Source organism: Fundidesulfovibrio putealis DSM 16056, assembly GCF_000429325.1.
Classification (GTDB): Bacteria; Desulfobacterota; Desulfovibrionia; order Desulfovibrionales; family Desulfovibrionaceae; genus Fundidesulfovibrio; species Fundidesulfovibrio putealis.
Map to the genome: position 1 here is coordinate 267301 of NZ_KE386885.1, position 227783 is coordinate 495083.

A 227783-nucleotide genomic window follows, 5' to 3' on the forward strand; every position below is an offset into this window, starting at 1 on the left:
AGAATTGCTCGCCAGACGCCTATTCGGCATCCATTCTGCGCCTAAAGGCATTGCCCTCTTGCGGATTCCAAAGGGCGCAGCCCTAAGGCCTGCGGAGGCGTTCTTCTGCTTCAGTTTCCCCGCTCTAGGGCCTGGGCGAGAGAACGTCCGGCGACACGTCGCGCACGGACTCCGTCCCGGTGAGCAGCATGGCCGAGACCAGCTCTCCCTGCATCTTCTTCAAAATCGCGGCCACGCCTTCCGCGCCGCCGCCGAAGGCTCCCACGGCCAGGGGACGACCCACCAGCACCGCGTCCGCGCCCAAAGCCAGGAGCTTCAGCACGTCCGCGCCGGTGCGCACGCCGCCGTCGGCCAGGATCACCGTGCGGCCCTTCACGGCCTGGGCGATGGCGGGCAGCACTTCGGCCGCGCCGGGGGTGTGGTCCAGCACGCGCCCGCCGTGGTTGGAGACCACGATGGCCGCAGCGCCTGCGCCCACGGCCAGTTGGGCCTCGTCCGGAGTCATCACGCCCTTCACGATGAAGGGCAGGCTGGTGGAGGCCGTCAGTTCCTTGAGCTCAACGAAGGTCTTGGGGCCGACAGGCTGGCCCTTGAGGGCCATGGTGACAAGGCCCGCGCCGTCAATGTCCATGCCCACTGCGATGGAACCGGCGGCCTCGGCGTCGCGGATGAGGGGGAGCACCTTGTCCTGGGCGCGGGGCTTGATGAAGGGCACGCCCTTGCCGCCAGCCGCCGAGATGGCCTTCAGGCCTCCCTGGTACATGGTGGGGTCGGCCCCGTCGCCGCACATGCCTATGGTTCCGGCAGCGATGGCTCCGGAAATGATCATCTCCGAGAACACGTCCTCGGCTATCTTGCCGCCCATGTTGTAGACCACGCCGGTCATGGGTGCGGCCAGGATGGGCATGGACAGGGTCTGCCCGAAGAAGGTCATGGTGGTGTCGGCCTGCTTGACCCCATGGATGGTGCGCATGTTCAGCCGCCAGGCCTTGAGCGCCTCCAGGTTCGCGCCGAACGCGGAACCGGAACCGGCCCCGCCCATGCCGGGCACCTCGCCCGCACAGACGCGGCCGTCGCACACCGGGCACACCCGGCAGTATCCCTTCATCTCTTCGCGGGCTTTCTTGCGCAATGCGGCCATATCCATGTCTCGAACCTCCTGTGATTATTCGTCTTGTGAGTTTACGTCTCAATGCATCGGGACGTTGGCGGCGGGCTTCTTGCGCCCGCGCAGGATGAACACTCCCGGGATGCACAGCAGGCACACCATGCCCAAAAGCCTGAAATTGTCCAGATAGGCCATGAGCGCCGCCTGCTGGGACAGGAGCCCCTGGAGCACGGTCATGGCCTGCTGTTTGGCCTGGGCCGGGTTGCCCATCTGGGAGAGCCCGGCCACGAGGCTCTGGTAGTATTCCTGAAACCGTGGGTTGTACTGGTTCATGTTCCCGGCCAGCAGGGTCTGGTGGGTCTGCGCCCCGCGCGAGATCATGGTGGTCACGATGGAGATGCCAACGCCGCCGCCGATGTTTCGCATCAGGTTGAAGATGCCAGACGCGTTGCCCATCTGCTCCACGGGGAGCCCCCCCATGGCCGTGGTGGTCAGCGGCACGAAGATGAGCCCCAGCGACAGCCCCATGATCACGTTGGGCCAGGCGATGTGCCCGCGCGTGATGTCCAGGTTGATGCCCGCGAAATGAAAGGAGATGGCCGCCAGGATCACGAAGCCGATGCCGATCAGGATGCGGCTGTCCACCTTGCCGATCAGCCTGCCCACGATCATCATGGAGATGATGGCCCCGATGCCGCGCGGGCTGAGCGCCAGGCCGCTGTCCAGGGCCGAATAGCCCATGAGGTTCTGCAGAAACAGCGGTTGCAGGGTGATGGTGGCGTAGAGCACCATGCCAAGAAGGGTCATCATGGCCGTGCCTGTGGCGAAGTTGGCGTTTTTCAGCACCCGCAGGTTCACGATGGGATGCTTGGCCCGCAACTCCCAGGCCACGAAGGCCGCCAGCGACACCACGCAGACCACGCTGAACCAGGTGATCCAGGCCGTCTCGAACCAGTCCTCCTGCTGTCCCTTGTCCAGCACCACCTGGAGCGCGGCCAGCCCCACGGTCATGAGGGCGAAGCCGACATAATCCACGGAACTGCTGCGCTTCTTTGCCTCCAGCAGGTAGGGCGGGTCCTCTACGAAGGCCTGGCACATGAACAGCGCCAGAATGCCTATGGGCAGGTTGATGTAGAACATCCAGCGCCAGGAGTAGTTGTCGGTAATCCAGCCGCCGAGCGTCGGCCCGATGATGGGCGCGACAACCACGCCCATGCCGAAGATGGCCATGGCCACGCCGCGCTTCTCGGGCGGGGCGCTCTCCATGAGGATGGACTGGGACAGGGGCTGCAAGGCGCCGCCCGCCGCGCCCTGGAGGATGCGCGCGATTATCAGCATGGGCATGCTGGTGGCCGCGCCGCACCATGCGGAAGCCAGGGTGAACAGCACCACGCAGGACAGCAGGAAGCGCTTTCGCCCCATGCGGATGGCCAGCCAGCCGGTCATGGGCAGCACTATGGCGTTGGCCACCAGATAGCTGGTGAGCACCCAGGTGGCCTCGTCCTGTGTGGAGGAGAGGGTCCCTGCCATCTGGGGCAGGGCCACGTTGGCCATGGTGGTGTCCAGCACCTCCATGATGGTGGGCAGCATGACCGACATGGCGATGATCCCCAGGCCGTGGGACGGCCTCCAGGGAGTCTGAACTCGAGTTGCCTGGCTCATGAGGCTCAGCGCACCCGCACCCTGGGCACGACGGACATGCCCGGCGCGAGGTGCAGACCGGCGTCTGCAGGGCGCGACTCGAACACGATCTTCACCGGCACGCGCTGCACCACCTTCACGTAGTTGCCCGAGGCGTTCTGGGGCGGCAGCAGGGCAAAGGCAGCCCCGGTACCGGCCTGGATGCTCTCCAGGCGACCCTTGAACTCATGCTCCGGGTAGGCGTCCACGGTGATGTCCACGTGCTGGCCGGGGCGCATGCCCTTGAGCTGGGTCTCCTTGAAGTTGGCGACCACCCACAGCTCGTCCTGCACGAGGCTCAGAAGCGGCTGGCCCACCTGCACGTAATCACCCGGTTCAACGGATTTCTTGGTGACCAGCCCGTCCACCTGGGCCGTGACGGTCGCATAGGTGAGGTTCAGGCGCGCCTGCTCCAGCGCAGCCTTGAACTTCTCCACGCCCGCCTGGGCGGTCTGGATCTGGGTTGCGGCCAGGGCGGCCTGGGCCTCGGCTGCGGCCACACGCTTGCGCGAGGCCTGCTGGGAGGCGGCGGTGGTGCGCGAGAGGGTGTCCGCGTTGTCGCGCGCCTGCTGGGACACCGCGCCGCTGTGCACCAGCTGGTTGTAGCGCGAAAGGTCCGTGGCGGCGTTGGAGGCCTGGGCCTGGGCCGAGGCGGCGTCCGCGCCCGCCTGCTCCACGGCGGCCAGTGCGGCGGCGTGGGCCGAGCGGGACTCCTGGAGCTTCTGCTCCGATTCGTTCAGGTCGGCCTGGGCCTGATCCAGCTTGGCCTGGAAGGTCGCAGGGTCCAGGCGCACCAGCAGATCGCCCGCGTGCACCTTCTGGTTGTCGCCCACGCGCACCTCCAGCACGCGCCCGGCCACCTGGGCGGACACGGCGGTGACGTGCCCTGCGATGAAGGCGTCGTCGGTGGTCTCAAAGGCGCGCGACTCCCACCACACGAAGCCGCCGTAGATAAGCGCCGAAAGCGCTATCAGTGCAGCCAGCGCGCCCCTCTTGCGGCCGCGCCTGCGCGGCGCGGCCGCCGAGGGCGGATCAACAGGCTTATCAGTATTGTCGAGTGTCATGTCTGCCATACGACTGAGTCTATTCCTCCGAGCACTTGCCGACGTCGAGTCGGACCTTGCCGAGCAGCGCCATGAGCGTCTTGAGTTCCGTCTCGTCCAGGCGCGACATAACGGCAGTCTGATGCACGAACAGGTCCGGCAACACCTCGTCCAGTATCTTCTGGCCCTCGGGCAGCATCTCGATGCGCACCACGCGGCGGTCCGAGGGGTCTTCCACCCGCTGGATCAATCCGTCGCGCACCATGCCGGAGAGCACCGCCGACACCGTGGGGGTGGTCACGCCAGCCAGTTCGGCCAGCTTGCACACGGGGATGGGGTCTTCCTGGCGGCTCAGCAGGCCGAGGATCATGAACCTGCCGTAGGAAAGGCCCTGTTTGGAGAGGTTGCGCTCCACGCAGTGGTGCAGGATGGTCCCGGTGCGCAGGACATGCAGATAGGCCTCGGTAATCTGGATGTCCATGGTGGGATAACGTTCGGCCTTTTCCAGAAGCGTCTGGTAGCTCGGCATTTCCTTGAGGATCATACGTCCCTCCCTAATTGATTGGCGACTAATAATTAGGCGACTAACCGTTGTAAAGTGAAATCCCTGTCACACTCGCAAAATCGGCAACGAGATGAGAACCTGGGCGGGTTGCGGAGGCAGGGAATACCAGGAACACGCGAATATGAAGCGGCGATTATAGTGAGATGGCCGAAGCATCCGGATAGGTTACACCGGCGCGCAGGTATTTTCAGATTGCCCGCCGTAACCGGGCTTCAATGCGGGAAAGAAGGCGGAGGACGGTCGAAGACGCTAGAAGCCCTGCTCCAGCGGCGGATTTACCAGGGCGTTGGCCGGAGGGACGGCCCTTTGTATGCCCGTAGGCGTGACGTGCACCTTGCGGCCCTTCACCTGGATGCGCCCCTGGGCCAGCCACTGCACGGCCTGGGGCAGGATGCGGTGTTCCAGGGCGAGGATGCGCTCGGCCAGGCTGTCGCCGTCGTCGTCGGGATAGGCGGGCACGGCGGCCTGGATGACCACCTCTCCGTGGTCCATGAGCTCGTCCACGAAGTGCACGGTGCAGCCCGCCAGGGTGACGCCATAGTCGGCTGCGTCGCGCTGGCCGCGCACGCCGGGGAAGCTGGGCAGGAGCGCCGGGTGGATGTTCAGCACCCGGCCCGCAAAGGCCTTCAGGAACTCGGCGGACAGCATGCGCATGAACCCGGCCAGCACCACGGTCTCGGCCCCGGCTTCACGGATGGCCCGGATCATGGCCCGGTCGAACTCCAGGCGGTCGGCGTATTCCGTGTGCGGGATGCACAGCGCGGGGATGCCGTGGCTGCGGGCGCGCTTCAGGCCGTAGGAGTCGGGCTTGTTGGAGAGCACCAGCGCGATGCGCGCCTCCAGGGCCCCGGACTCGACGCGGTCGATCAGGGCCTGGAGGTTGGAGCCGGAGCCCGACACCAGCACGGCGATGGGCAGGGCCACGCCTAGGCCTTGCCGCCCGAATCCGCCAGCGCCTTGGCCAAGGCCGGGATGGTGTAGCTCTCGGGCTGGATGTCCGGCTTGAAGCCGTGCTTCTCAAGCGTGGCCGCCGTGATGGGGCCGATGCAGGCAATCTTCAGCTTGTCGCGAAGCGGCGCGATGCGCGCGGCGGGCACCATCTGGAAGAAATTGTCCACCGTGGAGGAGCTGGTGAAGGTGAGGTAGTTGATCTCGCCTTCCTCGATGGCCGCCACGATCTCGTCGGGGTCCTGTGCTGCGAGCTTGGTCTCGTACACGGGCAGGACTTCCACCTGCGCGCCTGCGCGCGAAAGCTCCTCGGGCAGCACCTCGCGGGCTTCCCTCGCACGCGGGATCAGCACCTTCTTGCCGCCGATCTGCAGGGCCAGAAGCCCCTCGACCACGGATTCCGCGATGTACTTGTCGGGCACGAAATCCGCCCGGATGCCGCGCTCGGCCAGGGCCTGGGCGGTGGCAGGCCCGATGGCCGCGACCTTCAGGCCAGCCAGGGCGCGCGCGTCCTTCTCCATGGCGGCCATCTCGTGCCAGAAATATTTGACGCCGTTCACCGAGGTGAACACCAGCCAGTCGTAGCAGTCCAGACGGCCTACGGCCTCACGCACGGGCGAGGTGTCGGCCAGGGGGACCACGTCGATGGTGGGAAACTCCCAGGTGCAGGCCCCCATGTCCGAGAGCTGGCGCACCAGATCGCTGGCCTGCTCGCGCGAGCGGGTGACCACCACGCCCTTGCCCAGCAGCGGGCGCTTTTCGAACCAGTTGAGCTTGTCGTGCAGCTGCACCACTTCGCCCACCACCAAAAGCGACGGGGCCTTGAAGCCCTGGCGCTTGGCCTCGGCCGGAATCTCGGCCAGGGTGGAGACCATGGAGCGGTGATGACAGGTGGTTCCCCAGCGCACCAGGGCGGCGGGGGTCTCGGGGGAGCGTCCGCCGTCGATCAGGCGGCGCGAGATGTCGGCCAGGTTCTTCACGCCCATGAAGAACACCAGGGTAGACGCGGCCTGGGCCAGGGCGGGCCAGTTGTGGGCCGACTCGTCCTTGGTGGGGTCCTCGTGGCCGGTGATGAAGCTCACGGAGGAGGCGAACTTGCGGTGCGTGATGGGGATGCCCGCGTAGGCCGGGGCTGCAACGGCGCTGGTCACGCCGGGGATCACCTCGAAGGTCAGTCCCTCTTCCAGGAGCTCCTCGGCCTCTTCGGCTCCGCGCCCGAACACGTAGGGGTCGCCGCCTTTGAGGCGGGCGACAACCTTGCCCTCCTTGGCCTTGGCCACCAGGAGCTTGTTGATGTCGCCCTGGGGCAGGGTGTGATCCCCGCCCTTCTTGCCCACGTAGATGACCTCGGCGTCCGGGCGGCGGTAGTCCAGGAAGCTCTTGTTGGCCAGGTAGTCGTAGATCAGGACGTCGGCGGTTTCCAGGACGTGCTTGGCCTTGACGGTCAGGAGGCCCGGATCGCCGGGACCGGCTCCGATGAGATAGACGTTGGGCATGTGTGCGTCAGCCTTGGGTGCGTTGGCGGTTGGAGTCCTGCTCGAAGACGGCCTTGGCCGTGGCCAGGGCGTTGAGCGATGCCGGGAATCCGGCGTATCCGGCAATCTGCATGAGCACCTCCGCGATTTCCTCGCGGGTGATGCCGATGTTCAGGGCGTTCTGCACGTGTGCGGCCAGCTGCGGCTGGGCGTGGCCCAGGGCGGCGATGGCCGCGAGCGTCACCAGCATGCGCTCGCGAAGAGGCAGGGCCGGGCGCGCGTAGACGTCGCCGAAGAAGCCCTGGATGATCTCGGTCATGTCCGGGGCCACTCCGTCGAACAGCGTGCGCAGAAGCTCTTCGTTGCCGGGGTTGAGACGGGCCAGGATTTCCCGGCCCCTCTCGATACGGTCGTCGTCCACGCGGGGCTATTCCTCGCGCAGGCAGCTGTTGATGGTCACGGGATCCACGGGCACGTCGTCGTGGAAACCGGCGCGGCGGGTGCGCACCTTCTTGATCTTGTTGACCACGTCCATGCCGTCCACCACCTTGCCGAACACGCAGTAGCCCCAGCCCTCGGGGGTCTTGGCCTTGTGGTCCAGGAAGTGGTTGTCGTTCACGTTGATGAAGAACTGGGCGGTGGCGCTGTGGGGGTCCATGGTGCGGGCCATGGCCAGGGTGCCGGTGAGGTTCTGCAGGCCGTTGTCGGCCTCGTTGACCACGGGCGCGTTGGTGGGCTTTTCCTTCATGGTGACGTTCATGCCGCCGCCCTGGATCATGAAGTTGTCGATGACCCGGTGGAAGATGGTGCCTTCGTAGAAGCCGTCGTCCACGTATTTCAGGAAATTGGCCACGGTGGCGGGGGCCTTGTCTGCGAACAGTTCGATGGTGATCAGCCCCATGGAGGTTTCCATAAGAACCATATGCGTACGCTCCTTGCCTGTCAGTTCGGTGTGCGGGCGGTCTACCGCACATCCCGTCCGGAGTCCATCCCCGGAGTGGCTGCCCGCCGGGGCAGGTCGCAAATTGCGAAAAATGTAAATTCGGCTGGATTTTTGTCCTGGTCGTGTTAGGCTCTAATCAGATTCGCACCTGTTAAGGAGAAAAACATGACCAAGTCCACCTGGGAAAAAGTATTCGAGTACGCCTCCATGCCCGTGCACGGCACGCTGTCGCGCAAGCTGCGCAAGGGCATCAAGATTCAGATCAACGAGGGAAAAGTCTACGAACAGGCCACGCTGTTTCTGGGCGAGGAGTTCCTGCGCGTGACCGAGAAGAACGGCAAGGAATCCGTCAATACCTACTACGGCTGGGAGAAGCTGGTCTGCGTGCGCACCATCGGCGAGACCGAAGAATAACCCTCACGTTCAGTTTGCGCTTTCTGTAAACAGAGGAGGCCTGGGATCATCCTGGCCTCCTCTTCGTCTTTCCACGCGTTTATCCCTCGCTCACCGGAACCCGACGCGAAGCGGGACGGGATTCCACAAGGGCGAAGCCCTTTGGCCGCCGGAGGCCCTCTTCGCCCTGCCCTCCCGGATTCTTCAAGTGCCATGACGTATTACGCCGATAACACGCGACCTCCATTCAACTTCCGTCGCCCCTAGGCCACCGTCACGTCCTTGCACAGGTACACGTCCTGAATGGCGTTCAACAGCTTCACGCCTTCCCCCATGGGCCGCTGAAAGGCCTTGCGCCCGGAGATCAGCCCCATGCCGCCCGCGCGCTTGTTGATGACAGCGGTCTTCACGGCCTCCAGCATGTCCGACGCGCCCTCCGACGGGCCGCCGGAGTTTATGAGCCCCATGCGCCCGGCGTAGCAGTTCAGCACCTGATAGCGGCACAGATCTATGGGGTGGTCGGTGGTAAGCTCCGAGTAGACGCGCTTGTCGGTCTTGCCGAACTTGATGGCGTTGTACCCGCCGTTGTTCACGGGCAGCTTCTGCTTGATGATGTCCGCCTGGATGGTGACGCCCAGATGGTTGGCCTGCCCGGTGAGGTCCGCCGAGGCGTGGTAGTCCACGCCGTCCTTCACGAAGGCCGGGTTTCGCGTGTAGCACCACAGGATGGTGGCCATGCCCAGCTCATGCGCGCGCCGGAAGGCTTTGGACACTTCCTGAAGCTGGCGGGTGGACTCGGGCGCGCCGAAGTAGATCGTCGCCCCCACGGCCACGCAGCCCATGTCGAAGGCCTGCTCCACCGAGGCGAACATCACCTGGTCGGGCATGGCGGGCAGCGAGAGCAACTCGTTGTGGTTGAGCTTCAGGATGAAGGGGATCTTGTGGGCGTACTTGCGGGCAACAGCTCCCAGCACCCCAAGGGTGGAGGCCACGCCGTTGCATCCGGCCTCCAGGGCCAGCTTCACGATATTTTCGGGATCGAAATAGATGGGGTTGGGCGCGAAGGAGGCCCCGGCCGAGTGCTCGATGCCCTGGTCCACGGGCAGGATGGACATGTAGCCGGTGTGGGAGAGCCGCCCGGCGCTATACAGGGCCTGAAGACTCCTGAGCACCGGGACGGAGCGGTCGGTCTGGGCATAAATGCGGTCCACCATGTCCGGGCCGGGCAGATGCAGGTGCTCCTTGGCCACGGTGGTGCAGGTGTGTTCCAGCAGGGATTTGGCTTGGTCACCCAGCAATTGTGCGATGGCGTCGATCATGGGGATCTCCTGGGATTTGGATTTCACCCACAGCTATACCGGCAGCGCCACGCTCCAGCAACGAAAATCGCGCTGAAAAGCGTGGCGCTGACCACAATCGGAACGTCATCCGCGCCTACATGACCGCATACCGGGAGGCGAGTTCCTGCGCCTGGAACTCGAACCGTTCTCCGTCGTCCTTCGAAGTGTTTTGCCTGTCGTTGTTCAGGCTCGACGGAAGGCCGGTGTCGAGATTGTAGTCGTCGTCGAGGAATCTCACGTTGAGGCCGGAAAAATACTGTTGGCTTGTGCCCAAGACGTTGGGGTCGAAGAACCCCTCGCTGGCATCGATTACGGCTGACACAGCCTTGCTGGCCATGCCGAGCAATTCTTCGATGTTGTAGTCGAGCCCGGCGACTTGTTGAGGAGGATACCAGTTTGCCCTGTCGGTTCTGTTTATCAGGGCAGAGTCCTGCTGCGGCCAGTCTGCCAAGGGCAGCACTTTTCGTCCAGACAAGATATTCTTGCGCTTCTTCCGCAGCATGTAGCAATGCGTTCCTATGGCAAGATTGTACTTCGCGTAGGACATTTGTATGGGATTCTTCTCCTTATCCGAAATGTCAAATCGCCACGAGATGTTTTTTTCTGGAAAATTTGCATACGCACTATAAATTCCACCAAGGTACATCTCATATAGGTCTGCATCCAACATCCCATCCAAGCCGTGGCAATCAAGATCGACATCAGCACCCTGATATCCAGGGGTACCCTCATACTTTGACAGAATGTAGTTGTCTGCCAAGCATTCCATTTCTTTATGTGCAGTGTATACATCCTCAGGGTGATCCAGCCAATGATCCTTTGCCCTTCGGTATACGAACGGATGGAACACAACGTCTGCAACAACATGAGAGTAATAGCCGTAAGCAAAGGCCTTCATCTTGTCGCCTCGCGCCTCGTCATTCACAGTCTTGATGTGCTCAAGCAGGGAGCAGTAGAACGGCAAGGCTCCCTCGGCATGCATTATGTCCGCAGCTTCCAGGTATCCGGTATCGAATCCTGTCCCTCTAATGTAAAAAAGATCCGGTCCGAAAGAACCGAATCTCGCAAAATTGGGATACGCACTCCACAAGTCAGCCCCTGCTGCACTCCCCCTCATACCCTGTTCACAGATAAACATGTGGGTGATCGGCTGTGGCATATCGACTCTCCTCCCCAAGTGGATTCGAAAACGCCATTTACAAACCAATTACCCCGCTATCACAGGCAGTATAAATATCAACCCCGGCAATCAGCGCAGGTGCCGTCCAGCCTCACGACAACCTGCTCCACGCCCGGCACGTCCGCGCCAACGCGCACCGCGTCCGGCTCCAGGCACAGAAGCCGCTTGCAGCGCTGGCAGAAAAAATGATGATGCTGCGGATGGTCCGGACCGGCGGCGCAGTAGCGCACCGAGCCGTCCCCGGCTTCGTGGCGGCAGATCAGCCCATGCGCCTCCAGCGATTCCAGCGTCCGGTATAGCGTCACCTTGTCCATAGGCCCTTCCCAGCGGATGGCCGCCAGCAGCGCAGGAGGCGAGAGCGCCTCCTGAAAGGCCAGCACCGCCCCCAGCACCCGCACGCGCTGCGCCGTGGCCTTCAGCCCGCTCTCGGCCAGAAGCGCCTTGGGATCACACCGCGAGCACATCAGGCCCTCCTCCGTGCCACGCACTGGTCCGCAAAAAACCAGACCGTGGCCACCGCGATGATGCTGGCCCCGCTGGTCAGGTCAAACCCATACGACAGCGCCAGCCCGGCCAGACAGAACAGCGCGGAATAACATCCCGCCGTGGCCATCATGCCGCCAAGCGACCGGCAGCGCCGCTCGGCCAGCGACGGCGGGATGGTCAGCAGCGCGATCACCAGAATAAGCCCCACGACCCGGATGATCATCACGATGGACACCGCGATCATGGCCAGCATGGCCAGATGCAGCGCGCGCACCGGCACGCCGCGAAGCCCGGCGAATTCCGGGTCGAAGCTCATGGCCATGAAGCCCCGGTAATAGAGCGTCACCACCGCCAGCAGCACCGCGTCCAGCCCGGCCATGATCCACAGGTCCGACACCGGCACCGCCAGTATCGACCCGAACAGAAAGCTCATCAAATCCGTGTTGTAGCCGTGGGTCAGATCCATGAGGATTATGCCGAAGGCCATGCCCGCCGCCCAGAGCACGCCCACCACCGTGTCCGCCCGCTCGCGCCGCCCGAACGTCACGGCGGCCATCACCGCCGCCACGCCCAGGCTGAAGGCGATGGTGACCGGCAGCACCGGCAGCCCCAGAAAAAACGCCAGCCCAACGCCGCCATACGCCGCGTGCGAGATGCCCCCGGCCACGAACACCACCCGGTTCACAACCACCAGGCTGCCGATGACGCCGCAGGCGATGCTGGCCAGAAGCCCCGCCATCAGGGCCTGGCGCATGAAATCGAAGCTCAACGCTTCCATCAGGGCTTCCATCATGACTTCTTCCCGCAGGAGCACGTCCCGTCTTCGTGCGCGGCCAGCACCCTGTGCGGCATGGCGTGCGCGATAAGCTCCACCGGGCAGCCGTGCGGCCCGCAGTGATACATCATGCCGAACATCTCCGGGGTTATCTCCGGGCGCGGATGGAAATGCACCGTGCGGTTCACGCAGGCCACGGAAGTGACGTGGCGCGAGATCACCGACACGTCATGGCTCACCAGCACCACGGTCAGTGTCTTGGCCAGCTCCCCCAGCAGCTCCTGGAGCGACGCCCGCCCTTCCGGGTCCACGCTGGCCGTAGGCTCGTCCAGCAACAACAATTCCGGATCGCAGGCCAGGGCGCGCGCGATGAACACTCGCTGGCGCTGCCCGCCAGACAAATCCGACAGGGCCTTGTCCGCCACGTGGGCCACCCCCACCCGCTCCAGGCACTCCAGCGCCTTGTCGCGGTCCGCGCGCGGCCACCACGGCCAGTACGAACGCGGGGTCAGCCTGCCCAGCAGCACCGTCTGCAACACGCTTATGGGAAAGGCCCGCCCCGTGGACGTGAACTGCGGCATGTAGCCCACGCGGCGCGAGGCCTCGCCCGGCGTGGTCCCAAGCACCCGCACCGTGCCGACATCCGGCGTCAGAAGCCCCAGCAGGAGTTTCAGGAGCGTGGTCTTGCCGCCGCCGTTGGGGCCGAGCACCGCCAGGTACTCGCCGCGCGGGACGCTCAGGTTCACACCCTCCAGCGCCGGAGAGCCGTTGTAGCCGCAGGATACGGCCTCGAATTCTATCGCGGGTTCGTTCATTCACATCTCTTTTTGTGCCGGAGTGTCCGGGGCTTCGCTTCCGGCCGGAGTCTCTGGGGCTTCGCCCCAGGCCCCACCAGGGCTCTGCCCTGGACCCGCCAGGGGGATGATCCCCCTGGACCCTCAGTGGGCTTCGCGTAAAATAGCGTTACGTCTTCCTGTCCTGCTACTCTAAAGCCCTGAAGCGCGCAAAGCCGCGCTTCAGGGCTTTGATTCATGGAATCGCCGTTTTCGCCCAAGGCAGGGGCTGGGCGCTGTCACGGCCGGGTTCTGGCGGGCGGGCGACGAATCGTCTTCAAATCGGTTCTAGCCCGCCCGCCAGGACACGGACGGGACAGCGCCCAGCCCCTGCCCCAGCCCAAACCGATTTGCCGCGCACGACGCGAAGCGAAGAGCCGGGTCCAGGGCCAAGAGTGCGTTTGACTCTCCCCTGGCGGGTGCAGGGCAGCGCCCTGCCGGATCTGGGCGGAGCCCAGCGCCGGGGTCTGGGGCGGAGCCCCAGCTCTTCTCCCCTACTTCAGCGCGTCCGCCAACGCCTTGGCCACGGCGAGCATGTTGGCGTTCCAGTCCGGGGCGAGGTCATCGGCGGGCACGAGCTTGGCCCCGATGGCGTCGGCCAGGGTCTGCGCAGTCTTGCGGGAGAACTGCGGCTGCACGAAGATGGCCTTGGCCTTGGTCTCCTTGGCGTGCTTGATCAGCTCCTTGAGCTTTCTCGGACTCGGTTCCTTGCCACCGGATTCGATGGCGACCTCTTTCAGGCCGTATTCGCGCGCGAAATAGGCCCAGGCGGGGTGGAACACGATGAACTCCGACCCTGCGGGGACGCCTTTGAGCAGGGCGCGGATCTGCGAATCCAGGGCGGCGAGTTCGTCGGAGAAGGCCTTGAGGTTGCTGTTGTAGACCTGGGCGTTCTCGGGATCGGCCTTGCCAAGCGCGTGCGCCATGGTCTCGGCCTGACGCTTCATGAGTGAAGGAGCGGTCCAGGTGTGGGGGTCCATCTCCAGCTCTTCGTGCTTGTCCTTGGCGTTCTTGTCTTTGGCGTGCTTGTCGTGCCCGTGGTCGTCGTCATGCTCTTCCATGGGCATGAGCTCGATGCCTTCCAGGGTGTTGACCACGGTCATGCCGGGGTTGGTCTTTGCGAGCTTGGGCAGCCAGGCGTGCTCGAACTCCACCCCCTGGGCGAAGTACAGCCTGGCCTTGGCGGCCTGGGCCATCTGGCTGGGCTTGGGCTCGAATGTGTGGGCGTCCGCGCCGGGCGCGACCATCACGCTCACTTCCACCAGCGGTCCCGCCAGTTTTTCCAGCACGTATTTCTGCGGCGCAACGCTGACCATCACGGGCAACGGCCCGGCCAGCGCGGGACCCGCCCACAGGATGAGAACGAGAGCCAGAGCGGCTTGAAGGTGTTTCATGAGGTCCTCCTGATCGTCAATTCTGGCCTGTGATGCAACTTGGTTGCATGTATGTCAACGCCAAAATCGCGTTGACAGTAACACGTAGCACGAATAGATGTAACTCATTCACCCGATTCATCTGGAGGATCAATGAGACTTCGCATGCTTCTGCTCGCTTTGGCCGCGCTGATGACTGTTGCCGCTGTTCCGGCGTCCGCCCATGAATTCGTCGTCAAACCCGTCAAGGCGGCGGTGAAGGCTGGCGAGAAGCTGACGCTCTCGGCGCTGTCCGCCCATGTTTTCATGGTGAGCGAGGAACTGGAAGACCCGGCCAACGTGAAGATCAAGGCCGTTGACGCTGCCGGGACCTCCTCCGAAGTTGCCGTTACCGCTAACAAGGCCACATTGGCCTACGACGGGCAGACGAGCTTCGCCAAGCCCGGCTACGGGATGCTGCTGGGCCACCGCCTTCCGGAAGTCTGGACCAAGACCCCGGAGGGCATGAAGAAAGGCACGAAGGCCGACTTTCCCGGCGCGACGGTTTCCAACCTCTACGAGAAATTCTGCAAGACCCTGATCGTGGTGGACAAGGCCGACGACGGCTGGAAGAAGTCCGCCGGACACAAGCTGGAGATCATGCCCCTGGCCGATCCCGCCGGGTACAAGGCCGGACAGGAAGCCGCCTTCCAGATTCTGGTGGACGGCAAGCCCCAGTCCGCCGAGGTCTTCGCCACCTGCGACGGCTACACCAAGACGCCCAACTCCTACGGCTGGTACACCGAAACCGACGACAAGGGCGTGGCCCAGGTGAAGTTCTCCCAGAAGGGGCTGTGGATGGTGCGCGTGCAGCACAAGGCCCCCGGCAAGGACGGTATCACCGAACACGTCATGCGTTCGGTGCTGGTTTTCGCGGTCAACTAGCCTCCCATGACTTGCCTTTCGATACGCATCCGCCTCGCGTTCCTCGCCCTCCTGATGCTCGCGGCCTGGGCGTTCCCCCCAAACGCCCAGGCCCACGGCACCGGATCGCGTCTGCTGGACGGCTCTGATCCGGTAAGGTCGCTCTACTTCCATTACTCCTCCGGCGAGCCCATGTCCTGGGTGAAGATCAAGGTCTACGGCCCCGGTGACGAGAAAATGGAATTCCAGAGCGCCCGCACCGACAAGCTGGGCCGGTTTGCCTTCCTTCCGGACAGGAACGGGCCATGGCGCGTGGAGGCGTCCGACGACGAGGGGCATAAGGCCGTGGCGGAACTGTTTGTGGAGGCTTCGCCGGTTGCGGGCGGACCTGCCCAGGCCGGAACCAGGGAAGCCGAACCCGCCCGCCTCTTGCCGCAGGCGCATGCACAGGATAGGGAGCAGGACCCGCAGTGGATGCGGGCGCTTCTTGGCGTGAGCCTTATCCTGAACCTCTTCACGGGCGCGGCGCTCGTGAGGCGAAATAAAGCCGGACATTGACCTGATGCACATTTCCGAAGGCGTTTTATCCGCTCCCGTTCTCGCGGGTGGAGCCGTGTTGGCGGTGGCCGGGATTGCCGTCGGGCTCAGGAAGCTCGAGGGCGAGGCCCTGGTGCGCACAGGCGTCCTCTCCGCCGCGTTCTTCGCCGCGAGTCTGGTGCATCTGCCCATAGGCCCGGCCAGCATCCATCTGGTGCTCTCGGGCCTGATGGGGGCCATGCTCGGGTTCGCGGCCTTTCCGGCAATCTTCGTGGGGCTTTTGCTCCAGGCGCTGCTGTTCCAGTTCGGCGGGCTGACCGTGCTCGGCGTCAACGCCGTGGTCATGGGCCTCCCCGCCGTGGTCTGCGGTCTGGCCGCGCGGCCCTTGCTGACCCGCAGCGGCCCGGCCTTCGCCGTGGGCGCGTTCGCCTGCGGGGCGCTGGCCATCCTGGGGAGCCTGATCCTTCTGTATCTGGCCCTGGTGCTCTCCGGCGACGCCCTGTCCGTGTTCGCCGGGCTGTTCTTCTGGGCGCATCTGGCCCTCATGGGCATCGAGGGAGCCATCACCCTGGTGATCCTGGGGTTTCTCAAGCGCATGCGCCCGGAGCTTTTTTGAGCGGCCAGTGCACGCAGGACGCGCAGTCAGGGCTTGACCCGCGCTCCCGCCTGCTGTGCGCCTTTGGGCTGTGCGTGGCCGTGGCCGTGTGTCGCTCCTGGCCGGCCGCCCTGGCCGGGCTCGGCTTCGGCGCGGCCTGCCTGGCCCTGAACTCCGGGCGGTGGGGCATGCTTGCGCGCAGGCTGGCCCTGGTGAACGTGTTCTTTCTGGGGCTTCTTGCCACCGTGCCCCTGGCCGTTCCCGGCGAAACGCTCCTGCGCCTGGGGTCGCTGGCCTTCACCCGCGAAGGGCTTATGCTGGCCCTGCACATGACCGCCAAGGGCAACGCCATCTTTCTGATCTTCTGGGGGCTGGTGCAGCCGCTCTCCCCGCCGCGCCTGGGGTCCGCCCTGTCGGCGCTGGGCGTGCCGGACAAGCTCTGCCTCATCCTGTCGCTCACCTTCCGCTATCTGGACCTCATGCGCCACGAGTGGGACCGGCTGGTCACGGCGGCGCGCCTTCGGGGCTTCACACCTGGCACGTCGCGCCGGGCCTGGGGCACGTACGGACTTCTGCTGGCGCTGCTTTTCATGCGCGCCATGGATAAATCAGCCGCCATCCATCAGGCCATGATCTGCCGGGGCTTTGACGGACGCTTCAGGAGCCTGGGCGGCCTGCGCTGGCGTACGGCGGACACGGCACTCGGGGTGGCGGCCCTGGCCGGGATCGTGCTGGTGGCCGTTCTGGAAAGGGGGAGCGCATGACGCTGGTGGAACTGGAAGGGCTTACCTGCGGCTATCAGGACCGCGTGGTGCTGGCAGGTCTCGATCTTCGCCTGGAGGAGGGCCAGCGCCTGGGACTGGCCGGACACACCGGCAGCGGCAAGACCACCCTGCTCAAGGCCATCATGGGGCTGGTGACGCCCACCGGGGGCACAGTGCGCATCCTGGGCAGCGAGTGCCGCGTAAACGGCGACTTCACCCAGGCCCGGCGCGTGCTGGGGTATCTGTTCCAGAACTCCGACGACCAGCTGTTCTGTCCCACCGTGCTGGAGGACGTGGCCTTCGGGCCGCTGAACCTGGGCGCGTCGCAGGCCGAAGCCCGCGCCGTGGCCCTGGAGTGCCTGTCCATGGTGGGATTGTGCGGGTTCGAAGATCGCCTGACGCACAGGCTCTCAGGCGGCGAGAAGCGCCTGGCGTCGCTTGCCGGGGTGCTGGCCATGCGGCCCAAGGCGCTCCTGCTGGACGAGCCCACCACCGGCCTGGACCCGGAGAGCAAGGCCCGCGTGGCCGAGGTGCTTCGCGGGCTGGATCTGGCGCTTCTGGTGGTGTCGCACGAGTGGGATTTCCTGACGCAGGTCACCAACCGGTACTTCACGCTGTCCCACGGGCACCTGCATGAGGCCGCCGAAGCCCCGCACCTGCACCATCACGTGCATAGTTTAGGCGACTTTCCGCACAGCCACGATTAGCGCGCCACATTCCGAAGAAGAGGCAGGAAAGGGTCTCCGGCGGCCAAAGGAACACGTTCCTTTGGAATCCTGTATCGCTTCGCGTCGTGATCGGGATTGTTGAAGAGAGCTTGAAAGAAAGGCCCCCGCATGGACACGGGGGCCTTTTGTATCGGCGATTCCGAAGAGTCGCCGCCGGGGAGGCGAAGGGAGGAAGTAGCGAGGCCTCTTTACTGCGGACCAGGGCCGGGACCAGGCACCGGGGGCGGGCCGGGGCTGCCGAAGAACAGGCCATCGGGCGGCGGAGGCGGCGGAAGAGAACTCCCATGGGGCCCCTGCTGCATCCTCTTGCGGAAGTCCCGCATGCGTTTGACGATCTCGTCCTGTTTCGCAGCCTGCGACTCCGTGAGGAGCTGGCGCACGCGGGCATTGTATTCCTCGAAGATGGCCTCTTCCTGCTCCTGGATGGGGCGGCGAAGCTGGTCGATCTTGCCGATCATTTCCGTGATGACGGGCTCGATATCCTTTTTCTGCGCCTCGCTCAGCTTCAGATCGCTGCTCATGCGCTCCATGATGAAGCCCACCGGGCCTTTACCCTCCAGATGCTTGAACGGCCCGCCGCGAAGCACACGGAATGCCTCCAGGCCGAAGGCGCCGACGATGCTTCCTGTCAGGAAAATCACCAGGGCTATCAGAAGTCCTTTTCCCCTGCTCATGCTCATGTGGCCTCCTACAGAACCAGCCATTGCGTGACGGGGGAATCGGTCATCACCGAGGCCAGCAGGTGCTGGCTGGAGTTGTCCTGCCCGGTGAGCACCACCAGCGCCAGCACGGCGGCGACGGCCCAGCCGGAATACAGGATGGGCCGGGCCACGCTGCGCAGCACGTCCCACAGGGACAGCTCGCGGCGCGCTTCCATGATCCGGGCCATGACGCGGCTCTCGAAACCGGGAGTGGCCGACGCGTCACCCTTCCCTGCAAATGTTTTCCCCAACAGTATGTCGAGGCGTTGGAAATCCTTTTCCGCGCTCATGGTAGCCTCCCTTTCCCGGCCTCGTCTCGCATGATCTCGGCCATCTTCTTTCTGGCCCGGTGCAGCCGGACCTTCACTTTTTCCACGCTCCAACCCAGCATCGTGGCGATTTCTGACACTTCGTGCTCTTTGGCGTAATACAAACCGATGGCTACCCTGTCATCAGGCTTGAGGTGCCCAAGCAGCCAGGTCACCACGGAGCTGGCCTCGCGCTTGCGCATGAAATCCTCGTGGCGCTGGCGGGCGTCGTCTCCCATGAAGGCTTCCAGCCAGTCCTGCTCGCCGTCGCCGCCCAGGTCCATGGACACCTCACGCCTGCTCGAGACGTCGCGCCAGTAGCGGATGGCCCGCCTGAGCGCCATGGAGGACAGCCAGGCCCGGAACGAATCCGGCTCGCGCAGCTGCGAGAGTTTCTCGAACGCCTTGACGAAAGCGTCCTGTGCGGCCTCGGGCACCTCGGAAACAGGCAGGTGCCGCCTGAGAAGGCCGAACAGATAATCCTGATGCCGCCTGACAAGCACGGCGAACGCCTCGGTCTGACCGTCCAGCACCTGCCGCACGGCCTGGGCGTCGCTCATGGCGTCGCCGTCCTGAGTTCGTCTGTCCTTATTCATGCAACTCCCGACCGTGGAAGGGAACTCCCCTCCCCCTCGACGATCGTACGCAGCCACAACGCCGCTTCTATCGAAATAGCAGACCGCTGATAAGACCGTAATGTCCACCATGTCCGCGTTTATCCGGTTCTGGCAAGCCTCGAATGCGAGTTCGAAGCACTCGACCTGCTCGAGACGCAGACGCGAGGGCGTATGCCCTCTCTCCACTGGTCTGCATCCCTCCGCGACTGTCGGCCAGCCCTTTGACGATACCGTCCTTGCCCGGAAGTCCCCTGACGACTGAGCCAAGCCTCCTGAACTGTTCATCCCGGATAATCCGTTCTGTTTGTTGTTCGCGTGGCGTCCTTCCACGCTGGTGACACCTACTAGAGCGGGTCCGGATGGGTGAAGTTACACAGGCTTTGCAAAAGATCGTAACGCAAAACCGCCCGGCTGGGGAAGCCGGGCGGTTTCGGTGGGGGTGAGGCGGGGTATCGTGAGCGATGGGCGTTTAGTGGAAGATCCGCATGCCTATCTGGAAGACCGCCACGGCCAGGGCGAAGGCCAGCACGGTGTTGAAGACCATGGCGAAGGCCGCCCACTTGTAGGAGCCGGTCTCCTTGCCTATGGCCACCACCGTGGGGAAGCAGGGCGAGTAGAGCAGGATGAACACCATGAGCGCCAGCCCGGCAGCAAGGCTCATGCCTTCAGTGGTGAGCATCTCGGCCAGGGGCGCGGCTTCTTCCGCTTCCACTTCGCCCAGGGAGTACGCGGTGCCCAGGGTGGAGATGATGACTTCCTTGGCCGCGAACCCGCCCACCAGGGCGATGTTCATGCGCCAGTCGAACCCGGCCAGCTTGGACACGGGCTCCAGCAGCGTGCCGAGCCTGCCCGCAACGGAGGAGGCCAGGGCCTCGGCGGACTGCTTCTTCTCGATCTCCTCAAGCTGGGCCTTCAGGTCGTCCAGGGGCGTTGCGGCGGCTTCGGACTTTTCGCCAGCCTCGGCTGCCTCGGGAGCGGATGTTTCTTCGGGCTTCTCGCCCGCAGCGGGAGCTGCGCTAGCATCGGCGGTCTGGACGGCCTCGGGGGCTTGCCTGCCGGGTGCGGCCCCGGCTGAGGGAGCCTCGGCGGCCTCAAGCGCCTCGATCTGCTCGGTGAGGGCGGTCTTTTGGGCTTCGAAGGCGGCTTCCCTGTCCTCGGGCAGACCGGGGAAGGTCATGGCCGCCCACACGATGACAGACACGGCCAGGATCACGGAACCGGCCTTCTTGATGTACTGCCAGCTGCGCTCCCAGGTGTGGATGAGGAGTCCGCGCATGGTGGGCAGGCGGTAGGGGGGCAGCTCCATGACGAAGGGGGTGGACTCGCCGCGCACCACTGTGGCGCGCAGGATCCAGGAGACGCCAAGGGCCATCACCCAGCCAAGAAGCGTCATGCTGAACAAAGTCAGGGCCTGGTTGTCCGGAAAGAAAACCCCGGCAAGCAGGATGAACACCGGCAGCTTTGCGCCGCAGGTCATGAAGGGGGCGGTGAGGATGGTGGCGATGCGCTCCTTGGGGCTGCGCAGCGTCCGGCTGGCCATGACGCCGGGCACTGCGCACCCGCCGCCGATGCCGCCGGAGATGATGAAGGGCATCACCGAGCAGCCGTGCAGGCCGAACAGCCTGAACACCCGGTCGAGCATGTAGGCGATGCGGGCCATGTAGCCCGAGTCCTCCAGGAAGGCGATCATCAGGAAGATGAGCACGACCAGGGGCAAAAATCCCATGACCCCGCCCACGCCCGCGATGACGCCGTCCACCAGCAGGGAGCGCAGCAGGCCGTCCGGCATGGCTGCCTTCACTGTCTCACCGCACCAGGCAAACAGCGCCTGGAGCCATTCCATGGGGAATTTGCCCAGCGAAAAAGTGATCTGGTACACCAGGAACAGCACAGCCAGCATGAGGACGGGGCCGAGCAGCTTGTGAGTCAGGAACATGTCCAGCTTGTCGGAGGTCTCCAGGCGTCCGTGCAGGTCGTCGCGCGTGACCACGCCGCCCTTGAGCACCGAGGCGATGAATCCGTAGCGGAAATCCGCGATGATGGCTTCAGGGTAGGTTCCAAGCGTGGCGCGCAGATGCGCGGCCACCTGGTCGGAGCGCCCTTCCAGCCACGTGGCCAGCTCGGGGTCGGCCACGCGGCCCTGCTCCCTGATCTGGTCGTCGCTCTCCAGGTATTTGAGGGCCACCCAGCGGGCCGGGTAGCGGTTGGCCAGGAAGGACTTGGCCATAATGCGCGTGGTCATCTCGGTAAGGGCCGGATCAAGGTCCGGGCCGTAGGAGATGTCCACGGGCTTCCAGCGTCCCTGGCGCTCGGCGGCGAGCTTCGCGGCGGCGGCGGCCAGTTCGTTCACGCCGGTGCCCCTGCGGGCCACCAGTTCCACCACCGGGCAGTCCAGCACCTTGGAGAGGCGCTTGGAATCGACCTTCATGCCCATCTTGTGGGCCTCGTCCATCATGTTCAGGCCCAGCACCACGGGGATGCCCAGTTCCAGAAGCTGCACCGCGAGGTACAGGTTTCGCTCGAGCGATCCCGCGTTCAGGACGTCCACCACTGCCTGGGGGCGTTCGTCCACCAGGAAGTCGCGCGCCACGAGTTCTTCTGCGGAATAGGCCGTGAGCGAGTAGGTTCCGGGCAGGTCCACCAGGTTGAGGAGCGCTTCGTCGGTGCGGAACTGGCCGACCTTCTTCTCCACGGTGATGCCGGGATAGTTGCCCACGTGGGCTCTGGCGCCGTTCATGGCGTTGAACAGCGTGGATTTGCCTGCGTTGGGGTTGCCCGCCAGGGCGATGGTGTAGGTTGGCAGGGCCGTCAGGCCGGAGCGGGCCGTGCTCTGTGTCGAGGCGCTGTGCTGGGTCTGGGTGCTCACGTCTTAAGCCTCCGAGGCTGAAACCAGGATGTAGTCGGCCTCGTTGTTGCGAAGCGACAGGGTGAAGCCTTTCAGGCGGATAGCCACGGGATCCTTGAGGGGCGCGCGCCCCACGATCTCGATCTGCGCCCCGGGCACGAGGCCCATGTCGCGGATGCGGCGACCGAGCTCTCCCTCGGCGTTGATGCGTTCGATGCTGGCCCGCTGGCCGACCTTGAGCGATCGCAGCGACATGGGCGAGGTGTTGGGATGAGTCATGCCTTCTCCGAGAGTGATAGTCATTTTCAATTGGGGGCGTTTAAAAAAATCAGGATTTCCGGCCGCAACCACAATCGCTGAAGTTCTTGATGTCGGTCTGCCCGCCGCCGCAGCATCCGCCGGAGCTGCCGCATCCGCAGGACGAGGCGCCTTTGCGCATGACGCGCCGCACCATGTAACCCACGGCCAGGACAATAATGGCCGCAACTATGATCTTCTCAAGCATCGTGAAACTCCTTGAGTTGGCCTTTGGAATGCGTGTCCAAGGCAGACCCGTTCAGACCTGGAGCGTTCAGACCTGGGCCACCATGACCCTGTCGGCCAGGCCAGCTCCGAGGCTGATGTCTTCCCCGCGAACGGACAGGCGGCAGCAGGCCCCCCCTTCCCGCACCTCAGCCTCGACGCCCGGGGTCAGCCCCAGTGCGCACAGGCGGCAGCGGCAACGGCGGTCTTCGCAGAGCTCGATGATGCGCACCTTGCTTCCACGGGGACATTCGCTCAGGGGAACCATGTCGCCTCCTTGTTCGCGTTCTACAAGGCAGGGATAATGCAATTGAAATTCATTGTCAACAGGGCGGCGCAAATATCCACCGGTAACCCGGGGGCCGTGGTGCTCGGCTCCTCCCTGTGAGCGCCGCGCGTGTTAAAAACAAGAGGCTCCTGCACAATTGCCCGTCCGGCGCTTTTCGAACAGATTGCCTGCGTGTAAAGACATGGCATTACTGGGGATTCCAGATAGCGTCCTTTGGCCGCCGAAGGCTTTCCCCTACTGCGAATGTTCCAAGTTGTTCATTATCCACAACATAACCGACCGTTCATGTGAGCACGGCCCACTAGGCCTGCTCGAAACCGGCGATGCAGTCCAGCAGCGTTTCCCGCTCCACCGGCTTCACCAGATACCCCGAGGCGTTGCCGCTGAAGAAGGCGTTGACCACGCTGTCCTTGTCGTTGTGGGCCGTTATCATGAGTACCTTGGCTTCCTGTCCGCTCGGCACCAGGAGGGTTTTCTCCATCTCGCGGATGGCCCGCAACGCCTCCAGGCCATCCATGACCGGCATCTGGATGTCCAGCAGGATCACCCGGTACGGGTCGCCGTCCTTGTGGGACAGACGGAAGGCCTCCAGGGCCTCCTGCCCGTTCACCACGACGTCAACCGGATGCATGCCGCGCAGATAGCGTTGCAGCAACAGGCGGTTGGACACTTCGTCTTCCACTATCAGTATGCGCATGAATTCACCCGCTTAGCTCGAACAGGGTATCTGTCTTATTCTGTATGGATTCCCCACCCAAATGTCAAACCGGGGCCGGGTCGGGGCCATTCTTCAGGAAACAGCGCCTCTCCGGATGTGAGCAGGCGCGTAAGCGCCGCGTCGGACAAGCGCAGCCGCTCGCGCAGGCGCTTCAGCTCACGGGCTGGGTCGAAGATGGGGTAGTCGCTGCCGAACAGCACCCGCTCCGGCGGGTGGCGGTCCAGGATGGCGCGCAGCAGGGAGTCGTCCAGGAAGGGGAGGCTGGAGGAGGTGTCCAGGTACACGTCTGTTCCAGCCAGATACTCCAGCGCCTCGGCCCAGTGCAGGTACCCGCCCAGGTGGGCGGCGATGATGCACAGCTGCGGGAAGTCTTCCCGGATGGCCCTGAGCTTGGCCGGGCAGGAGGGGTTCTCGTGGGGCGGAAGACGGTCGCCCACGTGGAACATGGCGATGAAACGGCCCTGCATGGCCTCCAGTATGGGCCGCAGAGCCGGGTCGTCCAGGCGGAAACCCTGGAAGTCGGCGTGGATCTTGATGCCCCTGATGCCTGCGCGCTCCAGCCGGTCGAACTCAGCCTCGAAGTCCGCGAAGCCGGGGTGGATGGTGCCGAAGGGGATCAGCCGGGGCTGGGTGCGGGCAAGCTCCATGGACCAGTTGTTGGCCGGTATGACCTGGGCCGGAGCCGTGGCCGCCGCGTGCACTGCGGCGCGCTCGATGCCCGCCGCGTCCAGGCTCTCCAGCAGGTGCTCCACAAGACCCGTACCCACGGGCGTTATGCCGTAGTGGCCGGTGAGTTGCTCGAGTACCTTGGAGGCGATCTTGGGATGAAAGGCGTGGGTGTGGATGTCCAGGGTCACTTCAGGCAGATTTCCTTCAGCCAGCCGGGCACGGCCACCGGCTTTCCGTTTGCGTCCACGCAGGCGTGCTGCGTCGTGCCCAGGCACACCAGGCGCGAGTGCTCCGGCGGGCCGAACACCTGATAGGCAAACGTCACGGAGGCGCGCCCCCACTGGCTTATGCCCGCGCGCACCACGACATGCTCGTCGTAGCGGGCCGGGGAGATATAGCGCACGGCCATCTCGCGCACGGGGAGCATCACCCCGCGCCGCTCCACCTCCGCGTAGGACAGGCCCCGCTCGCGCAGGTACTGCCCGCGCGAACGCTCGAACCAGTGGGCGTAGTTGCCGTAGTACACCACGCCCATGGCGTCGGTCTCGCCGTAGGAGACATACAGCTCGAAGCGGGTATCCGCCTCCGGGAAGGGCTCGCCGGGCCGGATCACAGCCCGCCAGCCTTCTTGATGGCCCAGGAGAGCAGCTCGTGTCCGGGGTCCAGAGACAGGCCGGAGGCCTTGGCCTGGGCCTCGCTGAAGCACTGCGCCCCGCCAGCCTCTTCCGGGTCGATGCCCTTGCCCCAGAGCAGGAACGGCACCGGGTCGTCCACATGGGTGCGCTTGGACACGGGGGTCAGGTGGTCGCAGGTGATGAGGAACACCGCGTCCGGAAAAGCATCGCGCAGGGGTTTGACCACACGCGCATCGAACCGGGCCACGGCCTCGGCCTTGCCCGGCGCGTCGCCGCCGTGGCCGCATTCGTCCGGGCCTTCCAGGTGCACGAAGGCCATGTCCCCGCCGTTCTTCAGGTATTCGACAGCTGCGGCCACCTTGCCCTCGTAGTTGGTGTCCAGGAGCCCGGTGGCTCCCTCCACCTCAAGGACATCCATTCCCGCAGCGCGCCCCAGGCCCTTTATCAGGTCCACGGCTGAGATCACCGCGCCCTTCAGGCCGAAGTTGTCCGCGAAGGACGGAAGCGAAAGCGCCCTGCCCTGCCCCCAGGGCCAGATGGCGTTGGCCTTGGTGGTGTTGCCGGAACCTTCCAGCAGGCGGGCCGCGCAGCGGGTCAGGCTCCAGAGCAGGGGCACGGAGCGGTAGGCATCGATGTCCTGGTGGATGGACTGGTCGGTGATGTCGTGCGGGGGGCGGATGGCCAGTTTTGCCTCCGGGCTGTCCGCTGCGCCGCGCTGCACCAGCAGATGGCGGTACTGCACGCCGGGGATCAGCTGGAAGGGGGCGAATTCTTCTGAGCAGCGGGCGCACTGGTCGTCCAGCTGGCGAATGAGCGGCGTGGAGGCCTCAGTGGTGATGTGGCCGGAGGAGTAGTCCAGCATGACGCCGTCCGAGGCGTACTTGCTGACGCGGACCAGGTTGCAGCGCCAGACCAGGTCGTTCTCGGCCAGCTTAAGGCCCTGGGCCGCAGCCTCGATGGGGCCGCGCCCGGTGTGGTGGCTGGCCGGGTCGAAGCCCAGAAGCGCCATGTTGGCCACGTCCGACCCCGGGGGCATCCCTTCCGGGATGGTGCGGGCCACGCCCAGCACGCCTTCGCGGGCCATGGCGTCCATCACCGGGGTCTGCGCTGCTTCCATGGCCGTCAGGCCGTTCAGCTCTCCGGGCCAGCCGCCCATGCCGTCAGCCACCAGAAACAGGAATTTGCGTCTCATGTGCTTGTCTCCCAGGCAAAGGCTGGTGGCTCATTTACGAAAAAATGTCAAAACCGTCCCGCCTGGGGACAAGCCCGAGACCGCCCTCTCCTATTTGGATATCCACAAGGCGGCGCCTTCCAGCTTGCGCAGGAGCGTCTGGCTGGTGGAGCCGAAGATGTTGCGCAGCCCGTCCGGCTTTCCCCCCGTGCGCCCCACGGCCACGGCGGCGAACTCCCCTTCCTGGGCCTGCTTGAGGATGAGCTCCGCCGGGTCCTTGGAGGATTTCACCAGGATGTCGATGCGCTCGTCCTCGAGGCCGTTCTCCTTGAGCACGGCGATGGCACCGGCCATGATGTGCTCGATGCTCTGCCCCTCGGGCAGACTGAGGGCGCGGTTGTGGAACACGGTCACGGAGTGTTCGGGTTCGTTTCGCAGCACGAATCCCACGTGGTCGGCCACGCGCAGGGATTGCTCCGAGCCGTCCACGCACAGCAGCACGTTCTTGCGATGGCGTCCGGGGTTGCGGCACACCCACAGCGGAAAGCTGATGGATTCCCAGAGCATGCGGTGGGTGATGGAGTCGTCGAAGATCTCGTCGAACCAGGAGAGGCCCCTGCGCCCGAGCACCACAGCGTCGTAGAGGCCGCGTTCGGCCTCTGCGGCGATGTCCTTGACCGTGCCGTATTTGGCCGGGGCGGAGCGCAACTCGATCCTGTCTCCGGGAAAGCCCATGTCCAGGAGCCAGTCCCTGGCAGTGGTCAGGGTCTGGGGGGGGGTGCGGCAGGCGTTTCCGAAGCTCGAAGCCTGTCCGGCTGCGCAGAAGGGCGCGCTCGAGTCGAAGGCTTCCGACCCCGGCCTCGCCGAGACGTAGAAGAGGGTCAGGCGGACCAGATCGCGCCTGCTGAAAAAGCCGAAGACATAACGCAGGCCGAACAGGGCGTTGATGTCCTCGGAGATGGTCACCAGCAGGTGTTTTTCAAGTGTCTCGGCTGCCATGTCGGCTCAGTCCTGCCAGTGGATGCATTCCACGGGGCAGGTGTCCATGGCTTCCTGGATGCATTCCTCGGCGCCGGTGGAGTCGGGGGTGACCTCGGCCTTGCCCTCGGCGTTCATCTGGAAAGCCTCCGCGCAAATCTGCACGCACGATTCACACCCGATGCATTCGTCCTGATCCACGTAAGCTTGAGGCATGTCCGTCTCTCCCTGGTTGATTGGGCTCGGGGCGAAAATACGCCCATGCATGAGAGATAAAGCGGATGGGTCGGGAAAAGTCAAGCCGGGCGAAAAAGCGGGACGGATCCGTGGCGGGTGTTCAGGGAGCGGTCTTCAGCATGTTGTAGAGGATCTCCTTGCCGTCCACGCGGTAGCGCCCGAGCGCCACCTTGCGTTTGATCTCGGCCACGCGCAGGGCCCTTTCCTCGGGGCTTTCCGAGGGGGCGTCGGCGCGGTCGCCGTTTGAGATCATGTTGTCGGACGTCATTGGAGTCACCTTGTTTCAGCGTGCAGACAAGGTGGTTATCGGCAGACGCGCCAGGGCCTTTAGCGGAGGCGCACGAAAAGTAAGCCCCGCGACACTTCAAACCCGGCGATATCCTGGGATTCCGAGCTTTTCCAGTTCCCAGTCCGCATTCAATCCGGAGAACGCCCTGGTTGCGGCCACTGCTGAACCGGGCAGGTTGCGGCATTAACGCCTGGATCTGCACGGAATGTATACGCTTCCTGCCGCAACTTTACAGTTGCGCGTCAGCCCTCGATGCGGTTCTGGATGAAGGCCAGCGTTTTTTCCGGCAGCGCCCTGGCCGTGGAGTCGTTGCCGAGTTCGGCCAGGTCTTCGGTGATGGTCAGCATCAGGTCGGAGAACCTGGTCTGGTTGCGCAGGCGCGCGCGGGTGTCCTGGCTGAACCAGGCCTCCTTGAGCAATTCCCCGGCATGGTGATGGATCATGAGCGCAATGGGCTTGGGCATGGTGGTGTAGTAGGAGAGCATGTTGGTCTTCATCTCGTCGATGCTGTCCAGGAACTCCTTGAACTGCATGGTCTGACGCTCTTCCTCGAGGCGTATCCTGTTGCACTCCTCCTTGAAGCGGATCTCCATCTTGTCCAGGGACTGCTTCAGCTCCAGATTGGCCAGCGCCCTGTCATGCTTGAGCTTGTCCAGTTCCGGCAGGTTGGCTTTCTGCCACTCTGCCGACTCCGCCTTGACTGTGTAGAATATCCTGGAAATGAACTTCCCTATGTTTTCCGAGATGGCCATATTCAAGCTCCCGCTGGAGAAATTTGTCGAGTTCAACCGACACGCGCTCCTCACCCGCTCGGGAGAGCAGGGCGTGCACGGCGTAGAGGTCATCAAAACCAAGTTCCGATATGGAATGTTTCACGAACAGCATCGTCTGGTGGTAGGTGCCCAGTTCGATGGACGCCCTTTTGCTTTTCAGCTGGTCCTTCACCAGGGCGGCGAGTTCCTTCATGTTGCCGCGCTGGCAGGACAAGACGAGCGACTCCCTCTCCTCGCTGCCTTTCAGGCGGATGCGCTCGGCCTTCTTCCGGTGCTTTTCGGACCGTCTCGCAAGCCTCCACTCTTTCTTGTGGGTGAAGAAGATAAGCAGCAGCGCGACCGCAAGGAAGACCCCGTAGACCGCGACGGCGGGTACAACGAACAGCAGGGGGACTATGTCGGGGAGATCCATGCTCATGGCCGTACGAATCCGTTCGGGGAGGTATTTCAGCCGCTTGGCTCGCGCGGGGAGGGTGCAGGCGAACCATGATACGCGTTCGCGGCTTTCCGGGAAGCCGCGCCGGACTCCGGGCGTCAACCCGGTTTGATTCCTATTCCCACGCTAGCAGGTAATTGAACCCCCGGCACCCGTCAAGCCGGGCCGCCATCCCCGCACGCCGACTGCTTCAGCGGCAGACAGATGATGAACCGGGAGCCCTTGCCTGGGGAGGACTCCACCTCGATGACGCCCCGGTGGTTCGAGGTGATGATGAAATACGACACGGACAGACCGAGCCCCGTGCCCACGCCGACGGGCTTGGTGGTGAAGAAGGGTTCGAACACGCGTTTGCGGACGTCCTCTTCCATGCCTGGGCCGTTGTCGACCACTTCTATCCGGGCCATGCCGCCTTCCCGTGAGGTTTTCAGGCGGATCACGGGCTTCAGGCCGTTTCCGTGCCAGCCGCAGGCGGCCTGTGCCGCGTTTCGCAAGAGATTCAGGACAACCTGCTCGATCTCGTTGGCCGCGCATTCCACCGGAGGCAGCGAGGGGTCGTACTCGCGCTCGATCCTGATCTGTCGGAAATCGTAATTCTTCCTCAGGTCGTAGTCCTGCCCGGCCAGCTCCACGGCCCGGTCCAGCAGGGCCGCGATGTCGGCCTCCGTGGTCCTGCCTTCGTTCTTGCGGGCAAACTCGAGCATGCTGGACACGATGCGGCCCGCCCTGCACCCGGCCTCCCGGACGCACTCCAGCGAGGCCAGAACCTCACGCTTCTCCATGAAGCGCTGGACCGATTCCAGGGAACATCCCGACTCCGCCGCCGCCTTGCGGTTGCCGTCCAGGTCCTCGGTGAGCCTGCGCATCACCACCTGCACGTTCTGCAGGATTCCGCTCAGGGGATTGTTTATCTCGTGCGCCATGCCAGCGGCCAGCCCGCCAACGCTCAGCATCTTCTCGGTCTGGACCATCAGCTCGCGCATGCGCTTCATCTCGGTGAAGTCTATGCCGATGCCGGTGAAATACTGCTTGCCCTCAAGGACCAGGGGCACGCCCGTGAAGTAGTACAGGCGCCTGCTGCCGTCCTTGTTGCGCAGGTTTCCCTCCGAGGTGGAGAAGCCTTCCACGGGTATCCTCGCCACGGCGGCCTGGATCTTGGCGATCTCTTCGGGGTCGTCCTTGTACCAGTCCATCAGGGTCATCCGGGCGAGCTCCTCGGAGGTGTACCCGGTCAGCTCCTCGTGCTTCTTGTTCCAGCGCACCAGCCGTCCCTGTTCGTCGTACATGTAGATGAGCCCGGGGACGCTGTTCATGAGGGCTTCCGTGAAGGCCTTTTCGCGCAGGATCTCGTCCTGGGCCTGCTTGCGGTCGGAGACGTCCCTGACCGTCACCAGCACCCTGTCCGCGTTGTCCAGTCGCGCCACCCGCAGCGACACGTCCGCCCAGAACAACCCGCCGTCCTTCCTCCGGGCCTGCCATTCGAAATGCTGGGGGATGCCCTTGAAGGCCTCCCGGATGCGGGCAAAGGCGTGTTCCCGGTCATAGGGCTCGACCCCCGAGCTCAGCGAGCCCACGTCAAGGCGCAGGATCTCCTCCCGGGAGTAGCCGTAGACTTCGCACACCCGCTGGTTCACCTCCAGGATGGCCCCGTTCCGGGCGTCGTGCACGAAGATGCACTCGTTTATCGAATCGAATATGGTCCTGAATTTTTCCTCGCTCTGCCTGAGCCGCTCCTGGGACTCTTTCTGTTCGGTCACGTCGCGGGCGATGGCGTAGACCAGGCCCTCTTCCGGCACGGTGCTGGACACCCAGCTCAGCCAGCGCACGCCTCCGCCCTTGCAGCGGTAGCGGTTCTCGAAATGAAGGATCTGCTGGCCCTGGCGGATCTTCTCATCCATGACGGCCAGCGTCCTGCCCAGGTCGTCGGGGTGGACGAACTCCAGGAAGGGCCTGCCGGTCAGCTCCTGTTCGGAGTATCCCAGCACCCTGGAGAAGGACGGATTGACCAGGACGAAGGTCGCGGTCTCGATATCCGCGACGGCAACCATGTCCTGGGAAAGATTGAACAGCGTGGTGAAATCCGCAGCTGCGGTTCTGCGCGCGGCCAGGCCCTCCAAAGGTGGGACGGGCGCTTCCTGCCCGTCGGCGAGCTGTTCCCTGGTCTTGTCGCGGTCGCTCATGGCAACTCCCGTAATGCGCGCGGACTTCCTGCGTTTCCTGTTCCAGCAGATTGAGCACTATGAAGCCATATTACACCACGCCTGATTACCAATTCAAACATTTCTGCGCAACAGCGTTTGAATCGGCAGAAGAGCGCGGTTGGAATACGGGATTGGATTTCTCATCATGGTGGGATATTTTGCTGGAAGATTATGTGCGATCATGTAAACATCATCTGCATGGCGATCTTGTTTATTCAACGTGCATTTACATTGGCGAGCATCCTCCTCAATTGTCTGCTTCCACGAATCTGCCGTGCATTCCCCGCCGGGGCGGCACTCCTGTCTCTTCTGATTCTTTGCGATGACAACGCTCTCTGCGCAAGCAGCCCGCAACAGGCCCGTATCGGTGTCCTGGCCAACTGGGGCGTGAAGAAATGCGCCGAGGACTGGGCTCCGATGATCCTTGCGCTCAAGAAGGCCCTGCCGCATGTCGACTTCACCCTCGTGCCCCTGCCGTTCGAGGCCGTGGAAGACGCCGTGGCCGACGCGCAGATCGATTTCGCAGTGGTCAATCCGGCCATCTACGTGAATCTCGAAGTCACCCACGACGTCATCCGCATCGCCACGCTCATCAACCAGGCGGCGGGGCGGTCCGCCTCCAGGTTCGGGGGGGTGTTCTTCACCAGGGCCGACAGGGCCGACATAACCACCTTCGACCAGATCAGGGGAAAGAGCCTCGCGGCCACGTCGTCCAGTTCGCTGGGAGGCTGGCTCATGGGCGCCTACACCTTGCAGCAAAACGACATTGACCCGGCCAGGGACCTGTCGTCGCTGCACTTCCTGGAGGCGCACGACCAGGTTGTCCGTTCGGTGCTCGACGCACGCTACGACGTGGGCACGGCGCGCACGGACACCCTGGAGCGCATGGAGGCGGCGGGGAAGCTCCGCATGGCGGACCTCAAGATACTGACCCCGCCTGGGTTCAGGCAGGATCCCACGTTCCCCTTCCTCCACAGCACCAGGCTGGTGCCGGAGTGGCCCTTCGCCAAGCTGCGCCACACGCCGGAACCGCTGGCGAAATCAGTGGCGGCCGCACTCTTGCTGATGCAGCCCCGCGCGGACGAGCAGGGCACCCACGGGAACCAGTGGACGGTGCCGCTTCCCTACGAATCCATCCATGAGATCATGCGGTCCCTGAAGGTGGCGCCCTACGAGCAGTTCGGCCAGGTGCTGGTGGGCGATTTCATCACCCAGCACCCCAAACTGGTAACGGCCATGGCCGTCATGCTGCTGGCCCTCCTGGTGCTGGTGGCCTACTTCCGCTCGCTCAACCGGCGTCTCCACGCCGCGTTGCGCCAGGTGCGGGAAACGGAGATCGAACTCACCCGGCAGGCCAACACGGACGGGCTCACCGGCCTGTGCAACCGCAAGTGGTTCAACGAGGTCATCGAAACCGAGATAGGCCGGGCGTTGCGCTACAAACGGCCGCTGGCCATGATCCTCATGGACCTGGACCACTTCAAGGCCATAAACGACAAGTTCGGCCATCCAGTGGGCGACAAGGTCCTCATCGCCGTGGCGGACATGATTGGGTCCAGCGTGCGGCGCGGCGACGTGGCGGCCAGGGTGGGGGGCGAGGAGTTCGCCATCCTGCTGCCGGAGACCAACATCGAGGCGGCGGCCCTCATGGCGGAGCGCATCCGGGCATCCCTGGAAACCACTGTACTTGTCCAGGTCGGCCAGACCGACGTGCGCTGCACCGTGAGCATCGGCGTGGCCGACGTCTGCCCCTCCATCCAGAACCATTCGGCCCTGTACACTGCGGTGGACGAGGCGCTCTACCAGGCCAAGCGGCTTGGGAGAAACCGCGTGGAGAAGTCCTCCGCGTGCGCCTGGAGTTGAGTCAACCGTTCCCTGAAGCCTGATCAACAAACCTGCTGCCAAGCATATGAAACAGCCAAGCCCGATGCGTATTCGTCATACGCGGGAGCTTGGCTTTTTCCGTGCAACGCGGCCGGAGTGGTTCGTTCAACAGGCTGCTAGGCGGGCTGCCCCTCGAGCGGCAGCCGGATGGTGAAGGTGGTCCCTTCGCCCGGTGCGGATTCCACCTGGATTGCGCCCCGGTGGTTCTGGGTGATGATGAAGTAGCTCACCGAGAGGCCCAGGCCCGTGCCCTCGCCCTGCATCTTGGTGGTGAAGAAAGGATCGAAAACGCGCTTCCTGACCGACTCGTCCATGCCGGGGCCGTTGTCGCTGATTTCGATGACGGCGTGCAGGTCCTCGCGCCGCAGGGACACCGTGAGCGCCGGGCCTTGAATATTTCCCATGGCCTGGGCGGCGTTCTTGACGATGTTCAGAACCACCTGTTCCATTTCCTGGGCCGAGCAGGGGACCGGCGGCAGGGAAGGGTCGTAGAGCCTGGTGATGCGCATGCGCCGGAAATCATACTTGCGGTTCAGGTCGTAGTCGCTCTCGGCCAGCTCCAGGGCAGCGTCCACCACCTCGGCCAGGTTCTGGCCTTCATGGGTGCGCTTGCTGAGCCTGGAAAACTTGAGCATGTTGGCCACGATGCGCGCCGCCCGCTCGCCCGCCGAACGCATCCCCACCAGTATCTCCGGGATGTCGCGCGCCTTGAGGTAGGCCTCGAGCGCCATCAGGTCGATCCCGGCCTCCCTGGCGGCCTTGTCGTTGGCCCTAAGCCCGCTGCTCAGCCTGCGCTGCATGCTCTGGGCGCTCTGGAGCACCCCGGCCAGGGGGTTGTTGATCTCGTGCGCCATGCCTGCGGCCAGGCTGCCAAGCGACACCATCTTCTCCGTCTGGATCAGCACTTCCTCCAGCTGGGCGCGCTGGGTCTCGTCGTCAACGCGGATGACCACCCCTCCCCCCTGCTCGGCCAGCAGGGGGTACACCACCAGATCGGCCGTGATCTCCCCGCCCAGCACCTGAAGGGTCAGGCGCTGGCGGGCCACGGGTTTGCGCTCTTCCAGGGCTTCGCGCACCATGTCCTGATGCGCCACCAGTGGTGCGAATACCTCGCCCAGGGTGCGCCCCACGGCCTGTTCGGCGTTCATGCCGCTCATCTGCGCGGCCATGGCGTTGAAATGGGTGACCACCATGTCCCCGGAAAGCCCGATAACCGCCGAAGGCATGGAGTCGATGATGTTTCGCAGCGCCGCCCGCGTGGCCCGAACCTGCTTTTCCGCCTCTTCGCGCCGGTCGATCTCCTCGATCAGGCTCTCGTTGGCGGTCTTCAGCTCCTCGACCGATCCCAGCAGGTTGATGCGCATGGTTTCAAGCGCGCCGCTCAGCTGGTCCATTTCATCGGGCCTGCCCGTGGCGGAGGGGCGGCGGTCCAGGACCAGGGGTTTTTCAAGGCCCGTCACGGTCAGCCCGGCGGCGTAGGAGGCCATTCGCCTCAGATGGCGTCCCACCAGGGAATAGAAGATGAACAGCAGCGCCCCGCCCATGGCCAGGGTCCTGGCCGTCTCCAGGGCTATGGACAGCAGGGCGTCGCGCCAGAGCCTGTCCAGGCCCTTGTCCAGGCCGAGCACCACCCGCAGGGTTCCCAGCTGGCGCGCTTCGCCGCGTAGCTCGTAGTGCAGGGAGTAGATCCGCTCCAGCCTGCGCGTGCTGGATGTTTCGCCCAGGGAGCCCGCCATGGAGACGCCGTCGCCCACCTCCACCAGCTCGACGTCAGGCATCTGCCGCAGCCCCTCCAGTTGCAGGAGGAGCGACCTCTGGTCCAGGTTCCACAGCGCGTTCGCCAGGCTGGGCAGGTTCACCTCGCCTATGCCTTTGAGCTGGCGCTCCTTGTCGGCAAGGAAGTCACGGTGTTTGGCGTAGAGAAGAAGGGAGGACATGGCCAGGGACACGGCCAGGGAGAAGACCAGCACCCAGGCCGCAAGCCTGAAGGCCAGCCCGCGAAAAAAGGGGATCTGGGACACCGCCACGTCAGCCCTTCCTTTTCCGGGAGCCGGACAAGGGGCCGGGGCCGGGCCGCCGGCGCGTCGCTTCCAATCCTGATACAGCCGGAGCGGGACAGATTGCCACCGGCTTCCTCCTTATTCGAAGACGGACTTTGCGTCGGGTGATGTGCGCGCGCAACAATCACACTGCGCACACGTTGCGGACTTTTATCCTCGGTCCGCCGGAATGGGAAGAGCGAAGTTCCCTAGCGCGAGAGTATTTGGTTATGAACACCCGTGCCATATTTCCATGCCCCAGCACGACACACGCGGCGTTATCCTGTATGTCCCCTGCCAAGCATTCCCGATCAGACCTACGGGAGGGTGCGCTTTCCCACAGCACAACCTTCCAAAATAACACAAGAAGGATATCACCATGAGCGATTATTCCAATACAGCGTCTGCCATGGCGGCCAGCACAGTGGCCATAGTCACCGGGGCATCGCGCGGCATCGGCGCCGCCATATCCAGGCGTCTGGCCCGAGACGGCATGGACGTGGTGGTCAACTTTTCTGGGAGCAAGGCCGCCGCCGAATCGCTGGCGGAAGAGATAGCCGGGGCTGGCGGGCGCGCCGTGGCCGTGCAGGGGGACGTCAGCGACCCGCTGGCAATGGCCCGTCTCTTTGATGTTGCCGAGGAGACGTTCGGCAAGGTTGGCGTGCTGGTGAACAACGCAGGCATCATGACCCTGGCCAGGATCCAGGACTGCCCGGACGACATGTTCGACAGCATCGTGGCCGTGAACCTGAAGGGAACCTTCAACGGGCTGCGTGAAGCAGCCAGGCGGCTCAGGGACGGCGGACGAATCGTAAACTTATCGACAACCGTGATCGGCCTGCGCCTGGAGACCTACGCCGTGTACGCAGCCACCAAGGCCGCCGTGGAGGCCATGACGGGCATCCTGGCCAAGGAGTTGCGCGGGCGCGCCATCACCGTGAACGCCGTGGCCCCCGGACCCACCGCCACCGATCTGTTCACACAGGGAAAACCGCCCGAACTCATCGAACGCATGGCCAGGATGGCCCCGTTGGAGCGCCTGGGAACTCCCGAGGACATCGCCTCGGTGGTGTCCTTCCTGGCCGGTCCGGACGGAGGATGGGTCAACGGGCAGGTGCTGCGGGCAAACGGCGGGCTGATCTGACCCTCGTGGCCGCTTTCGGGGCAACTTCCACGCGGCGTGCGGCATGCGTTAGGCCCGCGCGGAGTCTCCAGCCTTCCTGCCCACGTTTTCCAGGTGGGAGCGCATGGCCTCGCGGCAGGCCTCGGGGTCCGCATCTTCAATTGCCTTCAGGATTCGCACATGGTCACGCAGGGAGGCCTCAAGGCGCTCCCTGCTGATGAGAGGCGCGGCGCGGCTCTCCCCGGCCAGGTCGTGCAGAACGGCCGCCATCTCCCAGACAACCTCGTTTCCGGTGGCGCGGGCCAGGGCCATGTGGAATTTGGCGTCCAGCTCCGCGTAGTCCTCCGCAGGGGCCGCCTGTTGCCGCTCCACGAGCTTGCGAAGACGCGCCAAATCCCCCTCGGACCTGCGAGAGGCGGCTAGAGCCGCCACTCCAGGTTCGACCACCATCCGAAATTCCACCACTTCACGGATGCGCCCGGGCTTGGCCAGGAGCATCCGTTCAAAGTATTCGGTCAGCCGCTTGTCATCCAACATGGACCCGCCAAAAGTCTTATTCCGGTTTTTCCACGGGGGAGGGCGTGTCGCGCCGGAAAATCTGCATGAACACCTTGCCCTCGTCCTCGCCGGAGGTGGGTGACCTTACCTCCAGTAGTCTTGCCTCTCGGTGCTTTTGCTACTTGTCGCATCCTTACTCTGTTGGGTTCCTGCACATCCCACAAGGCTGAATACGAGTAGAGTCAGGAGTACGGCTCGGATGATGTTAAGCATTGTTGCTTCTCCATTTGTATTGTTTATCTCGGACAGCATGGGTCAACCACATCCGATACAACAATTTGCAGAAGCTTCGCTGCCTCCCTGATGCTCCCGGCTTGGCCAGGCGCATTCATCCGAAGTTTGCAAACACCAGCTTTGTATCCAGCATAGATCCGCCAAAAGCCCTAATCGATTTTTTCCATGGGGTATGGTGTGTTGCGTCCAGCTACCTGCATGAACACCTGACCGTCCTTCACGAAGAAGGTCGCGCCGTCCACGCCGGAAGTCATGGAGTCCCCGTCGATGTTGAAGGAGGCCCAGCCCTTGAAGGCGTTCTTCTTGCGCGAGTCGTAGTTGTAGAACACGGCGTACTTGTCGCCGTTCTTCACCAGCCAGTACTGGAACATCCAGGGCTTTTCGATGCCCTCGGGGTTCATCCTGCGCCAGTGGCCCATGAGCAGCGGGTTGGGAGCCTTGGCCACCGTGGCATAGGTGGTGGGGGTGCCGGACACGTCGGCCTGGGATATCCCCATGGACGTGACGCAGGCCGTCATCAGAAGCGACACCAACAACAGGGAGCAGAGGAATGTGGAACGAAGCATGGGCAGTCTCCTTGGTTAGATTCGGCCAAGGTTGGCCATTTGGGTACTTCTCCTGTCTCTTCTATTACACCGCAGTTGTAACATGCGCCACAAGTATTGATATATCAGATATAGAAACGAGAAGGGGGGAGCTTTGCCCCCCCCTTTTTGCATCTCATTTCTGCGCGTTTACTGCGAGATGATCCTGTCCTGCGCTTCGGTGAGCAGGAATTCTCCCCGCTCGATCTTGGCTTTGAGCTCCTGGGCTATCTCCAGCGACAAGGCGTAGCTGGTGAGCGGCACGGTGCGGATCACCTGGCCGTCCACCGTTATCTCGCCCGATTTGAGTTCCTCGAAGTTGGGCTGGGCCAGCACGTTGTTCACCCCGTTGGGGTAGTCGTTTGCGTAGTCGCGCACGGGCATGGTGATGTCCGAGTCGGCAACGCCCGTGAACCAGGCCATCTCCTCGTCCAGGATGGGGATGGGGATGCCAACGCCCACGTTCAAGGAGCAGCCGTAGCCCAGAATGGACACGCCGCGCACCCATTTGGGGCTCATGCCCTTCATGTCGCCCTTGAGCATGAGGGTTCCGGCGGCGGTCAGCGGGATGCCGCGCTCGTTGCGGGCGGGCTTGGCATTGTGCTGCGTGCCCGCGCCGATCACCCAGCCCGTGCCTCCGCCCAGCCAGATCTTGGTGCCAAGGCCTATGGTGCGCAGGAAGGGGTCGTTGAACAGCGGCGAGAGCTGGCCCGCCGTGGCGTAGTTGGCGTTTCGCATGCCGGGCTTGAGCGGCCCCATGTAGGTATAGATCACCCGGCTGCCCGCGTTCACGGCCACGTTGTAGCTCTGGTAGCAGTTGCGCGGGTTCAGGAGCTCGGCATACTTGAGGTCCGCGAGCGTCACGGACTTGTCGAGCTCGCGCCGGGGGTAGCAGTCCGTGCCGTAGGCGCTGCATTTCAGGCGCACGGCCTTGCCGCGCAGCAGGTCCTCGATGACGTGCCCGCCGCCGTAGAGGAAGCGCCCAGGATACACCTTATTGAGCGGATCATCCTCGCGGGGCTCGGTGCAGCCGATGTAGGCGTCCACGGCAGCCAGGCCCGCATAGCAGGGCACGCCGCCAAGCGACACCTGGGACGCCTTGATGGTGGGCGGCTCCTGCCCGAAGTTGAAGAGCATCCCCGAGGAGCACATGGGCGAGAAGGTTCCCGTGGTGACGACGTCCACGTCCCTGGCCGCAGCGGTCTTGCCCTTGCGGCGGACTTCCTCCACCATCTCCTCGGCGGTGAGGATGACGGCTTTGCCCTTCTTGATGCGCTCGTTGATGTCCTGAATGGTCTTTTTTATCTGAGCCATGGCTTGTCGGCCTCCTGAAGTCAAAAGAAGGGGCATCATGGACAAAAAACCCAGCCTTGGCAATACGGGCCGCTCGGCGGCGTGCAAGGCAGGTTGAACCCCCGCCCGATTTGGTCTAGCCTTCTTCCATCACTTGTTGCCTTTGCCCGTGCAAGCTCCCGTGCTCAAAGAACAGCTCCGCCGCCACCTCGCGCAGACCACCCCGGAACCGGACCTGGCCCGCTGGTACGATCCCCTGGAACTGCACCCCCTGCCCGACACGCTTGAAATCGTGGTGGAGTTTCCGCACGCTTTCTTTGCCCAATGGTTCGACGTTCAGGTCAAAGACACGTTCGAGAAGCAGGTCAGCCTGTATCTCGGCCCAGGCTACGTGCTGCGCTACCGCAACCGCCTGGGCCTGGCCCAGGGCCTGACCGCCCAGTCCGCCGACTTCACCGCCTCCAGCATAGATTTCCCCTTCGGCCACGAGTTCACCTTCGAGCAGTTCTTCACCAACCAGAAGAACCTCTTCCCCCTGGCCACGGCGCGCGACGTGGCCAAGAACCGCGAGGTGAAGTTCAACCCCCTGGTCATCCAGGGGGAGCAGGGCACCGGCAAGACCCACCTGCTGCGCTGCATGGCCAACGAGATCAGCAAGCATCAGGACAAGAACTTCATCTTCATGGGCACCGTGGACGAGCTCGCCGGGCTGTACCAGTCCGGCCCCAAGGACAACGTGTTCCAGGTCAGGACCCATCTCACGGGCTTTCACTGCTTCTTCCTGGACGACCTGCACCGCCTGGGCGATTACCCCCAGCTGGGGCGCGAGCTGCTGACCCTGTTCAACTCCTTCCACGACGGCAAGCGCCAGATGGTGTTCTCCTCCTGCGCGCAGCTCTCCTCCTGCGAGGGAATCCCCCAGGACCTCAAGGCGCGCCTGGACGGGGGCCTCATGGTGCAGCTGGCCAAGCCCGACCTGGATGTGCGCCTGAAATACGTCCAGGATCACTGCCAGCGCAAAAAGATCAGCCTCTCAAAGGCCCAGATGCTCACCCTGGCCCAGCGACACCACGACTTCCGAAGCCTGCACGGACTTATGAACAAGTTCCGGGCGTTCCGGGAGTTGCTGAAAAAGGACATCTCCGAAGCCATCTTCGAAAACATCCTGGGCCGCAGCCAGGACGAGCAGACCGCCAGGACCACGCCCCAGGTGATCCTGGAACAGGTGGCCAAGCGCTTCAACCTGGATGTGAAGGCCATCCTCGGCACCAAACGCCACAAGCAGGTGGTTCTGGCCAGACAGGTGGCCATGCTGCTCTGCCGGGAGGAGCTGGGCCTGTCGTTTCCGGCGCTGGGCAAGCTTTTCGGCGGCAAGGACCACTCCACGGTGCTGTACGCAGTCAATAAAATCAAACAAATTCAAAATGATAGTAACGATATGAAAGAATTAGTGATGACGTTGCGCAAAAACTGCCGTTTAGGAGGGCAGTGATCGCTCCGCGTGCGCCGGGCTGCTCCCTGCGTTCGTTTCCCGCTCGAAAATCAATCATAACTTTTTTTATCATTTCAGATAGATATCCAAGTCAGGAACAAGAGCACCCCCTCTACAAGGACAACAAGAAATCATAAACTTATTGTTTTGGAGTTAAGAGCATTGTGCCTTTCTTCCGGGAAGCCCCAAAGCCCGGACGGGCAAAGCCCGCTCCAGAGCCAGCCGCGCAGGCCTTCACGCCAGCAACCCGCGCCATTGCTTGACTTTACGGGTCTTGCCCTTTGCCGTTTTTTCCGTATAGTCCCCCGGTCACGCTGACATCACAAATACATCCCCGACCATCGACGCACACCGCCCAAGGAGACGACCACATGTACGTGAAGGTCACCAGGAACGATATTATCGAAGGCCTCCAGAAATCGGCCAACATCATCCCGGCCAAGACCGGAGCGGCCTTTCTGCGCACCATATGGCTTTCTGCCGAGAACGGGGCGCTGCGCATCATGTCCACGGACTCCTCCCTGGAATTCGTGGGCAAGTACCGGGCCGAGGTTCTGGAACAGGGCCTGTGCGGCGTCCAGGGCCGCTCCTTCTTCGACCTGGTGCGCAAGCTCCCGGCGGGAGAGATCCAGCTGAAGCTGGACGCTGCCAGCCAGACGCTGCTGGTCACCCAGGCGGGACGCCACTACAAGCTGCCCACCAGCGAGAAGAGCTGGTTCCAGCCTTTCGCCGAGTTCCCCCAGGGCGAGCACGTGATGTGGAGCGGCGATTTCCTGCAGGAGCTCATCGACCGGGTGTTCTTCTGCGTGTCCGACGAGGACACCATGGAGGCCATGGCCTGCATGTACCTGCGCGCCCTGGAGGACAAGGTCGAGGTCTGCGGCCTGAACGGCCACCAGTTCGCCATGGCCGGGTTCCTAAACGACGACATCCGGGCCATGATCCCCGCCGAGGGCATCCTGATCCAGAAGAAGTACGTGCTGGAGCTCAAAAAGTGGCTCACCACGGACGAGATCGAGCTGGCCATCAGCCAGAAGCGCCTCTTCTTCCGCACCCAGGACCAGCGCGAGAGCTTCAGCCTGCCCCTGTCGTACTACCAGTACCCGGACTACAAGAACTTCGTGGGCAAGCTCTCCTCCCCCGAGGCTTCCGAGCTGGCCGCCGAGAAGGGCGCGCTGTCCGAGGCCCTGGACCGCATCTCCATCTTCAACACCGATAACAACCGCTGCACCTATTTCCAGCTGGACACGCCCGGACAGCTCACCCTGCAGTCGCAGGGGAACGACACCGGCGCGGCCACCGAATCCATGGACGCCCAGTACGGCGGGGACTTGAAGAAGATCGCCTTCCCCACCCGCGACCTGCTGGAAATCCTCGGACACTTCAATTCCACCACGGTCCGCTTCACCATGACCGGCGCGGAAGGCCCCTGCGGCATCACCGGAGAGGACGACGCCGACTATCTGGTCATCATCATGCCCATGAAGATCGTGGAAGAGACGTATTATAGCGAGGAAGCCTCCGCATGACCCAGTCTTCGACGCCTCAGTCCTACAACGCCGATTCCATAACCGTCCTGGAGGGTCTTTCCGCAGTCCGGAAGCGCCCGGCCATGTACATCGGCTCCACGGACGTGCGTGGTCTGCATCATCTGGTCTACGAGGTGGTGGACAACTCCATCGACGAGGCCATGGCCGGCTACTGCGACCGCATCCGCATCATCATCCACCTGGACAACTCGGTCACCATTTCCGACAACGGGCGCGGCATCCCCGTGGACCTGCACCCCAAGGAAGGCCGCCCTGCCGTTGAAGTGGTCATGACCGTGCTGCACGCGGGCGGCAAGTTCGACAACGACGCCTATAAAGTCTCCGGCGGCCTGCACGGCGTGGGCGTCTCCTGCGTGAACGCCCTGTCCGAGTACCTGGAAGTGACCATCAAGCGTAACGGCAAGCGCTACCGCCAGCGCTACGAGCGCGGCATCCCGGTCACCCCGGTGAACGAGATCGGCACGGCAGAGGGCACCGGCACCACCGTGCGCTTCATGCCCGACGAGACCATCTTCGAGACCGCCGACTTCGTCCACGCCACCCTGTCCAAGCGCTTCGAGGAGCTGGCCTACCTGAACTCCGGGCTGACCCTGGAATTCAAGGACGAGCGCAACCAGGAAGAGCAGGTCTACAGCTACGAAGGCGGCATCCGCCGCTTCGTCCAGGACCTGAACCAGGGCGACATGGGCGTGCACGAGATCGTGTCCGGATCGGGCACCGTGGACAGCACCATCGTGGAGTTCGCGCTCCAGTACAACGCGGGCTACAAGGAGCAGATGCTCACCTTCGTCAACAACATCCGCACCCAGGAAGGCGGCACGCACCTGGCAGGATTCAAGACCGCCCTGACGAGGGCCATCAACAACTACATCGAGAAATCGGGGCTCATCAAGAAGCTCAAGCAGAAGCTCACCGGCGACGACGTGCGCGAAGGCCTCACTGCCGTCCTCTCGGTCAAGATTCCCCAGCCCCAGTTCGAAGGCCAGACCAAGACCAAGCTCGGCAACTCCGAGGTGGCTGGCCAGGTGGCCAAGGTGTGCGGCGACGTGCTGAACACCTACTTCGAGGAGCACCCCAAGGACGCCAAGCTCATCGTGGACAAGTCCGTTGACGCGGCCCGCGCCCGCGAGGCTGCCCGCAAGGCCAAGGATCTCGTCCGCCGCAAGGGGGCGCTGTCGGACAACTCGCTGCCCGGCAAGCTGGCCGACTGCCAGTCCAAGAGCCCAGAGGAATCCGAACTGTTCATCGTCGAGGGCGACTCGGCAGGCGGCTCCGCCAAGCAGGGGCGCGACCCCAAGTTCCAGGCCATCCTGCCCCTTCGCGGCAAGATCCTGAACGTGGAGAAGACGCGCTTCGACAAGATGCTTGGCAACAAGGAAATCAGGGCGCTGATCACCGCCATGGGCCCTGGCATCGGGCAGGACGACGTGGACCTGGCCAAGCTGCGCTACCACAAGATCGTCATCATGACCGACGCCGACGTGGACGGGGCGCACATCCGCACCCTGCTCCTGACCTTCTTCTACCGCCAGTACCAGGAGCTCATCGACCGGGGCTACCTGTACATCGCCCAGCCCCCCCTGTACCGGGTGCACAAGGGCGACTGGGAGCGCTTCATCAAGGACGACAAGGAGCTCTCCGAGTTCCTGCTGTCGCGCGTCACCGAGGACCTCTCCGTTTCCGGCGAGAACGGCCAGAACTTCGATAACGGCCCGCTGCGCGAGATGCTCCTGAAGATCCAGACCCTCCAGGGACGCTTCCTGGAAGCCCAGGGCTACGGCATCCCCGAACCCCTGTTGTGGTGCTTCCTGAACTCGCCCAAGCGCATCTTGCCCGCCGACTTCGAGGGCGACGGCCTCTCCGCCCTTCAGGAACACCTGAAGGCCAGCGAGTACTCGCTGACCCTGGATGTGGAAGAGGACGAGATCGAGCGGCGCGCCTACGCGGTGTTCATCAGCCGCAACGGCGTGAAGACCCGGCTTGGCCTGGAGTTCTTCGCGGCCCGTGTGTACCGACAGTGCTGGACCGCCCTGGACGAGCTGCGCACCGCCTTCGGCGTGGGCGTGGCCAGGGAGGCCGAACTGAGCGCCGCCCCGGCCGGCAGCGCGGACCGCTTCGTCATGACCCGCAAAGAGGTCCAGACCGAAGTGACCGGCATCTTCGAGCTGCTCCAGACCGTGCTGGACGAGGCCCACAAGGGCCTCAACATCCAGCGCTACAAAGGTCTTGGCGAGATGAACCCCATCCAGCTCTGGGAGACCACCATGAACCCCGAGAAGCGGACCTTCCTGCGCGTGTCCATCGAGGACGTGGCCCAGGCGGACGAGCACTTCTCCGACCTCATGGGCGACAACGTGGTCAAGCGGCGCGAGTTCATTGAACGAAACGCCCTGAACGTCCGGGAACTGGATATTTAGGGGCGGTTTGTGACGGGGAACAGCCTCCGGCGGCCAGAAGGCTTCGCCCTCTGGACCCCCTTGCGGGGGTGTCCGGGTTCTCCGCCTCAGCTTTCATACTGTGGATAAACGCGATTAATTATACGGGATTCCAAAGGGACTTGTCCCTTTGGCCGCCGGAGGCTTTCTTCCGACGAACCTCCCTGCTCACTACACGAGGCATCACGTGCTCGACCAGAACGTAGACGACAAAAAGAATCAGATCACCATCGAGGACGAGCTCCAGAAGTCCTACCTGGAGTACTCCCTGTCCGTCATTGTGGGCCGCGCCATCCCGGACGTGCGCGACGGACTCAAGCCGGTGCACAGGCGCGTCCTGTTCGCCATGCACGAGCTGTCCAACTCCTGGAACCGGCCCTACAAGAAGTCCGCCCGCATCGTCGGCGACGTGATCGGCAAATACCACCCGCACGGCGACCAGTCCGTGTACGACGCCCTGGTGCGCATGGCCCAGGAATTCTCCATGCGCGACCCCCTGGTGGACGGGCAGGGCAACTTCGGCTCCATCGACGGCGACGCTGCGGCAGCCATGCGATACACCGAAGTGCGCATGTCGCGCCTGACCAGCGAGTTTTTGGCCGACATCGAGAAGGAAACCGTCGATTTCCGTCCCAACTACGACAACTCCATGCAGGAGCCGTCGGTCCTGCCCACCAAGGTGCCGAACCTCCTGCTGAACGGCAGCACCGGCATCGCGGTCGGCATGGCCACCAACATTCCGCCCCACAACCTGGGCGAGCTGTGCGACGCGCTCCTGCACATCATCGATGAACCCAACTGCACCGTCGATTCAGTCATTTCGCGCGTATCCGGCCCGGACTTCCCCACCTACGGCGCCATCTTCGGCGGCCAGGGGCTCCTGGACGCCTACCGCACCGGTCGCGGCTCCATCAAGATGCGCGGCAGGGTGGAGATCGAGCAGTTCAAGAAGGACAAGGAACTCGTGGTCATCCGCGAGATTCCCTACGCCCTGAACAAGTCGAGCCTGGTGGAGAAGATCGCCCAGCTGGTCAACGAGAAGAAGATCGACGGCGTCACGGACTTGCGCGACGAGTCCGACCGCAAGGGCATCCGCATCGTGCTGGAGCTCAAGCGCGGAACCATCCCCGACATCGTCATCAACAGCCTGTACAAGTTCACGCCTCTCGAGACCTCTTTCGGCATCAACATGCTGGTGGTGGCCTCCAACCGGCCGGCGCTTCTGAACCTGAAGCAGATGCTCGAGCACTTCCTGGACCACCGCAAGGAAGTCATCATCCGGCGCTCGCGCTACGACCTGCGCAAGTCTGAGGAGCGCGCCCACATCCTGGAAGGCCTGCGCATCGCCCTGGACAACATCGACGAGGTTGTCCGCCTGATCCGCGCGTCCAAGACGCCTCAGGAAGCCAAAGAGCGCCTCATGGAGCGCTTCGAGCTCTCCGAGCGCCAGTCCCAGGCCATCCTGGACATGCGCTTGCAACGCCTCACCAACCTGGAGCGCGAAAAGCTGCTGGAAGAATACGCGGCCCTCATGAAGCTCATCGAGTACCTGCGCTCCATCCTGGAGAGCGACGTGGTGCTGCTTGGCGTCGTGCGCGACGAAGTGGTGGAGCTTAAAGAGAAGTTCGCCACGCCGCGTCGCACCGAGATCCTCCAGAGCCTGGAAGGCATCGACATCGAGGACCTCATCCCCGACGAGAACGTGGTCATCACCTTGTCGCGTCGGGGCTACATCAAGCGCACGCCGCTGGATACCTACCAGCAGCAGCGCCGGGGCGGCAAAGGCATCGCCGGGGTGCACACTTCCGCCGAGGACTTCATCCAGAGCTTCTGCATCACCACGAACCACCAGTATCTGCTGCTGTTCACCAACCTGGGCAAGATGCACCAGCTGAAGGTCCACCAGATCCCCGAAGGTTCGCGCACCGCCAAGGGCCAGCACATCGCCAACCTGCTGCCCATGGACAAGGAAGAGTTCATCACCACGGCGCTGACCATCCGCGAGTTCTCCCCGGACCGGTACTTCCTGTTCGTGACCCGCAGGGGCATGGTCAAGCGCACCGCTCTGGACCTGTACAAGAACGTGCGCTCCGGCGGCATCCGCGCCGTTCTGCTGAACGAGCACGACGAGCTTCTGGACGTGAAGGAAGTTCCGGCCAACGCTGAGATACTTCTTGCCACGGAGCTTGGCCTGGGCATCCGCTTCAACGTCGGCGACGTGCGCCCCATGGGCCGCAGCACCGCAGGCGTGAAGGGCATTGCCCTGGGTGAGCGCGACCGCGTGGCCTCTGGCGTCGTTTTCGGCGACCCGGAGCGCACCCAGGTGCTCACCGTGTCCGCCAACGGCTTCGGCAAGCGCTCTGATGTGGACCTGTACCGCTTGCAGAGCCGCAGCGGAAAGGGCGTCATCAACATGAAGGTGACCGCCAAGACCGGCCACGTCATCGGCGCGACCTCCGTGAGCGAGACCGACGACATTCTGCTTTTGACCTCGGCCAACAAGATCATCCGCACCCCGGTCGCCTCCGTGCGCAACGTGGGCCGCGCCGCGCAGGGCGTCACCCTGGTGGACATGGAGAACGGCATCCAGGTGATGGGCTTCGACGTGGTGGAGGGCGCGAGCGTTGAAGGCGACGCCACCAGCACGGGCGAGGAGAGCTAGCGGGTTTTTCCGTATTCGCGGGATTCGGCACAGAGCCGGATGATTCGAAACGTCCCTGCCGACCTGCGCGCAAGTGCATTCCCCAGGCAGATTGTTGCCCGGCAGCAATCTGCCTGTTTTTTTCCGGGCAGGGGGAGGGCGCGTGCCTCTGCTGTGAGCCTGGTATTTTCTGAGTTTACTTTGATCGGATTTTGGACGCTCGGTTTGATCGAACCCTTCAGGGTCGATACATCATGCCCGCCCACCCCTGCAGGCAGGCAAAAACAGCAAGGCAGCCGCAATGGCCCGTAAACTGCTCTTAATCGCATTTGCAGGCGCTGCCGGGACCGTTGCCCGGTTTTGGCTCTCAGGAGCGGTCTACAGGCTTCTGGGGCCGGACTTCCCCTGGGGCACCTGGGCGGTGAACACTATCGGGTGCCTCCTGTTCGGCCTGGTCTGGGTGCTCTCCGAGGAACGCTTCGTCATAAGCGGTGAAACCCGCCTGATCGTGCTGGTTGGCTTCATGGGCGCGTTCACCACCTTTTCCACGTATGTATTCGAATCGGCGCAGCTGGCTTCCGGCGGCGAGTGGCTGCGCATGTCCCTCAATCTGCTCGGGCAGAACGTCGCGGGGTTCGCGGCCTTCCTGCTGGGCGTATTTCTGGGGAGGGTTCTCTAGATGGCCTGGGAGACTCTTGAGCGGCTGCGCGTCTATACCGACGAATCAGACACCATCGACGGGCGCAGCGCCTTTTCGCAGATAGTGGCGGCTGCCCATGAGCACGGACTGGCCGGGGCCACGGTGTTTCGCGGCATGATGGGATACGGCGGCAACAGCCGCATCCATACGGCGCGCCTGCTGGAGCTCTCCAGCGACCTGCCCGTGGTGGTGGAGATCATGGACACTCCGGAACGCATCGGATCATTCTGCGCCGTGGCGCTGGGGTTGCTGAAAAAGGGCCTGATCACCCGTGAACCCGTCATGGGGCACAGGCCGTTAAAGCCTGGAGAAACGCCGGGAGAGTAGGGGAAGCTGTCAGCCGCGCCTGGGCGAGTTTCGTTCATGCCTGAACTTGATCTTCATCACCAGGATGGCCAGGGTCAGGCACAGGCTCACGCTGTTGGCGGCCACCACGGACACCGAACCGATCATAAGGCCGTACACCACCCACATGGCGATTCCCGCGCACAGCAGCAGGTACATGCGAAGCGAGATGTCCGACACCGACCGCGACCGGTACGTGCGCACCACCTGCGGGATGAAGGAGCAGGTGGTCATGCACCCTGCCGCAAGTCCCAGCACCTCAATCATGAATGCGTCCATCACTCCCCCTCGTGCAACCCTTTGACAGCCGCCCCGGCCTCAAGCATGATCCGGCCATGCTGCCAACACACCTTCTTTTCCCCATCCACCACGGCACGCGCATCCAGCTGGGCGTAACCGGAAGCATCGCCGCCTACAAGGCCCTCGAGCTGCTTCGGATGTTCGGCGAACTGGAGCTCCTGACCGGTGTGAGCATCACCCAGGCCGCCGCACGGTTCGTCACACCCCTGGCCTTTCAGTCCCTGGGCGCCCAGCACGTCTACACCACCATGTGGGACGGCGAGGACAGCGCCTTCGGCCACCTCGAACCCGCCCAGGAGGCCCGCTGCCTGGTGATTGCCCCGGCCACGGCCAACATCATGGCCAAGCTGGCCCACGGCCTGGCCGACGAGATCCTCTCCGCACAGGCCCTGGCTTTCCAAGGCCCGGTCATCCTGGCCCCGGCCATGAATCCCCGACTGTGGGACGCACCGGCCACCCAGGCCAACCTGGAGACCCTCCGTGCGCGAGGCGTGCGCGTTGTCGGTCCTGGCAGCGGGGCCATGGCCTGCGGCGAGACCGGCAAGGGCAGGCTCGCTCCCCTGGAAGCGATCGTCGCCCAGGTGCTGAAGTCTCTGACGCCCCAGGACATGGCCGGTACCCGCGTCATGGTGTCGCTTGGCCCCACGCGCGAATTTTTCGATCCGGCCCGTTATTGGTCCAACCCTTCCACCGGGCTCATGGGCGGCTGCCTGGCCATGGCCGCCTGGCTTCGCGGCGCGACGGTCACGGTGGTGCACGGTCCGGTGGACTTGTGGTTCCCCTGCGACGTGGCGCGCGTGCCGGTGCAGACCGCGCGCGAGATGTTCACGGCCTGTACCGGCCTGTGGCCTGAGCAGGACCTGGGCCTCATGACTGCGGCGGTCTCCGATTTCTCCCCGGTTCCCCACGGCAGCGAGAAGTTCAAGAAGAGCAGCCTGACAGACGGCCCCATCCAGATCGAGTTCCAGACCAATCCGGACATTCTGAAGACCCTGGGCCAGAATAAGGCCCGCAACCAGAAGCTCCTGGGATTTTGCGCCGAGACGGCCAATCTGGCGGACTACGCCGCCCAGAAGCTCGCGGCCAAGAACTGCGACCTGATGGTGGCCAATTCCATAGCCTCCCCAGGCAGCGGTTTCGCGTCGGCCACAAACCAGGTCTACGTGGTGGACGCTGTTGGCCGCTCTGAGCAGTGGCCCCAGCTCACCAAACCCGAGGTTGCCTGGAGGCTCCTGGAATGGATCACGCATCTTTTGCCCTGAAGCAGCATCTGCTGGTGCTGCATCAGGCAGGCATCCGGCATTTGCTGGCCGCCCCTGTTGCCCCTGTGTCCGCCGGATCTGCGGTTCTCCCGGATCCGGCAGGTTGCGGGGTTCAGGCCAGGACCGGGGATGCAGGAGCAGCCGCTCCTTCTGTCCTGGGCCAGCAGCCCTGGGCCGGATTTTTGAGCAAGATGCCCCAGGGCGCGCAGTCGGTGTGGACCTATGAGGGCCTCGGGCAGGATCTTACCGGCCAGCCATCAGCCGAGCGCAGGAAGACCTTGGGCCGGCTTCTGGCAGCTGTACGCCTGCCCAAGGGTTTTGTTGGCTTTTTCCCCTATTGCCTGCCCTCGGGAGGTTCGCTTGCGCAGCATCAGGATGTTTTCCTCGAGGCCGTGTCTCGCCTGAACCCTTCAAGCGTTGTTTTGTTCGACGAATCGCAAGATCATCCTCTGTCCCTGTCGTTCTCCGGTTCAGACTGTTCCACTGTCCTGCTTCGGGTTTCTTCCTTGGAGGTTTTCTCCGGGATGAGCGACGATGAACTGCAAGCAGAAGCGGATGCATTGCGCACTTTCATTTTCCCAGGTCCGTGACAACCTGTCTTGACAAGACGCGACTCAGATACGTACCAGCAATAAATTTTCACGAAACAACACCGAAAAGCTATCCCTGAAGATTTCACAAAGGCATTTTCATGAAATTCCTGGTCACAGGCGCAGCCGGATTCATCGGCTTCCATCTCTGCAAGCGTCTTCTCGAGATGGGACACACCGTTGTCGGTCTGGATAATCTCAACGATTATTATTCCGTGGCCCTCAAAAAGGACCGCCTGAAACTTCTTCAGCGCAATGACCAGTTCACCTTTTTCAAGATCGACCTCGCGGACCGCGAGGACATGGAATCCTTGTTCTCCAACAACCAGTTCACCCATGTGGTGAACATGGCGGCCCAGGCCGGTGTGCGCTACAGCCTGGAAAATCCCATGGCCTACGTGCAGTCCAACATCGTGGGCTTCACCAACCTCCTGGAGGGTTGCCGCCACGGCGGGGTGTCCCATCTGGTGTACGCCTCATCGAGCTCCGTGTACGGCCTGAACACGAACATGCCCTTTTCGGTCCACTCCAACGTGGACCACCCCATCAGCCTGTACGCGGCTTCCAAAAAGTCCAACGAACTCATGGCCCACGCCTACAGCCACCTTTACGGGCTGCCCTGCACCGGACTTCGCTTCTTCACCGTGTACGGGCCCTGGGGCAGGCCGGACATGGCGCTGTTCCTGTTCACCAAGGCCATCGTCGAAGACCGGCCCATACAGGTCTTCAACCACGGCAAGATGCGCCGGGACTTCACCTACATCGACGACATCGTCGAGGGCGTCGTGCGCTCGCTCATGCGCATCCCCGAGCCCAACCCCGACTGGAACGGCCAGTCGCCGGATCCCGGTTCCAGTCCGGCCCCGTACCGCATCTACAACATCGGGAACAACGACTGCGTCGAGCTTTCCGTGTATATCGAAGCCCTGGAAAAGGCCCTGGGCAAGACTGCCAAGAAGATCATGCTTCCCATGCAGCCCGGGGACGTTCCGGCCACGTACGCTGATGTCACGGATTTGATGCACGATGTGGGTTTCAAGCCGACCACCCCCATCCAATATGGCATTGAGCGCTTTATTTCCTGGTACAAGGAGTACTATCGGGTATAACGGCCTTGACAGGGTCTCCCGCCTTACATAGTAACGCCTTGAAATTGAACCTCAACAAAGTCACCTTAAGGGTATACGGAGATGGATTTCCGCGCCTTAAAAGCATCCATGGACGAGGCATTTCAGAGCATCCTGGAGATTCTTCAGGATGGACAGCTTCCCGAGGAACAACTTGTCAACAAGTTTTCCAGGCTCTGCACCCAACTACACGTCCAGGCAGGAGACGATTGGGCAGGCGAAGCCGAAGACTTCGCCCATCTGGCCAACCAGCTTCTTCAGGCAGTCAAGAAGGGGAAACGCGAGGACGCCATCCGTCTGGTCGATTCCCTTCAGGATGCCCAGGATTACTGCCACCGGACCTACAAATCCTAGATTGTTTCACGTGAAACACTCCGGGACGATTCAGAGGAAAGTCCTATGGGCCGTTGTATCGTAGTCGCAAACCAGAAAGGCGGGGTGGGAAAGACCACCACGGCCGTCAATCTGGCGGCGGCTCTGGCCGTGATGGAAAAAAAAACCCTGCTGATCGACTGCGATCCGCAGGGTAACGCGTCCAGCGGCCTGGGCATCTACCAGGAGCAGGTCACGGAGAACCTCTATTCCGTCCTGTACGAGCCGCAGAACGCCAGCAAGGCCATCTACGAAACCTCGCTCCCGTTTTTGCAGGTACTGCCCTCCACGTCCGACCTGGTGGCAGCCGACATCGAGCTGGTGGACAAGCAGGGACGCGAGAACTACCTGCGCGAAGTCGTCGGCACCCTGATTGATTCCTACGATTTCATCCTGCTGGATTGTCCTCCCTCCCTGGGCCTGGTCACGTTGAACGCCCTGTGCGCGGCAACAGAGCTGCTGGTTCCGCTCCAGTGCGAGTACTACGCCCTGGAAGGCATCGCCCAGCTGCTGAAGACCTACGATCTTGTGCGCAAGCGCTTCAATTCGCGCCTTTTGCTGCTTGGCGTGGTCCTGACCATGTACGACGGACGCAACAAGCTGAACAGGCACGTGAAGCGCGAGATCCGGCGCTGCTTCCCAAAACACCATTTCGAGACGCTCATCCCGCGCAACGTGCGGGTGTCCGAAGCGCCCAGCTACGGTCAGTCGGTCATCGGGTACGACGTGAAGTCCAAGGGGGCGGAAGCCTACCTGGGGCTGGCCAGGGAAGTGCTGTGCCGCATGCCGCTGTAGCGGCAGGGAAAAGAATGGAGAATGGGGCAGGAGCCATGCGGCTCCTGCCTTTTATTTTTCGAGGAAGGGGCGGCACTCCACGTCGACGTGCTTCTTGAAGTGCTTTTTGATGATGTGCGAGCGGCAGCCCAGGCATTCGAAGTTGACCAGGCCAGCCAGGGTGGCGGAGCAAAGGCGGAACTTGCGGGGTTCGTCCTTTTGCCAGTCGGGTGTTTGTGCGCCGCACTGTTCACAGTGGACGTCCATTGGCATGGGATAGGCCCAGTCCCAGTATTGGGCCAGCAGATCCCAGTCCTTCATGGGCTCGACCATCTCTTTCTTGGGCTGGGGGGAGAGCTCTTCCAGGGCCTTGTCGAAGGTGTCGGAGACAGCTGACTCAACCTTGGCCCAAAGCTGGGGGCTTATCCAGATGCCCAGGATGTTCTTGTCCTGGTCGTAGACCGGCTGAAAGTGGGTTTTCTCGGCGTTCAAGTATGTCCTCCGGGGAAAATAGGATGCTAAACCGCCTGTGGCGGTTGCCTTCGTAACACGCTTGAGGGTAAGGAGTTCAGGAGTGATGTCAAGCAGTCTGCCTGTGGGGCGGGAGGGAGCCAGGATGGCCGGAGCAAAAGGTTTGGGTCGCGGGTTGGATGTCTTGCTGAAAGGCATGGCCGTTGGCAAGGAACACCCGGAAGTTATCCTGGTCCGTCTTGAGGACGTCAAGCCGAACCCGAGGCAGCCGCGCCTGGAATTCGATCCGCAGGCGCTGAATGATCTGGCCAGCTCAATCAAGGAGCAGGGGGTCCTTCAGCCCATCATGATCCGCCCCGTGTCGGGCGCGAGCCACGGTTACGAGCTGGTGGCCGGAGAACGCCGCCTGCGCGCCAGCAAGTTGGCCGGGCTGGAAGAGATCCCGGCAATCGTGCGCGAGGTCACGGACGAACAGAGCCTGGCCCTGGCGCTCATCGAGAACCTCCAGCGCGAAAACCTGAACGCCCTGGAAGAGGCCAAAGGCTTCGACCAGCTGCTCAACTCGTTTTCCTTAAGCCAGGAGGCCCTGGCCCAGCGCGTGGGCAAGAGCCGCTCCGCCGTGGCCAACAGTCTGCGCCTGCTCCAGCTTCCCGGACCCATCCAGGAGAGCCTGTTCTCAGATGCCATCAGCGCGGGCCACGCCCGGGCGCTTCTGGCTGTGTCCGATGCTGCGGCCCAGGAAGAGCTGTGGAAGCGGATCACCGGACAGGGACTCTCAGTGCGCGACACCGAGGAACTGGCCAGTTACTGGAAGGAGCACGGCAGCCTGCCCGAAGGGCCGGTCTTGTCGCAGAACACTGCCGAACCCGCCCGCACCGGCGAATCGCGGCGCAAAAGGCCCCCCCAGCCTGAGGAAATGACCATCCTGGCCGCGCGCCTGCGCGACAGGTTCCGCGCCAACGTCAAGCTCGGCGGCGATCAGGGCAGGGGCAAGATAACGTTTTCATATTCCTCGCAGGAAGAGCTTAAAGCGCTTCTTGAAGAGTGGGGAGTGGGCGATGCCTAGCGTCCCGCCCTCGGCGCGGGACTTCGAGGGCGCTGTGGAGCGCCTGTCCGGAGTCGGCGTGCTGGTGGTCGGCGACGTGATGCTGGACCATTATCTCTCCGGGGACGCCGAGCGCATCTCCCCGGAAGCGCCCGTGCCGGTGGTGCACGTGCGCGAGGAGCGCCACCTGTTGGGCGGAGCGGGCAACGTGGCCCGAAACATTGCCGCCCTGGGAGGCAGTCCGCAGCTGGTCAGCGTGGTGGGGGCGGACGATCCGGGACGCATGCTCGGGGAGTTGCTGTCACGCGAGAACCTCACCGGGCACCTGCTGGTGGAAAAGAATCGCACCACCACAATCAAGACCCGCATCATCGCCCGAAACCAGCAGATGATCCGGGTGGACCGCGAGGAATCGCGCCAGCTCTCAGGGCACAGCCTGGAGGCGCTTGATTCGCTGCTGCGCCGCGTGGCCTATGGAATCCGGGTGATCGTGGTGTCAGACTATGGCAAGGGCGTGGTGTGCAAGGCGGTCATGGACACCGTGCGGGCCTTGCAGGCCGGTGGCGACGACGATCTGCCCCGCATTGTGCTGGTGGACCCCAAGGTGGTCAACGCGCCGTTGTACACAGGCGTTGACCTGGTGACGCCCAACGCCAAGGAAGCATGCGAGATTTCAGGCGTGGCCGCCTCGGGGCGCGAAGGCGTCATCAAGGCCGGCCTGGCCCTTTTCAAGAAGCTGCGCTGCCGTCAGGCCTGCATCACTCTGGGAGCCGAGGGCATGGCGGTGTTCGAGCGGCCAGGGGCCGTCCTGCACGTGCCAACCGTTGCCCGCAACGTGTTTGACGTCACAGGGGCCGGCGACACGGTCATCTCCGTGCTGGCGTTGGCTCTAGGCGCGGGATTCAGCCTACCTCAGGCCAGCATTCTGGCCAACCACGCCGCCGGCATCGTGGTGGGGCAGGTGGGCACGGCCGTCGCCACTCCGGAGAGCCTTGCCCGCGCGCTGCTCAAAGACCCTGTCCCAAACATCGAAACCTGGCTCGATATCGAATGAGGTGAACGTCCCATGCCCGAAGAAAAACAGACAGCCTGGACCGCGACGAAGGACACAGCCGCAGGCGCTGCCGTCATCGAGGGCGAGGTGGATTTCACCAATTCCCTGGAAGTGCGGCAATGGCTGAAGGAGTACTGCGAACAGACACAGGGCGAAGTGAAGCTCGATCTGTCCAAGTTGTCCTACATCGACAGCTCCGGGCTGGCCATTCTGATCGAGATACGGAAATTGCTGAAGAACAGTAACCGTTCGGTCGTCATTGTGGCGGTGTCTGGACAAGTGCAAAAGCTGTTCACCCTCACCCAGATCGGGGAACTTTTTGGAATCTGAGAGCGTGCTGCGGGCAGGAGCCGGATGAGGCTGGCCCGACGCCAGTCCGGGGAACGCGTGTTTCTCCAAGGCAGGTCCGTGGCTCCGTCCAGGGAACCGGGGGACTGCTGACCATGGCCAGGGAATTCGATCAATTCATCTGGCTGGTGAACCGCCTGCTGGGGTGCGCCAGAAGGCCCTTCACGGGCAAACCCTACATGAGCTGGCAGACCTGGAGCCATTTCGCCTGGGTCGGGGCGGATTCGCTGCCCATCGTCAGCGTCATCGCCTCCTGCACGGGCATCATCCTGGCTTTGCAGGCCGCGTCGCAGCTGGAAAAAGTCGGGGCCATGTCCTACGTGGCCAACCTTGTGGGCATAAGCATCGTCGCGGAGCTCGGCCCGCTGCTCACCGCGCTCATCCTCTCCGGCCGCGCAGGCGCGGCATTCACTGCGGAAATCGCCACCATGAAGATCTCCGAGGAGATCGACGCCCTGGAAGTGATGGGCCTGGACTCGGTGCGCTATCTGGTCTGGCCCAAGTGCATCGCCATGATGGTCATGTCGCCGCTTCTGGCCCTGTGGGCCGATTTCACGGGCGTGTTGTCCGGGGGAATCTTCTCGGTGATGGTGCTCGGGCTCTCGGCCCAGGGCTACTACGAGCAGACCGCCAACTTCATCACGCTTCGCATCTTCTTCTCCGGGCTGGTGAAGAGCTTCGCCTTCGGGCTGGCCATCACGCTCATCGGCTGCTGGCAGGGGTTTCTGGCCAGGGAAGGCGCGCTGGACGTGGGCAGGCGCACCACCCGGTCGGTGGTGCAGTCCATCTTCCTGATCGTGCTGCTGGACCTGTTTTTCACCGGCCTCACCTACGTGTCGCGCTGATATGAGCCTGACCTGGACCACCACCCACGAGGCCCCGGAAATCCGCCTGGATGCGGTGTCCGTGGGCTATTCCAACCGCATGGTGCTGAGCGGCGTCGAAGCCGTGCTGCCCAGCGGCCAGATAAGCGTGATCCTGGGTGGGTCCGGTGGGGGAAAGTCCACGCTGCTCAAAACCATCCTGGGGCTTTTGCCCCCCACCGAAGGGCGCGTGCTGATGGGCGATTCCGACCTCTACGCCCTGACCGGGGACGAATTGCGCGAGATCCGCCGCCGCATGGGCGTGCTGTTCCAGGACGGGGCGCTCCTGGGGTCCATCCCGCTGGGGGAGAACATTGCGTTGCCCATGCGCGAGCACACCAGATTGGACGAGGACATCATTGAAACCATCGTCCGCATGAAGCTCGGGCTGGTGGGGCTTGATGACTTCATGGACTATTTTCCCAACCAGCTCTCCGGGGGCATGCGAAAGCGCGCCGGACTGGCGCGGGCCCTGGCCCTGGACCCGCGCGTGCTGCTCTGCGACGAGCCCACCTCGGGCCTGGACCCCATCACCGCCGCAGACCTGGACCAGCTCATCCTGGAGCTCAAGGAAGCCTTTGGCATGACCACGGTGGTGGTCTCGCACGACCTGCAAAGCGTTTTCACCATCGCCGATCATGTGGTAGTGCTGAACAAGGGCCATATGGTCTACCAGGGAGGCCCGGAAGGCCTGCGCGACAGCCAGGACGAGTTCCTGCGGCAGTTCCTGAACCGGGAGCCGTCGCGCAGGAAGCACAACCTGGCGGAATCGATCTGACGAACCGTCCCCAGCGGGACCGACCCCGAACAAGGAAGAAGGCGTGTTTTCGAAAACAGCACACGTGAAGGACACCGTGAAAGCCAGCGCGGCCATCGTCTTGTGTCTGGCCATCCTGGGAGCGTTCGTGGTGGTTCTGGGCGGATACCGCTTCTGGGAGAACCTGGAACTCTACAACATCCGCTTCAAAAGCGTGAAGGACCTCTCCAGCGGCAGGCCGGTGAAGTACGGCGGCCTGGACGTGGGACGCATCCTGTCCATCGGCGTGGACCCGGAAGACCCCCGCATGATCCGCGTGGTGATCGGCCTGACCACGCGCGTGGAGATGCGCGAGGGCGTGGTGGCCAGAATCGCCCAGAAGGGCCTGGTGGGCGATTACTACGTGTTTCTTGACCCTCAGGGAAAGCTGGGGGAGCCTCTTCCTCCCGGATCGTTCATACAGTCCATGGAGACCGTGGACATGTCCCAGCTGGCGGGCATGGCCGGGGAGATCCTCATGGAGTTGCGCCCGCGCCTGGAACGCATCGCCATGAGCCTGGAATCGCTGCTTACCAGCGAGAACTCGGCGCGCATCGCGGAGCTGCTCCAGAAGGCACCGGCCTTGGTGAGCGACTTGCAAACCACGGTGACCCAGGTGCGCGGAGACTTCGCGAAGCTGGCCGGAAGCGGGCAGCAGGCTGCGGACAACGCCTCGCGCACCCTGAAAAGCATGGAGCAGGCCGTGGATACGCTCAAGCGCGAGCTTGAGAAGACCCTGGCCGACATTCGGGGAGAGGTGAAGCAGGTGGGAGCGCTCACGGACACCGTGCACAAGGCGGTGCGCCACGATCAGGCCCAGCTTGAAGACATCCTGGGCAACGTGGAGCGTTTGAGCACGGATCTGAAGCATCTGGCGTCCCGGCTGCGCGAGAGGCCCTGGGAGATCGTCAACAAACCCACGGAGCGCAAATGATCCACGCACGATTGACAACGGCGGCCTGGCTGATTCTGGCCACAAGCGCGTTCCTGGGCGGATGCCTGGGCAAGCCCGGCCCGGTTGAAGAATATTTGCGGGTTGGCGGGGGAGAGGCGGCCTGCGCCCAGGAGATGCACACGGGCAAGGCCCGCGTGGCCGTGGCCCTTCGGCAGGTGAAATCCGCCGACGCCCTGGACCGCCAGGCCGTGATGCTGGCGCGCGGACGGGTCATGTCGCCGAGCCTACGCTGGTACTGGGAGGCGTCTCCCTGCCGTCTGGCCGAACAGGCCCTGGTGCGGGCCGTGAACTGCACGCCCGGGCTGGCCGCCATCTGGCCGGTGCGCTCCTCCACCGAGGCCCCTTTGGGCATGACCGTCACGCTGACTTCCTTTGAGATGCAGGAACAGCCACCTGTGATGAACGCAGCCATGGACTGCCAGATCTGGGACGGATCGGGCACGAAGCTGCTGGCGGCGCGCACCTTCAGCGCGCAGATTCCGGCACGGGCCCTGGACGCGCAGTCCATCGCGGAGGCGGGCAGCAGGGCGCTCTCCGGGCTTTCCGGCGACGCGGCCCAGTGGGTTGCGTCTCTGCCCACGCCAGGAGCGCCGGGAAAATGATCGCGGCCATAGCCTACGTAGCCGAGGAGCGCATCCGCGCCGCAGCGGAGCGCGGCGAGTTCAGGAACCTGCCAGGAGCAGGCAAGCCCCTGGACCTAGATGCCGACGCCAACATCCCGCCTGAGCTGCGCATGGCCTACACGCTTCTGAAGAACGGTGGCTACCTGGACGCGCAGCACGAGCAGGACAAAGCCCTGGAAAAGCGTCTGGACAGCCTGGAAGCCATGCTTGGCCAAAGCCCGGCAGAGCGTACGAAACTCAGGCAGATGCTGAAGCTCCAGGTGATGGAATTTCGGACCAAACGGGCAACCGGCAAGGAACTTGCCCTGGAAACGGGCGAGCACTACTACGGCAAGGTCGTGGAGCGAATATCCGTGAAGGCCGGAAAGGAGGGCATATGAACTGTGACAAAAATCCGAGCGTGAGCCGATGCAATGACGACTTTCTCCGAGAACAGTTTCCCTATCTGAAGCGCGGTGAGAACGGCGAGTTCATCATTCCAGCGCAACAGATTGAAGATTTCGTCGCCAAGTACCAGTCTCTCTCGGACAACGATGACCACCTGGAGCGGCTGCGCCAGTACCGCGCAGGCGGCCAGCGCGTGAAGCCTTCAGAGCTCGATGACTAGGCCAGTGTTCCTTGCGGCATGCCTGGTGGCATGTTTGGCATGGAGCGCCTGCGCCCGGGCCCAGAACTGCGACAGGCCGGGCAGCGTCGCTGAGATGACCGAGTGCGCCACGCTTCGCCTGCGGGCAGCGGAGCGCGAAATGGCCAATTACTACGGCATCCTGCTGGACTCGGAGGACAAAGACTTCGCCAAGGCCGTTCGGGAGGCCCAGGAAGCCTGGATGCGCTGGCGCGAGGCAGAAGCGAAACTCGTGGAGCACACCGTGAACGATCCCGGACTGGTGCTGTACACCCGACGCACCCAGGAAGCCCAGATGACCGAGGACCGGGTGAAGGACCTGCGCAGCCTGGCCGGGAACTGATGCGCCAGATGCGCGTGCGGCCGGCAGCCTCGTCTTTCAGGGGAGGCCCTCGGGCGAGGCCTTTGCCACGGGCCGTGAGACATAGCGGGGGCAGTTGCCTCCGGCTCGGCAGAAGGTCATTTTCTCGCGCTGGCTTCCTGGCTGCCAGAGGTGCCAGAGCTGCATCGACATCTGGCCTGAATCACAAGTATCCATACAGGTTGTCAGGCTATTGATCCCTGGCCATTTTCCTTCCGTCGCGAACCTTGCAGAGTCTCCTGAACCATTCCGTTGAGTTGCATTCCTTCAAGTATTGAGGCGAAGAAGCGCCGCAGAGTCACAAGAAAACCTCAAGCATCTCTCCAGGCGCGTTCAAGTGCCACTTCAACCATCGGAAAATCCAGGACAAACTATGCAGCGAGGGCCGGGCAGCGAAGATGAAGCTCTTCGCCGCGCGGCCCTCGCCCTAAAGAATCACTTGAAACAACCCGAAACGTAATACGAACCGATTACGAATTCTTCTTCCAGACCCCGCCGTAGAAGAACTCGCGCAACAGGCTCTGGTCATCCCACCCGGCCAGGATCTCGCGCGTGAAGCCCAGGGACTCGATGATCTCGCCCTGACGCTCGTTCTCGTCGCGGGTCATGGTGCAGGTCATGTACACCAGCAGGCCGCCTGCGGGCAGCTTGTCAGCGCAGCCGTGGATGATGGCGCGCTGGATGCCCGCCAGATTGGTGATGTCGGTCTGGGTGCGCTTCCATTTGGCGTCCGGGCGACGCGACAGCACGCCGAGACCCGAGCAGGGCGCGTCCACCAGGATGGTCGCCGGGGCCTCGCGGAAGCAGGCCGTGGCGGCGTTGGTCAGGAAGGCCGGGATCTGCGGCAGGTTGAGCCGCTTCATTTCGTTCCTGAGTCCGCGCAACCTGCGTGCGTTCACGTCCGAAGCCCACACGCGCTCATGGCCCTGCTCCAGAAGCACGGCGGTCTTGCCGCCGCGCCCGGCGCAGGCGTCCCAGATGGGCTCAGGCCAGTTGACGCTGTCCAGGCGGCGCATGATGTCGCCCACGGCTACGCTCTGACGGCTCAGAAGCCCCTCCCTTTCGCCGGAAACCAGGTCAGGAAGCACTGCGGTGGCCTTGGCCGGGTCGTAGGCCAGAAACGGCGGATATTCGGCGTAGGCCACTCCAGGCTGTGACACCAGATAGTCGAAGGCGGGGCGTGCGCGCTCGTGCAGGGCGTTGACGCGCACTCCTGTCAGCGGAGGCAGCAGCTGCGCTTCCAGCAGGTCGTGCGTGCGCCTGTCGCCGTAGTCGCGCAGCCACAGCCGCACCAGCCATTCCGGACAGGAATACCAGATGGAAAGCGCCTGGGCGCGCGAGGTGCTGCCGTGTTCGTAGAAAGCGCGGTTCAGGGCGTCGGGTCCAAGGTCCTGGATGCGGCGCAGCACCGCGTTGGCCACGTTTGCAGAGGCCTGCCCCAGGCGGGATTTCACGGCGTCCACGGCCCAGGAGAGCGTGGCGTGGGGCGGAATGCCACCCAGATGCGTCAGCTCGAAGGCGGCCATGCCCAGCACACGCAGGATCAGGGGATGGGTGCGTTCGGGCTTGGCGAGGTGGCGGCGCACCAGATGGTCCATGCGGCCCTTGAAGCGCAGGAATCCGTAGGAAAGTTCGGTGGCCAGACCCTTGTCGCGGGGGTCGTGCAGCACGCGCAGGGCGTTGTCCAGGGCGGGCTGGATGTCCTGGCCGGGTTTGCCGCTGATGGGAAGCGCCTGTTCAACGGCTGTGAGCGCGGCCACGCGCGCGGCAGGTATGGCCTGGGGTTCGGAAGAGGACTGATCGGTCTGTGGGGTGTTCATGAAAACCTGGGGCCGCGTCCTGCCTGTGCCGAAGCCGGGCATGGGCGCGGAAGTTGAAGTTTTGTCGAATGGCCGCAGTGCCGCAAGACGGCGAAACTCCGTCCGCGCTGGATGCCTGGATACGCGTCCCTGAAGCTGCGGGAAAGCTGCCGTCGTGGAATCAGTTGATGGACGTGCCGGGCTGTCCGTCGGAAACGCCCAGGTCGCGCATGCGGGGGATGCGCGGAACGATGACGACCGGCGCGGCCTCCATGCGCAGGAAGTAGCGCAGGGCGATCTCCATCTGGTCGAGGGGCACCAGGGTGTCCAGGCAGGGTCCGTGAGGCCGTTCGTTCAGGATGCCGTACACCGGCAGGGGGTAGGTGTCCTGGATGCCGCTGGACAGGTCGCGCTCGCAAGCCACGGCCAGGATCAGCTTGGGGCGTTTCTGCACCACGATGCGCCGGGCGATGGTGCCGCCGGTGGCGATGGCCATGTCCACGCCGTAAGCCTCGGACAGCGCCAGCAGCCCGGCCACGGGGCACTTGCCGCAGCGGGTGCAGTTGTTGATGTCGTAGGTCAGGCGCACGCCGCAGCGGCTCGATTGCAGGCAGTGGGGCAGGAGCAGCAGGATCTCGTGGGGCTTGTAGTCGCGGCCCTGGCCCAGCACCAGTTCGTTGTTGACCTTGATGAAGGAGTTGCGCACGCGCTCCTTGGAGATGCCGAACAGGCGCGCCAGGATGATCATGAGCGGCAGGAACAGCTTGATGGTCACGCCGCGCAGTCGGTTGGTGAAGGGCAGGGTGCGCCCGGCGGCCACGGACAAGGCCAGGCCCAGGCTGGCCCAGCCGACCACGGCGATGATGCAGGCCACCATCACGCCCCACACGGCCGAGGCCCAGGGGTGGATGGAATTAAGCCCGATGGTGGGCACGATCCACAAAAGCGCCAGAATGCCGCACACCACCAGGGAGGATGCGGAGATGAGCCCGATGAACAGGCGCTTGCGCGAAGACTCGACAGCTTCCATAGTTGGGGTCAACCTAATCGCTTTGCGTGGAAATGCAATATGGGCGGCGGAACCGGACCGTCAAAGAAGGAAAGGCTACGGGCCGGATCAGGCCAGCAGGTCTTCAGGTGCGGGACAGACCAGGGGGATGCCGCAGTCGATCTTGTTCAGGTAACCGCAGGCAAAGGCCGTGGCGTCCATGGATTTCTTGCCCGAAGGTTGAACCGATGGAATGTGATAGGTTCCATCAGCACAGGCTATAACAAGACGCCCTGAGACAAGCCCGCAGACGCGTCCTGGAGGCATGTCCGTCATATCGCCCTGCACATGGCATCCAGGATGAGCCAGAAGGCGAATATGGCGATTTTCACCTGGAACGGGCAGGTTGAAGTAGGCTCCAGGCCTTGGAGTCATGGCCCGGATGTGGTTGTGCACTTCCAGCACGGGACGGTCCCATCGGATGAGGGTGTCGTCCTTGGTGATCTTGGCCGCGTAGGTCGCCTGGGCGTCATCCTGGGGGGTGGGCGAAACAGGTCCGGCGGCCAGAAGCCCCAGAGCCTCCACGGCCATGTCCGCGCCGAGTTCTGCGAGACGGTCGTGCAACTCCCCGGCGGTCTCGTCCGGGCCGATGGGGATGTGGCGCATGAGCAGCATGGGGCCGGTGTCCAGTCCGCGCTCCATGCGCATGATGGTGATGCCGGTCTCGGTGTCGCCGTTCTCGATGCAACGCTGGATGGGCGCGGCTCCTCGGTAGCGCGGCAAAAGCGAGCCGTGCACGTTCCAGGGGCCAAGTGCGGGGATGTCCAGCACGGACTGCGGCAGGATGAGCCCGTAGGCCGCCACCAGAAGCACGTCCGGCTTCAGCGCGGCCAGTTCGGCCACGTCGGCTGGGTCCTTGAAGTTCAGCGGCTGGAACACGGGCAGGCCGTGCTCCAGGGCCAGGCGCTTGACGGGCGAGGGCGTGCACTTGTGGCCGCGACCGCAGGGACGGTCGGGCTGGGTGTACACGCCGACGACCTCGAACGGGCCGCCTGGAGCCGTGCCGGAGGCGGCCAGGACCTTGGCAAGGGTCGCCGCCGCAAAGTCCGGCGTGCCCATGAAGACTATTCTCAAGATTCCTGCTTCCTGGCTTTCTGCCACTTCTTGATCTTGTTGTCGTACAGGGCGCGCTTCAGGCGGCTGATATGGTCGATGAACAGCACGCCGTCCAGGTGGTCGATCTCGTGCTGCAGGCACACGGCCAGGATGCCGTCCGCCGGAAGCTCCACATCCTTGCCGTCCAGATCCTTGGCCTTGACCACGACCTTTTCGGAGCGCGTCACCTTGGCGCGGAACTGGGCCACGGACAGGCAGCCCTCTTCGTCCGTCACCTCTCCCTCACGAGAAACGATGACCGGGTTCACCAGGAACATAAGCTCCGTGCGCTCGTCAGGCCCGGAGATGTCCACGGCGATCAGGCGGCAGCATTCGCCCACCTGGGGCGCGGCCAGTCCGATGCCGCGCTGGTCGTACATGGCCTCGGCCATGTCCTTGGCAAGCTGCTTGTGCTCATCGGTGATCTCGGTGATCTCCTCCGCGCGCTTGCTCAGGATAGGATGAGGATATTTGAGAATGGGGCGAGGCATGATCTATTGGCTTTCCTTGGCCGCGCTTTCCCGCAGCTTGATGCCCAGTTCGCGCAGCTGCTTGGAGGCGACGGCGCTGGGGGCTTCGGTCATGAGGCAGGTGGCCTTCTGGGTTTTGGGGAACGCGATGACGTCGCGGATGGACTTGGCTCCGGCCATGAGCATCACCAGCCGGTCCAGGCCGAAGGCAATGCCGCCGTGCGGGGGGGCGCCGTACTGGAGGGCGTTCAAGAGGAAGCTGAACTTCTCCTCGGCCTCCTGGGCGTCGATGCCCAGGGCCTCGAACATGGCGGACTGCTTGTCGAGCGTATGGTTGCGGATGGAACCGCCGCCGATCTCGCTGCCGTTCAGCACCAGGTCGTAGGCGCGCGCCAGGGCTGCGCCCGGATCGGACTTCAGGACTTCCAGGTGTCCGTCCTTGGGCGAGGTGAAGGGGTGGTGCTTGGCCACCCAGCGCTTGTCCTCGGGGGAGTATTCAAGCAGCGGGAAATCGGTCACCCACAGGGGCGCGAACACGCTCTCGTCGATGAGGCCCAGGCGCTCGCCCAGCTGCACGCGCAGATACCCCAGGGCGTTGTTCACCATGTCGGAAGCACCGGCCTGGAAGAACACGATGTCGCCAACCTGAAGCTGGAGGCGCTCAGCCAGGGCGGCGCGCTCCTCGTCGGAGAAGAACTTGGCGATGGGCGACTGCCACTCGTTCTCGCGGATCTTGATCCAGGCCAGACCCTGCGCGCCGTAGATCTTCACGAACTCGGTGAGCTCGTCGATCTCCTTGCGGGTCATGGTCTCGCCGCCGGGAACGCGCAGGCCCTTGACCAGCTCGGCCTTGGCGAACACGCGCAGCTCGCAGCCGCACACGATGTCCGACACATCGGTAAGCTTCAGGTCGAAGCGCACGTCGGGCTTGTCCAGGCCGTAGTCGCGCATGGCGTCGTCGTAGGTCATGCGGGGGAAGGGGCAGGGCAGCTCCTTGTTCAGGCACTCGCGAAACAGGGTGCGGATCATGGTCTCGGCCATGTCCATCACCTGCTCCTCGTCCACGAAGCTCATCTCGATATCGATCTGTGTGAACTCGGGCTGGCGGTCGGCGCGCAGGTCCTCGTCGCGGAAGCATTTGACGATCTGGTAGTAGCGATCCATCCCGGCCACCATGAGCAGCTGCTTGAACAGCTGGGGCGACTGGGGCAGCGCGAAGAACTCGCCCTGGTTGACGCGGCTGGGCACCAGGAAGTCGCGCGCGCCTTCGGGCGTGGACTTGGTGAGCATGGGCGTCTCCACTTCCAGGAAGCCCAGGGAGTCCAGGTAGCGGCGCACGGACTGGGCCGCCTTGGAGCGCAGGATAAAGTTCTGGGCGAGCTTGGGGCGGCGAAGGTCCAGGTAGCGGTACTTCAGGCGCAGCGCCTCGCCCGCGTCGATGCGGTCCTCAATGGTGAAGGGCGGGGTCTTGGAGGTGTTCAGGAGCTTCCAGTCATTGACCACGACCTCGATCTCGCCGGTGACCATGTTGGGGTTGGCCATGCCTTCAGGGCGCGAGCGCACCGTGCCGCGAATGGCCAGCACGTACTCGGAGCGCACCACGTGGGCGCGCGCGTGGGCAGCGGGGGCGTGGTCCGGGCTGAAGACCACCTGGGTCAGGCCCTCGCGGTCGCGCAGGTCCACGAAGATGAGGCCGCCATGGTCGCGGCGGAACTGCACCCAGCCCATGATGCAGACATCAGCGCCGATGTCGGCGGCGGTCAGCTTGGAGCAGGTGTGGGTGCGGCGCCAGTCTCCCAGGGGATCGGCGGCGCGGGGGGCCTCGTCAGCGGAAAGAATAGGGTCCATGAAACGTATGCTCCGGTGGTTACTTGCGAAGATGATCCAGGAGGGAGTCCTGGCTTATGGTGTCCTGGGTTCCGGCGGTCATGTCCTTGACCACGATGGTCCCGGCCTCGAGCTCCGAGTCGCCCAGGATCAGGCAGAAGCGTGCGCCGGATTTTCCGGCCTGGCGCATCTGGGACTTGGCGGATTTGGCAGCCAGGGCGCATTCGCCGGTCATGCCGGCGGCGCGAAGCTTCTGGGTGAGCAGAAGCCCTGCGTGCAGCCCGGCCTCGCCAAGCACCGCCAGATAGAAATCAGGCGCTTCAGGGGCGCACTCTCCCATGAGCATGGCTAGGCGCTCCATGCCGCAGGCGAAGCCCACGCCCGGCAGGTCCGGCCCGCCAAGCGTCTTCACCAGGCCGTCGTAGCGGCCTCCGCCAGCCACGGCCGACTGCGCGCCGATCTTGCCCGAGGTCACCTCGAAGGTCGTGCGTACATAGTAATCAAGGCCGCGCACAAGTCGAGGGTTCAGGGTGTAGTTCAGCCCGCCCGCATCAAGAAGCGCGGTGACGGTTGAGAAGTGGTCGCGGCAGGACTGGCACTGGTAGTCCGAAATCTTCGGCGCGGAGCGGGTCAGCTCCTTGCAGGCCGGGACCTTGCAGTCCAGCACGCGCAGCGGGTTGGTCAGCTTGCGGCGCAGGCAGTCCTCGCAGAGCTGGCCGCCGTCGAAGCCCCGGAAGTATTCGTTCAGGGCGTCGTTGTAGGCGGGGCGGCAATCCGGGGCGGAACACCCCAGCGAGTTCAGCTCGAAGGTCAGGTCCTGAAGGCCAAGTTCGGTCAGGAACTGGGCCAGCATGAAGAGCATCTCGGCGTCCAGGTACGGCGAGGGCGACCCGAAAGCCTCCACGTCGATCTGGTGGAACTGGCGCATGCGGCCTTTCTGCGGACGCTCGTAGCGGAACATCGGCCCGGCGCAGTAGAGCTTGGAGAGCTCCTCCTGGGCGTGCAGGCCGTTCTCAACGTAGGCGCGCACCACGCCCGCCGTGGCCTCGGGGCGCATGGTCAGGGAGCGGCCCTTGCGGTCCGGGAAGGTGTACATCTCCTTCTGGACCACGTCCGTCTCCTCGCCGATGGAGCGCGAGAACAATTCGGTGCGCTCAAGGATGGGCAGGCGCACTTCCTTGTAGCCGTATTGGGCGAAAACACGCTTGGCGGTCTGCTCCAGGCGGTCGTAAACCTGGGCGTCGCGAGGCAGTATGTCCGCGAAACCTTTGATTTTCTGGATTTTTTCCATAGATATTCCTTCAGCGCCGGAGCGCCTCGCAAACACGGGCTGTTAGCCCCAACACCTCGACTTGTCAAAAACTCTTTGAAGGCTGGGCGCCTGCGAAAGCGGCCAGGGGCGTAAGCGGAGGCTCTCGGGTGAGGTCCACGGACAAGGCGCAGTAGGCCCCGATGGGTACGGGCAGCACCATCCGGCCAAGCCCCCACAAGGGAAAACCCTCGCGCCAGGTCCAGGTTGGGCCGGGCAGCACGCAGCCTTCGTGCACCGGGGCCGGTCCCACTGCCCTGCGAATCAGCCTGCGCATGCCCCAGGGGGTGAACCACCTGGCCTGGCTCAGGAGTTTGTGGCGTTTGGCCGACAACCGGTAGAGCGAAAAGCGGTTCACGTACCCCACGATCACCCCGCGCCGGGCCACGCGCGCGGCTTCGATCAGCACCCGCATCGGGTCCTCCACGAACTCGAGCAGGGTCAGGATGGCAACATAGTCGTAGCTGTCCGTGTCGTAGGGCAGGTGGGTTGCGTCGCCCAGATTGAAGTCGGCCCGGTTGCCCAGGCGTTCTCGCGCGGCTTCGAGCATCACAGGGGACTTGTCGAAGCCGGTCACGTCGAAGCCTGCCCGGTGGAAGAACTCCAGGAACATGCCAGGACCGCAACCCACCTCAAGGAGCGTGCGCGAGCGCCGGGGCCAACCGGCGGTCACCCACTCCAGCAGGCGGCACTCCTGCGCCAGGGCGTAGGCCCCGTGCGGGGTGGCGAGCCAGCGCTCGTAGCGCTCGAGGTCGTGGCGGTCCCAGAGCATGATGGCCTTTCCTTGGAGTTATTCGTCGTGGGGAATAATACCACGGGCTCTGTTTCACGAAAAGGAAAATGGCGAAGGCGGAGTATGGCCGGGATGCCGCTCCATCATGGGGTGCAATGCGCTCAGCCCTTGTCCGGAGGGTAGAGAAGCAGTTCGAAGCGCCGGAAGGATTGGTCGCCTTTGTTCTCGAAGATGAACCCGCCATCGCGGACAAAACCAAGTTTCACAGTGATTGTATTGATCTGAGCCGACGCAGGTTTGAGTGTTACATGGTACATGTTTTCAAGGTCTTTCCAGCGTTCCGGAGCGTTTGAGTTGGCGGTCGAGAAACTGGTTTCCTCATTGTTGGCGGAAAGCGACGCGGAAAATGCATTGGAGCGGTTGTCACCATCCTGGAGATGCGGGAAAAATACTGCTCCAACCTGATCGACTGGTTTTTTTATGCGCAGCTCAAGCGTTGCGGATGCGGTCGGAGCGTTCTTGAGGTCGCAGGTCACATACTGGATCGAGCCATCCCCTTCTTTTCTTATGATAATGTTGTCGCGTTTGAAATGAACAATCTCCATAAAGTCTGTTGAAGAGAGGTGTGGATATCCTGCCTCATCGAAAGTAACCATAACCTTGTCCGGAACGGCATGATTGTAGGACGGCATGTTCCTCGTGAACGCAGCGGTTTTGCGTGGAGCTTCGCCTATGGAGTCGATTCGTTTGGAGATCCCCTCTGCTATGATGGAATTGCCGAGGACATTGCAGTGGTAGTCAAACGGTTTGCAAAACAGCTCGACGCCATTGTCCCGGGTGAGAGATCTGAATTTGTCCGTAAGATCAAGATACTTGATGTTGTTTTGGATGCAAAATGGGATGAGTGCTGCTGAGGGGGCGTTGTCAAAGGAGTTCATCTGTTCGTGGTGCGGAATGATGACCAGGAGGAAGTCGATTCCGTCAGACTCAACGGATTGTTTGAGCTTCAGAAGGACATCAAGGTATCGATTCCAGAGAGGCCAGAGTGTTTCCAGGTTCTGTTCGTCGAGAATCCGTTTATCCTCGGAGAGGAGGTCGTCGACAGTCCTGGATATGGTGTACTCACGCTTTTCAAGAAATTGCGTGGCAATATCCATGTTGCGGGAATCGTCAGGCTGTGTCTGATCCCCGAAAAGCTCTTTCGAAAGCAATGAATAAGCCGGAAATTGTTCAAGTTGCTTGATGAAAAGACGGGATATGTCGCGCGCCAGGGAAAAATCCTTGAAAATGTTGTACGTGTAGTCTTGCCTGGTGAATTTGTAGCGATACGGCTTGGAGAGCAGGCGTATGTTGTGAATGTCAAATTGCAAGATGACCAGGTTCGGTTTGATATTTCGCGCTTTGTCGATGTAATAGAGATAAATGTCTTCGATGCCAGTGTCAGGAGTCCCCGAGTTGATGATCCGATACGATGGCGCTGGTGATTCTGATTTCGCGTTCAGCTGCTTTTCAAGCGCAGCAGGAAAGGTCGCCGTGTCAGGAACACTGACTCCAAATGTATACGAGTCGCCAAGGCACAAGATAAGCTTGTCTGGTGTTTCAATGCTTGTGCTGCTATTTGAGCGAAAGCCGTTTCCATCCGTTGCATACAGGTAGGGGATGCGCGGATGCCAGAACGCAGATGCGCTGAGGTATGGTTTCAGATTGCCAAGCTTGTTGCTGAAAAAATGCGGAACAGGTTGAATATTCAAGATGGATTTGTTGACCCTGGCGAAAAATTCCATGCAGAGGAATGAAAAAATAACGAATAAAAATATAAATACTGAGAGTAGCGTTGTAGGCTTGTGAGGACGCATGTATTTCAATTTCCCGCTGTGCAGCGTATGTGTTCAAAAAGTGTAAGACACGGATGGCGTGGTTGTCCGTGCTTCACTGTATTGGTAAAAAAGCAAGTGAGTCGTAAAAATGGCATGATTGAAAAGAGTGTTCGTCTGTCATAAGCAATGTCCATGATTGATTCGAAACATACAACCGTATCAGGCCTTGAGAATCAGCACATGTCCTAAATCATGTCATCCGATCAACAAGCGAGGAGAAGCAGCATGCGACCATTCGCCGCGTCCATGGCCGTTGTTGTGGCCCTGGCCCTGCCAACATTTTGCCTGGGCCAATCCCTGGGTCCCGACGCGTATTTCTCCAGCAACGCGGCTGCGTTGCAAGCACTTATGCTCCTGCCGCAGCCGCCTGCCCCAGGGACCGCCGCGCAAGGCGCAAACATGCTCATCCTGAACACCGTCATGAATACCGCCACCCCACAGATGGTGGCCCAGGCCCAGGCGGACGCCATCCCTTCGGTCTTCGACTTCTCCGCTGTGCTCGGCGAGGACTTCACCGCCCAGAACCTCCCGGCCACGACCAGCTTCTTCCAGAAAGTCACCATCAACACCCAGAACGCCAACGATACCCTGAAAAATATCTACAACAGCCATGGGCCCGTCACCCCTGCGTCCTACCCCAGCAGCCACGCCCTGCTGGGACTCGTCGACGGCGTGCTGCTCGGCGACATGATCCCGGAAAAACAGGGGCAGCTCCTGACCTACGGCGTCCAGTACGGCCTGAACCGCCTGATCCTGGGGCAGCATTGGCCCACCGACGTCTGCGCCGCCCAGATGGAGACCGGCATATTCCTGGCCGACCTGTTCGCAAGCCCGCAATTCCAGAGCGATTTCAACGAAGCCAAGGCCGAACTGCGCGCCCAGCAGGGGCTCAAGTAGCTGAGGCTGGGGCGCTGCCCCAGACCCCGGCGGGCTCCGCCCTGCACCCGCCGGTGGCCCGACTGTTGTCCCCCTGGACCCGATAGAGGGTTTCGCGCAGATGCCGCCCAGGCGCCAGGGCAGCGACTCAGAGGTCGGCGGGTGTCCGAGGCTGGAAGGAACAGGGCTGAACCGCGTGTCAACGACGCGGCGGCCCTGCGGACGGACAACCCGAAAGCGGCAGTGTCCAGGCAAGTCCACGCCTGGATCAAAAATCGAGCTCCAGCCGGGTGAAGGCGACTGCGTACGGAGTGGAGTCCTTGTCGTTGAAGACGAACCCGTGTCCATTCTGCATGGAATACGCAAACTCCAGAACGTTCTGCCCCGGTGTTACCGGGATGCGTAATTCCTGTTCCGCGAATGCGCGCATCCAGGGGTGCGCGGGCAGGTCCTGGAGCGTGGCGGTCCGGACTCCATTCACCAGAACATCGATCTTCTGGCCGGGAATGGGGTTGTTCACGGCGAAGCGCAACGTCATGTGGTCCCTGCCGGGGGGAGCGTCGAAAGAGACGGTGGAGCTCTTTCCCACAGCCCAGCGCCAGTGGTTGTGTTGTTCGGACTCTACGCTGTTCAATCCTGACATGGAAATGGTGGGGTCAAGGCCGACGGGCTTGAAAAGATCGCCATGCAGCGGCGCAGCGTCAATGCGAAGCCCCTTGAAGGCGACGCTCTCCAGGTTGTCGCCGGGATATGACGGGCTCACGGGTACGGCCAGCATGACGACCCGCAGCGCCAGGCGCTTGTAGGGGGAGAACCTCCTGAACGTCAGCACGGCCTGCCCGCTTTTGGTGGGGCCTTCCTGAGTGAACAAGTCCTGCCATTCCTCTGCGTCGAAGCGCCCCTGGAGGCGAAAGGAGTTGCCCTCGCCGTGGTTGTGGAAATTGAGGTCCAGCTTGAGCTGCTGGGTGCGCGAGGCGTTGGCGTTGTCCACCTCGAAGAGCATCATGGTGGGAGCGTTGTGGCGTGAGGGCATGAACTGATAGCCCATGCCGTAGCAGGGGGAGGCGTCCGTGATTTCGCTGGCTTTGGAATAGACGGAATACGGATCGGCATTCAGGGCGACGGAGGAGGGCAGCGTAACGATGGAGGGCCGCTCGAAGGGGACCCGAAGACGCGCCGCAGTGACGCCGCGAATGGTGAACTGGTCCAACACTTCCGCACGTCCGGCAGGAGCGTCGTCCCGGTAGCCCGCCAGGACGAAGCGGGTCTCCTTGCGGTCCTGGCCTACATGCTGATTGGCCAGTGGGCTCGGCTGGAACCATTGGGAGAAGTACCATCCCAGCGCGCTGGACTGGCCCGAGTCGAGACAGGCCAGGGGCTCTCCCGCCACCAGGAAAGATGCCTGCCTGCGCCCCATGGGCTTCAGATAGCCCCCCTCGATGCCTGAATACTCCGTGTAGTAGGCTTCCCAGTGCTGGGAGGTGATGTGAACCATACCGGAAACCGCCAGCGCGGCAGCGAAGATGCGGGCTGCGGCAGCGCTGCGCAAAAGCCCGGCAGCGCAGCAGGCCACTGGCATGAGCAGCAGCGGAATGAGGAACACGGCGTTCCAGGGGCGGAAATCATAGCCGTATTTGCCCAGAATCAGCACCACCAGCGGGGTGACGATAAGCGCCATTGTGACTGCGGCCACAACCCGGTTCCTGCGCCACAGCAACACGAATCCCAGCGCGGCCATGCATCCAATCGCCCCAACCAGGAGGGGATTTTCGAAGAAATAGAGCGCCTTGCCGATGTTATCCAGGCTGATGCGGACAGTGTCCGCTGCCGTGGACGTGAAGGGGTTGATCTCAGCCTTGATGATTGCCGACCTGGACAGGAACGGCCAAAGCACCGGCAGGGACGATGCCACGCCAAGAAGACCGTAGAGAAACGACGTGCGAAGCCACGGCCTGGACCGGAGCAGGAGCCCCAAGGCCAGGATGATGGTTTCGCAGAAGACCAGCAGGAAGGACAGGTAATTGAGCGAGAACATCAGGAGGTTCAGCGCGAACAGGCCCGCTTGGCGCCTGGAAGTGCTGCGCTCGAACAGGGCAAAATAGACCGGAAGCTTCAGCAGATACAGCAGCATGAAGGGCGCGTAGGGCCGGAGCTGGCGCGACAAGAAGAGATGCAAGGGGTTCACGGCAATGAACGCGGCAAGGACAAGGGCTCCGTTCTCCCCGAGGATGCCCCTGTAGCCTTTGTAGGCGACCACGATGGCCGCGACGCCGGTCAGTGCCGGAAAGAGGCGCAAGGTGAAGTCGGAGTCGTCCATGAGCAGGACGAACTTGGTGAACATGTACAGGTAGGGTGGGTGAATCTCGCACAGCCGAGTCCAGTCGAAGATGTAGGCCAGCGGAAATCGGGCCGTGAGGGGTACCAGATGCTCGTTCCACCACAGGGAAGGAGTGCCCAGATGCAGGAAGCGCAGCCAGAATCCGCAGGCGATGATGATCCACAGACAGATCAGCGATGCGTTGCGCTCCGACCATTCCCGGAGGGAGAAGGTCCTGGCGGCTTGGTTCTGCGCGAGTTTGACCGGGCTGGCGTCGGATGCTGGTGTCATGCGGGTACTCTCCTGAAAATCGGGGGCGCAGGGCCTGCGCAAAACAAGCCCGCGAACCAGACGGTGCATCTGGTTCGCGGGTGATCAGTCGCACAGGCGGGAAGGGTCTACGCGCCCTTCTTTTCCTGCTTGGCCCAGGAGTCCCTTAGTCCGACACTCCTGTTGAACACCAGCCGGTCCGGGCCGTGGTCGCGCCTGTCGGCCACGAAATATCCCAGGCGTTCGAACTGGAAGAACTGTTCGGGCGTGGCCTGGGCGAGGCTTGGCTCCACCGGGCAGTTGGGCAGCACTTCCAGGGCGTTGGGGTTCACGTAGTCCTTGAAATCCTTGCCTTCTTCCACTGCCATGGGGTCTGGCTTGGTGAACAGGCGGTCGTAGAGGCGCACTTCGGCCCAGGCCGCGTGTTGTGCGCTCACCCAGTGGATGGTGCCCTTGACCTTGCGACCGTCATTGGACCAGCCGCCGCGCGTGGCCGGATCGTAGGTGCAGCGGATCTCGGTCACTTCGCCGGTCTCGGGGTCCTTCAGCACGTCGGTGCAGGTGACGTAATAGGCGTGGCGCAGGCGCACTTCCTTTCCGGGCGACAGGCGGTGGTAGCCCTTGGGCGGCACTTCGCGGAAGTCGTCCTGCTCGATGTACAGCTCGCGCGAGAAGGGGATCTGGCGCGTTCCCAGCTCGGGCTTCTCGGTGTGGTTGGGGCACTCGAAGATCTCTTCCTGGCCCTCGGGATAGTTGGTGATGACCACCTTCACCGGGCGCAGAACGGCCAGGGCGCGGGGGGCGCGGTCGTTCAGGTCCTCGCGCAGGCAGGCTTCCAGCATCTCGATTTCCACGGTGTTGGCGGCGCGGGCCACGCCGATGCGCTCCGCGAACAGGCGGATGGACTCGGGCGTGTAGCCACGGCGGCGAAGGCCCTGGATGGTGGGCATGCGCGGGTCGTCCCAGCCGGTGACGTGGCCTTCGCTGACCAACTGGATCAGGCGGCGCTTGCTGACAACCACGTAGGTCAGGTTCAGGCGCGCGAACTCGTACTGGCGCGGGCGCGACGGCACGGGCAGGTTGTCCAGCACCCAGTCGTAGAGCTCGCGGTTGTTCTCGAACTCCAGGGTGCAGATGGAGTGGGTGATGTGCTCCAGCGCATCCGAGATGCAGTGGGTGAAGTCGTACATCGGATAGATGCACCACGCATCCCCGGTGCGGTGGTGATGGGCGTGTCGGATGCGGTACAGGGTGGGGTCGCGCATCACGATGTTGGGCGAGGACATGTCGATCTTGGCCCGCAGCACGCGTGCGCCGTCCGGGAAGTCGCCCGCGCGCATGCGCCGGAACAGGTCCAGGTTCTCGTCCACGGAGCGGGTGCGGTAGGGGCTGTCGATGCCGGGTTCGGTCAGGGTGCCGCGCGCCTCGCGGATTTGCTCGGCGGTCTGGTCGTCCACGTAGGCCAGGCCGCGCTGGATAAGCATTTCGGCGAATTCGTAGAGCTTCTCGAAGTAGTCGGACGCGAAATACATGCGGTCGTCCCAGGAGAAGCCCAGCCAGTTGACGTCGGCCTGGATGGAATCGACGTATTCCTGCTCCTCCTTGGAGGGGTTGGTGTCGTCGAAGCGCAGGTTGCAGGTGCCGCCGAACTGCTTGGCGATGCCGAAGTTGAGGCAGATGGACTTGGCGTGGCCGACGTGGAGGTAGCCGTTGGGCTCGGGAGGAAAGCGGGTGGCCACGGAGGCGTACTTGCCGCTTTTCAGGTCCTCGTCGACGATGGTGCGTAGAAAGTCCAGATGCTCTTTGACGGTATCGCTCATGGTGAATCCTTTTTCACGAAGTTGCCGAACCAGCCAGAAATAGGGAAAAAGCCGAGAACGGTCAAACAGAGCTGGGCAGAGCTGGGCAGCGCGGGTTGAGCCGGACCGGCAGAGTAGGACAAAACAGGCCGGAGGGAGGGGAAAGCCGGGTTGAGCGCGTCGGCCGTAACGGTTGAAAGGGCCGGCGCGGCAGGGCGGCCCAGGAGCGCACGGGCTCTCCCGGGCCGGTACAGCCAACCGGCTGGCCGGGCGCATGGGGAGCCCGGTTCAGCCTTTTTCGCTTCAGTCTTTCTTGGGAAGCTGGTCCGTTCCGTGGGTCTCGTACACGGCTTTCTGGGCCTGCTTGAACTCGTCCACGGTGAAGTCGAAGCCGTTTTCGCGCAGGTAGGCCCAGTTGGCGGCCGCGTCCTGGCATTCGTTCACCTTGGCGCGAAATTCGGGGTCCAGGCGCATGCGTTCCATGTATGCAGTTGCGGATTCAATACTCACGGGTGCAACCCTCCTTGGTGAGGCATGCCTTGAAGAGTAAGCAATTTGGCAAAAATGGCAAGATGGGCTGTGGCGGTCCAGTGCAATCAGATTTCTTGACGATTTAGCGAGGCATTAATAGACTTAGTCTATGCAAATAACCACCGAGCAACGCAGCCAGATCGAGGCGTCCATCAGGGACAAGTACCGCAAGGTGGCTTCCTCCGCCGCCGGACTGTTCAGGTATCCCACGGGCCAGGCCGGGCTTGACGGCCAGGGCTACGCGCCCCAGTGGCTCAAGCACCTGCCGCCTGCCGTGCTGGAGTGCTTCTGCGGGGTGGGCAACCCGTTCTCCATGGGTGTGCCCGCAAAAGGGCAGGCGGTGCTGGACGTGGGCTGCGGCTGCGGCGTGGACACGCTGGTGGCGGCGGAACTGGTCGGTGAGGCAGGCCGCGCCGTGGGCCTGGAAATGTCTCCCGATATGCTGGGTACGGCCCGCCTGAACGCCCAGGCGGCTGGCGCGCGGAACGTGGAATTCGTGGAAGGCTCCGCCGAGAAACTGCCTTTTGAGGATGCCGTCTTTGACCTGCTCATCTCGAGCGGGGTCTACAACCTGGTGATCGACAAACAGGCGGCCCTGGCTGAGGCCTTCCGGGTGCTCAAGCCCGGCGGGAGGCTCCAGATAGCCGACCAGATGCTCACAGGGCCTGCGCCCAGTGCGCCGGGGGACGCCGTAGCCTCCTGGTTCACCTGACAGGGCGGCGCGATACCGGGAACGGCGTTCCTGGACATGCTCGCTACGGCAGGTTTCGTGAACGCGGCCAGCCACGGTGAGACGGGCTTCAAGAGCTCTCCCGTGACCATGGGGATGCACTTCAGCGCGCAAAAGCCCCTTTAGTGTCGCGATTAAGGAAAACATGAACATGTTTTCCTTAAGCCATAAAATGGTTCTCTTTGATTAGCGTCATACATGCTTGAACGATGGAGTGCGGCGAAGCTTTTCAGCTGACGACCTCCGGATGCCGGGCCTTGCGCCCGGCCAGCAGCCACGCCCCCATGAGCGCCGTGAACGGGGCCACCAGCACCAGCCCGAAGCTGCCCACCAGGGTGTTCAGCACCTCGGCGGCCACGTGGTTCATATTGAACACGTTGGCCATGGGCACGCCCTGGGCCATGAACACCATGAAAAGCGCCATGGAACCGCCGGAATAGGCCAGCAGCAGCGTGGTGGTCATGGTTCCCACCACCACGCGCCCCACCCGCAGCCCCGAGAGAAAGAGCTTCCAGAAGCCGATGCCGGCCCCTTCTCCGGTATGATGCGCGGACACCTCCTCCATGCTGGCGGCAACGTCCATGGCCAGGTCCATCACCGCGCCGCTTGAGCCCAGAAACACCGTGGCCAGGAATATCCGCGTCAGGTTCAGGTGCGGATAGCCCGAGTAAAAAAGCGTCTCGGCGTAGGCCTTCACCGAACCGTGCAGATGAAACCCTTCCGAGAATCCCACGGCCATGGCGCAGGTGGCGGCCACGCCCAGAAGCGATCCCAGATACGCGGCCAAAGCCTTGCGGTTCACCCCGCCCACCAGGAACAGCACCGAGGCCATGAGCACGGCCAGTACGACAAGGGTCACGCCGATGGGGTCGTAGTCCTTGAGGAACAGAGGCACCATGACCTTCCAGATGGCCAGGGCGGCGAACAGGAAGCTCAGGAGCGCCTTGAGGCCGGTCCAGCCCGCGTAGGCCACCAGGAACACCGCGAACAGCCCCATGACCCACAGCTGGATGTCCAGGCGATAATAGTCCTGGGCCACGGCGTTGACCACCTCGCCCCCTGACACCGTCAGCGCCACCAGGGCCATGTCCCCGACCTTGAACTGCTTGTCCATCTCGAGCTTGCCCAGAAACAGATTGTCCGCCGTGACGGTGCGGCCCTTGAAGGGGCCCTCCAGCACCAGGGCCTGGACCCGCTGGTCGCCTTCCAGCACCACGCCGTATTGCCGCAGGTTGCTGTTGTCTGTTGCGGTTATCTCGGCCTTCACGGCCTGGGTGCCTGTGGGCAGGCGGTTCTCGAAGTCTGTTGGCAGGAACCAGAGCGAGACAGTCAGGACTGCGAAAGCGGCAGTGAGTATGATGTCCCTGCGGCGGCTGGCGGCTGCCGGGGGACCGGCTGGGCCGGGGATGCTGTCGTTTTGGTGCATGGGTGTGAAAGCGGGGCGCGCCGCATGCGGCGCGCCCCGGAGAAGTGACAGGTTGCTGGCTGAGTGCCGGAGAGGTGGTCAGGTCGGAGAGCCTCCGGCGGCCAAAGGGCTGCGCCCTTTGGAATCCCTTATAACTATTGCGAATGATCGTTACTATGCACCATGCGCCGTATTATTGGGAGAACGAAAGGCGATCAGTTCGAGGCCAGCTTCTTCGTGGGGTCCACGATGCTCATCAGGCGCTTGGCCAGCTCGGTGTTGTCGTAATAGCCCTCGAAGGCCTTGGCGCCGGTTCCCATGGCCGAGGTCATGACCGGCATGCCCGTATGGGAGTAGGTGGTCCAGGCCAGTCCGGCCTTGGAGTCCAGGATACGGGTCAGGGTGACGGTCAGGGGTTCATAGTCGCCGTAGCGCAGGTATTCGGCGGAGTCCTTGGATTTTTCGCCCTCGCCGGACAGGGAGCGCTTGAAGGCGTCCTCAACCATGACCAGCTCGTAATCCTTGAGGTACATGCCGTAGGTGTCGGCGGGGGAGGTGACGTCCTCGTTGGGCTTGGGAGACTTCTTCATCTCTTCCAGGTCGGCGGCGGTGGGGATCACCAGGCCGAAGCCTTCCTTGATGAGCCCGGCCACGTCGGCCAGATTGGCTTTGTCCGCAGGGGTGTTCTTCTTGTATTCCTTCAGCTTGTTGGAGAAGGCCAGGAAGGAGAGCTTCTGGTTTTTCAGGTAGCTGTAATAGTTGCCGTACTTGGTTCCGGCGAAGCCCAGGCTCATGCCGCCGCACTCGTGGTCGCCGGTGACCACGATCAGGGTTTCGTCCGGGTGCTTCCTGGCGAAATCCACGGCCTGGGCCACGGCGTCGTCCAGGGACAGCACGTCCTTGATGGAGGCCACGGCGTCGTTGGCGTGGCAGGCCCAGTCGACCTTGCCGCCCTCGATCATCATGAAGAATCCCTTGGGGTTGTCCAGCAGTTCGATGCCCTTGGCCGTGAACTGGGCCAGGGTGACCTCCTTGGCCGGATCAACGTCCATGGCGTAGGGCATGGCCTTGTCGGCGTCCAGCACGGGGTTGACGGCCAGCACTTTCTGTCCGGGCTTGAGGGCCAGGATTTCGTCGCGCGAATTCAGCACCGTGTAGCCCTTGGACTTGAAGCTCTCCAAGGCGTTCGGCTTGTCGCCTTCCTTCTTGGACTTCTTGCCCTCGGGATCCTTGAAGCCGCCGCCTGCGAAGTAGTCGAAGCCGGAGTCTGCGGCCTGCATGGAGATTTCGTAGTAGTTGTTGCGGCTGGGCTGGTGGGCGTAGAAGCAGGCCGGGGTGGCGTGATCCAGGGACACGGTGGACACGATGCCGACCTTCATACCCTTCTGCTTGGCGATCTCGGCCACGGTGGGCACGGATTTCTTCTCGCCGTCCACGCCGATTGCGCCGTTGTAGGTCTTCACGCCGCTGGCCAGGGCCACGCCCGCTGCGCCGGAGTCGGTGATGATGGAGTTCAGCGAGTAGGTGGTGGTTGCGCCCTGGACCGGGAAGGAGCTCATGGTGAGCTTGACCAGGCCGGGCTTTTCCATGCCCTTTTCGGCAGCCAGGTAGTACTCGGCGGCGGTGCGCTGGGCCTGGGCCAGGCCGTCTCCGATGAAGTAGAAGACGTACTTGGCAGGTTTGTCGGCAGCGGCGGCGGCAGTCGCCTGGGCCGCGAAGATAAGGGCCAGCGCCAGCCACAGGAGCATGGTCAGGCGGCGGGTGGACGGTCTTGCCAGGAGCATGGGTTTCCCTCCGGATATTTGGATGTTCAAAATCCTGCATCCTATTGCCGGGCCTGCGTTACGGATTGAATGCATCCCCGCGTCAAATGGCCGAAACCCGCTGCCTGGATCGACGCCCTCGCTGATTGCTTGACACTCGCGCATGGCGGGAGCAAGGAAGGAGGATCGAAATCCCTTTCCGCCTGTCGCGTCCTGTCGCGCGGGCGGCACCTCACGGAGGCGCACGATGCAAGATAAGACCGCGAAAGGCATGACCCGCAGGGAGTTTGGCGGGTTGGCGGCGGCGACCGTCACAGTGGCGGCGGCTGGCGCGCTTGGTTTCCTCTCACCCCAACCCGTCCACGCACAAGGATCACCCATGTTTGCCATACCTGCCCTGCCGTATCCCGAAGACGCCCTGGAACCTGTCATATCCGCGAAGACTTTGTCCTTCCACTACGGAAAGCACACCAAGGCCTATTACGACAACATGAACAAAGCCCTGGAGGGCAAGCACGCCGAGGGGATGACCCTGGAGAAGGTGTTCCTGGACGCGGCCAAGGACCCTGCTGCGGCGGGGCTTTTCAACAACGCGGCCCAGTCCTGGAACCACACGTTCTACTTTGCGGGCTTGAAGAAGGGCGGGGGCGGCAAGCCCACGGGCAAGCTGGCCGAGGCCCTGAACGCAGCATTCGGCAGCTATGACGGGTTCGTGAAGGCCTTCAGCGAGGCTGGCATGACCCAGTTCGGCAGCGGCTGGGCCTGGCTGGTGGCGGATGCGGGTGCGCTCAAGGTGGTGAAGACCCCCAACGCCATGAACCCCATGGTGAACGGCCAGAAGCCGCTTCTGACCGTGGACGTCTGGGAGCACGCCTATTACCTGGACTACCAGAACCGCCGGGCCGACTACCTGAAGGACGTGCTGGAGAAGCTGGTGAACTGGGAGTTTGTGGCCAAGAACCTGGGGTAGCGGCGCTGCATTTGGCGGCATGAACGTGTCGCTTCGGATAGGGGCGGGCTGTTCTCGTCTGGTTCGGATTGTAGGGGCTGGAGCACATCGAACCCAAGACCGTTCCTGATATCCGCGTTGCACTCCAACTGGCCGCACCCCTACGCGCAGCCAGACAACGCAGACCCATGAGGGTGTCCAGAGGGCGAAGCCCTCTGGCCGCCGGAGGCTTTCCTCCACGCATCCCCCCACGCATAAAACACGACCTGCCGGGGACCGGCATTACGCACCAGTCCCCGGCAGTCTCACCTCAGCTCTCAATTCGCAAATTCTAGCTGATCTTCTCCAGCAGCTTGATCTCCGTGGACTGCGCCAACGGCCCCAGTTTGTCGCGCATATTCAACAGGTGCGGCGTCTCCAGGTGCGCGTCCAGAAGCTCCTTGCTCTCCCAGGTCTCGTAGAACAGGAAGGTCCCCGGCAGATCGACGGCCCGGTGCAGGTCATACAGCAGACAGCCCTTGTCCTTGCGCGAGGGCTCCACGAGCCCGGTCAGCAGCGCTTCCACATCCTTCTCGCATCCGGGCTTGGCCACGATGGTGGCCACCACGGTCAGATTCGCCATGTTCTCGACTCCTCGATGGTTCGTGTTCGGCCTGTGGGCCGCCCGGCCTCGGCATACTCCGGGTCGTCGGTCGGTTCCAAGGCCTGCCGGGACGTCAGACGCCGGCCCTTTCGGCATTTGCACGTTGCCCGTGTGCCAGCCCGCCAGCCTATCGCACTGTCCGGGCTATTTCTCGCCAGCTTGGTTCATGGCCGGGTAGCTGCCCATGTTGGGCTTCACGCAGCGGCCCAGCCAGTCGATGGCGCGGCCCAGGTGGTTCATGTTGCGCATGGCCTCCTCGTCGCCGCTCACCTCGCCGGGGTTCAGGCCGTAGCCGATGTTCCAGTAGATGGATCCGGGAACGATCATGCCAGACATCAGGTACATGTGGTTGATGGTGTCGTAGGCATGCGTCGCCCCGCCGCGCCGCACGGCCACCACTGCCGCGCCGATCTTGCCTGCCAGCAGCGATCCGTTGGCGATGGACACCAGCCCCGAGCGGTCCAGCAGCGCCTTGAGCTCGGCGGTGACGTCGGTGAAGTAGGTGGGCGTGCCCAGGATGATGGCGTCCGCCGCGAACATCTCGGCCAGGCAGTCGTTGGCCACGTCGTTCTTCACGGCGCACTGGCGGTCCTTGTTCTCGAAGCACTTGTAGCAGGCGATGCAGCCACGGATCTTTTTCGCGCCAAGCTGGATGAAGGAGGTCTCCCAGCCTGCGGCGTCAAGGGGTTTCAGGGCCTCGCGAAGCATGATCTCCGTATTGCCGCCCTTGCGGGGGCTGCCGTTGATGGCAACTGCTTTCATGATGTGTTCTCCCGTGAAACGGTTTTTGGGCGCTTGACGTGCCCTCATGCTGGGTCATATGCAAGGAACAGCCTGCAAGCGCAAGTACTGTCTTCAATGTGCCATACTGACGAATAGTATAGTGAGGAGCGAAGCCGTGATCACCCCCTGCAAGACCAAGGAATTGAACGGAAAGACCTACCGCTGCTTCTTCGAGCTGACCCTCCAGATCATGGGGGGCAAGTGGAAGCCGATCATCCTGTATCATCTGGCAACCGAGGGCGTCATGCGTTTCAGCGACCTGCGCCGCAGCATCGGCGGGGTGACCGAGCGTATGCTGGCCCGGCAACTGCGCGAGCTGGAGGCCGACGCGGTGATCCATCGCGAGGTGTACCGGGAAGTGCCGCCGCGAGTGGAGTATTCGCTGACAAAGCTTGGTGACGGGCTCGTGCCGATATTGAAGGAACTTCGCGACTGGGGCGCGGCCTACGAGCAGAGCATGGGCGGCGCGGAGCTGTACGTTGGCGAAGGATACGAGCCATCGCTGGAACAGGAGTGCGGCAAGGCCAGGAGCGCGTGAGGGTGGGGTGAGGCGAGTGTCGCGTTTTTGAAAAACATGAATATGTTCTTCAAAATCAAAATAAATGGTTTTGGCTGTTTGTCTTGAAAATCCGTATGGACGGATTGTGAGGACGCAACACTCGGTGAGAGGGAAGAGGCCTCCGGCGGCCAAAGGGACAAGTCCCTTTGGAATCCCCTACCGCTTCGCGTCGTTCCGGTTCGAGAGACGTATTCCAGGCTGGCTCCCGGTGGAGCCGGAGATTTCGCGGACGGAGACGCAAAGCCGTCTCCGCCCGTGATTGAGGCATACTCGAAAATCGTCTAGCCCTTCTTGAGCTTCTTCCCCACGTTCCAGCAGCCGCCCAGCACCGGCCCCAGGCCGTAATAGGACAGCGTCCCCATGTCGAAGAGCAAAGGCCGAACCTTGGCCGGGTCGATGTGGCCTTTTTCCGTCAGAATGCTCTCGTCCGCCCAGGTCTTCACGATCTCGCCGATGAACACCTCATGCGAGGGAAAATCCACCACCTGGTGCAGGCGGCACTCCATGCACACCGGGCACTGCGCGATGAGCGGCGCGTGCTGGAGCTCTCCGGTGAACAGCTCGAACAGCGTGGATTTGTCCGTCTTCTTGCCGGAGACGATGCCCACGTAGTCGGTTTCCGCCATCAGGGCCTCGGAGGGGATGTTCACGCTGAACTCCCGGTGCTCGTGGATTCCCGGCCCGCTGTAGTGGGATTTGTTGATGCCAACCGAGATGTACTGCGGCTGCCCGTGGTTCATGATGCCCACGTGGGCCACGGCCAGGAAATTTGGCCGCCCGTTCACCACTGCGCCCACGATGGTGGTCAGGGAAGGATACATGGCGGTGGCGGGTCCGAGATCCTTTTTCATGGGGTGTTCTCCTGGGTATTGTTGCGTGTGCATGCAAGTGAAAAGGGTAAAAAAAGGGGGCCTCAGGATTGGTCCAGAATCTGGCAGGACTGATGGATCACCCGGGTCAGGTCCGTGCCAGTGTCCTCGCCCAGCACGTCAGAGTAGCGCCGGTGCAGGGATTTCCAGGCGGCGGCGATGGAGGCGCTCATGTCCTTGCCTTGGGCTGTCGGGTGGAAATGGGCCGCCTTGCCCTGGGAGCGGCGTTCCAGAAGAGTCCGGCGCACCAGTCCGTCCGCCAGTCGGCTTACCGTGGAGGGGGCAAGGTGAAGGCGGGAGGCGAGTTCTGTGGGGGTTATACCCGGCGACTCCAGGGCCAGCATGAGAAGAAACGCCTGGGAAGGCGACAGGCCAACAGGCGCAAAAGCCTCCTCGGCCAGGCGCGTGATGGTGCGCGCCAGCGCGTTTGCCGTGAAGTACAGGCAGTTTTCGAGGAGCGTTTTGGAGTCGGCCATGGCGGGACTTTGATGTTTGTACATGCAAATGTCAACATGTTCCTCTCCCTGAGCCCCGGATGGGGACTCGGGGAGAAGAGGGGAGCGTCTAGATTTCCAGCGGAGCGCCAGCGTCGCACTGGCAGCCGCTCGCAGTTGAGGCGTGGCGGGCCAGCACTTCCTTCAGGCACGCGCCCAGGCGGGTGATGCCTTCCTCGATGCGCTCGGGCGTGGAGTTGGAGAAGTTCAGGCGGAAGGCGTTGTCCGTGCCGTCCACGTAGAAGGGCAGACCGGGAACAAAGGCCACCTTGCGCTCGATGGCCTTGGCGAAGACCTCCTCCGCGCTCACGCCCTTGGGCAGCTCGCCCCACAGGAACATGCCGCCCTCGGGCTCGGTGCAGCGCACCTCCGCCGGGAACTCGCGCTTGATGACCTCCACCATCAGGTCGCGCCGCTCGCCGTAGGCCTTGCGGATCACCGCGATGTGGGCGTCAAGGTCGTTGGTCTCCAGGAACCGGTGCAGCACGCGCTGGGCGAAGATGGAGGTGTGCAGGTCCGAGGCCTGCTTGGCGGTCACCAGGGCGTGGAACAGGTCCGGGCCGGCGGCTATCCAGCCGATGCGCATGCCGGGGCTGGCGATCTTGGAGAAGCTTCCCATGAGCGCGGCCTTGTCCGACCCCATGAAGGCCCGGATGGGCGGCACGTCCTCACCCTTGAAGCGCAGCTCGCCGTAGGGGTTGTCCTCCAGCAGGATGGTGTCGCTCTCCTCGATCAGGCGGGCCACTTCGCGCCGGGTGTCCGCGTCGTAGGTGGCCCCGGAGGGGTTCTGGAAGCTGGGCACGGCGTAGAAGATCTTGGGGCGCTCGCGCAGACGCTGGGCCAGCTGGTCCAGGTTCACGCCGCCGGGCACCAGGTCCGCTGTGAGGAACTGCGCGCCCATCAGCGAAAAGGCCTGGATGGCGCCCAGGTAGCCGGGGCGCTCGATCAGCACCTCGTCGCCCACGTCCAGCATCACCTTGGCCATGAGGTCCAGGCCCTGCTGCGAGCCGGTGGTGATGAGGATCTGCTCCATGGGGATGTCCAGGCCCCAGGTCTCCTTGTAGCGCCGGGAGATGAACTCGCGAAGGGGCGGGTGTCCCTCGGTGATGGAGTATTGGAGCGCCTGGGGGCCGCAATCGGTGAGCACCTCGGAAGCCGCCTTGGCGAAGGCTTGTGCAGGAAAGTGGTCGGGGCTTGGGAGCCCGCCCGCGAAGGAGATGACCTCGGGGTTCTGTGTGACTTTCAGGATTTCACGGATATAGGAGCGGCGAACGCCGGACATTCTGGAGCTGAAACGCACGAGTGGCCTCCGGGTGTCGAGTGTGTGGCGATGATATGGGTACCTGTATATATTGCGTATTGTAGGCCAGGCGGGCCGTGCGCGCAACCGCAACCGGCAGGGGGCAGGGCTTGGGTATGGAACGGATGGCCAAAGAGATGCAGCCCCGTCAGCACGTCCGTCCTCCGGCGGGCGCGTACGGCGCAAGCGCCTTCATGAACGAAATTTTACGTTGACTTGCGATGTCGGGGCTTTACCTGTTTAACTCCAGCTTGGGGCCGGGCAACCGGACCGCCATGCGGGCACAGACGATAATCCGGGGGCTTGCACGCTCATGAAAAACATCTTCTCCGCGCTTTTCCTCACACTGACGCTGGCGGCCGCGCTGCTGGCCGCCGGGTGCGACTCCGCACCCTACACCGAGCGCAAGCAGCTCATCGTCATCCCCCAGAGCCAGGAACGGGCCATGGGCGCGCAGGCGGCGCGCGAGATCCTGGGCACGGAGCGGCTCTCGCGCAACCAGGCCCAGATCGAGGCCGTGAAGCGGGTCGGCGCGCGCGTGGCCGCCGCCAGCGGCGAGAAGGGCATGCAGTGGGAGTTCCACGTCATCGACAACGACTCCGTGCCCAACGCCTTCTGCCTGCCGGGCGGCAAGATCTTCGTGTATTCCGGGCTCTTCAAGTACGTGCAGGACGACGCTCAGCTCGCCACGGTGATGGCCCACGAGGTGGCTCACGCCATGGCCAGGCACGGCGCGGAGCGGGCCACCATGGAGATGGGGGCGCAGCTCGGGGGGGCCATCTTGAACTTCGTGCTGAGCGAGGAGGACCCGCGTCTTGGGCAGATCGCCTCCAAGGTGTGGGGGTACGGGGCGAGCCTTGGGGTCATGCTGCCCTACAGCCGCAAGCACGAGCACGAGGCCGACGCCATCGGCCTGCACCTGATGGCCAAGGCCGGGTACGACATGGACGCCGCCGTACGCTTCTGGGAGAACATGCGCAAGAACCCGCAGTCGTCGCGCACCCTGGCGTTTCTCTCCACGCATCCCGCCGACGAGAAGCGCATCGAGCGCATAAAGAAGACCATCGCGGACATCCGTGCCGGGCAGACCCCGGCCTGATTCTCCTGATTTGGGGAGCGGCAAAGTTGCCTGCCGCGTGTGTGCGTCAGTCTGAAACCGACTCTGAAATATCCAGTGGCAGGCGGATGATGAAGCGCGCCCCGCGTCCGGGGGACGATTCCACGGCCATGTCGCCGCCGTGGTTCTGGGTGATGATGAAGTAACTCACCGAGAGGCCGAGCCCCGTGCCCAGGCCCGGAGCCTTGGTGGTGAAGAACGGCTCGAACACCCGCTTGCGGATGGCTTCGTCCATGCCCGGCCCGTTGTCTTCCACGGCTATGCGGGCGGACGCTCCTTCCTCCGACAGGCGTAGCGCGATGCGCGGGCGCTGGCCTGCGGGTGGGTTGGAGGCCAGCGCCTGGGCCGCGTTCTTGATGAGGTTCAGCACCACCTGCTCGATTTCGGTCTTGGTGCAGCGGGCGACCAGCGGCGCGTCGGGGAAGTCGCGTATTATCTCGATGCGCCGGAAATCGTACTTGCGCTTGAGGTCGTAGTCGCTTTCGGCCAGCTCCAGGGCCTTTTCCATAAGCTCCGCCAGGTCCGCCGGGGCCATCTTGGACTCGCTGCGGCGGCTGAACTCCAGCATGTTGGAAACGATGTGCGCGGCGCGCTTGCCTGCATCCTGGATGGCGTCCAGGAACTTGGGGACCTCGCGTGATTCCAGGTAGCTCGCGATGGCCTCCAGGGAACAGCCCGCCTCCTGCGCGCTCCGGGAGTTGCCGGGCAGGTCGGAGAACAGGCGGCGCTTCACGATCTGCACGCTCTGCAGGATGCCGCCCAGCGGATTGTTTATCTCGTGGGCCATGCCCGCTGCCAGCCCCCCCACGCTCATCATCTTCTCGGTCTGGAGGACGAGTTCCTCCATGCGCACCCGCTCGGTGACGTCGTCCAGGCGGATGACCGCGCCGCGCGTCAGCCCTTCGGCGAGCATGGGGAACACCTGGAGGTCGATGAGCCTTTGGTCCCCGGAGACCGTGAGCCTGACCCTGTGCAGCTGCACGGGGCTCCCCTGGGCCAGGGCGGAGGAGATGGCGTCCTGGTAGGCTACAAGCGGTGCGAAGGCCTGCGCCAGAGGCAGCCCCACGGCTGCGGCTTCTCCGGATTCTGGCGACTCTGGCGCATCTGGCGCGCCCAGCAGCCGGGCGGCGGCGCTGTTCAGGTAGGCCACCACGGCCTGCGCGTCCACGCCGATCACCGGGGAGGGCATGGAGTCCAGGATGTGCTGCATGGACGTCCTGGCGTGTTCCAGGGCCTCCTGGGTGCGGATGCGCTCGGTGGTGTCGGTGAAGACTGTGGCGAAATGTCCGGGCCAGGGAGAGAAGGCCGAGATGTGGAAGTGCTTGTTCAGGGGTTCGAAGAACACTTCGAAGGTCGTGGGCATGCCGATGGAGGCCACCCGCGAGTAAATGTCCAGGAATGGGGCCTGCCCGGTGCCGTAAAGGCGCGATGCCAGCTCCCCCACGGCCTTGTCGCGCGCGATGCCCAGGATGGACTCGAAGGCCGGGTTCACGTCCAGGAGCCGGTAGTCTGAAATCTCGCCGGACGGGCTGGTGACGATTTCGTGCAGGCTCACGCCCTCGGTCATGGATTCGAAGAGCGTGCGGAACTTGCGCTCGCTCTGGCGCAGGCTCTCCTCGGCGTAGCGGCGCTCGGTGACGTCCAGGCTGACCGTGAGCACGCTTGCGGGTTCGTCGCCCAGGCCCGGCAGGGGCAGGCGGCTGGTGGCGAACAGGCGAAGCCCGGCAAAGGGGCTGTCGAAGGCTTCGGCCTCGCAGAAGCGGGGCTTGCCCAAGCGCAACACCTCATGTTCCTCGGCGCGGGCGAACTCCGCCCACACGGCGGGTGAGCCCAGCGCCGAGTCGGTGGACCCGATCAGTTCGCTGACGGGGCGTCCCAGCAGGCGTCCCAGGGCGGGGTTGGCCACGGCGTAGCGTCCGTTCGCGTCCTTGACCGAGATGGGGTGGGGGATGTTGTCGATGAGCAGTTTCTGCAGGCCGTGCTGGCGGTCCAGCTGTTCGTAGAGGCGGGCCAGGTCGGCCCCGGTGGCGTTCAGGGTCTTGGCAAGAAGCCCGATCTCGTCGTCCCGGTCCAGGACCAGGGCCTTGCCCAAAGACCGGGAGTCCTTGATGTCCGCGATGTGGCGGGTGACGCGCGACAGGGGGTTCAGCACGAACAGCTGCAAGAGCAGGATGCTCGCGCCAAATGACAGCGCCCCGGCCAGCCCCACCAGCCCCAGGGCCAGATGCATGGAATGGTTGAAAGCCATGGCGTCGGTGTGCGGGTGCACCACGGTGAGCAACAGGACCGGGATGCCCAGGAAATCAGGGTAGGCGCAGTGCACGGTGAGCGATTCCTGGGACTCGGACCCCACGAACGCGTCCTTGCCGGCGCGCATGGCCTCCCTGGCCTTGTCGGCCAGCAGGCCCGGGGCCTTGGCCAGCGGGATCAGCGAGAATTGCAGGCGCAGCTGCTGGGCGATCTGCCCCACCAGCTTGTCGTCCAGGAAGCGTCCTGCCAGGAGCGTCCCGCGCGAGGGGCCCCAGCCCAGGGAATTGAGCACGGGCTGGTAGCTTATGAGCATGGGGCCAAGCGGAGTGTTCAGGACTCCCTTGCCCTGGGCCTTGGCGCCGGGGCCCGCGCCGGCTCCTGGCCGCTTTATCTCGTCGGGCAGGTCCTTCAGCAGGGTGCCCAGGGGGATCGATTCGCGGGTTTCCAGGTCGAACGCGCCTGCGGCCAGGAGCTTGCCCGCCGGGTCGTAGAGGGCCATCAGGTTAAGCCCCGCGCCCCGCAGGGCCTCCCAGGAGAAGGTGTCGGAGCCGAGCAGCTTGTCGCGGTCGGCGGCGAAGCGGTAGGTGATGTCCGAGACGCTCTTGAAGCGCAGGGTGGAGTCCAGGTGGGCCAGCTCGTTGTCCAGTCCGCTGGCGGCGCGTCCCAGGTCGTGGAAGGCCTGTTCCTGGTCCAGGCGCTCGAATCCTTCCAGGCCCAGGTAGCGCACGGCCGCCCACCCGGCCAGCAGCGTCACCAGCGACGTGGCGAACAGCACCAGGATGACGGTGCGCTTAATGGACAGGCCGACGTACATGATCTGCTTTTACCGCCCTTGGCGTCCGGACCGGGAGCGTCGGGGACGGGTCATTGTTCCAGCCGGACGACGTCGCCGCTCTGCCAGACGCCCATGGACAGGTTCTCGGCCTTGTAGAGCTCGTGGCGTTCGCGGCTGAAGGGGCGCACGAACTCCTGGCTTACGCCCTGGAAGCGTTCGATGTTCTCCAGGGCGTCGCGGATTGCCGGTCCCTGGTCGGAGCCGGCCTCGCTCATGGCCTGGAGGACCAGTCTGGTCCCTTCGTAGGCCGCTTCAACGAACTTGAAGGGGTAGTAGCCCTGGTGGCGGTACTTTGCGCGCACGATGGCGTCGATCTCGCGTGATTTGGGGCTGTCCTGGGCCGAGGAGCCAAGCACGCCGGTGAGCCCGTTGGAGAGGCGGTCGGGCAGCGCCTTGATGGGATGTAGGAAGAACGGATACTGCCCGATGAGGCGCGCCTTGAAGCCCACAGCGTCCGCGCCGCGCACGAAGTTGGCGACTTCCCTGCCCAGGCTCAGCACGGCCACGGCGTCCAGGGGGGTCTTTTGCAGTTCGCGGATCTTCCCGGTCATGTCCAGTTCGCCCAGGTCGAACTCCACCACGGCGGCGGGCTTCAGCCCGCGCTCGGCCATGAGCTCGGTCAGGTCCTGCCGGGCCAGCTGCCCGTAGGGGGTGGTGTCGCAGGCGATGGCCAGGCGGGGAAAGCGCGGCGCGGCCCAGTCCAGCAGCTTCTTTATCTGCTCGCGGTCGGGCAGGGTGGCCCGGAAGATGTAGTTCTTCGGGGCGTCCCGGTAGATTGTGGTCAGCTTGGTGGCCGAGGCGGTGAGCAGCATGAGGGGCTTCTGGGCCTCCTGCATGATGGGGATCATGGCCAGGGCGTTGCCACTGTTGGCCGGACCCAGCACGGCGGCCACGTTTTCCCTGCCGATGAGCAGTCGGACGTTATCGGCGGCCTTCTGCGGGTTGGTCTCGTCGTCCAGCACCACTGCCTGGACGGGTCTGCCTGCCACGCCGCCGGAGGCGTTGGTCTCGGCCACGGCGATCTCCACCCCCCACAACAGGTACTGCCCGATGTCGGCGGCCGACCCGGTCAGGGGGATGTTCACTCCTATCCTTGCCACTTCGGCCGGGAAGGCCGACGAAGGCAGGCTCAGAAGCAAGACCAGCAGTGCGACTGCGCGCAGACCCATGGCTACTCCTCTGTGCAGAATGCGTGAATGGCGTCTAAGATGCAGTTCTGTGTATATTCCCCATCGGATGCAGTATGCGCAAGCATGAAATGTCCGATTCTCACAGGATGGGAGAAAGCAGCCGCGCCAAGCGGACGGCGGCCTTGAAGCCCATCCAGCGGTCCTCGTAGTCGGCGGCGGTGGCCGGGGTGCAGCGGGCGAAATCCTCCAGGAGCATGGCCTCCACCTGGGACGCGAAATCCTCGTCCGCCACGGCCAGGGTCAGCTCGAAGTTCAGGCGGAAGGACCTGTTGTCGCAGTTGGCGGTGCCCACCGTGGCCAGCCGGTCGTCCACCAGTATCACTTTCTGGTGCAGGAAGCCCGGCCTGAAGCGGAAGAATTTGATGCCGAGCTTCTCCAGTTCCGGGAAATACGAGAAGGACGCCAGATACACCATCTTGTGGTCGGGCTTTTGCGGCAGCATCACCCGCACGTCCACGCCGCGAAGCGCGGCCAGCTGGAGCGCGGTGGTGACTTCCCGGTCCGGCACGAAATAGGGGCTGACGATCCACAGGCGGGTTCGCGCGGCTTCGACAAGTTGCAGGAAGGCCAGGGTGTAGGTCTCCACGTGGTCCGCCGGGCCGCTGGGGATGGCCAGCATGGGCATGGCCGCGCGGGAGACGCCTTCGGGCTCGGCTGGCTGCCAGTTCAGGTCGGGCAGGTCGTGGGTGGCCCAGTACCAGTCTTCGGCGAAGCTCAGCTGCACCGTGGACACCACCGGGCCGTCGCAACGCAGGTGGGTGTCGCGCCACAGGCCGAAGCGGGAGCTTCGGCCCATGTATTCGTCGCCTACGTTGTGTCCGCCTACGAAAGCTGTGTTGCCGTCGGTGATGACGATCTTGCGGTGGTTTCGGAAGTTCAGCTGGAACCGGTTGCGCCAGCCCTTGGTGGTGTTGAACGCGTGGGCCTTGACCCCGGAGTCCCGCAGTTCGCGCAGGTAGGCTTCGGGCAGGGCGTGGCAGCCGATCTCGTCGTAGAGCAGGAGCACCCGCACGCCCTGGCGGGCCTTGGCCGTAAGGCGGTCCTTGAATTCGCGCCCGATTTCGTCGTCGTGGATGATGAAGAACTGCACCAGGATGTAGTCCGTGGCGTGGGCCATCTCGGCGAAGATGGCCTCGAAGGTGTCCGGGCCGTTCTTCAGGAGCGCAGCGCGGTTGCCGCCGGTGAAGGGCATGCCCGCCAGCTTCTCCAGAACGGACAGGGTCCCTCCCAGGCCGGGGCGCAGGCTGGAGATATCCACCAGATTGCGTTCCAGCTCGTGGCGCAGGGCTTCGATCTCGTTTGAGCCTTCGCGCCGGGCCGTGACGTAGCCGTGGAAGCGGCCACGCCCGAAAATCCAGTACAGGGGCACGGCCACGTACGGAAACACCAGCATGGACAGAACCCAGGCGATGGCCCCCTGGGACGAACGGGTGGAGAACAGGGCGTTGACCGCCGAGACCGCGCCAGCCGCGTGGAACAGGGCCAGGAGCATCAGGAACGCATGCTCCAGGGTCATGAAGAGGTGATGTTCGGTCACCGACGCCTCCAGGGAAATATGACCTGTTCATAACAGGGCCGGGAGGCGTTTGCCATGGGGAAAAAGCGAAATCCGGCTTGGCTCGGGACGCGATGTATCGGTCCTGCGCAAGAAGATGATTGAATCGGCGGGAGCGCAGGAGTATTGGGTCGCCAGACCCGCCCGGTCGCGTCCGCGCCCCGGCCAAAACGCAAGGAGACGCCCATGAACATCGTCATCTGGGGGACAGGCCCAAAGGCCCTGGAATTTGCCGGGCTGTGCGACCCGGCCAAGGTGTCCGTGCTGGCCTTCGTGGACGAGGACCCGGCCCGCCAGGGTACGACGTTCCTGGGCCGCGAGGTGCTGGCCCCCGGGGTGGTGTCGCGGCTCACCTTCGACGCGCTGTTTCTCTCCACGCGGGACTGGCAGGCGGACAAGGAGCGCATCGCGCGCGAGTGCGGCATTCCGGGGGAGAAAATCCGGGCCTATTACCAGAACCGTTTCGCCCTGCTGCGCGAGATCGGGCGCGAGGGGCTCATCCCCGCGACCTTCACCGACGAGGACGTCGCCCGGCTGGACTCCTTTCCCTGGTACCACAGCGTGGAGGTGTTCCCGGGCGTGTTCACGCCGGGCTGGGCCGAGCTCCAGACCTTCCTCGTCGACCAGCTGGCCCCGGAGCAGGTGGCCGGAAAGAAGGTGCTGGACATCGGAGCCTGGACCGGGCCGTACACCTTCGAGATGGAGCGCCGGGGCGCGCTCGTCACGGCCTACGACATCCAGGACCCCCAGGCCAGCGGCTTCAACCTGCTGAAGGGCATCCGGGGGGCCAAGGCCGAATACATCCGGGACAGTGTGTACAACCTGCCGGAGCATTTCGACAAAACCTTCGACGTCATCATGTTCTTCGGGGTGTACTACCACCTGTTCAACCCCATGCTGGCCTTCACCAACATCCACCAGTCCCTGAAGGACGACGGGATCATGCTCTTCGAGGGCGCGGTGCTGGAGTACGCCTACGAGATGGACTCGGAGTGGGCTCCCCGCAAGGACCGCATGGGGCCGTACCTGGAGGTCCCCCTGGCATACTTCACCCGGGGCGACTGCTACGGCCACTGGAGCAACTGGTATGTGCCCAACGTGCTGTGCCTGCGCGAGTGGATCATGGCCGCAGGGTTCGAGATCCTGGACATGTACCTGGTCCGGGGCGGCTCCAGGGCCTACGGCATGGCCCGCAAGAGCACCCCGGTGGTCCCTGAGGAGCACAGCAGGTAGGACGCGTTCTGTCCACTCAAGATCAGAGACGTCTGCCAGTCCTGGCCCGTCGGCCCCGCAGCGTCCGTTTCTGGCGCTGCGGCCCCGAACCACAATCACTTAAGCCCCGGCCCTGCCGGAGCCGCAAGGGCCTCGCCTCCGGCCAGCTGGCCGGGCCAGAACCTGCTCATGTGGCGTACTCAGAACACGTTCATACAATTTACGAACCCAAACCAAGAGAACCATTAATTTAATTTTTGAAAAACATGTTCATGTTTTTCAAAAACGCGTCACGAGCGCATCCGAGACACGCCATCATGCTTGAAAACCGTTCCCTGTCCGGCCTGCTGGCCGCCACCTTCGCCTTCGTCTGCTGGGGGCTTCTGCCCCTGTACTGGAAAGCTCTGGCCGCCGTGTCCGCCCAGGAGATCATCTGCCACCGCATCGTGTGGTCGCTTGCCTGCACGGGGCTCCTGCTCGTAGCCCAGGGCCGCCTTGCCGAAGTGCGCAAGGCGCTCGGAACACGCCGGGACATGCTGCTCCTGGCCGCCAGCAGCAGCCTCATCGGCATGAACTGGTTCCTGTATATCTGGGCTGTGAACGCCGGGCATGTGCTGGAAGCGAGTCTTGGCTACTACCTGAACCCGCTGGTGAACGTGGCGCTTGGGCGGATGGTGTTTCGCGACAAGCTGCGCCGTCCCCAGGCCATCGCCGTGGGGCTGGCAGCCACGGGCGTGGCGGTGCAGCTTGTGATGCAGGGGCGTCTGCCCTGGATCGCCCTGTGCCTGGCGGTGAGCTTCGGCCTGTACGGCATGGTGCGCAAGCTCATGACCGTGGAGTCCCTGCCCGGGCTCTTCCTGGAGACCATGATGCTGGCCGGGCCTGCGGCGGCCTATCTTCTGTGGCTGGCGGCGCAGGGCCTTGGAGGCATGGGCCATCTGGGCCTGGGGACGGATGCGCTGCTCGTCGGCGCGGGGCTGGTGACCACCGTGCCGCTCCTGGCTTTCGCCTTCGGGGCCAGGCAGATCACCATGACCACGCTCGGGGTGCTGCAATACCTGGGGCCTACGGGCATGTTCCTCTTGGGCGCGCTGGTCTACGGCGAGCCGTTCGGGACCTGGCAGGCCGTGACGTTCGGCTTCATCTGGGCGGGGGTGATCCTGTACACGGCGGACGGCGTCCTGCGGCTGCGGGGGATTCCGCTCGGGGGCAGGTCAGCCGGGCGCTGAGGCGGACGCTGAGCCGGGCCGCCTACCCCTGCGGGCGGGTCAGGGGCAGCCTGACCGTGAAGCGCGACCCCTTGCCCGGCCAGGAATTCACCGAGAGGCTCCCCTGGTGGTTGTTGGCCACGATGAAGTAGGACACGGACAGCCCCAGTCCCGTTCCCTCGCCCACCGGCTTGGTGGTGAAGAAGGGCTCGAAGATCTTGCGGGTGAGCTCCTGGTCCATGCCGCAGCCGTTGTCCTCCACCTCTATCACGGCCATGTCGCCGTCCCTGCGGGTGCGCAGGGTGATGACCGGCGCGGGCTGTCCGGACATGGCGTAGGCGGCGTTGCCCAGGAGGTTCATGAACACCTGCTGGATCTGGGGGCCTGAACAGGGAACCTCGGGCAGGCCGGGGTCGTATTCGCGCACGATGCGGATGTTGCGGAAGTCGAATTTCTTCTTCAGGTTGTAGTCGGTGGAGCAGAGTTCCACGGACTTGTCCAGGAGTTCGCCCAGGTCGGTAGGGGCGTTGTTGGAGGTGGTCCTGCGGCTGAATTCGAGCATGCTGGCCACGATCTGGGCCGCGCGCAGCCCGGCCTCGCGAACGGATTTCAGCGAATCGATGATCTCGCGGTCCTGGGCGTAGCGCACGATGGACGAGAACTCGCACCCGGCGGCTCTGGCGGCCGTTGCGTTCACAGGAACGTCCTGGGTGAGCCTGCGCACCACCACCTGGACGTTCTGGAGAATGCCGCTCAGGGGGTTGTTGATCTCGTGGGCCATGCCTGCGGCCAGTCCGCCCACGCTCATCATCTTTTCGGTCTGCACCATCACGTCCTGCATGCACTTGTGCTCGGTGATGTCGGTGTGGGTGCCGCTCATGCGCAGGGGCTTGCCTTCGGGGTCGCGCCGGACCACCTTGGCCTGGTCCAGTATCCAGCGGTACAGGCCGTCTTTTGCGCGCATGCGGTATTCCACCCGGTGCATGGGGGTGAGCCCGGCCAGGTGGTCCTGGATGGATTTCACGGCGCGGCCCCTGTCCTCGGGGTGGATCAGGTCAGTCCACTCCGAGAGGCTCTGGTTGACCGCGTCCTGGCTGTACCCGAGCATCTGGGTCCAGAAGATGTTTCGTTTCACCGTGTTGGATTCGATGTCCCAGTCCCAGAGGCCGAGCTGGCTTCCCTCCAGGACCGATTCGAGCCGTTCCTCGCTTTCGCGCAGGGCCTCGTCCGCCAGTTTACGCTCGGTAATGTCCTCGTAGATGCCGAGCACCCCCACCACGGTGCCGTTCTCGTCGGTCAGGGGCATCTTGCTGGTGTCCAGCCAGAGGCGCTGCCCGTCGCTTTGCATCTGCTGCTCAATGATGTGGGGCTTGGGCTGGTTGGCGGACATCACGAAGCGGTCGTCGGCGCGGTAGGCTTCGGACTCTTCCGGGAGCCAGGGCAGGTCGAAGTCGGTCTTGCCCACGATGAGCGCGGGGTCGTCTATCCCGGCGGCCTTGGCGAAGGCCCGGTTGCAGCCCTGGTAGACGCTGTCCCTGTCCTTCCAGAAAATGGACTGGGGAACGGTGTTCAGGATGGTCGCCAGCACCCGGCGGTTTTCGCGCAGGGCCTCCTCGGCCCGTTCCTTTTCGCGGATGATCTCGGCCTGGCGCAGGTTCTGGTAGGCCCGCCGGGAAATCTCGTTGGCCAGCAGGTACAAAGCTTCGGCCACCTTCCCGAACTGCTCCTGCGACATGACCGTCACCTCGGCCAGGGCCGCCTTGAAGCTGTCCGGGTCTGCGCCGATCTCGTGCGCGTAGCGCAGCATGGTCGCTTCGTCCTGGGCCTCGTTTCGCACCTGTCCGATAAGCCAGTTGGCCACGTGCCTTCCGCCCACGGTGATGCTCACCCCGGCGTCCCACAGTCCGCCGCTCAGGCAGGGCTGTATGGTGGGGCCGTCCGGAGTGTAGCGGCCCAGGACCGAGTCGGACGCAAAACAGTTGGCGCGCCCTTTTTCCGTTTTGCGGATGACGTCCTTGCACAGGCGGCAGAAGTTGCTCGGCTGGGTGATGGGCGTGCCGTCGAGCCGGGTGATGAGCGAGGCCACCTGGCTTGCTCCGGCGAAGGCGTCCTGGATCTTCTGGAGATCGGCAAGATCGAAGAGATCCTCGAATTCAACCTGGGGGGATCCGGTGGGCGGCTGACGTTCATTCATGGCCTTGCCTGTCCGGGGCGCGGCAAAAGAAATCGCGCCCGGAAGTTGCAGTCGTTGTCCAGCGTCTGGTCCGCGAAGTGTATTTATCTGGCGTATGAAATCTACTGGCCACCAATACACTATCCTGCTTCGCGTGCCAGGACAACCTGTCCGGCAGGCGCTCCGGGCGGCAAACCCCGGAAAAGCCCCGTGCGGCGCGGCGCGGGGCCTTTCGGAAAATCTGGGCGCAATACGCGCATCAGGTTCCGGAGCGCCGGATGATCTTGTAGCGCGGGTTGGGGTTCAGCTCCGGATTCACGGCCTGCGGCTGGACCTGGGGTTGCGCCTGGGGCTTCAGCTGGAGTGCGGCTTCCTGCACGGGGTTGCCCTTGGCCGGAATCAGCAGGGGGGTTCCGGGGGTCAGGGCGTCCTTGGGGTTGGCCTTGTTGAAGCTGATGAGCTCCTGCACGCCGATGCCGGTCCGGTTGGCCACGGACTCCAGGGTGTCGCCGGAGCGCACGATGTAGAGCGTGCTCTGGCCGGAGGCCGGGGGCAGCACGGCCTTTGAGGATGAGCCTGCCTGGGCGGTCATCACGCCGGAGGCCGGAGCCTTTTTGCCGGGGGCGTAGTCAGCGGGCGAACCGCCGACGTCCAGGGAGCACGCTGCCAGGGGCACCAGAACGGGCTTGCCCGCCGCAGGGCTGGAGAGGCCCTTGTTCGCTTCCTGGAGCACGTTGGCAGGCACGCCGGTTTCGCGCGACAGGGTCCACCAGGTTTCGCCGCCGCGCGCCATGCGCGAGCCGCTGCCGGGCTTTGCGGCGTAGGCCGTGGCGGACTGGGCCAGGCGCTTGGGCACCCAGGCGGCGGTGGCGCGGTCCGGGGGGCTGACCTGGCGGCGGTAGGCCGGGTTCAGGGCGTGGAACTGCTCCCAGGAAAGGCCCAGGTGGTTGGCCAGCCCGGCGAGGTCGGTCCCGGCCGGGATGCGCACTTCCTGGAGGTCCTTGGAGGCGCGCATGTCCGGCGCGTCAAAACCCAGTCGCTTGGCGTTCTTGGTGATCTTCAGCATGGCCAGAAATTTGGGCACGTAGTGGCGGGTCTCGTCCTTGATGGGGGCCGAGGACTTGGCCAGGCTGTTGAAGGACTGCTTGCCCGAGGAGTTCATGGCCCGCGAGATGGCCCCTTCGCCCGCGTTGTAGGCGGCGAGCGCCAGCTGCCAGTCGCCGAACTGGGAGTGCAGGATCTTCAGGTAGCGCGCGGCGGCCACGGTGGACAGGTAGGGGTCGCGGCGCTCGTCCAGCCACCAGTCCACGGTCAGGCCGAAGCGGCGGGCGGTGGCGGGCATGAACTGCCACATGCCCACGGCCCCGGAGTGGGACACGGCCAGCACGTTGTAGCCGGACTCGATGTAGGGCAGGGCCAAGAGGTCCTGGGGCAGGCGATGGCTGGCCAGCACGGCGCGGACGTATTCCAGGTGCGGCTCGCTGCGCAGCATCCAGCGGCTTACGGTGTCGCGCTTGTCGCGGGAGAAATACTGGAAAAACAGGCGGACCTCTTCGGTCTCCTCAGGACTGAGGTTGAACGCGATGCCAGCCTTGGAATCCAGGGCCTGTCGCTCGGTGGGCGTCAGGGGGCGGCCCCGGCTGTTCTTCAGCGCTTCGAGTTCGGTGATCTCCGGCTCCAGGTTGGATGTGGAGCGGTGCGACTGGTCACGGGTCTGGACGGACGGCCCGGCGCATCCGGCGAGGAGCAGCAGGCAGAGCAGGGGAAGAAGCCGTGTGTGCATGGTCGTATCCTCGTCCTTGAGGGTTGATGCCAAGGACTATTGCAATGACCGTGCCGTTATATGTATTTCAGCATGTTGTCTTGTAGTGCGGGCTGTTTTGGCCCTGTTTGGGCGCTTCGCGTTGGAAATCTGACGGAATGTGAGGGTAATCGAAGGGTTGGCGCTGAGATACGCGCGGGAAACCGGAGTCGCATTTTAGAAAGACATGAACATGTTTTCTAAAACAAAAAAAAATGATTCTCGTTTTATGCGAGTCAGGTCGTGCGGGGGGGGGCGAAGGCGCCTCGTTATGCGGCCCAGGTGGCGGACTTGCCGCGCAGGGGGGAGCACCAGGACAGGGCCAGCTCGTAAGCCTGGTTGATGGATTTCATCATCTCTTCGTTGCCGCCCAGGTCCGGGTGGTGGCGGCGGGCCTGCTTGCGGTAGGCGGATTTGATGTCGTCTGCGGTGCAGGGGTAGGCGATGCAGAGCAGGGCGCAGGCCTGGGTGAGGGTCATGCGTCCGCTTCCCAGGGGCGACTTGTGGGTGCGCTGGCGGTAGTCCTGATAGCTGGAGCCGCCGCCTGCGCCGGTGGTCCTGTGGCTTTGCTGATGGCCCTTGTTGTGGGACTGGCCGCCGCTCTGGCTTCCGGGGCGCTCCTGGCGGGACTGGCTGCCGAAGGAGTCGCGGCTTCCGGCCCGGCTGTCCGTGCGCTCGCCTGCGCCGGTCCCGGAGCGGGCTTCTCGCTGGGCGCGCCAGTCGTGCGAGGAGGCCTTCTGCTGTTGCTGCGAACCGCCGGTGAAATTCGAGGAGGAAGACGAGGCGGAGTCTGTGCGGGTGCGCGAACTCCAGGAGAAGCCGTTTCCGGCCTGGCGGTCCTGGGAGGCCCTGGCGCCTGAAGCGCCAGCCGTGCCCGCCGTTCTGGCCGCGCCTGGGCGGCCTGCGGTTCCGGCGAAGGTCTGGCCGCCTGGGGCGTGCGCCGCGCCTGCATCCGAAGCGCCGAAGTGGCCCTGGCGTCCTGTTGCGCCGCAAGAGCCCCCCGTGCCCCCCGCGTTCGCCGATGCCGTGCCCGATGCCTTGGGGCCAGCGGACTGGAAGCGTGCGCCCGCCGCGCCGCCTGCACCGGATGCGCCCGGCCTTGCGTGAGCTTTCGCGCTCCCGCCTGCCTTTCGGGCGTCGGCGGAGCTGGCGGCTCCGTAAGTGTTGGTCGTCTGGGCGCGTCCGGCTCCTGCGGCGGAGTCTGTCCTGCGCCAGGCGCGTCCGGCGGTCTGGTAGGTGTCGCCCACGGTCTTCAGGTTGTCGAGGACCCGGCGGAGATGAAGGAGGATGTCTTGGAGGAGGTCCCTGGTGTCGGAGAGCCGTTTTTCCAGGGCGCCCCAGTCGGCGTCGGAGAAGCCTGTGGCGCGGTTCTTGTGTTCGGTTGCTGGCTCTTGGCGGCGCTGCATCTTTTTATCCGCCGCGAGGTCCAGACCGGGAGGGCGTACTTCGTTTCCGGCCGCCCAGCGCGACCCGGTGTCGTGTCCTGCCCGTGATGCTCTTCCCGGCCCCCATGCCTGCGGCGTCTGGCAAGGGCCTACAACACCCAGGAGGAAATGGCAAGGAAACGAGGAATGGCGTTTGATCTCGAAATCACGACTTTTTTGCCATTTGTATCGTATTAGGAAAAAGACCTTGAAAGCCTATGGGGCAGACGCTACTAGGTATTTCTCAAAGGGTGGGAAGGGGTGCAGTCCAGCATATGGGCCACATGTATTTTCCCGCCTCAATTCCATATTTGATGTCAAGGACCGGACATGAACTCCACCGACGCTGAAATCGCCAAGCCGTTCGTGCAGGCCGCCAAACACGTGCTCTCCACGATGGCCATGCTCGATCCCACCCCCGGCAAACCCTACGTGAAGAAGAACAACTCGGCGGCCGGGGATGTATCCGCCATAGTGGGTCTCACAGGCGACAAGCGCGGCAGCATTTCGTTGTCGTTCACCAAGAAGTGCGCGGTGGCCATCGTGAAGAACATGCTGGGAGACGACGTGGGCGACATCATGCAGGACGCCAAGGACGCCGTGGGCGAGATCACCAACATGATCTCGGGCCAGGCCAGGGCCGGGCTCGCCCAGATGGGGCTGTCCATGCAGGCCTCCACCCCCACCATCATCTTCGGCGACAACCACACCATTTCCCACGTCACCTCAGGCCCGGTCATCGCCATTCCGTTTACCTCCCCTCAGGGTGATTTCACCGTCGAGTTCTGTTTCGACTAAGGCATCCCATGCAGTCCTCCTGGCTTGTCACCGTCCTTGGCACGGGCGCTTTCGCCGCTGCCGTGGCCCACACGTTCCTGGCGGGGCAGGTTCTGAAGCTGGCCCGAAAGGGCGGACCGCACCAGGGGTTGTGGCACCTCCTGGGCGAGGTTGAAGTCGTCTTCGGCTTCTGGGGCGCGGTCTTCCTGACGCTCCTGGGCCTGTTCAGCGGTCCCGGCGCTGCCGTGGCCTACATCGAGTCCATCTCCTTCACGGAGCCGGCCTTCGTGTTCGCCATCATGATCGTGGCCTCCACCAAGCCCGTGGTGTCCATGGCCACCAGGCTCATCGTGGGGATCGCCTCGCGCCTGCCCGTGCCCATGAGCATGGCCGTGTGCGTCACGGCGCTCACCGTGGGGCCGCTGCTGGGTTCGTTCATCACCGAGCCTGCGGCCATGACGGTCACGGCGCTGATCCTCTATGCGGTCTTCTTCACCCAGCCCCTGCCGAACGTCCTGAAGTACGCCATGCTGGGCACGCTCTTCGTGAACATTTCCATCGGCGGCGTGCTGACTCATTTCGCCGCCCCGCCGGTCATCATGAGCGCCCCCAAGTGGGGCTGGGGCCTGTGGCACATGTTCGCGCACTTCGGCTGGAAGGCGGCCATTGCCGTCATAATCAACGCCACGCTCCTGACCGCAGTATTCTCCGGGCCGCTCCGGCGCATGACCGTGCACATCCCTCCCGAGGCGCGGGAAGACATCCCCGCCTGGATATGCGCCGTACATCTGGCCGCGCTGGGGGTGCTGGTGATGCTCCTGCACCACCCCGTGGCCTTCCTGGCGGTGTTCGTGGTGTTCGTGGGCTTCGTGGCCGCCTACGAGGAGCATCAGTCCGAGCTGATGGTGCGCTCCAGCCTGCTGGTGGGCGTGTTCCTGGCCGGACTCGTGATCCTTGGCCCGCCGCAGCGCTGGTGGGTGCAGACGCTGCTTGAAAGCATGGACGCCGTGGCCCTGTTCTACGGCTCGGTCGCCCTGACGGCGATCACCGACAACGCCGCCCTGACCTACCTGGGGACCCTGGTGGAGAACCTCTCGGACCAGAGCAAGTTCTCCCTGCTGGCCGGAGCCGTCACCGGCGGCGGCCTGACCGTCATCGCCAACGCCCCCAACCCGGCGGGCTATTCCATCCTCAAGCACGGCTTCAGGGACGGGGTCATAAATCCCCTGTGGCTCTTCGTGGCTGCGCTCGTACCCACTGCTGTGGCAGCGTCGGCCTTTCTGCTCTTTCCGAATTAAATCCGACGGCGTCCTCGCAGTGTGTCTGCGGGAGTGTTTTGGGGCACCATTGACAACCGGTTGTCAATGGTGGCATCCAGTGGCGTCCGCGCCTCAGCCGTGTGCGGGCAGGAGGAGCTTCATGCCTTACGAGGTCAATGGAAGTCTGACGAGGGTCTGTCTGGCGGTGTTCCGTTTGAACGGGGCGCTGCTCGAGGCGGGGGACGAGCTGGGCAAGCCCCTGTTGCTGACCAGCGCCCGTTGGCAGGTGCTTGGAGCGTTGGCCCTGTCAGACGTGCCGTTGACCGCGCCGCGCATTGCGCAGGCCATGGGGCTCACGCGTCAGGGAGTGCAGAAGCAACTGAACGCGCTTGCGCCGCTTGGGTATCTCGAAAAACTGGAGAACGACGACAACCGACGTTCTCCCCTGTTTCGACTGTCGGATTCAGGCAGGCGGACCTACCAGGAGATGGACGCACTGTATCGCTCCTGGGCCACGGAGCTGGTCCAGGGGCTGTGCGGGGAAGATCTCGCCCGTGCGGCGCGTACACTGGAGGAGCTTGCAGACCGGGTGAAATCCGGGTGCGCAAGCAATGCGCCTTACCGAGGGAGGAGTGAATCATGAGCATACGCCTTGGTCCTGTCGGACAGAAGTGGCTCAAGTCCTTGCATATTTTGTTTGGGGGGTCGTGGGTGGCCAGCGGGGTCTGCATTACGGTCATGGGTGCGTTCCAGGAACCTGGAAACGGCGCGGTCCTGCACGGCTTCGACCTTTCCAGGAAATTCATTGATGATTTTCTGGTCATCCCCGCAGCGGTCGGATGTCTGCTGACCTCCGTGGCGTATTCGCTTTTCACTGGCTGGGGCTGGTTCAGGCACCGATTCGTGACGGTGAAGTGGTGCATCTGCATCTTCGGAATAGTGTTCGGGACATTCTGGCTTGGCCCGTGGTTGAACGCGCTGCCGCCACTTTCCGGGACCGAGGGGCTTGGGGCTCTGTCGAACAGGGCCTACGCCGAGGCCCGGACCCTGAACTTCTGGGGTGCGCTGTTCCAGAATGCCACGCTGGTATTCGCCCTGTTCATCTCCACGCTCAAGCCCTGGGGAAGAACCAAGACCGGCGGATGAATCCGGCGCGCTGGCCGGCGAGCGGCGCGGAGGTCGGCGAGATGTCAAACAGGGAGGGAACCATGCTGCAATTCGCGGAAATGGACGAGCGCGTGAGCATCCGGGAGCAGATGACCCTGGAGACCGGGCCGGTGGTCCTCATCAACACGTTCACAGTGCAGCCCGAGGAGGCAGACCATCTGCTGGCCGCCTGGACGGCGGACGCCGAGGTCATGAAGCGCCAGCCTGGGTTCGTGTCCACGCAGCTGCATCGCGGCATAGGGGGCAGCTGCGTCTTCCTGAACTACGCCGTGTGGGAGTCGGCCGGGCACTTCAGGCGCGCCTTCCAGAACCCGGAGTTCCAGGCGCACCTGGGTGCCTATCCGCCGAGCACGGTTGCCTCGCCGCATCTGTTCCAGAAGGTGCCGGTGCCTGGCATTTGCGGGGAGTGACGCCACCTTGCGGCGGAAATATCACCAGGAGAGGGCCTGCGACGCGCGTCGCAGGCCCTTTTGTCTGGCTGATGCAGGGCAGGGAAGCCGGGCCTAGAGCAGAAAATCTGTCGACAGGAAGCTGGAGCGCCGCTCACGCAGGATGTCCGAAAGGAGCGCCTTGTTGCCGGGCGTGCCCTTGGCTGCCACCAGGGTCCGGATGGAGAAGCAGCGCAGGGCGTCGGTCACCGACAGGGTGCCCTCGGCGGAGTCCTTGCGTCCGGTGAACGGGAAGGTGTCCGGCCCGCGCTGGCACTGGCTGTTCAGGTTCACGCGGCACACCTGGTTCACCATGGGGTCCACGAGCTCCGCCACTTTTACCGGGTCGGAGCCGAAGATGCTCATCTGCTGGCCGTAGCCGGAGTTGATGATGGCCTGGATGGGCTCTTCCATGTCCGAGAACGGGACCACCGGCACCACCGGCCCGAACTGCTCCTCGTGAAAGAGCCGGGCGTCCGCTGCCACGGGGTAGAGTAGCGCCGGGCGGAACAGCGACATTGCGGTCTCTCCGCCTCCCGGATTGGCTACGGTCGCCCCATGTGTTTTGGCGTCTGCGATGATCTCCGTGAGATAGGCGGTCTTGCCGGGCTCGGGCAGCGGGGTGATCTTCGCGCCCTCGTCCCAAGGCATGCCCAGGGGCAGCGCGGCCATGGCCGCGCCCAGGCGCTCGACCAGCTCTTTGGCGCGGCTCTCGTGCACGAAGACGATCTTGATGGCTGTGCAGCGCTGCCCGTTGAACGATAAGCTACCGGAAAGCAGCTCCTGCACGGTGAGGTCCATGTCCGCGCTTTCCATGACGATTGCCGCGTTTTTGGCGTCCAGGCCAAGGATGCAGCGCAGGCGGTGCGGGTGGGGATGCTGCAGGCGCAGCGCGTCGGCTGCCTTGCTGGAGCCGATGAAGGCCAGCACGCCGATCTTGCCGCTCTTCATGATTGGCCCGAGGATGCGGCGGTCGCCGTAGGCCACGTTCACCACGCCCGGGGGGAAGGCCTCGAGGAAGGCCTGCGCGAGCGGTCCGTACAGGAGCTTGCCCATGCGCGGCGGCTTCACGATCACCGGGTTTCCCATGATGAGCGCGGGGATGAGCGTGGTGAAGGTCTCATTCAGGGGATAGTTGAACGGCCCCATGCACAACACCGGGCCAAGCGGGGCGCGACGAATCTGGGCGTAGATGCCTTTCTCGATGACGAAGCGCGAGGAGGCCCGGTCCAGGTCCTTGAGGGCGTCCACGGTGTCGTGGATGTACTCCACGGTGCGGTCGAACTCGGCGCGCGCGTCCGGCAGGGTCTTGCAGATCTCCCACATCATCAGGCGCACGATCTCGTCGCGCTTTTCGGACATGCGGTGCGCGAACTCCTCCACGCAGCGGATGCGCTCGTCCACGCGCATGGTGGGCCAGAGGCCGCGCCCGTGGTCCCAGGCGCGGCTTGCGGCGTCCACGGCGGCCAAGGCGGCTGCTTCGTCCAGCATGGGGCAGGCCCCGAGCACCCGGGGGGCCGGGCCGGAGCCGGTATCCACGTGGATGGGGGAGGTGACGGTCTGCATCTCGCCCGTCCAGGGCTCAAGGCGTCCGTCCACCAGCCAGTTCTCGATCACGACCGGGCCGGGCAGGTCGAATTCGGGCGGAACCGGCCCGGTGGGCGTGTACAGGGAGGGGATGTCGGGGACAATGGTCATTGCGTGCTCCTGGGCATGCACCGGGCTTGTTCCGGGATGCGTGCGCGACCGGATAATGTGTCAGATCTGGCATGTTCAGCTTGCCAGGGTTCACCACGCGCGGCTGCGTCTGTCAAGCCGGAAGCTGCCCTCCCATGGCGCGCACGGTTTCGAACTCCTCACGGGTGAGAGGCATCACCGAGAGCCTGGAGCCCTTGCGCAGAAGCTCCATCGAGGCCAGGGCAGGGACCGCGCGCATGGCCCCCAGCGGCACAGGCTGGGCGAATTTCTCCACGAAGCGCACGTCCACAGCGAACCACAGGGGCTTATCCGGGGTCGATTTGGGATCGAAGTGCTGGTCGTCCGGGTCCCAGGCGGTTTCGTCGGGATATCCGGCGCGCACGATCCGGGCCACGCCAACGGCGGAAGGCCCGGTAACGCTGTGGTAAAAGAGCGCCAGGTCGCCCTCGGACATCTGGTCGCGCATGAAGTTCCGGGCCTGGAAGTTGCGCACCCCGCTCCAGCGGGTGGTCTGGTCCGGTTCGGCGGCCAGGTCGTCGATGGAGTAGCAGCCGGGCTCGGTCTTCAGGAGCCAGTATTTCGTTTCCATGCGGGCGGTCCTTGGTTTGGGTGTTCGCGCCAGTCCGGCAACAGGTGGTGCCGGGCGGTTCGGGAGGGCGCGGAAATACCATGCCCGCGACTCCGCTGTCGAGGCGGGGTTTCAGGCTAGGCTCCGTTCGCGTCCTTCACGCATTTTTCAGCGCGTCGCTCTGCCAGAAAGTGCCAAAAATCAAGGATGTTATCCTATGGACTGCGACTCAATTGCACATCGTTTGACACACAACAGATTTCTCCATAGAGACTGGAACTATCTCTTTACTCTGGCGAAGCGGGTGGGTCATGCGCATATTGATTGTCGAGGATGATATCTCCAACCGTCTTATGCTTTCGGAGTGCCTGCGGCGGACACACAAAGCCGATGTGGCGGTCAACGGACAGGAGGCTGTCCTGGCCTTCCAACTGGCACATATGGAGAACGACCCGTATCAGGTCGTTCTGCTGGATATCGAGATGCCGGTGATGGACGGCCAGGAAACCCTGAAGACCATCCGGGAGATGGAGGCCGGGATGGGGGTCAAAACCGGCCAGGAGGCCAAAGTCCTCATGATCTCGGCCCATGGCGACCAGCAGAACATGTTCGACGCTGTTTTCAAGGGGGGAGCCAGCGGCTATCTGGTGAAGCCGGTGTCGTGCGAGGCGCTTCTGGAAACCATCTCCAACGTGGTGAAGCGCAAATCCTGAAGGCCTTGTCGTCAGGAGCCGAGTGCGGAGCCGGTGGCCGCGAAGCCGTCGCGGCCCGCGTGCTTCACCTGGTAGAGGGCTTCGTCGGAGCATTTCAACAGCATATTCAGATCCTGGCCGTTGTCCGGGTAGACGGCTACCCGATGCTGGCCGAGATGGCCAAGGAAGCTCCCTGCACGTCAAAGGGGAGCCTGAACTCCTGCACGATCTTTTCGGTGACCCGGCTGGCGTCGTCGATGCCGACGACCTCCGTCAGCAGGATCACGAACTCCTCGCCGTTTATGACCAGGGTCTCCGAGGACAGCTGGCCCACCATGGGGTCCCCGGACTTGCGGGCCACGTGGATTTCCGCCTCTTGCCGGCGTCGGTGGCCGTGAGCTCGTACCCGTCCGCCTGCGGCGGGCTGCCGGGCGGCATCTCCGGGCCTGCCTGACCGCATGGATTTTCAGACCGGGATTGTCTATAGGGATTCGATGAACGGAACGCATATCCAAGACGACGCCTGCGGCAACATCGCCCGCCTGCTCATCACCTGTCCCGACCGGCCCGGCATCGTAGCCGCCGTGAGCCAGTTCATATTCTCCCACGGCGCGAACATAACCCACCTGGACCAGCACTCCACCGACCCCGAAGGCGGCAAGCTGTTCATGCGCCTGGAATTCCAGACCCCGCACCTGGACCTGGGCCTGGAAGCCTTCGTGGCCGCCTTCCGCCAGGTGGTCGGGGCTCCCTTCGAGATGCAGTGGGCCATCCGCGCGGCGCTCCCGCCCAAGCGGCTGGCCCTTTTCGTGTCGCGCCACGAGCACTGCCTGATGGAGATCCTGTGGCGCTGGTCGCGCGGGGAGCTGCCCTGCGAGGTGGCCATGGTCATCAGCAACCATCCCGACCTCAAGGAGCCGGTGGAGCGCTTCGGTGCGCCTTTCCACTGCATACCGGTGCCCCCCATGGACGACGAGGGCAAGGCCGCCGCCGAGAACGCCGCCCTGGAACTGCTTCGGGACCGCGCCGACGCGGTGGTGCTCGCCCGCTACATGCAGATCCTCTCGCCGGAGTTCATCACCCGCTCAGCCGTGCCCATCATCAACATCCACCATTCGTTCCTGCCCGCGTTCGTGGGGGCCGATCCCTACCGCCAGGCCTTCGAGCGCGGCGTGAAGATCATCGGGGCCACAGCCCACTACGTGACCGCAGAGCTGGACGCCGGCCCGATCATCGCCCAGGACGTGGCCCACGTGTCCCACCGTCACGGCGTGGAGGACCTGAAAGAGCTGGGGCGCGACCTGGAGCGCCAGGTGCTGGCCAAGGCCGTCCGGGCGCACCTGGAGGACCGCATCATAGTCGACGGCAACAAGACCGTGGTTTTCTAGTCGGCGTATCGCTCCCATGTGAGGGGCATCCCCGCTTCCCGGCGGGGACCTGATGAAGGCAGACTTGGCGCGCTGTGGCAGTCCCGGCGGCGTCAGGCGCGGAGCCACCGATGGGCCGTCTCGCTCCTGCTCTCTCTCCTCGGATGATCAGCCTGCTGCTTGCTGCGGCATGTGCCGTCACGCTGGCCGGGACCGTTGCCTTGGCCTGGGACCTTTACTCCGGCTTGTCCGGAGGGACGTTCCAACTGGTCAGGCATCCCGTGGGCCGGGAGAGCGGTGGCCGTTACGTGGCGGTTGCGGTCATGGAGGCGCTGGCGGTCTTGGCATGCATCGGGGTCGCTGCGCTGGAGCTCCGTCTCTTCCTGGTATTCCGGAAGCGGGCCGCAGGGGAACACACATGATGGGGGGTACTCCGCTATGGGAAGTGAACCGATGAGCCAGACGCAGGCAGCCCTGGCAGCCGGGGAATTGCCGTATCGCAGGCTGGCGTCGCTGGCCTCGGACTTCATCCACAGCTGCGTGAGGTTGGGACTCGAACCCTACCGGGTGATCTGGCTCGGAGGCGCGGTGGAAAGCGTGACCGGGTACACTGTCGGGGAGATGAGCGCCCAGGGGTGCTGGATGGACCTGGTCCACCCGTCGGACCAGCCCCGCATCGGCATGCACCTGCTGGCCCTTAAGGCGGGCGACAGCGGGGAGATTGAGTTCAGACTCAACCACAAGGACGGCTCGGTTCGCTGGGTGCGCGAAGTCTACAGTTGCGAACAGGGCGCTTCGCCGCATGAACTGCGCCTGCACGGCGCCGTCCGGGACGTGACCGAGCGCAGGACGCTGGACGAGGTGCTCACGGTTCTGGCCACGGGCGGGGTGGGGCGTTCAGGGCACACCTTCTTTCAGTTCCTGGCCAAGTATCTGGCGGAAATCCTGGACATGGAGTTCGTGTGCATCGACCGGCTGGAGGGCGACGGGCTCACCGCGCGGACCCTGGCCGTCTATCATGACGGCCACTTCGAGGACAACATAAGCTACGCCCTGAAAGACACGCCCTGCGGGGACGTGGTGGGCAAAGCCATCTGCTGCTTCCCCCGCGACGTCAGCGCCCTGTTCCCCAAGGACGCCGTGCTCCAGGAGATGGGCGCAGAGAGCTATCTGGGCGTCACCCTCTGGGACGGGGCGGGGCTTCCCTCCGGCTTGATCGCCGTGATCGGCAGGCGTCCCCTGGAAGACTCCCGGATGGCCGAGAACATCCTGCGCATGGTCGGCGTGCGCGCCAGCGGCGAGCTGGAGCGCCTGCTGGCCGAGGAGGCCATGGCCGCCTCGCTGCGCGAGAAGGAGGTTCTGCTGCGCGAGGTCCACCACCGCGTGAAGAACAACCTCCAGATAGTCTCAAGCCTTTTGAGCCTTCAGGAAGAGAAGGTGGACAACCCCGTGGCGCTGGCGATCCTGGCGGAGAGCCGGGGGCGGGTGACGTCCATGGCTCTCATTCACGAACAGCTCTACCGTTCGCGTGATTTCTGCGACATCGACGCGCAGGACTACCTGCGCCAGTTCCTCTCCCGGCTGGTCTCCGCCTACTCGGCCGGGCGCGAGGTGGCGCTGTGCCTGTCGCTGTGCCCCATGCACCTGAGCCTGGATCAGGCAGTGCCTTTCGGGCTCATCATGAACGAGCTGGTCACCAACGCCCTCAGGCACGGATTCAAGGACAGGAGCCGGGGAGAGGTGCGCGTGGAGATGGTCCGCGAGGACTCAGGGGTGTCCATCATCGTGGAGGACGACGGCGTCGGGCTGCCTGAGGGCTTCGACCTGGACCGGGTGGCGACCCTGGGGCTTCAGATCGTGGCCATGTTGGCCAAGCAGCTGCGCGGCGGGTTCACCGTGGAGTCCGCGCACCCGGCGCGCTTTCGCCTTCGGCTCCCGCTGGCCGCGTCCGGGGCGTGACGCCGCCTAGTAAAAGGGGTGCCCCTGAAATACAGTTCCTGTTGTTCAGGGGCGCGGAATCATCAGTCGTCCCGGCGGGCGAAATAGGTCTGGTCCTTGCCGCAGGTGGGGCAGCACCAGTCGTTCGGAAGGTCGTCTCCCGAGGTGCCGGGCTCTATGCCGCCCTTGGCGTCCCCGCGCTTGGGGTCGTAGGTGTAGCCGCAGGTCAGGCACATGTAGCGCGCCAGGGCGCGGTCGGTCCCGGCCACGCGGCTCTCCACGATGGCCCGGATGATGGCTGTCTCTTTGCTCATTGGTGTTTTCCTCCGCTGCTCCTTGGTCTATAGCAAAACAATGCGCATCGCTTCAAGCTGGGCACTGTCCCGACTCCTTCCGTTCGTGGCCCCGTACCGCAACCGCTTCCTGCTGGGAATCGGCACCAACGCCGCTGCCCGCGCCTGCGACCTGATCCCCATGATCCTGGTGGGCAAGGCCGTGGACGCCATCAACGCCTCAAAATCCGGGCTGATTCCCGGGCTGGACACGCTGCTGCTCTACGGGGGGGGCGTGCTGGCGTCCTTCGTGTTCCTGGCCGTGTTCCAGTCCGTGAGCGACTATTCCCTGGACTCCATGGCCCAGAAGGTGCGCCACGACCTGCGGAACGCCCTGTACCGGCATCTCCAGCGCCAGGACATGCACTTCTTCGAGGAGCGACAAAGCGGCGACCTCCTGAACGTGGTCTCCTCGGACGTGGACAACCTGGAGAACTTCCTGGCCGACGCCACCACCTCCACCATCCGGCTGGTCATCACCTTCCTGGGCACCTTCGCGGTGCTGTTCTGGATCGACTGGCGTCTGGCCCTTTTGCTGCTCGCGCCCATGCCCTTCGCCTTCGCCGCAGTGCGGACCTTCTCCACGCGCATCCGCCCCCGCTACCGCGAGGCTCGCGCCGCCGTGGGGCAGGTGGCGGCCATCATCGGCAACAACCTGCGCGGCATGGGGGTCATCCAGGCCTTCACCGCCGAGGAGGACCAGGCCCGGCGCGTGGACGTGCAGTCCGCCCGCTACCGCGACGAGGCCATCGGCGCGGCCATGGCCCGCGCGCGCTTCATCCCGGTGCTGTACATCGTGGCCGGAGCGGCCTTCGCGCTGCTGATCTCGGGCGGCGGGTGGCTGACGCTCTCGGGCAACGGGCCGACGCTCGGCGACTACGCCACGTTCATCCTGCTGGCCACGCGCATGATCCTGCCGTTGTTCGTCTTCGGGATGCTCATCAACCAGTTCCAGCGCTCGGAAGCCTCGGCGCAGCGCATCTGGGGCGTGTTGTCGCTGGAACCAGCCATCGCGGACAAGCCCGGCGCGGTGGCCCTGGACGAGACGCCGCAGTCACTGCGCTTCGAGGACGTTCGTTTCGCCTACCCGGAGCGAGAGCCCGTGCTTTGCGGCCTGAGCCTGACCATGGAGCGCGGCAAGGTGATCGGCGTGGTCGGTCCCACGGGGGCCGGCAAATCCACGCTGGTGAAGCTTTTGCTGCGCCACCTGGACCCGCAGTCCGGGCGCATAACGCTCAATGGGCGCGATCTTGCGGACTTCACCCTCATGAGCCTTCGAAAGCGCATGGGCTACGTGTCCCAGGATGCGTTCCTGTTCGCGGGCAGCGCGGCAGAGAACATCAGCCTTGGCGCGCCGGACACCACGCCGGAGCAGCTGGAGGAGGCCGCGCGCATAGCCGGGGCGCTGGAATTCATACGGGAGCTGCCTCAGGGCTTCGACACCCCCATCGGAGAGGGAGGCGTGAAGCTCTCCGGCGGGCAGCGCCAGCGCATCTCGCTTGCGCGCGCGGTGCTGCGCCGCCCGGACATCCTGGTGCTGGACGAGGCCACGTCCGCCGTGGACACCCGCACCGAGGAGATCATCCAGCAGAACCTGCACGCCTTCCGGGGCGACCGCATGACCCTGGCCGTGGCGCACAGGCTGTCCACGGTGAGGCTTGCCGACGAGATCATCGTGGTGGTGGCGGGCGTCATCGTGGAGCGAGGCCGCCACGATGAACTGCTGGCCCAGAAGGGCGTGTACTCGGGCCTGTGGGCCGTGCAGAGCGGGGAAGGGCGGGGGGAGTAGGCCGCACGAATACGGGTTGTGAGGCTATCGAACAAGGCTGAGGGCGAGGCGCTCTTTTGTGTAACAGATTGCAGCAGTGATGAATTCAAAGTGTAATTTCGTCCAAGCCAAACACGTCAGACAGATCTAAAACTGGAAGTACAGAAACTCTGCATTGCTCCCAAGAGAAATTGTAACATAACAAAAGATCAAAACCGTTATGATCGCGTAGAAGGGGGTCGGCTTCCACGAAATGAAAGATTGACCAGTCCATGTTGCGCGCTCGGAAAGATAGTTTTCAATGCATGGCTTGAATTTACACATGATTTGTTGCGTGTTGGGGAAGAACCAGGCCACCAGACAACATATTACGATGATGAGCGTCGCGCGCGGATCAAAGCTTCCAATGTCACTGGTAATCACAAACATTGATTTATAATAGGTTGTCATGGCTTGAAGGTCTACAGCCCTGAAGGGGACCCAGGCCAGACAAACGAGTAAGAACGTCGAAAGACGGGCAAATGCAAGAGAGTATGCCCCGATTGATGCGGGTTTTGTTGACTCCCAAGCGTGGGTGGCTACCAGGAGGAGGCCATGGACACCTCCCCACACCACGAAAGTCCACCCGGCCCCGTGCCAGAGCCCTGCCAGCAGCATGGTGATCAACAGATTGATGTACTGATGGGCGCGCCCTTTCCGGTTCCCTCCCAGCGGGATGTAAATGCATTCCCTCAGGAACCAGGAGAGGGTGATGTGCCATCGCCGCCAGAAGTCAACGATCGACGTGGCTTTGTACGGAGAGTTGAAGTTTACGGGTAATTCGATTTTGAAGAGCAGTCCCAGGCCGATGGCCATGTCCGAGTATCCGGAAAAGTCGAAATAGATCTGGAAGGCGTAGGCCAAGCAGCCGGTCCAGGAGCTTATAAGAGAGATCACATGCCCGTCGGCCACAGCTTGAAAAGCTTGGCTGGCGTAAGGGGCGAGGTTGTCTGCTATGATGACCTTTTTGAACAAGCCTAAAGTGAGCCATGTGAATCCGGTAGCCAGGTAAACTGGGGAATATGTGAAGAATGCTCTGGAATACAGCTGTTTGAGAATATGCTTGTACTTTATTATTGGGCCGGCAATGAGGTGCGGAAAAAAAGTGACACAGAAGAGGTATTTTCTGAATGAGAAAAGCGTCACATCTTTCGACATCAAGTCTTTGAGGAAAATGATCTGCTGGAAAGTAAAAAAAGAAATTCCAAGAGGAAGAGCGATGTCGTGTACTTCGGAATGAATGCCAAAATGTGAGAGGATGTCCCGCAGGAAGAAATTCGTATACTTGTAGTAAGACAAGACAGCCAGATTTGTGATGACTCCAAACGCGAAATAATACCTTGGGCCTTTCTCAGTGTTTTTGTGGTTGTGGTGAGCATGGATTGCTTTGGCCACCAGATAGTTGAAGAGAACGGAAAGAGAGATGATCGCAGTGTTTGTGATGTCAAACCAGCTGTAAAAGATCAGTGAGCACCCGATGACCCACCATTCCAGCCAGTGCCTGCCCAACCTGTCTGACAACAGAACAAAGGGCGTAAGCGCGAACGGGAGGAATACGAAAAGAAAAACATATGAATTGAAGAGCATAGCGAAGGTCTCAGCTGTCGGAGGTTGCTGGCTCCGCCTGGATGGCCTCAAGCGTAAGCATGATTGCTACGTTACTTTCCTGCATTAGGGGTCAATTTATGAGTGGTGAGTTCGAGTCGCTTGAATGCAACCGCGTATTGGTTCGGGTCGTCAGGTGCAAACACGATGCTTTTGTAGTTCCAATCAGCATACGCTATGGAGAGCGTGTTTAGCCCTTGCACACCTTTGAAGGTGAATGTCAGCTCTGAATTTGCCTGAGGCCAGGGGGCAGGGTGTTCGATAGTGAAGGATTGAAGTGCCCCGTTGCCGTTGAAGGTCACGGTTTGTCCGGCAATAGGATTGTGGATCGTGCAAGAGACTGTGACTTCAAGAGGTTTATGTAGGACAAACGCGATCAATGTCTTGGGTCCCAGGCCCCAGCACCAATGAAGTGCACCATCTCTTTCAGGGGGCAACAGTCCGCCGACCTTGAAGTGAGGAGGAAGGATATGGCCTGGGCTGGCAAGGTCTACGGTAAATTGCGACTGACGCTCCAGTTCAATTTTTTTGAAATGTAAGCTGACTGCGGAATCGACAGCGAAGTATATTCCAGCCACTAGCACAATTCCAACGAGATACACCGCAAGGGCGCGCATTCTGTAGCTGTTTAAGTGGCGTGCCGTTGTCCATGCGCGAAGTGCCTGCCGAGCCCAAAGTTTTAGCGTGGAAATCGTTTCTGGCATCGACAACCGAATGTTGTCGTCGTGGTGGTTGAGCAGTCTTTGCGCGAACGTTCTTGCTTCGAGTTCGTGCTTGTTGTTCCCCATGCCCACGAGGTGAGGCGCTTGGCCATGGTCTGCATCAAGTCTCGCCCCAAATGTGATCCCCAGTTCGCCGAGTTCCACCGCCTTGATTGTTGCCTGGTCGAGTTCGTCACAGTCCAACAATGCCTGCAACTCGGATGCTGCGTTAAGCAATGACTCAAGTGTCTTTTGTCGCTCCAGGTACCCTTGGCGAAGTTCTGGTGGGGCGAAGAGTGTGAGCAGAGGGTGCATGGCGCGCTTCATTCTCGCTATTGAGCGGTATTCCGAAGACGTTGAGGCTGGCTGAAAAGCATGTTGAAGTAGGCTGAGTTCTTAGAAGAGTGCAGTTCTCGTTCCCGGTGCAGATCGGACAGGCGGTTTTCTATATTTTCAGATGTGAGTAAAACGCCAAAATCTTGTACAGAGGAAGTCCCTGTGAGTACTGTTTCGAGCATGATACTCCCTACTATTCTTTTGTAGTGAAATGGATCAGCGTAGTACTCGTTGGGTGTATACTTATTATTGTCGTTATAAACCTGGGTTGTCGTGATCGAATTGTACCCGGAGAAATCCCACAAGACAAAAAGCGGGCTTGGCAAGCTGGCGTTAGCGGTGGCTATCATGGTGGCCAACGCTCTTTCCCATTGGAAGTAGTGGGTCCAGAGGTTGTGCTTCTTAAAGATGTCGAGCATTATCGAGTGCACTGGGCTTATAAAAAAGTACACTTGGATATTCTCTTGCATGCAATACATTAAAAAAGAGTGAAAATATTCCAGGGAAGAAGGTTTTCCCTGTGATCCGGAAAAAGAGTAATTCTGGTAATAACTGAGCACGCCAGGATAAAACGACAAGAAGATTTTTCCCTGGGCTTCTTGCGGAGTTGTTGTTGCTGTGGGTGCGCCATGTGCAATTGATGCGGTCTGAATACTCCCCTTGAGGCTGTTGATGCTGAGTTCTGTTGTCCCAGAAGCGAACATTTGTCGTAAGACGTCATTGATGAGCGTTAAATCTGACTTCCCAGGAACATTCAGAAGACGTTCTTCGTCCGCAGGGTTGAACACGCCCCCTGTCATGTTGAACCCAAAGAAATCGAGTCCAAAAACGATGCGTTTGACAGGGCGGATTCTGTTGGCGTGGCGCACCAGATTTACAAGCCATGGGAAATACGCATGAGGCGTACTGACATTGATGCAATCAGCGTTGAGTTCAGGTGCGATGGCTGTGACATCCTCGCAAAAAATGGCCTGAACACGCGAAGATCCAACGATCAAAGTATCGTAACTCTTTGCAAATAATCGATATGGCTCTGTTATGTGAGCTCTCTCGTTTTTATAGTCGTTGATGCCTTTGATGACAGGGGTTCTGAAAATGTTATATGGATCGATTAGTATGTTGAATCCGCCAAGAATCGCAAGACAGAAGGATAACAAGAGAGCTACTACTGCAAGGTAGCGGGTGTATCGAGATTTCACGATAAGGTCACCTCAGAGCGATATGCCTGTAGGCGTCGGGCAAGAGGTGTCTCTTGCCCGAATCAATATGATAGGAAAACGTTGCTCAGTGCCGGATCACAACTTCCGATATTTACACGTCTTCACCGGGCAGGCCAGGTGTTCGCCGTGGGTCTTGGTGGTCTTGCGCACCAGGATGGGCGAGTCGCACTCGGGGCAGGGTTCCAGCACGGGCCAGTCCCACACCGCCATGTCGCAGTTGGGGTACTTGGAGCAGGAGTAGAACAGCTTGCCGAAGCGCGAGCTCTTCTCCACCAGTTCGCCGTCGCAGCCCTCGCGGGGGCAGGCCACGCCCGTGGTGAAGGGCTTGGTGTACTTGCACTTGGGGTAGCCCGAGCAGGCGATGAAGCGGCTGCCGGTGCGGGCCTTCTTCAGGTGCAGGTCCTTGCCGCATTCGGGGCAGGTGCCCACAACCTCGGGCGGAACCTCGGCGGGTTTTTCCGCGAAGGAGTACTTGCCCTCTTCGTCGCGGGTGAAGTTGGAGGTGGACTTGCACTCCGGGTAGCCCGAGCAGGCCAGGAACTCGCCATTGCGCCCGAACTTCACCATCATGGGCTTGCCGCAGGCGGGGCAGGGGAGGCCGGAGTCCAGCACCTGCTTCTCCATGTCCTTGGCGGCCTTTTCCAGGGCCGGGTAGAACCCAGCCGTGAACTCGGCCAACAGCACGTGCCAGTCCTTCTGTCCCTCGGCCACCTGGTCCAGGGCTTCTTCCATGCCCGCGGTGAAGCCCACGTCCATGATGGTCTGGAAGTGCTCCGAGAGCTTGTCGGACACGATGGTGCCGAGCTCCGTGGGGGCGAAGTGCTTCTCTTCCATGCGGGTGTAGTCGCGGTCGATGAGCGTGGAGATGATGGCCGCGTAGGTGGAGGGGCGTCCGATGCCCTTCTCTTCCAGCTCGCGCACCAACGACGCTTCCGTGTAGCGCGGCGGCGGCTGGGTGAACTTCTGCTCCTTGCGGATCTCCAGAAGCTTCAGGATTTGGTCCTTGGTGAGCGGCGGCAGGGCCTTGGATGCTCCGCCTTCCTCCTCGGTATCCTGCCCGTAGACCTTCAGGTAGCCGGGGAAGATGAGACGCTCGCCCTTGGCCTTGAATTCGGCGCCCGCGCACTCGATGACAGCCGCCGTGTCCCAGAACTTGGCCACGGCCATCTGAGAGGCCACGAAGCGCTCCCAGACCAGCTTGTAGACCTGGAACTGGTCCTTGGGCAGAAGCCCGGCCACGTCCTTGGGCGTGATGTTCACGTCGATGGGGCGGATGGCTTCGTGCGCGTCCTGGGCTCCGGCCTTGGTCTTGAAGTGGCGGGCCTTGTCGGGGTAGTATTCCTGGCCCAGCGTCTCCACGATGTACGCCTTGGCCGCGTCGCGCGCTTCGTCGGCGATGCGCGTGGAGTCGGTACGCATGTAGGTAATGAGCGCCGTGGTGCCGCGCTCGGCCAGCTCCACGCCTTCGTAGAGCTTCTGGGCCGCGCCCATGGTCTTCTTGGCTGCGTAGCCCAGGCGCTGGTTGGCGGCCTGCTGCAAGGTGGAGGTGATGAAGGGCGGCGGCGGGGACTTCTTGCGCTCCTTCTCGGCCACGGAGGTGACCACGAAGGGCTGGCCCTGAAGCTGCGCGGACAGGGCCTCGGCGGCCTCGGCGCTGCCGATGTGGGCCTTCTTGCCCCCGACCTTGGCCAGTTCGGCCTCGAAGGGCGGCGGGGCCGAGCCCTCCAGGCGGGCGCGGAACAGCCAGTACTCCTCGGGCTTGAAGGCCAGGCGCTCCTTCTCGCGGTCCACGACGATTTTCAGCGCCACGGACTGCACGCGTCCGGCGCTGATGCCCTTGCGGACCTTTTTCCAGAGCAGCGGCGAAATCTTGTAGCCCACCAGGCGGTCCAGGATGCGGCGCGCCTGCTGGGATTCGAAGAGCTTCTCGTTGATCGGGCGCGGATGTTCAAGCGCTTCGCGCACGGCCTTGGCCGTGATCTCGTTGAACTGGATGCGCACGATGTCCGAGTTGGTCTCTTTGAGAATCTCGGCGATGTGCCAGGCGATGGCCTCCCCCTCGCGGTCGGGGTCGGGGGCCAGGAAGATGGTCTTGGCCTTGGCCGCCACCTTGGTGAGCTGGTCCACCACCTTCTGTTTGCCGGGAATGACCCCGTATTGCGGCTCAAAGCCGTTGGCTTCGTCCACACCCAATTTTTTCTGGGGCAGATCGCGTACGTGACCAACCGAAGCTTCCACGTAGAATTTTTCTCCGAGGAACTTCTTGATGGTCTTTACCTTGGCCGGGGACTCGACAATTATGAGGTCTTTCGCCATGACAGGGCGGCTATAGCCATCGTCAAGCACTAAGGCAAGGGGGCAAGGCCTCCGGCCACGCAAATTCAACACACGGAGGGCACACACGTGAACGCCACTCGTTTCGGCCATGTGGCCCTGATCGGACCCCCCAACGCGGGCAAGTCCACATTATTGAACGCACTTCTGGGACAGAAGCTGGCCATCGTCAGCCCCAAGCCCCAGACCACCCGCAACCGCCTGGCGGGAATCCTGAACGTCGAGGACGCGCAGATCGTCCTGCTCGATACTCCCGGAGTGCACATCCCGCGCGGCTCGCGCCTGAACAGCCGCCTGGTGGAGGCCGCCTGGCACGCACTGGCCGAGGCCCAGGCCATTGTCATCGTGCTGGACGCGATTTTTTATTCGAAAAAGCCCGACATGCTGGAAAACGACATCAAGCTGCTCTCGCGGCCTGTGGAGCGCTCCGGCCTGCCGGTGATCATCGCCCTGAACAAGACCGACGCCATGCCGGACATGCCCTCCCTGCTGCCGGTGATGGCGCGCCTGGGCGAAGCCTGGCCCGGAGCGGCCATCGTGCCGGTGTCGGCGCTCAAGAAAAAGGGCCTGGACGAACTGACCAAGGTCATGGTCTCGCACCTGCCCGAGGGCGCGGCCTACTACCCCGAGGACCAGCTCTCCACCGCGCCCATGCGCTTTCTGGCCTCGGAGATCATCCGCGAGAAGCTCTTCCTTCAGCTCTCGCAGGAGCTGCCCTACAACACCGCCGTGGCCATAGAGCACTGGCAGGAGACCGCCAAGGGCGCGCGCATAAGCGCCGTGATCTACGTCTCGCGCGACCGCCACAAGGGCATGGTGATCGGCAAGGGCGGCGCGGTGCTCAAGGAAGTGGGCACCAAGGCCCGCCACGACATCATGGAGCTGACCGGGGCGCCCGTGCACCTGGAGCTTTTCGTGAAGGTGCGCGAGGACTGGACCGAAGACGAGTTCTTCCTGAACGAGCTCGGCGAAGAGCACGGATCGTAAGGCAGGAAGATGCCTCCGGCGGCCAGGGGGAGAAGCCTCCCCCTGGACCCGGCTATTAGCTTCGCATCTGAATCCGACGACGTTGTCGATTCACGACGCGAAGCTACCTGAAAGTTTTTGAAGGAGAGTCCAGAGAGGAAACTTTTTTCAAAAAGTTTCCTCTCTGGCCGCCGGAGGCATCTCCCGTTCCCATCTTAGCTTTCCGTTCCTGTAACAGGACCGCCGCTTGCAAACCGCTTCAAAGCGGGCTACCAAGCCCGCTCATCACTTTTGTACATATCCCGCAAATCGGGAGCATATAGGAGGCCGTCGATGTCCACTCCCAAACTGAAATTGGGAATCCCCAAGGGGTCTTTGCAGGAAGCCACGATCAAGCTGTTCGACAAGTCCGGCTGGAAGATCAAGGAGCATCACCGCAACTACTTCCCCGAGATCGACGACGACGAGATCACCTGTTCCATGTGCCGCGCCCAGGAGATGAGCCGCTACGTCGAGACCGGCCTTCTGGACTGCGGCCTGACCGGCAAGGACTGGATCCTGGAGAACGAGTCCGACGTGGAGATCGTGGCCGACCTGATCTATTCCAAGGTCAGCTCGCGTCCGGCCCGCTGGGTTCTGGCCGTGGCCGGGGACTCCCCCTTCAAGCGCCCCGAGGACCTTCAGGGCAAGCGCATCTCCACCGAGCTCACGGGTTATACCAAACGCTACTTCCAACAGGCTGGCGTGGACGTCGACGTCGAGTTCTCCTGGGGCGCCACCGAGGCCAAGGTCGTCGAGGGACTGGCCGACGCCATCGTGGAAGTCACCGAGACCGGCACCACCATCAAGGCCCACGGCCTGCGCATCATCGCCGAAGTGCTGGTGACCAACACCCAGTTCATCGCCAACAAGAAGGCCTGGGCCGACCCCTGGAAGCGCCGCAAGATCGAGAACATGATCATGATGCTCCAGGGAGCGCTGCGCGCCGAGAAGCTCGTGGGCCTGAAGATGAACGTGCCCAGCGCCGCCAAGGATTCCGTGCTGGCCCAGCTGCCGAGCCTCAACTCCCCCACCGTGGCCCACCTGCTCAACTCGGACTGGCTGTCCGTGGAGATCGTGGTGGCCGAGGCCGTAGTGCGCGACCTGATCCCCAAGCTCAAGGACGCCGGAGCCGAGGGGATCATCGAGTACGCGCTGAACAAAGTCGTCTAGACCGGCATGGCGGACGTTTCAGGTGCCCCTTTCACGTCAACGTGGAAGGGGCGTTTGTGCTTGTGGGCCATCCTGGCCGTGGCTGCGGCGCTTCGGCTGTGGCGGCTGGAGATCCCTTCACTGTGGTTCGACGAGATCCTGGTGGCCATGGTGGCCAAGCTGCCGGTCGCGACCATCGTTCACAGATCCCTGACCGAAGATTTCCATCCGCCCCTTTTTTACCTGCTGGCAAAGGCCGTTGGTGAGGTCGGACTATCCGAAGCGGTTCTTCGTCTTCCCCTGGTCGTTTTCGGGGTGGCCGGGGTGTGGCTGTCCTGGCGGGCCGGCCGGGAGCTTCTTTCCGAGCGGGCCGGGCTGTTGCTGGCCGCCGTCGTCACCCTTCAGCCCTGGCATCTGCTCCTGTCACGCCAGCTGAGGCCCTATGCGGTCATCTTCTTCTTCAGCCTGCTGGCTTTCCTTTTCCTGTACCGGGCGCTCCGGGACGGCCGCAGGCGGGACTTCGTGCTGGCCGCATTCTCGCTCTGGCCTCCGCTTCTTTTGCATTTCTCTGGGCTTCTGGTCATGGGAGGCGCCGGACTCCTGACGCTGTGCGCTTGGGCCAGGGGACGGGCCACCCGGTCGAACGTCGCCTGGTTCAGCCTGACCTGCCTGGGTGCGGTGGCCCTGGCGCTTCCGTTCCTCTGGATGCTCTTCACCCGTGAAAGCGCCATAAGCGGGGCGCAGGGGTACGGCACCGTGGCCAGGGTCTGCCTGGACAAGCTCAAGGAACTGCTGACCCGGGAGAACTTTCCGGATGTCCGGCTCGGCCTCGCAGCCTTGTCGCTCTGGGGATGGATCGGCCTTCTGCGAACCAACCGCCTGCTCGCGCTGACGTCGCTGGGCTGGTTCGTATTTCCCCTGGCCGCTTTGGTGGCCGCCCGCTACAGCACCTACTTCAACCCCTGGCACCTGATGTTCCTCTTGCCTGTGCTGCTCCTCTGGCAGACCCACGGCATCAGGATGCTCGTCGGGGACCGTGCGCTGCCCTGGTGTGCCCTGGCGCTGCTGGGGGCGGGCCTGGGCGTGTACGTGACCAGCGGGGAGAAGCACTACTATTCTGGCGACAGCCATAACGGGGAATACCGGCAGCAGGCTCAGGCCCTTCTCGGGAGCGGTTCTTCCGCAACGGTCTTCGTGTACCCGGAGAGCGGCATCCTGAGCCCGCTCAACTGGTACCTGGACCAGTTCGCGCAGCCCAACCCGGTGCGCGCCCAACGCCTTGGCCCGCAGGACGCGACGGCCCGGGTCGCGGTTCCGGGGACCGGCCAGCCGGAGTGGAGCATCGCGCGCACCCCGGTGATCCCAATGGAGAGCCTGCCCTACCGGCACAGAGTGACTTCCCGTCCCGAGGACCTGCTGGCCCAGGTCAACCGGCTGGAGTATCTCGCCTGCCAGCCCGTGCTGGAGGAAATCCTCATCGCCACCCAAGCCGGGAGGACGGGCTTCGCCGAGTTCGTGTTCGAAGCCGGTCCCGCCCTGCTGGCCGCCCCGGAGAAGCTCGTCATCGTGCACTTCGGGTATTCCAACCGCCTGCCCGGCAACCGCTTCGCGGTGTCCTGCCGCTTCGACGGCGAGCCCTGGGCCGCCGCGTTCGAGAGCCTGGGGCCGGACACGCGCGGGCACGACAAGCTGGAACTGCGCCGGGCCGAACCCTTCGAGCGCCTGACCGTGCGCCTGGAACTCCTGCGCGACGGGCGCTCCCCCGCGTTCACCGGCGAGGACCTGGAAGCCGTTCGGTTCCTTGATTTCAAAATTGAGGTCCGGGCGGAAAATAATTGATGTGTTCTCCCTTGCCACCGAGCGAAGGGTGTTTACTTTCTTTCTTACGAGCGAACGGACAGCGGACTTGGCCAACCTGAAAAGGAGGGACACCCGAACCGCTTCCGCAGCAGGGCCGCGAGGCCCACGCAGTCGGGAGGAGAAAAACCTCCGGGAACTGCGGGGACAAGCCCGCAAGCCCGGACCAGGCGCACCAGAGGTGGCCTGAGACTCCCGGCCCCGGTTTTTCGGCAGGCACTGGACTCAGTCAACCGAGCAACCAACCTGATACGGAGTGCAGGTAGACTCCAAGGATTCCGGGCGCGAGCCTGAGGAAACCCCGTCTGATGACGGCCCGTCAGGTTCCAGGTCGATTGAAACAGCCCGGTAGGGTTCTTCGGAAAGGCACTGGACACCGTCAACCGTTCAACCAAACCGAAACGCCTCCGGCAAGCGCCTCATGCGCAAGCCAGTTCTTTGCCCCCCTCCCCCTTGGGAGGGGGGCTTCTTGTTTTGTATTGTCCGCGAGCCCGCCGGACGCCACGGGTGACGACCTCGCAGAAAGCGCATGCGTTGGGTACAACATGCTAAAATGATGTTGTTTGTCCGGAGACGCATGCGCACGTGTCACCGGGTTCGACCCGCGCGGTTTCCGTTGCCGCCCGGAGCCGGGATGCGTACCATGCCCCGAAACGACGTGAGCGAGGTTTTCATGGCTTTGGTTCTCATTGCCGACGATTCCATGTTCCAGCGCTTCGTGCTGGGAAAGATCGTCTCCAGCCTGGGTCATCAGACCCTGGATGCAGCCGACGGAAGGCAGCTTGTCGAACTGGTGCGTGAGCGGCGGCCCGATCTCGTCCTCATGGACATCAACATGCCGGAGCTTTCCGGCATCCAGGTCCTGGAGTTGTTCCGGGACCAGGGCCTGGAGGTCAGGACGGTGGTTGTCACGGCAGACATCCAGCACACCACCAGGGCCAGATGCCTGGAGCTGGGCGTGGCCCAGGTGCTGAACAAGCCCCTGGACGAGGACGTGGTGCGAGACCTCCTGGCCGGGCTTCTTCCCGCCTGACGCGCGCAGCCCCCACGGACATGACCGACGCAGCCCTGTTGGAAATATTCCGGGTGAGCACCCTGGATCAGCTGGCCCGTGCGGAAGCCGCCGCCCTGGCCCTGGAGCGTGCGTCTCCCGAGGAAGTCACGTCGGGCATGGAGGCGGTGTTCCGCTGCATCCATACCGTCAAGGGCGACGCGGCCACGCTCCAGTTCGACGGCCTGGCCGGGTGCTGCCACGAGCTGGAGACCGCCCTGGACGGCCTGCGCGGGAGGGACGAGCGCCCCGCCCCCGAAGTGGTCGGGAGCCTGCTGGCGGCCATAGACTGCCTGCGGGAGGGCCTTGACGATCCGGCCTCTTCTTTCATTCCGGGCATTCCGGGCATCCCTGGCGCGCTTGACCCCATCGAGTCCCTGAAGGGCCTGCTGGGCCGGATATCCCAGGCGACCCTGGGCGCGCAGCCCCCGCAGTGCGCACCCCCCGAATCTTCTCCGCCGAACGCGGTGGCCGACACGCCGGAGCTTGGCTACAGCGTGCGGGCCGCGCATCTGGACACACTCCTGGAGAACCTGAGCGAACTGATGACCACCCGTGAGGCCCTGGCCGCCCAGGCACGGTCCGAAGGGCGCTTCGACTACCTGCACTTCGCCGTGGAGCTGGAGCGCCAGCTGGCCCTGCTTGGGCAGTCCATCCTGTCCATGCGCCTGTTGTCCCTCCAGGCGGTGATCCCCAAGTACCGCAGGCTGGTGCGCGATCTGGCGGCACAGTCCGGCAAGGAGATCGATTTCCAGGTCAGCGGCGAGATGTTCGAACTGGACAAGACGCTCATCGAAAAGCTCAACACCCCGCTGGTGCACCTGCTGCGAAACGCGGTGCGCCACGGCGTGGAGCCTCCCGCAGACAGGCTGCGCGCGGGAAAGCCCTCCACCGGCGTAATCCGCCTGGACGCCTGGCAGGACGGCCCCGAGATCGTGCTCAAGGTGAGCGACGACGGCGCGGGCATCGACACCGCCGCCGTCCTGGCCAAGGCCGTGCAGGCCGGGTTGGTGGAGTCTGGCGATAAACCGGACGAGGCCGGGCTGCTGGCCATGGTGTTCACGCCGGGGTTTTCCACGTCGCAGAGCGTGGACGGCGTGTCCGGGCGCGGGGTGGGGCTGGACGCGGTCAAGGACGGCATCGAGCGGCTTGGCGGCGAGGTACGCGTGGAGACCGTCCCTGGCCAGGGCTCGGCGTTCGTCCTGCGTGCGCCGCTTCCCCTCTCGCTGCTGGACTGCCTGCGGGTGGGCGTTGGCGGGGAGCGCTATTTCCTGCCCATCGAATGCGTGGAGCACTGCCTGGAGGGTTTCCCGGCCAGCGCGGGCGCAGGTCCGGTTTCAACCGTTCCCGTGCAGGGAGCCGTGTTGCCCTGTTTTCTGTTGAGCGGGTTGTTCGAGCTGTCCGCCGCGCAAATGAAGGCAGGGCATCTGGTGGTGGCCCGGCACGGCGGCGAGCGCTTCGTGCTGGCCGTGGACGAGGTGCTTGGGCTGGCCCAGGTTCTGGTCAAGCCGCTCAAGGGGCGGATGGTGGAGCAGGAGTGCTTCATCGGGGCCGCCCCGGACGAGGACGGCAGCATGAGCCTGATCATGGCTCCGGGGTTCTTCTCGAAGCTGGTGCGGCAGGGCGGGGCGGGCTAGCGTTGCGTCCTCAAAAGCCGTCCATGCGGATTTTCAAGACAAAGTCATAAGCCATTCATATACCCTAAAAAAACATATTCATGTTTTTCTAGTGTGGGATATTTGCGTTGCGATCCTGAAGTTCGGGCCTGGTTATTCAGGCAGGACACACTGGGAGCAGCTCCCGCCCGGAGCCTCCTCCAGGCGGTCGCGCCCGAGAAGCTTGGCCTGGTACATGGCCCGGTCCGCGCGCAGCAGGAAATCCTTCAGCTCCTCGTCCGGCTCGAGGCAGGCCAGGCCGATGCTGGCGGTCATCCTCAGCACGGAGCCGTCGTAGCGCACGGCCAGGTTGCGGATCGCCTTGAGGAGTCTTTCCCCCACCACCCGTGCGCCGTCCGGCGTCGTTTCGGGCATGATCACGCCGAACTCCTCGCCGCCGAGGCGTCCGATGTGGTCGACGTCGCGCAGGGCGCCCTGACAGACCGTGGCAAAGATCTTGAGCATCTCGTCGCCCGCCAGATGGCCCCAGGTGTCGTTCAGGCGCTTGAAGTGATCCAGGTCCAGGGCCATCAGGCAGAGCGTGTGCCCGTAGCGTCTGGCGCGCCGGATCTCGCGGCCCAGCAGCCCGAGGAAGGACCGCCGGTTGATGAGCCCCGTGAGCATGTCCCTGGTGGCCAGTTCCCGAAGCTTCAGTTCCACCTTTTTGCGCAGCCTGTTCTCGCGCTCGAGGTCTTTTCTCACGCGCAGGTTTTCGCGCAGCCGGGAGTGGATCTCCGTCACGTCCTGCAGGGAGAGCACCACGTGGGAGATGTCGCCGTCCGGTCCGCGCAGGCCGTAGGCCATGGAATGCTGGAGCCGCATGGATCCGTCGGGCAGGCGCGCCGGGATGAGGTGGTTGTGCAGGTGGTAGGAGAAGACGGCCGGAGGTGCGCCGTCGAACAGGTCCTTCAGGCGCGAGACCACCAGGGAGCGCCCCAGTTGCGGGAAGAGCTCCCCCGAGTCCCGGCCCAGGATGTCCTGGCGGGAAAAGCCGGTCCAGGACTCCAGGCAGGCGTTCCAGAAGCAGACGCGCAGCTGCCTGTCCAGCACCATGATGCCCATGGGCAGGCAGTCCATGTTCAGGAAGACGTTTTCACAACTGGACGGATTCATGCAGATGCGTTTCCGAGAAGGCGGTCCAGCGCGGCCAGCATGTCCTGGAAGGTGTCCACGTGGAAGAGGATCAGGATGTCGCCCTCGGCGGCTTCGTTCTCCAGCCGGAAGCGGGCCTTGATGAGCAGGACCACGCGGGCCGTCGTCTCGTCGGCGGCGAACAGGCCGCTCAAGCCGGTTTCGAAGTAGTCCGGGGGGAAATAGTCCACCGAGACCCCCAGGATGTTGACGATGGAGCCCATGATCCCGTTCAGGACGATGTTGCCGACCTCCTGGATGGTCCCGATGCGCAGGGAGTCCAGGTCCATGGAGGCGGCGCCCAGCTCCTGGCCGATCAGCTGGGAAACGAGCCAGGAGGCGGTGGGTTTGGGAAAGACCAGCCCCGTCCAGCCGGAGAACGCGCCCCGGAACGCCAGGCGCACCGTGGAGAGTATCTCCTGGCCGCTGCGCCCGAGGTATTCCGCCATGTCCTCGGCGCCCAGCAGCCGCACCTCGGGCAGCTCGAGCTGCACGTGGGTGCTGACCATTTGGTTGATCAGCCCGGCGGCCTTGCCGACGCCGATGTTGATCAGCTCCTTGAGGAGGTCGTGCTGTGCCGGGGTGATGTACATGGGGTGGTGCTCTGCCGCTTTGCGAATGCCGAGGCGCAAAGCGCTACCACGCCGAGGCCCGGAGTTCAATGCTCCTCTCAGGGAATTGTCCCTGGAAATGAAGTTTTGAGCTAAATATATGGAGCGGATACCGGAGTCGGTCTCCGCCTCATCCGGTCGGGTCCCTGACGCGGATTGCCGGCTACGCCTCCGCCTTCAGGGGCAGCCGGATGATGAAGGTGGTCCCCTGGCCGGGGGCGGACGCCACGTCGATGGTGCCGTGGTGGTGAGTGGAGACGATGAAGTAGGACACCGACAGCCCGAGCCCGGTCCCGGCCCCCACGGACTTGGTGGTGAAGAACGGCTCGAAGATGCGCTTGCGGGTCTCCTCGTCCAGGCCGGGGCCGTTGTCCTGTATCTCGATGCGCACGAAGTCGTTCTCCTGGCGGGTGCGCAGGGTGATCGTTGGGGCGTCCTGCCCTTCCTGTCCGGCCATGGCCTGGGCGGCGTTGCGCAGCAGGTTTATGACAACCTGCTCGATCTGCGACACGCTGCAGGGCACGAGTGGAATATCGGGCTGGTAGTCGCGCACGATCTGGATGCGGCGGAAATCGTATTTTTTCTTGAGGTTGTAGTCGTTGTTGCAGAGGGTCACGGCCATATCCAGTGCCTGGGCCATGTCCGCCTGGACCATTTCGGTCTCCTGGCGGCAGAAGGAGAGCATGTTCTGCACGATCTGGGAGGCGCGCGCGGCAGCGGTCCGCACCTCGTCCAGCAGCAGGACCACATCGCGTTCGCGCAGATAGCCGTGAATGTTATCCAGCGGGCATCCGGCCTTTTGCGCGGCGGTCCTGTTTACCGGGGTGTCCTCCTGGAGACGCTTCAGCACCACCTGGGTCCCCTGCAGGATGCCCCCAAGAGGGTTGTTGATCTCGTGGGCCATGCCCGCCGCCATTCCTCCCATGGAGATGATCTTCTCGTTGTGGACGATGGATTCCTGGAGGCGGCGGCGATCCGTGATGTCCGTGTGCGCTCCCGCCATGCGCACCACCTGTCCGGACTCGTCCTTGAGCGAGGCGCCCCTGCCGAGCACCCAACGGTAGCTGCCGTCCTTGTGCAGGAGGCGGTACTCCACCTCGAACCAGGGCACTTCGCCCCGCATGCACCGGCCGTTCTCCCGCATGACGCGCTCAAGGTCCGAGGGGTGGATGCGTTTTTCCCATTCCTCCACGTCGTCGGACATCTCGTCGGGCTGGTAGCCCAGGATGTTTTTGTAGCGCTCGGAGAAGTAGACCTCCCCGGTCTTCATGTCCCAGTCCCAGATGCCGTCGTTGGTCCCCCGGACGGCCAGGGCGTAGCGCTCTTCGCTGGCCTTGAGCTTTTCCTCGGCCCTGGCGCGCTCCTGCGCCATCTGGTCCAGCGCGCCTGCCAGCAGGCCGAATTCCCCTGCGTCGTGGTCGATCCCTGTGGGCTGGCTGAAGTCGCCCTTGCCGAAGCGGGCGGCCGCCTGCATCAGGCGGCTCACCGACGGGGCCAGCAGGAAACGGCTCGCCGTCCAGCAGAGTCCCAACGCCAGCACGGCGGCCAGGGCCGTCAGGGCGAGATTTCGCCTCAGGGCCGCAGTGGCTTCGGCGGTGACGATGCTTTCAGGCACGGCCACGAACACGTACATGTAGGGAGGCTCTTCCGGGTGCAGACGGAGTTTGGTGAATGCGGTGATGCGCCGGATGCCGTCGGAGCCCGCCCGGGTCACGTAGCCTGAATCCGTGGCGGAGGCCTGGGCGGCCTTCCAAACGCCCTGGGCGATGGGCACGCCAAGGGGTGTGTTCTCGTCCGGGGGCGTCCTGTAGATCCGGTTGCCGTTGCGGTCTGTCAGGCCGACGAAGGAGCCGGGGGAAAGCTGATCGAGTTTGTAGATGCGGTCGTACTGGTTGAGCTGAATCGCGCAGGTCAGCACGCAGAGCACCTCTCCGGACTGGCCCAGGACCGGCAGGGCAAAGGGGAACGAGGGAAGGCCCGAGGTCCTGCTGATGATGAACTCCCCGGAGGTGAACCGGCGCAGGCGTATGGCGTCCTGGAAGTGCTTACGGTCGGCGATGTTGAGGGTTCCGATGGGCAGGGACGAGGCCACGACATCCCCGTCGGGGTTCGCCACCAGGATGTTCGTGAAGGACGTGTTGTCCGCGTGGACTCGTTTCAACAAATCGGTGGCGCCTTTGGCGTCCAGGTTGCGTATCTCGGGCATGAGGGCCAGCGTGACCATAAGCTGCTTCGTGGACGTGGTGATGCGCTCCTGCATGGAGGCAAGGTTCGCGTTCAGAAGCAGGACGTTGTTCTCGGCCTTGCGCTGGAACGTGTCGCGGACTTCCCAGCCGGAGAAGAGGATGATCGCAAGGGAAGGGACTATGGAAATGATGACCAGAAAATACATGGTCGCCCAGATTGATTGAACTTTCCGCTGCATCGTAGCTGGCCTCTACTGGCGTTTGAAATGGCAGGCCCATCCCCGTGCTGACCGGATGCGTCGGGCGAAAGTAAGGAAGAATCGATCCCTCGTCGAGAAGAGAAAATACCGGGTCACGGGCGCACCGGCAGCCTCCGCCGGAGTGTGCGGGGGCGCGTCCGGCCCGGCCCTGGAGTCGCGCACGGCGACGTTGCGTCCGGCGGCCGGAGCGTCAAAGCCGCTACTGGTCGGGACGATGTCGTCGGGTCAGTGCGCTCCGCGCACATGCGGCCCGCCGGCCTGTGCGGTGCGGGCCTGGCAATCGGTATCCGGGCTCTCGGCCAGTTCGCGAAGGATCGCGCAGGAATCAACGGATTCGATGCGGCTGCACAGCCGCCTGAGCGACACCAGCTGCTCCTGCAGCTGGTGCAGCTGGGCGAGCCGCTCGGCCACGTGCTCGATGTGCTCGTCCAGGATGATGTTCACCTCGCCGCAGTCCTGGCCGGACATGCCCTTGAGCCGGAGCAGCGTGCCGATTTCGGCCAGGGACATCTCCAGGGCGCGGCAGTTGCGCACGAAGCACAGGGTCTCCAGGTGGGAGGCGTCGTAGAGCCGGTAGTTGTTGGCGCCGCGCTCGGGCCGGGGCAGCAAGCCCTCGCGTTCGTAGTAGCGCACCGTCTCCACGGTGCAGCCAGCCCGTTTGGCCAGGTCTCCAATCTTCATCGAAACCTCCGACGCGAAATGTCTTGACCCTGTAGTTACTCCAGGGTGTCTAGTTCTTCAAGGGGCGGGTCCGCCGCGCGACGAGGCGGCCATCCAGATCGTTCGGATGGCTCCGGCCCGGTCATAAAGCCCGCAATCCCGAAGGAATACCATGAGCTCTCTGACGTTTCGCGTAAAGGACATGGACTGCGCAGATGAAATCGCCATACTCACCCGGGCGCTCCTGCCCCTGGTGGGGGAGGAGTCCAGGCTCGGTTTCGACATCATGGCGCGCAGGCTGAAGGTTGACGCCACCGGCCTTCTGGTGGGCGAGAAACAGATAACCAAGGCCATCGAGGCCACGGGGATGAAGGCTGAGCCAGTGGCCGAGGCCATCGGAGCCTGCGCCTGCTGCGGTGGCTCGTGCTCCGAAAGGGGCAGCTTCTGGGAGCGCCGGGGGCGCGAGGTGCTCTGCGCTGTCAGCGGGCTTCTCTGGGCCGCAGGACTTGGCCTGATGATGGCGGAGCACGGCTCCGCGCTGGCCGCGTTCCGGGAGAGCGCCTCCGCGCCGCTGGCCGCCAAGGCCCTGTGGATTCTGGCGGCGCTGTGCGGCGTGTGGCACGTGCTGCCCAAGGCCGCCTATTCGCTGCGCACGCTCCGGCCAGACATGAACCTGCTCATGGTGCTGGCCGTGTCCGGGGCAATGGTCATCGGTGAATACTCCGAAGGGGCCTCCGTAGCCTTCCTGTTCGCCCTGGCCAACCAGCTGGAGGCCTGGAGCGTGGGCCGCGCCCGCAATGCGGTCCAGGCGCTCATGAGCCTGGCCCCGGACAAGGCGCTGGTGCTCGCGCCGCTTACGACCACCCCGGTGGAGACGCCGGTGGAGGCCGTGCCCGCCGGAACGCGCATCCTGGTGCGGCCCGGCGACCGCATCCCCCTGGACGGCGTGGTGCGCTCGGGCGCTTCCGCCGTGGACCAGTCGCCCATTACCGGCGAGTCCATGCCCGTGGCCAAGGCGGCCGGGGACGAGGTCTTCGCGGGCACGATAAACGCCGAGGGCGCGCTGGAGGTGGAGACCACCCGGCCCGCGTCCCAGTCCACCCTGGCCCGCATCATGCGCATGGTGGAGGACGCCCAGTCCAGGCGCGCCAAGGCCGTGCAATGGGTGGAGAAGTTCGCCGCCGTGTACACGCCGGTGATGGTTGGAGTCTCGTTGCTGTTCGCTGTGGTTCCGCCGCTCTTTTTCGGCGGGGCCTGGGACAAGTGGTTCTACGAGGCGCTGGTGATCCTGGTGATCTCCTGCCCGTGCGCCCTGGTGATCTCCACCCCGGTGAGCATCGTGGCGGCCCTGGCCTCGGCGGCCCGCAATGGCGTGCTGGTCAAGGGCGGGGTGTTTCTGGAGGTGCCGGCCACGCTTACCGCGCTGGCCCTGGACAAGACCGGGACGCTCACCCACGGCAGGCCCTCCGTCACCGGCGTGATCTCCCTGAACGGCACGACCGAGCAGGAGTTGCTGGGCATCGCGGCGGCCCTGGAGTCGCGCAGCAGCCATCCCGTGGCCCAGGCCGTGATGCGCCACGCCGCCGCCAATGGCGTGTCTTTGGCCCAGGTGGAGGACGCCCAGGCCAGGCCGGGGCTTGGCGCGCAGGGCGTCATCGGCGGAGCGGCGCACTTCATCGGCAACCTGCGCTTCCTGGAGGAATCCGGCAACGCACCCGGCACGCCCGAGCTTGCGCAGGCCCTGGAGCGTCTCGACCGCTCCGCCGCCACCGTGGTGCTGGTGTGGACCGGGGGCAGGGTGCTTGGGCTCATGGCCGTGGAGGACAAGGTGCGCCCGCAGGCTAAGGCCGCGCTGGCGGAGCTTCAGAGCCTGGGCGTGGACTCCATCGTCATGCTCACCGGGGACAACGCCAGGACCGCCGCGAAGATCGCCGCGCAGACCGGGGTGACCGGGTACCGCTCTGATCTTATGCCCGAGGACAAGACCCGCGTGGTGGAGGAGATGGTGGCATCAGGCAGGCGGGTGGGCATGGTGGGCGACGGAGTGAATGACGCCCCGGCCCTGGCCGCCTCGCACCTGGGCATCGCCATGGGCTCCATCGGCACGGACGTGGCCATCGAGACCGCCGACGTGGCGCTCATGTCCGACGACCTCTCCAAGCTGCCCTGGCTCATCCGGCACTCGCGCCGCACCATGGGGGTCATCAAGGCCAACATCTGGTTCGCCCTGGGGATCAAGGGGGTGTTCCTGGCCATGGCCGTGTTCCAGGTGGCCACGCTCTGGACCGCGATCCTGGCGGACCTGGGCACGTCGCTGCTGGTGATCTTCAATGGGCTGCGCCTGTTGCAGATCAGGCGTTAGGGTCGAGCAAGCACAATGAGGGCATGCGGCTTCCGGGCTTGGCCTGGAAGCCGCATGCTTGTTTCGAACACGCGCCCTGGCGGATGTTCATACCGTTCGTAAGTTTGGTAATGATGTGTTTTGTTTGAGAAAAAAATGTTCGTATCTTTTCGGCGCGCTACGCCGGAGGCGCTACCCTGCGACGATCTGTCCTTCCGTGAGGATCAGCATGAACTCCTTGCAGACCTCCTTGTCCAGGCGGCCCGCTTCGGCGTCCTTGGTGATGATCTTGAAGGCTTCGAAGGCGTTGTAGGCCCTGCTGTAGGGGCGGGTGGAGGTCAGCGCGTCGTAGATGTCGGCCACGGTCACGATGCGCACGTGCCGGGGCACGCGCACGGCCTGCCCCGGATAGCCGGAGCCGTCCAGCTTCTCGTGGTGTTGCAGGATGCAGTCGATGCTGGCGTCGTCCAGGTCCATGTCGCGGCAGATCTCGTAGCCGTCGATGGGGTGCTGGTTTATGATGTCGCGCTCTTCCAGGGTGAGCCGTCCGGGCTTGTCCAGGATGGCCGCCGGGACGCGGGATTTGCCGATGTCGTGCAGCGCCGCCCCAACGCCCACTGCCCTGGAGGCGCGCTTGTCGAAGCCGAGCTTCACCATGGCCAGCATCACGTAGATGGAGACGTTGATGCAGTGGCTGTACGTTTTATAGTTGTGCGAGAGCAGCCCGGCGATGCTCTTGGACGCGCCCTTGCGCCGCGCGATGAACTCGAAGGTGCTGTCCGCCAGCGCCAGCAGCTTGTCGCGGTGCTCCGCTCTGGGCTGCACCATGCCTTCGTTCTGCAAGAGTCCTTTGCCCAGGCCCAGGGAGTAGCTGTAGAGGAGCTCGGAGCGGTCGTCGATGGGGATGGCGTCGTCTTGCAGCAGGTTGGAGAAGTTCTGTTCGATGTAGGCGTCGTAGCTGGGCAGGTCGTCTGAGTGGATGTACAGGGTATCCACGTTGTGTTCGGTCAGGCGGTGCTTGTGGGCGTCGGTCAGCTCGCCGTGGCGGGCGAAGAGGAAGAAGTTTCCGCCCTTGCGGATATAGACGTCGAACTTGATGCCGCAATCGTAAGATACCAGCATTGTTGGAATTGAAATGAAACTGCCGGAATTCAGCCGTAACATGAAAGCCCCTTCGCGATACGAATGTAAGGGAAGTGCACATGGCGAGCCAGCGCAGGGGCGGAAGCCATGAGAGCACCATCGGGGCGGCGCGGGGCCGCATGCCCTCCGCCACCTATGGGGGGCGGGTCCGCCCGGAGTCAAGGGCGCGGGTCTCTCATACCTTGGGGCCGTGGTCAAATGGCTTCGAAGGGAGAGCCCGACGTCATCAGAAATTCGGGCTCAGGGGTTCCTGCTTCTGTGCGGGGCCGGGCGTCTCCTGCTCCGCAGCTTCTTGCGGCGCGGCCCCGGCTGATACCACGCCGGACTGGCTGAGTTTGAGCATGATCTGGGTGAACACGCCGTACGCCTCGGCAAAGCCCTGGGGAGTCATGACCAGCCGCTGCAGAAACTGCTTCGTTTCCTTTTCGGAAGGCTCGGCAGGCGCTCCCGCCCTGGTTTCCGGGGCGAGGGTGAAGAGGTCTATGCGGAGCATCCCACGCTTGAAAACAGCACCCAGCACTCCGTCCACGTAGATTTCATCATGCATGTCTCGTCCTCCTCGCGGGTCTGCGGGCTCAGGGCTCCCGCATGGTTTCGTCCAGCGACCGGATGATGGGGTAGAGCAGGTACGTGATCACCCGCCGGTCGCCGACCTTGATCTCGGCGGACAGGCCCATGCCAGGCAATACCCGGAAGTCCTTGGGCACGGCCCGAAGCTCAGTTGAGTCTGCGGTCACCCGGATGCGGTACAGCAGCCGTGCGCCCTCGGCGGTGTTCTTCTCGAACGCGTCAGGGCTTATGCTGCGCACGCTCCCGTGGACAAGCCCGTGGCGCTGGAACGGGAACGCGTCCAGCTTGATGCGCACGGGGTCGTTCTCGCGGATGAAGCCGATGTCCGCCGCCGCCACCTCGGCCTCGGCCTCCAGGGTGGAGTCCAGGGGCACCAGGGTGACCAGGGGCTCGGTTTTGTCGGCCACGGACCCCACGGACTTGCGCGCCAGATCGAGCACGATGCCGGGGGCGGGAGCCCTCAGCGTCACCAGTTCCTTGATGCGGGCCGCCCTGCGGGTCCGCTCCCCGGTCTGGTCCAGCTCGCGCCGGGTTTCCACCAGCTCCTTCATGGCCGCCCCGCGCCAGGCGTTCACGTAGCCTTCCCGCTCCGCCACGGCCTTGCCCAGCGACTGCTGGACCTCCAGCGCCTCGTTGCCCAGTTGCAGCAGCTGGGATTCGGCCTCGATGCGGGCGCTCTGGGCACGCATGAACTCCAGCCGGGAGCTGGCTCCTTTCTCGAAGACTTCCCGGAACATGTTCTCCATGTCCTGGGCAAGGCGGATCTGCTTGCGGGCCTGAGCCATGGCCGAGGCGTTGGTGTTCAGTCTGGCCTGAAGCTCCCTGACGGACTGGTCCAGCACGGAGAGCCTGGAGGCGCGTTCCTCACTGCGCCTGTCCAGGAGGGCCTGCTGCGCGGCGATCTCTTCCTGTGGGACGTCCGGGGGCGGCGGATTGAGGCCGGAGGTCTCGCGCTCCAGCCGCCACACCGCAGCCTGGAGACTCTGGTGGCGCTTGGCCTGCTCCTCGAGCCCCGCCTCGGCGAAGGTGGGGTCCAGGGTCACCAGGACCTGCCCCGCCTCGACGCGCTGCCCGAGGCTGACGTGAATTTCCTTGATTACCGAAGGTTCCAGGGGCTGGACCACGAGCTTTTCCTGCCTGGAGGTGATCTTGCCAGGCGCGACCACCACGCGGTCCACCTTGGCGAGCGAGGCCCACAGGAGCGCGGCCGCCACGAACAGGGCCAGAAGATAGAGCGACCATCTGGCGCACACGGGAACGGGCGTCAGCTCGGCCTCCACGGCGTCCGGCTGGAATCCGTGGAACTCTCGCAGGGGCGGCTTGGCGGGCGGGCCGGAGTGCTTGTTGATCTGGGGCAGCATGGCTGTGTCCTGCGCTCAGGAGCCGGTCGCGGACGCGGTGCCGAGGATGTGGCGGTTCTGGCTGCGCCAGAGGTCCCGGTAGATTGCGCAGCGCGCCAGCAGGTCGGCGTGGGGCGCGGCGTCCACGATGCGTCCCTGGTCCATGACCACGATGAGGTCCGCGCCTGCGAGCATGGACAGCCTGTGGCTTATCATGATGGTGGTGCGGCCCTGGGCGATGCGGCTCAGGTTGTTCTGGATGATCTCTTCGCTCTCCGCGTCCAGGGCGCTGGTGGCTTCGTCGAAGATGAGCACCTTGGGGTGGTTGATCAGCGCGCGGGCAATGGCCAGGCGTTGCTTCTGGCCGCCCGAGAGGTTGGAGCCGTTTTCCTCCAGCAGGGTGTCGAAGCCCTGGGGCAGACGCGCGATGAACTCTTCGGCTCCTGCCAGCCGCGCGGCCCAGGCGATCTCGCTCAGGGTGGCGGAGGGCCTGGCGATGGCAATGTTCTCCCGCACGGTCCCGCTGAACAGGAAGTTCTCCTGGAGCACCACGCCGATATGGCGGCGCAGGTGCGCCAGGTCGAACTCGCGCACATCGTGTCCGTCGATGGCCACGATGCCAGATCCGGCGGTGTAGAGCCCCTGGACGAGCCTGCCCAGCGTGCTCTTGCCGGAGCCGCTGCGGCCCACGACCCCGACCATCGCTCCGGCAGGGAAGCGGACGCTCACCCCGTCCAGGGCCGGGGGCGCGCCGGGGGAATAGCGGAAGCTGACGCTCGCGAAGGTGACCTCGCCCTGCACGGCGGGACGCATCCCCCCGTGGGACGGCCTGGGCTCAGAAGGTTCGTTCATGATGGTGGCGAGCATGCGCACGGAGAGCGCCTTCTCCTGGTACTCGTGCAGCAGCGAAACGATCTGCACCAGTGGGGAGCTTACCCGGCCCGCCAGCATCTGGAAGGCGATGAGCGCCCCCACGGTCATCTGGTGGTCGAACACCAGGAACACGCCGACCCAGGGGATGCAGAGGGCCATGAGCTTCTCCAGAAGCCCGGTGCCCACCGAGGCCCCCACGGATATCGTGCCCACTCCGAAGCGCATGCCCACGGCCATGGCGGCCTTGTCGTCCCACTTCTTGCGCTGCGACGGCTCCAGGGACAGGGATTTGACGGTCTCCATGCCCCGGATGGCCTCCACGAGGAACGACTGGCGGTCCCCCTCGGACTTGTAGAGCTTTTGCAGCCTGCGCTTGAACACGGGGATGAGCACCGCCATGAACACCGCCAGCGCGGCGGAGAAGCCCAGCACCAGCGAGGCCAGCAGCGGGCTGTAGAAAAAGAGCACCGGCACGAAAATGACCAGGGCGGCGGCGTCCAGCAGGGTGAAGAAGAGCTTGCCGGTGAGGAATTCGCGGATCTTGTCCACCTGCTGCATGTGCTGGATGAGCACGCCCGCCCGGCTGCCCCCGAAGAAGAGCATGGGCAGGCTGAGGAGCTTGGAGAACGTTCGCGTGGCGATGCGGACGTCGATTTTGGAGGTGGCGTGGAGCATCATGTAGCCGCGCAGGAAGTTGAATCCCGCCTCGAAAGCCAGCACCAGCAGCATGCCCAGGCTCAGCACCTGGAGGGTGGAGAGGCTCCCGTGGACCAGCACCTTGTCGATGACCACCTGGAAGTAGATGGGCATGGCCAAACCGAGCACCAGGAGCATCAGCGCGGCCACGGCCACGTCCAGGAAGGTCTTGCCCTGGCGCAGCACCTCGGGCGCGAACCAGCGCAGGCCGAAGGGCTGGGTCTCGTCGGCGAGGCGGTAGACGCGCTTGAGGAGAATCGCCTCGCCGTCCCACCCGGAGATAAGGCGTTCGCGTGGCCACTCCTCGCGCCGCAGGGGTTGCGTGCGCGGATCGACCACCTGGACGGTTCCGCGTTCGTCGTCCACCCCGGCGATGATGACCGTGCGCCCTTCCGGGAGGCGGGCCAGCAGCGGGAAGGCTTCGCCCAGGCCGGACAGGCTGTCGTGGTCCAGGCGCCTGCGTTCGGCCTTGAACCCGTGTTCGTCGGCCATGCGGACCAGGAGGTCCATGTCCGCCTCGGACTCCTCCAGCGCGTACTGGTGGATCAGCCCCTCAAGGGAGAGCTCCAGGCCGTGGTGGCGTGCCACCAGGACGAGGCAGCGCACGTTGACGTGGGTGATGCGCGGGGTAAGGACCAGGGCCGTTCCGCCCCAGCTTTTTTCCAGGGACTGGCGGTCCAGTTCGAACGGACCGGGCACGCGCGAGAGGGGGTCGGCAATCAGGGCGCGGCCGCCCTCAACCCCCGGAAGAAAACCCGTGAGCACCACGCAGTTGCCGTTTTCCAGGAGCGCAAGGGCGGGAAAGGCCTTGAAATCGGCCAGGCCGACCCATCCCAGGGTCGTTTCGGACACCTCGAAGCCATGCTCGGCGGCGATGGCGGCCAGGACCTCTGGGGCCGGTTCGGCCTCGCCCAGGCCATAGCGTTCGGCCACCGAGGGGATGTCGAAACTGATCCCGTACGAGTCGGCCACGGCCTTGAGGCATGTCAGCGCGGTAATCATGCTGTCCTGTTGCGTCAATCGTCAACGCAGGCAAGCGACGACGAGGGCAGGCCCGGCGGCCTCATGCCCTGTCGGCTTGTGTCGCGCCCCTGAAAAACATGGATATGGATTTCAGGGGTAAAAGTAATAAGTCAAGGTTTTCGCCTTCAAAACAGGAGGCCCCCGTTTTGAGGACGCCACACTAGGCGGAAACGCCGAAGATCCCCGCTGTGCTGGATGAGGCCGCGTCGCGAAACAGCAGGGACGACGTGGCAATCGCAGTGTCCCTGAACATCAGCATGCTGATGTTGTCGAGCGAGTTGGTCCCAAGCGACGACACAACGAGGCGGCTTGTCGCGGTCTGGACAAAGGTGTTGTCCATGAGGTCGGTGGGAATGACCGCGACGTTGAATCCCGAGCCGCCGTCCAGGGTGTTGTTCCCGAAGCCTGCATAGAGGATGTCGTTGCCTCGTCCGCTGGAGAGCAGGTTGTCCGTGCCGCTGCCCAGGAGCAGGTCGTTGCCGTCGCCTGTATAGAGGGCGGTCACCGTGGTCTGCGGCGTTATGGTGAAGCTTGCGCCCGCGACGGTGCTGGTCGTGCCCGCGTTGAGGTTGATGACCGCATCGGAGGTGACGGGCGAGGCGTTGATGACCGTCTTGCCGGAAGTGTCCGTGAGCACCGTGCGCGAGGAATCCAGCCCGGCGTAATACCCGAATTCGTTGGTGAAGACATACGGCAGCGTGGAGGAGGAGTCCCTGCCCCACAGCACGAGCTGCCAGTCGTTGACTGTTCCGGACTGGCCGTTGCCGCTGACGTCCTGCACGCTGAGGGTCCAGTTTCCGGTCCCGCTCTCGCCCAGATACTGGGTCGAGGTCATGGAGTAGGGCTGGCTGGGGAACGGTTCGTTAAGCGCCTGCGTTCCGGGTTCGGTGGATGTCGGAGTGGTCAGCAGCACGCTCCTGGTCCCCGAGGGGGAGGTCAGGGAGATCACCAGGTCCCTGGCCAACGAGTGGTTTGCGTCCAGGATGACCTCGGCGCGCTCCACCTGCACGGCGTTGGCGATGGTGATGGTGGAGCTTAAGCCAAGCCCGCCCTCGGGAATGGCCGCGTTCAGGGTCGCCGAGCCTGCGACCGTGAGCACGTTGGGCGCCGTGCTCTGGCTGGTCCAGGTTTCGGACAGCCTGACGGCGGCGTGGGCGTCCACCAGGCCGTAGCCCACGTCCCGGTTCACGTGCATGCCGCCGCCGTTCCAGTTGTCCGCGCCGTTGATGGTCCAGGAGGCGGTGTTGTCCGTGTTGCGGGCGGTCAGGGCCAGGATGTCCTGGACATCGCGGTAGCCCAGGTTGGGATTGGCTTCCAGCATGAGCGCGATGACGCCTGAAACCTCCGGGGCGGCTGCGGAGGTGCCGCCGAAGTCGAAGGCGTAATCTCCGGCGGGCGAGGGAGCCGTGTTGTACCCCTCCACCCCCAGGCGGTCGGCGGCCACGATCCCGCCGTACCACTGCTGGCGCACCACCGTGGAGAGTTCGACGTTCCCGTCCTCGTCCGGGTCGGACTGGATGGTCTCGGTGTAGAGGAAATACGAATTGGTCGGAGCGCTCACGAGGTTGGCCGCTCCGGGCGTGCTGTAGGCGCTGACCTTGCCGTTGTGGTCGATGGCGGCCACGGAAATGGTGTAGGGCGAGCTGGTCAGGAAGTCGGAGTTGCTGTCTGCGCCCATGGTGCGGTCGTTGCCCGCCGCGAAGACGACAACCGACCCCTTGCCGTTGCGGCCCAGGGTCACGGCGTTTTGCAGGGCCTGTGCGGTTTCGGTGTTGGAGGGGTTGTTGGCGGCGTTGAAGGTTCCCCCCAGGCCCCAGCTGTTGTTGACCACGTCATAGTTTCCCACGGTCATCTTCAGGACGTCGAGGAAGTCGCCCGCGTCCCTGGCGGCGGGGTCCTGCCCCGAGCGCAGGTCAATGTACGCCGAAGCGAGCGTGGCTCCCGAGGCAATGCCAATCCCACCCAGTCCGTTGTTGCCGATTTCCGCGATGAGCCCGCCCACGGGCATGCCATGATTGTCGGCGGTGGTCACGGGCTGCCCGTCGGCCTGGGTCGAGAACGACGAGAAGCTGATGGCGGTGTTGATGTTGGCGGCCAGATCCGGATGGTCGTACTCCAGGCCCTGGTCAACGACGGCGACCACCACGCCTTTGCCGGAGTAGTCAGCCCAGAGATTCCCGATATTCAGGTCGATGCCGGGCGTGCCGCCGGACTGGCCGGTGTTGAACAGGTGCCACTGTTGGGGGAAAAGCGGATCGTTGACCAGTACTGCCATACGCAACCTCCTGACGGGAACATCCGAACGGTGCCAAACCTGAATGAATATGGCAACGGAAAATGGCGTAACGAAAACAATAAATAGGCACGCCGAAACCAGTGTCCGCCCCGGCGGGCGTTGCCGAAAGGGTTTTCGGCTGCATCACGCCCGGCGTGTGCTTTTCCCGGAAGTGAAGTCCATTGTTTCTCAGGGGTGTACGCACCCCTTCGAATCCGGCGAGATCACGTGGATGGGTTCGTGTATTGGCAATGTGTCCGACAGCGAAAGCAGACGGTCCAGGATGAAAGAAGTTATCACAAGCCCCCGGGAAAGCATGAGTGTGCCGTCCATGGCCCGCACATCCCTGGCCAGGATCATGCCCGGCTCCAACCCTGCGAGCCGCAGGTCCATGATCCGGTGGCAGTCTTCCCCGGCAAGGAGTTTCTCAAGGGCGGCCAGAAGCGGCGCGCCGTAACGCTGGGGTCTCTTCTGAAGCTCGCGCAGGGCGTCCTCCCCGCTTTTCCCGGCCAGGGTCAGGTCGTCGTAGTCCAGCGCCAGCAGCAGGAGTCTTGCGCCAAGCGTCCCCTCTACCTCCAGGGAGGGCGAATCCAGCTGGCACAGGATGATGTCCCCCACCTCCTCAAGCCTGGGGATCTTCTTGATGAGCGCGGACGTCGTCCTGATGCCCCGGTCGAAGGCGTGCTGCTCCTCCGGGCTCAATCCTTGCCCTGAATAGCGCTTCACCAGGATTTCCTCCGGCACGGTCACGCAGCCGATCTGCGACAGGAGCGCGGCAAGCTCGTACTTGCTTGAGTTGGGCAGTTTGAGCGACTTGGTCAGCTCCATCACCAGGCGGCGGATGCGGTCAGACCTGCCAAAGGCCAGCGGATTCACGAGCGAGAGAATCTCGACGATGACGTTGATGCTGCCAAGCAAGGTGTTGCGCAGGAGATCCTTTTCCAGGTTGAGCAGGCGGTTCTGTTCGAGTGCCGCGTCAATCGCGCTCGTGAGCAACTCCATGGAGCAGGGCTTGGTCAGGAACCGGAACACCTGCCCGGAGTTGACCGCCGCAATCGAGACATCCATGTCCGCGTGGCCGGTCAGCATGATGCGGACGGTTTTGGGCGAGACGGCCATCACCTTCGAAAGCAGCTCCACGCCGTTCATGCCGGGCATTTTGTAGTCGGAAACCACCACTTGAAACGGGCCGTCCGAAGCGATCTTGGCGAGCGCCTCCCCGGGGCCGAGCGCCAGGTGGATGTCGTAGCGCCGCTTGAGGTTCAGCATGAACGAATCCAGGATTTTCTGCTCGTCGTCGACAAAAAGGATTCTGTTGGCCATGGATGTTCCCATTCGGCCTGCTGACAACGGCTTACTGCCGGGGACCGCTGCATGGTCAGGCCTGTTGATGATCACACGTGCATCATTTCACGGCATCATGTCAGATCTGGCCGTGTTCTGCCAGCGCTGCGATAGATCCAGGCCCCGGCGCATTCATACGGCGTCGCGGACGCCTGCTCGTCGCGCGGATGGTGAACGGCGGCGTGCGCGATTGTGCCTCGAGAGGTGGCGAACGATCATCCAAAGGCCCGCCACAATTCCCGGCCGGGTATTCCGGCTTTCGCCCGTGTTCCCTTCAGGCCCAGGAGGTCTTTCTTGAGAACAAGCCTCTGTAGCGGCTCCAACTCTCGAGGCGGTGCCAGAGCAAGGGTTAGGCAGATTCGATTGCACAAGGCCGCTACAAAATGGTATCCTGAATGGACGAATTGATCAGCTTCGACATATTTCAATACATGTTTCATGTGGACAGCATGCTGCGGCAAATCGAGCCTTGATATCCCGAAAGACGCCTTTGTTCCGGCAAATATGAGGTCATGGGCATGGCAGGCGATCACGACGACAACAGTGGCATATCTGAGATCAAGACCCGTCGGTCCAAGAAATCCGCCAGCCTGACTACATGTCCCGTGGTGGCTGTCGGGGCATCGGCCGGGGGCATCGAGGCCTTGAAGGTTCTCCTGCAAGCCCTGCCGCCAGACCTGAACGCCGCGCTCGTCGTCCTTACGCACGTGTCGCGCGACAAGCCCAGCCGCCTGCATGAAGTGCTGACTTCCTTCTGCCGCATGCCGGTGATTACAGCCATGGACGCCATGCCTCTCGCTCCTGGCGCTGTGTACATCGCCCCGCACGGGCTTCATATGGGCATCGAGCGGGGGAAGCTTAAGCTCCTGGAGCCGGAAACGACGGTCCCTCATCACAATATCGACAGATTTTTGACCATGCTTGCCGCAGACCAAGGCCCGAACGGTGTGTGCGTCATCCTTTCGGGAGCCGGATCCGACGGCACGGCCGGAACCTTGAGCCTGGCCAAGGCCGGGGGCCTCGTGCTGGTTCAGGACCCTTCGGACGCGCTGTACGCCAGCATGCCTTCCAGCGTGATCCAGGCGGGGGTGGCGTCCGCCGTCCTGCCGGTTGCCGAGCTCGGCCCGCAGCTGGTCCGCCTGCTCTCTTCCTCCTGTCCTTTGGAGGCGCGGCATTGGCCTTTCATCACGAAGGTGTTGGACATCCTGCGCGAGCATACCGGCTACGACCTCTCGGGCTACCGCCGAAGCACCCTCGCCCGCAGGCTTCAGAAGCGCATGATCCTGGCGGGCTTTGATACCCCTCAGGATTATCTGAACGAACTCGAGACCAACCCCAGGGAGCATGCCCAGCTGTTCAAGAGTCTGCTCATCGGCGTGACCGAGTTCTTCCGCGACCCGGAGGCCTTCGAGGTTTTGCGGACGCAGGTGCTGCCGTCCCTGTTCCAGGGCAGGAGCCCGTCAGAGAGCGTCCGGGTCTGGGTGGTCGGCTGTTCCACCGGCGAGGAGGCCTATTCCCTGGCCATGCTGATGAACGACTACAGGGAGTCCGAAGGGCTCCATTGCGGACTCAAGATATTCGCCACGGACATCGACCAGACCGCTGTGGAAACAGCCCGGAAAGGCTCCTACTCGCTGAAAGGGAGCAAGAACCTCTCCGCAGAGCGGATCGAGCGCTACTTCAAACCCGAACGCCACCGTTACACGGTGATCCCTTCCCTGCGGGAACGCATCGTCATGGTGCACCACAACCTGTTGCAGGATCCCCCCTTCCTGCACATGGACCTGGTGGTCTGCCGCAACATGCTGATTTACCTCACCCCGGAGCTTCAGGAGCGGGCCGTCGCGCTGCTGCACGAAGCGCTCAATCCGGGTGGATTCCTTTTTCTGGGGCCGGCGGAATCCACCTCGCCGCACGCCAAGCGTCTGGAGGTCGTGGACAAACGCTGGAAGATATTCAGGAGCATGGGAACCCCGGAGCGGCGCGGCATGCTCGCTTCGCTGTCCTCCCGGCATACTCCCCAGCATGAAGGGGCCATGCGTCCGGATTCCCCCAAGCCGGACACCAGCCCGGCGGCGGTGCTGGGAGAAGCCCTGAGGCGGCGGTACGCCCGCCCGGCGGTGCTGGTCGACCGCGACTTCCAGGTGTTGCACTTCAGCGGGGAAACAAACCCATATCTGAAGATGCCAGGCGGCGCTCCCAGCCTGAACATCCTCAAGCTGGTGGACCAGGAGCTGCGCTACCACCTCCGCTCGGCTCTGCGGGCAGCCCTGACGACCGGCAAGCCGACCTCGGTTCACGGCCTTCAGCATCAGGCTTCGCCATCAAGCTCACTCGCCCTTGCGGTGGACCCTGTCCTGACGGACACGGGGCAGGTCGCCTCCCTCCTGGTGGTTTTCGAAGACGGGCATGCCCCACCCAGTTCAAACACTGTCCCTTCACTGGCCGGACTGTCCGAGAGCGGCGTGATCCAGCGCTACGAGTCGGAGCTCCAGTCGGCCTACGACCAGCTGCGGGACGTGATCGAAAAGGACGAATCCCTCAACGAGGAACTGCGCGCCTCCAACGAGGAACTCCTCAGCATGAACGAGGAGCTCCAGTCGGCCAACGAGGAGATGGACGCCTCCAGGGAGGAGCTCCAGGCCCTGAACGAAGAGCTCTCCCTCAAGGTCGACGAGCTCTCCAAGGCGCACAGCTTCGTGGAGAACCTCCTGCTCAACACCAACGTGGCCGCGGTCTTTTTGGACCGGGAACTGCGGGTGATGCGTTCAACGCCCGCCGCCCTGGATATTTTCCACCTGGCCGTGGAAGACCAGGGCCGCCCCATTGCAGGCATCAAGGCCAAGGTTCGTGATGACAACCTCCTGGATGACATGCGCCTCGTCATGCTGGGGCAGGACGTGGTGGAGCGGGAAGTTCAGGGTGCTGACGGGCGCTGCTTTCTGAAGCGTGTGCGCCCCTATCGGACCGATAAGACCTTGGTTGACGGCGTGGTGCTCACCTATGCCGACATCACCAAGCTCAAGGCCGCCGAGCAGGTGCTCGTACGCAGCAACGAGGAGCTCGAGTCGCAGGTCGCCCAGCGCACGCAGGAATTGCTTCTGGCCCGCGAAGAGACGGAGCGTCGGGCCGCCGAGCTCGAGACGATCATGGCGCAGACTTCCGCCGCCATCTGGATCACCCGGGACCCCGAGGCCAGGGTCATCCAGGGCAACCCGGCCAGCTACAATATCTTGCGGATGGAGTCCGGCGACAATGTGTCCAAATCTTCTCCTGACGGCTCCCCGCCCTACATACCGACCAAGGACGGCAGGGAGCTGCCCCTGGATGCCCTGCCGCTCCAACGGGCCGCCCGGGGCGAGACGGTGACGGAGGAGGAGATCGACCTGCTGTTCCCCGACGGGCAGGTCCGGACCATCCTGGGCAACGCCGTGCCGTTGATGGACGGCAAAGGGAGGCAGACGGGCGCGGTGGGGGTGTTTCTGGACATCACCGAAAAAAAGCGCACCCAGGAGGAGGCGTTGCGGTGGCAGCACGTGTTTGAGCACGCGGAGTTCGGCCTGGCCATCTCCAAGTCGCCGGAGAACACGTTCACCGCTGTGAATCCCTGCTTTGCCCGCGAGCGCGGATACAATCCGGACGAACTCGTCGGCCAGCCGGTGACAGTCGTCTTCCCGCCGGAGTGGCGGCCGCGTCTGTTGGAGCGGCTCGGTGATATCGACGCCGCCGGACACGGCCTTGTCGAGGCGGTGCACCAGCGCAAGGACGGCAGCACCTTCCCGGTCCTTCTGGAACTCACCCTGATAAGGGACCAGGACGGGCGTCCTGTGAGCCGCATCGCCCACGTCATGGACATAAGCGAGCGCAAACGCGCCGAACGGGCGGAGCAGGACGCCAACAGCCGACTGCGTCTGGCCATGGATGCGGCCAACGCAGGCAGCTGGGAGTGGAACCCGGCCACCAATGAGAACTCCTGGTCCGATAAAATCTGGGAGCTGTACGGCCTCGATCCCGCCCTGCATCCGGCCAGCTACGAGTCATGGCGTCAAGCCATCCGCCCCGCAGACCGCGCGGCCGTCGAGGAGGCTGTGCAGACCGCACTGGCTTCCGGCGGAGAAATCAGCATCGAATGGCAGGTGAACCTCCCGGAGGGGCAGGAACGCTGGCTCACATCCCGGGGCAGAGCGCAGCGCTCCCCCGACGGGAGTGTGGATCGCTATCTGGGCATCGTGATCGACATCACCGAGCGCAAGCAACTGGAAGACGCGCTGCGCACGAGCGAGCTGCAATTACGGCTGTTCGCCGATCGCGCCCCGGCGGCCATCGCCATGTTCGACAGGAACATGCGCTATCTGGTGGTCAGCAACCGCTGGCTCGAAGACTACCACCTGAGCGGCCAGCAGGTGCTCGGGCGCTGCCACTACGACGTCTTCCCCGAGATTCCGGAGCGGTGGAAAGAGATACACCGCCGCTGCCTCGCGGGGGAGGTGGCCAGCGCCGATGAAGACCCCTTCGTGCGGGAAGACGGGCAGACGCAATGGCTCCAGTGGGAAATTCGCCCGTGGCATACGGGGTCTGGAGCCGTGGGAGGCATCGTCGTTTTCAGCCAGGACATCACCGAGCGGAAAACGGCCGTGCAGGCGCTTGCGCAAAGCGCCCGGGAATACCGGACGCAGAGCGAGTTCCTGAAAAGCCTCATCGACAACGCCCCCCTGGTGATCGGGGTGGTGGAAGGCCCGGAACACCGGTACATCCTGGCCAACGCCGCGCTGGAAGCAACCCCCGAGGACCAGTCCCGGCCCATCGTCGGACGCACCGTGAGGGAGGCGTTCCCGTCGGTGGCGGATGATCTCTCCCGCATGTTCGACCAAGTGTACGCCACGGGCAGCAATGTGCCCATGAAGGAATACAAGGTGCCCATCGGGAACAAGACCACCTGGTGGAACGCGGAATTCATCCCCCTGCTCGACGACCGGGGGACGGTGTCCCGGATGCTCGTCATCGGGCACGAGGTCACCGAGCTGATCACGGCCCGCGACAAGGCGCAGCGGGCCAACCAGGCAAAGTCGGAGTTCCTGGCCAACATGAGCCATGAGATCCGCACGCCCCTCAACGGGGTGCTGGGGATGCTCCAGCTCATGGAGACGACCGCGCTGGACGGGGAGCAGAAGGAGTATCTGCACGCGGCCGTCCAGTCCTCAAACCGCCTGACCCGGCTGCTCTCAGACATTCTGGATCTCTCCAGGATCGAGGCGGGCAAGCTGGTCGTCCAGGAAAGGGAGTTCGAGTTCAGCAACCTGAGGGACTCGGTTCTGGAGCTGTTCTCCCCCTCCGCGAAGAACAAAAACCTGCACCTGGATTGCGTCATCGACGAGAGCGTGCCGCCGATACTTGCGGGCGACGAGGTCCGTCTGCGGCAGATACTGTTCAACCTGGTCGGCAATGCGATCAAATTCACGGATTCAGGCACCGTGCACGTGGAGATATGCGGATTGCAGACCAGCGGGAGAGCCAGGCCCAGGTTACTCTTCATGGTGAGCGACTCCGGCATCGGCATTCCCGACGAGGTGCTCAAGGACATCTTCGAACCGTTCGCCCAGGCCGAGGGCGCCTATACCCGACGCTTTCAAGGCGCAGGGCTGGGTCTGTCCATCGTTCGAAGGCTGATGAAGGTCATGGACGGCGAACTCTGCATAGAAAGCGCTGAGGGGCTCGGCACGACCGTATTCTTCTCGCTGCCGTACACCCTGCTTGTCGACCGGGCTGAAAGTGATTCTCCTGTATGCCCCAGCTGCAGCCGGACCGGAAAGACCCTGCACGTCCTTCTGGCCGAGGATGACAGGGTAAGCATGGTCACCGGAAAACGGATGCTCGAAAAGCTTGGCTATAAGGTCTCAACAGCCACGCACGGCATGGAGGCCCTGCAGGTTCTCTCCGAACAGGATATCGACCTGATCCTCATGGACATCCAAATGCCTGTCATGGACGGCGTGGAGGCCACCAGGGCCATCCGGGAATCGGCGGCACTCGGCAGGAAATCCCGTCTCCCAATCATAGCCATGACCGCGTACGCCATGACCGGAGACAGGGAAAAATTCCTGGGCGCGGGAATGAACGACTACATCGCCAAGCCGGTCGACAGGAGTGTCTTGCAGGAAGTCATCGAACGCGTGATGACTGTTCAAGCAGAGCAGTAGCCTGTGCAGGCGGCTTGGCGTCCCCGACGTCTTCGGAGAGAGAAGGGGCAGAATCGGCAGGACAACGAAAAAGGCCCGCGATTGTCATCGCGGGCCTTTGTCTTTCGTGGTGCCGAGGGACGGAATTGAACCGCCGACACGGGGATTTTCAGTCCTTTAATGCTACCTTTGCCGTCATACCTCAGAATGCCTAGTTCAATAATAACAATAGATTGAAATGCAGCCGTGATACCAGGGATTACCTTGACGGACTTTTCATCCGGGACTATTCCGGGACCATGGCAGCACGATGGAATCGCACTCCGTACCCTGGCGTACGCTACCGGGAACACCCCTCCCGCAAGCACAACGGCAAGCCCGACCGGTATTTCAGCATCCGCTATTACATCAACTACAAGGATTGCGAGGAAGGGCTCGGCTGGGCCTCGGACGGCTGGAATGCCGAAAAGGCTCACAAGATTCTCGCCAAGATCAAAGAGGGCGTAAAGACGGGGGCGGGGGCGCAGAGTCTCGGCGAACTCCGGGCCGAAGCTGAAGCTCACCGCGCGAACCAGGAGATTGAGGCGAGGCGGAGCGATTTGCAACGCATGACGCTTTCCACGTTCATCGTGGAGCACTTCCTGCCGGAAATTAAGCTCTGCAAGCGCACCTGGATGGACGACAAGGGCCGGATCGACAAGCACATTCACGCCAAGCTGGGAGCGCTCCCGCTCTGCGCAATCAACAAGAACGACATCCGCGCCTTCCTGGACTTCCTGCGTGAGACCGGGGCATCTGAGGCCACCGCACTGCACTATATGGCCATTCTTCGCCGAATCTTCAACATGGCCCGCGTCACTGTTGTCGAGGGGACTCCTCTGTTTACGGGCCGAAGCCCCATGGAAGGAGTTGCCCTTCCAAAGCCGAAGAACGGTCGGGAGCGGTTTCTCAGCTACGAAGAGGCCGACCGGCTTGTCGAGGGAGCCAAGGGGGCAGCCCAGCCGGACCTCCATGCGGCCATAGTCATGGCCCTCAACACGGGCATGCGCCTTGGTGAAATACTGCGCCTTGAGTGGGTGGACGTCGATCTTAAGCACGGCATCATCACCATCCGGGAAGAGGCCGACAGAAAACCCGGAGGCAAGGTCTTCATCAACGCCGACCTGGAAACCGTCCTCATGGAGCGTTTCTCGATCCGTGGCCAGTCCCGCCTTGTCCTGGCTCCACCGAAGGGAGGGCGGGAGCGCAGTTCCCTCACGCACCGCTTTTCCGAACTTGTTGTCTCTCTGGGCTTCAATGAGCACGTGACCGACGCCAGGCACAAGGTTGTGTTTCACACTTTGCGCCACACGTTCGCTTCCTGGCTGGCCATGGCCGGGACGGACATCTACCGCATCAAGACCTTGATGCGGCACAAGACCATCACTATGACCATGCGCTACGCTCATCTCATACCTGACGCCACCAGGGCTGCCGTGCATAACCTGCGTCCGGACAACGGGGCTACAGGCTTTTAAGGCCAGCGACCTTGACGACACCGAAACGGTCAACGACCCACCTCACTAACGATTCGGTCCTGTAGGCGATCGTCCGGCCCACGCGGTAGGCCACCTCCGGCCCCATTCCGGCGCAGTCCGCATTGGAAAGCGTCTGTGAGGCCACCATGCCCCCCAGGTAGCGGTTGACTTCCTTTCGGGCAATGACCGGCGGAAGGCTCGAAACGAGCGTGCTGATGAATTCCTCTTCCTCGGCTGTCAGCTTTCTCGGCTTGCGCATGGAGACCTCATGATTGTGGCGTTGGGCGTCCCCGGACGCGAGGGTAACGAACGCCTCGGCCCAGGGAAGTCGAGGTTCATTTGCAAGAATTTCTTGTACAGCGCAAGACGAAATAGTTTCCGATTGCTGGGATGTGTTTGGGGAGGAAGACGTCTGAGAACTGCGTCTTAAGTGTGTATCATGCCTGAATTGGGATGTCGGCGTCTCTTGCCTTTTCCTTCGCAACGGCAAGCAGATAGGCCAAGTCCTCGCCCAAGGCTTCGGCCATGCGCTGGGCATCCGAGAGAAGCACTCCCTGGGGTTTCCCGGTGTTGGCAGATCGACTGCGTATGGCGGCCCATTTGGTAGCGGCGGATTTTGGATTGTCCTGGGGCCAGACCTTTTGGGCGAACTCGCCTTTGCCCCATCCACGGGCGTCTGCCCGCTCGTCGATAAGCGCGACAAGGCAGCGCTCTATGAGTGAAGGAAAATCATCCATGGACCCTATCGGAAAGAATTTCTTGTCTACAGTCAAGTGCAAAATCCAGGCATACAGTTTGTCCTTTCAGACCATAACATAAGGAGTTGGCATACGCATTGCTCTTCGTGGCTTTCAAGGAGAGCCCATATGTCCATCCCACCCCTCCTGCCTCAAACCATCATTCACGACACCACGCTGCGCGACGGAGAGCAGACGGCTGGAGTCGCGTTCACTCTGGAAGAGCGCTTGGCCATCGCCACCGCGCTGGCCAAGGCGGGCGTGCCGGAGCTTGAAGTCGGCATCCCCGCCATGGGTGAACGCGAGCAGGAAGAGATCCGCGCCATCAGTGCGCTCGGCCTGCCCTCCCAACTGGTGGTATGGTGCCGCATGCGCAAAGACGATCTATCGGCTGCCAGAAACTGCGGAGTGAACCGGATTAACTTATCCGTGTCGCTGTCCGACCAGCAGATCAAAGGCAAGCTGGGCCTGGATAGGCTCCGTGTGCTCGATCTCATCTCATCCATGACTGCGCGGGCGCTGGATTTGGGATTTGAGGTGAACATGGGCGGGGAGGACAGTTCACGAGCTGACCCGGAATTCCTCGCCCAGGCATTGGAAGCCGCAGAAAGGGCTGGAGCTGGCCGTTTCCGCTTTGCCGACACAATCGGCTTGCTGGAACCCTTCGTCACGCGCAGAATCTTTGAACGGCTCAGGAGGCTCACTTCGTTGGAGCTCGAAATCCACGCCCATAACGACCTCGGGCTCGCAACCGCCAATACCCTTGCTGCCATCCAAGGTGGAGCTTCCCACGCCAACACAACTGTAAACGGGTTGGGCGAGCGCGCGGGAAACGCCCCCCTGGAGGAAGTGGTCATGGCCCTGAGACTCCTTCACGGAGTGGACACTGGAGTGCGTGCGCGCAGCCTGCCCGAGGTGTCCCAGCTGGTGGCTCAAGCGTCGGGGCGCGCCGTAGCGGCGAACAAATCCGTCGTCGGCGAGGCGGTGTTCACGCACGAATCCGGCATTCACGTCAGCGGAATCCTGCGTGATCCCGCAAACTACCAGAGCATCAACCCGGAGGAACTGGGACGGGCTCATACGCTGGTATTGGGGAAGCACTCTGGAACAGCCGCCGTGCGCTTCGCCTACAGCCGTATGGGGGTCGATCTTGTAGAAGAACAGGCGCGGGCCATCCTGCCTCTTCTTCGAGAGCATTCGGCCAGGACCAAACGCACTCCTGGGCACGAAGAGCTTATGGCACTGCTTGTTCAGGCGGCTGACGCGTTACGGCCTGCGTCGTGATTCAAATAGCAGCGACAAGAAGAACACTGCCCACATCAGTGACGGACAGGCGATGCGCGGGAGTCGGGAACACAGCCACTCGTGCGTCCACATGTGTTTCATCGGCGTAGACCCAGTTTCCTTCATGCCAAGCCTCGCCCGGAGGGGGGGGAGCTCTTCCGGGCGAGGCTGCTATGTTCAAAATGGCACATCTATATTCAATGCATGTTGCGCTCGAAGGCCGGAGGCCATCCACGAATAACAAAAGTACGTTAACTGATCATGTATTCTTCGGGCGGGGTCCCGCCCTCAATGCCATCGAGAATGGCGTCGATTATGTCCGTGCTGTTGACGCCTTTGAACCACCAGTTCTCGGGCTGGACCACCAGAATAGGTCCACTCTCGCACTGTTTCAGGCAGGTGGTCCCGGTCACGAGGCAGTCGAGCCCGCGATCGATCACTTCTTCTTCAATATATTGAAGGAACCCTTCGGTCTGCTTCTGACAGACGCCCTTTTGTCCGCCTCCGCCGGTGGTGCGAAAACTCTGGCAGACGATGATCTGCCTCTGGGGGGTGGCCATTTACGCTTCTCCTTGTTCTCTGTTCTCGAGTGTTCTTGATTACTGCTTCATATCGACGGTCAAACGGGCATTTTCGACTCACAGGGATCGTGCAGTACCAGGATGTGCGCGTTATCCGGCAGGACGCAAGCCAGTCCCGAGCCATGAAGGATGAACGGAGTGCCCCGCAGGAAACGATTGGATGAAGGCATCCCGCACGGCTAGGCGACTTCAAGTGATTGCACACGGTCTGCGTCATGCTTCCAAGGAGACGGCGCTAGTTTGCGATGCCGTACTTCACAAGTAAGGCTTCCAGCTCTTCGATTTCCAGCGGGTTGGGGATGACGTAATTCTGGTTGTCCTGAACCTTGGTGGCCAGGGTCAGGTATTCGTTGGCCTGAGGGTGTTCGGGAGAGAAGTCGATGACCGTCTTGCGGTTGAGCTCGGCGCGCTGCACCTGGTTCTCGCGGGGGACGAAGTGGATCATCTTGGTGCCGAGGCGTTCCGCCAGAGCGTTGATCAGATCCTCTTCACGGTCGACCTTGCGGGAGTTGCAAATGAGCCCGCCCAGGCGCACGCCTCCGGCTTCGGCAAACTTCACAATGCCCTTGCAGATGTTGTTGGCGGCGTACATGGCCATCATCTCGCCGGAGACGACGATGTAAATCTCCTGGGCCTTGCCTTCTCGGATGGGCATGGCGAAGCCGCCGCAGACAACGTCGCCCAGAACGTCGTAGAAGACGTAGTCCAGGTTCTTGTCTTCTTTGTAAGCGCCCAGTTGCTCAAGCAGGTTGATGGAGGTGATGATGCCGCGACCGGCGCACCCGACGCCAGGCTCGGGGCCGCCGGACTCGGTGCACATGGTGCCCTTGAAACCGGGTTTGAGGATGTCCTCCAGCTCTACATCCTCTCCTTCCTCACGCAGAGTATCCAGAACGGTCTTCTGTTGAAGGCCGCCCAGAAGCAGGCGGGTGGAGTCGGCCTTGGGGTCGCAACCCACGACCATGACCTTGTGGCCCAGGGTGGCCAAGCCGGCTACGGTGTTCTGGGTGGTGGTGGACTTGCCGATGCCGCCTTTACCGTAAATAGCGATCTTGCGCATTGGGAATGCCTCCTTGAAATTGTTGCTATTGTCAAAAATGGCAAAAGTTGTGCCAATCGCCCTCAGGCAAGAGGTTGAGTGACCAATTCGCCAGTATGATTGGATTTAATTTTCAGATGGCACGCTACACAGCGCTCAGGGACATCGATGTGTGCTTTGCATGGTTACAGAGCCATCCCGGGCGAAGCCCTGTCTTTGCGCGCCTGCAGGGAAGTCTGCTTGGCACATGCTGCCCGGTTTCTGTGAAATTAAATAGATAATTCAAGCATATTGCAAAGATGTTCACGATGGAACATTCGCCAGGCCTCATGGGAACACCCTTTACCTGTCCGCTTGCCGACACCAATATAAAATATTGATATAATGATATATTGCCAATAATGAAAAATTGCTGACGGCGGCGAGAATCTCGTGCGCTTCGAGCGCTCTTCATCCATCTATCCCTCCCCGAGTGTTCCACCACGAACACCTGACGCCAGAGTAGGTGCCCCACGAAGCCTTCGCGCAGGTGTCAATCTGTGCGGGGACAGTCCCTCCTGCGCCTGGCTCGCAATTTTGAAAAACATGAATATGTTCGTCATAGTTAAAGTAAATCATTTCGGGCGATTGCTTCTGTGTCCATGAGGGCGGAATTATGAAGTCGCACCGCCAACCTTCCCCGCGCCACCTGCCGTAAGTGTCTCTGGGCACGTTCCATCCGTCGCCTCGCGGCAACTCTCCACGCATCTGGCACACTCTTCGCACATGTACATTGCAAAATTGCAAAACAAGCAGAATAAATAGCAAAGTACATCGTATGGTGCGTTTATTTCGTCAATGTTGGGGATGCATGCGTTTTAATACAGAGGAATTTCAGGGGGGCAAGCATCTCGTAACATAGTGATGTTGGCTTGTATCCCGCATGATTACATAACAGACATGTGATATAATATTAACGTGTAACTCCAACACAATCAAGACAACAAAACTTGAGCCAGAAGGAGAGGGAACATGAATTACGTAATGATCAGGGCCATCATCCGACCCGAGAAAGCCACTGATGTTCTTGCCGCACTGATGGATGCTGGTTTCCCCGCCGCAACAAAGATGGCCGTGTTCGGCCGCGGCAAGCAGCGGGGCATCAAGATGGGCGAGATCGTCTATGACGAACTGCCGAAGGACCAGTTGCTTCTCGTCGTTCCATCCGAGGACAAAGACATCGTGGTCAAGACCATCATGGACGTCGCTCGCACGAGCACGGCAGGGGCGTATGGCGACGGCAAGATATTCGTGTCGGGCGTCGACGAGATCTACACCATCAGCTCCGGCAAGAGGGAAGGCTGAGCCCCCCCCCAACCCAAGGATGGAGAGAAAGCACATGAAGGAAGTCATGGCCGTGGTGCGTATTAACATGATGAGCAAGACCAAGAAGGCCTTGGAGGATGCGGGAATATCCTCCTTCATGGCCAAGGACTGCCTCGGTCGCGGAGTCGGGCTCGTGGACCTCAAGACCCTGAAAGGGGCGGAGATGGGCTACGACGAAGCCATTCAGCAGTTGGGCGCGGGGCACCGCCTCATCGCCAAGCGGTTCGTGTCCGTGGTCGTGCCCGACGAACTTGTGGAGAAGACTGTGCAGGCGATCATTGCCGCCAACCAGACCGGCAACCCTGGAGACGGGAAGGTCTTCGTCCTGCCGGTTATGAATTCCATCCGCGTCAGAACCGGTGAAGAAGGGCCTCTGACATTGGATTGATGAGAATTTAACCGTACCGACGGAGTAAAACATCATGTTTGACATCGCGCATATGAAGTCAGAGGTCGCCAAGATACTGGAACAGTACAAAGGCAAGACGTTCAAGAACAGAAAAGGCCATGTCCTTGTGGTGGACTCTGCCGAGGCCCCGCAGGTTATCGAGGCGGACTGCCGGACCATACCAGGCATCATCACGGAACGCGGCTGTTGCTACGCAGGATGCAAGGGCGTCGTCGTAGGCCCCCTCAAGGACACCATCGCTCTCACCCATGGCCCCATCGGCTGCGGTTATTACAGTTGGCTCACCCGCCGCAACAAGGCGCGCAAGAACGAAGGCGACGAGTTCAACTTCCTGCCTTACTGCTTTTCCACGGACATGCAGGAGACGGACGTGGTCTTCGGCGGCGAGAAGAAGCTGAAGCAGGCCATCACCGAGGTCGTGGACATCTTCAAGCCCAAGAGCATCATGATCTGCTCCACGTGCCCCGTGGGCCTGATCGGGGACGACATCAACGCCGTCGCGCGCTGGTCCGAGGAAACCTACGGCGTCCAGACGATTTCCTACAGCTGTGAGGGCTACAAAGGCGTGAGCCAGTCAGCCGGACACCACATCGCAAACAACGGCCTCTACAAGAACATCATCGGCACCGGCACTGACCCTTCCGTCAAGAAGCAGTACTCCATCAACATCCTGGGCGAGTACAACATCGGCGGCGACGGATGGGAGATTGAAAGGATTCTGAATGCCCTGGGCTACAACATTCTGGCCATGATGTCCGGTGACGGTTCCGTTGAGCGTCTGCGCAACGCGCACCTGGCTGACCTCAACCTGGTGCAGTGCCACCGCTCCACCAACTACAACGCGGAGCTGCTGCGGGACACCTACGGCACGGACTGGGTAAAGGTGAACTTCCTAGGCGTGCGCAGCACCATCCAGTCCCTACGGGACGTGGCCCTGTACTTCGGAGACCCGGACCTTATCGCCCGCACCGAAGAGTTCATCTACAAGGAACTGGAAGCCATCGAGCCTGAGATCGAAAAGTACAAGAAGGTCTGCCAGGGCAAAACCGTGGCGCTCTTCGTAGGCGGCTCCCGGGCCAACTTCTTCCAGGGGCTCTTCGAGGAGATCGGCATGGAGACAGTGCTGGCTGGCTTCGAATTCGCCCACCGCGACGACTACGAGGGCCGCGAGGTCATCCCCACCATCAAGGAAAACGCGGACAACAAGAACATCGAAAGCCTGACCGCGAAGCGCGATGAGAAGAGGTACCGGGTCCTTCTTTCCCAGGAGAAGTATGAAGAACTCGAAAAGAAAATGGAACTCAACGACTTCAAGGGCATGATCAAGATCATGAAGGACGGCAGCGTGGTGGTGGACGACATCAACCATTACGAGATCGAGTCGTTCATGAAGGTGCTCAAGCCGGACCTGTTCGGTTCGGGAATCAAGGAGAAGTACGTCATCCACAAGATGGGCACGCTCTCCAAGCAAATCCACTCCTATGACTACAGCGGCCCCTTCGCCGGTTTCAAAGGAGCGGTGATCTTCGCGCGGGATGTGGCCATGGGCCTCACCGCGCCCGTCTGGAGCATGGTCAAGCCGAAATGGAAGGCCGAGCCCGCACCCAAAAGCTTCGTGGAGGAGGTACGTTAGTCATGCTCGACCATACGCCTAAAGAAATCAAGGAGCGCGAAGCGCTCGTCATCAACCCGGCCAAAACCTGTCAGCCGCTGGGGGCCACCTACGCCGCCCTGGGCATTCACCGCTGCCTGCCCCACAGCCACGGCTCTCAGGGCTGCCAGATGTACTTCCGTGGGCACCTGAACCGCCATTTCCGGGAACCCGCCGAGGCATCGACCAGTTCCTTCACAGAAGGAGCATGCGTGTTCGGCGGCATGGCCAACCTGAAGACAGCCATCCAGAACGTGTTCAACCTCTACGACCCGGACATGATAGCCATCCACACCACCTGTCTGTCCGAAACCATCGGCGACGACCTGCCGACGATCATCAAGTCCTCGGAAAAGCCCGAGGGGAAACTGGTCATCCACGCCAACACCCCGAGCTACGTGGGTTCCCACATCACGGGCTTTTCCAACATGACCGCTGCCACCATCAAATACCTCAGCGAGAACAGCGGCACCCCAAACAACAAACTCCTGATCGTGCCGGGCTTTGTCAACCCTGGCGACATGCGTGAAATCAAACGGATCCTCAAGGCGATGGGCGTGGACTACACCATGCTGCCCGACACCTCCGGCGTGATGGACGCGCCCCTCACCGGCAACTACCACATCTTCCCCCAGGGAGGGACGAGGATTCCCGACATCATCGACGCCGGGAACTGCCTGGCCTCCATCGGCCTTGGTGATTACGCCTCGGGCGCGGCCTGCAAGGAGCTTGAGAACAAGTGCGAGGTTCCCTCCAACATCATGGACACGCCCATGAGCATTGACGTTATGGACGACCTGCTCATGCTCATCTCCAGGCTCACGGGAAAGGAGATCCCCGCCGAGATGGAAGAGGAACGGGGCCAGGTCATCGACATGATGGCCGACCTGCACCAACACTACTTCGGCAAGCGTGTGGCCATCTTCGGCGACCCGGACATCATGATCGGCTTGACCAACTTCCTGCTCGAACTGGGGATGATCCCCGCCTTTGTCCTGACCGGAACGCCCACCGCAAAGTTTGAGAAGAGGATTGACGCTCTTTTCCAGAAGTACGGGGTGCAAGGCAAAGCCAAGGCGGCCGGGGACCTGTTCTCCCTGCACCAGTGGATCAAAAATGAACCCGTGGATCTGCTGATAGGCAACACCTACGGGAAATACATCGCCCGCGCCGAGGATATTCCCTTCGTCCGCGTTGGCTTTCCCATCATGGACAGGGGGGTGCACTCCTACCAGCCCATCGTAGGCTACCGAGGCCTCACCCGCCTCCTGGAGATGATGGGCAACGCCTTGCTGGAACGCCAGGAGAGGGACTCACTGGACGAGGACATCGAACTGATCATGTAGCGGCACGACGTCTCGTCTGACAAGCCGTCCACTTCCCGGCTGCACCGGCCCGAGGACAGGCCCTGGCGGAAATCCGCCTGGGCCACCTCGTCTCCGCAAGGCCAGGGCGCATGGCGCGGCTTTCAACACATGCCATACAAAGGAGCTCGACATGCGGGTTATTGTCGCCACAGAAGATAAAGTGACGCTGAACGGGCATTTCGCCATCGCGGAATATTTCATGTTCTACGATATCACGGAGACCGACTGCACGTTCGTCAAGGAGGCGAGGTTCATACCCAAGGACGACACGCCGGAGTCCAAGATCAGCGGCAGGAAGCCTTTTGGCATCGACGAACGTATCGACGCCATACAGGGCGCGGACGTCATCTTCGTCTCGGCCATCGGCGGCCCCATCGCGGACAAGGTCATCGCGGCCAATGTGTACCCCATCGAGATGAACGCGCCCGAAGCCATCGACACGTCCCTCTCCAAGCTGCAGGCGCTCATGCGGGGCAAGCAGCCGCTCTGGCTGCAACGGATCCTGAAGCACGACTTCGGCTACCAGGGCAACTGAGCGTCTTGGCTCCGTTTTTAACAACGCCACGCCCAGAGGGTTTTATGGACGATTCAGCAGAGCTGCTCCTTGATGTGAAAGATGTCCTTGAAGAGCGGAAGTCGCGCATTCTGGTCAAATCCATTGGAGGATGCGACGGCGGCGGCATCCGCTGCGACAGGGAAACCATCGCCGGTTCAATCAGCCAGCGGGCGTGCGTCTACTGCGGCGCGCGGGTGGTGCTCAACCCCATCACCGACGCCGTGCACTTGGTGCACGGCCCCATCGGCTGCGCCAGCTATACCTGGGACCTGCGCGGAAGCCTCACGAGCGACTCCAACCTGTTCAGGAACAGCTTCTCGACCGACTTGCGCGAAAAGGATGTGATATTCGGCGGCGAGAAGAAGCTGGCCGCAGCAATCGACGAGATCATTGAGGGCTACACCCCCAGGCCCAAGCTCATCTTTGTTTACGCCACGTGCGTGGTGGGGGTCATCGGAGACGACATCGAGGCAGTGTGCCGCCAGAAAGAGGCCCAGCACGGCGTGCGAGTCATCCCGGTGAAGTCCAGCGGGTTCGTGGGCGCAAAGCCCATGGGCTACAAGCTCGCCTGCGGCGCGCTGCTTGAACTCATGGGTGACGCCAAGCAGGAGCAGAAGCCCGGCGTGAACATCCTGGGCGACTACAACCACGGCGGCGAGATATGGATCATCGAGGGATACCTGCGCAAAATCGGGGTCAATGTGGTCGCGCGCATTACCGGCGACTCCTCCTACGAGCAACTGATCAAGGCTCCCAGCGCCACGCTCAACATCGTGGAGTGTTCCGGCTCCATGGCCTACCTGAGCCAGCAGATGGAAAAGAAGTTCGGCATCCCTTCGTTGAAGGTCCGCTTCATCGGCTATCAGGACATCAAGAGTTCCCTGGTGCAGATCGCGGAGTACATAGGGGGGCAGGAGTTGGTGGACCGGGCTTTGCGACTGGTGGAACAGGAAGAGGCCAGGGTTGAGCCGATCATCAGCGAATACCGCAAGAAGCTAGCGGGAAAGACCGCTGCCGTATGCGTGGGCGGCACCTACAAGGCCATCGCCATGATCCAGCTTCTCAAGGAATTCGGGGTCAAGACCGTGCTCATCGGCACACAGCACGGGAGCGTCGAGGACTACAGGGTCATCAACGACTTTTCAGTCGAGGGCGCGGTCATCATCAACGACACGTCGCCTACGGAAATCGAGAAGTACGTCAGGGAGTTCAAGCCCGACCTGTTCGTGGGCAACGTTAAAGAGCGCACCCTGGCCCTGAAGATGGGTATCCCCTTCGTGGATTTCAATCACGATCGCAAATACCCCATGACCACCTACGAGGGCATGATCAACTTCATCCGCGAACTCGATCTCACGTCCAACAGCCCCGTGTGGAAATGGGCAAACACGGACCCTTTGGTCTAGGTCCGGGATACCATGCCTGAAGCGACAAGGAAGCGCATATGAAGACACGCAACTTCGTCAATCTGAACGTCAATCCGTGCAAGATGTGCATGCCCATGGGGGCGGCCATCGCGCTTCGCGGCATAGAGAACAGCATGATGATGCTCCACGGCTCCCAGGGGTGCAACGCCTACCTGCGCACGCACCTGACAACGCACTTCTCGGAGCCCATGGACATCGCCTCTTCGTCCCTGCACGAAAATGCCACCATCTACGGTGGCGGGGCCAACCTCAAAAAGGGACTCCAGAACCTGATCCGTATTTACAATCCGACCTTCATCGGCATCGCCACCACCTGCCTGGCCGAGACCATAGGGGAGGACGTTGAGAGGATCGCCAAGGAATTCAGGGCCGAGAACGACCTGGGGGCAGTCAACATCATCGCCACCAACACGCCAGGATACGGCGGCACCTTATGCGAAGGGTATTTCACGACGCTTCGCGACATCCTCCGCCACGTGGTGCGCCCATCGGACCGCCATGACCGCGTGAACGTGGTCATGGCCCACGTCAGTCCGGGGGACGTGCGCAACATAAAGTCCATGCTGCAAGCCTTTGGCATCGACGCCATCATGTTCCCGGACATATCCACTACCTTCGACGCCCCCTTCTCCCGGGATTTCAGCAGGATTCCCAAGGGAGGGACGCCCCATGCGGACATCGCCGCCATGTCCGGGGCCAGGGCGACCATAGAGATCGGCGCGGCCATTCCGGAGCAAATCTCACCGGGCAGGTACCTTGAAGATCAGTTCGGCGTGCCGCTTGTGCGCAGCCCCATTCCCATCGGTGTGGCGCACTGCGACAGCTTCATGCAGGTTCTCTCAAGCCTCTCCGGGCGGGCGACGCCCGTGCAGTTCCAGGAAGATCGGGGCAAGCTGGTGGACGGCATGATCGACATGCACAAGACCAGCGGCGAGATACGGGCGCTTGTCTATGGCGACCCGGACCAGGTCTACTCGGTGGCAAGCCTGTGCGTGGAGAACGGCATAACGCCCGCAGTCCTCGGCACAGGCTCAGTAAGCAAGGCTTATCGCGGGTTGCTGGACAAGCTGCTGGAGCATGCCGGGATGGCGTCCACGATCCTGGATGACACGGACTTCGAGACCCTCGAACATCACACGCTCAAAAACGAGGTCAACCTCGTGGTGGGGAACTCCGCCGGGAAGCAGCTGACCGAAAAGTACGGCCTCCCTCCCGTGAGGATTGGCTTCCCCATCAATGACAGGTTCGGCGGCCAACGGTTGGTGTATACCGGCTATTCTGGCTCGCTGAAGCTCCTGGACGACATGGTCAACGCAGTCCTGGCGAAGAAATTCGGGATGCACCGCGTGGACATGCTGGAGAAGTACCACCGGGTGGAGGAGCCTGCGATCTGATCGGCCGTTGCCCATCTCTCAGGTAACAATTCAGGGAGGCTCCCCGGAAGCGGGGGGCCTCTCAGTGTTTGAACCGTACCCGCATGTCCGGACAGGTCGCGAGCATGGAACATAATTGTTTGATTTTTATGTTTTTGTAAACATATTTGTGGTCCTGATTTGTGATGAATTCGTGACGATAACTACCTGACATCAATGGATTACTGGCTTTCAGATTCTGGCGCACTCTTTGCTGAATGAAGAGGAAGCTGCCCCCGCCCGCCCTGGAGATTGGACTTCGGGAGACGCGCCAAGCTCTGGACGACTGAGTGTGAAGGAACGCCACATGATGGAAATAGCCGCGCACATGGACATGGTGGACTCCGCCCCTCACGACGCGGCGTCATTTCATGTGATCGTCTACCGCTACCAGGAACAGGCCTGGCGTCCTGCGCGGGAAATGACCCTTGACCTTGGACTGAGGCCTGGCGTCGGGGAGATATGCGGCATGGCTGCCGCGCTCAGGCTCTTCCTCGGCACGTGTACCACGCTCCTGACCAGGAAGCTCCCGCCCGTCCTTGCCCGCGCGCTTCACAAGCGGGGGATGACGGTGTGGGAATGCGCGGCTGACCCGGAACTGTTGCTGGACTACGCCTGGGAGCAGGCCGAGCTTGAAAAAGACATTCAGGGTCAGCCGGGCCGTGTCTGCGCTGCGCCGAGAAATCTAGGCGACGGTCATTACATTGTCTCTCTTCAAGGGTGCCAAGGCAAGGCCACCGGGCCGTCCTCCAAGCAGGTGCTCAAGTCCTTCCTGGAAACAACGCCCTTCAAAAGCCTGGAGGTCTATTGCAGCCACATGCCGCCCTGGATGCGCGCACAGTGCCAAAACGGCAGGTTCACTGCAACCAGGAACAGGTCGATGCCGGAAAGCTGCGCCTCGTCATCAGCCATTCCGCTGAGAACACATGAAAACAAGGAGTTTGCGTATGTCCCCGAATTGCATCAAAAGTCACCGCCTCCTGTCCTTCTGCCTGGCGGTGCTGCTGGCCTTCATGACCACTCCGGTCCTGGCCAAGTCCGATAAGGTGACCATCGGATACAGCAAGCTCATCATCAGCCTGCCGATATTCGTAGCCTCTGACCAGGGCCTGTTCGCCAAAAACGGCCTGGATGTCACTCTGGAGGAATTCGAGACGGCCCAGCCCCTCATGGACGCCCTGGTGTCGGGCAAGGTGGATGTGGCGGGTTACACTGCCTACGCCATCACCATGAACGCGTCGCTGCGTTCCAAGAAGGCTCTTTACTATATGACGAGCCTGGTGGAGGACGCCAGCCACCCCATCAGCAAACTCCTGGTCAAGAACGGCTCCGACATCAAGAGTATCGAGGACCTCAAGGGCAAGCGCGTCGGCATCCTGCCCACCGTGGCCTACAAGCTCTGGATGGAGGCGGTGCTTGCCAAGAAAGGTGTGGACCCGGCGGACGTGATCCTCCAGCACGTGGCCCCGCCCATGTCTGTCTCGGCCCTGGAATCCGGGACCGTGGACGCGCTCTTCACCAACGATCCGGCCTCAGCCGCAGTGCTCAAGTCCGGCGTGGGCAAGGAGCTGGTGACTGGCGCAGTAGTCCCGGAACTTCTGGGCTCCCCCTTCCCCTTCGCCAGCTTCAACATGGACAAGGCCTACGCCGACGCCAATCCGGCCATCGCGGCCAAGGTCGTCAAGTCGCTCGACGATGCCATCGCGCTCATCAATTCCGACCCCGCCAAGGCCAAGAAGTCCATGGAGAAGTTCATGAAGGACGCTGAAAAACCTTTTGTGCCATTCTACTCCAACCCGCTTTACCTGCCGAGCGCCAAGTTTTCGAGAGCGGACCTGGAGGCCGTCATGGAGCGCTATCTGTCACTCAAGATGATCCCGGCCAAGCTGGAGCTCAAGGACATGGCCCTGCAGGCCAAGAAATAGGCCTCAGGTGCTTCGCGTATGTGTGGGGAGGCATGGGGGCCGCCCTGCCTCCCCTATCAACGACCATATTCCTGGATACGAGGCTTGCCATGGAATCACTCGCCACCAGCCCGGGAGCCTTTCCCCTCGTTGCCGAAACGGCGGCCATCGATATCCGGCGTGTGTTCCGGCGTAATCCGGGCCATGGGTGTTGCGCTGACACAGTGTTCGAGGACTTCAGCCTGCGGGTCGGTCCGGGCGAGGTGGTGGGACTGTATGGTCCCAACGGCTGCGGCAAGACTACACTGCTCAACATGGTGGCCGGGATACTGAGGCCTGATTCGGGCGAGATCGTGCGCGCCCGGCCGGAGCTGCGCGTGGCGTACGTCTTCCAGGACTTCAAGACCAGCCTGTTTCCCTGGTTCACTGTGAGGAGCAACATCCTCTATCCCCTGGCAGCAACCGGGGTTCCTTCCTCCCGCCGCTCACAGCGGCTCGATCGCCTGATCGAGACCGTGGACATCCCCTTCAGCCTGGACAAGTACCCCTATCAGCTCAGCGGCGGGCAACAGCAGTATGTCTCCATCCTGCGCGGGCTGATCAGCGATCCGGCCGTGATGCTCCTGGATGAGCCGTTCTCGGCTCTTGACCAGGGAAGCACGTCCTGGCTGCGGGAGGTGCTGCGCCAGGTGTTCGCAGCGTACCGCGTTTCAGTCCTCATGGTTTCCCATGATCTGACCCACTTCAGCAACCTGGCCGACAGGGTCTGCGTGCTGTCTGGCAAGCCTGCCATGATCACGCGGGAGATCGTCGCGCCGAGATGCGCCCGAAAGCGCCGGGAGGACTGCCCCTATGCGGAAATCCTTCACTAGCGGGCTCTCGCCCCAGGTTGCGTCGTGCGCGCGGCCGCTTTTGATGCTGGCGGTGTTCGTGGCGCTCTGGCAGACCGTGTCCTCACTGGGGCTCGCCAATCCCATGTTCCTGCCCTCTCCCGTGGAGGTTCTGGACAAAGCGCGGCAGTTGTCGCTCCAAGAGCGCATCAGCGCGGATGTGACAGCCACGCTGTGGCGGGCGCTGGCAGGATTCGGCCTGGCGTTCTGCCTGGGTGTGCCGTGCGGGCTGGCCCTTGGCGCGTCGGACAGGCTCTTTTCATACTTCGAGCTGCCCATCGATTATTTCCGTTCCATTCCTCCTGTGGTCCTCTTTCCACTGGCACTACTGTGTTTCGGCATTGGCGAAGCGTCCCGCATTGCTGTCGTGGTGTTCGGGTGCCTGCCGATCCTGCTGGTGAGCGTGGCCGTTGGCGTACGTGCGGGCTCGCGGCAACGCCGCAAGGTGGCAGCGGCTCTTGGTGCGAGTGACATGCGCGTTTTCCTGAGCGTCATCGTTCCAGAAGCACTGCCGAGCGTCTTCGTGGGCACGCGGGTGGCCTTGTCCATGGCCATCATCATCGCCGTGGTCACGGAAATGCTTGTGGGCGCGAAGTACGGCCTGGGAGGAAGGGTCATTTCCGCACAGATCGCTTACGACACCCCGGAACTCTACTGCAACATCATCGTTGTTGGCCTGATCGGGCTGGCCATCAACAAGCTCTGCTCAACGATCCAAGGATTTGTGATCCATTGGGAGCAGTAATGATGCAAGAACTTCGTCGTATGCAACCAGTTTGTGATGGTGCAATTGTCTCTAGCCATGACACTGGTAGTTGAAAGCTGCGCCGCACTGAAAGTATGTGCGGAATTCATAAATCGCATTCATGCTCAGCGAGGCTTTACGCATCATGATCAGCAATGAGTCACTCTACAGGCAGTCCGTCGAAGGTCCGTTCGGCAAGGACGGAAATCGCACCAAGGGCTGCAACGGCGGCAGCTGCCGCGAGAAGATCGTGCCCGTGCTGTCCGCCATAAAACGCGCCATTTCCGGGAAATGCGAACTCTCCACGGCCATCGAGAATCTTCTGGACTACATGCGCCACGACATGGGCATCGACCGCGCCATCATCAATCTTTATCACCAGGAATCGGGGGAGATATTCTCCCACAAGAGCTTCGGCATGACTGAGGAGGAAGAGGACAGAGGCTTGCAGAGCCTGGGAGACTGGATCGCAGAGAAGGTAATCTTCTCGTGCAAGCCAGTCATGATACCAAAAATATGTGACGACGCCAGTTTTTCAAGCCTCAGGCGCAGCCTGTTGAGCGCCAAGGACATGAAAAGCTCGTTCTTCTGCATCCCGATACATCGCGGGAAGAAGGTGATAGGCAGTATCAGCGCAATTCGGCATTACGACGCCCAGCACCTGCTGTGCAAGCACGTGGAGGCTCTGGAGGTTGTCTGCTGTCTGTTGGCCCAGGCCATGGATATGTATCTCGTGGAGAACGTGGACCGGCACAATTTCGAAAGACACCATCGCGAGCACAAGGACGAACTGCGCGACCTTTTGAAGCCCCAGAACATCATCGGGGCCTCCAAGGCCATGCTGGATGTATTCGCCATGCTGCACAAGGTCGCCCCGACCAAGACCACTGTGCTTGTGCTCGGCGAAAGCGGTGTGGGCAAGGAGATGATCGCCAGCGCCATACACTCCAACAGCCCCAATGCCGATGGCCCCATGGTGAAGTTCAACTGCGCGGCGCTGCCCGAGAGCATCCTGGAAAGCGAACTGTTCGGGCATGAGAAAGGGTCGTTTACCGGCGCGGCGCAGCTGCGCAAGGGGCGCTTCGAGGAGGCGGACGGCGGAACCATCTTCCTCGACGAGGTGGGAGAGCTCTCGCTTGGGGCGCAGGCCAAACTGCTGCGTGTCCTTCAGGAGCGCTCTTTCGAGCGTGTGGGCGGCAGCAAGACCGTGACGGTGAACCTGCGCGTGGTGGCGGCAACCAACAGGGATCTTGCGGAGATGGTGCGTGCGGGAACCTTCCGCCAGGACCTGTATTTCCGGCTCAACGTGTTTCCGCTCATGCTGCCGCCTTTGCGCGAACGCGGCAGGGACGTCATAACACTGGCAGAGTATTTCATTTCCAAGTTCGCGGAAGAGAACGGCAAGCAGGTCAACCGGATAACAACCACCGCCTTGAACATGCTCATGAGCTACCACTGGCCTGGCAACGTTCGCGAGCTTGAAAACGTGATGGAAAGGGCCGTCGTCCTGGCCGAAGACGACGCCATTCACGGGCGCAATCTTCCGATGGTCGTGCAGTCCGCCGTGTTCACGGACACGGAGAGCAGGCAGGGACTAGAAGCAAAACTCGCGGCAATCGAGTACGAGATGCTCCTGGATGCGCTCCGCCTGCACAGTGGCAATCTTACAAGGGCGGCGGGCGAACTGGGTCTGACGCGCAGGACGCTGACCCTGCGCATGAAGAAATATAATATGGTCTACAAGACGTTCCGCAGTGGTGACGATTAGATTGCGGTGGATGAGAGTTCTCTGGTCTGGCTGGGCGGTGCTGATTCTGTTGGGGACAGGATCTGTCAGGCACATTCTTTCGTAATTCTTACGATTTCAAACTTCCACGCGTATCTCCCGTCTTGTTCTAGCCTCCCGTGGAACCGTCGCCGGGACAGTTCCAGGGTGGGGGCTTGGGTTAGTCTCTTTTGAAAACGATGAGCGGACAGTTCTTGCAGATGTCCGCGCCCGGGAACGGATCGCCCAGGCGGGTGATGGACGCTCCGCCGGTCTTGGCCTTGCGCTCGAGCAGGCGCTCCACCACGGCCGGGAGCTGATCGCCGGGAATGGAGATGTTCACCTCGCCTCGCTCCATTTTGCCCGCGTTGTAGTTGCCGCTGCACGCCAGATACACATTAGCCTTGGTCGTCTCGAACACGCGGACGTTGCCGCCGCAGGCCGCCGAGTTGACCGTTATGGCGCTTTCCAGCACCGGCCTGCCCTGGGTGGCCATCCAGTCCGTGGCCAAGTGGTAGGCCTGCATGGTGTCACAGGTGAAGTGCACCACATCAGGCATCCTGTCCGACGCGCCCAGCGGTTCCAGGCCGACAGCCATCAGGCCCTTGCCTTGGAGAGTAGCCTTGCCCTTGACGATGGCTTCTAGTGTCAGGGCCCCTGAGGCGTACTTTGCGTGGCTTTTCAGCTCCCCTTCGTCGCAGCCCTTCCAGCCGAACACGTACTTGGCGTTGGTGCAGCCCAGCTTTTCAGGCTCCATGAGCACGCGGATGCTCTCCATGCGCGGGCCGAGCTCCGCCTGGCAGAAGGTGACGGGTTTGACCGGGCGGTGGTAGTCCCCCCCGGCCTTGAAGGCGTCCACACCTTCCTGGTTGAAGCAGTAGAACACCGCGACGGGCGCGTGCATCAGACGCAGCTCGCGCATGAGGGCCTCGCGCATGAAATCAGGGGTGACGCTGGTCATGAATCTCTCCTTGTGTACGCCTTGGAGGGCAGCGTGAGCTTGTTATGTTATATCTAGCATAACAAGGAGAGGATCACAATGACGGGGGAGGGATATGCGCACATCCGATAGGGCTTCCTGGGCGGAAGGCCGCAACGCGCGCGCCCACGCAAAAAGGCCGACCTGTTCGGGTCGGCCTTCCTACTGGCGGGGCGTTCCGCCTAGTCGACGACGACCATGACGTTGGACGCCTTCACCATGGCCTTGACCGGCGAGCCGACCTTGAGGCCCATGGAGTCGACGGAGTGCTTGGTGATGATGGACACGATCTCGATGCCAGGCGAGACTTCGATGACGACCTCGGAGTTCACGGCTCCTTGGGTGATTTCCTTGATCTTTCCAGGGATCAGGTTGCGGGCGCTCACTTTCATAGGGTTCTCCTTTGTTTGTCCCGGCTCCAGGCGGACGGGCTTCATGATTTGCGTCCCCTATCACGCCTGATAAATGTACTGATAGCAATATTTTTCGTGACTCTTCCGGTGTCGCTGGAAGCATCCTTCCAGCGTCGGATCGCTCTCAGGCATGCTCCGCACTTCCTGCAGGCATTCGCGCAGCGACAGCACGGTGAGGAAGTCCTCATTGTCCGGCAGAGCCAGGCGTACCGCTTCCAGCCATTGCGTCTTCAGGAACCAACCGGTCCCGACGGCCTCCCAGAAGCCCATTTCTGTAGACAGTTCGTTCAACGTGTCCGTTCCCTGCCCCTGGAGGCGGCGTACGAGGGATATCGCCACTCCCACCCGGCGCGGCGGGGCCTTGCGACTGATCGCGTCAAGCCGGGGTCGAGGCTTAGGGCATTGTTGCTGGCCAAGCGCCGTAAGTCGTCACTTCGGTTGCCGAAGCCGACGCGACATCTGCTCATGGTAGAAACGTTCAAATCCGGGCGATTAAGGCCCTTAGTTCCCGTTGCCGGGCTTCAATCTCCCTGAGCAACCTTCGCGCCTCCATGTGCAACGCCTGGATCGGCGTGTCCTTCTCCGACAGGCACAACTTGAAGAGACCTCCTAGCCTTCCCAGATCGGCGTTGACCCTGAGCAGGTCCCGCCGGGCGTGCTGCTTCTCAAGGCTTGGCGTAGGCTGCCCCAGGCAGACGCGCTTGGCAAAGGTTGAAAGCGACAGCCCGGTCCTTGCGGCGTGTTCTTGGATGCTTTTGTATTCTTCTGGCGTCAAATAGGTTTTCAGCACTGCTTTTTTCGAGGGCATGAAAATCTCCACGTCCATTGTCGTCATGCGTTGAGCCTAAGGCGAATAAGCAGAAGCCCCGCAGGGCAACTGTGAGGTAGGCCTACCTCACCTGTCCTGCCTTCGAACTGCATCATTTCATATGCTATTATGTTGGTTTACACCATGCTACACAGCCACACTCCAACACGTTTCAACATCTATCAGCATCTACCAACATGAAGCGATTGCCAACAGTATGTTTCAACTCCAAGCAATATGAAAGAGCAAGCAACATCAATGATCTATGCTACTCTGAATTGTCGACCACAGACTGGAGTCGGTTGATGGTTTCGGGAATGAGAACCGAAAGTTCAGCTTTATCGACGGATTTCACCGCCGATCAACAGCCAGAAAGATGGGGCGAGCTCGCATGGTCAGCCCTCAAGGAAATACTCTTCGCAAAAGCAACGGCTTGCTGAATGCCGGGGGTTTTAACCTTAAGAAGTGACAATACAACTGGGTTCGCCAAGCAGAGCACAGGCTAGCGCACGTCCGTACGTTCTTCTCTTCATCTTCTTGCCTCTTGGTAATATGGGCGACACATGCCTTCCGACCATGCGACACATATTTCAAGCGGGAGGGAATCGAAGACAGACCATGCCTCGACGGAACAATCCGATTCCGATGGCAGCATCATCCGCAGCCTCAAGTAGGCATGATGGCTTGAGAATTGGGATGCAGAAGTGAAAACCCGCGTGAGGGGCCTTCATGGTCCAACTGAATTCAGTCGATGAGTCTTACTGTTTCTGCCCTGGGCTGTGTCCGGGCGGATACCCCAGGGACTCATTCGTTCGCCGCAGGGCCTCTCGCAGATCAAGGCCGGTTCTGACGTGCATCGCCCATGTCTGGTTCCATTCGATCACACGCTGCTCCGTAGCCCCACCCCTGGGCGCACGTACGGGCCTGAATTTGAAACCGGATGTGACCCGACGCATGAAGTCGGCGAACATGCGGTTGGCTTTCCGCGCTTTGCGACGGAGCGCCTCCGATGCCCTGGCTTGTTCGCGCCGTAGCATCGGCCCGAGGCCCAGCCATTCAAAGAGGCCCGAGGCGATGATTCGGATAGCCCGGCATCCGAAGTATTTCCCTTCCTCGCTTTTTCGTCTCGGCTGTCTCACCTGCATGAACCCCGCCTTCCTCAATTGCCCTATGGCGCGCTCGCATCGGCGCTGGCCAAGGCCGGAGTCCCTGACGATGGTTTTCATGTCGATGTCGATGAAGCCGTTGGCCAGGGTAGGCACTCCCAGGCATAGAGACGCGAGGTCGAGATGCGATAGCATGGTTTCCAGGACCACAAGGCACGCCTCACGACGTTCGCTGCGCATCTTTCGGTCGCCATGGGTCAAGAGTGGAGGGCATTTTCTCGGATGGTCAAACCAAACCTTGGTCCGCTCGGCAGCCAGGGAAAGGATGCGGGGCAGGCCACCCTTCCCCTTGCGAATTGGACGCATGGCTTCAAGCCGAGGGTGCCTCGGATCATGGCCGCAACGATTGCCGGTTAATCCCGGCCCGGGCGAGGGAGAGCCGTGAAAAGAGGCGGCACTGCTTTCAGGCAATGACGCCCCCTGTGGAATCGGGAGGGGTGATTTTTTGTTCCGGGACTATTCCGGGACAAAGTGGTTTCCGGGACCAAAGACAAAGGGTTGCATGACAGGGACTTTCCTGCATGCAACCCTTTGTTATTGTTAATGGTGCCGAGGGACGGAATTGAACCGCCGACACGGGGATTTTCAGTCCCCTGCTCTACCAACTGAGCTACCTCGGCTCGAGGAAGAGAGCAATTAGCGACTTTACTCGGGCTTGGCAAGCCCTTTTTCCCAATCAACCCTGCGAATTATTTCCTCGGCCAGGGGCTCAAGGCTTGCCCGGATGCGCGCTGAGATGGGCAAGCCCTCGGGATAACGGTTTAAAACCCACTCTTTGCGCTCTTCGTCCAGGGTGTCCCATTTATTCAGGGCCAGAAGTCTCGGGACGGTGTCCAGCTCCATGTCCTTGAGGATGGAGTCCACAGCCTCCACCTGTCCGGCCAGCTCCGGGTGTCCGGCGTCGGCCACCTGGATGAGCAGGTCCGCGCTTTCCAGTTCCTCCAGGGTGGCCTGGAAGGCCTCCTTGAGTTCCTTGGGCAGGGCACGGATGAATCCCACGGTGTCGGTCAGCACCAGCTCGCGCTCCATGGGGAAGCGCAGGCGGCGGCTGACCGGGTCCAGGGTGGCGAAGAGCTTGTCCTCGGCCAGCACGGCCGACTGGGTGAGGGTGTTCAGGAGCGTCGATTTTCCGGCGTTGGTGTAGCCCACCAGGGACACGATGGGCAGCCCGGCCTTGGCGCGGCGGTCGCGTACCTGGGCGCGCTGCTTGCGCAGGTCGCCGAGTTCGCGCTTGATGCGGGTGATGCGCTCGCGGATGCGGCGGCGGTCCATCTCAAGCTTGGTCTCGCCGGGGCCGCGTCCGCCGATGCCGCCCATCAGGCGGCTCATGGCGGGATTCTTCCCAACCAGCCGGGGCAGGGTGTATTTCAGCTGGGCCATCTCCACCTGGAGCTTGCCCGAGCGCGAGGTGGCCCGCTGGGCGAAAATGTCCAGGATGAGCTGGGTGCGGTCAAGGATCTTGCGCTCGGTCAGGTCCGCCAGGTTGCGCATCTGGGCGGGCGTCAATTCTCCGTCGAAGAGGAGCACGGATGCGCCCGTGGACAGGGCCATCACCTCGAGTTCCGACAACTTTCCCTTGCCGATGATGGTGCGCGGGTTCACGTGCGGCACGCGCTGGATCACGCGCCCGGTGATCGAAAGCCCAGCCGTGGCGGCCAGGGCCTCCATCTCTTCCAGGGAGGCTTCCAGGTCCAGGCGCGGGGCGCTGCCCACGCCGATCAGGATGGCCCGGCCCGCCACGCCCGCTTCCGTGCCGCCGATGCCGCTGGCCGCTGCGGATTCTGCGCCGGTGATGGGCTTGTCCAGGCGGGCGAATTCGTCCTCCAGCGCCTGGGTCTGAGCCTCGAAGTCGATGTCCGGGCGGTCCCAGGGGCGCGGGGGAAGGATGTCCCAGGGCTTGGCGCCGGGTTCCGGCTCGGAGCGCGGGGTCAGGTGCGCCACGTGGAGCTTGGCCGGGGAGGCCATGGAATCCACGGTGATGGCGGACACGGAGTCCAGGCGCAGGAAGAGCATGTCCGTGAGGTCTTCCTGGTCCAGGGGCGAGTCGTGCAGGTGGGTGTGCAGAAGGCGCACACCGCGCAGACGCCCCGAGCCCAGGCGCGACCGTGACAGCTCGGGGATGTAGATGGCGTGCGGCTCGCCCACCAGGACCATGTCCGGGCGGCCCTTGCGGTCGATGAGCAGCCCCACCTGGCGGCCTATGCCGTGGGAGATGGCGGCCAGCTCGCGGGCCTGGTCGAGGGTGTAGCCTTCGGCAGGCGGATAGCGCCGGGTGTAGAGGCGATCGAGGGCTTTCAACTGGCTGGGCTTCAGGCCCTCGGTGTTGCCTTGGACTTTTGTGGCGATGGGAGACCTCCGGCGGCGGGCCGTCGTGGTCCGCCGCGTATGTTCAGGCGAACTTGTAGGTCAGCGGCGCAAGGGAGGCAAGGGGGCGGCAAGAGAGTGGCGGATGCTCCCGGCCAGCCGCGCGCCGGGATGCGCGCGGTTGGCCGGGAAATCGTCGAATCGGGGAAGGCGGGGCGCTAGGCCTTGCCGAGATAGTCGCAGATCATGGCGTCGTAGGCCGAGGTGGCCTTGAAGGTCTCGACGGCCATCTCGTGGCGCAGCGTAAGCGACGCCTTCATGCCGTTGTCCTTCAGTTCCGCCGTGATGCGGGCGTAGTGAGCGGGCGAGGGGACCACCAGGATGGAGTGGAAGTTCTTGGCCGAGGCCCTAAGCATGGTGGGGCCGCCGATGTCGATCTGCTCCACTGCCGCCTTCAGGTCGGCCTTGGCGGCAGCGGCCTTGGCGAAGTCGTAGAGATTGACGCAGATGAGGTCGAAGGGCTTGAGCTTGAAGGACTCGAGGGTGGTGAGGTGTTCGGGGTTGTCCTTGTCGGCCAGGATGCCCGCGTGGATGTTGGGGTGCAGGGTCTTGACCCGTCCGCCCAGCATTTCGGGGAACCCGGTGACCTGATCGACTGCCGTGACGGGGAGTCCGGCGTCGGTCATGGCCTTCTTGGTGCCGCCGGTGGAGACGAGCTCCACGCCGTTCGCATGCAGGAACGCCGCGAACTCGGCCAGGCCGGACTTGTCGGTAACGGAGAGAATAGCCCTGCGGATGGGCAAATGATCCATGGCTGCCTCGCTTGTTTTGCTCAGGCAGTGCCAAAATCGCCCACGCTTGGCAACCCGGAACAGCGCTCCCTCCCATGAACGTATTGGTTGATTCCCGGTCCGGCCGCCGGGAGCGCACCGGACCGGGAACCAATGGGGGAGGGGAGATCTGCGTGAAAATTGTTCCCCTGGGCTAGGCCGCCTTGGCGTCCAGGTGCTCCTTGAGCTCCACGGCGCAGCTGTGGGCCGGGTCGTGCTCCAGGATGCGGTTCAGCTGGGCCATGGCTTCCTCGTCGCGTCCGGCTGCCACCATGCATCCGGCCAGCGAGTAGCGGATCTCGTGCTTCAGGGGTTCGACGGCCAGGTAGGATTCCAGGTGCGGAATCACGTCCGGCAGACGTCCCATGGCATGGCCCAGGCGGATGATGCTGTAGAGCGCCACCATGTTCTCGGGGTTATACTCCAGGGCCTGCGAGAAGTGGTCGAAGGCCTTGTCGTGTTCGCCGCGCTCCATCTCGATCAGCGCCATGCCCGAGAGGGACTTGTCGCTGGCTTCGGCGTTGGCCGCCTTGCGGTAGAAGCCGAAGGCGTTGTCCAGGTCGCCCCGGTGCACGGCGATGGTCGCCAGGCCGAGGTACGGGTCCGGGTGGACTCCGTTGGAGTTCATGGCCTTGCTGTAGTACTCTTCAGCCTTGTCCAGGTCGCCCATGAACAGGTAGCATTCGCCCAGTTCCTTGTTGATTTCATAATCCAGATGGCCGCTCATTTCTGTCCCCTCCGGTGCGTGGACGCGCCTGCCAAAACCTTCTCCCGGGCCGGGCGTCCGTCATTCGCTTCCCTTGTCTGGGAGGACCGTCCTGGCCCTCCGCCTCCCCTTCCGCGCCAGCCCGTCAACCACGTCCCTCCCGGGGACCGACGAGCAGGCGAGTTGTGCTAAGCAAGGTGCGTGCCAAGTCCCGGTTCGGGCAATTTCCGCCGCCGGGGTGGCGTCGTGAAATGAAAAGCATCGGGCGTGCCAGGACCTTCGGAAAATCCGCAAAATGTTTGATTCCGGCTGGTTATCCGGTTGGAACGGGAGTTGCTAACGGAAGGACCGGGGCGGCCCCAGCCCGGTGGGACCCACCAGGCAAAAACAGCCGCCGCCCAAGGAGTTACGCCATGCCGGACATCTACGGAGCCAACGCGGACCTGCTCGCCAAGGTCATGGACCTGCGGCTCGAGCGTCAAAACCTCGTCGTGTCCAATTTGGCCAACATCAATATCCCTGGCTACAAGGCCCGCACCCTGGAATTCGAGAGCCAGCTCCAGCAGGCCGTGGGGGACGTGCAGTCGAAGAATTCGCTCACGCGCACCAGCGCGGAGCACATACCCTCGCACTTCGACGTCAACGGCTTCCAGGGCCGGGCAGTGAAGGAATTCAAGCCGCGCACCATCTACGGGGCGGACGCGGTGGACATGGATAAGGAAATGGCAACCATGGGCAAGAACTCGCTCATGTACAACGCACTGGTGACGGTGATGCAGAAGAACTTCGAAGGCATCAAGACCGTCATCGCGGAGGGAGGCAAGTAATCATGGACTTCATGACCGCACTCGACGTGGGCGGCTCGGCCCTCTCGGCCCAGCGCACCTATATGAACGTGATCGCCATGAACCTGGCCAACGCCAAGACCACGCGCACCGCCGACGGGCAAGGCCCTTACCAGCGCAAGTCCGTGGCCCTGGAATCCACGCCGGTCACGCCCTTCGGCAAGGCCATGAACGCGGCCCTGGGCGATGAGCTGCAAGGCGTGCGCGTGACGGGAATCGTCGCCGACGGCCGCCCGGCCAAGCAGGTCTTCGAACCCGGCCACCCCGATGCGGACCAGAACGGCTACGTTCAATATCCTGACATCAACGTGGTCGAGGAAATGACCAACATGATCCAGGCAACGCGCAGCTACGAAGCAAGCACCTCCACCATCACCACCATCAAGAGCATGTACAACAAGGCTCTTGAGATAGGCCGCTAGGAGACTCGCCATGGCCATAAGCCCCATCGCCATCAACGCCTACCGTTCCGCCATGGGCCAGTCCCAGCTTGGCGGCCTGGGTGGCGCGCAGAACAAGACCGCCGAAGCCTTCGGGAACATGACCGGGACCGGCGAAGCCAGCAAGACCAACTTCGTGGACTCGCTCAAGTCGTCCTTGTCCGACGTCAACGCGGAGCAGATCAAGAAGGACCAGATGGTGGCTTCCTTCGCCACGGGCGAGAACCAGAACGTGCACGAACTGATGATCCAGTTGCAGAAGTCCGGCCTGGCCATGTCCATGACCTCCACGGTCAGGAACAAGGTCCTGGATATGTACCGCGAACTGGTCAAGATGCCCTTCTAGGCGCGTAAAGCAAGGAGACTCCCATGCCCGTCGTACTGAAATCACTCTGGGACCAGGCCACGCGCTTCTGGTCAGGCCGCACCCTGGCGCAGCGCATCCTCTTCGCAGGCGTGGCCGCCTCCGTGGTGGCAGCCTTCGCGCTGATGATCTTCTGGTTCAACCAGCCCGACTACAAGGTGCTGTTCACCAAGCTCTCCCAGGACGACGCCAGCCGCGTCATGGAGCTCCTGAAGGCCAACAAGACCCCCTTCAAGCTCGAAGACGGCGGACAGACCGTGCTGGTACCCGCCGAGACCGTGAGCGAGCTGCGCCTCAAGGTTGCCGGTGAAGGCAAGCTGCGCGGCGCGGGCCTTGGCTACGAGATCTTCGACGAGACCAAGGTGGGCCAGACCGACTTCGTGCAGCGCATCAACTACCAGCGCGCCCTGCAAGGCGAGCTGTCGCGCACCATCTCGGAGTTCCCGCAGGTGGAGAAGGCCCGCGTGCACCTGGTGCTGCCCGCCAAGAGCCTGTTCATCGAGGAGCAGCGCAAGCCCAGCGCCTCGGTGGTGCTGACCCTGAAGAGCGGCGCAAAGCTCGAGCCCAAGCAGATCCAGGGCATGGTCAACTTCGTGGCCATGAGCGTGGAGGGCCTGGACCCCAGCCGCGTGACCATCACCGACACCGCCGGCAAGATCGTGTTCCAGAACAAGGACGGGGCCAGCATCGACGGCCTGACCAACACCCAGTTCGAGTTCCGCAACACCTATCAGCAGAGCGTGGAGCGCCGCATCGAGGAACTCCTGACCCCCATCGTGGGCGGCGGCAAATCCATCGCCAAGGTGGCGGCCACCCTGGACTTCTCCCAGAAGGTGACCAAGCGCCAGACCTTCGACCCCAACAAGACCGTGCTGCGCTCCGAAGAGCGCGAAGAGTCCACCACCAACCAGAAGGCCAACGTGGACGGCTCCGTGCCCGAGACCAACTTCCGGGGCGACGGATTCTCCGGCACCCAGAACAAGGTGGACCAGTCCTCCGAGCGCCGCAAATCCAACTTCGAGATCGATTCCGAGCAGCAGGAGATCCACTCGCCCACTGGGGAGTTGCAGCGCCTGTCCGTCGCGGTTATCGTGGACTACATTCAGGACCCAAGCAGCAAGGAAGTGAAGTTCATCCCCCGGCCCGCCGAGGAAATGGAACAGATCAAGCAGGCCGTGGCCAGCGCCGTGGGCATCGACGCCAAGCGCGGCGACACCATCGAAGTCAGCTCCATGTCGTTTGGCGAACGCGAACTGCTCACCGAGCCGAGCCTCACCCAGACCATGCTGGAATACGCCCAGCGCCTGGGCAAGCCTTTCCTGAACGGCGTGCTGGTGTTCCTCTTCCTGCTCCTGGTGGTGCGCCCGGTGGTCATGGCGCTGATCCGCCCCCGCGTCACCCGCGAGGAGATCGAGCAGCTGAACCGCCTGCCCGAAGCCGAGCGCCGCATCGCGCTGGCCGAACCGGAAGAGGAAGAGGGCGAGCACATGGAAATCACCAAGCGGCTGGAGAATGCCAAGATTCTGGCCCAGCAGCTCTTCGAAACAAACACCGAGCAGGCCATACTGGTCCTGCGCGGATGGCTCAAGCAGGAGGCCGCATAAGCCATGGCCCTTTCCGGACCGCATAAGACCGCCGTTCTCTGCCTGGCGCTCGGCGACAAGTTCTGCTCCGAGGTGTTCAAACGCATGGACCGCAGCGAGATCGCCCGTATCTCCAAGGCCATGCTGGAAATCGACACCATCGAGAAGGAAGGCGTCGAAGAGGTGCTCAAGGAGTTCAACGAGTCCATGCAGTTCGGTCAGGAATCGCTCATCGGCGGCGCGGACACCGTGAAGCGCATGCTCTCCAAGGCGCTGGACTCCGACACGGCCAAGTACATCATGGATTCGCTGGAGATCGCCTCCGGGCCGACTCCCTTCCAGGAGCTGGAGAACGTCTCCCCGCGCATCCTGGCCCAGATCCTCCGGAACGAGCACCCGCAGACCCTGGCCCTCATCCTTGGCCACCTGCACCCGGACCAGGCTGCGGAGCTTCTCCAGAACCTGCCCTCGGGCGTTCGGGCCGAAGTGCTCATGCGCCTGGCGCGCCTGGAGGCCGTGGCCGAGGAGATGCTCCTGGAGGTGGACCGCGTGTTGCAAAACCAGCTCATCGCCATGGGCGGCAAGGAAGGCAAGAAGGTGGGCGGCGTGCCTGCGGTGGCCGAAATCCTCAACTCCGTGGACCGCGCCACCGAGGAGGAGGTCCTCTCCGAGATCGAAGAGGAATCCGCCCAGATGGCCGAAGACATCCGCAACCTCATGTTCGTGTTCGAGGACGTCAAGGCCCTGGACGACCGTTCCATCCGCGAACTGCTCAAGGAAGTCTCCAACGAGGAGCTCACCCAGGCCCTCAAGGGAGCGAGCGACGAGCTCAAGGACAAGTTCTTCAGGAACCTCTCCGAGCGCGCCGCAACGATGATCAAGGAAGACCTGGAGATCATGGGGCCTGTGCGCCTGGCCGACGTGGAAGGCGCGCAGCAGAACGTGGTCAAGACCGTGAGGCGACTGGAGGCCGAGGGCAAGATAGCCATCGGCAGGGGTGGCGGCGATGTCTTCATCTGACGCACAACAGCCGGGCGAACAGGCTCAGGGAGCGTTCCTTCCGGGCAACGCGCGGGTGGTCATGGGCATCGGCATGGCCGGTCCCCAGGAGATGACCGTCAACCAGATCGAGGGTACCAAGGTCCAGGTGCTGGACCAGCAGACCGAGCTGGAATTCTGGGCCAGGGTGCGCGCCAAGGCCCAGGCCAAGGCCCGCGAGATCCTGAACCAGGCCATGGCCGAGGGCGAGCTCATCAAGGAGCAGGCCCGCCAGGAGGGCCTGGCCCAGGGAATGGCCGACGCCCGTCAGTCCTGCCAGCTCGAGCTTGAAGGGCTGGGCGGCACCATGGCCGCAATGCTTGACGGCCTGGAAGCCGAGCGCCGCAACCTCTGGACCAGGCACCGTCAGGAATTCGCCGCCCTGCTCAAACTTTCCGTCGAGAAAACCCTGCACACCGAGCTCTCCGAGCGCCGCCAGGAAATCCTCGGCAACCTGATGGATCAGGCCATCGAGCTCCTGGACACCCGCGCCGGGTTCACCGTGCTGGTGCACCCCGGCGACGAGGAGTCCGCCGCACAGATCCTGGAGGAGGCCAAGCGGCTGCATCCCGCACTGGGCGCGTGGCGCATCAAGGGCGATCCGGCCATGACTCCCGGCGGCGTGCGCCTGGAATCCGAGGCCGGCGTGGTGGACAACACTCTCGACACCCGCTTCGAGCAGATCTCCGACCTGCTGGAGCGCGTGGAATTCTCGGACCCGCAGCCATGACCCTGGACGCCCCGGCCTGCCTCTCCCTTCTGGACGAACTGGACCCCGTGCGCACCTTCGGCAAGGTGAGCAAGGTGGTGGGCCTGATCGCGGAAGGCAAGGGCATCAAGGCCCCCCTGGGCGCTGTGTGCCGCCTCATGTCCGGCGACGGCAAGGGCGTTCCCGCCGAAGTGGTCGGCTTCCGCGACGACTCCTGCCTGCTCATGCCCTACGGCGAACTGCGCGGCGTGAGCCAGGGCTGTCTGATCCAGAACACCGCCACTCCGCCGCTTTTGCCCGTGGGCAACCGCTTCCTGGGCCGCGTCATCGACGCCTTCGGCGAACCCATCGACAACAAAGGCCCCATCGACCCGCGCCGCTACTATCCGCTCTACGGCGAGCCCCCAAGCCCCCTGTCGCGCCCGCGCATCACCGAGCCCATGGACGTCGGTGTGCGCGCCATCAACGGCCTTCTCACCCTGGGCAAGGGCCAGCGCGTGGGCATCATGGCCGGGTCGGGCGTCGGCAAGTCCACGCTCATGGGCATGATCGCCAGAAACACCAAGGCTGACGTGAACGTCATCGGGCTTATCGGCGAGCGCGGTCGCGAGGTGCTGGAATTCATCGAGAAGGACCTGGGGCCGGAGGGCATGGCCCGCTCGGTGCTGGTGGTGGCCACCTCGGACCAGAGCCCGCTCGTGCGCATGCGCGCCGCCTACGCGGCCACGGCCATGGCCGAATTCTTCCGCGACCAGGGCAAGGACGTGATCCTCATGATGGACTCCGTCACCCGTTTCGCCATGGCCGGGCGCGAAGTTGGGCTGGCCGCTGGCGAGCCGCCCACCACCAGGGGCTACACCCCGTCCGTGTTCGCGCACCTGCCCAAGTTGTTGGAACGTGCGGGGAGGAACAATCTGGGCTCCATCACCGGCATCTACACGGTGCTCGTGGACGGCGACGACTTCAACGAGCCCATCGCGGACTCCACCCGCTCCATTCTGGACGGGCACATCGTGCTGACGCGCGATCTTGCCGACCAGGGGCACTTCCCGGCCATCGATGTGCTCCGGAGCGTCAGCCGACTGAGAAGCGACGTTGCCCCCAAGGAGGCCGTGGCCGCCGGGCGGAACTTCATCCGCATGCTGGCCACGTATAAGCGCGTGGAAGACATGGTGAATATCGGCGCGTACCAGGCGGGCGCTAGCGCGGAGATCGATCAGGCCTTGCAGATGATCGGCCCCATCCGCAACTATCTCCAACAACAGGTCCACGAGGCCGAGACCCTGGAGGGGAGCTTCGGGGCGCTTCAGGCGCTGGTGGGAGGATAGGGGGAGGAGACGGAGAGAGACGGAGAGAGACGGAGAGAAGATTCGGAGCCTCCGGCGGCCAAAGGGACCAGTCCCTTTGGAATCCCCTACCGCTTCGCGTCTTGGACGGCTGGTTTGAGTTAAGGCGTCAGGCCCTGGGGTGAAGGCGCTGGGGAGAAAACCTAAAATAACGAGGGTCGTTATTTTAGGTTTTGTTGTTTTCGTGAAATAGAGCCGGAGGATGCAACGGCAGGCCATCCCCGAAGCCGAGCCTACTCCGGGTACAACGTCCGGCAGTAGCGCTGGCACCAGTCGTTGCCCGAGGCGATGACGCCTGAGCAGCCGCCTGTGTGGTTCTGCTCGATCAGGCGCTTGCGGACGTCCACGCATCCCTTCAGGCAGGTGGCGAGATCCTTCTGGGGCTTGCCAACGGCGTCCATGTACTGCGCGCACACGCCAACACTGTCGCAGAATCCCCGGCGGTTGCTGGCAGAGTGGCAGAAGCCCAGGAATTCCGATTCGGTCATGGGGGCGCGCTGGATGCAGCCGTCCAGCAGGCAGCAGGAGATGAGCAAAGCGAACAGGAGAGCGGAGCGGTTCATGGTCTGGGTTGTCCTTTGGTTGAGCGGCAGGTGGCGTTGTTCCGGCACGGCGCAGCGGAACTACCGCGAATTCTCATCCGTTTCGGCGTGGAGCGCAAGCCTGTTCTTCCCGGCCCGCTTGCCCGGTGCAGCGCATGGTTCGCCTGGAGTGGACATGCTTGAAGTTCTCGAAGCCGTCCTATCCATCTTGGCATTGCCCGGACAGGCAGTCAGGAATACGGACGGGGATGCGTGGAATATCCCGGACGCGGCTTGCGCGAAGCGCGCCGTATGGGTATCGGGATGGAAGAATTCCCCAGGGAGGCCTCACATGCTCAAGAAGATCACGGACCGGGTCAGCTACGTCGGCAAGATAGACTGGGAACTGCGCCGGTTTCACGGCGACGAATACAGCACGCATCACGGATCGTCGTACAATTCGTATCTGGTGCGGGGCGCCAAGACCGCGCTGATCGATACGGTCTGGGCTCCCTTCGCCGGGGAGTTCATGGACAATCTTACGCGCGAGGGGGTGCTGGAGAAAATCGACTACGTGATCTCCAACCATGCCGAGCCCGACCACAGCGGGGCCATGCCGCTGCTCATGAAGGCCCGCCCGGAGTTGCCCGTGTACTGCACGGCCAACGGCGTGAAGACCTTGAAGGGCATGTACCACCAGGACTGGAACTTCCAGGTGGTGAAGACCGGCGACACCCTGGACCTGGGCGAGGGTCTGACCCTGACCTTCGTGGAGGCCCCCATGCTCCACTGGCCCGACACCATGTTCAGCTACCTCTCCGGGGAGAACATCCTGTTCTCCAACGACGCCTTCGGCCAGCACCTGGCCAGCGAGACCCTCTACAACGACACCGTTGACCAGTGCGAGCTGTTCCAGGAGGCCCTGAAATACTACGCCAACATCCTGACCCCCTTCAGCAAGCTAGTGACGAAAAAGATTAACGACGTGCTGGCGCTGAACCTGCCCCTGTCGCTCATCTGCCCCAGCCACGGGGTGATCTGGAGAAAGGACCTGACCAGCATCGTGGAAGCCTACCTCAAGTGGGCGGACGACTACCAGGAAGATCAGGCCGTGGTGGTCTACGACACCATGTGGAACGCCACACGGCGCATGGCCGAGGCCGTGGCCCAGGGCATGCGGGAGGAAAGGCCCGGCATGACCGTGAAGTGCCTGAGCGCCTCCAAGTGCGACGTGAACGACCTGATCTCCGAGGTGTTCAAGTCCAAGGCCGTGGTAGTGGGCTCGCCCACCTTCAACAAGGGCATCCTGCGCTCCATCGCGGCGGTGCTGGAGGAGATGCGCGGCCTGGCCTTCAAGAAGAAAAAGGGCGCAGCGTTTGGCGCATACGGCTGGAGCGGCGAATCCGTGAAGATGATCGAGGCAGGGCTGGCGGAGGCCGGGCTTGAACTGGCCGCGCCAGGGCTCAAGATGCTCTGGAACCCGGACAACGGCGGCCTGGACCAGTGCCGCGAATTCGGGCGCTCCGTGGCTGCGACGCTGTCCTGAGGCGAGGGGAGGGGGGGCCGGGGCTGCTCGGCCTCTGTGCGGGAAAGCGGGGCGGTAGCCGGTGAGTGCGGCCCCGCCCAGTCAGTGGCGCGCGCGGGCTGCCTCCGCGACGGGCAAGGCCGTCGGGTCAGTCCTGCGGGAGGCGCATCCGCAGGTCTTCGATGAGCCGCGTCAGCCCCTCCACGTTGCCGTAGCGGGAGTCGTAGCCCTTGAGCAGCGGGACCAGGTGGCTGTAATTTCGCTGGATGAAATAGTAATCGTAGACCCGCTGGGCCATGTACTCCAGCAGGAAACGGATGTGCACCTCGCCTGGGTCGGGCGCTTTGCGCCGCTTCCAGGAGGAGAACTCCAGCAGCCAGCGCAGGGTCTCCGCGTCGATGGAGTCCATCTCCGTGAGCAGTTTCGCCTCGATGCTCATGTGGCCCGATGTCCTTATGCCGCGCCGTGCGCGGTGGGGAGATGTCGCCGGGGCCGTGAAAGAGTCTGGCGCGCGGGCGATGCGTCTCCCGGAGTGTCGGCAAGGTCCGTCTCCGGGAAAGAATGACGCTTTCTGCATACCCGCCAAGGAGTCTTTTGCGCAAGCCGCATTTCAATACCCTCCTGCCTCAGTCGAGTTTTGGGGGCGCATGACGCGTTCCTGCTGGCACATGGCGCAGGGCTCGTGCTATGCTGCGTCTGTCGCGTGTCTGATGGCGGCGCACGGCCCGGCCCTGCGCCATGAAGCGGGCATGTCATGCAAAGCATCATGAGGAGTATCCGATGATCTGGTCGCCTCCCGTCCTGTGGACCGTCGCCGGTCTGGCCCTTATCGCCCTGGAAGCGCTGGTTCCGGGGCTGGTCATCATGTTTTTCGGGGTCGGCGCGCTGATAACGGCCCTGGCCTGCCTGCTGCTGGATCTGTCCTGGGCGGCGCAGGTGGTGCTCTTTGCGAGCGCTTCCGTCCTGAGCCTTCTCACCCTGCGCGGCACGCTCGCCAAGGTGTTCCAGGGCCGCCAGCGCCAGGACCAGGAGCAGGTGGAGAGCATTGATTCACTGGTGGGGGCCGACGCCGTGGTCACCGAGGCCGTCGAGGCCGGTGGGACCGGGCGGGTGAAGCTGCGCGGCTCCTTCTATACGGCCACCTCGGACGAGGCGCTTGCCGTCGGCCAGCGGGTGTGCGTGGTCGCGGATTCCGGCGGGGACCATTCGCTTCTGACCGTGGAGAAAAAGTAACCGATATGGAGGTTTCCATGCTGATAGTCGCCATGAGTTTCGCGGGGCTGGTCCTGCTGCTGCTTCTGTTGTCGGTCACGGTGGTGCCCCAGCAGAGCGCCTACATCGTGGAGCGCCTGGGCAAGTACAGCCGGACCCTTGAAGCGGGATTCCACGTCCTGTTTCCCCTGATCGACCGGGTGGGCTACAAGTTCTCCTTCAAGGAAGAGGTGATCGACACCCCGGCCCAGCCCTGCATCACCAAGGACAACGTCACCGTGCACGTGGACGGGCTGGTGTACATCAAGGTGAACGATCCCAGGCTCGCGGCCTACGGCATCGCCAACTACCGCACCGCCGCAACCCAGCTGGCCCAGACCTCGCTGCGCTCGTCCATCGGCAAGATCACCCTGGACAAGACCTTCGAGGAGCGCGAGCTGATAAACGCCGAGGTGGTCAAGGCCGTGGACGAGGCGGCCATGGGCTGGGGCGTGAAGGTGCTGCGCTTCGAGATTAAGGACATCGCCCCGCCCGAATCCGTGAAAAACGCCATGGAAGCCCAGATGACCGCCGAGCGGGAGAAGCGCGCCCAGATCGCCCTGGCCGAGGGCCAGAAGCAGAGCGCCATCAACATCTCGGAGGGCCTCAAGCAGCAGGCGATCAACATCTCCGAGGGCGACAAGCAGCGCCAGATCAACGAGGCCGAGGGCCGCTCCAAGCAGATCGAGCTGGTGGCCATGGCCACGGCCAACGGTATCCGGCAGGTGGCCGAGGCCCTGGGCGCGGAGGGCGGGCTGACTGCAGCCAACCTGCGCGTGGCCGAGCAGTACGTGGACGCCTTCGGCAAGATGGCCAAGGAATCCACCACCATGCTCATCCCGCAGAACATGGCCGACGTGGCCGGGATGATCGCCACGGCCATGCAAACCATAAAGAAGACCGGGTAGCGTCGGGTTGGAGAAAAACATGAAGGGCTTGCACAACTCGTAGCTGGGGAACGCCTCCGGAGTCCATATCGTTACCGACTTGGCCTCCTGTTCGGGTGTCGGCTGGCGATGGATTGTGCAAGAGCCTCACATGAACATGTTTTTCAAAATGAAAAGAGCAGGGTCTCCGTGTTTGACCGCCTGTCGACGTGACCGCTCACGCGTTTACTCCTGTGGGCCGAAAAAGAAGGGGCTCCCCTGGACCTGCGCGTCGTCCAGCAGGGCCAGCAGGCCCCGGGGGGAGCGCAGGTCCCAGCTGTGCAGGGGAGGGGAGACCTGTTTCAGGAAATCCTCCAGCCAGCCGGGAGTCATGTCCTCCGCGGGCACGCCGCTCAGAGACGCCAGCACCCGAAGGCCCTGCAGGCGAATCTCCGGGTCGGGGAACGGGATGTCGGCGCGGCGCAGCTCCCAGACGTTGCCGCCGTCCCGGCAGGGAGCGCCGAAGATGTGGAACTGGCGGCAGGCCAGGAACCTGTCGGCATAGACCGAGCAGGTGGAGTCGAGAAGAAAGGGGCATTCCCCGTCCTTCCGCCCGCGCAGCCGCGCGAGAACCAGGCCGCGTACGGGGCCGGGGGTGCGCTCCAGCAGATGCGTGAGGGCCGCGCCCACTTCCGGGGCGCTCACGGGGATGACGCTTTCCCGGCAGCACTGGTCGCAGCCGGGGCGGCAGGCCAGGCCCGCTCCGCCGGGGCCTTCCGCATGCGCCATGCGGGCGATGCCCAGCCTTGCGGCGGCGTCCAGCAAGGCCTGGGCCTTTCGTATGCCTGTCAGCCAGGATTTGGGGGGTTGCCCCGTTTGCAGCCCTGATTCCATAGAAATTCTCCAGAATCGAGTCAGCTGCGGACGCGGGAGCGGGAAGGCGGTGACGGCCCCGCGCGCTATGCGGAGCGTCTCCTTCCGATGCCGCCGGGACGTGCGCATGAGAAACAGATGTCAGGTGTGGACGGCGTTGCCGACAGGGCGGCCCGTGGCCTGCCCCTGCCGTTGTCCTGCGCGTCGCCGGGCGCAGTTCGCCATGTGTCGGAGTTGTCTCGCAGGGGGCTCAGCCCTTGGGCAGCTCCTCGGTCTGGATCTTGTGCACCGTGGACCAGATGGTGAACATGGCGCGCAGATAGTCCGCCGAGGCCCCGGATTCGGCCATGGCGTCCTTGAAGGAGTTGTAGTCCAGGGACATGGCCTCTTCCAGCATCACCTGCCCCCAGAGGCTTTTGGGAATCTGGATGCGGAACCTGTAGTCCGCCTCGGGAAATACCAGGATCTCGGACTCGATGGAATGGCGGGCCATGAGCCCCTCCAGGTGTTCGCGCTTCCTGGCGCGGATGGCCACGTCTTCCGGCTGGCAGAATTTCGTCGCGGCTACGGAGAAGAATCCGTCCCTGGTAAAAATCCACATGCTCTTGGTCTCCTGGGCCTGGGTCGTTCAGGCGGCCAGTGCATCGGTACGGACTACACGGGTTGGGTTGAAAGGTGGAACGCGCCGGGCTCTTGCGTGCGTGGCCGCGCTTGGGCATGGTGAAAAAAAGGAGGCCGCCATGAAGAACGTAGTCGCCTTGTTCGCCGCCGTCCTGTTGTCCTTTTCCGCCCGGGCAGCGCTGGCCCTGACCGTGGACGCCCTGCCCACATCCGGGGGGGAGCTGAAGATAGGCCTCGTCGGCCATGGCTCCCTCTACTTCGAATACCAGGGGAAGATAATCCAGGTGGACCCGTGGAGCAAGGTCGGAGACTACGCCTCCCTGCCCAAGGCGGACCTTGTGCTCATCACCCATGAGCACCGCGACCATCTCGACCCCGACGCAATGGCCCTGACGGCCAAGCCGGGAGCGCCCGTGGTGGCCAACGTCACGGCAGGCCCCAAGATTCCCGGCGCGAAAATCCTCAAGAACGGCGAATCGGCAGAAGTGGCCGGATTTCGCATCCAGGCCGTTCCGGCCTACAACGTGGCACACCGCAGGCCCGAGGGGCAGCATTACCACCCCAAGGGAGAAGGAAACGGCTACGTGATAACCTTCGGCGACAAACGCGTGTATGTGGCGGGCGACACCGAGGACGTGCCGGAGATGGCCGCCATCGAGAACGTGGACGTGGCCTTCCTGCCCATGAACCTGCCCTACACCATGACCCCGGAGATGGTGTCCAAGGCCGCGCGCATGCACAAGCCCAAGGTGCTCTACCCGTACCACACCGGGGAGACCGACGTGACGCTCCTGCCGCCTCTGCTGGCGGACTCGCCCTGGATCGAGGTGCGCCTGCGACCCATGAAGTAGCCCGGCTGCGGCACGGGCCGCACGCAGGACTTGACGCGAGGCGTCCCAAGAGGGCAGGGCAGTGCGTCCCGATGTTTCGGGCCGCTTGGAATCCGTACGCCGCTCCGGGCGGCCCGCAAGGATCATCACCATGAACTGGTTCGTACAGCTCTTCAACGCGCACTCCGCCGCCCAGGCCGTGGTTGTGCTGGGCCTGGCCATCACCCTGGGCCTGGCCTTCGGGCACATCCGCTTCTTCGGCATCCGGCTTGGGGTGGGCGGCGTCCTGTTCAGCGGTCTGGCCGTGGGCCACTTCGGCTTGTCGCTCAATCACGAGGTGCTGGAGTTCGCCCGCGAGTTCGGGCTGATCCTCTTCGTGTACACCATCGGCATGCAGGTGGGGCCGGGGTTCGTGGATTCGCTCAGGCGTCGCGGCTTCCGCCTGAACGCCATGGCCACCCTCATAGTCATACTGGGTGTTTTGCTCACCGTGGCCTTCCATCTGTGGGGCGGCCTGCCACTCGGCACCGCCGTGGGTCTCTTCAGCGGAGGCACCACCAACACGCCCTCCCTGGCCGCCGCCTCCCAGGCCTTCAAGGAAGTGGCCCCCGCCCTGGCCGAGGAGGTCGTGGCCCAGGCGGGCCTCGGCTACGCCGTGGCCTATCCCTTCGGCATCTTCGGCATCATCCTGGTGATGCTCCTCATCCGCATGGTGTTCCGCATCGACCCCGGCAAGGAACTGAGCCAGATGGAGGAGCAGGCCCGGCTCCTGAATCCCCCCCTTGAGACCATGACCCTGGAGGTCCAGAACCCCAACCTGGACGGCATGGCCCTGGGCGGCGTTCCCGGAATCGGGGAGATGGGCGTGGTGGTCTCGCGGATCATGGCTGACGGCGTCATGCACGCTGCCACTCCGGAGACCCATCTCAAGCGCGGCATGCTGATCCACGCGGTAGGCAGGCCCGCCGAGCTGGAAAAGCTGCGCATCCTGGTGGGCGTGGCCAGCGCCACCGACCTGCCGCGTCTCCCCGGCCCGCTGAAGAAGCGCCGCTTCGTGGTCACCCAGCGCGGCGTGGTGGGCAAGACCGTGCCGGAGCTGAACCTCGCCCAGCGCCACGAGGTGACCGTCACCCGCATTACCCGTTCCGGCACCGAGTTCTCGCCCGGTCCGGGCGTAACCCTGCATTTCGGCGACATCGTGGGCTGCGTGGGCGCACCCGAGCAGCTGGCCGTGGTGGAGCGCATCCTGGGCAACTCCGCCAAGGACCTGGACCATCCGCACATCCTGCCCATCTTCGTGGGCATCCTCCTGGGAACAGTTCTGGGCAGCGTGCCCGTGGCCCTGCCGGGGCTGCCTTCGGGCATCAAGCTCGGCGTGGCGGGCGGGCCGCTCCTGGTGTCCATCCTGCTCTCGCGGCTGCATCATTTCGGCGGCATGGTCTGGTACATGCCCCAGAGTGCCAACCTCATCCTGCGCGAGGTGGGCATCAGCCTGTTCCTGGCCTGCGTGGGGCTCAAGGCGGGCGACCGCTTCGTGGACGCCGTGACATCCGGGGCCGGGCTCTACTGGCTGCTGGCCGGAGCCTGCATCACTTTCGTGCCGCTCATGATCGCCGGGCTCGTGGGGCGCATCTTCCTGAAGTGCAACTACGCCTCCATGTGCGGGCTGCTGGCCGGAAGCATGACCGACCCGCCCGCCCTGGCCTTCGCCGGGCAGATGCTCGGCAGCGACGCCCCGGCCTCGGTGTACGCCACCGTGTACCCGCTGGTGATGATCCTGCGCATTCTGGCCGGGCAGTTGCTGGTGTTGCTGCTGTATTCGGTGTGATGCCGAGAGGGGAGATTACTGAGAAAGAGGGGCGCTCCGGCATGGAGCGCCCCTCTTTCAATTTCAGCCTCCGGCGGCCAAAGGGCTCCGCCCTTTGGAAACCCTGACGGGGGTGCCGGGTTGTCTGGCGTCGTGTGGTTCCTGAAGCGGTCAACGTAAGCGCCAAAAGCAGGATGTGAGGCGGCTAGCGCCGCGCCTCCACCTTGGACAGCTTCTCCCAATAGCGGATCAGCGCCCCGTGGTCCGCGTTGCCCAGGCCGTCGGCCTTGAGCGCCTGCATGATCTCCATCACCTGCGCCGTCATGGGCAGGCTCACGTTCAGCTCGTGAGAGGTCTCCAGCACGTTGTGCAAATCCTTGGCGTGCAGGTTGATGCGGAACCCCGGCGTGAACTTGCCGTCCATCACCAGCGGAGCCTTGGCGTCCAGCACCGTGCTCCCGGCCAGCCCGCCACGGATGGCCTGATAGACCAGGTCAGGGTTGACGCCGGATTTCGCGGCCAGCACCAGCGCCTCGGACATGGCCGCGATGTTCACCGCCACAACGATCTGGTTGCACAGCTTGGCCACGTTGCCAGCGCCGATGTCGCCCACGCGCACCACCGAGGCGGCCATGGCCTGCATCACGGGCAGGCACTCGTCGAAATCGGCCTGCGCGCCGCCGATCATGACGGACAGGGTGCCCTCGATGGCCTTGGGTTCGCCGCCGCTCACCGGGGCGTCCAGCATGCGAACGCCCTTTTCGGCCAGGGCAGCCGCGATCTCCCGGCTGGCCAGGGGCGCGATGGAACTCATGTCCACCACGATGCTTCCCTTGGCCGCGCCTTCCGCCACGCCGTTCTCGCCCAGCACCACTTCGCGAACCTGGGGCGAGTTGGGCAGCATAGTGATGATCACGTCAGACTTGGCGGCCACCTCCTTGGGCGAGGCAGCGGCCACGGCCTTGCCGTCGCTGCCGCTCACGATGAGGTCCACGTCCTTCCGGGTGCGGCTGTACACGGTCAGCTGGTATCCGGCCTTGAGGAGGTTTCGGCACATGGGCTTGCCCATGATGCCAAGGCCGATGAAGCCTATGCGTTTCATATGATGCTCCTTTGATTCCGGTTAGAGCGAGTATCCGAATTCCTTGATGAACCCGAGCGAGGCCACGGTGTCCGGCGCGGGCACGTACTCCAGGCCCACGTGCCCCTGGTAGCCCAGGCGGTCCATCTCCGCGAACAGGAATGGGTAGTTGATCTCGCCGGTGCCGGGCTGATGGCGGCCCGGATTGTCCGCCACCTGGATGTGGCCGATCCGGGGCAGGTGGGCGCGCAGGGTGGCGGCCAGTTCGCCTTCTTCCCGCTGTGCGTGATACATATCGTATTGCAAATAGGCGTTCGATCTGTCCACTTCATCCAGCAGGGCCAGGGTCTGGTTTGTGCCGTGCAGGAAGAAGCCCGGGATGTCCTTGCGGTTGATGAACTCCACCAGGAGCGAGAGCCCTTCGCCAGCCAGCACGTCGGCGGCGTGGCGCAGATTGTCGACCAGGGTGCGCCGCATGAGCGCTTCACTGGCTCCGGGCGCGGCCTTTCCGGCCAGGCAGTTCAGGCGTGGCACGCCAAGCGCCTTGGCGTAGGCGACGGCCTTGGCCACGCCGTCGCGGAACTCCTCGGTGCGGGCCGGGTCCACGGCGATGCCCCGGTCGCCGGCGCCCCAGTTCCCGGCAGGCAGGTTGAAGAGCACCTGGGTCAGGCCGTTTTCGGCCAGCAGGTCGGCCAGCTGGGCCGGGGGGTATTCGTAGGGGAAGAGGTACTCCACCGCCGAAAACCCGGCGGAGCGGGCGGCGGCGAAGCGCTCCAGGAACGGCAGCTCCGTGAACAGCATGGACAGGTTGGCGGAAAACTTCGGCACGGGGGACCTCCTTGCGGTGGTGTGGGAATACGGTTGCGCTCAGCTGCCGGGGGATTCCAGGCGCAGAGCGTCCAGCGACTGCGAGATGTGGCGGCGCATGGCCTCGCCGCTGGCTGCGGCGTCGCCGCGCGACAGGGCCTCGATGATGCGCAGATGGTCGGACACGGTGTCGGACCAGGGACGCGGCGTGCCGTGCAGGTAGGCTGCGGCCAGCATGTTCACAGGGGCCATGGCGGAGGCCAGATAGGGGTTCCCGGCCAGCTCGATGAGCCGCCAGTGGAAGCGGCGGTCCAGATCCACGAACGCCCGGTGCGACTCGTCGGTGTCGGGCAGGGCGTCCATGGCCTGCCACTGGGCCTGCATTTCGGCGGCCTCGCCCGGAGTGACGCGCGGCGCGGCCAGCTCGGCGGCCAGGGGCTCCAGGCGCTCGCGCACCTCGAACAAGCCGATGAGCTCGGCGAGGTCAAGCTGGCGCACGAAGATGCCCCGCCTGGGAATCCACTCCAGCAGGCCCTCCTGGGCCAGACGCTTGAGCGCGTTGATCAGCGGGGTGCGGCTGACCCCGAGGCTCGCGGCCAGGTCCTCCTGCACGATGCGGCTCCCCGGCTCGAACTGTCCGGACACCAGCATGTCCCGGACGCTGGCGTAGATCTTGTCGTCCAGGTTTTCATGCAAAATCGGCCGGATGGGCGCAGTGTCCGGCGTCGGCTGGCGGGGAGGCGTGGTCATGGGTGTTCCTTGTTGGCCCGGCTGGGCTCGTCAGAACGGAAAATACTCCCACCGGTTCGGCTGGTCAATCCTGTATTAAGAATTTTGAATACAAAATCCAAGAGCGGCTGAGCCTTCTCGACACCGAGCCATTTCGTAGGCTATCTTTTAAACAGTCGGCGGTTCTGCCGCGCCGTACCCGCCTCTTCACCAACAGGACAACCCCGAGGAGATCCGTCATGCGCGTGTTTGCCGCCCTGTATCTCGCTTTTGCCCTCATTCTGGCCAGCTTTGAGGCCGCGTCGGCCCAGCCGGGCAACCCCAATCTTGCCGGGCAGTGGACCCGCATGCCCAAGGACGCCCGCATCGCCTACATGACCGGGGCCGCTGCCGGAGCCCGCGCCTTCGCCGAGGTCCAGCCGAACACCCCCATGCCCGTGAACATCCGCGTGGACCAGGCCGTGACCAACATGGACCACCTGGCCCCAGACCCCATGAACCGCAACCAGACCATGATGGCTGTGGCTTACCGCGCGCTCATGGCAGCCCAGGACAAGGGCATCCAGTTCAAGGACACCGGGGCCCCGCTTCGCGACGTGCACTTCGACGACACGGAGCTCTTCCAGTTCCCCTGGCTCTACCCTCTGGACCTGGACGCCTTCATCCCCAAGACCTACCAGAGCCCCAACCGCAATTTCGCTGACAGCTGGCGCAGCGCGGCCCAGCACCAGAAGCAGTTCTTCGTGCAGGGCTTCGGGGACATGGCCGCCCAGCAGTGCCTGGACCGCTTCGGCGACACCCCAGCCGGGGAGCGCTGCGTGAAGCCGCTGCTGCCCATGCCCGTCGATCTGGTCATCGCCACCATGGACGACATCTACCGCGACCATCAGTTCGCCACCAAAGGCTACGATCTGGTCATCCGGGCCGCCCTGGCCAAGATGACCGGCGACAACTGGCAGGCCGTGCTCGGGAAGAAGTAGTTTTTCAGGTCGGGCGCATACGTGTTGCAATTTTAGGCTCTCATAGTTACACGATCACATCGTTGGTAACACATAGGGGAGGATTATCCATGCGCCCGACTTTCCCGCGTCCGCTTTTCCTGGCCGTCCTGCTGCTCGTGCTGGCTTTCGCCGTTCCCGCCCAGGCCCACTTCGGCATGCTCGTGCCGGACAAGAACCTCGTCACCAAGGACGGCCCGAAATCCGTCAGCCTGGATATCCGCTTCTGGCACCCCATGGAGAACCAGGGCATGAACCTGGAGAAGCCCAAGCTGGAGCTCTTCGCCAAGGGCAAGAAGCAGGACGTCACCGCTTCGCTCGCCGCCAGCACCGTGGAGGGCAAGCAGGCCTGGAAGGCCGAGCATCAGGTGAAAGCCCCCGGCGTGTACCAGTTCCTCATGACGCCCCCGGCCTACTGGGAGCCCGCAGAGGACAAGTTCATCATCCACATCACCAAAACCGTGGTCAGCGCCCTGGGCGACGACGAGGGCTGGGACAAGCCTGTGGGCGCAAAGCTCGAGATCGTCCCCATGGTCAAGCCCTTCGCCCTGTACGCGGGCAACCTGTTCACCGGGAAGGTGCTCTTCAAGGGCAAGCCCCTGGCCAACGCCGAGGTCGAAGTGGAGTTCTTCAACAAGGACGGCGCACTCAAAGCCCCGGACGACGCCTACGTGACCCAGGTGGTCAAGACCGACGGCGCGGGCGTGTTCAGCTACGCCGCCCCCTGGTCCGGCTGGTGGGGATTCTCGGCCCTGCATGACGACGACGCCAAGATGAAGAAGGACGGCAAGGACAAGGACGTGGAATTGGGCGGCGTGATCTGGGTGTACTTCCACCCCGTGCCGGGCAAGTAGGGTCATGGCGCTTTCATCACAGGCCAGTTGCGCAAGGGAGGCCCGGATCGCGGGACTCGTGTCCGGCGCGCTGGTGTTCATGCTGTGGGCCGGGGTCGCCCTGGCCCACAAGGTGAACGTGTTCGCCGTGGCCGAGGGCGGAGCGGTGAGCGGCGAAGGATACTTCGCGGGCGGGGCCAAGGCCCAGAAAGTGCCCGTGGAGATTCTTGACGCGTCCGGCGCGGTGATCGCCAAAGGCATGACCGAAAAAGACGGCACGTTCAGCATCGCCTTGCCTCCCCAAGCCACGCCGCCGCTCAAAGTCGTGCTCAAGGCCGGGGACGGCCATCAGAACGACTTCACCCTGACCGAGCAGGACCTCGCCCCGGCTGTGCCTGCCTCAGCCTCAGCTCCGGCTCTCCCTGCAACCGTTTCGCCTCCCGCCGCCTCGGGACAGACGCCGGTCGCAACCCAGGCGTCTTCGTCCTCCGCCTCGGCGGCATCGGCTCCCCCGGCTGCGGGGTCTGGACAGGCGATTGCTCCTGCTTCCGGTTCGCCTGCCGCCGCCCCGCTGGACGAAGTCCGGCTGGCCGCCCTGGTCGAAGCTGCCGTGGCAAAATCGATTGACGAGAAGCTCGCGCCTTTGAAGCTCCAGTTGGCCCGCATGGCCGAACAGGACCAGTCCGCCCGCATGCGCGACATCATCGGCGGCATCGGCTGGATCATCGGGCTGGTGGGCATTGCGGCCTGGTTCAAGCGGCCCAAAAACTAGCCCCGACTTCGGTGCTGTGAATCTGTCCGGTCGCTTCGCATGCGGCCGGACGCCCGGCGTGGCGAGGGCAGTTCGCACTCCCCCCGCCTTGACATCCCCGACCGGGGACACATCTCCAAGGTTCAGGCCGCCGCTCTCCCCCCACCGCCGAAAATGTGATCCAGGTCCTTTCGTGCCGGGGGGAAAAGTGATAGTCCCACCCCACCCAGCACAATCGAGGACAACAGATGATAGGCATTTCCAAGCTTTACTGCGGTACTGTGGAAGCCTCTGACGCGCTGCGTTACGGGCGTCATTCCGGCAAGCTCCCCTCCCACCTGCTCCAGTTCTCCGAGGACAAGAAGCCGGTGGTGGTCTGGAACATGACCAAACGCTGCAACTTGAAGTGCGTTCACTGCTACGCCAAGGCCGTGGACGAATCCGGCAGCGACCCCATCAACACCGAACAGGCCAAGACCATGATCGACGACCTCGCCGCCTACGGCGCGCCGGTCATGCTCTTCTCCGGCGGCGAGCCGCTGGTGCGCAAGGATCTGGTCGAGCTGGCCCACCACGCCGTGGGTCGGGGCATGCGCGCGGTCATCTCCACCAACGGCACGCTCATCACCAAGGAAAAGGCCCGCGAACTGAAAAGCGTCGGTCTGTCCTACGTGGGCATCTCCGTGGACGGCCTCGAGGAAATCCACGACAAGTTCCGGGGCGTCCCCGGCTCCTTCAAGAAGACCCTGCAGGGCATCGAGAACTGCAAGGCCGAAGGCCTCAAGGTCGGCATGCGCTTCACCATCAACAAGCGCAACTGGACCGAAATCCCCGGTCTGTTCGACCTGATCCGCGACATGGAAGTGCCGCGCATCTGCTTCTACCACCTGGTCTACTCCGGGCGCGGCTCCGAGCTCATCAAGGAAGACCTGGACCACGCCGAGACCCGCCAGGTGGTCGACCTGATCATGGACAAGACCCGCGAGCTGTTCAACGCCGGGCACGAGAAGGAAGTCCTCACCGTGGACAACCACGCGGACGGCCCCTACGTGTATTACCGCCTGCTCAAGGAAGACCCCGCGCGCGCCGCCGAGGTCATGGAGCTGCTCCAGTTCAACGAAGGCAACAGCTCGGGACGCGGCATCGGCTGCATCTCCTGGGACGGGCAGGTGCACGCCGACCAGTTCTGGCGCAACCACACCTTCGGCAACGTGCTGGAACGCCCCTTCTCCCAGATCTGGGACGATCCCAACATCGAGCTGCTGCACAAGCTCAAGACCAAAGGCAAGTTCGTGGGCGGACGCTGCGCCGACTGCCGCTTCCTGAACATCTGCGGCGGCAACTTCCGCGCCCGCGCCGAAGCCTACTACGACGACATCTGGGCCGAAGATCCGGCCTGCTATCTGACTGCGGAAGAGATCAAGAAGTAGGCGAGAGAAGAGTAGAGAAGAGAAGACCAGGGCTCTGCCCTGGACCCGCCAGGGGAGAAGCCTCCCCTGGACCCGGCTATGGGCTTCGCGGGATATGCCGGGAGCTCCGTCGGTGTGCGGGGTATCCGCCGGGAACGCCCAAAGCGGCTTATCCCGGCGGCCTGCCATCGCCGAGGAACGGCGATCTTAAGAAATATCCAGAAACGCGGCTTTGCGCGTTTCTGGATTTTTGAAGGCTGAATTTGAATAGGTTTGGCACTTTACGCGAAGCTAACTGAGGGTCCAGGGGGATCATCCCCCTGGCGGGAGAGTCCAGAGAGGGCGGAGCCCTCTCTGGCCGCCGGAGGCATCTTCTCCTCCTCTTATCTCCTCCCCACAAGCTATCTCAGGAGACCGTCACCATGTACGACTTCCATCGCGGCCGCCGCCTGCGCCGCACCCCGGCCATGCGCGACCTCGTGCGCGAGACCGTCATACGCCGCGAAGACCTGATCATGCCCTATTTCGTGGCCGAGACCGGCCCCGAGGACATGGTAAAGCCCATAGGGGCCATGCCCGGCCAGAACCAGCTGGGCATGAAGGCCCTGGTGGAGCGGGTAGGCAAGGCCGTGGACAAGGGCCTGAAATCCGTCATCCTCTTCGGCATCCCCAATGAGAAAGACCCGGTGGGCAGCCAGGGCTATGCTGAAAACGGCGTGGTGCAGCGGGCCGTGCGGCAGCTGAAGGCGAAGTTCCCGCAGCTGGTGGTGGTCACGGACGTGTGCCTGTGCGAGTACACGTCGCACGGCCATTGCGGCGTGCTCACCGACGATGGCAAGGTGCTGAACGACCCGACCTTGGGCCTCTTGGCCAAGGTGGCCCTGTCGCACGTGCAGGCCGGGGCGGACATGGTGGCTCCTTCCGATATGATGGACGGCCGCGTGGCTATGATCCGCGCCGCCCTGGACGATCACGGCCACGTGGAAATCCCCATCATGTCCTACGCCGTGAAGTACGCTTCGGCATACTACGGGCCGTTTCGGGAAGCGGCAGAGTCGGCTCCCAAGTCGGGCGACCGCAAATCCTACCAGATGGACCCGGCCAACTGGCGCGAGGGATTGCGGGAAGCCGCAGCGGACCTGGCCGAGGGCGCGGATATTTTGATGGTGAAGCCTGCGGGGCCGTATCTGGACATCATCCGGCAGGTGCGGGACAACTTTGATCTGCCGGTGGCCGCCTATCAGGTAAGCGGCGAGTATTCCATGATCAAGGCTGCTGCGCAGCTTGGCTGGATGGACCACGACGCGGTGATGATGGAGTCGCTTGTGTCCATCAAGCGCGCCGGAGCGGATTTGATTTTGACGTATTTCACGGAAGACGTTTTAGAGCGTCTGCAAGGATAGCGTATGCACTCCAATTCCAATGGACACCCCGGCCCGCAGTTGGCCGGTTCGCCCGGCGCGGGCCATGCTGGTGGTGGTCACCCTGGCGGTCATCCCCTGGGCCATCCCGGCGGCATGCCGAAGACGCTCCCGAACGGTGCGCCCCCGGTGCGCCTCATCGCCTGGGAGATCACCCGCCGCTGCAACCTGGCCTGCAAGCACTGCCGCGCCGAGGCCCACTTCGAGCCCTATCCTGGCGAGCTGACCAACGCCCAGGCCAAGGCCCTCATCGACACCTTCCCCGAGGTAGGCAACCCCATCATCATCTTCACGGGCGGCGAGCCGCTCATGCGCCCGGACTGGGACGATCTGGTGTCCTACGCCAACGACAAGGGCCTGCGCTGCGTCATGGCTCCCAACGGCACGCTGATCACCGCCGAGATAGCCCATCGCATGAAGGAAGTGGGCATCCAGCGCTGCTCCATCTCCATCGACGGCCCGGACGCCGCCACCCACGACGAGTTCCGGGGCGAGAAGGGCGCTTTCGAGCAGGCCCTGCGCGGCATCCAGTACCTGAAGGACGCGGGCATAGAGTTCCAGATCAACTCCACGGTCACGAAGTCCAACCTGCACAACTTCAAGCACATCTTCAAGCTGGCCGAGCAGCTGGGCGCGAGCGCCTGGCACATCTTCCTCCTGGTGCCCACGGGGCGCGGCGCGGACATCCTGGCCCAGGTGATCACCGCCGAAGAGTATGAAACCGTGCTCAACTGGTTCTATGACTTCCGCAAGACCACCAAAATGCAGCTCAAGGCCACCTGCGCCCCGCACTACTTCCGCGTGATGCGTCAGCGCGCCAAGGCCGAGGGCGTGGCCGTGACGCCCGACACCTTCGGCCTGGACGCCATGAGCCGGGGATGCCTTGGCGGCATCGGGTTCTGCTTCATCTCGCATTCTGGCATGGTGCAGCCCTGCGGCTACCTGGACCTGGACTGCGGCAACGTGCTGGAGACGCCGTTTCCGGAGATTTGGGCCAATACCATGTGGTTCAAGAAGTTCCGCGACCAGAAAGCCTACGAGGGCAAATGCGGCCCCTGCGAATACCACAAGGTCTGCGGCGGCTGCCGAGCCCGCGCCTACACCATGAGCGGCGACCCCATGAAGCCCGAGCCGCTGTGCAGCTACGAGCCCAAGCGGAGCGGCGCGAAATAGGCGCACGAACCGGAACTGAAGCTTCCGATGGCCGGGGCCGCACATGCGGTCCCGGCTTTTTTGGTGTGAGGCTGCTGGGCGGTCCCGGACAGTCCGGAGAGCGCCGGACATCCCGGAGCAGCCCGAGAGTAGCCCGACAGAGAGCCCAGAGCGGTCCTGAACAGTCCCAGTAGCCCCGGATAACCCCAGAGCAGCCCGGAGAGCGCCCCGAGCAGCCCAGGGCGGGAGCAGAGTGGCGCACTCCCAATCAGGATGAAACGCTTCCCGGCGGGGGAAAACCCGGCTGCGCGGCTCGCCTTTCCGCTCTTTTATTTGAGAAGGCGACACGGTAAGGGAGCACTGAGCACAGGCTCTTCAGTGCAGGACGGCATGAATAAATCAAAGAAATATCTCGCTTTGCTCGTGGTTCTGGTTCTCGCCGGTGCTGGTGGCGCGTTCTATAAGTACTACAGCGAGCGTCTGCATTATCTCGATCATCACGGTTTCAGGCACGAACCCACCACGGAGTACGATCTTTCACTTGGCTTTCGTCTCAGGAAAAACGTTTCGATGAACGGATTCCGGCACAACGCGCAGGGCTTCATCGGGCCTGATTTCCAGCAGCGCAAGCCGGAGGGTACGTTCAGGATATTCTGCCTGGGCGGCTCCACGACCCTTGGCGCGGGCGTTGAAACCGACGCCCATGCCTATCCTGCGATTCTCCAGGCGATGTTCGACACCATGCAGAAGGGTGCGTCAAAGCGCATCGAGGTCATAAACGCCGGGGTTTTCGGCTACAGGTCGCTTCATACGTCACTTCTGGTTTCGAGGCTGTTGGATGACTACCAGCCTGACATGTTCATCGTCATGGACGGGTTGAACGATCTCGATGCGGCCAAGGCCCTGACCTTGCCCCAGTTGTGCAAGGCTGCCGGAAAGACAGACGGCGGTAAGGTCGAAGGGTATGGCCTCCAGAGTATCGAAGAGAAATTCGAGCTGGTGGGGTACAGGGACAATATCCGCAAAGTGATCGATCACGCCAAGGCCAGGGGGATTCAGGTCGTCCTGGTGAGCGACCCGATGCGCGTCGGCGAGGACGGGAAGGCGCGGCTCTCCGGAGACAATACGGAGTTTGCGGCGTTGCTGGCATTTGGCCGGGCGGTCCTGCCGGAAATCAATGCGTCGTTGGCGCATACGGGCGGCGTGTCTTTCGTAAATGCTCAGGCGACATTCGACGCGATGCTGGCAAGTCCGGAAGCGGTCAGGAGGGCGTGGGCAGATGACCTGCACCTGACCCGCTACGGTTATTATCTCCTGGCCAGGGATGTATACCTGCGCCTCCTGGCCATGCCTGCCTTCGTGGAGGCGGTCGGCGCCGGAAGTCCGCCCGTTCCCGGGGAGTTGGACGCGCGGTTTCCCGAGTTTGTCCTGTGGCGGCCCTCGGACGGCATGGGTTGGGCCAAGGACCGGGACGTGGTCGAAAGTGGCGGGATAACTGCCGTCAATACCCGGGATTCCAAGCCGAACGGGGATGGCTGGAGTTGTTTCACTCCGGCGGACCCGGCGTTTCCGGGCGAGATTGACCTGGGGAACGCCGTGGCCGGGCGGTTCCGGGTGTATCCGCGCATCCAGAGCATGCGCGATGGAGTGGGCGTCTACCTGGTGTTCCCCGATGGAGAGCGCAAACTCCTCTTTGAGCAGAAGAAGCTGGCTGAAGACGGATTGTGGACTCCGGAAACCGCCTGGTACGCGGTGGACGTGCCTCAATGTGGGCAATGCCGGATCGTGGTTCGCCTGACTGGCGAGAATGCCCAGCTGTGGCATAAGGCCGGAGCGATCCTGTTCACGGGCGGATAAGTTGCGAGCTGTGCCGCCTCCTGCCCCGGCAGGGTGATGGCGTGAGCGGTCGGCTTTGCTCCGAACCGGGGCCGTCGCCGCGCCAAGCTGCGCGTGACATCCGCCTGACCATCGGGTATCCCTGACGCCATGGACGCATACGACCGCAAGATTCTGGACATCATCCAGTCGAGTTATCCCATCTCCGCCCGGCCTTACGCCGACGTGGGCGCGCAGGTGGGCCTGACCGAGGCCGAGGTGCTGGCCCGGGTGCGCGCGCTCAAGCAGAGCGGCGTGATCCGGCGCATCGGCGCCAACTTCCAGTCCAACAAGCTGGGCTGGCAGTCCACCCTGTGCGCCGCGCGCGTGCCGGAGGACCAGATCGAGGCCTTCGTGGCCGAGGTCAACCGCCATCCCAACGTCACCCACAACTATCTGCGGCAACACACCTTCAATGTCTGGTTCACCTACGTTGGCCCATCCATGGAGGCGGTGCGCGAGGCCCTGGCCGAGATAAGCCGCAAGACGGGCATCTCGGTCTTGAACCTGCCTGCCGAGAAGCTGTTCAAGATCAAGGTCGATTTCGCCATGGGGGACTCCTGATGATACTCTCCCCGTCGCTGCTCTCGTGCGATTTCGGGCGTCTGGCAGAGGAGCTGGCCGCCCTGGAGGCCGCAGGCCTGGAGTGGGTGCACTGGGACGTGATGGACGGCATGTTCGTGCCCAACATCACCCTGGGGCCGCTCATCGTGAAGGCGCTGCGCAAGCGCTCCAAGCTCTTTTTCGACGTGCACCTGATGATCGAGAAGCCCGAGCGCTACCTGCACGAGTTCGTGGACGCCGGGGCCGACCTGGTCTGCGTGCACGCCGAGGCCACCGTGCATCTTGAGCGCGCCGTGGCCGAGATCGCCCGCCTGGGCGCGAAGCCCGCCGTGGCCCTGAACCCGGCCACGCCGCTCTCCGCCGTGGAATACCTGCTGCCCCAGCTGTCCATGGTGCTGGTGATGAGCGTGAACCCAGGCTTCGGCGGACAGTCCTTCATCCCCTTCAGCATCGAGAAGGTGCGCCGCCTGCGGGCCATGATCGACGAGCAGAACCTGTCCACGCTGATCCAGCTGGACGGCGGCGTCACCGTGGAGAACTGCGCGCAGCTGGTCGAGGCGGGTGCGGACGTGCTGGTGTCGGGCTCAGCCTTCTTCTCCCATCCTCCCTACGACGAGCGGCATCTGGCTTTTCAGGAAGCGGCGGGGCAGTCCGCGCGGTGACCGCCCTTGAGAGGCGTATCCGGCAGCATTTTTCGGACACTTTCGGCTTATCAGGCGAAGCGGTGCAAAGGCTGACCGAGGCCACCAGGACCTCGCTGGCCGACGGCATCAGTCTGCTGGTGCGCGCGGGCGACGCCCAGGACGCAAACGGCGTGGCCCATTGGGCGCACAGCCTCAAGGGCAACCTCCTGAACGCGGGCCTGCGCGAACTGGCCGCCGTGGCCACGGACATGGAGCAGCAGGCGCTCTCGGGTGTGATTCCCCCCCTGAGGGGGCGGCTTGAGGCCGTGGAGGCGGATCTGGACGACTTTCTGGCCGGGGTGGCCGCGCGGGGCTGAGCGGTCCCGCAGGTCCGGCCTTCGTTTCCCGATGCCGAGCTTTCCGGCATCGTCCGGGAGAGCGTCAAGACACCCGTCTCATCGCCCGCCAGAGCTCCGGGCGAGGCACTAGCCAAGCATCCCTGGCCGTGGTAAGAGGCGCGGGCTTCCATTCCTCCTACGGTGGACTCCAAGTGAACCATTCTCGCATCTTTGTTGCTGGCCACAAAGGCCTGGTGGGATCAGCCGTGGTCCGGGCGCTTGAAAGCCGAGGCAACGTCGAGGTCATCACCCGTGACCGCGCACAGCTGGACCTTACCGATCAGGCGGGCGTGCGCCGGTTCATGGCCGAGGTCCGCCCCCAGGCGGTGGTCCTGGCTGCGGCCAAGGTCGGCGGCATCCGCGCCAACGACGCCTACCCCGCCGAATTCATCTGGAACAACTGCATCATCCAGTGCAACGTCATCGACTCCGCCTACCGCTGCGGCGTCGAGAAACTGCTGTTTCTGGGCTCGTCCTGCATCTATCCCAAGTTCGCGCCTCAACCCATGCGCGAGGAGCACCTGCTCACCAGCGAACTGGAGCCCACCAACCAGTGGTACGCCGTGGCCAAGATCGCGGGCATCAAGACTTGCCAGGCATACCGCCGCCAGTACGGGTTCGACGCCGTGAGCCTCATGCCCACCAATCTTTATGGCCCGGGCGACAACTTCGACACCGTTAACTCCCACGTGCTGCCCGCGCTCTTGCGCCGCTTCCACGAGGCCAAGCTGTCCGGCGCGTCCAGCGTGACCGTGTGGGGCACGGGCAACGCCCGCCGCGAGTTCCTGCACGTGGACGACTGCGCCCAGGCCATCCTGTGGTGCCTGGCCAACTACCAGGGCGAGGACTTCCTCAACGTGGGCACCGGCCAGGACGTGACCATCCGCGAACTGGCCGAGACCGTGGCCCGCGTGACCGGCTTCACCGGGGAGCTTCTGTTCGACGCAACCAAGCCCGACGGCACGCCGCGAAAGCTCCTGGACGTGTCGCGCCTGCGCGAGCTTGGCTGGCAGGCCAGCATCCCCCTGGAGCAGGGCATCGCCGACACCTATCGCTGGTTCCTGGAGCACCAGGACTCCCTGCGTACCGAACCCCGCTTCGACGGGAAATAAAGACGGATTCATGCGCTTCAAATCAATCGTACTGGTGAGCCACGTCACGGACCTCTCCGGCCCCTCCGAGGCTGTTGAGAACTACCTGAAGACCCGCTCGGACAAGCTCGGGGTCATCTACCACCCCTTCCACTACTGCGCGGACCGCCGCTCCCGCCTGAAAGAGTACAGGCAGGGACAGCTGAAACGCGAAGTCAGCCAGGGCGGTTGGAACCTGCCGCCGCTTTTGACCTACGTGAAGGACGCGGTGTTCTCGCTCTTGTATTTCCTGCGCCTGGGCGCGAAGTTCGACGTATATCTTGGGGCCGACCCCCTGAACACCGTGGTGGGCGTGCTGCTCAAGTGGCTTGGGCTCACCAACTTCGTGATCTTCTACACCATCGACTGGATGCCCGAGCGCTTCTCCAACAAATACCTGAACGCCGTGTACCACTGGCTGGACCGCTTCTGCGTGCGCCATTGCGACGCGGCATGGAACATCTCGCCGCGCATCCAGGAGGTGCGCCGCTCCCAGGGGCTGCCCGATTCGCGCAACATCCTGGTGCCCGTGGGCGTTGACCTGGAAAAGATCGACCTGCCCGACAAGTCCGGAAAGGAACCCAGCGAGCTGGTGCTTCTTGGCGCGCTGGCTCCCTCCAAGGGCGTGGACATGGTCATCGAGGCCTTCCCCAGCCTGAAGGAGCGCTTCCCGCAGCTGACGCTCCATGTGATCGGCAAGACCCCACACGACGCCGTGGAGGACGGGGTGGTCTACCAGCCCTACGAGCCGCGCCTGGCCGCGCTGGGAACGGGCGTGGTGCTGCACGGGGCAAGGCCCCACGACGAGGTCCTGGCCATGCTGCCCGGCTACGACATCGCCCTGGCGCTCTATAAACCCTCGCCCAACAACCTCTCCCAGTGGGCGGACCCAAGCCGCGTGAAGGACTATCTGGCCTGCGGCCTGCCCACGATCATCACCCCCGTGCCGGAGATCCACAAGGACATCCGCACCCTGGAGGCTGGCATCGTGGTGGACTACGCAGTGGAGCCTTTGGCCGAGGCCATTGGCCGTCTGCTGGCCGACCCCGGCCTGTGGCGCGCCATGCGCGAGAACGCGCTGCGGTACATGGATTCCTATGCCTGGAGCGCAATCCTGGACCGGGTGTTCGACGAGTCCTTCCAGGGCAGGGCGTGATTTCGGGCTGCGCGATGCGCCAACACGGTTTCGCAGGGCGTGGGTTCCTGGACGCGCGCGCCCAGGTGATCCAGGTGCTTCCGTTGTGTGCCGTGACCTCCCGGTTCCTGCCGCACGCTCCTGAACGCGTCCCTGCAAGGTCCGCCCGGTGAAAAAGCCGCTTCCCCTGGCCGCGTTGGCCGCTGCCGCCACGGTCGTCGCCCTGGCGCTCCTATCCTTTGCGGGGGTGCTGTCTCGTCCCGGTCTGGTGGGCCATACATGGGACTGGGGCATTCCCAGCTTTGCCGAGCAGTTCCGCTCCATGGCCGAGCACCACTTCTCCACCTGGGACTCCTACTTCGAGACCGGGCGCTACCACTACTTCAAGCTGGAGCTGCTCTACTGGCAGCTGATAACCCCCCTGGCCGTCATCGGCGGGGAGTGGATGTCCAAGCTGTTGCCGCTCGTATTCGTCACGGCATCGGGGCTGGCCATGCTGCCCCTGGCCCGCAGGCTCGGCCTTAACTGGTTCTATGCCACCCTGGCCGCGCTGTTCTACGCCTTCTCGCCCTACACCTACAGCCGGGTGGTGGCCGGGCACATGCCCATGCTGGCCGGGTTCGCGCTCATCCCGCTTCTGCTGCTGGCGTATTTCAATCTGGTGCGGGCCATCCGGGAGCAGGGGCGCATATCCGCGCGCCTGGTCATCGTGTGCGGGCTCATTCTCGGCCTTACCTCGCTGCACCCAAGCGTTGGCGTGGGCTCGGCGGCCATGCTCGGCATCCTGAGCCTGTACTTTCTGGCCAAAGGCCCTGGCCGGGGCAGGCTCACAGTAGCTGTTGGTCTGGTGCTCACCCTGGCCATGCTCATGAACATCCACTTCATGGCCCCGTTTTTGGCCGATTACCTGGGCAAGGGAGCCATCCGCCACGGCTGGGGGCTGTCGGCTTCGGCCAAGGGCGACGTCACCGTGGATACGGAACTCCCCATGCGCGAGGGCTTCCACCAGTCCACCAGCCAGCCGGTGGACGCGGTCATCCGCCTGGACCTGCGCCCCGGCATGGACACCGAGTACGCCTTCCCTGCGCCGGGGGGACTGCGCGTGCCCTGGGTGGGGGCGTCGCTCACGCTGGCCGGGCTGGCCCTGTGTTCGTTCCTGGCCCGGCGCGGACGCCCCGAGGTCCAGGGTCTGTTCTTGGTGGCCGTGGTTGGCGTGCTTTTGGTGTGCGGGTCGCGCACGGCCTTCGGCTTCGCCTTCTACCAGTGGCTGCTCAAGGGCTTCGTGCCCATCCTCTTTGCCGCGTTCTCCAACACCACCCGCTGGTTGCCGCTGATCGTCACGGCCTATGCGCTGCTGGCCTTCCAGCTGCCCCAGGCCTGGGAGGAGCGCGGCGCAAAGCGCGCGTGGCTCCTGCGCGCGGCCATGCTGCTGGTCGTGCTCCTGTTCATCTCGCCGTATCTTGGCCAGAAGCTCCTGGACAACTCGCCCAAGGACCAAGTGCCCCAGCCCCTGGCCCTCAAGCACACGCCCATCCACTCCGAGGACGCGGCGGTGTACTCCTTCCTGCGCGACCAGCGCGCGGGCTTCCGCGTGGCCTACCTGCCGCCTGTCGGCATCAGCTGGCCCGGCGATTCGCCCTACGGCTACGAGTGGTCCTCGGCCTATTCGCCCAAGCCCTTCTTCCTGGCCTTCTACAACAACCCCCTGGGCAACGAGATCATAAAGACCATGTACGCCGAGCAGCCCAGCCCCCGCCTGGACCGTCTGTTCGGGCTGGCCTCGGTGAAGTACCTCGTCTACCCGCACGACGAGTTCTTCATCTCCTACCAGGATTTCCAGCCCGCCTACCGGGGCGAGCCGGTTGTGGACGGCTTCAAGAACTACAAGCCCGTGCTGGACCGCACCCTGGCCCTGCAAAAGGGGCTGGTGCCGGTGAAGCGCTTCGACACCGTGGACGTGTACCGCAACCCCCTGGCCGCGCCCTACGTGCTGGCCGCCAACCAGTTGCTGGCAGTGGCCGACGCCTCGGGCGACGGGGCTGATCTGGTGGCGGCGTCGCTGCCGGACGTGGCGGGCCTGGACATGTACCGGCCCGGACAGGCGCTCGTCTCCGCAGGGGACGACCCGCGCTTTCTGGAGCTCCTCACGCGGGTGATGGGCCAGGAGCGCACGCGGGCCTTCCTTTCGGACCGCACCGGCAAGCGTCAGGCGCTCCTGTATCTGGGGCGCGAGTACGCGGCCCCGGCCCTGGAGTTCCGCAGGCTCGGCCCCACGGCCTGCCTGGTGCGCCTCTCGGGCGTGACCGAGGGCTTTCCGCTCCTGTTCCAGGAGACCTTCCACACCGGGTGGCGCGCCTACGTCATGCCCGTGCCCGCCCCGGCCCAGACGCTTCCCGCCGCGCTCCTGGATCAGTACCGCGTGTTCAAGGACAACGAGGACGATCAGGCCGCCCCGGACGAGCTGAAGGATTTCGTGGCGCGCGGCTTCGTGAGCACCCTGGGCGACGGCGCGCCGCAGTCGCGCACGGTGTACCGGTACGGCCCCGGCGGCAAGGTGGTCGGCGAGAAGGCCAAGCCCTTCACCGTGGATTTCGTGTCCAAGCGCTTCCTGACCAGCCTGCAGAACGACAACCTGCCGCGCCCGGCGCTGCGGGCCGCCTGGAGCGAGGGTTCGCTCGACCCCGTGGGCGCGGACCAGCCGGGCTTCGACCCGCTCTCGCCCGCCTCCTGGAAGGCCACGGGCGCGCAGGAGGGCAGGGCCATGTCTTGGCCGGAGATGCTGCACTGGCAGGCCAGCGGCTTCGCCAACTCCTGGTGGATCGACCCGGAGGTCCTGAAGAGCCTGGGGCCGGACGCCACCCGCTATGTGCGGCCCAACCCGGCTGGCGGCATCGACCTGGAGATACTGATCGAGTTTCGGCCCCAGCGCTTCTACCTGCTGGGCCTTGCTGCGTCCGGCCTGACCGTGTCCGCCTGCCTGCTGGCCCTGGCGCTTATGACAGTGCGTTCCTTCCTGTCGGCAAGGAGGGCGCGTGGCTAGGCTGGGCATCATTCCCGAGGAGAACCCGCGCTGGCCCTGGACCATGGGCCTGACGCTCTTTGGCGCGCTGACGGCCCTGGCCTGCATGCGCTATCTGGCGCTGCGCTCCACGGTGTTCGATCTGGGCGTGTTCGTGTGCAACCTGTCGGCCATGAGCCAGGGCGGCGAATGGTGGCGGGCGCTCAACGGCCACATTCAGCCGGTGCTCTGGGCCTATTCCTGGCTCATAAGCCCGCTGCCGGACTGGCTTGCGCCTCTTGGCCTCATGGTGGCCCAGGCCTTCATGCTCTGCCTGCCCCTGCCGTTTTTGGCCCGGCGCTACGGGGCCTTCACCGCCCTGGCCTATTTCGCCAGCTTCGCGGTGTGGCACAACGGCCTGTTCGATTTCCACCCGGACCATCTGGCCATCCCCATCGGCTTCTGGTTCTTCTTCCTGGTGGAGGACGACAACCCCTGGGGGGCGGCCTTCGCGGCGCTGTGCCTGTGCCTCATCAAGGAGACCTTCGCCATCCAGGCGGCGGCCTGCGGCATCTACCTGGCCTTCCAGCGCCGGGGCGGCGTGGCCGGGACGGTGGTCTTTTTCGCGGGGCTCATCTGGTTCTGGCTGGCAACGGCCAAGCTGATCCCGTTCTTCACCATGGACGCCGGCGTGGGCGTGTCCGCCGGGGCCTTCGCCTGGATCGGCGGCGGCTCGGTGCTGGGCAAGCTCTGGTTCGTCATCACGCATCCGTTCACGGCTTTGGCCAATATCTTCGGAGACTTCAAAAAAATAAGATATTTGGGCGCGCTGCTGGGTTCCGTGGCCTTCCTGCCGCTTTTGAGCCCCGGCCCGCTGGTGGTGGCGCTGCCCGTGGTGGCTTTGTCGCTTCTGTCCACGCGCCCGGATTATTTCTCCATCACCAACCACTACACGGCCGGGCTGGTGGCTCCGCTCATCGTGGCGTTCGCCCAGGCCATGCCCGTGGCCAGGGAGCTGGTGCAGTCGCGCCGCAGCCGCCTGGACCGCTGGGCGGGCGTGCTGTTCCTGGTGCTGCTGGCCGGACACATCGTACTTTCGCCGTCGCCCCTGTCGGTGCACTTCTGGCGTGCGGGCGGCTTCTCCGGCTACTGGCCGGACTCGCGCGACACCCGCATCATCCGGGCCATGGAGACGCTCCTGCCGGACGACCCGTCCGTGGTGGTCATCACCCAGAACAGCCTGAACTGGGGCAAGGCCGTCAGCCGCGACTTCTCCAACAGCTTCCCCATGGCCGTGTTCGAGCCGCACCACGCCCAGAATTCCGGCTCGGCCACCTTCCGGGACTTCCGGCGCTTCATAGCCACCGGTGAGAAGCCGGTGTTCCCGGTGACCCAGAGCCTGGCCGAGTACGTGGTGCTGGACTTGAAGCGCCCCTGGTTCGTGGTGGACAAGGGCTGCGAGTGGAAGGACGGCGTCTGCCGCGACCAGGCCCTGGCGGCGGTGTTCAGGGAAAACCTGGAGCAGACGTTGCGGCTGTTCGAGACCGTGGTGGAGGACGACGGCTTCATGATCCTCAAGCGCAGGCCCCAATGATGCTCCGTTTGTTCGTCCTCCTTGTGCTGGCTGTCATGGGCATCGCAGACCCATCTGCCGCCCAGAAGCTCACCGAAACCAAAAACCTGCCCCTGCCCCCGGCGCTCTGGGCGGGCGGGGCGTCCGCCGTTGGTGGCCAGCTTATGGCGCGGGTGGCCATGCGTAAGGTGAAATACGCCAGAGTGCTTTCGCAGCGCGCCCTGGCACTGCCCGAGGCGGCCATTGCGTGGCCCGTTTCGCAAGTGCCGGGCGGGGTGCGCCGCCTGGAGCTGGCCGGGTCGGATTCGGCTCTCAAACTGTCCGATTTCAACGAAGCCCGCCTGGACTACCTGACGGACTCCCCGGACCAGCCCGGATGCCTGGGGTTCGTGGTCGAGCTTTCCGGCAACGGCGAGCGGGCCGTGTTCGTATCCGACCCGTTGGAGACCGTGGACCACCTCACGCCGCAGTGGGCCGACGGAGCGGGGCGCGAGTCCATCCCCGTTGCCAGCGCCTCCTGGACCGGAAAAGGCCTGCGTTATCAGCTCTCGCGCCTGCTGGACCGCGCGCCCGACGACCTGTGGCGCACCTCCCAGGACGGGTTGTCCACCTTCCTGCAGCGCCGCTTCAACAAGCCCGTGCAGGAGCTTGGAGCCATCGACGTGGTGCTGCTGCGCGGCCAGGAGGTCCAGGTGAACGCCGTGGTGGCCCTGGATCCGGGAAGCCGGTCGCGCACGGTTCTGGACTGGTACGCGCTGCCCAAGCGCTTCTTCGACCTGGGCGACGGGCGCACCATCCTGCGCCTCTACGTGGGACGCCACCTGCGCGAGATCGCGCCGGGACGCTCCGGCGTGCTGCTCAAAGAGCTCTCGCTCATGTTTTTCAAGCAGAACGTGGGGGACGTGGAGCGCGACCGCAACGTGGAGAAGATCCTATTCGTGCCCACCGGCCTGGACGGGGAGCTTCTGGCACAGGGCCTGCCCCGCAACCTCCCGGCCAGGGCCAGGGAGGTGTTCGCCGGGCGAGGCGAGCTGGCCGCCAACCTCCAGGCGCTGGGTCAAGCCCCCTGGAAGGGCATGGCCCTGACCCGGTTCAGCGTGGTGCAGTCGCCCCAAAATCCCCAGGGAGCCCAGACCGGTCAACCTTTCCGGCAAGTGCTGGAATCCGCGCGTCTGGCCAACGTGGCCCCGCGCCGCGACGTTCCGGCCATCGTGGCCGCCATGGCCGAGCGCTGCGCGAGTTTCGGCGCGGCCTGCGACGTGGAGGCAGCGGACGGGCTCGTCAGCCAGGCGCCGCTGTGGAGCCTGGACTTCCAGGCCCTTGCTGGCTCCGGGAACGGCTCCGGCGCGGCGGTGCATCCGGCGCTTACCGGTAACTTGATCACTTCACCTGGGCGGCTTTCCTTCGCCAGCGCGCTGGACGGGCTGAGCGTAGAATCGGCCAGCGGCTCGCTGGTGCTGGAGACCGGCGCGGCCTTCCTGCCGTCGGCGAACACGCGCTACAGCCTGTGGCTGGAACTTGGGCGGGAGCGCCAGGGGCTGGCCTCCGTGGTGGCCGAGGCCTACGGCCCGGACAAGAGCGTTCGCGTAGCCGTGAAACCAGGGTTCCCCGCGATCTTTCCCGAAATGCCTTCCCGCGTGGACGGGGTGCGCCTGCATTTCACGGCCTCGGGCCAGGAGATGCCGGAAATGTCGGTCACGCTGCGCCGGGCCGCCCTGAACGCCCTGACCACAGACGCCCCGCCTCAGAGCGTGTTCACCGCCCAGACTCTGTTCGACGAGGCCCAGGCCTTGACCCCCGTGAGCCTGGGCGAGTCCCGCCTGAAGCTCGCGCCGTCGGGACCGCTCTTTACGCCCCAGTGGCTCATCCTGGATCTGACCACCACACACTGGACCGTGAAGGACCGGCCCGCGCACCTGGAACTCACTGTTGGCGGCAGGTCCACGACGCTGCCCCTGCCGGGCGCGGCGTCCAGAGTGGCCGTGTATCTTCCTCAGTTTTTGGGGACGCTTCCCAGCGGCGCGTCCTGGCCGGAGATCATCCTGGCGCTCTCCGGCGGCGCGCAGGGAGCAGGGCTCGAGTGCTCCCGCGCGGTGCTGTCCGGCCAGCGTCTGGCCACGTGGCCGCAGGTGCTTGGGGGCGAGGCTCTCCTGCAACTGGCCGGGGAAGAGCGGGCACTTGCCGGGCTGGACGCCTCTGGCGCAGCCGCCATGGCTGTCAGCGCCCACTGGCTCCTCATGGGAGGGGCCAACCTGCCCGAGGGGACGGCCCCTGCGCGTTTCGTCAGAAACCCCTGGCTTGAGGTGGAGGCGCTGCTTCTGGCTGATGCCTCCGGCCCTAAACTTTCGAGCCTTGGCCGCGACGATCAGGCCCGGAAATCGGGAACGGCTGGCGCCGCGTCCAAGGCGGGCAAGTGGCTGGCCGGTCTGGGCGTTCTCCTGGTGGGGCTGGCTGGCTGGCGCATGGCGCGCCGCGCCGGGCATGGGAAGCTTGCTCGCATAGCAGATTGGCTGCGAGGAGACGGCGCAGCGCGCCCCGCCGCGAAGCGCGCCTGGGTCTGGTCCGGGCTTCTGGCCCTGGTGCTGGCCTGTCGTTTCCTGCTTGGACCGGAGATCTTCCGCGCCGTGGCGCTCGTGGGCACGGTGCTGGCGGTGCCGGTCTGGCGCGCCCTCAGGCCCTGGCTTGCAGCCAAGGCCCCCGGCCTTGCCAAGAGCGCCACGGTTCATTATTGCACGGGCTTCCTGGCGGCGGCGGTCATGGCCACTGCGCTGCGGCTGCTGGGAGCCGCGCCCCTGTCCGAACTGCTGGGCCTTGGCGGCCTTTGGCTCTTCCTGGCCGCCCTTGCCTCCCAAACGCCTTGCAGCCCCACCACGCGTGAATAAAGCCGGGAGCGCTCCGTGAAACGGTTTCTCAAGCAGAATTTCCTGATCCTCGTGCTCATGAACTCGGGAAATATCTTCAACTATCTCTTTCAGTTGACGATAGGCCGGGCCATGACGCCCGACGAGTTCGGCAGCTTCAACGCCTTGAACTCCAGCACCGTGATTCTGGCCGCGCCTCTGGGGGTCGTGCCGCTCATCATGGCCCGCTTCACCGCAGGGTTCGCGCTGGACGGCATGGGGCGGGTGAGCGGGCTGTTCCGCCAAGCGCTGAAGGTCGCTGCCGTGGCGGCGGCGGTCATCGCTGCTGTGGGGTTTTTCCTGGCTCCGCTCATCAAGGATTTCCTGCACCTGGAGTCCATCGTTCCGGTGTACATCATGCTGGCGATGGTCTCCGTGTCCCTGATGGCTCCGATTCCCACGGGCATGCTCCAGGGCCTGCAGCGCTTTCTGGGATTCGGACTGTCAGGAGCCAGCAACGCCTGCATCCGCTTCCTGGCGGCCCTGGTGCTGCTCACCGGCCTGGGTTGGGGCGTGAACGGAGCCATGCTCTGCGGCCTGCTGGGCATCCTGTTCCAGGCCGGGCTGGCCTTTCTTTTCCTGCGCGATATCTTCCCGGTGAAGCCTGACCCCCTCCCCGAGGGATTCCACAAGGAAGTCGGTAAGTACGCCCTGGCCATGGTGGTCAGTTCCGTGGTCACCATGTGCCTGAACAACCTGGATCTAGTGCTGGTGCGCCATTTCTGCCCTGGTCCAGAGGCCGGGCTCTACGCAACGGGCGCGATCCTGGGGCGCATCGCCTTCTACGGGCCTTCCGTGCTCATGAGCGTGCTGTTCACGGAAGCGGCCACGGCCAAGGCCAGCGGCGACCAGAACGACAAGAGCCTGTGGATGTCCATGGGCATGACCACCCTTTTGGGCGGGGGCTTCGCGCTTCTGTGCGTGGTGGCCTCGGAGTTCATGGTCACGCTGCTGTTCGGCGCGCAGTACAAGGCCGCCGGGCCGCTCCTGGCGGTGATAAGCTCGGCCATGGCGCTTCTGGCCTGCGCCAACGTGCTGTTCGTGTATTCCCAGGCCCGCAACGAATTCGGCTTCATGTGGGTGCAGGGGCTTGGCGTGGCCCTGTTTGCAGGGCTCGTCTTCATCAGGCATGAGAGCGCCATGCAGGTGGCGCAGATGCTGCTGGCCTGCGTGGTGTTCATTCTCGCGGCGACGCTGGCCTGGTTCTTCCTCAAGGTGCGCCGGACCCAGCCCGTAAGGCAGGAGAGAGCATAGATGAAAAGTTCAGCCGAGGATTTCTACCGCACCATGTGCGGCCTGACCCAGGCCATCGTGTACACCCGGCCCGGGCGCGACCCCATGGACCTGCCCACGGGCGTGGCCGAGGCAGCCGGGCTGCTCGACGAGCGCACCCGCGCAGGATCCAAGCTCATGTTCATCGGCAACGGCGCCTCGGCGGCCATCTCCTCGCACATGGCCACCGATTTCTGGAAGACCGGCGGCATGCGCGCCCTGGCCTTCAACGATCCCGCCGGGCTCACCTGCATCGGCAACGACTTCGGCTATCCGCACCTCTTCGAGAAGCCCGTGGAGATGTTCGCGGACCCAGGCGACGTGCTGGTGGCCATAAGCTCCTCCGGGCGCTCGGAGAACATCCTGAGGGCAGCGGAGGCCGCTAGGGCCAAAGGCTGCCTGGTGCTGACCCTCACGGGCTTCGCCCCGGAAAACCCCCTGCGGGCCATTGGCGACGGCAACTTCCACGTGCCTGTGGACTCCTACGGCCAGGTGGAGGTGCTGCACCACTCCATATGCCATTGTCTGCTTGATACGATTGTGGCTGTACGGGGAAGCTAGCGCGATCCGAGTGTCATGACGCCACCAGCGCACGTCCCGGGTCGCCCGTAAAAGTCAGGGTAAGCCAGACTCGTCCAGGTTCATGATGACAGAAATCTGAGAAAGAGATGCAGGAATCGCTGGATTAATCTTGCCAGCACTGCGACCGGGAGCAGCCGAAGGTCACACCTTAGGCTGACGGAGTTTGCACAGGCCTCTGGACATGTGTTGAGGAAGGATGTGTGACTTTCACGGCATTGACCACCTTGGCTCCAATTCTTTGATCATTCTGGAGGGAACCCCGCCGACCACCGTCCCGGCGGCCACGTCCCGGGTGACCACGGCTCCGGCCGCGACCACCGCGTTAGACCCCACGTTCACGCCACCCAGCACCACAGCCCCGGCTCCAATCCAGACGTTGTCACCAATGGTGATGGGCCTGCCGGTGTAGCCACGCTGCGTCGCAGGAAGGTCCAGGCGGGAGAAGTCGTGATCACCGGTGACCAGCACCGCCTGAGGGCCGATAAGAACGTCGTTCCCCAGGAACATGCCACCCTGTCCCGAAGCCAGCACGGCGTTGACCCCCACCCAGCAGCGCGCCCCGGCGCGGATGCCCTCCCCCGGACGGGCATTGGACACGTAGGAGCACAGGTAGGCTCCGCGCATCACCCGCGTGCAGTCCCCCAGTTCGATCTCGGCCCTGGAGGCGTGCAGGCGGCTCAGTCGGTCCACGTAAACGCTGTGCCCCAACCGGATGTTGCCCATGTGCATGAACTCCGCACCGCTTTCGCATACTGGGGCGGCTGAGCCTCTCGCCAGGAGCGCGGAGTACAGCATTTTGCGGACAAGCATCCCCACCGGGCCGGGAATCCACCCCGACAACCACTGCGCGCCCTGTTCCAGTACATAGCGAGTCGGGCTAGCGGCGCGGGTATCAAGATATTTACGGACCGCCCCGGTCGAGGCCTTGCCCATATAATCGTTAAGACCCTCGCCGGGCCCCTTCTCTTGTCTCCGGGTCATGTCAACCTGCTACTTGGCGTTGCCAGTCCATGCAGGCCGCGACGACGCGCTCGGCAACGCGCATGCTCATCCCCGGGTGGCAGGGCAAGCTCACCACGTGCGACGCGGCTTCCTCCGCGATGCGGCAGGGACCACCAACACTGTTGGCAGCCAGATACGGGTGGCAGGTGAGCGCTAAAGGATAGTGGACGCCTGTGTCCACGCCGTGGACCTTAAGGTGGGCGCGAAAGCCGTCGCGGTCAATTGGACGCACGACGTAGAGATGGGGCACGCGTCCCTGGCCGCCGACCACAGGATTCAGGAACGCCAGCTCTCTGTCGTAGAGGGCGGCGATGCTGCGCCTGGTCTCGTTGTGCTCATCGAGTACGCGCAACCGCTCGGAAAGAAGCGCCGCCTGCAGTTCATCCAGCCGGGAATTGAATCCCTGCATCACGCACGCCCCTGTGGCGTCCTGTCCGTAGAACCGCATCATTCGCAGCTGCTCGGCCAGAGCCGCGTCGTCAGTGAGGATGGCCCCGCCGTCGCCGTAGCAGCCAAGATTCTTGGTCGGGTAGAAGCTGAACGCGGAGGCCGCGCCGAAGAGCCCGCAATGCGTGCTGTTATACCGTGAGCCCGTGGACTGGGCGCAATCCTCGACCAACGTGAGGTCAAAGCGGCGACAGACCTCCATGATTTCAGCCATGGCGCAGGGCGTGCCGTACAGGTGCACGGGCACGACGGCGGTGGCCCCAAGGGATGCGGCGTGTTCGAGGCTGGCGGGGTCGAGAGTCAAGGTGTTTGCGTCCACGTCTGCGAAAACCGGCGTGCACCCTGCCCGCAGGACGGCAACAGCCGTCGGCGGAGCGGTCAGAGCGGGAATAACGACCTTGGCCCCTGGCGGCACTTTGGCCGCCCAAAGCGCGAGTGTGATTGCATCCGTACCATTGGCCACGCCAACGCAATGCCTGGCTTCTGCCCATGATGCGAATTCCCGTTCGAAACGGGTGACGGCAGGGCCCAGAATGGTTTGAGGACTCTTAAGCACCCTGAACGCAGCATCCTTCAGCTCGCGTGAAACAGATGCAGAGACTCCGCGCATGTCGAAAAACGGTACCCGGCCGTCCTCGGACCAAGCGTCGCCAGAAGGACCGACGCGCTTTTCGATGATGAACAGGGGGCGTTTGCGAGTTTGCTCAAGGTTGATCCACAAGTATCCCCCGATCACGCCAAAGCCCAAAAACAGGGCGGTGATGTTCACCAGTTGGGAAAGCATGATTGAAGCCCACCCCGGTGAGGTGATGAGGCCCATGAACGACGCCAACAGAATGTAGGCCATCCCTACGAGGCTCAGGCAGGTGAGGACGAGCCCGATAACGCCGAACAGCTTCATGGGGAAACTGGAGAAGGCCACGATGGAGTGCAAGGCGTAGGAAATCTTGCGGCCCAGACCCCACATGCTCTTGCCGTGCTTACGCGGAGCCCTTTCGTACTCGATGATCGCCCTGTCGAAGCCAGCCCAGAGGATGAGGCCCACAAGGCTCGTTTTCTTTTCTCCGGACTCCAGGATCACCTTGATGACGGCTTTGTCGATGAGACAGAAGTCGAAGCCTCCCGGTGGCATCTCTTTGAGTGCGATGCGCCGGAAGAGCCAGTGGAAAGTCTCGGAAAACAAGCGTGTGAGGGGGGGGTCGTCCCGCTTGGCCCTGACGCATAGCACGACCCGCTTGCCTTCCCGCCAGCGGTCGACCATCTGGGGGATCGTTTCAGGCGGATCCTGCAGGTCTGCTGACAGAATGATGGCCGCGTCATGGTCGGCGATCTGGGTCAGTCCGGCCGCGATGGCCACGAATGACCCGTGGTTGCGCGACAAAAGAATCACTCGCACACGGGGATCGCGCTCGGCCAGCTCCTCGAGCACCGTCTGCGAATTGTCGGGGGAGCGGTCATTGACGAACTGAATCGTCAATTCAACGTTGGCCTTTTCCGAGGCTGAAATAATACGCTCATAAAGTTCCAGCAGGCTCGCTTCATTGCCGTAAACAGGCACGACCACTGCTAGTCTGGGGCGTGCTTTCACGCTGCTGAACATTTCATTCCTTCTTCAGGAGCAAGCCCGTGCCAGTCTCCAGCCATGCAGGCCATGCCTTCCGCAGTTGATTTCAGTGGAGCGCCGCAGACGCATACCAGCCCGGCAGGGCGCGCGGGATTACCTTTGACAAGCGTAAAAGGTGCGACATCTCGTGTTACGACTGCACCTGCGGCCACCAGGGCAAAAGTTCCTATAGTCACGCCAGGAAGAATTATCGCCCCCGCCCCGAGGGAGCATCCTCGCCCGAGTTGGGTCACTGGGTGCTCCACATACCGTTTGGAGCGGGGATACCGATCATTGGCAAAACTGACCCCAGGACCGATGAACACATCGTCCTGGACACGCAAGCCGTCATACAGGGCGACGAAATTCTTCACCGTCACCCTGTCGCCCAGAATCACGTCGTTCTCGATGAACACGCCGTCGCAAATATTACAGTCCCGGCCTAGCCGCGCGCCGGGAAGAATGTGGGAGAATGCCCACACCCTGCACCCCTCGCCCACGGCGGATGATTCGCAAATGCCCTGGGGATGGACGAAAATGCCGTGAGTGGCGTTCACCAGTAACGCTCTTTGTTCATGCGGTAATAATCCACGGTGCGTCGTATGCCTTCGGCGAGCTCCGTCTCCGGTTTCCAGCCCGTTACCTGATGTATTTTCGTAATGTCGGTATAAAAATCCCCGGGCTCCTGGGCTTTGCGTTCCGGCGAGAACGGGGTGTGCTGGTAGCGTCCGGTTCCGGCGACATCAACGATCGTACGCGTTAGTTCCAGGAAGTTGGACGGCTGATCATGGCCCACGTTGTACACTTGGCCGCAGGCTTCGGGCAGCACCGCCAGACGCAATAGCGCCTCCACGCAGTCGTCGATATACAGGAAGTCACGTTTGATCAATCCGTCACCGAACACGGGGATGGTTTGATCTTCAATGGCCAGACGGACAAACCAGTTGGCCACACCGAAACGGTTGTGGCGCATCTGTGCCCGTGGGCCGTAGATGTTGGTCAGACGGGTCAGTACCCCTTGGATGCCATGGTTGCGGCAATAGGACCCGATGATGTGCTCGGCGGCAAGAAGCGAAATTTCGTAGATGCCCTTGGGATCGGGTTTGGCCTCTTCCCCGGCAGGAAGCTTCAGCACAGAGCCGTATTGCCCGCGCGACCCGAGCTTGATCAGCTTGGCCGTGGGGTTGTGCTTGCGAAGGGCTTCCATGATCACGGCCGTACCACGGATGTTGATGTCGATGTCAGGGAAGGGATCGCTCAGACTTTTCAGATGGCAAACCTGGGCCGCACTGTGAAAAATATAATCCTGCCCGCAAACCAACTGGCCCATGGCGTGCTCGTCGCGGATGTCGCAATAGTTGACCTGAACATCATCCTTTACGGGCTCAATGTTGAACAGGTTGCCGCCATACTCTTCAACCATGGCGTCAGCCAGCAGGACGCGAGCGCCCATTTTCGCCAAGCGTATAGCCAGACTGGAGCCAAGAAAGCCCAGGCCTCCCAGGATTAAGACTTTCTTTCCTGAAAAAACAGAGGTTCTGCTTTGCCAAAAGTCCTGTGTCATTTTGGATACGTCGCCTTCGTTAGGAAGTAACAGTATGAAATTCGCAGCTGTTTATAGCAATAATTTATACTGGATGAATAGCTCATGCAACCGGTTTGCCGGGCCGGACTGTGCTTGCCGATCAAGGGTTCTGGGGGCCGTTTCAACCCGAGCCTGTTCCCGACAAAAAGGTCCAGTGGTGTTGTCCAGAGGATAATAGTCCCATAAAGCGGGGAACGCTCACCATCCAGGTGCTTAATGGCCGAGCCGTGCCTTCCGTAGATGATGTGCGAAGCAGAGTCGAGAGCAGAATGGTTCGCATGGCCATCTCCGGAGTTGAGAACGCCAGAGTGCACAAAACGCCCGCATGGCGTTAGACCGCCTTGACCCAAGGTTGTATATACCGCCTAGTTCGGAGATGTATTTCCGATCCACAAGCATCTGCGAAAGTTGAATTAATTGATTTATAGGCTCTGTTGGGCGGTGAGGTTTCCCGACGCGGCACATCGACCTCATCGAATTCGTGCGCCAGGACGTATCGCCAAAGGCTGTTCGCTGGAAACGGTTCTCGACACGCAGCAGTCACGTCCCGCAGCGGTATGGTCGTCTCGGAGGGCTTTGTAGACAGTCCGGGTGACATATCATCGCCTGCGGCGACGAGGCAGAGCCAATTGAAACTCGCTTGGGACCGTATCCGCACGGTGAGCGTCGACAATTGGTAGGTGCTTCTGAGAATCCCAGGCAGCATGAATTGAGACACGGTAACCATCCGATATGTCGTAGCTTACGAAGCCAATCGAGAGTAAAGGAGAGTGCCATTGTCCTGGGCAGAGATTACCCGACTTTTGGGCGATTGGGAAGGGTGTCGCGTAGGGACCGTCCTGCGTTTTGAGAGAGGGGTAAGGGAACCTCTGGCCGAGGTTTGGATCGAGCTTTTGCAGCTCAAGCGAAGGCAGATGCGTTGCTGGGGGAGGCGAACTTGCGGACAAGGTCCACGAAATCGAGGAGCGGTGGATTCGCGATCTACCACTTCTAGGCGTGGTAACGGAACTTCTGGTAATCCCCTGACAAAAGGTTGTTCAGAAAAGTATAATTTTCTCTCAAGCTTAGGCGAGAAGTTTTACATGAAGACATCCGGCTACTCCGACAGTCAGATCATGAGCGCCCTGAATCAAGCCGAGAGCGGCATCGCCGTGCCGGAACTTTGCCGAGAACACGGCATGAGTAGCGCCACGTTTACAGGTCGCGGGCAAAATACGGTGACATGGATGCTTCCCTCGTGGCTCGGATGAGGGGACTTGAGGAGGAAACCCCTGACTCAAGCGCATGTACGCCAAAGCCCAGAAGAAGGCCGATGTTCTCCGGGAGGCGCTTGGATAAAGTAGCAAGGTCATCTCGCCGCCGTGAGATGGCCAAAGACGCCGTGAAGGGAAAGGCCCTGACCATCAGACGAGCCTGCGATGCATATGGCATCAGCCTGACGTGCTACCGTTATGAGTCCAAGCTGTCTGACGAGATCGAATTCGTGGCCGACTGGTTGGTCGGCTGACTGCCATCCAGCGCAACTGAGGCTTCGGGCTCTGGTTCATGTATCTGCGAAACGTGAAACGGTACGGCTGGAACCACAAACGGGTGTACAGGGTCTATTTCGAGCTGGAACTGAACCTTCGTATCAAGCCCAAGAAACACTTGGTGCGGAAGAATCCGGAGCCGCTGGTCCAGCGTGAGGCTGCAAACCCGGCGTGGTCCATGGACTTCATACACGACCAGTTGCATGACGGGCGAAGCTATCGCCTGTTGAACATGATCGATGACTTCAACCGGGAGGGCTTGGCCATCGAAGGGGACTTCCCGCTGCCATCAGAACGTGTCATCCAGAGTTCCTGGAACAGGTCATGGGGTGGCGGAAAACCGAATACCATCCGGTGTGACAACGGCCCTGAGTATGTCAGCTGTCACCTGCAAGTCTGGGCCGTGAAGAACAGGATACGCATCGGCTGCATTCAGCCTGGCAAGCTGCAGCAAAACGCCTACGTGGAACGCTACAACAACGAACGGCCCAACATAGGCATCAGCGGCATCATTCCGAGGCAGAAACTGAGAACGGTTGCATAGCCCAACTTTTCCGACTGTCAAAAAAGGGGGGAGGGGATTAGGGGTTGACAACGTTTGGTTCGCTTCATTAAAATTAAAGAAGTGCTAAATATCGTATCTACTCCATAATACCATGGTCTTATATGTCTAAACATTTCCTCCTCTCCCTGGCGCACGGATGATACAATCACCCCCAGTTAAGGAATTGTCCGAGGACCGCAAGCGTACTGTCTTCGGAACTATCGTATTATCCTTGGCTCTTTTCTGCAGCATTACACTGGCTTATGACAATTTCTGGAATTCCGTGTTGTGCGCGTTCTATTTTCCATTCGAGGACAAGGACACTGGAAGGACCAAATTTTTGTTCTGCAGCAACGTCGAACAGGTTCTCGACGGCGACAACAGCCGTAATCTCGCCGACAACGCCGAATCCGGTGCAGACTGGAGAGTCTTTTCCCCAGCATCGCCCGAGAGCCGGCAGTGCTGCGGGTCACAGTCAAAAAAGACCGGGACGTGGTGTTTTTCTACCCCCGCCTGGAAGGCGCGGACAGCTCTGTCGTTGTTTACGCAGAAGATGGTCCCGGCCTGCGGCGCCTGTTTGCGCTCCAGGGGAAGAAGGGGTTGTGGACGGAAATGGGACGACAATATGTTCTTGATCTGCGTAGTGCGCCGTACGGATGGGTCCGCAAGGATGTAGACGTGAAACTCACCATCGTTCTGACCGGAAAATGGAGCCAGGTTTGGCATCTCGGATCAGCCGTTCTTTTTTAGCCGCGCCGGCCTCTCTGGCGGGTTGGATCCTGGTGGCCGCAGGGATATGCGTCCTTCCGTGGGTTGTGCTGTGCCTGCTCTTGAGGATCTACCTCGGGGCATCCTTGGCGGACGCCATACCTGGGGGAGGGGATTTTATTCTATACTGGCATGAGATTGCCACTTATGCAGCCGTGGGTTTCAAGGGCGGCTACTACGGCTTCGAAGAACTGGTTGCTCCAGCGTCACGTCTTGGCACGGGCGGATTCGGCGCGCACAGTGCTTTTTTCCCCATGCTATTCGGTTCGGTGGGTGTATTGCTGGGGTGGGGGCCGTCTTCAGGCACGTTCTACGGCCTCGGAGCGGTGAGCATCGGGGTCGCTGGGTTCGTTCTGCTAACTTGGCGGGACCGCAGGCTCCACCTCCTGGCAGGGGCTCTTCTGCTGACGAATGTCTACATTTACTGCTATTTGGCAAAATGTAGCCCCGAAGGTATTCACGTCGCTTGCGCTTTCCTGCTCGCAGGGCTTTTCATCCGCTACTTCGAGGCTCCCTCTCGCGCTAGAACGGCCTGGTTCACCGCGCTCTACGGCGCTATCATGGTGGCCTCTCTGATCAGGTACAGTTGGGGCCTTGCCTTTGTGCCTCTGTTTTTCTCGTTCGATGACCTGGTCCGGCGGCCTACGCTACGGACCTGCGTTCGAGCCGCAGCCTGTTTGTCCAGCATCGCCGCAGTTTATTTTGTCTATAACCTGTTTATGGCTCCATATCCATATGAGCCGTTTACTGGATCCATTTTTGGCTTGCCCGTTTATGTTCAGGCCTTCAAGGGAAATTTCGCTCCTTTGCTGCGGCTCGTCGCCGACAACTTCCGAAGCCTAGTCCCTTCTCAACAGCAAAACCTTCCCAGCAGCATTCTCTATGTCTATCTGGTCTATATGGCCATTACGACCGTGACCGTATTCCTCCGCCTTGTCGACCGGTCCCAGCCCGATCCTCTCCGGCGTGAGCGCCTTAAGTTCGTGTTGTTTTTCATGCTCGCAACCATGGTCCCCCTGCTGGTCCTATGTTTTTGCTACTACTATATCTCTGTCGGTGGCATCGGGGCAAAGATCCTCCTTCCGTCATTTCTTATGAGCTATCTGATAACAGCCCGCTACATGCCCGTGCCCTCGGTTCCGGCGGTCCTTGCCATCTTCCTTGGGCTGATGCCCATGGGCCTGCAGACGTTTCAGTCCTGGAATCTACCCGACTATGACCCTGCCTCGACCTCCGTCTCCAGGGCCGAGGCGGGTCTGGTCCGGAAGACAATGGGGCTTCACGCCGCCTACCAACCGGGTGACGAGCCCTGGTGCAATACCCTGGTGACCCTGGACAACGACCTGCCGTCCGCTTACATGGGAGTGCCGCCCGGCATCGCTATACAGGTGCTGCGGTACGATCCAGCCGCCCCAAATCCGTACGGATACTCAGCTTGGCATGCGGAAACGGGCATCCTTTCGCGCTGGATCGTCACAAAGAATTCGCAGTTGAGCGCCGCGCTTTCTCAACATAACAGACTCGTTTTTCTTGGGGATACCCCTCTTGGGAAGCTCTACCGGAACGACTCTTCGCCCTGTGGAGAACGGGCGAAAGGTCATCCTTAGACTTTTGCACGATTGCTATAATTTCATTGCGGTCACATGGTACACGATGCAATAGTACTTACGTAAAACGCGCTCATTTCTATCGCCGCTGAGTACATTGTGGGTGCCTTCGGGAAGTTAATGCCCTTTGCGAGTGTTTTTTTCTTGCGAATATTCGGATGCTACAATTTCACAATGGTTGTCGGCGTTTTGGGGGAAAGGTCAACGGAGCGCCATCATCCGCACCTTCTGATCGTTTCCACCGTGAGCATCTCCTGTTCTTCCCTCCTGCCTTTGCGTTCAAAAGCAGGATAGGAGTTCGCAGACGGGGGTCAAAATTCGGCGCGGTTTATCTCAAGAGGGGATCAATATTGCACGCTGTTCAACAGGAAGTTTACAGCGTCCAGAACACTCACCATTAAATGGCCCGTATAAACGGAAGCGGAGTTTAGCGGCGCTCGCAACTGTATACGTTGTCGCGCATAAAAATCATGAGTTCATGGAACGTCAGCGCATTGCCGACAAGGCACGATGAAAGGAAGAGACAAACCAGAACTTTGATACGGAGACTTTTGCCAACGGTCTTCATGTAGAGGTACCGGGCGCACAAAATGTAAGTGGCCAAGGCGCCAAGGGCTACCTTGTAGTATAAAAAGGGTTGAGAATTGTACGGACGGAACTTGACGAAGTTATGGGTCAAAGACCCGCAAAGCAGCATGAGGAGCAGGGCGATAGTGATGTAATTGCTTTTCTCACAAGAACGGAAACAGGTGCGGAGGTTTTTTATGATCGCCTGCGCGAAAAGAACGCAAGCCATGCCGACCGGAAGATACCAGGAAAATAGGTGACTGTAGTATGTTAGTTGTGTGCATTCAGGATGATAGCCGTTTTGTGTCGCAGCCACATTGGCTGGGCCGACGGAGAACAAGGGGAGAACCGGCAGGCAACCCAAGGACATAAGAGGCGATATGAGACTCATGAAAAGGTAGCGCGCAGCGTTGAAAAACATGTCGTGAACGGACATCAGTACTGCCTGCCAAAATGGAAGGTCGGAGAAATAGTTTAGCACCATCTCCGCTTCTCGCCCTTTTCGAAAGTGTTCTTGAACCGAGGAAAAGTGAAATTTCCCCAACAAATAAAGGCAGAGAATAATGAGAGTAGAGCCGAAGATAAACAGACAATGCCGATGGTTGATATAGGTTAGCTTTCTGCGTAGAAACAAAGTTAACATGCAGAGTGCCACCAGAAAACCTCCGTAGTCGAGCCACTGTTCGAACCAGACAGCCAGACAGACAAGAGAGAGCAAGAATATAACGCGAAGCCAGAGAGAGGATGAAGTGGTATTAAAAAGCAGTTCATGGACGCACAACAGGTTAATAAGGATGTAGCAATAGCCGAGATAAAACAGTCCAACCGCTGTTATTTGATAGTACCAGTAGAATTGTGAGCCAAAAGCGACGAACGGCAGGAAGACGGCGCAAGCGTAAACCGACTGAGTGGCACGGAAAGCACAAGCGCCGGCGACGGCGACCAGCAGGAGATTGAGGCAATAATAAGCCGCAGCGGGTGAACTCGCCTGCTCAAGGAAATACTGCAGCGCAAGTCCGGTCGTGCTCCACCGGACAAAGCCGGCACCGATGTGAAACGGTAGCAGAAACCGCCAAGGCTCGTCCAGCAACTGCTGGTCAGGGTGCAAGTACGCCACGAGTGTGAAACCCGAGACCTCATGTATGCGAAGGAGAAGGTTGGCAATGGCGTATGCCGTTCCTACTAAGAGGAGCAGCAGCACTGACCAGCGTGACTGGGAAAATGTCATATCGCACCTGTGGCAAGATTCGTTGGGGGCATGTCCAAGACAGAAACCTAGTCCTGACGAAATCGAAACGAACGATTAGGCGTTTTTCTCTCTTATCCTTGTGAACAAGTCCTAGAGGTACTCGCTTCCTTGCGGGCCACCAGGAGTAATTCTCCGCTTATTGGCATGGGCACCATCAGGTTGTTGATGACGGGGAGCGATAAAATCGGGTGCACTAGGCGGTGGAGGGTTTCGTACCGGCTGAGGCTTTTGGACAAGGACTCCACCTTAAAGTAGAGGGGCATATTGAGGGTTCGGATGGTGCGCAGGCCGTGAAGGCCAAGCAACCGGGAGAGATTCTTCTTGGAAAAATAGTGCAGGTGCATTCCCTGATACCACCACCACTTTTTCCGCAGAAGGCGCGGCAGCCAGGCATCTACGTCGCCTGTATAGACCAAGAATAGCCCCCCTGGCCGCAACATTTTGGAAATATCAGCTATAAGAGTCTGAGGGGTATAGAGATGCTCGATGACTCCTAGCAGAGTGATGATGTCGAAGGTCTGTCCAGCAAAGGCGTCAAGTGAGGCTGCCACGTGATGCCGGGGGGCGCATTGGGTGCGCGACCAAGCCGAAGGCTCGACGCCGAAGGTCCGGTACCGTTCGGCCATGACGTCAAGCAGGATGCCTGTGGCGCAGCCGATGTCTAACAGGTCACCGGAAGGAAACTCCCGCCACAGAGGATGGGCCAGCTTGCGGAAACATTTTTCACGTTGTTCACGGTGTTGCGAATAAACTTCGTCTTCGGAATCCTGATAGACATCGTCCAGGAGCGGCATGGGGTCAGTGTAGATGTGTCCACACTGCCGACACTTTGCAATGGCGTAAGTCTTCCGTGTGTCCGGCGTGAAGTTGTATTCCACTGCAGGCGCTGTGTCGTTAAGTTCGTCGCGGTACAACGTCTCCGGTTCGTACGCGCCGCATATGCAACAAGGCAGCTTGTGCTTTTGTATCCTCATGCTCTATCCCACTTCAGTTCTACCCCGCCGTGGATTTGCCGGCTGTGACAAGTCACGCCTGCGAATACTGCGCAACTGGAGTTTCTTGTAATGTTTAACGGATCTCCGGTTCAGTTGGTGCCATCTCCCGTACCGACGACCACCGCCTGGACAAAGAAGTCCCGCCATCCAAATTGGTAGTCCACCAGCCGCAGGTCGGCCCGGTTAAGGAGGGCTTGCGCGTGCTCCCGGCCTTTTAGCAGTGTGATTTCGTCCGGATGGAGCTTGCCGGTCCGTCCGAAATGTTTCAACACCACGTGGACGGCGTCGAGCACGGCCACACTGGTGGCACGGGAATGTGGCCAGAACATGACCACCTTGCCGTCGCTACGCAGTACACGTCGGAATTCTCGGAGGATGGCCTCGATGTCCGATTCGGAGAAATGTTCCATGACCCCCAGGTTGTAGACGCCGTCGAAGGAGGCATCCGCGAACGGAAGCTTGAAGATGTTTCCCTGCGCCACGTGTCGGTTCGTAGGATTGTTTTGTGCATAAAGTCGCAGGGCGGCAGCGGAAAGGTCCACGGCCGTAATTTCGTAGTCGCCAGGCAGGGTGGCATCGGCCTGGCCCGATCCGCAGCCGGCATGGAGAAGACGGCCCCCCCACGGAAAAGCGCGGCGCAATGCATAAACAAGATTCGGGCGGATCACCAGCAAGCGGTAGGCGGCGGCAACCATGTCGTAGGCGAGCAGAGATGGGTGCGCCTTGCGGCTCCAATATGCATCCCATGCGGAACCGGGCCCCCCGGCGCGTGCCGGGGCGCGGGAAAGCCGGAAACGTTCCGGGTGGAGCAGCGACGCCAGGGTCAGCCAGAAAATATATGAGCCACCGCCGAAAATATCCTTCAAGGTCAGTTTGGAACTACCGTAAGTCCGGGCTGGAAGGACAATGGGAATCTCGTTGATCTGCAGCCCGTTTCGAGCCAGGACAAACAAGCTTTCAAAGAAAAACGAATAGCTCCTCGAAGGAACGAGCGAAAAGAGATCCCTGTCAATCCGGTGCAGGTCGTAGGCCCGGAAAGCGCCGCTGGCATCTTGGGGCAGGCCGAGCAGACGAGTCGTCAAGAAATGCCCGAAAAGCGTCAGACTCCGGCGTACCAGGTTCCACCCCGGCAAGCTTCCTCGTTTGAGATAGCGCGACCCCACGGCCACATCATAGCCCTCCAGGGCAGCCAAGAGCCGGGGGATATCCTTGGGATCGTGGGTAAAGTCGCAGTCAAGGCTAATCAGGACGTCGTAACCCCCGTCATAGGCCCAGGCGATACCGATTTGGTGGGCCGACCCGATGCCCTGTTTGCCCGAGCGGTGGATGACGGACATTCGAGGGATTTGCGCAGCGAGCCGGTCCAGGGTCTCGCCAGTGCGGTCCGGGGAGTTGTCGTCCAGAAACAGGATATCAGCGTCTAGATCTAGCTCGCTTATCTCCCGTGCCATGCGTTCCACGTTACCGCGTTCGTTGTACGTGGGGATGAAGATGAGAAGACGGGAGTGGCTCAATGATGACGTCCTTCATACTTGAAGAGTATCTCCAGCATCCGGCCGAACGGCGTGGTCGGCGACCAGCCGCACCTTTCCCGGATGCGCGATATGTCGCCGACGAGCCGCCCTCGTCTGCGCCGCAGCAGCTGTTGGTCTTCGCGCACATAGTCCTGCCAAGCGAGTCCGGCCAGGGAAAAGGCCCCCTCCACCCAGTCTTGCACCCTGTGCGGCGTACCGGTGGCGATCACGTAATCGTCTGGGATCGTGGCCTGGAGGCTTAGCCAGAACGCTTCCACAAAGTCCGGCGCGTACCCCCAGTCCGTTTGGGCGGACAGGTCCCCGAGCGTGAGTTCGTGTTCCTGGCCGCGCTTGATGCGCCAGACCGCGTGCATGATCTTACGTGAAAGGAAATGCTCGGGGCGTAGGTGGGACTCGTGGTTGAAAAGGATGCCCGTCACCGCAAAAAGGCCGTGTGTTTCTCGATACAGGCGTACTGCATGGTTCCCGGCGGCCTTGGAGATGCCGTAAACGCAGTCTGGTCGCAGACAAGTGCGTTCGGTCTGGGGGCTTTCATGGGGACTCCCGAAGGCGAGGCAACTGCCTGCGTAGAAAAAACGAGCCTCAGGAGTATGCTGGCGCAGGGCCTCCATGACGTGGACCGGCCCTGTGGCGTTGACGTCCATGCTCGCCGTCCACAAGGATTGCTGCGAGGTGTTCGGAGCCTGTTGCGACGAGTGGTGTAGGGCGGCCAGATAATAGACTTCGTGGGGCACCACGCGTTCAACGAGGGCGGCCATAGCGGAAGGATCGAGCACGGACGTCGGCGAGCCGAGCGTCCCGTCCGGACGTTCTTCGGCTTGGCGGGCCAAACCGGTCACCAAGTAGCCACGGCGCGCGAGAAACTCTCGCAGCAACACCCCGTCCTGGCCTCGACAGCCCACGATAAGAGCCCGCTTCATCTTGAGACGATTTCAATCCGTGGCAGGGGGAAGATCAATTTCCCCCCCCCGGCGAGGAACTCGCGCTCCCGGGCCACGATGGCATCCCGGAAGTGCCAGGGGAAAACAAGGAAATAGTCGGGGCGGCGCGCCCTGGCCTCGGCCTCGGAAATGATGGGGATGCCTGTGCCTGGAGTGTAGGCGCCGAACTTGGAAGCATTCACTTCGGCGATGGCCGGGAGCATGTCGGGAGTAAAACCGCAATACTGCAAAATGACGTTGCCCTTGGTGGAAGCACCATAGCCGAGTACGGTCTTGCCTTGTTCCCGGATGTCCTCAAGCATTCTGAGCAATTCTGTTTTATGGATGCTGATGGCGTCCGCGAAAAGGGCGTAGATTTCCGGTTTGTCCAGGCCCGCCTTTTGCTCGGATTCGAGCAACGCAGCGATGGCCTTTTCGTTGCAAGGAAATCCGGCGCCGACATGAGACACAGTGATGGCAAAGCTGCCTCCGTTAGTGCCGTTGAGATCTACATCCAGAATCTCAAGGCCCGCCCTGTCCGTCAGCCATTTGATCTGGCGCAGGCCATAATATTCAAGATGTTCGTGGCAGATGGTGTCGTAGGCGTTGGATTCAAGCATAAGTGGCAGATAGCTTTGTTCCAGGTGCCATATCCCCTGCGGGTGGAGGATTTCCTTGATCTGTCGCACGAATTCAAAAGGTTGCTCAAGGTCGTAGAACATGGCGATGGATGTGATGATTTTGGCCTTGGCGTCGTCACCATGTTCCTGACGAAACCGTTTGGCCGAAAAGAAGTCCGTCACCAGCTTGATATCTTCCCTGTAATAGGACCGGAACTGTTCGGAGGAAGGGTCCATGCCGCACAGCGTGGCGCGACCAGGGGGGTAAAAAGAAAGAAGCGTCCCGTCGTTGGAACCGATGTCCAGGATGAGGTCGCCATTTTCAACCGGACAGAGCTCGTGCAATTTCTCGACCTTTGTCCGCAGATGATCAACCATGGAGCGGTTGAGACCCGACCTGTATCCATACTCCTTGCCGTACATTTCATTAATGTCGTAGGAGTGGCGCAACTGGATCAAGCCACACGTGTCACAAAGCATGAGTTGGAGCGGACCCTTGGTCAGCGCAGCATCCAGAGTCTTCGGGAAGACGCCGGTCAGGCACTGTTCTCCAAGGTCAAGCAGATCGGTCAACTTTGACTCGGAGCAAAGGCGACAGGTTTGAGACTTTTTTACTTTCATGTGCTGTGCGGGAGGGTGAATTCCAGTTTGTATTGCTCAAGGGGCAAGCAAGTGTGGTCCAGGACCCCAGGTGGATTGGCTGACTTGGAGCCAGGCCGACGCAACGAGATTCCAGGGGGCGTTGCCAATCTTGGCTACGCAGTCGTGTTTGATGCCGTCAGGACCTAAGGGTTTAAATCACCGTTTTTTTCGGTC

The 227783-nt window shown here is 63.0% G+C and carries 205 protein-coding genes, 1 tRNA gene and 2 pseudogenes; 100 read left to right on the forward strand and 108 right to left on the reverse strand.

What is annotated here, in order from left to right:
- Positions 1-124 precede the first annotated feature (124 nt).
- From G453_RS0117945 to G453_RS0117980, 8 genes are all read right to left on the reverse strand, one after another.
- Positions 125-1147, reverse strand: a complete 1023-nt coding sequence (locus G453_RS0117945) for an alpha-hydroxy-acid oxidizing protein (RefSeq protein WP_027192141.1) — start codon at positions 1145-1147, stop codon at positions 125-127.
- Between the two features lie 42 nt (positions 1148-1189).
- Positions 1190-2770, reverse strand: coding sequence for a DHA2 family efflux MFS transporter permease subunit (locus G453_RS0117950; protein WP_027192142.1), 1581 nt, complete (start codon positions 2768-2770; stop codon positions 1190-1192).
- A 5-nt stretch (positions 2771-2775) separates the two neighbouring features.
- A complete protein-coding gene (locus G453_RS25050; protein WP_043646650.1) occupies positions 2776-3861 on the reverse strand; it encodes an HlyD family secretion protein in 1086 nt (361 codons plus the stop codon).
- A gap of 10 nt (positions 3862-3871) precedes the next feature.
- Positions 3872-4375, reverse strand: a complete 504-nt coding sequence (locus tag G453_RS0117960; protein ID WP_043646333.1) for a MarR family winged helix-turn-helix transcriptional regulator — start codon at positions 4373-4375, stop codon at positions 3872-3874.
- Between the two features lie 270 nt (positions 4376-4645).
- A complete protein-coding gene (gene purN, locus G453_RS0117965; RefSeq protein WP_027192144.1) occupies positions 4646-5320 on the reverse strand; it encodes a phosphoribosylglycinamide formyltransferase in 675 nt (224 codons plus the stop codon).
- A gap of 2 nt (positions 5321-5322) precedes the next feature.
- Positions 5323-6840, reverse strand: coding sequence for a uroporphyrinogen-III C-methyltransferase (gene cobA, locus G453_RS0117970; RefSeq protein ID WP_027192145.1), 1518 nt, complete (start codon positions 6838-6840; stop codon positions 5323-5325).
- Between the two features lie 7 nt (positions 6841-6847).
- Complete coding sequence (locus tag G453_RS0117975; protein ID WP_051272591.1) at positions 6848-7240, reverse strand: carboxymuconolactone decarboxylase family protein; 393 nt, start codon at positions 7238-7240, stop codon at positions 6848-6850.
- A 6-nt stretch (positions 7241-7246) separates the two neighbouring features.
- On the reverse strand, positions 7247-7741 hold the full coding sequence (locus G453_RS0117980) for a peptidylprolyl isomerase (protein ID WP_027192147.1): 495 nt from the start codon (positions 7739-7741) through the stop codon (positions 7247-7249).
- Positions 7742-7927: 186 nt separating this feature from the next.
- On the opposite strand from G453_RS0117980, the gene G453_RS0117985 reads away from it, so the two are divergent.
- Complete coding sequence (locus tag G453_RS0117985; protein WP_027192148.1) at positions 7928-8176, forward strand: hypothetical protein; 249 nt, start codon at positions 7928-7930, stop codon at positions 8174-8176.
- A gap of 242 nt (positions 8177-8418) precedes the next feature.
- Here the strand turns inward: G453_RS0117985 and G453_RS0117990 are convergent, their stop codons facing one another.
- The 6 genes from G453_RS0117990 to G453_RS0118015 form a co-directional block, all read right to left on the reverse strand.
- A complete protein-coding gene (locus G453_RS0117990; protein ID WP_027192149.1) occupies positions 8419-9474 on the reverse strand; it encodes a class I fructose-bisphosphate aldolase in 1056 nt (351 codons plus the stop codon).
- A 115-nt stretch (positions 9475-9589) separates the two neighbouring features.
- Positions 9590-10654, reverse strand: a complete 1065-nt coding sequence (locus G453_RS0117995; protein ID WP_027192150.1) for a zinc dependent phospholipase C family protein — start codon at positions 10652-10654, stop codon at positions 9590-9592.
- A 77-nt stretch (positions 10655-10731) separates the two neighbouring features.
- Positions 10732-11139 carry a Fur family transcriptional regulator gene (locus G453_RS0118000; protein WP_027192151.1) on the reverse strand — a complete coding sequence of 136 codons (408 nt, stop codon included), beginning with the start codon at positions 11137-11139 and terminating at the stop codon, positions 10732-10734.
- Positions 11139-11942 (reverse strand): metal ABC transporter permease, encoded by an 804-nt coding sequence (locus G453_RS0118005; protein ID WP_043646653.1) that lies wholly within the window; start codon positions 11940-11942, stop codon positions 11139-11141. The genes G453_RS0118000 and G453_RS0118005 overlap by 1 nt, the downstream gene beginning before the upstream one ends.
- 8 nt (positions 11943-11950) lie before the next feature.
- Positions 11951-12751, reverse strand: a complete 801-nt coding sequence (locus tag G453_RS0118010; protein WP_027192153.1) for a metal ABC transporter ATP-binding protein — start codon at positions 12749-12751, stop codon at positions 11951-11953.
- Positions 12752-13263: 512 nt separating this feature from the next.
- Positions 13264-14163 (reverse strand): metal ABC transporter solute-binding protein, Zn/Mn family, encoded by a 900-nt coding sequence (locus G453_RS0118015; protein WP_027192154.1) that lies wholly within the window; start codon positions 14161-14163, stop codon positions 13264-13266.
- Between the two features lie 132 nt (positions 14164-14295).
- On the opposite strand from G453_RS0118015, the gene G453_RS0118020 reads away from it, so the two are divergent.
- Genes G453_RS0118020 through G453_RS0118040 form a run of 5 tightly spaced genes read left to right on the forward strand, consistent with a single transcriptional unit; the run spans position 14296 to position 17648 of the window.
- Positions 14296-15066: a DUF4198 domain-containing protein gene (locus G453_RS0118020; protein WP_027192155.1), complete on the forward strand. Its 771-nt coding sequence runs from the start codon at positions 14296-14298 to the stop codon at positions 15064-15066.
- 6 nt (positions 15067-15072) lie between these two features.
- The gene (locus tag G453_RS26700) at positions 15073-15603 is read left to right on the forward strand and encodes a hypothetical protein (protein WP_051272592.1); all 531 of its coding nucleotides are present in this window, start codon (positions 15073-15075) and stop codon (positions 15601-15603) included.
- Between the two features lie 4 nt (positions 15604-15607).
- Positions 15608-16198 carry a cobalt transporter CbiM gene (cbiM, locus tag G453_RS0118030; protein ID WP_027192156.1) on the forward strand — a complete coding sequence of 197 codons (591 nt, stop codon included), beginning with the start codon at positions 15608-15610 and terminating at the stop codon, positions 16196-16198.
- The gene (gene cbiQ / locus G453_RS25060) at positions 16195-16941 is read left to right on the forward strand and encodes a cobalt ECF transporter T component CbiQ (RefSeq protein ID WP_051272593.1); all 747 of its coding nucleotides are present in this window, start codon (positions 16195-16197) and stop codon (positions 16939-16941) included. Before cbiM ends, cbiQ begins: the two co-directional genes overlap by 4 nt.
- Positions 16938-17648, forward strand: coding sequence for an energy-coupling factor ABC transporter ATP-binding protein (locus tag G453_RS0118040; RefSeq protein WP_027192157.1), 711 nt, complete (start codon positions 16938-16940; stop codon positions 17646-17648). Before cbiQ ends, G453_RS0118040 begins: the two co-directional genes overlap by 4 nt.
- A gap of 209 nt (positions 17649-17857) precedes the next feature.
- Here the strand turns inward: G453_RS0118040 and G453_RS0118045 are convergent, their stop codons facing one another.
- The 15 genes from G453_RS0118045 to G453_RS0118115 form a co-directional block, all read right to left on the reverse strand.
- Positions 17858-18349 (reverse strand): hypothetical protein, encoded by a 492-nt coding sequence (locus G453_RS0118045; RefSeq protein WP_027192158.1) that lies wholly within the window; start codon positions 18347-18349, stop codon positions 17858-17860.
- An 8-nt stretch (positions 18350-18357) separates the two neighbouring features.
- Positions 18358-18660 carry a hypothetical protein gene (locus tag G453_RS0118050; RefSeq protein WP_027192159.1) on the reverse strand — a complete coding sequence of 101 codons (303 nt, stop codon included), beginning with the start codon at positions 18658-18660 and terminating at the stop codon, positions 18358-18360.
- On the reverse strand, positions 18657-19274 hold the full coding sequence (locus G453_RS27450; protein WP_169725362.1) for an RNA polymerase sigma factor: 618 nt from the start codon (positions 19272-19274) through the stop codon (positions 18657-18659). The genes G453_RS0118050 and G453_RS27450 overlap by 4 nt, the downstream gene beginning before the upstream one ends.
- A 490-nt stretch (positions 19275-19764) precedes the next feature.
- Positions 19765-22098, reverse strand: a complete 2334-nt coding sequence (gene feoB, locus G453_RS0118060) for a ferrous iron transport protein B (RefSeq protein ID WP_043646664.1) — start codon at positions 22096-22098, stop codon at positions 19765-19767.
- A gap of 66 nt (positions 22099-22164) precedes the next feature.
- The gene (locus G453_RS0118065; protein WP_027192162.1) at positions 22165-22419 is read right to left on the reverse strand and encodes a FeoA family protein; all 255 of its coding nucleotides are present in this window, start codon (positions 22417-22419) and stop codon (positions 22165-22167) included.
- 49 nt (positions 22420-22468) lie between these two features.
- A complete protein-coding gene (locus tag G453_RS28195; protein ID WP_156921005.1) occupies positions 22469-22645 on the reverse strand; it encodes a FeoB-associated Cys-rich membrane protein in 177 nt (58 codons plus the stop codon).
- 66 nt (positions 22646-22711) lie between these two features.
- Positions 22712-22930 carry a FeoA family protein gene (locus G453_RS0118075; protein WP_027192163.1) on the reverse strand — a complete coding sequence of 73 codons (219 nt, stop codon included), beginning with the start codon at positions 22928-22930 and terminating at the stop codon, positions 22712-22714.
- Positions 22931-23252: 322 nt separating this feature from the next.
- Positions 23253-23648: a response regulator gene (locus G453_RS0118080; protein WP_027192164.1), complete on the reverse strand. Its 396-nt coding sequence runs from the start codon at positions 23646-23648 to the stop codon at positions 23253-23255.
- Positions 23649-23683: 35 nt separating this feature from the next.
- Positions 23684-24526: an amidohydrolase family protein gene (locus G453_RS25065; protein WP_051272594.1), complete on the reverse strand. Its 843-nt coding sequence runs from the start codon at positions 24524-24526 to the stop codon at positions 23684-23686.
- The gene (locus tag G453_RS0118090) at positions 24523-24951 is read right to left on the reverse strand and encodes an acyl-CoA thioesterase (RefSeq protein ID WP_235731799.1); all 429 of its coding nucleotides are present in this window, start codon (positions 24949-24951) and stop codon (positions 24523-24525) included. Before G453_RS0118090 ends, G453_RS25065 begins: the two co-directional genes overlap by 4 nt.
- Positions 24948-26165, reverse strand: coding sequence for a 2,3-bisphosphoglycerate-independent phosphoglycerate mutase (gene apgM, locus G453_RS0118095; protein ID WP_027192166.1), 1218 nt, complete (start codon positions 26163-26165; stop codon positions 24948-24950). Before apgM ends, G453_RS0118090 begins: the two co-directional genes overlap by 4 nt.
- Before the next feature lie 90 nt (positions 26166-26255).
- Complete coding sequence (locus G453_RS0118100) at positions 26256-27143, reverse strand: universal stress protein (protein ID WP_027192167.1); 888 nt, start codon at positions 27141-27143, stop codon at positions 26256-26258.
- A 6-nt stretch (positions 27144-27149) separates the two neighbouring features.
- On the reverse strand, positions 27150-27338 hold the full coding sequence (locus G453_RS0118105; RefSeq protein WP_027192168.1) for a ferredoxin: 189 nt from the start codon (positions 27336-27338) through the stop codon (positions 27150-27152).
- 121 nt (positions 27339-27459) lie between these two features.
- Positions 27460-27627 (reverse strand): flagellar biosynthesis anti-sigma factor FlgM, encoded by a 168-nt coding sequence (locus G453_RS27455; RefSeq protein WP_084502520.1) that lies wholly within the window; start codon positions 27625-27627, stop codon positions 27460-27462.
- A gap of 263 nt (positions 27628-27890) precedes the next feature.
- A complete protein-coding gene (locus G453_RS0118115; RefSeq protein WP_027192169.1) occupies positions 27891-28400 on the reverse strand; it encodes a hypothetical protein in 510 nt (169 codons plus the stop codon).
- Here G453_RS0118115 and G453_RS28505 point away from each other — a divergent pair.
- On the forward strand, positions 28381-28911 hold the full coding sequence (locus tag G453_RS28505; RefSeq protein ID WP_169725363.1) for a hypothetical protein: 531 nt from the start codon (positions 28381-28383) through the stop codon (positions 28909-28911). The two genes, G453_RS0118115 and G453_RS28505, sit on opposite strands and share 20 nt — an antisense overlap.
- 101 nt (positions 28912-29012) lie before the next feature.
- Here G453_RS28505 and G453_RS25070 read toward each other — a convergent pair whose 3' ends face one another.
- On the reverse strand, positions 29013-31037 hold the full coding sequence (locus tag G453_RS25070) for a PAS domain-containing sensor histidine kinase (RefSeq protein WP_051272595.1): 2025 nt from the start codon (positions 31035-31037) through the stop codon (positions 29013-29015).
- Between the two features lie 59 nt (positions 31038-31096).
- Between G453_RS25070 and G453_RS28510 the strand changes: the two genes are divergently transcribed.
- Positions 31097-31384, forward strand: a complete 288-nt coding sequence (locus G453_RS28510; protein WP_169725364.1) for a hypothetical protein — start codon at positions 31097-31099, stop codon at positions 31382-31384.
- Entirely contained in the window at positions 31290-32921 is a 1632-nt protein-coding gene (locus tag G453_RS0118130) for a diguanylate cyclase (RefSeq protein WP_268870797.1), read from the forward strand. The genes G453_RS28510 and G453_RS0118130 overlap by 95 nt, the downstream gene beginning before the upstream one ends.
- A 137-nt stretch (positions 32922-33058) precedes the next feature.
- On the opposite strand, the gene G453_RS26705 is transcribed toward G453_RS0118130, so the two are convergent.
- Positions 33059-34969 (reverse strand): ATP-binding protein, encoded by a 1911-nt coding sequence (locus G453_RS26705; RefSeq protein ID WP_051272596.1) that lies wholly within the window; start codon positions 34967-34969, stop codon positions 33059-33061.
- 391 nt (positions 34970-35360) lie between these two features.
- On the opposite strand from G453_RS26705, the gene G453_RS0118140 reads away from it, so the two are divergent.
- Complete coding sequence (locus tag G453_RS0118140) at positions 35361-36125, forward strand: SDR family oxidoreductase (RefSeq protein WP_205620085.1); 765 nt, start codon at positions 35361-35363, stop codon at positions 36123-36125.
- A gap of 48 nt (positions 36126-36173) precedes the next feature.
- On the opposite strand, the gene G453_RS25080 is transcribed toward G453_RS0118140, so the two are convergent.
- From G453_RS25080 to G453_RS0118155, 3 genes are all read right to left on the reverse strand, one after another.
- On the reverse strand, positions 36174-36641 hold the full coding sequence (locus G453_RS25080) for a FadR/GntR family transcriptional regulator (RefSeq protein ID WP_051272597.1): 468 nt from the start codon (positions 36639-36641) through the stop codon (positions 36174-36176).
- A gap of 404 nt (positions 36642-37045) precedes the next feature.
- Positions 37046-37462 (reverse strand): hypothetical protein, encoded by a 417-nt coding sequence (locus tag G453_RS0118150; protein WP_027192173.1) that lies wholly within the window; start codon positions 37460-37462, stop codon positions 37046-37048.
- A 168-nt stretch (positions 37463-37630) separates the two neighbouring features.
- Positions 37631-38794, reverse strand: a complete 1164-nt coding sequence (locus G453_RS0118155) for a homocysteine biosynthesis protein (protein WP_027192174.1) — start codon at positions 38792-38794, stop codon at positions 37631-37633.
- A gap of 160 nt (positions 38795-38954) precedes the next feature.
- On the opposite strand from G453_RS0118155, the gene G453_RS0118160 reads away from it, so the two are divergent.
- The 6 genes from G453_RS0118160 (at position 38955) to G453_RS0118185 (ending at position 47918) form a co-directional block, all read left to right on the forward strand.
- Positions 38955-40265 carry a helix-turn-helix domain-containing protein gene (locus G453_RS0118160; protein WP_027192175.1) on the forward strand — a complete coding sequence of 437 codons (1311 nt, stop codon included), beginning with the start codon at positions 38955-38957 and terminating at the stop codon, positions 40263-40265.
- Between the two features lie 371 nt (positions 40266-40636).
- Positions 40637-41794 carry a DNA polymerase III subunit beta gene (dnaN, locus tag G453_RS0118165; RefSeq protein WP_027192176.1) on the forward strand — a complete coding sequence of 386 codons (1158 nt, stop codon included), beginning with the start codon at positions 40637-40639 and terminating at the stop codon, positions 41792-41794.
- Complete coding sequence (gyrB, locus tag G453_RS0118170; protein WP_027192177.1) at positions 41791-44232, forward strand: DNA topoisomerase (ATP-hydrolyzing) subunit B; 2442 nt, start codon at positions 41791-41793, stop codon at positions 44230-44232. Before dnaN ends, gyrB begins: the two co-directional genes overlap by 4 nt.
- Positions 44233-44437: 205 nt before the next feature.
- On the forward strand, positions 44438-46912 hold the full coding sequence (gene gyrA, locus G453_RS25085) for a DNA gyrase subunit A (protein WP_043646340.1): 2475 nt from the start codon (positions 44438-44440) through the stop codon (positions 46910-46912).
- A 280-nt stretch (positions 46913-47192) separates the two neighbouring features.
- Entirely contained in the window at positions 47193-47570 is a 378-nt protein-coding gene (gene crcB / locus G453_RS0118180; protein WP_027192178.1) for a fluoride efflux transporter CrcB, read from the forward strand.
- Positions 47571-47918: a DUF190 domain-containing protein gene (locus G453_RS0118185; protein WP_027192179.1), complete on the forward strand. Its 348-nt coding sequence runs from the start codon at positions 47571-47573 to the stop codon at positions 47916-47918.
- Between the two features lie 9 nt (positions 47919-47927).
- Here the strand turns inward: G453_RS0118185 and G453_RS0118190 are convergent, their stop codons facing one another.
- On the reverse strand, positions 47928-48215 hold the full coding sequence (locus G453_RS0118190) for a SemiSWEET family sugar transporter (protein ID WP_043646344.1): 288 nt from the start codon (positions 48213-48215) through the stop codon (positions 47928-47930).
- Between the two features lie 56 nt (positions 48216-48271).
- Here G453_RS0118190 and coaBC point away from each other — a divergent pair, with 56 nt between their 5' ends.
- From coaBC to G453_RS0118215, 5 genes are all read left to right on the forward strand, one after another.
- Positions 48272-49498, forward strand: a complete 1227-nt coding sequence (coaBC, locus tag G453_RS0118195) for a bifunctional phosphopantothenoylcysteine decarboxylase/phosphopantothenate--cysteine ligase CoaBC (protein ID WP_051272598.1) — start codon at positions 48272-48274, stop codon at positions 49496-49498.
- Positions 49474-50088, forward strand: a complete 615-nt coding sequence (locus G453_RS26710; RefSeq protein ID WP_027192182.1) for a hypothetical protein — start codon at positions 49474-49476, stop codon at positions 50086-50088. The genes coaBC and G453_RS26710 overlap by 25 nt, the downstream gene beginning before the upstream one ends.
- A gap of 101 nt (positions 50089-50189) precedes the next feature.
- Positions 50190-51197: an NAD-dependent epimerase gene (locus tag G453_RS0118205; protein WP_027192183.1), complete on the forward strand. Its 1008-nt coding sequence runs from the start codon at positions 50190-50192 to the stop codon at positions 51195-51197.
- Positions 51198-51278: 81 nt separating this feature from the next.
- On the forward strand, positions 51279-51569 hold the full coding sequence (locus G453_RS0118210) for a GAK system XXXCH domain-containing protein (RefSeq protein ID WP_027192184.1): 291 nt from the start codon (positions 51279-51281) through the stop codon (positions 51567-51569).
- Between the two features lie 45 nt (positions 51570-51614).
- Positions 51615-52382 carry a ParA family protein gene (locus G453_RS0118215; RefSeq protein ID WP_027192185.1) on the forward strand — a complete coding sequence of 256 codons (768 nt, stop codon included), beginning with the start codon at positions 51615-51617 and terminating at the stop codon, positions 52380-52382.
- A gap of 51 nt (positions 52383-52433) precedes the next feature.
- On the opposite strand, the gene G453_RS0118220 is transcribed toward G453_RS0118215, so the two are convergent.
- The gene (locus G453_RS0118220) at positions 52434-52853 is read right to left on the reverse strand and encodes a hypothetical protein (RefSeq protein WP_027192186.1); all 420 of its coding nucleotides are present in this window, start codon (positions 52851-52853) and stop codon (positions 52434-52436) included.
- An 85-nt stretch (positions 52854-52938) separates the two neighbouring features.
- Here G453_RS0118220 and G453_RS0118225 point away from each other — a divergent pair, with 85 nt between their 5' ends.
- The 10 genes from G453_RS0118225 to G453_RS25100 all read left to right on the forward strand — a co-directional run bounded on the left by G453_RS0118225 (position 52939) and on the right by G453_RS25100 (position 59484).
- On the forward strand, positions 52939-53898 hold the full coding sequence (locus G453_RS0118225) for a ParB/RepB/Spo0J family partition protein (RefSeq protein ID WP_235731819.1): 960 nt from the start codon (positions 52939-52941) through the stop codon (positions 53896-53898).
- Positions 53891-54931: a bifunctional heptose 7-phosphate kinase/heptose 1-phosphate adenyltransferase gene (locus G453_RS0118230; RefSeq protein WP_051272599.1), complete on the forward strand. Its 1041-nt coding sequence runs from the start codon at positions 53891-53893 to the stop codon at positions 54929-54931. Before G453_RS0118225 ends, G453_RS0118230 begins: the two co-directional genes overlap by 8 nt.
- A gap of 12 nt (positions 54932-54943) precedes the next feature.
- Positions 54944-55261 carry an STAS domain-containing protein gene (locus G453_RS25095; RefSeq protein ID WP_051272600.1) on the forward strand — a complete coding sequence of 106 codons (318 nt, stop codon included), beginning with the start codon at positions 54944-54946 and terminating at the stop codon, positions 55259-55261.
- 113 nt (positions 55262-55374) lie between these two features.
- Positions 55375-56124 carry an ABC transporter permease gene (locus tag G453_RS0118240; protein ID WP_027192189.1) on the forward strand — a complete coding sequence of 250 codons (750 nt, stop codon included), beginning with the start codon at positions 55375-55377 and terminating at the stop codon, positions 56122-56124.
- A gap of 1 nt (position 56125) precedes the next feature.
- Entirely contained in the window at positions 56126-56920 is a 795-nt protein-coding gene (locus G453_RS0118245; RefSeq protein ID WP_027192190.1) for an ABC transporter ATP-binding protein, read from the forward strand.
- Positions 56921-56963: 43 nt separating this feature from the next.
- Positions 56964-57872, forward strand: coding sequence for an MlaD family protein (locus G453_RS0118250; protein ID WP_027192191.1), 909 nt, complete (start codon positions 56964-56966; stop codon positions 57870-57872).
- Positions 57869-58495, forward strand: a complete 627-nt coding sequence (locus G453_RS0118255) for an ABC-type transport auxiliary lipoprotein family protein (RefSeq protein ID WP_027192192.1) — start codon at positions 57869-57871, stop codon at positions 58493-58495. The genes G453_RS0118250 and G453_RS0118255 overlap by 4 nt, the downstream gene beginning before the upstream one ends.
- On the forward strand, positions 58492-58896 hold the full coding sequence (locus G453_RS0118260; RefSeq protein ID WP_043646348.1) for a DnaJ family domain-containing protein: 405 nt from the start codon (positions 58492-58494) through the stop codon (positions 58894-58896). The genes G453_RS0118255 and G453_RS0118260 overlap by 4 nt, the downstream gene beginning before the upstream one ends.
- Positions 58893-59123, forward strand: coding sequence for a hypothetical protein (locus G453_RS0118265; protein WP_027192194.1), 231 nt, complete (start codon positions 58893-58895; stop codon positions 59121-59123). Before G453_RS0118260 ends, G453_RS0118265 begins: the two co-directional genes overlap by 4 nt.
- 34 nt (positions 59124-59157) lie before the next feature.
- Complete coding sequence (locus G453_RS25100) at positions 59158-59484, forward strand: lysozyme inhibitor LprI family protein (RefSeq protein ID WP_169725366.1); 327 nt, start codon at positions 59158-59160, stop codon at positions 59482-59484.
- A 488-nt stretch (positions 59485-59972) separates the two neighbouring features.
- On the opposite strand, the gene G453_RS25105 is transcribed toward G453_RS25100, so the two are convergent.
- From G453_RS25105 to G453_RS0118310, 8 genes are all read right to left on the reverse strand, one after another.
- Positions 59973-61322 carry a transcription antitermination factor NusB gene (locus G453_RS25105; protein ID WP_051272602.1) on the reverse strand — a complete coding sequence of 450 codons (1350 nt, stop codon included), beginning with the start codon at positions 61320-61322 and terminating at the stop codon, positions 59973-59975.
- 160 nt (positions 61323-61482) lie between these two features.
- Entirely contained in the window at positions 61483-62331 is an 849-nt protein-coding gene (locus G453_RS25110; RefSeq protein ID WP_084502530.1) for a DUF116 domain-containing protein, read from the reverse strand.
- An 87-nt stretch (positions 62332-62418) separates the two neighbouring features.
- Positions 62419-63408 carry a methionyl-tRNA formyltransferase gene (gene fmt / locus G453_RS25115; RefSeq protein ID WP_051272603.1) on the reverse strand — a complete coding sequence of 330 codons (990 nt, stop codon included), beginning with the start codon at positions 63406-63408 and terminating at the stop codon, positions 62419-62421.
- 11 nt (positions 63409-63419) lie between these two features.
- Complete coding sequence (def, locus tag G453_RS0118290) at positions 63420-63935, reverse strand: peptide deformylase (protein WP_027192196.1); 516 nt, start codon at positions 63933-63935, stop codon at positions 63420-63422.
- A gap of 3 nt (positions 63936-63938) precedes the next feature.
- Positions 63939-65762, reverse strand: coding sequence for an aspartate--tRNA ligase (gene aspS, locus G453_RS0118295; protein WP_051272604.1), 1824 nt, complete (start codon positions 65760-65762; stop codon positions 63939-63941).
- A 19-nt stretch (positions 65763-65781) separates the two neighbouring features.
- Entirely contained in the window at positions 65782-67032 is a 1251-nt protein-coding gene (hisS, locus tag G453_RS0118300; RefSeq protein ID WP_027192198.1) for a histidine--tRNA ligase, read from the reverse strand.
- A 64-nt stretch (positions 67033-67096) separates the two neighbouring features.
- Positions 67097-67822 carry a class I SAM-dependent methyltransferase gene (locus tag G453_RS0118305; RefSeq protein ID WP_027192199.1) on the reverse strand — a complete coding sequence of 242 codons (726 nt, stop codon included), beginning with the start codon at positions 67820-67822 and terminating at the stop codon, positions 67097-67099.
- A gap of 122 nt (positions 67823-67944) precedes the next feature.
- Positions 67945-69567, reverse strand: a complete 1623-nt coding sequence (locus tag G453_RS0118310) for an SGNH/GDSL hydrolase family protein (RefSeq protein ID WP_156921007.1) — start codon at positions 69565-69567, stop codon at positions 67945-67947.
- A 318-nt stretch (positions 69568-69885) separates the two neighbouring features.
- Here G453_RS0118310 and G453_RS25120 point away from each other — a divergent pair, with 318 nt between their 5' ends.
- Positions 69886-70557: a phosphatase PAP2 family protein gene (locus tag G453_RS25120; RefSeq protein WP_043646355.1), complete on the forward strand. Its 672-nt coding sequence runs from the start codon at positions 69886-69888 to the stop codon at positions 70555-70557.
- A 247-nt stretch (positions 70558-70804) separates the two neighbouring features.
- On the opposite strand, the gene G453_RS0118320 is transcribed toward G453_RS25120, so the two are convergent.
- The 3 genes from G453_RS0118320 to G453_RS0118330 all read right to left on the reverse strand — a co-directional run bounded on the left by G453_RS0118320 (position 70805) and on the right by G453_RS0118330 (position 75432).
- Positions 70805-73144, reverse strand: a complete 2340-nt coding sequence (locus tag G453_RS0118320) for a glycosyltransferase family 39 protein (RefSeq protein WP_027192202.1) — start codon at positions 73142-73144, stop codon at positions 70805-70807.
- 107 nt (positions 73145-73251) lie between these two features.
- Positions 73252-74943 carry a glutamine--tRNA ligase/YqeY domain fusion protein gene (locus tag G453_RS0118325; RefSeq protein ID WP_027192203.1) on the reverse strand — a complete coding sequence of 564 codons (1692 nt, stop codon included), beginning with the start codon at positions 74941-74943 and terminating at the stop codon, positions 73252-73254.
- A 282-nt stretch (positions 74944-75225) separates the two neighbouring features.
- Complete coding sequence (locus G453_RS0118330) at positions 75226-75432, reverse strand: Nif11-like leader peptide family natural product precursor (RefSeq protein ID WP_027192204.1); 207 nt, start codon at positions 75430-75432, stop codon at positions 75226-75228.
- Between the two features lie 130 nt (positions 75433-75562).
- Here G453_RS0118330 and G453_RS0118335 point away from each other — a divergent pair, with 130 nt between their 5' ends.
- A complete protein-coding gene (locus G453_RS0118335) occupies positions 75563-76309 on the forward strand; it encodes a methyltransferase domain-containing protein (RefSeq protein WP_272483552.1) in 747 nt (248 codons plus the stop codon).
- Between the two features lie 103 nt (positions 76310-76412).
- Here the strand turns inward: G453_RS0118335 and G453_RS0118345 are convergent, their stop codons facing one another.
- Positions 76413-77609, reverse strand: a complete 1197-nt coding sequence (locus G453_RS0118345) for a YibE/F family protein (RefSeq protein ID WP_051272605.1) — start codon at positions 77607-77609, stop codon at positions 76413-76415.
- A gap of 194 nt (positions 77610-77803) precedes the next feature.
- Positions 77804-79372, reverse strand: coding sequence for an alkaline phosphatase (locus G453_RS0118350; RefSeq protein WP_051272606.1), 1569 nt, complete (start codon positions 79370-79372; stop codon positions 77804-77806).
- A 226-nt stretch (positions 79373-79598) separates the two neighbouring features.
- Between G453_RS0118350 and G453_RS0118355 the strand changes: the two genes are divergently transcribed.
- Positions 79599-80321 carry a superoxide dismutase gene (locus G453_RS0118355; RefSeq protein ID WP_084502533.1) on the forward strand — a complete coding sequence of 241 codons (723 nt, stop codon included), beginning with the start codon at positions 79599-79601 and terminating at the stop codon, positions 80319-80321.
- Positions 80322-80631: 310 nt separating this feature from the next.
- On the opposite strand, the gene G453_RS0118360 is transcribed toward G453_RS0118355, so the two are convergent.
- On the reverse strand, positions 80632-80922 hold the full coding sequence (locus G453_RS0118360) for a putative quinol monooxygenase (RefSeq protein WP_027192209.1): 291 nt from the start codon (positions 80920-80922) through the stop codon (positions 80632-80634).
- Between the two features lie 165 nt (positions 80923-81087).
- Entirely contained in the window at positions 81088-81705 is a 618-nt protein-coding gene (locus G453_RS0118365; protein WP_027192210.1) for a flavodoxin family protein, read from the reverse strand.
- 136 nt (positions 81706-81841) lie between these two features.
- Between G453_RS0118365 and G453_RS25125 the strand changes: the two genes are divergently transcribed.
- Entirely contained in the window at positions 81842-82264 is a 423-nt protein-coding gene (locus G453_RS25125) for a winged helix-turn-helix transcriptional regulator (protein ID WP_051272607.1), read from the forward strand.
- A 302-nt stretch (positions 82265-82566) separates the two neighbouring features.
- Here G453_RS25125 and G453_RS0118375 read toward each other — a convergent pair whose 3' ends face one another.
- The 3 genes from G453_RS0118375 to G453_RS25130 all read right to left on the reverse strand — a co-directional run bounded on the left by G453_RS0118375 (position 82567) and on the right by G453_RS25130 (position 84948).
- Complete coding sequence (locus G453_RS0118375) at positions 82567-83136, reverse strand: flavin reductase family protein (protein WP_027192211.1); 570 nt, start codon at positions 83134-83136, stop codon at positions 82567-82569.
- 62 nt (positions 83137-83198) lie between these two features.
- Positions 83199-83654 (reverse strand): MarR family winged helix-turn-helix transcriptional regulator, encoded by a 456-nt coding sequence (locus G453_RS0118380; RefSeq protein WP_235731801.1) that lies wholly within the window; start codon positions 83652-83654, stop codon positions 83199-83201.
- 64 nt (positions 83655-83718) lie between these two features.
- Positions 83719-84948, reverse strand: a complete 1230-nt coding sequence (locus G453_RS25130; RefSeq protein WP_051272608.1) for an aminotransferase-like domain-containing protein — start codon at positions 84946-84948, stop codon at positions 83719-83721.
- Positions 84949-85261: 313 nt separating this feature from the next.
- Between G453_RS25130 and G453_RS0118390 the strand changes: the two genes are divergently transcribed.
- Entirely contained in the window at positions 85262-86047 is a 786-nt protein-coding gene (locus G453_RS0118390) for a M48 family metallopeptidase (RefSeq protein WP_027192213.1), read from the forward strand.
- 46 nt (positions 86048-86093) lie between these two features.
- Here G453_RS0118390 and G453_RS26715 read toward each other — a convergent pair whose 3' ends face one another.
- The 3 genes from G453_RS26715 to cls form a co-directional block, all read right to left on the reverse strand.
- A complete protein-coding gene (locus G453_RS26715) occupies positions 86094-89129 on the reverse strand; it encodes an ATP-binding protein (RefSeq protein ID WP_051272609.1) in 3036 nt (1011 codons plus the stop codon).
- A 50-nt stretch (positions 89130-89179) separates the two neighbouring features.
- Positions 89180-90319, reverse strand: coding sequence for an ABC transporter substrate-binding protein (locus G453_RS0118400; protein ID WP_027192214.1), 1140 nt, complete (start codon positions 90317-90319; stop codon positions 89180-89182).
- Positions 90320-90419: 100 nt separating this feature from the next.
- Positions 90420-91877, reverse strand: coding sequence for a cardiolipin synthase (gene cls, locus G453_RS0118405; protein ID WP_235731802.1), 1458 nt, complete (start codon positions 91875-91877; stop codon positions 90420-90422).
- A gap of 204 nt (positions 91878-92081) precedes the next feature.
- Here cls and G453_RS0118410 point away from each other — a divergent pair, with 204 nt between their 5' ends.
- Positions 92082-93128, forward strand: a complete 1047-nt coding sequence (locus G453_RS0118410) for a class I SAM-dependent methyltransferase (RefSeq protein WP_027192216.1) — start codon at positions 92082-92084, stop codon at positions 93126-93128.
- 296 nt (positions 93129-93424) lie between these two features.
- The gene (gene rarD / locus G453_RS25140) at positions 93425-94336 is read left to right on the forward strand and encodes an EamA family transporter RarD (protein WP_043646707.1); all 912 of its coding nucleotides are present in this window, start codon (positions 93425-93427) and stop codon (positions 94334-94336) included.
- A 22-nt stretch (positions 94337-94358) separates the two neighbouring features.
- On the opposite strand, the gene G453_RS25145 is transcribed toward rarD, so the two are convergent.
- The 3 genes from G453_RS25145 to G453_RS28630 all read right to left on the reverse strand — a co-directional run bounded on the left by G453_RS25145 (position 94359) and on the right by G453_RS28630 (position 99695).
- Entirely contained in the window at positions 94359-96509 is a 2151-nt protein-coding gene (locus tag G453_RS25145; RefSeq protein ID WP_051272610.1) for a PocR ligand-binding domain-containing protein, read from the reverse strand.
- A gap of 238 nt (positions 96510-96747) precedes the next feature.
- Positions 96748-98271 carry a lytic transglycosylase domain-containing protein gene (locus G453_RS29070; RefSeq protein ID WP_051272611.1) on the reverse strand — a complete coding sequence of 508 codons (1524 nt, stop codon included), beginning with the start codon at positions 98269-98271 and terminating at the stop codon, positions 96748-96750.
- Between the two features lie 287 nt (positions 98272-98558).
- A complete protein-coding gene (locus G453_RS28630) occupies positions 98559-99695 on the reverse strand; it encodes a DnaJ domain-containing protein (RefSeq protein ID WP_027192217.1) in 1137 nt (378 codons plus the stop codon).
- A 348-nt stretch (positions 99696-100043) separates the two neighbouring features.
- Here G453_RS28630 and G453_RS0118435 point away from each other — a divergent pair, with 348 nt between their 5' ends.
- From G453_RS0118435 to G453_RS0118455, 5 genes are all read left to right on the forward strand, one after another.
- Complete coding sequence (locus G453_RS0118435; protein WP_027192218.1) at positions 100044-100511, forward strand: chemotaxis protein CheX; 468 nt, start codon at positions 100044-100046, stop codon at positions 100509-100511.
- Between the two features lie 8 nt (positions 100512-100519).
- Positions 100520-101788, forward strand: a complete 1269-nt coding sequence (locus tag G453_RS0118440; RefSeq protein WP_027192219.1) for a putative Na+/H+ antiporter — start codon at positions 100520-100522, stop codon at positions 101786-101788.
- Positions 101789-101909: 121 nt separating this feature from the next.
- Positions 101910-102392: a MarR family winged helix-turn-helix transcriptional regulator gene (locus tag G453_RS25155; protein ID WP_051272612.1), complete on the forward strand. Its 483-nt coding sequence runs from the start codon at positions 101910-101912 to the stop codon at positions 102390-102392.
- Positions 102389-102895: a hypothetical protein gene (locus G453_RS0118450; RefSeq protein WP_027192220.1), complete on the forward strand. Its 507-nt coding sequence runs from the start codon at positions 102389-102391 to the stop codon at positions 102893-102895. The genes G453_RS25155 and G453_RS0118450 overlap by 4 nt, the downstream gene beginning before the upstream one ends.
- Before the next feature lie 62 nt (positions 102896-102957).
- Entirely contained in the window at positions 102958-103326 is a 369-nt protein-coding gene (locus G453_RS0118455) for an antibiotic biosynthesis monooxygenase family protein (protein ID WP_027192221.1), read from the forward strand.
- Between the two features lie 93 nt (positions 103327-103419).
- Here G453_RS0118455 and G453_RS0118460 read toward each other — a convergent pair whose 3' ends face one another.
- On the reverse strand, positions 103420-105042 hold the full coding sequence (locus G453_RS0118460; RefSeq protein WP_027192222.1) for an NADP-dependent glyceraldehyde-3-phosphate dehydrogenase: 1623 nt from the start codon (positions 105040-105042) through the stop codon (positions 103420-103422).
- A 112-nt stretch (positions 105043-105154) separates the two neighbouring features.
- Positions 105155-105631, reverse strand: coding sequence for an EVE domain-containing protein (locus tag G453_RS0118465; protein ID WP_027192223.1), 477 nt, complete (start codon positions 105629-105631; stop codon positions 105155-105157).
- A 290-nt stretch (positions 105632-105921) separates the two neighbouring features.
- On the opposite strand from G453_RS0118465, the gene G453_RS0118470 reads away from it, so the two are divergent.
- Positions 105922-106323 carry a response regulator gene (locus G453_RS0118470; RefSeq protein WP_027192224.1) on the forward strand — a complete coding sequence of 134 codons (402 nt, stop codon included), beginning with the start codon at positions 105922-105924 and terminating at the stop codon, positions 106321-106323.
- 11 nt (positions 106324-106334) lie between these two features.
- On the opposite strand, the gene G453_RS28915 is transcribed toward G453_RS0118470, so the two are convergent.
- On the reverse strand, positions 106335-106427 hold the full coding sequence (locus G453_RS28915) for a GGDEF domain-containing protein (protein ID WP_235731803.1): 93 nt from the start codon (positions 106425-106427) through the stop codon (positions 106335-106337).
- Between the two features lie 32 nt (positions 106428-106459).
- On the reverse strand, positions 106460-106663 hold the full coding sequence (locus G453_RS0118480) for a diguanylate cyclase (protein ID WP_027192225.1): 204 nt from the start codon (positions 106661-106663) through the stop codon (positions 106460-106462).
- 133 nt (positions 106664-106796) lie between these two features.
- Between G453_RS0118480 and purU the strand changes: the two genes are divergently transcribed.
- On the forward strand, positions 106797-107690 hold the full coding sequence (gene purU / locus G453_RS0118485; protein ID WP_051272614.1) for a formyltetrahydrofolate deformylase: 894 nt from the start codon (positions 106797-106799) through the stop codon (positions 107688-107690).
- Positions 107691-108122: 432 nt separating this feature from the next.
- The gene (locus G453_RS26720) at positions 108123-109628 is read left to right on the forward strand and encodes a histidine kinase dimerization/phosphoacceptor domain -containing protein (protein WP_051272615.1); all 1506 of its coding nucleotides are present in this window, start codon (positions 108123-108125) and stop codon (positions 109626-109628) included.
- A 62-nt stretch (positions 109629-109690) separates the two neighbouring features.
- Here the strand turns inward: G453_RS26720 and G453_RS0118500 are convergent, their stop codons facing one another.
- Positions 109691-109921 (reverse strand): rubredoxin, encoded by a 231-nt coding sequence (locus G453_RS0118500; RefSeq protein ID WP_407635557.1) that lies wholly within the window; start codon positions 109919-109921, stop codon positions 109691-109693.
- Positions 109922-109961: 40 nt separating this feature from the next.
- Between G453_RS0118500 and G453_RS25165 the strand changes: the two genes are divergently transcribed.
- Positions 109962-111728, forward strand: coding sequence for an ABC transporter ATP-binding protein (locus G453_RS25165; RefSeq protein ID WP_043646360.1), 1767 nt, complete (start codon positions 109962-109964; stop codon positions 111726-111728).
- Positions 111729-111854: 126 nt separating this feature from the next.
- On the opposite strand, the gene G453_RS0118510 is transcribed toward G453_RS25165, so the two are convergent.
- The 4 genes from G453_RS0118510 to topA form a co-directional block, all read right to left on the reverse strand.
- Positions 111855-113333 carry an MBOAT family O-acyltransferase gene (locus G453_RS0118510; protein ID WP_027192229.1) on the reverse strand — a complete coding sequence of 493 codons (1479 nt, stop codon included), beginning with the start codon at positions 113331-113333 and terminating at the stop codon, positions 111855-111857.
- A 71-nt stretch (positions 113334-113404) separates the two neighbouring features.
- The gene (locus G453_RS0118515) at positions 113405-114367 is read right to left on the reverse strand and encodes a hypothetical protein (RefSeq protein ID WP_027192230.1); all 963 of its coding nucleotides are present in this window, start codon (positions 114365-114367) and stop codon (positions 113405-113407) included.
- A 17-nt stretch (positions 114368-114384) separates the two neighbouring features.
- On the reverse strand, positions 114385-115587 hold the full coding sequence (locus G453_RS28210; protein WP_156921010.1) for a hypothetical protein: 1203 nt from the start codon (positions 115585-115587) through the stop codon (positions 114385-114387).
- A gap of 96 nt (positions 115588-115683) precedes the next feature.
- Positions 115684-117924: a type I DNA topoisomerase gene (gene topA / locus G453_RS0118525; RefSeq protein ID WP_027192232.1), complete on the reverse strand. Its 2241-nt coding sequence runs from the start codon at positions 117922-117924 to the stop codon at positions 115684-115686.
- An 87-nt stretch (positions 117925-118011) separates the two neighbouring features.
- Between topA and era the strand changes: the two genes are divergently transcribed.
- The 5 genes from era (at position 118012) to G453_RS26725 (ending at position 124644) form a co-directional block, all read left to right on the forward strand.
- Complete coding sequence (gene era, locus G453_RS0118530) at positions 118012-118929, forward strand: GTPase Era (protein WP_027192233.1); 918 nt, start codon at positions 118012-118014, stop codon at positions 118927-118929.
- A gap of 312 nt (positions 118930-119241) precedes the next feature.
- Positions 119242-120120, forward strand: coding sequence for an ATP phosphoribosyltransferase (gene hisG / locus G453_RS0118535; RefSeq protein WP_027192234.1), 879 nt, complete (start codon positions 119242-119244; stop codon positions 120118-120120).
- Positions 120121-120180: 60 nt separating this feature from the next.
- The gene (locus tag G453_RS0118540; protein ID WP_027192235.1) at positions 120181-121938 is read left to right on the forward strand and encodes a glycosyltransferase family 39 protein; all 1758 of its coding nucleotides are present in this window, start codon (positions 120181-120183) and stop codon (positions 121936-121938) included.
- Between the two features lie 652 nt (positions 121939-122590).
- A complete protein-coding gene (locus G453_RS0118545) occupies positions 122591-122989 on the forward strand; it encodes a response regulator (protein ID WP_235731804.1) in 399 nt (132 codons plus the stop codon).
- Positions 122990-123009: 20 nt separating this feature from the next.
- Entirely contained in the window at positions 123010-124644 is a 1635-nt protein-coding gene (locus G453_RS26725) for a chemotaxis protein CheA (RefSeq protein WP_027192237.1), read from the forward strand.
- A gap of 132 nt (positions 124645-124776) precedes the next feature.
- Here G453_RS26725 and G453_RS25175 read toward each other — a convergent pair whose 3' ends face one another.
- From G453_RS25175 to cadR, 4 genes are all read right to left on the reverse strand, one after another.
- On the reverse strand, positions 124777-125775 hold the full coding sequence (locus G453_RS25175; protein WP_051272616.1) for a sensor domain-containing diguanylate cyclase: 999 nt from the start codon (positions 125773-125775) through the stop codon (positions 124777-124779).
- A complete protein-coding gene (locus tag G453_RS0118560; protein ID WP_027192238.1) occupies positions 125772-126386 on the reverse strand; it encodes a hypothetical protein in 615 nt (204 codons plus the stop codon). The genes G453_RS25175 and G453_RS0118560 overlap by 4 nt, the downstream gene beginning before the upstream one ends.
- 181 nt (positions 126387-126567) lie before the next feature.
- Positions 126568-128829: an ATP-binding protein gene (locus G453_RS26730; protein WP_084502545.1), complete on the reverse strand. Its 2262-nt coding sequence runs from the start codon at positions 128827-128829 to the stop codon at positions 126568-126570.
- Positions 128830-129075: 246 nt separating this feature from the next.
- Complete coding sequence (gene cadR, locus G453_RS0118570) at positions 129076-129531, reverse strand: Cd(II)/Pb(II)-responsive transcriptional regulator (protein ID WP_027192239.1); 456 nt, start codon at positions 129529-129531, stop codon at positions 129076-129078.
- A gap of 151 nt (positions 129532-129682) precedes the next feature.
- Here cadR and G453_RS0118575 point away from each other — a divergent pair, with 151 nt between their 5' ends.
- Positions 129683-131872: a heavy metal translocating P-type ATPase gene (locus G453_RS0118575; RefSeq protein WP_027192240.1), complete on the forward strand. Its 2190-nt coding sequence runs from the start codon at positions 129683-129685 to the stop codon at positions 131870-131872.
- A gap of 171 nt (positions 131873-132043) precedes the next feature.
- Here the strand turns inward: G453_RS0118575 and G453_RS0118580 are convergent, their stop codons facing one another.
- The 6 genes from G453_RS0118580 to G453_RS0118605 all read right to left on the reverse strand — a co-directional run bounded on the left by G453_RS0118580 (position 132044) and on the right by G453_RS0118605 (position 141094).
- The gene (locus G453_RS0118580) at positions 132044-132973 is read right to left on the reverse strand and encodes an HD-GYP domain-containing protein (RefSeq protein ID WP_027192241.1); all 930 of its coding nucleotides are present in this window, start codon (positions 132971-132973) and stop codon (positions 132044-132046) included.
- A gap of 247 nt (positions 132974-133220) precedes the next feature.
- Positions 133221-133541: a hypothetical protein gene (locus G453_RS25185; protein ID WP_051272619.1), complete on the reverse strand. Its 321-nt coding sequence runs from the start codon at positions 133539-133541 to the stop codon at positions 133221-133223.
- Between the two features lie 28 nt (positions 133542-133569).
- The gene (locus G453_RS0118590) at positions 133570-134925 is read right to left on the reverse strand and encodes an HlyD family type I secretion periplasmic adaptor subunit (RefSeq protein WP_027192242.1); all 1356 of its coding nucleotides are present in this window, start codon (positions 134923-134925) and stop codon (positions 133570-133572) included.
- 15 nt (positions 134926-134940) lie between these two features.
- Entirely contained in the window at positions 134941-137475 is a 2535-nt protein-coding gene (locus tag G453_RS0118595; protein ID WP_084502549.1) for an ABC transporter transmembrane domain-containing protein, read from the reverse strand.
- 181 nt (positions 137476-137656) lie between these two features.
- Positions 137657-139771 (reverse strand): S8 family serine peptidase, encoded by a 2115-nt coding sequence (locus tag G453_RS0118600; protein ID WP_027192244.1) that lies wholly within the window; start codon positions 139769-139771, stop codon positions 137657-137659.
- A gap of 189 nt (positions 139772-139960) precedes the next feature.
- The gene (locus tag G453_RS0118605) at positions 139961-141094 is read right to left on the reverse strand and encodes an HD domain-containing phosphohydrolase (protein ID WP_043646367.1); all 1134 of its coding nucleotides are present in this window, start codon (positions 141092-141094) and stop codon (positions 139961-139963) included.
- A 539-nt stretch (positions 141095-141633) separates the two neighbouring features.
- On the opposite strand from G453_RS0118605, the gene G453_RS25190 reads away from it, so the two are divergent.
- Entirely contained in the window at positions 141634-147312 is a 5679-nt protein-coding gene (locus G453_RS25190) for a PAS domain-containing protein (protein ID WP_169725367.1), read from the forward strand.
- Positions 147313-147590: 278 nt separating this feature from the next.
- Positions 147591-148808: a tyrosine-type recombinase/integrase gene (locus tag G453_RS25195; protein WP_084502551.1), complete on the forward strand. Its 1218-nt coding sequence runs from the start codon at positions 147591-147593 to the stop codon at positions 148806-148808.
- On the opposite strand, the gene G453_RS0118625 is transcribed toward G453_RS25195, so the two are convergent.
- Positions 148795-149067, reverse strand: a complete 273-nt coding sequence (locus tag G453_RS0118625) for a hypothetical protein (protein WP_027192246.1) — start codon at positions 149065-149067, stop codon at positions 148795-148797. The two genes, G453_RS25195 and G453_RS0118625, sit on opposite strands and share 14 nt — an antisense overlap.
- A 178-nt stretch (positions 149068-149245) precedes the next feature.
- The gene (locus tag G453_RS0118630) at positions 149246-149545 is read right to left on the reverse strand and encodes an immunity protein (RefSeq protein ID WP_156921011.1); all 300 of its coding nucleotides are present in this window, start codon (positions 149543-149545) and stop codon (positions 149246-149248) included.
- 129 nt (positions 149546-149674) lie between these two features.
- Between G453_RS0118630 and nifV the strand changes: the two genes are divergently transcribed.
- Positions 149675-150829 carry a homocitrate synthase gene (gene nifV / locus G453_RS0118635; RefSeq protein WP_043646370.1) on the forward strand — a complete coding sequence of 385 codons (1155 nt, stop codon included), beginning with the start codon at positions 149675-149677 and terminating at the stop codon, positions 150827-150829.
- 251 nt (positions 150830-151080) lie between these two features.
- On the opposite strand, the gene G453_RS0118640 is transcribed toward nifV, so the two are convergent.
- The gene (locus tag G453_RS0118640; RefSeq protein WP_027192249.1) at positions 151081-151389 is read right to left on the reverse strand and encodes a (2Fe-2S) ferredoxin domain-containing protein; all 309 of its coding nucleotides are present in this window, start codon (positions 151387-151389) and stop codon (positions 151081-151083) included.
- 256 nt (positions 151390-151645) lie between these two features.
- Complete coding sequence (gene nifH / locus G453_RS0118645; RefSeq protein ID WP_027192250.1) at positions 151646-152470, reverse strand: nitrogenase iron protein; 825 nt, start codon at positions 152468-152470, stop codon at positions 151646-151648.
- A 990-nt stretch (positions 152471-153460) separates the two neighbouring features.
- Here nifH and G453_RS0118650 point away from each other — a divergent pair.
- The 12 genes from G453_RS0118650 to G453_RS0118705 all read left to right on the forward strand — a co-directional run bounded on the left by G453_RS0118650 (position 153461) and on the right by G453_RS0118705 (position 165943).
- On the forward strand, positions 153461-153793 hold the full coding sequence (locus G453_RS0118650) for a P-II family nitrogen regulator (RefSeq protein ID WP_027192251.1): 333 nt from the start codon (positions 153461-153463) through the stop codon (positions 153791-153793).
- A 34-nt stretch (positions 153794-153827) separates the two neighbouring features.
- Entirely contained in the window at positions 153828-154202 is a 375-nt protein-coding gene (locus G453_RS0118655) for a P-II family nitrogen regulator (protein WP_027192252.1), read from the forward strand.
- 34 nt (positions 154203-154236) lie between these two features.
- Positions 154237-155856: a nitrogenase component I subunit alpha gene (locus tag G453_RS0118660; RefSeq protein ID WP_205620086.1), complete on the forward strand. Its 1620-nt coding sequence runs from the start codon at positions 154237-154239 to the stop codon at positions 155854-155856.
- A gap of 2 nt (positions 155857-155858) precedes the next feature.
- The gene (nifK, locus tag G453_RS0118665; protein ID WP_027192254.1) at positions 155859-157220 is read left to right on the forward strand and encodes a nitrogenase molybdenum-iron protein subunit beta; all 1362 of its coding nucleotides are present in this window, start codon (positions 155859-155861) and stop codon (positions 157218-157220) included.
- A 151-nt stretch (positions 157221-157371) separates the two neighbouring features.
- Complete coding sequence (locus tag G453_RS25200) at positions 157372-157776, forward strand: NifB/NifX family molybdenum-iron cluster-binding protein (RefSeq protein ID WP_043646373.1); 405 nt, start codon at positions 157372-157374, stop codon at positions 157774-157776.
- A gap of 44 nt (positions 157777-157820) precedes the next feature.
- Positions 157821-159203, forward strand: a complete 1383-nt coding sequence (nifE, locus tag G453_RS0118675; protein ID WP_027192255.1) for a nitrogenase iron-molybdenum cofactor biosynthesis protein NifE — start codon at positions 157821-157823, stop codon at positions 159201-159203.
- Between the two features lie 38 nt (positions 159204-159241).
- Entirely contained in the window at positions 159242-160618 is a 1377-nt protein-coding gene (locus tag G453_RS0118680; RefSeq protein ID WP_027192256.1) for a nitrogenase component 1, read from the forward strand.
- A gap of 325 nt (positions 160619-160943) precedes the next feature.
- Positions 160944-161681: a Fe-only nitrogenase accessory AnfO family protein gene (locus G453_RS0118685; RefSeq protein ID WP_027192257.1), complete on the forward strand. Its 738-nt coding sequence runs from the start codon at positions 160944-160946 to the stop codon at positions 161679-161681.
- The gene (locus G453_RS0118690) at positions 161584-162561 is read left to right on the forward strand and encodes an ABC transporter substrate-binding protein (RefSeq protein ID WP_169725368.1); all 978 of its coding nucleotides are present in this window, start codon (positions 161584-161586) and stop codon (positions 162559-162561) included. Before G453_RS0118685 ends, G453_RS0118690 begins: the two co-directional genes overlap by 98 nt.
- An 89-nt stretch (positions 162562-162650) precedes the next feature.
- Positions 162651-163412 (forward strand): ABC transporter ATP-binding protein, encoded by a 762-nt coding sequence (locus tag G453_RS25205; protein ID WP_169725369.1) that lies wholly within the window; start codon positions 162651-162653, stop codon positions 163410-163412.
- On the forward strand, positions 163393-164175 hold the full coding sequence (locus tag G453_RS0118700; RefSeq protein ID WP_084502557.1) for an ABC transporter permease: 783 nt from the start codon (positions 163393-163395) through the stop codon (positions 164173-164175). Before G453_RS25205 ends, G453_RS0118700 begins: the two co-directional genes overlap by 20 nt.
- A gap of 145 nt (positions 164176-164320) precedes the next feature.
- A complete protein-coding gene (locus G453_RS0118705) occupies positions 164321-165943 on the forward strand; it encodes a sigma-54-dependent Fis family transcriptional regulator (protein ID WP_027192260.1) in 1623 nt (540 codons plus the stop codon).
- 178 nt (positions 165944-166121) lie between these two features.
- Here G453_RS0118705 and G453_RS0118710 read toward each other — a convergent pair whose 3' ends face one another.
- The 9 genes from G453_RS0118710 to G453_RS0118750 form a co-directional block, all read right to left on the reverse strand.
- On the reverse strand, positions 166122-166901 hold the full coding sequence (locus tag G453_RS0118710) for a DUF169 domain-containing protein (protein ID WP_027192261.1): 780 nt from the start codon (positions 166899-166901) through the stop codon (positions 166122-166124).
- Between the two features lie 200 nt (positions 166902-167101).
- A complete protein-coding gene (locus tag G453_RS0118715) occupies positions 167102-167311 on the reverse strand; it encodes a TOBE domain-containing protein (RefSeq protein WP_027192262.1) in 210 nt (69 codons plus the stop codon).
- A gap of 60 nt (positions 167312-167371) precedes the next feature.
- Positions 167372-167623: a hypothetical protein gene (locus G453_RS0118720; RefSeq protein WP_156921012.1), complete on the reverse strand. Its 252-nt coding sequence runs from the start codon at positions 167621-167623 to the stop codon at positions 167372-167374.
- Between the two features lie 187 nt (positions 167624-167810).
- A complete protein-coding gene (locus G453_RS0118725; RefSeq protein ID WP_235731805.1) occupies positions 167811-168167 on the reverse strand; it encodes a plasmid mobilization protein in 357 nt (118 codons plus the stop codon).
- 731 nt (positions 168168-168898) lie between these two features.
- Complete coding sequence (locus tag G453_RS25210) at positions 168899-169486, reverse strand: hypothetical protein (protein ID WP_235731806.1); 588 nt, start codon at positions 169484-169486, stop codon at positions 168899-168901.
- 364 nt (positions 169487-169850) lie between these two features.
- Positions 169851-169926: transfer RNA gene (locus tag G453_RS0118735), tRNA-Phe, on the reverse strand.
- Between the two features lie 25 nt (positions 169927-169951).
- Positions 169952-171604 carry a GTPase HflX gene (hflX, locus tag G453_RS0118740; protein ID WP_027192265.1) on the reverse strand — a complete coding sequence of 551 codons (1653 nt, stop codon included), beginning with the start codon at positions 171602-171604 and terminating at the stop codon, positions 169952-169954.
- A gap of 224 nt (positions 171605-171828) precedes the next feature.
- Positions 171829-172422, reverse strand: coding sequence for an IMP cyclohydrolase (locus tag G453_RS0118745; RefSeq protein ID WP_027192266.1), 594 nt, complete (start codon positions 172420-172422; stop codon positions 171829-171831).
- A 172-nt stretch (positions 172423-172594) separates the two neighbouring features.
- A complete protein-coding gene (locus tag G453_RS0118750; protein ID WP_027192267.1) occupies positions 172595-173167 on the reverse strand; it encodes a tetratricopeptide repeat protein in 573 nt (190 codons plus the stop codon).
- A gap of 392 nt (positions 173168-173559) precedes the next feature.
- Between G453_RS0118750 and flgB the strand changes: the two genes are divergently transcribed.
- Genes flgB through G453_RS0118785 form a run of 7 tightly spaced genes read left to right on the forward strand, consistent with a single transcriptional unit; the run spans position 173560 to position 179453 of the window.
- Complete coding sequence (flgB, locus tag G453_RS0118755; protein WP_027192268.1) at positions 173560-173973, forward strand: flagellar basal body rod protein FlgB; 414 nt, start codon at positions 173560-173562, stop codon at positions 173971-173973.
- A 2-nt stretch (positions 173974-173975) separates the two neighbouring features.
- Positions 173976-174413, forward strand: coding sequence for a flagellar basal body rod protein FlgC (flgC, locus tag G453_RS0118760; RefSeq protein ID WP_027192269.1), 438 nt, complete (start codon positions 173976-173978; stop codon positions 174411-174413).
- A 10-nt stretch (positions 174414-174423) separates the two neighbouring features.
- Positions 174424-174777: a flagellar hook-basal body complex protein FliE gene (gene fliE / locus G453_RS0118765; protein ID WP_027192270.1), complete on the forward strand. Its 354-nt coding sequence runs from the start codon at positions 174424-174426 to the stop codon at positions 174775-174777.
- 23 nt (positions 174778-174800) lie between these two features.
- A complete protein-coding gene (fliF, locus tag G453_RS0118770; RefSeq protein WP_027192271.1) occupies positions 174801-176399 on the forward strand; it encodes a flagellar basal-body MS-ring/collar protein FliF in 1599 nt (532 codons plus the stop codon).
- Positions 176400-176402: 3 nt separating this feature from the next.
- A complete protein-coding gene (fliG, locus tag G453_RS0118775) occupies positions 176403-177398 on the forward strand; it encodes a flagellar motor switch protein FliG (protein WP_027192272.1) in 996 nt (331 codons plus the stop codon).
- The gene (locus tag G453_RS25215) at positions 177385-178146 is read left to right on the forward strand and encodes a FliH/SctL family protein (RefSeq protein WP_084502559.1); all 762 of its coding nucleotides are present in this window, start codon (positions 177385-177387) and stop codon (positions 178144-178146) included. The genes fliG and G453_RS25215 overlap by 14 nt, the downstream gene beginning before the upstream one ends.
- Complete coding sequence (locus G453_RS0118785) at positions 178143-179453, forward strand: FliI/YscN family ATPase (RefSeq protein ID WP_043646381.1); 1311 nt, start codon at positions 178143-178145, stop codon at positions 179451-179453. Before G453_RS25215 ends, G453_RS0118785 begins: the two co-directional genes overlap by 4 nt.
- A gap of 251 nt (positions 179454-179704) precedes the next feature.
- Here the strand turns inward: G453_RS0118785 and G453_RS25220 are convergent, their stop codons facing one another.
- Complete coding sequence (locus tag G453_RS25220) at positions 179705-180034, reverse strand: hypothetical protein (RefSeq protein ID WP_043646383.1); 330 nt, start codon at positions 180032-180034, stop codon at positions 179705-179707.
- Between the two features lie 310 nt (positions 180035-180344).
- Here G453_RS25220 and G453_RS0118795 point away from each other — a divergent pair, with 310 nt between their 5' ends.
- A complete protein-coding gene (locus G453_RS0118795) occupies positions 180345-181538 on the forward strand; it encodes an anaerobic nitric oxide reductase flavorubredoxin (protein ID WP_027192274.1) in 1194 nt (397 codons plus the stop codon).
- A 127-nt stretch (positions 181539-181665) separates the two neighbouring features.
- On the opposite strand, the gene G453_RS0118800 is transcribed toward G453_RS0118795, so the two are convergent.
- The gene (locus G453_RS0118800) at positions 181666-181956 is read right to left on the reverse strand and encodes a hypothetical protein (protein ID WP_027192275.1); all 291 of its coding nucleotides are present in this window, start codon (positions 181954-181956) and stop codon (positions 181666-181668) included.
- Positions 181957-182297: 341 nt separating this feature from the next.
- On the opposite strand from G453_RS0118800, the gene G453_RS26735 reads away from it, so the two are divergent.
- Together G453_RS26735 and G453_RS0118810 are read left to right on the forward strand one after the other, a co-directional pair.
- Positions 182298-182750: an NfeD family protein gene (locus G453_RS26735; RefSeq protein ID WP_051272625.1), complete on the forward strand. Its 453-nt coding sequence runs from the start codon at positions 182298-182300 to the stop codon at positions 182748-182750.
- A gap of 17 nt (positions 182751-182767) precedes the next feature.
- Positions 182768-183676 (forward strand): SPFH domain-containing protein, encoded by a 909-nt coding sequence (locus tag G453_RS0118810; protein ID WP_235731807.1) that lies wholly within the window; start codon positions 182768-182770, stop codon positions 183674-183676.
- 204 nt (positions 183677-183880) lie between these two features.
- Here G453_RS0118810 and G453_RS26740 read toward each other — a convergent pair whose 3' ends face one another.
- Both G453_RS26740 and G453_RS0118820 read right to left on the reverse strand, forming a co-directional pair.
- Positions 183881-184528: a YkgJ family cysteine cluster protein gene (locus G453_RS26740; RefSeq protein WP_051272626.1), complete on the reverse strand. Its 648-nt coding sequence runs from the start codon at positions 184526-184528 to the stop codon at positions 183881-183883.
- 229 nt (positions 184529-184757) lie between these two features.
- Complete coding sequence (locus tag G453_RS0118820; protein ID WP_027192277.1) at positions 184758-185108, reverse strand: hypothetical protein; 351 nt, start codon at positions 185106-185108, stop codon at positions 184758-184760.
- Between the two features lie 139 nt (positions 185109-185247).
- On the opposite strand from G453_RS0118820, the gene G453_RS0118825 reads away from it, so the two are divergent.
- Both G453_RS0118825 and G453_RS0118830 read left to right on the forward strand, forming a co-directional pair.
- The gene (locus tag G453_RS0118825) at positions 185248-185979 is read left to right on the forward strand and encodes an MBL fold metallo-hydrolase (protein WP_027192278.1); all 732 of its coding nucleotides are present in this window, start codon (positions 185248-185250) and stop codon (positions 185977-185979) included.
- Between the two features lie 130 nt (positions 185980-186109).
- Positions 186110-187786 carry a putative transporter gene (locus G453_RS0118830; protein ID WP_027192279.1) on the forward strand — a complete coding sequence of 559 codons (1677 nt, stop codon included), beginning with the start codon at positions 186110-186112 and terminating at the stop codon, positions 187784-187786.
- A 184-nt stretch (positions 187787-187970) separates the two neighbouring features.
- On the opposite strand, the pseudogene garR reads toward G453_RS0118830, so the two are convergent.
- The 3 genes and pseudogenes from garR to G453_RS25235 all read right to left on the reverse strand — a co-directional run.
- Positions 187971-188870 (reverse strand): annotated as a pseudogene (garR, locus tag G453_RS0118835) (2-hydroxy-3-oxopropionate reductase); the annotation flags it as partial.
- A gap of 18 nt (positions 188871-188888) precedes the next feature.
- Positions 188889-189674, reverse strand: coding sequence for a hydroxypyruvate isomerase (gene hyi / locus G453_RS0118840; protein WP_027192281.1), 786 nt, complete (start codon positions 189672-189674; stop codon positions 188889-188891).
- Between the two features lie 39 nt (positions 189675-189713).
- The gene (locus G453_RS25235) at positions 189714-190403 is read right to left on the reverse strand and encodes a GntR family transcriptional regulator (protein ID WP_051272627.1); all 690 of its coding nucleotides are present in this window, start codon (positions 190401-190403) and stop codon (positions 189714-189716) included.
- 218 nt (positions 190404-190621) lie between these two features.
- Between G453_RS25235 and G453_RS0118850 the strand changes: the two genes are divergently transcribed.
- The 17 genes from G453_RS0118850 to G453_RS0118930 all read left to right on the forward strand — a co-directional run bounded on the left by G453_RS0118850 (position 190622) and on the right by G453_RS0118930 (position 211975).
- The gene (locus tag G453_RS0118850) at positions 190622-191362 is read left to right on the forward strand and encodes a hypothetical protein (protein ID WP_027192282.1); all 741 of its coding nucleotides are present in this window, start codon (positions 190622-190624) and stop codon (positions 191360-191362) included.
- A gap of 89 nt (positions 191363-191451) precedes the next feature.
- Positions 191452-192234 carry a DUF4198 domain-containing protein gene (locus G453_RS0118855; RefSeq protein ID WP_051272628.1) on the forward strand — a complete coding sequence of 261 codons (783 nt, stop codon included), beginning with the start codon at positions 191452-191454 and terminating at the stop codon, positions 192232-192234.
- A 4-nt stretch (positions 192235-192238) separates the two neighbouring features.
- On the forward strand, positions 192239-192985 hold the full coding sequence (locus G453_RS0118860) for a hypothetical protein (protein ID WP_156921013.1): 747 nt from the start codon (positions 192239-192241) through the stop codon (positions 192983-192985).
- A gap of 227 nt (positions 192986-193212) precedes the next feature.
- A complete protein-coding gene (gene ahbC, locus G453_RS0118865; protein WP_027192285.1) occupies positions 193213-194394 on the forward strand; it encodes a 12,18-didecarboxysiroheme deacetylase in 1182 nt (393 codons plus the stop codon).
- Between the two features lie 401 nt (positions 194395-194795).
- Complete coding sequence (hemB, locus tag G453_RS0118870; protein ID WP_027192286.1) at positions 194796-195776, forward strand: porphobilinogen synthase; 981 nt, start codon at positions 194796-194798, stop codon at positions 195774-195776.
- A 3-nt stretch (positions 195777-195779) separates the two neighbouring features.
- Positions 195780-196967 (forward strand): heme b synthase, encoded by a 1188-nt coding sequence (gene ahbD, locus G453_RS0118875; protein WP_027192287.1) that lies wholly within the window; start codon positions 195780-195782, stop codon positions 196965-196967.
- 369 nt (positions 196968-197336) lie between these two features.
- Positions 197337-198803, forward strand: a complete 1467-nt coding sequence (locus G453_RS0118880; RefSeq protein ID WP_027192288.1) for an SGNH/GDSL hydrolase family protein — start codon at positions 197337-197339, stop codon at positions 198801-198803.
- A 129-nt stretch (positions 198804-198932) separates the two neighbouring features.
- Positions 198933-199385: a siroheme decarboxylase subunit alpha gene (gene ahbA, locus G453_RS0118885; protein ID WP_027192289.1), complete on the forward strand. Its 453-nt coding sequence runs from the start codon at positions 198933-198935 to the stop codon at positions 199383-199385.
- Positions 199385-200047, forward strand: coding sequence for a ribulose-phosphate 3-epimerase (gene rpe / locus G453_RS0118890; RefSeq protein ID WP_027192290.1), 663 nt, complete (start codon positions 199385-199387; stop codon positions 200045-200047). The genes ahbA and rpe overlap by 1 nt, the downstream gene beginning before the upstream one ends.
- Before the next feature lie 62 nt (positions 200048-200109).
- Entirely contained in the window at positions 200110-200385 is a 276-nt protein-coding gene (locus tag G453_RS28520; protein ID WP_169725370.1) for an Hpt domain-containing protein, read from the forward strand.
- A 173-nt stretch (positions 200386-200558) separates the two neighbouring features.
- Entirely contained in the window at positions 200559-201518 is a 960-nt protein-coding gene (gene fcl / locus G453_RS0118900; protein ID WP_027192291.1) for a GDP-L-fucose synthase, read from the forward strand.
- 10 nt (positions 201519-201528) lie between these two features.
- A complete protein-coding gene (locus G453_RS0118905; protein ID WP_027192292.1) occupies positions 201529-202692 on the forward strand; it encodes a glycosyltransferase in 1164 nt (387 codons plus the stop codon).
- Positions 202693-202840: 148 nt separating this feature from the next.
- The gene (locus tag G453_RS25245) at positions 202841-205711 is read left to right on the forward strand and encodes a hypothetical protein (protein WP_051272629.1); all 2871 of its coding nucleotides are present in this window, start codon (positions 202841-202843) and stop codon (positions 205709-205711) included.
- Complete coding sequence (locus tag G453_RS25250; RefSeq protein ID WP_043646778.1) at positions 205704-207263, forward strand: DUF2079 domain-containing protein; 1560 nt, start codon at positions 205704-205706, stop codon at positions 207261-207263. Before G453_RS25245 ends, G453_RS25250 begins: the two co-directional genes overlap by 8 nt.
- Positions 207260-210124, forward strand: a complete 2865-nt coding sequence (locus G453_RS0118920; RefSeq protein ID WP_043646438.1) for a hypothetical protein — start codon at positions 207260-207262, stop codon at positions 210122-210124. The genes G453_RS25250 and G453_RS0118920 overlap by 4 nt, the downstream gene beginning before the upstream one ends.
- A 15-nt stretch (positions 210125-210139) precedes the next feature.
- Entirely contained in the window at positions 210140-211396 is a 1257-nt protein-coding gene (locus tag G453_RS0118925) for an MATE family efflux transporter (protein WP_027192294.1), read from the forward strand.
- Positions 211397-211975 carry an SIS domain-containing protein gene (locus tag G453_RS0118930; protein ID WP_027192295.1) on the forward strand — a complete coding sequence of 193 codons (579 nt, stop codon included), beginning with the start codon at positions 211397-211399 and terminating at the stop codon, positions 211973-211975.
- A 228-nt stretch (positions 211976-212203) separates the two neighbouring features.
- Here G453_RS0118930 and G453_RS0118935 read toward each other — a convergent pair whose 3' ends face one another.
- Genes G453_RS0118935 through G453_RS0118950 form a run of 4 tightly spaced genes read right to left on the reverse strand, consistent with a single transcriptional unit; the run spans position 212204 to position 216612 of the window.
- Positions 212204-212977: an acyltransferase gene (locus tag G453_RS0118935; RefSeq protein WP_051272630.1), complete on the reverse strand. Its 774-nt coding sequence runs from the start codon at positions 212975-212977 to the stop codon at positions 212204-212206.
- A gap of 1 nt (position 212978) precedes the next feature.
- Positions 212979-215045, reverse strand: coding sequence for a DegT/DnrJ/EryC1/StrS family aminotransferase (locus tag G453_RS26745; RefSeq protein ID WP_051272631.1), 2067 nt, complete (start codon positions 215043-215045; stop codon positions 212979-212981).
- Positions 215030-215605, reverse strand: a complete 576-nt coding sequence (locus G453_RS29135) for an acyltransferase (RefSeq protein WP_084502566.1) — start codon at positions 215603-215605, stop codon at positions 215030-215032. The genes G453_RS26745 and G453_RS29135 overlap by 16 nt, the downstream gene beginning before the upstream one ends.
- Positions 215602-216612 (reverse strand): NAD-dependent epimerase/dehydratase family protein, encoded by a 1011-nt coding sequence (locus G453_RS0118950; RefSeq protein ID WP_051272632.1) that lies wholly within the window; start codon positions 216610-216612, stop codon positions 215602-215604. Before G453_RS0118950 ends, G453_RS29135 begins: the two co-directional genes overlap by 4 nt.
- A 1103-nt stretch (positions 216613-217715) precedes the next feature.
- Here G453_RS0118950 and G453_RS25260 point away from each other — a divergent pair.
- The 3 genes and pseudogenes from G453_RS25260 to G453_RS0118965 all read left to right on the forward strand — a co-directional run bounded on the left by G453_RS25260 (position 217716) and on the right by G453_RS0118965 (position 221081).
- Positions 217716-218706 (forward strand): annotated as a pseudogene (locus G453_RS25260) (DDE-type integrase/transposase/recombinase).
- A 459-nt stretch (positions 218707-219165) separates the two neighbouring features.
- Positions 219166-219456, forward strand: coding sequence for a hypothetical protein (locus G453_RS0118960; RefSeq protein ID WP_027192299.1), 291 nt, complete (start codon positions 219166-219168; stop codon positions 219454-219456).
- A 104-nt stretch (positions 219457-219560) separates the two neighbouring features.
- A complete protein-coding gene (locus tag G453_RS0118965; RefSeq protein ID WP_156921015.1) occupies positions 219561-221081 on the forward strand; it encodes a hypothetical protein in 1521 nt (506 codons plus the stop codon).
- A gap of 427 nt (positions 221082-221508) precedes the next feature.
- On the opposite strand, the gene G453_RS0118970 is transcribed toward G453_RS0118965, so the two are convergent.
- The 5 genes from G453_RS0118970 to G453_RS0118990 all read right to left on the reverse strand — a co-directional run bounded on the left by G453_RS0118970 (position 221509) and on the right by G453_RS0118990 (position 227588).
- Entirely contained in the window at positions 221509-222876 is a 1368-nt protein-coding gene (locus G453_RS0118970; RefSeq protein ID WP_027192301.1) for a hypothetical protein, read from the reverse strand.
- Between the two features lie 92 nt (positions 222877-222968).
- Positions 222969-223871 carry a class I SAM-dependent methyltransferase gene (locus G453_RS0118975; RefSeq protein ID WP_027192302.1) on the reverse strand — a complete coding sequence of 301 codons (903 nt, stop codon included), beginning with the start codon at positions 223869-223871 and terminating at the stop codon, positions 222969-222971.
- A 110-nt stretch (positions 223872-223981) separates the two neighbouring features.
- Complete coding sequence (locus G453_RS26750) at positions 223982-225406, reverse strand: glycosyltransferase (RefSeq protein WP_051272633.1); 1425 nt, start codon at positions 225404-225406, stop codon at positions 223982-223984.
- Positions 225403-226347, reverse strand: a complete 945-nt coding sequence (locus G453_RS0118985) for a GDP-mannose 4,6-dehydratase (protein ID WP_027192303.1) — start codon at positions 226345-226347, stop codon at positions 225403-225405. The genes G453_RS26750 and G453_RS0118985 overlap by 4 nt, the downstream gene beginning before the upstream one ends.
- Complete coding sequence (locus G453_RS0118990) at positions 226344-227588, reverse strand: class I SAM-dependent methyltransferase (protein WP_027192304.1); 1245 nt, start codon at positions 227586-227588, stop codon at positions 226344-226346. The genes G453_RS0118985 and G453_RS0118990 overlap by 4 nt, the downstream gene beginning before the upstream one ends.
- Positions 227589-227783: the final 195 nt, after the last annotated feature.

What these genes read in the sequence shown, in the direction of transcription:
- G453_RS28505 (WP_169725363.1), top strand. Translation starts at nt 28,381, where the DNA reads ATGTTTTCCGAGATGGCCATATTCAAGCTCCCGCTGGAGAAATTTGTC.
- G453_RS0118625 (WP_027192246.1), bottom strand. Translation starts at nt 149,067, where the DNA reads ATGCGCAAGCCGAGAAAGCTGACAGCCGAGGAAGAGGAATTCATCAGC.
- G453_RS0118830 (WP_027192279.1), top strand. Translation starts at nt 186,110, where the DNA reads ATGAACTGGTTCGTACAGCTCTTCAACGCGCACTCCGCCGCCCAGGCC.
- G453_RS0118365 (WP_027192210.1), bottom strand. Translation starts at nt 81,705, where the DNA reads ATGAAAGCAGTTGCCATCAACGGCAGCCCCCGCAAGGGCGGCAATACG.
- hisS (WP_027192198.1), bottom strand. Translation starts at nt 67,032, where the DNA reads ATGGAAAAAATCCAGAAAATCAAAGGTTTCGCGGACATACTGCCTCGC.
- G453_RS0118360 (WP_027192209.1), bottom strand. Translation starts at nt 80,922, where the DNA reads ATGGCGAATCTGACCGTGGTGGCCACCATCGTGGCCAAGCCCGGATGC.
- G453_RS26700 (WP_051272592.1), top strand. Translation starts at nt 15,073, where the DNA reads ATGACTTGCCTTTCGATACGCATCCGCCTCGCGTTCCTCGCCCTCCTG.
- G453_RS0118225 (WP_235731819.1), top strand. Translation starts at nt 52,939, where the DNA reads ATGTCAAGCAGTCTGCCTGTGGGGCGGGAGGGAGCCAGGATGGCCGGA.
- fmt (WP_051272603.1), bottom strand. Translation starts at nt 63,408, where the DNA reads ATGGGCACGCCGGACTTTGCGGCGGCGACCCTTGCCAAGGTCCTGGCC.
- G453_RS25215 (WP_084502559.1), top strand. Translation starts at nt 177,385, where the DNA reads ATGTCTTCATCTGACGCACAACAGCCGGGCGAACAGGCTCAGGGAGCG.
- G453_RS0118455 (WP_027192221.1), top strand. Translation starts at nt 102,958, where the DNA reads ATGCTGCAATTCGCGGAAATGGACGAGCGCGTGAGCATCCGGGAGCAG.
- G453_RS0118515 (WP_027192230.1), bottom strand. Translation starts at nt 114,367, where the DNA reads ATGCACCCTCTGCTCACACTCTTCGCCCCACCAGAACTTCGCCAAGGG.
- hisG (WP_027192234.1), top strand. Translation starts at nt 119,242, where the DNA reads ATGTCCACTCCCAAACTGAAATTGGGAATCCCCAAGGGGTCTTTGCAG.
- G453_RS0118575 (WP_027192240.1), top strand. Translation starts at nt 129,683, where the DNA reads ATGAGCTCTCTGACGTTTCGCGTAAAGGACATGGACTGCGCAGATGAA.
- G453_RS26740 (WP_051272626.1), bottom strand. Translation starts at nt 184,528, where the DNA reads ATGGAATCAGGGCTGCAAACGGGGCAACCCCCCAAATCCTGGCTGACA.
- G453_RS0118355 (WP_084502533.1), top strand. Translation starts at nt 79,599, where the DNA reads ATGCAAGATAAGACCGCGAAAGGCATGACCCGCAGGGAGTTTGGCGGG.
- G453_RS0118190 (WP_043646344.1), bottom strand. Translation starts at nt 48,215, where the DNA reads ATGGACGCATTCATGATTGAGGTGCTGGGACTTGCGGCAGGGTGCATG.
- G453_RS0118990 (WP_027192304.1), bottom strand. Translation starts at nt 227,588, where the DNA reads ATGAAAGTAAAAAAGTCTCAAACCTGTCGCCTTTGCTCCGAGTCAAAG.
- G453_RS25235 (WP_051272627.1), bottom strand. Translation starts at nt 190,403, where the DNA reads ATGACCACGCCTCCCCGCCAGCCGACGCCGGACACTGCGCCCATCCGG.
- G453_RS0118140 (WP_205620085.1), top strand. Translation starts at nt 35,361, where the DNA reads ATGAGCGATTATTCCAATACAGCGTCTGCCATGGCGGCCAGCACAGTG.
- G453_RS0117985 (WP_027192148.1), top strand. Translation starts at nt 7,928, where the DNA reads ATGACCAAGTCCACCTGGGAAAAAGTATTCGAGTACGCCTCCATGCCC.
- G453_RS0118155 (WP_027192174.1), bottom strand. Translation starts at nt 38,794, where the DNA reads ATGGCTCAGATAAAAAAGACCATTCAGGACATCAACGAGCGCATCAAG.
- cbiM (WP_027192156.1), top strand. Translation starts at nt 15,608, where the DNA reads ATGCACATTTCCGAAGGCGTTTTATCCGCTCCCGTTCTCGCGGGTGGA.
- G453_RS25070 (WP_051272595.1), bottom strand. Translation starts at nt 31,037, where the DNA reads ATGAGCGACCGCGACAAGACCAGGGAACAGCTCGCCGACGGGCAGGAA.
- G453_RS0118795 (WP_027192274.1), top strand. Translation starts at nt 180,345, where the DNA reads ATGCTCAAGAAGATCACGGACCGGGTCAGCTACGTCGGCAAGATAGAC.
- G453_RS0118700 (WP_084502557.1), top strand. Translation starts at nt 163,393, where the DNA reads ATGCGGAAATCCTTCACTAGCGGGCTCTCGCCCCAGGTTGCGTCGTGC.
- G453_RS0118115 (WP_027192169.1), bottom strand. Translation starts at nt 28,400, where the DNA reads ATGGCCATCTCGGAAAACATAGGGAAGTTCATTTCCAGGATATTCTAC.
- G453_RS0118465 (WP_027192223.1), bottom strand. Translation starts at nt 105,631, where the DNA reads ATGGAAACGAAATACTGGCTCCTGAAGACCGAGCCCGGCTGCTACTCC.
- G453_RS0118240 (WP_027192189.1), top strand. Translation starts at nt 55,375, where the DNA reads ATGGCCAGGGAATTCGATCAATTCATCTGGCTGGTGAACCGCCTGCTG.
- G453_RS26710 (WP_027192182.1), top strand. Translation starts at nt 49,474, where the DNA reads ATGGATCACGCATCTTTTGCCCTGAAGCAGCATCTGCTGGTGCTGCAT.
- G453_RS0118040 (WP_027192157.1), top strand. Translation starts at nt 16,938, where the DNA reads ATGACGCTGGTGGAACTGGAAGGGCTTACCTGCGGCTATCAGGACCGC.
- G453_RS0118450 (WP_027192220.1), top strand. Translation starts at nt 102,389, where the DNA reads ATGAGCATACGCCTTGGTCCTGTCGGACAGAAGTGGCTCAAGTCCTTG.
- G453_RS0118020 (WP_027192155.1), top strand. Translation starts at nt 14,296, where the DNA reads ATGAGACTTCGCATGCTTCTGCTCGCTTTGGCCGCGCTGATGACTGTT.
- G453_RS0118970 (WP_027192301.1), bottom strand. Translation starts at nt 222,876, where the DNA reads ATGACATTTTCCCAGTCACGCTGGTCAGTGCTGCTGCTCCTCTTAGTA.
- G453_RS0118045 (WP_027192158.1), bottom strand. Translation starts at nt 18,349, where the DNA reads ATGAGCATGAGCAGGGGAAAAGGACTTCTGATAGCCCTGGTGATTTTC.
- G453_RS25120 (WP_043646355.1), top strand. Translation starts at nt 69,886, where the DNA reads ATGCGACCATTCGCCGCGTCCATGGCCGTTGTTGTGGCCCTGGCCCTG.
- G453_RS0118560 (WP_027192238.1), bottom strand. Translation starts at nt 126,386, where the DNA reads ATGTACATCACCCCGGCACAGCACGACCTCCTCAAGGAGCTGATCAAC.
- G453_RS25195 (WP_084502551.1), top strand. Translation starts at nt 147,591, where the DNA reads ATGGCAGCACGATGGAATCGCACTCCGTACCCTGGCGTACGCTACCGG.
- G453_RS25110 (WP_084502530.1), bottom strand. Translation starts at nt 62,331, where the DNA reads ATGGAAGCTGTCGAGTCTTCGCGCAAGCGCCTGTTCATCGGGCTCATC.
- G453_RS26745 (WP_051272631.1), bottom strand. Translation starts at nt 215,045, where the DNA reads ATGTTCAGCAGCGTGAAAGCACGCCCCAGACTAGCAGTGGTCGTGCCT.
- G453_RS0118245 (WP_027192190.1), top strand. Translation starts at nt 56,126, where the DNA reads ATGAGCCTGACCTGGACCACCACCCACGAGGCCCCGGAAATCCGCCTG.
- ahbA (WP_027192289.1), top strand. Translation starts at nt 198,933, where the DNA reads ATGGACGCATACGACCGCAAGATTCTGGACATCATCCAGTCGAGTTAT.
- G453_RS25165 (WP_043646360.1), top strand. Translation starts at nt 109,962, where the DNA reads ATGCGCATCGCTTCAAGCTGGGCACTGTCCCGACTCCTTCCGTTCGTG.
- G453_RS0118380 (WP_235731801.1), bottom strand. Translation starts at nt 83,654, where the DNA reads ATGTACAAACATCAAAGTCCCGCCATGGCCGACTCCAAAACGCTCCTC.
- G453_RS25190 (WP_169725367.1), top strand. Translation starts at nt 141,634, where the DNA reads ATGGCAGGCGATCACGACGACAACAGTGGCATATCTGAGATCAAGACC.
- purU (WP_051272614.1), top strand. Translation starts at nt 106,797, where the DNA reads ATGAACGGAACGCATATCCAAGACGACGCCTGCGGCAACATCGCCCGC.
- G453_RS0118545 (WP_235731804.1), top strand. Translation starts at nt 122,591, where the DNA reads ATGCGTACCATGCCCCGAAACGACGTGAGCGAGGTTTTCATGGCTTTG.
- G453_RS28915 (WP_235731803.1), bottom strand. Translation starts at nt 106,427, where the DNA reads ATGCTGTTGAAATGCTCCGACGAAGCCCTCTACCAGGTGAAGCACGCG.
- G453_RS26715 (WP_051272609.1), bottom strand. Translation starts at nt 89,129, where the DNA reads ATGTACGTCGGCCTGTCCATTAAGCGCACCGTCATCCTGGTGCTGTTC.
- G453_RS0118595 (WP_084502549.1), bottom strand. Translation starts at nt 137,475, where the DNA reads ATGATTACCGCGCTGACATGCCTCAAGGCCGTGGCCGACTCGTACGGG.
- G453_RS25185 (WP_051272619.1), bottom strand. Translation starts at nt 133,541, where the DNA reads ATGCATGATGAAATCTACGTGGACGGAGTGCTGGGTGCTGTTTTCAAG.
- G453_RS0118715 (WP_027192262.1), bottom strand. Translation starts at nt 167,311, where the DNA reads ATGAAAGTGAGCGCCCGCAACCTGATCCCTGGAAAGATCAAGGAAATC.
- G453_RS0118605 (WP_043646367.1), bottom strand. Translation starts at nt 141,094, where the DNA reads ATGGCCAACAGAATCCTTTTTGTCGACGACGAGCAGAAAATCCTGGAT.
- G453_RS0118075 (WP_027192163.1), bottom strand. Translation starts at nt 22,930, where the DNA reads ATGGTTCCCCTGAGCGAATGTCCCCGTGGAAGCAAGGTGCGCATCATC.
- G453_RS0118935 (WP_051272630.1), bottom strand. Translation starts at nt 212,977, where the DNA reads ATGACCCGGAGACAAGAGAAGGGGCCCGGCGAGGGTCTTAACGATTAT.
- G453_RS0118185 (WP_027192179.1), top strand. Translation starts at nt 47,571, where the DNA reads ATGGCCTGGGAGACTCTTGAGCGGCTGCGCGTCTATACCGACGAATCA.
- G453_RS0118410 (WP_027192216.1), top strand. Translation starts at nt 92,082, where the DNA reads ATGAACATCGTCATCTGGGGGACAGGCCCAAAGGCCCTGGAATTTGCC.
- G453_RS0118390 (WP_027192213.1), top strand. Translation starts at nt 85,262, where the DNA reads ATGAAAAACATCTTCTCCGCGCTTTTCCTCACACTGACGCTGGCGGCC.
- G453_RS0118825 (WP_027192278.1), top strand. Translation starts at nt 185,248, where the DNA reads ATGAAGAACGTAGTCGCCTTGTTCGCCGCCGTCCTGTTGTCCTTTTCC.
- G453_RS0117980 (WP_027192147.1), bottom strand. Translation starts at nt 7,741, where the DNA reads ATGGTTCTTATGGAAACCTCCATGGGGCTGATCACCATCGAACTGTTC.
- G453_RS0118710 (WP_027192261.1), bottom strand. Translation starts at nt 166,901, where the DNA reads ATGACCAGCGTCACCCCTGATTTCATGCGCGAGGCCCTCATGCGCGAG.
- gyrB (WP_027192177.1), top strand. Translation starts at nt 41,791, where the DNA reads ATGACCCAGTCTTCGACGCCTCAGTCCTACAACGCCGATTCCATAACC.
- G453_RS0118930 (WP_027192295.1), top strand. Translation starts at nt 211,397, where the DNA reads ATGAAAAGTTCAGCCGAGGATTTCTACCGCACCATGTGCGGCCTGACC.
- crcB (WP_027192178.1), top strand. Translation starts at nt 47,193, where the DNA reads ATGGCCCGTAAACTGCTCTTAATCGCATTTGCAGGCGCTGCCGGGACC.
- G453_RS28630 (WP_027192217.1), bottom strand. Translation starts at nt 99,695, where the DNA reads ATGCAGCGCCGCCAAGAGCCAGCAACCGAACACAAGAACCGCGCCACA.
- G453_RS0118850 (WP_027192282.1), top strand. Translation starts at nt 190,622, where the DNA reads ATGCGCGTGTTTGCCGCCCTGTATCTCGCTTTTGCCCTCATTCTGGCC.
- G453_RS25200 (WP_043646373.1), top strand. Translation starts at nt 157,372, where the DNA reads ATGCGGGTTATTGTCGCCACAGAAGATAAAGTGACGCTGAACGGGCAT.
- G453_RS0118435 (WP_027192218.1), top strand. Translation starts at nt 100,044, where the DNA reads ATGAACTCCACCGACGCTGAAATCGCCAAGCCGTTCGTGCAGGCCGCC.
- G453_RS26730 (WP_084502545.1), bottom strand. Translation starts at nt 128,829, where the DNA reads ATGCAGCGGAAAGTTCAATCAATCTGGGCGACCATGTATTTTCTGGTC.
- G453_RS0118065 (WP_027192162.1), bottom strand. Translation starts at nt 22,419, where the DNA reads ATGACTCATCCCAACACCTCGCCCATGTCGCTGCGATCGCTCAAGGTC.
- G453_RS25105 (WP_051272602.1), bottom strand. Translation starts at nt 61,322, where the DNA reads ATGAACACCCCACAGACCGATCAGTCCTCTTCCGAACCCCAGGCCATA.
- G453_RS0118855 (WP_051272628.1), top strand. Translation starts at nt 191,452, where the DNA reads ATGCGCCCGACTTTCCCGCGTCCGCTTTTCCTGGCCGTCCTGCTGCTC.
- G453_RS0118510 (WP_027192229.1), bottom strand. Translation starts at nt 113,333, where the DNA reads ATGCTCTTCAATTCATATGTTTTTCTTTTCGTATTCCTCCCGTTCGCG.
- nifE (WP_027192255.1), top strand. Translation starts at nt 157,821, where the DNA reads ATGGACGATTCAGCAGAGCTGCTCCTTGATGTGAAAGATGTCCTTGAA.
- G453_RS0118680 (WP_027192256.1), top strand. Translation starts at nt 159,242, where the DNA reads ATGAAGACACGCAACTTCGTCAATCTGAACGTCAATCCGTGCAAGATG.
- G453_RS0118260 (WP_043646348.1), top strand. Translation starts at nt 58,492, where the DNA reads ATGATCGCGGCCATAGCCTACGTAGCCGAGGAGCGCATCCGCGCCGCA.
- G453_RS0118705 (WP_027192260.1), top strand. Translation starts at nt 164,321, where the DNA reads ATGATCAGCAATGAGTCACTCTACAGGCAGTCCGTCGAAGGTCCGTTC.
- fliG (WP_027192272.1), top strand. Translation starts at nt 176,403, where the DNA reads ATGGCCCTTTCCGGACCGCATAAGACCGCCGTTCTCTGCCTGGCGCTC.
- G453_RS0118860 (WP_156921013.1), top strand. Translation starts at nt 192,239, where the DNA reads ATGGCGCTTTCATCACAGGCCAGTTGCGCAAGGGAGGCCCGGATCGCG.
- def (WP_027192196.1), bottom strand. Translation starts at nt 63,935, where the DNA reads ATGCCTCGCCCCATTCTCAAATATCCTCATCCTATCCTGAGCAAGCGC.
- G453_RS0117950 (WP_027192142.1), bottom strand. Translation starts at nt 2,770, where the DNA reads ATGAGCCAGGCAACTCGAGTTCAGACTCCCTGGAGGCCGTCCCACGGC.
- G453_RS29070 (WP_051272611.1), bottom strand. Translation starts at nt 98,271, where the DNA reads ATGCACACACGGCTTCTTCCCCTGCTCTGCCTGCTGCTCCTCGCCGGA.
- G453_RS0118630 (WP_156921011.1), bottom strand. Translation starts at nt 149,545, where the DNA reads ATGGATGATTTTCCTTCACTCATAGAGCGCTGCCTTGTCGCGCTTATC.
- G453_RS0118350 (WP_051272606.1), bottom strand. Translation starts at nt 79,372, where the DNA reads ATGCTCCTGGCAAGACCGTCCACCCGCCGCCTGACCATGCTCCTGTGG.
- fliF (WP_027192271.1), top strand. Translation starts at nt 174,801, where the DNA reads ATGCCCGTCGTACTGAAATCACTCTGGGACCAGGCCACGCGCTTCTGG.
- G453_RS0117945 (WP_027192141.1), bottom strand. Translation starts at nt 1,147, where the DNA reads ATGGATATGGCCGCATTGCGCAAGAAAGCCCGCGAAGAGATGAAGGGA.
- G453_RS0118255 (WP_027192192.1), top strand. Translation starts at nt 57,869, where the DNA reads ATGATCCACGCACGATTGACAACGGCGGCCTGGCTGATTCTGGCCACA.
- G453_RS25210 (WP_235731806.1), bottom strand. Translation starts at nt 169,486, where the DNA reads ATGCGCAGCGAACGTCGTGAGGCGTGCCTTGTGGTCCTGGAAACCATG.
- G453_RS0118810 (WP_235731807.1), top strand. Translation starts at nt 182,768, where the DNA reads ATGCTGATAGTCGCCATGAGTTTCGCGGGGCTGGTCCTGCTGCTGCTT.
- G453_RS0118905 (WP_027192292.1), top strand. Translation starts at nt 201,529, where the DNA reads ATGCGCTTCAAATCAATCGTACTGGTGAGCCACGTCACGGACCTCTCC.
- G453_RS0118920 (WP_043646438.1), top strand. Translation starts at nt 207,260, where the DNA reads ATGATGCTCCGTTTGTTCGTCCTCCTTGTGCTGGCTGTCATGGGCATC.
- aspS (WP_051272604.1), bottom strand. Translation starts at nt 65,762, where the DNA reads ATGGACCCTATTCTTTCCGCTGACGAGGCCCCCCGCGCCGCCGATCCC.
- G453_RS0118000 (WP_027192151.1), bottom strand. Translation starts at nt 11,139, where the DNA reads ATGTGCTCGCGGTGTGATCCCAAGGCGCTTCTGGCCGAGAGCGGGCTG.
- G453_RS0118015 (WP_027192154.1), bottom strand. Translation starts at nt 14,163, where the DNA reads ATGAAACACCTTCAAGCCGCTCTGGCTCTCGTTCTCATCCTGTGGGCG.
- nifV (WP_043646370.1), top strand. Translation starts at nt 149,675, where the DNA reads ATGTCCATCCCACCCCTCCTGCCTCAAACCATCATTCACGACACCACG.
- G453_RS0118600 (WP_027192244.1), bottom strand. Translation starts at nt 139,771, where the DNA reads ATGGCAGTACTGGTCAACGATCCGCTTTTCCCCCAACAGTGGCACCTG.
- G453_RS25050 (WP_043646650.1), bottom strand. Translation starts at nt 3,861, where the DNA reads ATGGCAGACATGACACTCGACAATACTGATAAGCCTGTTGATCCGCCC.
- G453_RS25205 (WP_169725369.1), top strand. Translation starts at nt 162,651, where the DNA reads ATGGAATCACTCGCCACCAGCCCGGGAGCCTTTCCCCTCGTTGCCGAA.
- rpe (WP_027192290.1), top strand. Translation starts at nt 199,385, where the DNA reads ATGATACTCTCCCCGTCGCTGCTCTCGTGCGATTTCGGGCGTCTGGCA.
- G453_RS0118690 (WP_169725368.1), top strand. Translation starts at nt 161,584, where the DNA reads ATGTCCCCGAATTGCATCAAAAGTCACCGCCTCCTGTCCTTCTGCCTG.
- G453_RS28510 (WP_169725364.1), top strand. Translation starts at nt 31,097, where the DNA reads ATGAAGCCATATTACACCACGCCTGATTACCAATTCAAACATTTCTGC.
- ahbC (WP_027192285.1), top strand. Translation starts at nt 193,213, where the DNA reads ATGATAGGCATTTCCAAGCTTTACTGCGGTACTGTGGAAGCCTCTGAC.
- G453_RS0118640 (WP_027192249.1), bottom strand. Translation starts at nt 151,389, where the DNA reads ATGGCCACCCCCCAGAGGCAGATCATCGTCTGCCAGAGTTTTCGCACC.
- G453_RS0118150 (WP_027192173.1), bottom strand. Translation starts at nt 37,462, where the DNA reads ATGCTTCGTTCCACATTCCTCTGCTCCCTGTTGTTGGTGTCGCTTCTG.
- G453_RS0118305 (WP_027192199.1), bottom strand. Translation starts at nt 67,822, where the DNA reads ATGCTCTGGGACCGCCACGACCTCGAGCGCTACGAGCGCTGGCTCGCC.
- G453_RS0118345 (WP_051272605.1), bottom strand. Translation starts at nt 77,609, where the DNA reads ATGCACCAAAACGACAGCATCCCCGGCCCAGCCGGTCCCCCGGCAGCC.
- G453_RS0118785 (WP_043646381.1), top strand. Translation starts at nt 178,143, where the DNA reads ATGACCCTGGACGCCCCGGCCTGCCTCTCCCTTCTGGACGAACTGGAC.
- flgB (WP_027192268.1), top strand. Translation starts at nt 173,560, where the DNA reads ATGCCGGACATCTACGGAGCCAACGCGGACCTGCTCGCCAAGGTCATG.
- G453_RS0118500 (WP_407635557.1), bottom strand. Translation starts at nt 109,921, where the DNA reads ATGAGCAAAGAGACAGCCATCATCCGGGCCATCGTGGAGAGCCGCGTG.
- G453_RS0118975 (WP_027192302.1), bottom strand. Translation starts at nt 223,871, where the DNA reads ATGAGGATACAAAAGCACAAGCTGCCTTGTTGCATATGCGGCGCGTAC.
- nifK (WP_027192254.1), top strand. Translation starts at nt 155,859, where the DNA reads ATGCTCGACCATACGCCTAAAGAAATCAAGGAGCGCGAAGCGCTCGTC.
- hemB (WP_027192286.1), top strand. Translation starts at nt 194,796, where the DNA reads ATGTACGACTTCCATCGCGGCCGCCGCCTGCGCCGCACCCCGGCCATG.
- G453_RS0118590 (WP_027192242.1), bottom strand. Translation starts at nt 134,925, where the DNA reads ATGCTGCCCCAGATCAACAAGCACTCCGGCCCGCCCGCCAAGCCGCCC.
- G453_RS0118745 (WP_027192266.1), bottom strand. Translation starts at nt 172,422, where the DNA reads ATGGATCATTTGCCCATCCGCAGGGCTATTCTCTCCGTTACCGACAAG.
- G453_RS0118650 (WP_027192251.1), top strand. Translation starts at nt 153,461, where the DNA reads ATGAATTACGTAATGATCAGGGCCATCATCCGACCCGAGAAAGCCACT.
- G453_RS25095 (WP_051272600.1), top strand. Translation starts at nt 54,944, where the DNA reads ATGCCCGAAGAAAAACAGACAGCCTGGACCGCGACGAAGGACACAGCC.
- G453_RS25220 (WP_043646383.1), bottom strand. Translation starts at nt 180,034, where the DNA reads ATGAACCGCTCCGCTCTCCTGTTCGCTTTGCTCATCTCCTGCTGCCTG.
- G453_RS0118440 (WP_027192219.1), top strand. Translation starts at nt 100,520, where the DNA reads ATGCAGTCCTCCTGGCTTGTCACCGTCCTTGGCACGGGCGCTTTCGCC.
- G453_RS0118325 (WP_027192203.1), bottom strand. Translation starts at nt 74,943, where the DNA reads ATGAGCGATACCGTCAAAGAGCATCTGGACTTTCTACGCACCATCGTC.
- G453_RS0118210 (WP_027192184.1), top strand. Translation starts at nt 51,279, where the DNA reads ATGGATTTCCGCGCCTTAAAAGCATCCATGGACGAGGCATTTCAGAGC.
- G453_RS0118010 (WP_027192153.1), bottom strand. Translation starts at nt 12,751, where the DNA reads ATGAACGAACCCGCGATAGAATTCGAGGCCGTATCCTGCGGCTACAAC.
- G453_RS0118230 (WP_051272599.1), top strand. Translation starts at nt 53,891, where the DNA reads ATGCCTAGCGTCCCGCCCTCGGCGCGGGACTTCGAGGGCGCTGTGGAG.
- apgM (WP_027192166.1), bottom strand. Translation starts at nt 26,165, where the DNA reads ATGAGACGCAAATTCCTGTTTCTGGTGGCTGACGGCATGGGCGGCTGG.
- G453_RS26720 (WP_051272615.1), top strand. Translation starts at nt 108,123, where the DNA reads ATGAGCCAGACGCAGGCAGCCCTGGCAGCCGGGGAATTGCCGTATCGC.
- G453_RS0117960 (WP_043646333.1), bottom strand. Translation starts at nt 4,375, where the DNA reads ATGATCCTCAAGGAAATGCCGAGCTACCAGACGCTTCTGGAAAAGGCC.
- G453_RS0117995 (WP_027192150.1), bottom strand. Translation starts at nt 10,654, where the DNA reads ATGCCACAGCCGATCACCCACATGTTTATCTGTGAACAGGGTATGAGG.
- G453_RS0118205 (WP_027192183.1), top strand. Translation starts at nt 50,190, where the DNA reads ATGAAATTCCTGGTCACAGGCGCAGCCGGATTCATCGGCTTCCATCTC.
- G453_RS25145 (WP_051272610.1), bottom strand. Translation starts at nt 96,509, where the DNA reads ATGAATGAACGTCAGCCGCCCACCGGATCCCCCCAGGTTGAATTCGAG.
- G453_RS0118580 (WP_027192241.1), bottom strand. Translation starts at nt 132,973, where the DNA reads ATGCTGGTATCTTACGATTGCGGCATCAAGTTCGACGTCTATATCCGC.
- G453_RS0118985 (WP_027192303.1), bottom strand. Translation starts at nt 226,347, where the DNA reads ATGAAGCGGGCTCTTATCGTGGGCTGTCGAGGCCAGGACGGGGTGTTG.
- G453_RS0118460 (WP_027192222.1), bottom strand. Translation starts at nt 105,042, where the DNA reads ATGACCATTGTCCCCGACATCCCCTCCCTGTACACGCCCACCGGGCCG.
- G453_RS0118215 (WP_027192185.1), top strand. Translation starts at nt 51,615, where the DNA reads ATGGGCCGTTGTATCGTAGTCGCAAACCAGAAAGGCGGGGTGGGAAAG.
- G453_RS25155 (WP_051272612.1), top strand. Translation starts at nt 101,910, where the DNA reads ATGCCTTACGAGGTCAATGGAAGTCTGACGAGGGTCTGTCTGGCGGTG.
- cadR (WP_027192239.1), bottom strand. Translation starts at nt 129,531, where the DNA reads ATGAAGATTGGAGACCTGGCCAAACGGGCTGGCTGCACCGTGGAGACG.
- G453_RS0118470 (WP_027192224.1), top strand. Translation starts at nt 105,922, where the DNA reads ATGCGCATATTGATTGTCGAGGATGATATCTCCAACCGTCTTATGCTT.
- G453_RS0118320 (WP_027192202.1), bottom strand. Translation starts at nt 73,144, where the DNA reads ATGACACCAGCATCCGACGCCAGCCCGGTCAAACTCGCGCAGAACCAA.
- G453_RS0118375 (WP_027192211.1), bottom strand. Translation starts at nt 83,136, where the DNA reads ATGAAAAAGGATCTCGGACCCGCCACCGCCATGTATCCTTCCCTGACC.
- G453_RS0118100 (WP_027192167.1), bottom strand. Translation starts at nt 27,143, where the DNA reads ATGGCAGCCGAGACACTTGAAAAACACCTGCTGGTGACCATCTCCGAG.
- G453_RS28195 (WP_156921005.1), bottom strand. Translation starts at nt 22,645, where the DNA reads ATGCTTGAGAAGATCATAGTTGCGGCCATTATTGTCCTGGCCGTGGGT.
- G453_RS0118655 (WP_027192252.1), top strand. Translation starts at nt 153,828, where the DNA reads ATGAAGGAAGTCATGGCCGTGGTGCGTATTAACATGATGAGCAAGACC.
- G453_RS0118685 (WP_027192257.1), top strand. Translation starts at nt 160,944, where the DNA reads ATGATGGAAATAGCCGCGCACATGGACATGGTGGACTCCGCCCCTCAC.
- G453_RS0118050 (WP_027192159.1), bottom strand. Translation starts at nt 18,660, where the DNA reads ATGAGCGCGGAAAAGGATTTCCAACGCCTCGACATACTGTTGGGGAAA.
- flgC (WP_027192269.1), top strand. Translation starts at nt 173,976, where the DNA reads ATGGACTTCATGACCGCACTCGACGTGGGCGGCTCGGCCCTCTCGGCC.
- topA (WP_027192232.1), bottom strand. Translation starts at nt 117,924, where the DNA reads ATGGCGAAAGACCTCATAATTGTCGAGTCCCCGGCCAAGGTAAAGACC.
- G453_RS0118400 (WP_027192214.1), bottom strand. Translation starts at nt 90,319, where the DNA reads ATGGGTCTGCGCGCAGTCGCACTGCTGGTCTTGCTTCTGAGCCTGCCT.
- G453_RS27450 (WP_169725362.1), bottom strand. Translation starts at nt 19,274, where the DNA reads ATGAATAAGGACAGACGAACTCAGGACGGCGACGCCATGAGCGACGCC.
- G453_RS0118310 (WP_156921007.1), bottom strand. Translation starts at nt 69,567, where the DNA reads ATGGAATTTTTCGCCAGGGTCAACAAATCCATCTTGAATATTCAACCT.
- ahbD (WP_027192287.1), top strand. Translation starts at nt 195,780, where the DNA reads ATGCACTCCAATTCCAATGGACACCCCGGCCCGCAGTTGGCCGGTTCG.
- dnaN (WP_027192176.1), top strand. Translation starts at nt 40,637, where the DNA reads ATGTACGTGAAGGTCACCAGGAACGATATTATCGAAGGCCTCCAGAAA.
- G453_RS25175 (WP_051272616.1), bottom strand. Translation starts at nt 125,775, where the DNA reads ATGAATCCGTCCAGTTGTGAAAACGTCTTCCTGAACATGGACTGCCTG.
- G453_RS0118820 (WP_027192277.1), bottom strand. Translation starts at nt 185,108, where the DNA reads ATGTGGATTTTTACCAGGGACGGATTCTTCTCCGTAGCCGCGACGAAA.
- G453_RS0117990 (WP_027192149.1), bottom strand. Translation starts at nt 9,474, where the DNA reads ATGATCGACGCCATCGCACAATTGCTGGGTGACCAAGCCAAATCCCTG.
- G453_RS0118265 (WP_027192194.1), top strand. Translation starts at nt 58,893, where the DNA reads ATGAACTGTGACAAAAATCCGAGCGTGAGCCGATGCAATGACGACTTT.
- cobA (WP_027192145.1), bottom strand. Translation starts at nt 6,840, where the DNA reads ATGCCCAACGTCTATCTCATCGGAGCCGGTCCCGGCGATCCGGGCCTC.
- coaBC (WP_051272598.1), top strand. Translation starts at nt 48,272, where the DNA reads ATGCTGCCAACACACCTTCTTTTCCCCATCCACCACGGCACGCGCATC.
- G453_RS0118950 (WP_051272632.1), bottom strand. Translation starts at nt 216,612, where the DNA reads ATGACACAGGACTTTTGGCAAAGCAGAACCTCTGTTTTTTCAGGAAAG.
- G453_RS0118880 (WP_027192288.1), top strand. Translation starts at nt 197,337, where the DNA reads ATGAATAAATCAAAGAAATATCTCGCTTTGCTCGTGGTTCTGGTTCTC.
- G453_RS26725 (WP_027192237.1), top strand. Translation starts at nt 123,010, where the DNA reads ATGACCGACGCAGCCCTGTTGGAAATATTCCGGGTGAGCACCCTGGAT.
- rarD (WP_043646707.1), top strand. Translation starts at nt 93,425, where the DNA reads ATGCTTGAAAACCGTTCCCTGTCCGGCCTGCTGGCCGCCACCTTCGCC.
- G453_RS26735 (WP_051272625.1), top strand. Translation starts at nt 182,298, where the DNA reads ATGATCTGGTCGCCTCCCGTCCTGTGGACCGTCGCCGGTCTGGCCCTT.
- G453_RS0118800 (WP_027192275.1), bottom strand. Translation starts at nt 181,956, where the DNA reads ATGAGCATCGAGGCGAAACTGCTCACGGAGATGGACTCCATCGACGCG.
- nifH (WP_027192250.1), bottom strand. Translation starts at nt 152,470, where the DNA reads ATGCGCAAGATCGCTATTTACGGTAAAGGCGGCATCGGCAAGTCCACC.
- G453_RS0118660 (WP_205620086.1), top strand. Translation starts at nt 154,237, where the DNA reads ATGTTTGACATCGCGCATATGAAGTCAGAGGTCGCCAAGATACTGGAA.
- G453_RS0118725 (WP_235731805.1), bottom strand. Translation starts at nt 168,167, where the DNA reads ATGACGACAATGGACGTGGAGATTTTCATGCCCTCGAAAAAAGCAGTG.
- G453_RS27455 (WP_084502520.1), bottom strand. Translation starts at nt 27,627, where the DNA reads ATGACGTCCGACAACATGATCTCAAACGGCGACCGCGCCGACGCCCCC.
- G453_RS0118080 (WP_027192164.1), bottom strand. Translation starts at nt 23,648, where the DNA reads ATGCGCATACTGATAGTGGAAGACGAAGTGTCCAACCGCCTGTTGCTG.
- G453_RS0118750 (WP_027192267.1), bottom strand. Translation starts at nt 173,167, where the DNA reads ATGAGCGGCCATCTGGATTATGAAATCAACAAGGAACTGGGCGAATGC.
- fliE (WP_027192270.1), top strand. Translation starts at nt 174,424, where the DNA reads ATGGCCATAAGCCCCATCGCCATCAACGCCTACCGTTCCGCCATGGGC.
- G453_RS25080 (WP_051272597.1), bottom strand. Translation starts at nt 36,641, where the DNA reads ATGTTGGATGACAAGCGGCTGACCGAATACTTTGAACGGATGCTCCTG.
- G453_RS0118105 (WP_027192168.1), bottom strand. Translation starts at nt 27,338, where the DNA reads ATGCCTCAAGCTTACGTGGATCAGGACGAATGCATCGGGTGTGAATCG.